The sequence below is a fragment of the Bacillus luti genome, assembly GCF_009739945.1.
Classification (GTDB): Bacteria; Bacillota; Bacilli; order Bacillales; family Bacillaceae_G; genus Bacillus_A; species Bacillus_A luti.
Genome location: NZ_CP040336.1, coordinates 1,986,462 through 2,217,147 on the forward strand (window position 1 = coordinate 1,986,462; position 230,686 = coordinate 2,217,147).

Genomic DNA, 230,686 nt, shown 5'->3' on the forward strand with positions numbered 1-230,686 from the left:
TGAATATGTATCTTTTAATTATTACATTATTATCAATTGTAATTGTTATTTTAGGGGTGTCGTGGTGGAGATGGCATGCGTTTATTAGTTTAACGATTGCAAGTTTGTTTTTAGCAGTTATGTCTGGAATGCCAATGGATAAAATAGTGGGTGCTTATGAAACGGGAGTTGGCAGTGTTCTCGGGCATTTAGTAGGTATTTTAGTTTTAGGTACAATTTTAGGGAAAATGATGGCAGAGTCAGGTGCTGGAATGCAAGTGGCAGAGTTCTTTATTAAATCCTTTGGAATAAAGAACTTACCATGGGCGATGTTAATTGCAGGTTTTATTATTGGAATTCCAGTATTTTTTGAAGTAGGCATTTTAATATTATTGCCGTTAGTAATTTCTATTCATAAAACAACGAAACAAAATATTCTATTGATTGCGTTACCAGCGATTGCTGGGCTATCTGTCGTACACGGCCTTGTTCCTCCGCATCCAGGGGCGATCGTTGCAATTGGGATTTATAAAGCGAATCTTGGGAAGGTACTATTGTATTCACTCATTATTACATTTTTTGCAGCGATTATTGCAGGTCCTATATTCGCTAAATGGATTCACAAACGAGTAATTCCTGAAAATGAGCCAGAATTGATTCGTGTAAATACAAAATCAACGAAATTACCAGGAATAGGAGTTTCATTTTTAGTTATTTTGTTACCTGTTATGTTAATGGTTTTAGCAGCAGCAGCTCCTTATGTTCCGCTTTCTACTACTTTGATGAAGTTTGTCACATTAATCGGTAGTCCTATAATTGCGCTATTGATTGCATGTTTTGCAGCGTTCTATTTTCTTGGATTTCGTCAAGGTATCGATAAAAAGGCTATTAAGAAGATAACGGAAGATAGCTTATTACCAATCGGCTCTATTGTTGCGATTATTGGTGCTGGTGGCGGATTTAAGCAAATTCTTATCGATAGTGGCGTAGGTAATGCTATTGCTCAAATGTCTGAACATTTAGCTCTATCTCCAATTGTATTAGCATTTATGGTAGCTGGATTAATTCGAATTGCGACAGGATCTGCGACAGTCGCTTTAACAACAGCAGCAGGCATCGTTTCACCAATCGTTGAAAATACGACAGGTGTGAATTTAGAGTTGCTCGTCATCGCAACAGGTGCAGGAGCATTAATGTTTTCGCACGTAAACGATGCTGGGTTCTGGATGGTAAAAGAATACCTAGGATTAACAGTGAAAGAAACATTTAAAACATGGACGGTATTAGAAACATTACTTTCATTTATCGCTTTTGGAGGAGTTTTACTACTCGATATGTTTGTTTAAAATTAGGATATTTTTATATGAATCGAAATAGATAACTTTAGCACATAACGTTATGAATAGATAAAATAAATATATTTTTATGGTTCTTATATTATTAGGATACTGTAGCAATTTTTTGTTAGGAGGAAGAAATGGTGAGCTCAAAATATATGATTGGTGTAGATATTGGGACAACTAGTACAAAATCAGTTCTATTTTCTACTGATGGATCTGTTATTGCAAGTCATGGAATTGAATATCCTTTATATTCTCCTACGCCTGAAACAGCAGAACAAGACCCAGAAGAAATTTTTCATGCAGTAATAAATACGATTAAAGAAACTGTACGATCAAGTGGTGTACAGCCGAATGATATTCTTTGTGTTTCTTTTAGTTCGGCAATGCATAGTATCATTGCCGTAGATGAGAAGGGAAAACCGTTAACGAGATGTATTACTTGGGCAGATAATAGAAGTGCAAGCTGGGCAGAGAAAATAAAGAGTGATATGAATGGTCATGAAATTTATTTGCGTACGGGAACACCAATTCATCCGATGTCACCACTTTCGAAATTAGTTTGGTTACAGAATGAGCAGGCAGAATTATTCGCAAAAACTTATAAATTTATTTCTATTAAAGAGTATGTTTTCTACAAGTTATATAAGGAGTATGTCATTGATTATTCTATAGCATCAGCAACAGGAATGTTCAATTTAAAATCTTTAAAATGGGATGAAGAGGCTTTACATGTTGCGGGAATTACAGATGACAAGCTTTCTAAACTCGTTCCAACGACGCACAGTTTAACAGGATTAGATGAAGAGCTTGCAAATGAGATGAATGTACTTGTTTCTACTCCTTTTATAGTAGGAGCGAGTGATGGCGTACTATCCAATTTAGGTGTAAATGCAATTGATCCTGGCGTTGTGGCTGTTACAATTGGGACAAGCGGTGCGATACGTGCTGTAATAAATCGTCCTGTAACAGATCCAAAAGGTAGAATTTTTTGTTATGCCTTAACTGAAGACCATTGGGTAATTGGTGGACCAGTTAATAACGGTGGTATGATTTTCAGGTGGGCTCGTGATCAATTAGGTACTTCAGAGATTGAGCTTGCGAAGCGTTTAGGAAAAGATCCATATGAAGTGCTTACTGAAATAGCAGCAAAAGTGAATCCGGGATCTGACGGTTTATTATTTCATCCGTATTTAGCAGGGGAAAGAGCTCCTTTATGGAATGCAAATGCACGAGGATCTTTCTTCGGACTTGGGTTGCATCATAAGAAAGAACATCTTATCCGTGCTGTTTTAGAAGGAGTAATTTATAATTTATATACCGTTCTTCTCGCTTTAAAAGAGCTAATTGGCGAACCGAAAAAAATTCAAGCGACAGGCGGTTTTGCAAGATCGGAACTTTGGAGACAGATGATGGCGGATATTTTCCATCAAGACGTATATGTTCCGGAAAGTTTTGAAAGCTCTTGCCTAGGAGCTGCAATCCTCGGTTTATATAGTTTAGGTGAAATAGATACATTATGCGTAGTATCTGAAATGGTAGGGGCGAATTTCCACCATGAACCAAACATGGAAAGTGTGGAAAAATATAAAGATTTAACACCAATCTATATTCGTCTGTCCCGTCAATTGGAAGAAGAATATGAAAGTATAGCAGCGTACCAAAAAAAGTGGGTTTAAAGGCTATTTAGCAGAGAAATATGGTAACGTATAAAGAGGTACTCCAATTTTTTTAGGATACTCTTTCAATATAAAATATTGTAAGAAGTATGATGAACGAAAAATATAGGGAGAGAGGGTTATGGAAATGAAGGATAACAAAGAGTTTATTGGGTATGTTGGAACTTACACGAAAGAAAAAAGTGAAGGAATATATAAGTTTATTTTAGACACGGAAGCAAAGGAAATTAGTAATGTAACACTTGCGGCTAAGCTGGATAACCCTACATATGTAACGATTAACCGAAAGAATGAATATCTCTATTCCGTTGTTAAGGAAGGAGAATCTGGTGGTGTAGCAGCTCATTCAATTGATAGTAAAACTGGAGAGCTAAAGGAGAAAAATAGACAAGTGGTAGAAGGGGCTTCTCCTTGTCATGTGAGTGTTGATAGTGGAACTCACACGGTAGTTACAGCAAATTACCATAAAGGAACGATTGAGTCTTTCGCAGTAAATGAAGAAGATGGATCTGTAAATCCTGCGACCTCTATTATAACGCATAAAGGTTCAGGTCTGAATAAAGAAAATCAAGAGAAACCACATGCGCATTACGCGGGATATACACCTGATGAGAAATATGTGATAGGTGTTGATTTAGGGATAGATAAAATAATCACGTATGAAATAAAAGATAGTACATTAACAGAAGTGAATAGTTTATCTGTAAATCCAGGAAGTGGTCCGAGACATATTACTTTTCATCCGAATGGAAAGTACGCTTATGTGATGACGGAACTTAGTTCAGAAGTCATTGTATTAACGTATCATCCTGAAGGGGGATCCTTTACAGAATTGCAGTATATTTCTACTGTTCCAGAAGATGATGAGAACAGTCAAGGGAGTGCCATACATATCTCTTCTGACGGCCGGTTTGTGTATGTAGCGAATCGTGGTCATAATAGTATTGCTGTTTTCAGCGTGGATCAAAACTCAGGTCAGCTTACATTTGTTGAACATACACATACAGAAGGAAATTGGCCGAGGGACTTTGTATTAGATCCTACTGAAAAGTTTCTTGTTGCTACAAATGAAAAGTCGCATAATCTAGTACTATTTTCAAGAAATGAATCTACTGGGAAGTTAACACTTATCCAATCTGATGTTGTTGTGCCAGAGCCTGTTTGTGTTAAGTTCTTCAATATTTAGCTTCTATTCGATATAATTTCATCCACTCAAAAAAATAGAGGATAGAAAAAGCAAAGCGATGTCGCTTTGCTTTTTATTGTTTCTTTTTCGGTCTACGTACTAACTCACCACCGCAGTTTGGACAAACGTTATGTCTTTCTTCTGTACATGGTGCGCAAAATGTACATTCATATACACAAATGTATGCTTCAGAATCTTGCTCCAACGATTGATCGCAAATTTGACAGTTTGTTTTCATTTCTAATGCCATAATAAGTCTCCTTTTAGTTAGAAAATTTATAATTTAATTATAATTTATTGAATAGAAATAGTCCTTTTCAATTGAAAGGAAATCGAATGATAAAGTTATGAATTGAAACGAAAGATGCCAGTTTATTTTAAAATTGATTATTTATTACAGTTGGAATATTATGAAATAGTCAAAAGACAACAGGGGGTATAGGTTTTGACTAATCATAACGATCATTTAAAAGCAAACTGCGAAAAATGCTTCGGTCTATGTTGCGTTGCATTACCGTTCGCAGCATCAGTAGATTTTGCAGTGAATAAAGATGGTGGTAAACCATGTTCTAATTTACAGTCAGATTTTAAATGTAGTATACATAAAGGGCTAAGAGGAAAAGGGTATAAAGGTTGTACAGTATTCGAATGTTTCGGCGCTGGGCAGAAGATTTCTCAAGTTACATTTAACGGGATTGATTGGCGGAAAGATGCTGAGCATGCGAGAAAAATGTATGATGCTTTTCCAGTTATGCATCAGCTACATGAAATGCTTTGGTATTTGAATGAGGCTATTCTATTGAAGGCAACACAATCGATTCATAAAGAACTAAGTAAAGCGATTGAAGAGACGGAGCGCCTTTCGAATTTAAATGCGGACGAGTTAATGAAAGTAAATATTCCATTACACCGTGCAGAAGTGAATGTTTTACTTTTAGAAACGAGTGAGTTAGTTTGGAAGGAAATGAATACTGCACGTAAGAAACGAATCATTCACCGCGGAGCGGATCTTATGGGGGCAAATTTGAAAAAGAAAAATTTGCAAGGGGCGAATTTAAGAGGGGCTTACTTAATTGCGGCTAACTTAAACGGTGCAGATTTAAGAGGAGCAGATCTCATCGGAGCAGATTTGCGAGATGCAGATATTCGAGGGGCCGATTTTACAAATAGTATTTTTCTGACGCAAGTTCAAGTTAATGCGGCGAGAGGGGACAAACATACGAAATTGCCGAAATTATTGTCCCGTCCATCGCATTGGAGTGCGTAAAGCGTGTATACGAACAGGCAGAGATTAAAAACCTCTGCCTGTTTTTTCATTTCTTTTCAAAAGTAGTAATGAAAACACTACATACAATAAGAATACCACCAATAAAAAAGTTACTATTTAATGTCTCATTTAATAAGAGCCAACCAAGCATTGACCCGACGATAGGTTGGAAGAAGAAAAATAATGATCCGATGCTTGCGTCCATTAATTCTAATCCTTTATTCCAAAGGAAAAAGGCACCTGCCGTTGAGACGACACCTAAGTAAATTACGCCTAATATTACGTACGTATTTACTGTTTCGATAGAGGTTGATTGTAGTTCCCATATCATAAAAGGTGTAATGAAAAAGAGTGAAAAGAATATGGCGCACGTTGTGATAACTAAGGATGAAAATCGAGCTGAAGCAATCTTCACATAAATGGATAGTAAAGCCCACGTAATAGCGGCCCCAACTAATATGATCGTACCGATAAAATAGGAGCCAATTTCAATATCCCATCCGATTACGATAATGACACCGATTGTCGCTATGATAGTAGATAGCAGTCTACGGGCAGTTAGTTTTTCTTTTAAAATAAGCGCTGCAAATATAACCATAAAGGCAGGTGTAGCTGATGTTACTAGCGATCCTGTATGAGCGTCAGATAATTTTGTACCGATAAATTGACATGTGATTGAAATGAAATATCCGATAAATCCAATCCATGCGAATAGGAGCCAATCTTTTTTGCCAATGGTTGCTTTTTTCTGTTGTTTTTTCTCAGTTATTTTCAAAATTGCATATAAAACAACAAAAGCGATAATAAAACGTAGCCAAACGAGTGTAAGCGGTGGGATAAAGTCGAGTACATATTTGCTAACGACATACATACCGCCCCATATACTTGCTGCTAGTGATAAACAGATAGCTCCTAAAATTGTTTGTTTCATTTGAATTACCTCCGTCTATTTTTAGGGTCATAATACATTCCCTAAGACGAGGCATAGCGCACTTGTTATATGAATGCCCGTCTTAGATTATAGACGGCCTACAGGTTGATCGTTTTCGAATGAAGTATTGTAGTACATGTATATATCCCCCTTTCAATGTTTATAAAGATATTATAACTTAATTTTCAGTTTATTGTGGTATGTATTGTATGAATCTGTTTTTGGAAAATGGAGTAGTATGTTCTAAAAGTAAGAAGAATTGAGACGGACAGATGATTTCATGAATTTGGCACTTTGTAAATTGGATGATCCGATTATTTAGTTAAAAACATATTCTATAAGTTTAAGAGAATATGTGGAAATTTGTATAAAATGTGAATAATAAACCGTCACGTTTGACTGTACAGTTTATGTATTGTATGATGTTAGTAATATAAACAAGGGGGGAAGATCGTTGGGAAGGTGTATCGAATCGGACAGTTGGCTCTCATGGCTCACGTGTCGAAACGAACGATTGATTATTATACGAATCTAGGTATCTTAAAAGCGGAGCGATCTCAATCTAATTATCGCTATTACGACGAAACAGCATTTGAGACATTACAATTTATTGAGAAGTGCAAAGAAATGCATATGCCGCTTTGTGAGATTAAAGAGAAAATCGAGGAGAAGAAGAAGCTGCTCGGTATCAATGAACACGTTTCGAAACAAGTGAATGAAGTGACAGACCATATTCATCGATTAGAAGCAGAATTAACGGAGTTAAAACCGCTTTTAGATGAGTTGACTGATTCACAACGTGAAAAAATATCGAAATCTTTATCTGGTCAAACGACAGCTTTAATACAGACACTTGCTCTATTATTATAGAAAAAAGTGTAATCCGACCTCTTTAATTTTTGTATCGGGCTATGTTTTCTAAGAAACAAATAAGAAAACATTATAGTATACAGGAGGTGGACACCTTAGTTTTTTTAACTAAGGGGATTCATTGGAAATATTTAATTTAGTCATGGTTGCGATTTTAATCGCATTTACTGGATTTTTCGTAGCAGCAGAGTTTGCGATTGTAAAGGTACGTTCAAGTCGTATCGATCAGCTTGTTGCGGAAGGAAAACGCGGTGCTTTAGCAGCGAAAAAGGTAACAACAAATTTAGATGAATATTTATCTGCTTGTCAATTAGGTATTACAGTTACAGCTATGGGATTAGGTTGGTTAGGTGAACCGACAATCGAAAAGTTATTACACCCGTTATTTGAGAAATGGAACTTAAATCCTTCTGTTTCATCAGTATTAACATTTGGTCTTGCTTTTATGTTAATGACGTATTTACACGTTGTAGTAGGGGAATTAGCTCCGAAAACGATGGCAATTCAAAAAGCTGAAAAAGTAACATTATTATTTGCAGCTCCATTAATGATGTTCTATAAAGTGATGTATCCATTTATTTGGGTATTGAATGGTTCAGCTCGTGTGATAACTGGTTTATTCGGTTTGAAGCCAGCTTCTGAACATGAAGTAGCTCATTCAGAAGAAGAGTTACGTCTTATTCTTTCTGAGAGCTACGAAAGTGGCGAAATTAATCAGGCTGAATACAAGTATGTAAATAACATTTTTGAATTTGATAATCGTATTGCAAAAGAGATTATGGTGCCGCGCACAGAAATCATTGGTTTCTACCTGGAAGATTCAGTAGAAGAACACATGAAAGTAATCCAAAATGAGCGATACACACGTTATCCGATTTTTGGAGAAGATAAAGATGATATCATCGGTATGGTCAACGTAAAAGATTTCTTTATTCGATATATGACCGAGGATCAAAAAGATTTATCATCTATTCGCTCGTATATGCGTCCGATTATTGAAGTGATGGAAACGACTCCAATTCACGATTTATTACTTCAAATGCAGAAGAAGCGAATTCCGATGGCTGTTTTATATGATGAGTACGGAGGAACAGCTGGAATTGTAACGCTTGAAGATATCTTGGAGGAAATCGTCGGCGAAATTCGTGATGAATATGATGAAGATGAAGCACCACCAATTCAGCATGTGAACGAGCAACATATCATTGTTGATGGAAAAGTGCTTATCTCAGAAGTGAAAGATTTATTTGGATTACACATCGAAGAAGATGATGTGGATACAATCGGTGGATGGATTATGATGCAAAATCATGAAATCGAAGAAGGACAACACGTTGAGGCAGAAGGTTATGAATTTAAAGTGTTAGAAAAAGACGCTTACCAAATTAAACGTGTTGAAATTCGTAAAATGGAACAAGAGCAAGAAGAAGAGAAAGCAGCAACTGTGTAAGTTGCTGCTTTTCTTCTAAAGTATAAAAAATGCGAAATTAGGAGCGGATATTTTGATTCAAGCAGCCTTACGTGTATATCGATTACAATTGTATGTGATCTTTAGTGGTTTACTACTTATGTGGACGATTACTCCGTTTGGAAAACAAGTGACAGGGTTTGGTATTGGATTAGCTGTAAGTGCGTACTGTCTTTGGTTATTAGCTCGCAGAGTGGAGAAACTAGGGAAAAGTATCGTAATGAAAGAAAAGGCTCCTGGATTAGGAGTTCTAAACCGATTTGCAGCAGCCATTTTAGGAGCTATCATCATGTATGAAATTGAGCATGAAATGGAAATGTGGGCATTTGGTACAGGGATTTTAGGTGGCCACTTTTTAATGATTGCAAATTTAGCTTATGCAAATATACAGTTAGTGAAAGAAGAAGAGAAGCAAAGAGAACAGGCTTCGAAAAACATAGAGTTATGATGAAAGGGGCCTAATGGGGTTCCTTTTTTAGTTTAGCGATATGATACAAGTAATCAAATTAACGACAAATATAATACGCTTCTTTTTTATGTTTTTCAATAGTATGAAAAATAATAAAAAAAATTTTAAAAACCCATCGATTTCTAAAGGTTATGTATGTTATTATGACAAAAGACTTTTTGAAAGAGGTGGATACCAATGTTACAAGCGTTACTTATTTTTGTGCTTCAAATTATTTACGTTCCAATTTTAACAATTCGTACGATTTTGCTTGTAAAGAATCAAACAAGATCCGCTGCTGGTGTTGGATTGTTAGAAGGAGCTATTTACATTGTCAGTTTAGGTATTGTGTTTCAAGATTTATCAAATTGGATGAACATCGTTGCCTATGTCATTGGCTTTAGTGCGGGACTATTATTAGGCGGTTATATAGAGAATAAATTAGCAATTGGTTATATTACGTATCAAGTTAGTTTACTAGACCGTTGTAATGAATTAGTAGATGAATTACGTCACTCTGGATTTGGCGTTACAGTATTTGAAGGCGAAGGTATTAATTCTATACGTTATCGTTTAGATATCGTTGCAAAGCGTTCGAGAGAGAAAGAACTGTTAGAAATTATTAATGAAATCGCACCGAAAGCGTTTATGTCTTCTTATGAAATTCGTTCGTTTAAGGGCGGGTATTTAACGAAAGCGATGAAGAAGAGAGCGTTAATGAAGAAGAAAGATGAGCATGCATCGTAAAGAAAAGGGGCGAGTGCAGCTTTAAAAGCACGGCATAATCCCTATATAAAAAGAGAGGAATCTATTTTGAAAAAGATTCCTCTCTTTTTTTTAACGGTCTCCTCTCAAATTAATGATTAGCCATATAACTTGAATGAATATCAGTAGGATAAACGAGATTAATAAAACTATTAATGATATTGGTTTAATTTCGGATGTTTGAGTAACACCAGCACCATCAACATCTCGCAGCCAAATAATAGCTGCCCGTATTCCAAAAAGGATAACTCAAAATATGTTACCGATCCACCAAGAAATCCATCGTTTTTTCACAGTATTACCCTTTCTGTTTCTTCCTTTATAGATATATTTTCTTTTATTGCATTTAAATTAATTTTTTTTAACTGTATATCTAACTTGTTTAAAGGTTACCATTTCTCCATCTGTATGATCATCTGTAGTCTGAACAAGTTGAACTCTTGGCTTGTAGTCGGTCCTATGAGCATGCTTGATATCTTTAATGTTAAGTTTGTAAGGTTCACCATTTTTATGTTTTGTTCCAATACTTTTTTATTGGCAACATAAATAAAAGTTACTTTATTTTCATCAATACCCTCAGTCTTAATTTCTAATTCATTATCTTTTGTTGTAATCGTTGGTGTTAATAATTCCATACTGCCGTTGCCGGTGTCTAAATACTTTTTTCTATAGTTGAACATCCGGATAATATGATTCCGATGAATAGTAGAACAATTAATTTCTTTTTCATAACATCCCCTGATTTCAAGTGATTTTTGATTTTGGCATTGCTAGGCTGCTAGTGTGGAGCATAAATATTTTGCCAGTACTTATTTTAATTGCACCATAATATGTAAAAACAAGTGGACTATATATCCAATTTAAGGGAGACTAAAAAGTTTACTTATCGTTGTAAGTTCATGTGTTTTAGCTTCTATTTCAACCGAAATGTAGACAGGAGAAAGAAATTTTTTATCCTTTTCGGCAAGAAGACTCCATCTGATTTGTGTTACGGGTGAAGCCCAACAATTCAGGTGGAGATGAATTGCCGTCAATAGGTAGACGAAACAATTTTGTTTCTTTTGTCTTACGATATAATCTGCCCTAGATAAGGAGGGAATATATCGTAGGATAACGAAATTAGATAATGATAATCATAATCATTTGGCTACTTGAACCAAAAAGAATTACGATGAAGACCATGTTCACATTTTGTTTCGTTCTAAATATTGATTTGTCAAAAGTAATTAACAGTTACAAAATTATTTCTTTTCTAAGAAAAAAACACGATCTTAGGAAAGAAATAATTGTAATGAACTCTCTGAGAAAGGTGGTGAAAAAAATGGCTAGAAAGAAAGCAGTGAAAGTCTTACGGAAACAAAAGAAAAGAGAAACAGTACAACGATTCACGCAGAAACAGAATATCGGACGAGCTTGCCTCACAGCTAAAGAATTTCGTTTACTTCAGCGCATGTCGCATAGTTCAAAAGCGTTACGAAATGTTGGATTGTACACCATTAAACAAAGTTATTTGATCCATAATAAAATGGCTACTGTAAAAGAAGTGGACAATGCCATGCAGGCTGATATGAACTACTGGGGTGTTCAATCAAACTCTGTTCAAGCGATTCGTAGAGCCTTATTTACAGAAGTGAAAAGCTTTTTTAAAGCGTTGGAACAGTGGAAGAAAAATCCTGAGAAGTTCACAGGTCGTCCGAAGTTTCCAAATTATTCTCGTTCCACTGACAAACGAATCATTGAAATCTATCAAGTGCCAAAAGTGGATGAGAACGGGTATTGGATCATTCCAATGAATGTTGCATTTAGAAAAAAATTCGGTTCTATTAAAATACGTATGCCAAAAAATTTAAGAAATAAAAAAATCTCCTACATTGAGATTGTACCGAAGCAAAAAGGTCGGTTCTTTGAGGTGCATTACACATATGAAATGCACGTTTCTCAAATGAAGAAACCATCCACGACTACGAGTAACGCTTTGAGTTGCGATTTAGGTGTAGATAGATTAGTAAGTTGTGTGACAAATACAGGTGATGCATTTTTAATTGATGGGAAAAAATTAAAATCCATTAACCAATACTTCAACAAAATGATACGTAATCTGCAATTGAAAAATGTGGAAAACGGACTTTCGAAACGAATTGTAACGAATAAAATGGCTGCACTTTGGCATAGACGAGAACAACAAATAAACGGTTACATTTCACAAACGGTAGGCTTGTTGTTCAAAAAAGCGCAAGAATTCGATATAGATACGATTATTGTAGGGTATAACGCTGGCTGGAAACAAAAATTAGATATGGGGAAAAAGAATAATCAAAAGTTTGTTCAAATCCCATTTCATAAACTGATGGCAGCAATTGAGAATAAATGTATAAAAGAAGGTATCCGATTTGTAAAACAAGAAGAAAGCTATACTTCAAAAGCTAGTTTTCTGGATAAGGATCCGGTTCCAGTTTGGGCTAAGGATGATAGGACCCATTATCGTTTTAGTGGCAAACGAATCACGCGTGGTCTGTATCAAAGTAAAGCAGGCATATGTATCCATGCGGATATTAATGGTGCGCTGAATACATTGCAAAAATCAAGAGTTGTAGAATTAGATGAAAATCTCAAAGTGAAAACGCCGATTCTATTAGAAGTGCAAAAACGTAAGGCTATTGCTTCACGCATAGCTTAGTGGGTGTGTCAACCATCCATGTGTACGCGACTTGTCGGGGCTTGTAGCACACGCCAGATTCATCTGAGTGGTGGCTTCTTCCTCAAGGGAGAACGGCTCTTTTTCGAAAGGGTGGTGCAAGTGGGAAAACAATCGTTCGTTGCCAGTACCAACCAAAAATATACTTGGGGTGTTACCTTACCGTAGGGTAGCATGAATGCTAGAGCGTCAACCTGTCTAGCGATAGACGAAAAGACCTAGTGTTCTAACTCAAGCCCCCACTGAAACGTTTTATCTCAGTGGGGGTAGTTGACATAAAGCTAGAATGGTGCCAACTACTTTTATTATTAAGGCGAGAAAGTAAAGTGTGTTATAAAAGAAGCCTATCATTTCAAATACATGAAATGATAGGCTTCTTTATTTTTTTTAAAATGAGGTCAATTATGTACTTTTTATATAAAAATGCATTTCATATAAGAAGTATAAGTATTTTGGGGAAGGGGGATTGTTGTGCGTCATCATAGAAATTGTAAAAAATTTGGAGTGGCACTGCCTCTTCCGCTTGTAGGAGCACCTGGACCAACTGGTAACAGTGGCCCAATTGGCCCAACCGGAGGGCATGAAGGTCCGGTTGGGCCTACAGGAGTGGTTGGGCCTAGAGGAGCATCTGGTCCACAAGGTCCTCAAGGTATACAAGGAATACAAGGTCCGAGAGGGACAATAGGAGCTCAAGGAATACAAGGAGTCACTGGAGATACCGGAGAGCAAGGAATTACTGGTCCAATTGGTTTACAAGGTCCTCAAGGATTAATTGGAAACCAAGGTCCAACTGGTGATATTGGAGTACAAGGGTTAGAAGGGATACAAGGAGTGCAAGGTCCATCTGGTAGTCAAGGTCTACAAGGTTCTCAAGGTCTACAAGGAGAAATGGGGGAGCAAGGACAAACGGGAGCACAAGGTATGCAAGGGGATATGGGGGAAACGGGCATCTCAGGTGTAACAGGTCCCCAAGGTTCTCAAGGCGTGCAAGGAATACAAGGAGAAGAAGGGGCTACTGGTATACAGGGAGAAGAAGGTCCAAAAGGAATACAAGGGATTACTGGAGAACAAGGTCCACAAGGTTTAGAAGGAATACAAGGTATAACAGGTATAACAGGTCCTATAGGTATGCAAGGTCCACAAGGTATAAGTGGAATAAAGGGGATAACAGGTGTAACAGGTATGCAAGGTATGCAAGGTGTTCAAGGCATACAAGGAGTAGTTGGAGCAACCGGGTTTCAAGGGAGAAAAGGACTTAGGGGGCAGACAGGAGCAACAGGGAGTGTTGGTATGCAAGGCCCAGTAGGACCTCCGGGTGGACCGAGGGGAACAACCGGTCCAATTGGGCCGTCTAGTGGAGTGACTGGTCCATCAGGTCCACCAGGACCGCCCGGGGGACCAACTGGTCCGACTGGAGCGATTGGACCTCAAGGAATAACAGGAGGAGTTGGGGCAATAGGAGCGCAAGGAGTGCGGGGAATAACAGGTCCGACTGGTCCCCAAGGTGTAAGAGGTGCTCAAGGTTCTCAAGGTATAACTGGTGCAATTGGATTTCAAGGAGCACAAGGTATTCAAGGTGTTCAAGGGATAAGAGGAGCCACGGGTATTGAAGGGGTACGAGGAATACAAGGTACTGCAGGCGTGACTGGTCCAACAGGAGCAGAAGGGGCACAAGGCATACAAGGGATAAGAGGAGCAACTGGTTCAACGGGGGCACAAGGAGTGCAAGGAATACAAGGTACTACAGGTGTGACCGGCCCAACAGGAGCAGAAGGGGCACAAGGTATACAAGGGATAAGAGGAGCAACTGGTCCAACAGGAGCACAAGGAATACAAGGAATGCAAGGAATTAGAGGAGAAACAGGAGCAGCTGGAGCGCAAGGAATACAAGGAGTGCAAGGTAATCAAGGGGCGATTGGATTGACGGGTGCTCAAGGGCCTCAAGGCCTTCAAGGAGTTCAAGGGACAACAGGCCCGACAGGTGCTATTGGTTTGCAAGGGTCTCAAGGGTTACAAGGGATAGTAGGTCCAACAGGTCCTCAAGGGGCACAAGGTGTTCAAGGTATACAAGGGATAACAGGTCCGACAGGTGCGCAAGGAACGAGAGGTCCCCAAGGGAATATAGGGGAAGATGGGATAACGGGCCCACAAGGAGTACAAGGAGCACAGGGTAGTCAAGGTCCCCAAGGTTCACAAGGAAACGCTGGAATGATTGGTGAAACAGGAGCGACGGGGGCGACGGGAGAAACAGGAGCGGATGGATTACAAGGAGTGCAAGGTGTTCAAGGAATGATAGGGCTACAAGGGATAACGGGATCGACAGGAAATACAGGAGTAACAGGTTCACAAGGAATACAAGGAATGCAAGGTATTCAGGGCTTGCAAGGTCAGGCCGGTGTAATAGGAATGACAGGGGCTAGTGGTAGTACAGGACCTGGTGGAGCGCAAGGTATTCAAGGATTGATTGGAGCGACGGGACCTATAGGTGCAACAGGGGGGAGTGGATCTATAGGTTTCTCAGGAATAGTAGGAGCGACTGGAGCGACTGGCTTACCTAGTGGTGGCGGTTATTTCTTTTCTACAGCAACGAGTAACATTGCAGCTAATGCGCTCATACCAATCAATTCTGGATCTACAATTTTTGGTTCTGGTGTAAGTTTGACAAATGCAACAACTATAACGTTAAGTACACCGGGAATATATTTAGTAAGTTATTATTTTCAAGGTGATCCAACTAGTGGGAATGAAACGATTTCAGTAAGGCTGACGTTAAATGGAACACAAGTCGCAGGGAGTTTTATTTTTTATGTTACAGCAGGTTTTGTATTGGAACCAGCGATTTCTAATACGATGATCATTCAAGTTACTTCTTCAAATTCCACTTTGTCATTACAAAATGGTCCATTAGCTATTGGGCATGTAACGACATTAGCGGGAGTAATAACAGCTAGCTTAAACATATTACAAATAGTTTGATGCGTTACAAACGGGAGGAGATGCTTGTGAAAAATCAAGATAAGTGTAGTAAGTTTCAAGCACCTATTCCTTTTCCACCGGACGGTATTACGGGGCCCACTGGACCAACTGGTCCAACAGGTTCTTTAGGTGGACCGACTGGACCGCAAGGAAATCAAGGGGTACAAGGGCCGATTGGTCCAACTGGTCCGACAGGGATTCAAGGAGTGCAAGGGGTGCAGGGAGAAAATGGTCCAATGGGTCAGGCGGGTTTAACTGGACCACAAGGTGCTCAAGGGAGCCAAGGGCCAATGGGGGAACAAGGTCCACAGGGAATACAAGGTGTTCAAGGAATTCAAGGGGAAAGGGGCCCAACTGGTCCACAGGGAATACAAGGTATACAAGGAATGCCTGGTCCAATGGGGGAAACTGGTTCAACCGGAATACAAGGTATACAAGGTATGCAAGGTGAAGTCGGTTCGACGGGTCCAACTGGAATACAAGGTATACAAGGAGTGCAAGGTGAAATTGGTCCGACTGGCCCAACAGGAAATACTGGTATACAAGGTATTCAAGGGAATTTAGGAAGCAGTGGTTTACAAGGTGTAACAGGAATACAAGGAATACAGGGACCGATAGGCCCAACAGGCCCAACAGGACCTCAAGGGATTCAAGGGGAACAGGGACCAATAGGAGTGCAAGGAGAAACTGGTGTTCAAGGTTTACAAGGTCCTCAAGGTGAGATGGGGCAAGTCGGTCCAACAGGTTCTCAAGGGATACAAGGAGTGCAAGGTGAAATTGGCCCAACGGGAGCAACAGGTTTGCAAGGAGACCCGGGTGCAACCGGTCCGACAGGATCAACTGGGATAACTGGCCCAACAGGTTCTGCAACTGGTCCAACCGGAGCAACAGGCCCAACCGGTCCACCGGGAGGTCCAACCGGTCCGACAGGTCCAGCAGGATCGCCGGGAGGCCCAACTGGTCCGGCCGGAGCAACAGGTGCAACTGGAGCAACAGGTGCAACTGGAGCGACTGGACTACAAGGAGTGCAAGGCGTAATGGGCCCAACCGGTGCAACCGGTTTAACAGGTTTGCAAGGGGTACAGGGGCAAATCGGTCCAACGGGTCCAACTGGTGATCAAGGAATACAGGGTCCTCAAGGGATACAAGGAGTAACCGGTCCGACTGGTCCACAGGGAATACAAGGCATACAAGGTCCAATTGGTCCAACTGGTCAGGCGGGTCAACAAGGAGTGCAAGGGGCGCAGGGACCAATTGGTCCAACGGGTCCACAAGGAATACAAGGTATACAAGGTGAGCAAGGAGTAAGAGGAGTAACAGGCCCAACCGGTTTACAGGGGGTACAAGGAATACAAGGTCCAATCGGTCCGACGGGTCCGCAAGGAGTGCAAGGAGTACAAGGTCCGAGTGGTGTTACCGGTCCAACTGGTCCGCAAGGAATCCAAGGAATACAGGGTCCACAAGGGGGGATAGGTCCGACCGGAGCGACAGGAATCCAAGGAGTGCAAGGGATACAAGGCCCAACAGGTGCAACGGGAGCAACCGGTCCACAAGGAATTCAAGGAACACAAGGTCCTCAAGGCCCAGTAGGTCCGCAGGGAATCCAAGGAATACAGGGTATACAAGGTCCAATCGGTCCAACAGGGCCAACAGGCCCACAAGGAGTGCAAGGAATAACAGGGTCGACAGGTTCAACCGGTCCGACGGGAGTAACAGGTCTGACGGGAGCAACCGGTCCCCAAGGCCCACAAGGAACACAAGGTCCACAAGGAGTAACCGGTGCAACTGGTCAGGCGGGTCCGACTGGAACGACTGGTCCCCAAGGAATCCAAGGTATACAAGGACCACAAGGGATAACCGGTGCAACTGGAGCAACGGGTCCGACTGGAGAAACAGGTTCACAAGGACTACAAGGTATACAAGGTCCCCAAGGGGTAACCGGCCCAACCGGCCCAACTGGAACGACTGGAGTGACTGGAGCAACCGGTCCGACAGGTATACAAGGAATAAGAGGAGCAACTGGTCCAACTGGAGCAACCGGAGTAACGGGCCCAACTGGTGCAACGGGTCCAACTGGCTTAACTGGAACAACCGGCGCATCTGCAATGTCGACAGGTGGTGGTTACTTCTTTTCTACCTCAACAAGCGCCATTGCTGCAAATGCTAACATTCCAATTAATAGTGGATCTACCGTGTATGGAACTGGTGTATCGTTAACTAACGCCACAACTGTCACAGTATCTACCCCTGGAATATATTTAGTAAGTTACTATTTCCAAGGGGACGCGACTGGTGGGAATGAGACTGTATCTGTAAGGTTGTTATTAAATGGAACACAAGTAACAGGGAGTTTTATACAAAATGTAACGACATCAACTATAGTGCTAGAACCATCCATTTCAAATACGCTTCTTGTGAATGTAACGAGTGCTAATTCAACATTTGTATTACAAAATGGCCCGTTAGGTGTAGGGCATGTAACGACTATAGCAGGCACTACTACAGCAAGTTTAAATGTAGTGAGAATATTATAAGGAATAAAAAACACAAGGAATGTCTTTATAGACACACCTTGTGTTTTTGATGTTAAATGAACAATTTCTTTATCTTTTCGGTTGAAAAATATGCTGAAAAAAGTATTTGTGATGTAAGTTATCAACAACTTTATTCGCTTGATATGTGCGGTGTTGTTCGAGTCGAAGTCTTTGCTCCATCATTTTTATTGCGTGATCAGATAAACGTAACATTATACATGTCTCCTTTTCTATAAATATAGGTGTCTATTGGTATCGATTCCATATTTATAATTAAGGAGGTACACTGTGTAACATAGGCAAAAAGCACCTTCCTCTCCCATTACGCTTACGAGGTTAGCTGTCGGACTCGGGAAGTGAGAGTTTCCCTACTTAAAAAAGATTCGCCCCAAGTAGCATAGCTACAAAAATGGTTCCCCCGCTCCAAAATTTGGATTCAGCAAAAGGTTTTATAAAGTAAAAAATAACATAAAGAGACGAACAAGTCAAATTATTTTATTTTTTCTGTCTTTTTAACTGTGTAAGAATCATGCCGTCAGGAAGTATTGTATCTGATACTGTAATGAATCCGTGTTTTTTATATAATGTAATAGCAGGGGTATTCGCTTTACCTGTTTGTACAATGTATGTCATGGAAGAAGGGAACATGTTAAAAATATAAAGTAGCAGTTTCGTTGCGACTCCTTTTTGAAAAAAATCAGGCGATACAACGAGTCGGTGAATATCAATTAGATTCTCTTCGTGTATAAAAGAAATAAAGCCGACAAGTTTATGTTCAGAAAAATATCCATAGAATGTTTCATCGCAATGTTGAATATCGTTTACAGTATCATATAAACGAGGGATTGCAGTACTGTTTAAATAAATTGCTTCAACTTTATAAGCTGGAATTTGAACTTGTAAAATGGATGTTGCTACTTCATAAGAATGGGAAAGTAATTTATGAATCATAAAATATGACTCCTCCTTTAAAATAATTATATCAATATAATTGATTGTTGGGTAAGTTTGACAATGTTTTTCTGTTTTGCATATAATATATGTATCTCCATACGTAAAATAGTAGTAGGTATATTTCTATAGTGAAATATAGTTAGTATTGATAAATACATATTTTCGTATTGAATCATACAACTATAATAGAAATGGAGGACTAAAAATGGGATGGATTATCACATTAATAGTTGGTGCTATTATAGGTGCAATTGCTAGTTCTATAACGGGTAAAAATTTTCCAGGTGGTATGTTAGGAAATATTATTGCTGGTTTATTAGGTGCTTCGCTAGGTGGTAGATTATTTGGATCTTTTGGGCCATCATTTGGTGGAATTCATGTTGTGCCAGCATTATTAGGAGCAATCGTATTAATTCTTATTGTATCATTTGTAGTGAAAGCTGCAAGGAAATAGAGATATAGATTATGCTGAAAGGCCCTAGATAAGGGCTTTTCATGATTCAAAGAGGTGGTTTCGTTGGATAAAGAAAATGTAAGAAAAAGAGATAAGTTGAAAAAGTTTTTTAGAGAACAAAATTATTTAGCGGTTTTACTTGGATTTGCATTATTATTTATTAATATATTATTACTAACAAAAATCTCCTTTGTATTTACTCCGTTTATTGTCTTTTTAAAAACAATTTTCTTCCCGGTATTATTAGCGGGCGTACTATTTTATATTTTACATCCATTTGTTTCGCTTTTAGAAAAGAAAGGTGTATCGAGAATTGTATCGATAGCTTCAATATATTTAATCGTACTAGGATTATTTGTATTTTTAGTTGTAACGGTAATCCCAATTATTCGAGATCAAATTGATGCGTTAATAAAAAACGTACCGTATTTCGGTCATGAAATCGAACGAGCAGCACGTAGATTCGGGGAAAGTAATGTACTCGGTAAAATTCAGGAGAATTTAAATATTGATGTAGCGAGTATAGTAAAAGACTATACAGTTAATTTTACGAAATCGATATCATCAGTAACTGGGAATGTAACCGGATTTTTAAGTACTGTTACAGAGGTCGTTTTAACGTTTGTAATGGTTCCATTTATATTGTTCTATCTTTTAAAAGATGGTGAACAATTACCAAATCATTTTTTAAAGTTTATTTCAGAGCAAAGGCAACCGGCTGCGAAGAATATATTAGATGATATGCATTATGCGATTAGCTCATATATTAGAGGGCAAATTATCGTTAGCTTGTTTATCGGTATAATGTTATTAATTGGTTATCTTATTATAGGAATAAAATATGCTGTATTACTTGCAATTTTAGCGATGATTGTAAATATCGTTCCGTACGTAGGACCAGTTATTGCGATTACACCAGCCTTAATTATCGCATTTATTGACTCGCCAGCAATGGTTTTAAAAGTAATTATCGTTATGATGGTTGTACAATTAGCAGAGGGTAAGTTTATTTCTCCGCAAGTCATGGGGAAAAAATTAGACATTCATCCGATTACAATCATATTTATCATTTTAACTGCTGGAAACTTATTTGGGATTATGGGAATTATTTTAGCAATTCCAGGGTATGCGATATTGAAAGTGTTAGTTACGCATGGTTATAGGTTTGTTAAGTTGAATACGTAGAGGGAAAAGAGCTAAAACAGATCGGTTCTGGTGCAAATATAACAACAGTTTGAAAAAACGAATAGATTCCTTCGGGATCCTATCCCATGCTGTAAGCCCAAACAATAGATGTATAAACTCTGTCTGATTTTGGACAGATCTCTCCCGTAAGAAAAATTTTCTTTTTTCGAAGCATATGCATTGCTTCTATACCACTTAATATTTTTTTGGCAGTTTGGAACGATTTTAATCCTAATATAGAACGAACTCGCTTCTTTATAAAGCGATGGTCTTGCTCAATGATATTATTTAGGTACTTCTGTTGCCTTATTTGTGTGCCAGAAGGCATGCTTTTTTCTTCTTCTAATTCTTGAATAGCTACAGGATAAGCTGGATTCTTATCGACTGTGATCACGCGGGGGGGAGGACACATGTGAATCAGCCAAGGCTTTTTTGAAAAAGCCTTGGCTGATTGGGTCTATCCCTTAATTTATAGCAAAGTGATCATGCATATCAAATAGGATTGGTAGTCGAACCATTCTGAAATTATCTTCTATATCAATCCTAATCTCAAAATCAATATGAGGATGTTGGATCACTTCTTCGTAAAAATCCAGTAATTCCATTGATTGGCCAGCTTTAATTTTTGCAATAATAAACTTTTTATCGGCTAACAAATCTTTTAAGGTCGTCCAATCTTCATTTTGAAGGAGATGCTGATGGAAGTGAGCTACCTGATAGTCTAGTAATTCTGTTGTTCCTTCAAGATATTGTTTTTTACTATGCTCCATAAGTTTCTGTTGGCCATTTTTTTCAACAATCCAATAAGGGTAACTCCACTTTTTATCAATCAGCCAGTCCTTGATACTTTTATGAAATGGCTCGATGGTGTCATCGTTTGAATAGAATAAGCTACCAATTCCCTCCAGAATCTCTACTTCTTGATATTCATCCCAGCCAAGTATTTCTCTTGGAATCTGAGTAGGAAGCGGACCCAGTGCAGCTATGACTAATTCAAGGAGTGGGCGGTAATCTCTGCTGTAAACAATTTTGTCTGGAAATTGCCGCTCAAAGAAATTTAAGTAAATCATCTTTAAGCCAGTCGGAAAAGTATCAAGATTGTCTAAATGAAGGTTCTCATTTCTTAGTTCCTTCATTATTTCCGTTATGTAAAGGAATACTCCTTCACTTTTCTGGATTAATTTAGCGATCTGGGTTTCATTATATAGGAGTCCATTTATCTCTAAATTTTTCTTTAAATAGGATTCAATATCTTTAATATTGTTTGTATCCATTGTATCTAATACAAAAGGCTTAAGATTGCCTAGACGACGAACAAGATCCGTTTCTGGTCGACTGGTAATAACAAGCCCTAACCAATTAGGGATTTTATCAAATTCTTGTCCAATCACATGCAACAACTCAGAGACTTCCTTAGCTTCATCAAGTGCATCAAGAATTAATACACAACGTTGCTTTTGAGGGGAAATGTTGTTTAAAGGCTCTACAAACAGATAGTTGAAAAGTGCGACTGGATTTTTTTCGGCAATACTGCTTTGCCTTAAGTCTGGAATACTCTGGAGCTCCTCCATATACTCCGGTATTTGAGTGGCTAAATAATAGGCTAACGAACATAGGGCACGTTTGGGATTCCTGCGGTCGCTGTCATTATGCTTGAAAAAGTGAACCCCGACAACGCTTTTCGATTCTAGAGCTAATTTTGCAGAAAACGCTGATTTACCTACACCCGCCTGTCCTTTTACCCAAAAGACGCGAGAGTCATTTGGGTTTTCCAACCAATCCTGGAATTGATTGTAAAGCCAATCGCGCCCTATAAATCCTTCCATATGCCTCCCGATTTCCACCTTATCGTCCATAGGAGCTAGAATGTCTCTTAAATGTGTAAGTTCACCTTCGAAGCCTAGTTTATAATTTCTATTTAACACTTTGCAGAGCTCTTCAAAGCCTTTTTGGTACTGCTCTTTCTGCTGATAATTTTGTAAATCCAGCCATTGAATTCGCGCAATTGGAAGAGGCGGTTGAATTTGCTGGACCATAATTGGCACAATATCTTTGCCTTGAAATCTTGCATAGCTGATTTCGTCTAAACAAACACCCTCTGGTCGTCGCATTGAATGAGGTGTCATTAAGACAATAATCCAGTGAGATTGATCAATCCCTTTTTCGATGGAATTATCCCAATAATTCTGAACTTTTATTCTTTTTCCATCAATCCAAACATTAAAACCGACTTTTTCTAAATCGATTCTTAACTGTTCTGCTAAACATGCATGTTCATCATGTCCATAGCTTATAAACACATTTTTCATTTAACTTCCCCCAAGAATTGGAATGATTCTCTCCCCATAGGGAGAAAAGAACCGTTCTTTCTTTATTCTTTTATTAAATCTTGTCCTTGTGAGTTGTAGAAAACTTTTAAATGTCTAATGCTGTCTCAATCATATTCTTTACCTTTATGAGCATGACTTATAAATATTGTATTAATAATATCAGAGACAGCTATCTTCCTTTCAGATGAATATTCATATAAATAATAATATAAGTTTAATTCATAAAAATCTACTAAATTAGTGCCATTTTTCGAAATTAACTTTTCTTAAAATTAAATCAGATTACTTATTGTTTAACCTGTTTATTACGAAAACACTATCCCCCTTACTACTTTCTTGATAACTTTTGCTATAGAATTTCGTAAACTCCATACTTAGTTAAAAAATACATTTGATGATTTTGAATTGATGAGTTATGGATAACAGTTAAAGGATTGGGAATAATGCTGTTTTTATTTAAATACTAAAAGGTAGAAGTGATAAATTATTCTACCTTTTAGTATTTAAATTAACATAAGCTGCATTCTCTTATAAAGAATAGTTGATAATCATTTTGAATCCGAAAAATTTAATTTTTAGATAAAAAGTTTTTGTAGATTTTTGCATGATATAAAAATCCTCCTTTCCATGATTAACTATTAAAGCAATTGCAGCTAAAATTTAGCTATTTCACATCATCCTCATTTTGAGTTCATATTTTAATAGCAATTTAATAGTATTTAAAAAAACTCTTTAAAATACTAAAGAATTCTTTTTTGATAGCTGATTCATATAGGAGTAGAGTCAGAAAAACAAAAAGAACTTGTAGGAATCCCTACAAGTTCTTTTTTAGATAATGTAAAAAAAGTTAAAACAAACTATCTCATAATTTGAATCGGAGCAAAAACTCTTTGCTTTCCCATACTGATAACACCCTTTTTAGAGTCATAGTACCAGTATGTCCAAGTTTACTAGATTTCTTGCACCAGAACCAACAGATCAATCTGCTTTAGCTCTTTTTATTAAGAATGGCTTGCTAATCACAATAGTTTTTGAATTGTAAATCAAATATCGTCGAATAAGATAGAAAATTCAGTTTTAAACAAAGGGAAATTGTGATAAACTGTAAAAAATAAAGAAAAGCAATGAAAGAGAAGAGTACATATTCGAAACTTTTCAGAGAGCTGATGTGAGGTGGAAATCAGTAAGGGATGAATATGGAATGGGCTCTGGAGCTTCTAACTGAAATGAGTAGGTAAAGACGGTTACTTCACGTTAAGAAGTTAAAGTGAGCTAATGATAGCTAATTAAGGTGGTACCGCGGGAGTCTCTCGTCCTTTTTAAGGATGAGGGCTCTTTTTATTTTGAGAAAGGAGGAGTTAGTATGAGTGAAAAAATTATGTTAACAGGAATTAAGCCGACAGGTTATCCGCATTTAGGAAATTACATTGGAGCGATTAAACCTGCGCTATACATGTCAAAGAATAATGAAGGGCAAGCATTGTATTTTATAGCTGATTATCATGCGTTAAATGCTGTACATGATCCGAGTCAGTTCAGTAGTTATACGAAAGAGGTAGCAGCTACTTGGTTATCGCTTGGACTTGGAGAAGATGTTGTTTTTTACCGCCAAACAGAAGTGCCGGAGATTCTAGAATTAGCTTGGATATTAGCTTGTCTAACTCCGAAAGGCCTTATGAACCGTGCTCATGCATACAAAGCGAAGGTAGAGCAAAATAAAGAAGCGGGTTTAGAGATTGATGCCGGAGTGAATATGGGATTATATACGTATCCGATTTTAATGGCAGCTGACATTTTATTATTTCAAGCTACTCATGTACCTGTCGGGAAAGATCAAATTCAGCATATTGAAATTGCTCGTGATATTGCGACGTATTTTAATCATACGTTCGGCGTGACATTTACACTTCCAGAGTACGTGATTCAAGAAGAAGGGGCTATTTTACCTGGCCTTGATGGAAGGAAGATGAGTAAAAGTTATGGGAATGTGATCCCTTTATTTGCAGAGCAAGAAAAACTACGAAAATTGATATTTAAAATCAAAACAGATTCTTCACTTCCAAATGAACCGAAAGAGCTTGAAACGTTATTTACAATATATAAAGAATTTGCGACAGAGGATGAAATGCAGTCGATGCGTGAAAAGTATGAGACTGGAATTGGATGGGGCGATGTGAAAAAAGAGTTATTCCGCGTTGTAAATCGTGAATTAGCAGGTCCTCGGGAGAAATACGCTATGTATATGAATGAGCCAAATTTATTATATGAAGCGTTAGAAAGAGGTGCTGAGAGAGCACGGGCTATTGCGAAGGTAAATTTAGCAGAAATTAAAAAACGGATTGGATTTGAGAGGGGACGCTGAGCGTTCTCTCGTTTTTTCTATATAAATTATTCGTCATATCGATACGTAAAATAAGGAGTTTACATGTCCTTTTGAAACTTATGAGTTGCATATATGAAAAAGTATGCTAATATAGGGGTACTTATTAAATGAGTTTAATAAGTATAATTAAAGTCACTTATTAAAGAGGTTTAATAAGTGGGGCTCATTCGATAATAAAGGAGATGATTGTATGAAAACCGAGAAAGAAAAGATGGTGGCAGGAGAAATGTATATGCCAGATGATGAAGTATTAGTAGCCGATAGGACTGAAGCAAAACGGTTAACACGTCTTTATAACGAGGCTATGGAGACAGGAGATGAGGGGCGTTTTACTTTATTGAATCAGCTTTTAGGTTCTTCAGCTGATGGGATATCACACATTAAACCTACTTTTCGTTGTGATTATGGTTACAATATCCACATCGGAAAGAACTTTTTCTCGAATTTCAATTGTGTTATTTTAGACGTTTGTGAAGTGCGAATCGGTGATAATTGCATGTTTGCACCTGGTGTTCATATTTATACTGCTACTCATCCGTTACAGGCGGCGGAACGGAACTCTGGCAAAGAATATGGAAAACCTGTAAAGATAGGTAACAACGTTTGGGTTGGCGGGGGAGCTATTATTAACCCTGGTATTTCAATTGGAGATAATGCTGTAATTGCTTCTGGAGCAGTTGTGACAAAAGATGTACCTAATAACGTAGTAGTTGGAGGTAACCCAGCCAAAGTTATTAAAACGATAGAAGAATAAAAGGTGTTTTCATTAGAGTGTAAATTATCGTATAGACAATTTGAAAGGTGTTTCATATGAAGAAATATTGTACCGACAATCATACAAAGACATTACTGGCCTCTCGAAACGCTCTATTCCTCTTATTTGCTTTGCCAGGTGTCGCGTTTGCTACATGGATCTCTAGAACCGCAGCGGTGCGCGATATTTTGGCTGTATCAAATGCAGAAATGGGTTGGATTTTATTCGGACTATCTGTCGGTTCAATAATTGGTCTACTAAGTGCAAGTCGTTTCATTGATTGCAGGGGAGCTAGGGACGTAATGATAGGCAGTATGTTTTTTATGATTATTGGATTGCTTTGTTTAGGTATTACTATTTATTTTGTTTCTAGCGTGGGGGCTTTTAGTAGTTTACTAGTATTTGGAGTAGGATATGGATTGGCAGAAGTTGCATTGAATGTAGAAGGTTCGTCAATTGAGCAGAAATTAGGAACGACACTTCTACCGAAATTTCACGGCTTTTTTAGCGTAGGAACTTTAGTAGGAGCGCTTAGCGGTTCTGTTGCTGCCTCGCTTCACATCCCTATTATGTATCAGTTTTTTGCAGTTTCTACCGTGTCTTTATTACTTGTATGTATGTTGTATCGTTTTCTTCCGCATGGAACAGGGAAAAAGGAGAAATCGCGGAACAAAAAGGGCACGAAGCGTACGTCCTTACGTATGGAAAAAAAGGTGCTTTTAATTGGTCTTTTCGTGCTAGGAATGGCATTTGCAGAAGGAAGTGCAAATGATTGGCTACCTATTATAATGGTAGACGGGCATGAACAAAGTGTAGTGACAGGTTCTATTATGTACACTATTTTTGTATCGGCAATGACGTTAGCTCGTATGTGTAGTAGTTATTTCCTTGATCGGTTCGGTCGTGTCGCTGTCGTACGTGCTACGATTATGATGGCGATTATAGGAATTTCAATCGTAATATTTGGGAGTAACTCGTATGTTCTTTCAGTTGGTGTCGTGCTATGGGGAATTGGTGCCGCGTTAGGTTTCCCAATTGGTCTTTCAGCCGCTGGAGATGATAGTGAAAACGCCACTTCTAATGTTGCTACAGTTTCTATCATCGGTTTTACAGCCTTTTTAGCCGGACCACCATTTTTAGGTATACTGGGAGAAGCATTCGGAATACGCAATGCCTTGCTAGCTGTTTTATTATTTGTTCTCTTGTCTGGAATTATATCGTCTGTTACGAGAGAGAATACATCGAGTTAAATACGGAGTGCGTGCTAGCGAAAATATATCATCTCTATTGCTTTAGAAAATGATGTATGATATATTGTCAACGCAACTTATTAAAAGTGTTTAATAAGTATGTTGATTAAGGTGGTGAGCGATTTGAGTGAACAATTTGTTACTCAAAAATCGATTAAAGAAACGATCCTTCGCGGCATTCGTACAGCTCTTCTAGAGCGAGGTAGTGCAACGAAAGTTGAACTTAGTAATACATTAGAAATTAGTTTTCCAACAATAAGTAAATTTATAGAAAAAATGAAACAAGATGGTGAAGTCACTTTAGCTGGTTTAGATGATTCAAGTGGTGGAAGAAGAGCGAAACGATATGAATATAATCCGGAATATATGTTAGGCTTAGCGATATTTTTAGAGAGAAATGAGACGAACTATACAATTTTTAACTGTTTAGGCGAAGTAAAAGAACAAGGTAGTACTTCAAGTGTATTAATTGATACGGGCCTAAGTCTATTAACAGGACAAATAGAAAGTCTAATAGCTACGTTTCCGAAAATAAGTTCCATATCAATTGGAGTGCCTGGTGCGGTAGACAATGGGCGTATTTTCTACATTCCTGGATATGAGAAGTTCCAAAATTTTAATTTGAAAAGTCATTTGGAGGATCTATTCTCTATACCGGTAGTAATAGAAAACGATATGAATGCTGCAGTGCTCGGCTATCATAAAAATACGGGGAATTATGACAATTCATCTCTTGTATATTTGTATGCGGGTCAAAACGGTCCAGGTGCCGGGATTATGGTAAATGGAGATGTCATACGCGGAAGTACATTTTTTTCAGGAGAGATATCTTTCGTTCCGCAGTATGATAATAAAAATTTCTTGCAAGCTTTGAGAAGTGGAGATGAAGCTGAAAATTCCGATAATCCAGAGGAATATAATATAGATGCTATGACCCGTTTAATTTCTACATTTATAGCTATTATTAACCCTCATGCCTTTATTTTCTGTGATGATGAAGTGAACCAATTTGTAATAGATCAAATTGTAAAAACTTGTCCGCAGTACATTCCGGCAGAACATATTCCGAAAATAACAGTGAGCAACTGGAAAGAAGATTATTTATATGGATTAAAAAGTCTTGGACTTGATCTTATGATTACGAAAACAAAGAAAGAAAATTAAATGTACTGGCAATGAAGCATCCAATTGTCAGTTGAATAACATAAAAGAAAAGGTGTCGATTATGAAAATTGAACATGTAGCGATTTGGGTGAATGATTTAGAAAGAATGCATGATTTTTATAAACAGTACTTTGGTGGCGAAGAAAATAGCTTATATCACAATCCGAAAAAGCAGTTTGAATCTTATTTTATAACTTTTGAAGGTGGGGCGCGTCTAGAACTTATGAGGCAAGTAGGGATAGACGAGACAGTACAAACACAAACGATAGGATATGCGCATATTGCTTTTTCTGTAGGTAGTAAAGAAAAAGTGAATCAATTAACGGATATGTTAAGAGGAGCAGGCTATCCTGTGTTAAATGGCCCGCGTACTACAGGAGACGGTTATTATGAAAGTGTAGTAAGTGATCCTGAAGGAAATCAGATTGAGATAACAATCTAATTATGTAGTAATAATTGAAAAAAGTATAAAACTTGTTGTTCCCCAAAATGTTTGCGAGAAATCTATTATTTCTTCAGAAAGGGGACATAACATTGAGTGAGTCAATTATTATTTTTTGTATATATCCATTGTTTATTTGTATTATATCAATAGCTGGGACATATAAAATGGGTACATTTTACGTGATGCCAATTGTAACATTTCTTATTTTTCTTATTTTAAATGTTGCATTGTATGATCCATCATTTTTCTTTTGGGTTGGCATGTATACTATTTTTGCATTTATTATTTCTTATATAACTATACTTTTTGTAAAGGAATATAAAGTTGTAGAAAGAGAACGTTAATATCATTTTGGGGAAATAGGGATTTACGGTGAACGAAAACAACCTCATTTCACGTTGTAATGACGGGAAATGAGGTTGTTGTATTTCTATTTTTAATTGGAGTGATGAAAATCGCGAAGAATCCCCTCAATGACTGGATGAAGAGTACTAGGCAATTCATCCAGCGGAAAGAAACGTAATTCTTTTGATTCTGTTTGATCACATACAAGCTCCCCTTGGAATTCACGGCAAATATAAACAACGAGTACACCGTGTACTTGATCGCCATTTGGATAAATTTGAAAGTAATCTGGTCCTGAGTATGTACGGAATAGTTTTGGATTTTTAATGATAAGCCCAGTTTCTTCAAATACTTCTCGCTTTAAAGCGTCTTCGAGTGTTTCGTTATATTCTAAGGCCCCGCCAATGATACCCCAGCGGTTAAAATCTGCCCGAAGCTGCAGTAATACTTCATCTTTTTCATTTAATATAATGGCGTGTGAACCAATTAAAATAAGTGGATGATTTCCTATTAGATTTCTCATGTCTTCAATATAACCCATAATGTTTCTCCTTACATTTAATAATAATTAGGAAGTTCTTTTAACATTCTTTCTGTTTTACGTGCTGTAAAGGCTAAGTTATGATCATCTTTTGTTCTAAAAAATAATGTGCGTAAAAAGGTTTTAATGTTCGCACATAAAATACAATACTCATTAAGTGAAAGGCGTTTTCTAATTTGAGGAAGCCTTTTTATTTTTTTATGAATAATTGAAATTAACGTATCTTGTGAGAGGTCATGATACAGCATTGCTAGTAATGGCGTCACGATACGTTCATCTTCGTTATTATGAAAAAGATCAGACGGAATGAAAATTTTATTTAATAAACAATGAATTAACTCTTCATACCACTGGAAGGTCGTATAGGAATTGTGAACAATTTCAGTAAAGGCATCAGATACGTGGGCTATACAATGAGCCCATCCTTTATTTTCGATATAGCCTCGAAAATCAGTTTCTAAGTTTGTATATGTAATGAGTTTGTTTTTTATTTCCTCGATATCCTCCTCTGTAAAAAAGTAGTGCGAGTTAGCGAATTGGAGTATTAATGCAATTAACGAAACAGTGTAAGAACGTGTGAAAACCCCATCTGTTTGTGGGGAGTGAATGTCACAATATAAATACTCATCACTTAAGCAAGTATGTAACAGTAATTTCAGTTGATCGTCCATAAGGAATTCATGATGAATAAAATGAGCAAAACATTTATATATAAGTTGGTAACGAACGTAACTGTCAGTCGTTCCGATATATTGAAGCATGTTTAAAGTTAACTCATTTATATCTATATGTTGCAGTTGCGTATAATCATTTTGTTGTATAAGCTCTAACTGTTGTTGCAGCGCTGTAATATCCAATGGAGAACCTCCTCCGCACTTTAAAGATGCGATCTTTTCTAGTATTCTATATATTCAAGGACAATCCTGCTCATGCAAGGAGAACGAGTAGAAATTCGAGTATGACATAGATGAGGGAAGAATATGACGACTATAGAACTGTTAGAAAAACATTTTAAAATAAGAAGAAGTGCTTCTTCTATCATGATAAAAGAAAATAATGCAGAGGTTTTTACAGAAGAGCAATTAGAAGAAATCATGCAGTATTGCGTTGCTGAAGCTGAAAAAGAGGGAATAGAAATACATATTGAGATTTCTTCAAAAAGCCCAAATTATGATGTGTATAAGAAATATTTCGAAACGTATTCATTTGAATATATTACTGAAAACATCATTGTGTTTAAGGATATATATGAAGTAGAAGATGTAGAAAGTGAAATGGATTTTAAGCTTATTGAAGAAGTAGGAGAAGATGCTTTTTATTCTCTTTGGAAGGAAGTGACGGGAGAACAAGTCGCTTCGGAGCAATTTGTAAATATGATGGAACAAGAAATTGGTGAGCAATGGAAAGAACATTGCTTAACAGCGAGTGTCGATGAAGAGCCGATAGGAATTGTAATCCCGCATATTGAAAGAGGTACGTTAGAAGAAGGGAAACTTATGTACTTCGCAGTTACTCCAAATATGCGTAACAAGGGATATGAAGCTGCACTATTTGCAGGTGCGATGTTTGTCTTAAAGGAAATAGGTGCATCTTATTATATTGGTGAGACAAATGTGCAAAATGAGTGGATGAAGGATATTTTTGAAGAGAATGGGTGTCAGCAGCTGAGTTGTACGGAGTTGTATGTGAGAAAGTTGTAGGAGGATGAATGATGTATACTCTCGAACTCGTATAGCGGGAGGGGACTATATATGTTAAAGCAATCCATGCATTCATTCGTTTTATTGTATCCAAATGTATTGTTAGAAGGCTGGAAAGTTGAAAAAGTTTCAGAACGTTATGAAGGTGAAAAGTGGGAAACTTTTTGGTTTCAGATTGTTACGCCAAATAGTATGTTTCGGGTAAAGGAATTTTTTCTTGATATAATGGAGCCAGTATTTCCAGATACCTGCATTTCTCAAGCAAAAGGAGATTGTTTTCAATATAAATGGCTTGTGTATTGGAAAGGTGTAAATTATAAAGGAAAAGAAAGTTACGTTACATCTCGATGGAAAACACAAATTGAAGTTTCTGTTGATAGCGGATATATAAACCAAGATGAAATGGAACGATTTCTAATTGAATTACAACCGGTAAATATGGAGCTTGCGAAAAGGATATTACATACACCATTTCACTTATTAAGCTTTCAAGCGAAGAGAGGTAAAATGGGTGAGATAGGAAGATGTCGTGAGTGGAATGCTCCCGAAGACGTATCCTATGTTAAATTATCAATTCATGAAAAGTTAAGTTGGAAACTTGAATCAGTTGGTTTCGGAAATGATGAAATACAGTATGTATACTGGGACGAAGATAGTAAACTATACGCACTTTGGGTTTGTCGGCATAAAAACAAAGCGTACTATCCTGTTTCTTCTTGGACAATGAATTATGGCCCAAAACAAATTATAAATGGATTAGAGTTTTATTCGAACCCTGATCGCGGGACAGTTGTATATGAAGATTTGGGTGATGAACAAATTACATACGTATTTCGAGGGAATCCGTGTACAACTTATGAACAAGTAAAAGAACTTCTTGCCTATTTGTAAGATAAAAAGAAAAATGAGAACGACAAAATAGATATTTCTATAATACAATAAAGAAAGATTCGATTATATAAGAAAGCGTTGGTGAAAGAATGGAGCAGCAAAGAAATTGGTTACAAGCGACTGTAAAAAGAAATGAAGATAATACGTTATATATAAAGTGGGAAAATAATATAGAAGAAGTTCGTATTTACTGGAGTACTTCACCAGATCATATCGAAGAAAATGGAGAATTACTTGCAACGGTAAATGGAGAGTCATCATGTACAATTGAAAACCCTAGTGAAAATGAGCGTCCATATTTTAGACTAGTAGGAAGTAATGGACAAGCAGTGACAGTAGCTGAGCGTAGATTGCCATTACAAGGCGCGTTTAACTTCCGTGATATGGGAGGATATGAAACGACTGAAGGCCGTAAAGTAAAATGGGGTAAGTTGTACCGTTCTGAAGAATTAGCAGGACTAACAGAGTCGGATATCGACTATTTACAAAAGTCTGGCTTAAAGCTAATTTGTGACTACCGTACAGACTTTGAAGTGAAGCATAAGCCGAATCCAGAAGTTACAGGCGCTCGTCAAGTGTGCTTACCAGTTATGCAAGACTTAGCGAAAGACTTAAATATAAACGAGTTTTTCCAAGTTGGTGACCTTTCTATGTTAGGGAAACCAGGCGAATATCTTGTGAAAATGAATCAAGATTTCGTAAGTGGTAATGAAGCATTCGTGAGCTTCTTAAAACTAGCGCAAAATCCGGAAAACTTACCGTTAGTAAACCACTGTACAGCTGGAAAAGACCGTACTGGATTTGGTTCAGCATTATTATTACTTTTACTAGGTGTACCAGAAAAAACAGTAATGGAAGACTACTTACTAAGTAACGGCTTCCGTGAAAAGTTAAATGAAAAAATGATGGCCTTCTTAGGTGCAAAATTACAAAATGATGAAAGTAAAGCAATATTAGGTGCAATGTTTGAAGCGCGCGCTGAATATTTACAAGCTGCGATTGATGAAGTTAAAAAGCAATACGGATCAGTTGAAGCGTATGCTGAAAAAGCTCTTGGCTTTACAAAAGAGTCGTTAGAGGAAATGAAAGAGTTATTGCTAGAGGATAAATAATAGGAAAGGAGGCTGATTGGATTAGCCTCCTTTTATTATTGTTGCTATAATTTTATTAATGAGGATGTTGTGCACCGAGGAGAAAATGGATGAAAAGAACTTACGAATCGGGGGATAAAATGATTCATACACGTGTAAAAGCAGAGGGGTTAAGAGAAAAGCTAGCAACAATACTAAGTCAAGATTATAAGGAACTAGCTATTCAGGATTTGAAGGTGATTGGAACGGGAGTGCAAAATATTGTTTTTCGTGGAGATTCAGAAAAGGGGTCTTTGGCATTTCGAGTGCCGTGGGAAAGAGAAGTGGAAAATATAAATGAAGAGTTATTTAACAGTCGGATTTCGTTGCAAAAGGAAGCAGAGCTGTCTAAGTATTGTCATTCAAAAGGTATTCCAGTGCCAAAGATACACGGATTGCATCTTTCAACCGAACTTGATTTTTTAATTTCCGATTGTGTGTATACTAATCATATGCCAATTTCTGCATACAAAATAGGGGAGTTAGTTAGCAAGCTTCATAGTATGGCAATTGATGGTTTGCATTACGAACAAAACATTAGAGAGCCCATTAGTAAGTATATAGCAGAACGAATTGTGAAACGGATAGAAGGTTTTAATACAATCACGAACTGTGGAATTAAACTTCCAGATACAAAAACGCTTGAACATATTCTTAGTACAGCAGATCATGTAAACTGTTTATTACATATGGACATTCGACCAGCCAATTTAATTGGGTATAATGGAGAAGTTAAAGCAATAGTTGATTGGGATAACGCTTTAATTGGTCATCCATTACTGGAGCTTATGAGAATAGCTGAAACAAATGAGGTTAATTGGGATGAATTTAAAGATGGATATAAGAATGATAGTATCTTTCATGTTACTCCTCATATTGTTAGTTTATTTTATAGACTAGACACAGCAGTCATGCTAGCAAATTTATTTATAGCACATTTGAAAATAAAAGATAAAGGTGTATTCTATAAAGAGCGAGTCAAAGCGCTTTATAATGAAATATATATAAGCTTATAATTATAAGATGTGAAAATAAATCTTTGAAAATAGAAACTAAGGAGAACATCATGAAATACAAAATTATATTATTCGACGTAGATGACACATTATTAGATTTCCCTGAAACAGAAAGACACGCATTACATAATGCGTTTGTACAGTTTGGTATGCCTACAGGGTATAATGATTATCTTGCAAGTTATAAAGAGATTAGTAATGGCTTGTGGAGAGACTTAGAAAATAAAATGATTACGCTAAGTGAATTAGCGGTAGATCGATTCAGACAATTATTTATCCTTCATAATATAGAAGTAGATGCACAGCAGTTTAGTGATGTATACCTTGAAAACTTAGGGAAGGAAGTACATCTTATAGAAGGTGCAGTGCAATTATGTGAGAATCTTCAAGATTGCAAGTTAGGTATTATTACGAATGGATATACAAAAGTGCAACAATCGAGAATTGGAAATTCGCCTTTATGTGATTTCTTTGATCATATTATTATTTCTGAAGAAGTCGGCCATCAAAAGCCGGCACGTGAGATTTTTGATTATGCATTTGAGAAGTTTGGGATTACTGATAAATCAAGCGTACTAATGGTTGGAGATTCGCTAACTTCTGATATGAGAGGTGGAGAAGACTACGGCATTGATACGTGTTGGTATAATCCGAGTTTGAAAGAGAACACGACTGGTGTTAAGCCGACGTATGAAGTGGAGAGTTTACTGCAAATTTTAGAAATTGCGGAAGTGGCGGAAGAAAAGGTAGCCTCATTTTAATAGTGGTGATATTTGACGAATCGTTGATATAATTTCATATAATAAGATATGGAACAAAAAAGATGGCACCAAGTCAAAACAATTTTACTGAAAGAAAACAGAAATAACACTAAATAATAAGCTGTTTGTAATTTGTCATTACAAACAGCTTAAAAATAAAAAAGATTGCCTCTTAGGATATGAGCAATCTTTTTTTATTTTTTAGGAGATGAAATGTATATTTTTGTACCCTATCTCCATCAAGTAAAAAAATGTTTGTTCCCCAATAATGAAAAAAATGAATTTAATTCTCATAAATAACTGTAAAGTGGTAAAAATTTCGTTTTGGAGGTAATTCAAAATCTTAAGTTAATGGGCGTGGGTTGGAACCTTTTCCTTGTTTAGACTGGATATCCGCCTGTTGGCGGTGGCCAAGCACTAAATAATCTGCGAATCAGCACAATTTCTCCTAAATGGTAGGAGTTGTGAGATGCAATATTGCGTAGAACACCGCCAGTGGTTTCACCAGGCCATTCCTCCAATGTTTTGTCCAATTGAACAGCTTGGGCAATCGTGCATGCTTGTTCAATCCCTTGAAGAAAATACTGAATAATCTGTTGCCACTCTTCCTCACTGGCAGGACATTCTTCTTCAGGCCAGCTCTCTTTTACATGAGCAGGCAATGCAGGCTTCTTCCCCTGGGCGGATAATAAGAGAAAATCTTGCCAGTAGGTCATGTGTTTTACTAATTGATAAATAGAATAAGGCAGTTCCTCTCTGCGTTTTCCCGCAAGCGCCATGTCTATATCCGACAAAGCATTTTTGATGGGAAGATGTCCTCGTTCTCCTCTTAACGATTTTACTAATGCTTGGCTAAATGCTTTATTTGATTGATCCATAATAATTGACTCCCATCCGGTTTTATTTTCTAATTTGCTGATTTTAAGGTTCCGTCTCTTTTATATGTACTAAATAAATTATAGAAGATTTACGACTATTAAGAGAAAGTAAAATAGGGAAAAAATAACAAGAATCACTGATTTCTTAACGCACAGGAAATCGTTGGTTTTTATTTGAATAGTACCTTAATGTACAAGTGTAGTAACAGATAAACCAAAGGTTCGAATGACAATATCCAGGTCTGCGATAATGTCAGCCACTTTTGATTTTAGCTTTTCCAATCCCTCCTGAATTTTATCCAATTGATTTTATTGTGAATGAACCATGAGTTGATTATAATGATTAGAGTGAACTCTAAGTCAAGAAAAAAATAATAAAAGGATAGTTATTCTATTATGAGGGAGTTCGCAAAGCGAAAATAGTGTTTCTATACCAAGGTCATTTACGTGTTATAATACATGAATTAAATGTGTATATATACATAGTTTCTCAGAGTGCTGCAATGTTAGGTATGAACTGTGTAACAACTAGAGGTGAGTAAAGGATGTTAACGTTTTTATTTGAGTTAGACAAAAGTATTCCAGATAAGGATGACCCACGATATGCTGCTTATGCAAAGGGATTTATCGAAGGGGAATTAACGATTCATGTAGATGACAGGGTACTTTTTCAGAAGTCACGCATGAAGGTTGCAGAGCTTGGCATTTATTTAGGACAGTGGATGGAACAAGTGCAACATGGGCAGAACGAACAGATGAATTATGAAACGCCTGAACGTGATGAAGTCATTCTCAGATTCTTCTATGAAGAGGACGGTCAGTGGAAGATTTATTCCAGTTGGCAACAATTTGAAATTCAGGAGAGTATCTCTACTACGACATTAGTAGAGAGTGTTCAACGCTATTTATATGAGCTAAATAAAGAACTGCGCGCGATACAATATCCTGTGACGTTTGATCAGTACTTAAGAGGAGAGCGAATGATGCAGCTTTCTTACAAACGACCGTGTGATAGTAAAGCGGATATGACATCGATAGAGGTTTATAAGGAAAGCAAACAAGTAGGCGTAGTACGGGGTTACTATAAAAATACGTTGATGAGAGTGTTAGATTTCATTCCGAAAATTGGTAGTAATATCATTTATGAAGTAAAGGATAGTAAGGACAATATTCGCGTCATTGCAAAGGATGTAAGTAGGCAGCGCCAAAGAAAGATCTTAGTAACGTATAAAGATAATCATAATGCAGAGCATGAAATACTTGTATGTGATGGAAAGTTATTAGATGCAAATTTCTTATTTACTTTTACATATAAGAGAGAAGAACATGTTGTTCATAAAACTTCAATTGGGCTTGGCAAGTTATTACGAAGGGGCTATGTAATCGCAGATTGGAATATTCGTCTTGAGGAAGATATGTATTATATTGAGATGAATGTGTATGATGAGGATTATATAGAGGATCAATACTTACTGTTAGGCGTATTTCATGCGGTCTTGTATGGGTGATAGTTGTATAAATGAAAAATACCAGTATTCTTTGTGAAAAGAATGCCGGTATTTTTTATTTATCTTCAAAAATAAAAATTTCATCAATCGTACTATGAAGTGCCCTCGCAATATCGTGAGCAAGCTGCAAGGAAGGGTTATATTTACCTTTTTCAAGGTGGCTAATTGTTTCACGGCGTACACCAACACTTTTTGCTAAATCTTCTTGTGTCATATTCAATTTGGCGCGGTATTCTTTTATTTTCGTTACGAACGCCATGGTGCATCTTCCATTTCATCAACTGGTTTATCGTAAAAGAACATAGAGAATCCGAACGTAAGAATAAGTGTGCCGAAAATAAGAGCGATATCAATTTCTTGTAGCACCGGGTTTGGAAATAACATTTCAATAAACAAAATGATAGCGGTAGTTAGTAATGTAACGATAAATGCATTGCGGCATGATTTATTGACGATTTGTTCAAACAGTTCATCGTGTTGAACCGTTCTATACGTTGTGAAAAAGGAGAAGAAACAGCACATAGTAAACAACCCTTTTTCATAAAAAAATCCAAGGAAGCCAAAGAAACCGAGAAATCCTAAATATTTTATCCAAGTGGTTTTCATGATAGGTCCTCCCATTCAATGTTAGAAATAAGTCGCATTATGTTATAAATATATCATATATGGATAAGAATGGTAATAATAGTTTTCCAGTTTGCTTCATAATAATAGTAAAAAGAGGAAATATACTGCGAAATAAAGAGGATAATATTGTAAAATGGTTGTAAGGAGGGGGAGGAAGGAATGTTAACTTGGATCATGATCGTTGTATTACTTGTAGTGATTACTGTAGTGGCGACGGTGTTAATTGGACGAAATGGTGATGCAAATTATAGTAAAGCGACAAAAGGGAATATTAAGCGGCTAACGATGATTTATATTATACTAGCTGTCGTTTTAATCGTTGGATTAGGTGTTTACATTTATTTTAAAGGTTGAATAAACTGAAAAATACAAAAATCTGAAAATAAAAGTATGCTATAATATAAATATAGTTATTTGGTAATTAAGGAAAGGATTGGATGTAATGATTGAAATTACGAATGTGTCAAAAAGTTATAATGGATCTAACTATGCAGTAAAAGATTTAAGTTTGTCTGTGCCTAGCGGAGAAATCTTTGGGTTTTTAGGACCGAATGGTGCGGGTAAATCAACGACAATTAAGATGATTACTGGTATTCACGGCGTAGACAAAGGGACGATTACGATTAACGGTAAAGATATTATGAAAGAGCCGATGGAAGCGAAAAAGACGTTCGGTTATGTTCCAGATAGCCCAGATATGTTTTTACGATTAAAAGGCATTGAATATTTGAATTTTATGGCAGATATGTATGAAGTACCGAAAGAAGTACGACAAGAACGAATCGAGTCTTTAGCGAAGAAATTTGATCTTTATAATGCGTTATCGGATCAAATTCAAAGTTACTCGCACGGTATGAGACAAAAAATCGTTATTATTGGTGTGCTCGTGCATGAGCCGGACGTATGGATTTTAGACGAACCATTAACAGGGCTTGATCCGAAATCTGCATATATTTTAAAGGAAATGATGAGAGAACATGCGGATAAAGGAAAGATTGTATTTTTCTCTACACACGTATTAGAAGTAGCAGAAAAAATATGTGACCGCGTTGCGATTATTAATAAGGGGAATTTGCAGTTTAAAGGAAATTTAAATGAAATGAGAGATCATTTTAAATCCAATGAATCACTTGAAAAAATGTTCTTGGAGATGACGGGAAATGAGTAAAATATGGACGTTAACGAAAGTATTATTGAAATTAAATTATGCAGATTTTATAACAGATAAGAAGAAACGATGGGCGTATTTATTTTCATTTGCAGCCATTTTATTTGTCGGCTTTTTAATATTTGGTTCTATCACGCACGGAATGTATGAAGGTATGAAACATTTAGGGCAAGACCCAGGAATGATTATCGCAATGGGACTTGCGATTGCGAGTATATGGGTATTTTTAATGAGTATTACGAACATTTTAACTGTATTTTATTACAGCAATGACATTGAAGTGTTATTGCCATTACCATTAAAACCAGCGCAAATTATTTCGGCAAAATTTTTAACAGTATTAATTACACAATACGTAATGAGTTCATTCATTTTACTACCAATCTTTATTACGTACGGGTTAAAAAGTGGCGCATTTATTACATATTACATATACATGATTTTTATTTACATACTCTTCCCAATCGTGCCGTTAGTATTAGCTTCGTTACTGATGACAGTTATTATGAGGTATACAAATATAGCGAAAAATAAAGATCGAGGAAATATATTTATTGGAATCGTAAGTATACTATTTATTGTAGGAATTAATGTATTTTTACAGTGGAAAAATAAAAGTTCGTTTTCAGAAGATGCAATCACGAATTATCTTGCAAACAATCAATCTTCTCTTCTAGTACAAATGACAAATTATTTTCCAACTACATATTTTGGAGCAGTGGCATTAGTAGAAAATGCAAATTGGAAGGGTCCTTTAAATGTAATAATCTTTGCAGTTATTTCATTTGTATTTTTTGTGTTGTTTTATTACATTGCAGAGCGTACATATTTAAAAGGGGTTATTGGACTTTCAACGAGTACTGCAAAAAAAGAGGTCATTTCAGCAGAAGGTTTACAAAAATCAACGGTACAAAGTTCACATTTGAAAGCGTATGTGAAAAAAGAGTTTAAAACGTTATTCCGTACACCACAATTTTTCTTAAATTGTATCGTACAAACTTTCGTTATGCCGATTATGTTGTTCTTCGTTCTATTTGTACAAGATGGAAATTTAAAATGGATTACGGGTTATATTAATAATCCAAAATCAGCGGGTCTTGCAATTGGTGTTGGTCTTTGTGCGTCACTATTTTTAATGGGAAGTAACGTTATTGCAACAACGTCATTTTCACGAGATGGAAGCTCATGGTTTGTGAATCGTTATTTACCAGTAAAAGCGTCGGATATCTTTTTTGCGAAAGCGATAACGGCTTGGTTAATTAATGTAATCATTTTAGCGATATTTGGTATTACGATGGCAGTTGTAGCGGGAATTTCTCCGGTCTTCATGATACTTTGGTTCTTGCTAAGTGCGAATGGTTTATTGTTAATTAATTTAATTGGTACACGCTGGGATGCACAAACTGCCGATATACATTGGGATACAGAGCAGAAATTATTTAAAAGCCGCTATACAACTTTGTGGAATTTTTTAGCTAATATTTTAATAGCCTTAGTTATTGTAGCGGGAGTAAGTCTATTATACTTCTTCCTTCAAGTAGGACTGTGGGTTATGTTTATTGTTTTATTTGTAATGTTTACGATAGTAAATTATATCTTTATTAAAATTTTAAAATTAGGTGCAGAACGCATATTGTCAAATATTCAATAAGAAGATAGATCCTCTGTATTCGTGCAGGGGATTTATCCATAGATGGAGGAGAAAAAGGTGAAGAAAATAGCAATTGTAACAGGGGCAACTCGTCTGAATGGAATTGGTGCAGCTGTATGCAAGGTGCTTGCTCAAAAGGGGATAGACATTTTTTTCACGTACTGGTCTCAGTATGATAAAGCGATGCCATGGGGAATGAATGATCAAGAACCATTTTTGTTGAAAAAGGAAATTGAAAGTTTCGATGTTCGATGTGAAATGGCAGAAATTAATTTATCGCAGTCATATTCGCCAAACCGTTTGTTTTATATGGTGTCAGAGCGTTTAGGCGATCCATCTATATTAATTAATAATGCAGCGTATGCAACTCATACAAAAGTTGAGGAGTTAGATGTAAAGCAGCTAGATAAACATTATACCGTGAATGTCAGGGCTACTATGCTATTAAGTTCATTGTTTATAAAACATTATGCACTTAAAACGAGTGGAAGTATTATTAACCTTACTTCAGGGCAGTCATTAGGAGCAATGCCAGATGAATTAGCATACGCAGCAACGAAAGGGGCAATTGAAGCATTTACAAAGTCTGTTGCACCAGTTGCGATGGAGAAAGGGATTACAGTAAATGCCGTTGATCCAGGACCAACGAATACAGGTTGGATTACAGAGGAGCTAAAGCATCATTTAGTGTGGAAGTTCCCGCAAGGTAAAGTAGGAGAACCGGTGGATGCAGCGCGCTTAATCTCTTTTTTAGTAAGTGAAGAAGCAAAATGGATTACTGGGCAAGTGATCCATTCAAACGGTGGTTACTCATAAATATATTATGTTAACAAATATTGAGAAACAAAAAAATGAAAGAAAATTTTATTTTTTTGTATAAATAAAATGTCAAGAAAGATAAAAATTTGATAGGAGAGTATATCGTCATATGAAGATTGTAATTCTTCATGTGACAATATACTCTTTTTCTTTTACAACAGAAAAGAAAAATGAAGTAGAAGAAACTCGAATATTAAAATGAGTTTATCAGTTTTTGTACGTATTATTATGAAGATTACTGTCGGAAAGATGGTAATTCGTGTGAAAAGGGATTTTTTAAGGGGAAATCGAATCGTAAAGGGGAGGATAAAAACGTAAACATAGGGGGATTTATATGAAAATGAAAAAGGTCGCTATCGCATCGATAACAATTGGTACAATGCTTACTATGGCAGCTTGTAGTCCTTCAGCAGATAAAGAGACAGAAAAGAAGGAGCAAGTAACAGCACAAAATGAAGGGGAATCAAAAACGACAAGTACAGATGAAGCGTCAAAAACAACGAAAGATACTGAAAAAGAAACAAATACTTCTTCAAGCGAAAAAACAGATAAAGATGCAAAAAATACGAAAGAATCATCGGGAACAGAAAGTAACGGTAAAACATCAACTCAAAACGAGAATGTGAAAACAAAAGAAAAAGAAACGACAACTAAAACGAATGAGCAAACGACTAGCGGAAAAACAACAGATCAAAGTACAAGTACAAATTCAAACGGAAAAACAACGAAAGATCCGAAGAAAAGCGTAGCTGTGAAGACGAGTGTTAAAGAAGTTGCTGCATTAGTTGAAAGCTTAGACAAGCAATTAGCTGCGAATCCTAAACTAGAAACTGTGAATAAGCTTGGAAAACAAATTAATGAAAAGTGGGATGTAATAGAGAAAGACTTAGAAGCATCGCACCCAACTGACTATAAAACAATCGGACAAAGTATGTATCCGTTAATTGTAGGAGCAGAGAAAGAAAAGATTGATATTGCTAAAATGAAGTCATTAACGACGAAAACGAAAAAAGATTTAAATCAGTTATTGACGAAATTATCGTAGTGTGAAAAGCGCCTACTCGTGTGAGTAGGCTTCTTTTTTTGTTGAGAGTTTATTTCAAAGGTAATGGGAAACCTATTTAAAAAGGATGGTGATAAAAATGACAATCGATCGAATTTGTACAATTGGTCCAGCAAGCAATAATAAAGAAACGTTAGCACAGTTAATAAGTAATGGTATGAAAATAGTGAGGTTGAATTTATCACATGGCACGCATGAAAGTCATAAAGATATCATTCGCTTAGTAAAAACGTTAGATGACTCTATTAAAATTTTAGGGGATGTACAAGGTCCTAAAATAAGGTTAGGTGAAATAAAAGGAGAACAAATTACACTTCAGGCGGGAGATTCTTTTATTTTGCATACGCAACCAGTTACAGGGAGTAGCACTGAAGCAAGTGTTGATTATGAAGGAATCGCGAATGATGTGAAAGTTGGAAGTAGAATTTTAATTAATGATGGAGAAATTGAGTTAATCGTTGAGAATGTAAGTACGGACAAAATAGATACAAAGGTCAAAACAGGTGGTAATATCTCATCTCATAAAGGAGTGAACTTACCGGGGGCAATCGTTAGTTTACCAGCTATTACTGAGAAAGATAAAAAAGACATTCAGTTTCTTTTAGAAGAGGATGTTGATTTTATCGCATGTTCTTTCGTACGAAAACCTAGTCATATAAAAGAAATACGGGATTTTATAAAAGAGCATAAAGGAACTGCTCCTAATTTAATTGCAAAAATAGAAACGATGGAAGCAATCGAGAATTTTCAAGATATATGTAAAGAAGCGGATGGAATTATGATTGCGAGGGGCGATTTAGGAGTAGAGTTGCCGTTCCAATTTATTCCGCTCTTGCAGAAAATGATGATTCAGGAATGTAATCGAACGAATACATATGTCATTACAGCGACACAAATGCTTCAATCTATGGTAGAGCATTCTATACCTACAAGAGCTGAGGTGACTGATGTATTTCAAGCTGTGCTCGACGGAACGAATGCTGTTATGCTTTCTGCTGAAAGTGCATCAGGTGAACATCCAATCGAAAGTGTAAGGACATTACGTCTCGTTTCTGAATTTGCCGACCATGTAAAAAAAGATGGACCTTTTGCGATGAAAGATGTACTGGAATTACTACATAGATCTTTCGGTGATTGATGAATAAAAAAGAGGGCGGATATGCATCCCCCTCATGTTTTTAACTCATATTAATCTTGCTCTTGCTCATCCAAAATCTTATCAAAAGCAGCAGATACTTTGTCAAACTCTTCGTCATTTTCAATGTATGAAAACTCATTATCTTCTTCTACTTTTAAAAAGAAGATATCAATGTCTTCCTCAGTTTCTGTTTGAATGTCTTCTACGAAGGCAACTGCAATATATTCTGCGCCTTCGACATCCATAGCTCCAAGTACTTCTACTTCCTGATCCTCATTATTCTCATCACTAAGTGTAAACACTTCGCCAACTTCAATATCAGACATATTCATTCTCCTCCTGTTCGACTCTAAAAATAGAGCACTCAAACTGTATACATACTAACATATCTTTCCATGAAAAAACAAATTCATACGTAAGAAAACAACTGATTCTTCTTTAGTATGAGTATACAGCTATAAGGAGCATTATTTTTTGCGTGCTATATTACTAAATCCATTCAACAATTGTATCTGTAGTCTGTCTTGTTTTATCACGCTTTGGCTCTTCTTTACGGTAACCAAAGGCAACCATAACAGATACTTCAAGATTATCGCCCTGTATAATGCCTTCTTGACGAAGTAAAGAATCTACTTTCTCTTTATCAAATCCTTCTATTGGACAAGAGTCAATGCCAATTTGAGCTGCACTCGTCATCATATTACCTAAAGCAATATAAGTTTGCTTAGATGCCCAATCAAATACAGCACGATCGGATTGTAATAAGTTAAAATCTGATTCCTGGAACTTTTTGAAGAATTCATATCTAATTTTTTGAGTGTCTTCAGGTAATCCAATAATATCGTTCATCATATATTTAATATACTCTGCATCATAATGCATATCTTTAATGTTTCTTGAAAGAACAATGACAAAGTGACTAGCTGTTGCAAGCTGCCCACCAGCGCCCCATGAATACGGTTGTAGTTTTTCTCTTAATTCTTTATTTTGTACGACAAGAAATTTCCAAGGTTCATATCCAAAAGAAGAAGGAGACAATCTGCCTGTTTCTAAAATAAATTTAAAATCCTCTTCTGAAATTTTGTGCATAGGATCGAACTCTTTACATGCATGTCTGAAATGAAAAGCCTCCATAATTTTTTCTTTTGTAATTTGGTTTGTATTTGTCATAAAAGTTCCTCTTTTCATTTGTTTATTTTGTAAGTAAATTATATTTTTAAAGTAACATGGAAACAAGTACGCACATTTATGTGGTATAGTATCAAAAAAGGTACTATTGGTAAGGGAAGGGATTTATTATGGATTGTTCAAACGAAAATAATATAAATTACCCATTTTTAAATAAATATTCTTGTCCAGTGGAAGCGATGGTTGAGGTGATTGGAGGGAAATGGAAAGGGGTTATTTTGTATCATTTATTAGATGGGACAAAGAGGTTTAATGAATTAAAAAGATTAAAACCGAATATCACACAAAGAATGTTAACACTGCAGCTTAGAGAACTTGAAGCAGATGGCATCATACATCGTGAAGTATACCGTGAAGTGCCTCCAAAAGTAGAATATTCGTTAACTGAGCTTGGTGAATCACTTCGTCCAATGATTCTATTAATGATGGAATGGGCAACTCATAATATGGAGAAAGTTTTGGAGAGTAGGAATGCACAAAATAATAGTAAATAGTTGAATTTGATATAGTAGAGAGAACGGATGAGAAGTGATGTTAAGAAATAACATTATTGCACTGCTGATTCATCTTTTTATTGGCGTTTTCAGGTGGTTATTATCAAATTTCACAAATATATTAAATACGCGTAGTTTTGAGTAGAATGTAATTATTTTATGTAAACTAATTATTGAGTTGCTCTCATCTATATAAAAACTTGTATACGAGATTCTATAATGGTAGGAAGGCACTTTTAGTTTAATGCATAATACATCCATTGCTTTTAGGGAACAGTAATTCAAAACTTAAAACAATGGAGGTTACACTAATGCAAAAAGTGCTTTTTTCTTTCTTTTGCATATTTTGTTTCGTAATTGGAAGTTCTTTCACTGTTCATGCTTTTTCTCCAAAGCAGTTACCGATTTCTAAAGCGTCAGATCGATGGAAAATCGAAATTAAGCAACCTGATAAAAAACCTGGATTAGTGACAGCTAAAAAGGATGTTTTTGATACGTATGGTTTCGAGGTTAAGGATATAGGGAAGGACGCTTATCATGTAACTGTTGAAGTATTTCGAAATGAACCAGATTCCCAGACGAAGTATGAGCTTTTCACTTCTAAAAAAGATCATGTGTTAAGTAAAGAAGTTGCTTTTAATCATGCGAATTTTCCTATGTCGGTTCAGTCTGATGAACTTGAAGTTATTATAACTTGGCAAGAAAAGCCTTCTAGAGTGCTAAAAGATGGACAAAAAGATTGTGAGGCGGAAAGAAAATATAAACAGATATTTATATTTAAACAATAATAAATAACAGTAAAAACTCCATTATTATTAAATGGAGTTTTTTAGCTTACATAGATTATGTTTTAGGAAGGATTCAAAGTTATAACTTAATGGGTATACTACAATAATTATTAAATGTATTATCTCTCAAAGAAGAAAGGGGAACCTTTATCTCACTACCTTCCTTCATATTCCGAAGCACAACAGTGTCTGTACTAAGTTCTTCTTCCCCAATAATAAGCACATACGGGATGTTCTCTTTATTTGCGTAATTAAGGGCGCGTTTCAATTTACGTCCTGCTAGTTCGAGTTCGACTTTTAAGGAAGTAGTAGAACGTAATTGCTGGGCGATTTGTAAGCATTGTAATTCTGTTCCGAGCGGGATGATAAATAAATCGGCTGTAGATGATATCGTTTCTTTCTGTGATAGTGCTGTATAAATAACGTCTAATCCAAATGAAATACCGACTGTTGGATAGTTCATATTATCACCACGGAATGCTCCGATAATGTTATCGTAACGACCGCCACTACCGATGCTGGATGTAATTGATCCATCTTTTAGGAAGATTTCATACACGGTACCTGTATACATTGTGAGTCCTCGTGCTAAAAATGGATTGAATATAGCATTCTCATTTATTCCAAGAGCGATTAAATATTGCTGTAATTGTTGCAATTCGTTTATTCCATCAGTAACGAGTGGATTATTGAAAGCTTCTTTAAATTCAGCAATTGAAAGCTTTAGACAAGATAAAACGGTATTACATATCGTATCAGCCATTTCTTCAGAAATTCCGCGCTCTAATACATCTTTTCGTACACCATCTATCCCAATCTTTTCGATTTTGTCTAATGATAAAATGACGTCACTCGTTAGTTCAGTAGGGATATTAATAGCCTGGAGAATACCGTTTAACAACTTTCGGTTATTATATTGGATCGTTACTTCTAAGTTTAACGTTCGGAATAGTTCAAACGCCATGCTCATAAGTTCAGCTTCTGCCATGACAGACTCAACACCGACTATATCAACGTCACATTGTATGAATTCACGAAATCTTCCTTGTTTTATTGGCCCATCTCGAAATACTTTCCCAATTTCATAACGTTTAAAAGGGAGGCGAATATTCGGATTCATTGCCACAACTTTTGCGAATGGAATTGTTAAGTCGTAACGTAAGGCAAGTTCGCGTTTTCCTTGATCCTGAAGTGTATATATTTCTTTTAAAATTTCATCGCCACCGCCATACTTGTAAGACATAAGCTCATACATATTTAACGTTGGTGTCTCTAACGGTTTACAGCCATAACGTTCAAACGTATCTTCACATGCTCTTTTAATTTTATTTCGCAGCACTTGTTCCTCTGGTAAATAGTCTTTCGTTCCTTTTACATTTTTCATTTCCATCATAATCACTCCTTTTTAAATTAAAAAAAGCTATGCAGGTATAAAAATACCCACATAGCTTTATGAACGCTTCGTGGGTCAACAGGAAAAGCCCTGTACCCACGAAGAAAAAATTTTCTTCGGATACACGGCGTTACGTATGATGATGAAGTTGGAAAGAAGTATTAATAGTACGCATTGCAAATCTCTCCTTAACAATAAGTTTTTCCAAATTATATCAGATGATTTTTGAATTATCAATATTTTTAGTTTTGAAATATACGTGAAGTTATGTAGGAGAAATGGAAAAGGGTGTATAATAAAACTTAATAATATGAAATAACCTGTTAAGGAGACCGCTATGAAAAAAGATAAGACTAATGCGATGCGAATATTAGATAAAGAAAAAATTGAATATTCGATGATGTCATATGATCCAAACGATGGGAAAATTGATGGCGTATCAGTAGCCGAGAAAATTGGACGAGAAGTGAGAGAAGTATATAAAACGTTAATTGCTCAAGGGAATAGTAAAAATTATCATGTGTTTATTATTCCGGTAGATGAGGAATTGAATTTAAAAGCTGCCGCAAAAGCAGTAAGTGAAAAGAAAATTGAAATGATTGCTGTAAAAGATATTACGAAAGTGTCAGGATATATTCGCGGCGGTTGTTCACCGGTCGGAATGAAGAAGCTATTTTCTACATGTATTGATGAAAGTGCTCAATCACTTGAAACGATGATTGTAAGTGGCGGGAAAGTAGGTATACAAATTGAGCTGAAAGTGGATGACTTGGCGAAAGTAACGAGAGCGCAGTTTGGTGAGGTAACGAAATAATGATACATAGGGAAAGAAGTTTTAGTTTTATTAAGTTTAGATAAGAAGTTATAGGATAGTTAGTCCATTATGGGGCTGATTATCCTTTTTCATTGCTACTGATAATGAGACGTTATGTTAACCGATTATGTATACGATATGCAAGAAAAATTTCTTTACTGCCATATTATTTGAATGGTAAAATTTAGGTAAAGGGGGTGAGAGTTATTTCAAAAATAATTAATAAGGTTGTATTTAAAAGAGCTATTAACTTTTTCATATTAGGGGTAGCATTAACTGTTATTGCAACCATAATAACCTTTGTAAGCAATCCCGATCTAAAAGAAATAATGGAAGGGATAGGAAATAGACTGCCGGACCAAGTAAAGGAATCAACAGGTATAGAAAAGGTATGGTCATATATTGTTAATAATGGTTTTATCGTACCTTTACAAATGTTTATATTAGCTTTGATTCCAATACAATTTTTATATGTTATACATATAATTTTAACTGTTTCACTTCCTGGGATTCTTTTTGGAATTGGATTACAAGCTGATTTTCAAAAAGGTTTTGGGATAATAATTTCTGCTATCCCTCATTACCTTTTTGAAATTTTCGCTTTTTGTTTATTTGCAGCCATTCTTTTTGAATTAAATAAATGTATTAGAATCAAATTAAAAAATTTATTCAAAAAGGATAAAGAAAGAATATCTCTTAGTAAAAAGATTTTAGAAGTAATAAAAATTTATGCTGTTTTAACTTTACCTATAATTATCATTGCTGCATTCTTAGAAACTTACATAGCTAATATCATACTTGATTTATTTTAGGAACTTTATATGCTTGATAAAAATTGAGATTTACCTAAACATAATACAAACTGTGGTTATAACTTCCAATAACGAAAGTTATGGTGCGACAAGAAGTCGCATTCCCACAGGGTAGCTTCTGCTACTAGATTAGATGCAAAGTCTATCTCCATCCGAAACTGCGGACTTGGTAACGGGCTCGTGGGTTGCATGAGGAAATGTGGAAACAGAGAGTCTGTACATGACTCGGAATACCGCTAGGAGAAGACAGGTACGGTGAACGAGAGTGAAGGCTCGTAAGCTTCGTAATCGTTAGCTTGGGATAATGTACAGCTCTACCCAGGTCTTGATAAGAGGAAAGGCATTCTCATAATACTGCCGCGTTGCATCCCGCAACTTATCCGGAGTAAAGAGTCCACCTAACCCTGTCGTATCTGTGGAATGTGAAACTTGGTAAGCCCTATGTCATCTGCGCAAGCAGTAGGATGACTGTAAAGTCAAACGATGTGGCAGAGGGTAAAGGATATAAGAGAAAGCAAAAGCCGCTAGCCGAAAGGAAACAGGAAAGCATAGAAATATGTATAACTGAGCGGATATTGTCGTCCTTACGGACAAACCCATGACAAGCCTGAAAGGGAGCCCACTTCTTATAGGTCTTCAACATGGAAATACATTTGTAAGTTATCTTCTGACGAATAGGAGCGTGCAGTTATGAACACCTCAGAACGAGCGTCGGCGCACGTCTCGTATACAAACTGGAAAGCAGTTCAGATGTATGTGACGAAGTTACGACAAAGAATTTACCGTGCCGAACAGTTACAGCAACAAAGAAAGGTAAGAAAACTTCAACGCTTACTCATGAGAAGCGAAGCAAACTTACTGTTATCAATTAGACGAGTAACACAGCAGAATAAAGGAAAGCGAACAGCAGGTGTTGATGAACATACAGCCTTGAGTCGCAGAGAAAGAAATCTTCTCTATGAGCAACTCAAAAAGTTAAATACGCTACAACACCGACTAAAACCAGCAAAACGTATATACATTGTGAAGAAAAACGGAAAATTGCGACCGTTGGGCATCCCAACTATAAAGGATAGGGTATATCAAAATATAGTGCGAAATGCCCTTGAACCACAGTGGGAAGCCAGATTTGAAGCTATTTCTTACGGGTTTCGTCCTAAGCGAAGTACCCATGATGCCATACGAAGCATTTTCAATAGAATCAACGGGGGCACAAAGAAGAAATGGATATTTGAAGGAGATTTTCAGGGCTGTTTTGATCATCTCAACCATGAGTGGATACTCAAACAAACTTCTTACTTCCCAGGAAGAAAACTATTGAAGCGATGGCTCAAGATGGGATACATGGAGCAAAGCTTTTTCGCGGAAACGCAAGAAGGTACTCCGCAAGGAGGAATTATCTCGCCACTTCTCGCTAACATTGCCCTTCATGGAATGGAAGAAACCTTGGGAATTACTTACAAGAAAAACTATAAAGCTAATGATAGTTATATTATGAATCCTGCTTGCAAATTTACCCTTATCCGTTACGCAGATGATTTTGTGGTCTTAACGGAGACAAAAGAACAAGCACTCTCTGTATATATGAGACTTCGTCCCTACTTAAAGGACAGGGGATTGGAATTAAGCCCTGAAAAGACGAAGGTTACACATATTGAGGAAGGATTTGAGTTCCTAGGATTCTTGATTCGGCAGTACCAAACTGAACAGGGGAATAAACTGTTCATCAAACCAAGTAAGGGCAGTAGACAGAAAGCGAAGAAGAAAATTGGAGATACTTTACGTGTCATGAGGGGTCAACCCATCGGAGAAATCATCCGAGTGCTTAATCCTATTATCAGAGGATACGGGCAATACTGGAAACATGTCGTTTCTAAGAAAATCTTTGGTACAATGGATAGCTATATCTATTGGAGAATCGGCAAACATCTTCGACAGCTCCATCCAAAGAAGTCGTGGAAATGGATATATGCAAGATATTACAGGCATCCACATCATGGTGGAAATGCTTGGACACCAACCTGCCCGAAAACAAATATCCAACTCTTACATATGTCATGGATTAAGATTGAGAGACACAACATGGTGAAATTCAAAAAATAGTCCTGATGACCCAACATTGAAAGAATACTGGGAAAAAAGAGACCGTAAGGTATTTGATACGGAAAACACGATGGATAGAATGAAGCTGGCTAGAAAACAAGGTTACCGCTGCGCTATCTGCAAAACTCCACTACAAAACGGGGAAAAGGTAGTCGTAAAAGACATGCCTGTTCCGCAACACCTCATATTGTCTAATTTAAACTTAAAATTAGTTCACTTACCTTGCCTATACTAAAGGGACTGAAATCGGATAAAAAGAAGGCTTGAGCCGTATGATGGGAAACTGTCACGTACGGTTCTGAGGGGAGTTGGGGGCAGCGATGCCCCCCGCTTACCCGACTAAATAAGCTGTTCAATGGATTCCCATAGAAAACTATGGTGAGATGAAATGTTTGATTTTGAAGCACTTCAAAATCTTAGCTAGATGGCTATGTAGCGGTACCCACATTAAAAAGGCAGGAACATATCAAATATGTTCCTGCCTTTGATTTTAGACAGATGTTTCCTAACAGTTGATTTTGTTAACGAAAGTCGACTTCAAATCCATATTTTGTTTGAAATAAAAGCATATAATAAAAGTATGAGGTGATGATGTGAAGGAGATAAACATTCATAAAGTAATTGCGGATAAGAGAAAAGAAAAGGGAATTACGCAGGAAGAGTTAGCGGCGTATATCGGTATTACAAAAGCATCTGTTTCCAAATGGGAGACGGGGCAGAGTTATCCGGATATTACATTTTTACCATTGTTAGCAGCGTACTTTAACGTAAGTATAGATGAATTAATTTGTTATACACCACAAATGAAACAGGAAGATATTAAGGGTTTATATCATAGACTAGCGGAAGCTTTTAGTGAAGAGCCGTTTGATGAAGTAATGATGGAATGCAAGGAAATCATAAAAAAATATTATTCTTGTTTTCCATTATTAATTCAAATGGGAGTGCTTTTTATTAATCACCATATGTTAACAGAGGATACGAATAAAAGAATTGAAATGCTAGAAGAGGCAATTCATCTCTTTAATAGGGTACAGGAAGAAAGTGAAGATGTTTCGCTTGCGAAAGAGGCGGTATCGTTTCAAGCAACTTGCTATCTTCTACTCAATAAACCGAATGAAGTGCTGCAATTGCTTGGTGGAATGATACGTCCTAACGTTCCAGAGGAAGATCTAATTGCACAAGCGTATCAAATGCTTGGAAATGCTGAAAAGGCGAATGAAATTATGCAAATTAGTATGTATCAACATTTAATGCAATTCGTTTCGACAATATCGAGTTTTGTATTAGTAAATGCCTCAAACAAAGAAAAGGTAGAGATGGCTTTAAATAGAGCTTTTAAATTAATAGATATTTATGAAATAGAAAAATTGCATCCTAATATGACCTTAAAAGTTTATTATGCTGCTGCGCAAGTATGCTGTATGCATGAAAACTATGAAAGAGCATTAGAAATGTTACGGAAATATGCGGCGGTTTGTGCGGCGAGCTTTACAGTAAATAGTCTACATTTACACGGTGATTCCTATTTTGATGCGATTGATGAATGGTTTGCAGAATTTCCGCTCGGCGCTAAAACGGTCAGAAATGAAGAAATTATAAAGCGGAGCATGTTACAAAGTATTGCAGAGAATCCAATTTTCGAATCAATGAAAGACTTAATAGAGTATAAAAATATTGTAGCGAGTTTGAAATTTAAATTGGATATAAAATAATAGTGGGAGGACAAATATAATGACCTTTGACGAATATGAAGTAGCGATAAATAGTGAATTTACTTTGCATGGAACGATTACAAAGCCGAAAGTTGACGGGAAGTATGCTGCTGTTGTAATGATCGCTGGATCTGGAGAAGTTGATCGTGATGGAACGATAGTACCACTAAAGCTTGAGTCGAACATATATAAAGATTTAACACATGTATTTGCGAAGCTTGGAGTGGTGACGCTCCGTTTTGATAAGCGCGGAGTAGGAAAGAGTGAAGGGGCATTTCTGAAGACTGGAATGTGGGATTTGGTTAGTGATATAGAGGCTATGATTACGTATTTAAAAGAACAGCCATTTGTTGATCCGGAAAATATTATTTTAGCAGGTCATAGTGAAGGATGTATGTTAGCAACTGTAGTGAACGCAAGAACATCAGTTAATGGGCTCATCCTTCTTACGGGAGCTGCGGAATCATTAGAAGAAGCTTCGAAAAGACAAAGGGAAATTGCTTATAAAGAATTAAAAGAACAAAAAGGAATAAAAGGAAAGTTAATGCGTCTTCTTAATGTAGAGAAACGTGGAGAAAAGCAGATGGAAAAATTAAAAGAGAAAATGATGAACACAGAAAAAGATACGATTAAAGTTGGTTTTAAACCGATGAATGCAAAATGGTTTAGAGAGCATTTTCAGCATGATATTTATAAGGACTTACAACAAGTAACATGTCCAGTGCTAGCTATCGCTGGTGATAAAGATATTCAGGCTGATTCTGAAAGAGCGAGTCGAATTGGTGAGTATGTGAAGGGTGATTCTGAAGTACATGTAATAAAAAATATGGATCATAGTTTGAAAGTTTTTGAAGGTGAGTTTAAAGCATTAGAGTTTAAAAAGAATTATGAAGCAGGCGCGGGAAAGCCACTTCATCCAGAGCTGGAAGAAATTATTGTGAATTGGATGGATGCGCATTTTATCTCGCAGTATGAGGAAGTTGGAAGAGAGAGTAACTACCTGTAAAAGTCCGATTGGTGTGGGTACCTATGAATCCTACACCAATCGGGCTTTTTTGTAATTGTCGTTTCAATCCCACGAAGGAAACAGCATTCTTTAACTAACTCTATTACAGAAGCCGATACACCCTCATAACAATGATTCTTAAAAGAACCTATCATAAGAAATTTTTCTTTTTAATTTATAATAAAGATTAAAAAAAATGTGAATTTCATAGAAAAAGCACGACATATGAAGTAAAATGTCATGTATAGTTTCTATCATTCTCTTTAATAATTGTTTGAAATGTTCTTACATATTGATTTATCTGGGAAAATGTATAGATTTCGATTGATTATATGTAATGAAAAATGAAGGTGTTATGTAACTATTAGGATGTACATTAGAAGAAGTGTGAGGAGGAAGGTATATCTATTAAAATAGCGAGATATACTAAATTAAATATGAGTATTAGATTGAATAAAAAAGTAGTAGCATTAACAGCAGGACTAACGGTATTATCCTCATCGATGGTATCGTTTGCAGAAGAACAGCCATCTGTAAATAACCATCAATCTATAAGTATTCAGGAACAAAGCGGGACAGATCAACTTCAAGTATCAGAAGAACAAGTTTTAAAAAGTATTGAAGAAAGTTTTGAAGGGGTAGATGGACGCGGCGGAGGTACTGTCAATAATAAGAAAGTGGACAGTCTTCAAAGTTCAGAAGGTATTTATGAAGAAACGGGTACATTAACGGTTCCTCACAATTCAAGTAGAACAAAGCGTAGTCTTGCTTTCTCAGCACCTACAGTTTCTAGTACGATAAACGGGGTTCCATTCACGGAATGGATTGTTCCAGCAGGTAACGATAATATTCGCCCTCAAAATCATATGATTCCAAAGTATATTACAATTCATGAGACTGATAATAAAAGCGTAGGAGCAGGAGCTAAAAGCCACGCTCAATACTTATATAACCAAGCAGTAGGGGAAACAGACCGAGCTGCATCATGGCACTTTACAGTAGATGATAAAGAAATTTATCAACACTTACCATTAAACGAGAACGGATGGCACGCAGGAGATGGTGATGGGCCAGGTAATAGAGAATCTATTGCAATTGAAATTGCAGTTAATAGTGATGGTGACTACAATAAGGCAGTCGATAACGCTAAGAAACTTGCAGCTTATTTAATGAAAGAAACGGGTGTACCATTAAACAACATCGTAAAACATCAAAAATGGAGTGGTAAAAACTGTCCCGATATGTTGATTAATAGTGGACAATGGGTACCATTCGTAAATGGCGTTGAAGGATATTATAATAAATTTTATCAACCGACAGACGATATAACGGGAGGTTGGTATGAATCGGCTATTCGTGATTTGAACAGAAGAGGTATTATGGTAGGAGAAGGAAACGGCATTTTTGCGCCTAATAGATCTGTAACAAGAGCTGAGTTTGCGCAATTAATCTCGAATTCTTTAAGTCTTCCAGCTGGAGATGCGACGTTTAAAGATTTAAATGATGTAAATTCAACTTTACGAGATGGTATTAAACGTACTGCAAGTGCAGGCATCATTTCTGGTAGAGGAGACGGTAATTTTGATCCTAACACACCTATTACAAGAGAAGAAGCAGCGGTCATTGTAAATAAAGCTTTACAGTATAAAGGAATAAATGGACCATTGGTAAACTTACCATTTGCAGATAAAAATCAAATTATCTATAAAGAAGCTGTACAAAGATTATACGGCTTAGGTATTGTAACAGGTATGGGAGATAACTTGTATGTCCCTAAAGGAACAACAACTCGTGGTGAAACTGCAGCATTCATTTTAAACATGCTTCAAGTCATTGAAACTGGTAACGTTCAAAAAGGAATTGGTACGGTTGAAATAAATGGTATTGGGGTAAATGTTCGCAGCGGAGCAGGATCTAGCTACTCTGTTGTTAGAAAAGCAAGCAAAGGTGAAAAAGCTACAGTATACGAAGAAAAGAATGGTTGGCTAAGAATTGGTACAGATGAATGGGTTTATAATGAGCCTAGCTACATCGTCTATACGAAAGATAAAAAGTAAATAGTTAAGAAGTAAGTCATACATCACATATTTTATTTATCCCGCTTTAATGGGCAGTAAGACCCCCACCTCAAAATTCAGTGAAAGCAAAGAAGTTAGGTGGGGGTCGGGCTGCCCATAAAAGTCCGATTGGTGAAGGCTAATAATCAGTGGGGGATGAAGAAAACCCCCACTGATTAAAGTTTCACTTTATTCCCAGGCAATGGACAGCATTTTCTCCATTGCCTGTTTTTGTGTTTCAGTTTTTTAATAGTCATATAGAAATTTGAACTGGAGTTAGAAGGAAGAGTAATTGTCTGTAAAATATTGACCATTTTAGGTTAGTTTAGTACATAGGTTTTTTTGGTTTTTACGCAATTTTATATTTTTCAATGAGTATTTTTATTATTTGTCGGCTTTAAAAACGAATATTTTTAAAATTTAACTAAAAAATGTTCATATTTTTATTGCGTGCACACTAATAGTTTGTTATATTATCCATATAATAATTTTGAATAACATCACTCGTATACTCGGTAATATGGTCCGAGCGTTTCTACCTAGTTCCCAATGAAAGAACTGGACTACGGGTTAAAGTATTCGGTCGCTCTATGTAATGTGCGCTACCGATCTATAATTTTGCATATGCTTAATTAACTTTGACTACCGTAGTTCTAGAAAGTAGAGGTTCTTCTACAATTTCTAGAACTTTTTTGTTTGGACCAAAAGTATCGAGTATAGAAAACAACAAGAGAAAGAGGAGATTATTTATGAAGAAGAATACGTTGAAAAAATGTGCTGCCCTAGTAACTACTGTTGCATTGTCATTCTCGATACTTGCGGGATGTAATGCGAGTCCGAAACAAGTTGAGGCAAAAAGCAATCAAAAACCAATCTTAATTCAAGGGCCAATGCCGATAGAAGCTGAAAAGTTTGCAAAAAGGTTAAAAAATGTGAAAGAAGAAAAGTCTGGAACTTTCGTATTTTATAGAGGAACTGTCGACAATTATCCTGTAATCGTAGCGAAAACAGGTAAAGGAATGGAAAATACAGCTGCCGCTACAGCAGTAGCTATTGAAAAATATAAGCCTCAGGCAATTATTAACCAAGGAACATCAGGTGGACATGATCCAAATTTAAATGTATTTGATATCGTTTTAGGAAAACAAGTAGCAAACATCGGGTCATTAAAAACAACAAATATGGATGAGAATCAAGGGATTGAGCCGACAAAATGGATTGCTATGGACTTAATGGCTTCTGAAGGAAGTGCAGGAGAAGATCCAAATGCTGAGAAGGTCCGATACTATGAGGGCGATAAGGATTTACTTGCAGCAGCGAATGCGGTAAAAGACACATATACAAAAGGTAAAGTAGTTGAAGGTACGATTGGTTCAGCAGATGTTTGGAATAATGAAGTGGATAGAATTAAATGGTTCCATACAAAATACGGTACATCTGTTGAAGAAATGGAAGGCGCTGCAGCAGCGCAAATCGCAAAAGCGTATGACGTACCATTTTTAGGAATTCGAGTGTTATCTAACAATAAAACGAACGGCGGAAAATACAATCCAAACACAGCAGCGGCAAATCAAGAATATGTATATGAAGTAGTTAAAAAGTATATCGATACGTTGCCAAGTAAATAAAATTATTTCTAGTAAAGAAAGGCTAAGTAACCCCGACATGAACGACAAAAGTTGTTTGTTTCGGGGTATTTGCTGTTTTCTTATTCACTACTGAAGTAGTGAATAACGTTTCAATAGTATAGAAGGTTTTGCGGAAGAAAATTGCAATCTGGTTTTCAAAGATCGTTCGTCTACATACAAATTATTGCAACATTAGACAGGGAAACGAAAATAATCCAAGAATATGTTATATAGAAGGAAAAAGAAAAGAGGGAAAATGATGTGGAAAACTACAGATTTATGTGATGAGTTTGAAAAAGAATTACAAATATGTCGCCAGTCTTTTCGATCTTTTGGGAAGAAAGAACAATTCCACGGGAAAATTGCAACGGTAAGAGTGAAAGATGATAATGTACTAGTGAAAGAAGGATTGCAAACATTACCGGAAGGAACGGTATTAGTTGTTGATGGAGGAGCTTCTACGAATTGTGCGTTACTCGGTGATAATTTAGCAGCTATTGCAGAGGAAAGAAAGTTGGCAGGGATTATTGTGAATGGATATGTTCGTGATTCTAGTGAACTAAAGAATATTAATATTGGTATTTTAGCGTTAGGTACGATGCCAAATAGAAGTGTAAAAGAAGGAAAAGGTGACAGGAATATTTCATTGCAATTTGGAGAAGTAGAATGGAAGCCAAATGATTATGTGTATGTGGACGAAGATGGCGTCATTATTAGTGAAAAGAGTTTGCATAGTTAAGAGATTAAAAAGTTATTATTCTTAGAAAATAAATCCGATAAAACATGGACAAAATCCTTTGTCAATAGTAAAATAATACAGAAATTTAAAATTTACAGAATGTATAGGTTTATCGTTTTACGATAACTTAAATGGAAGTTAGTTTTGCCTAGAAAAGTGAATGTTATCACAATGATACGTTCATGAACGAAATTATTTTTCCTATACAAATATAGCCGCAAATGATGCGGGTAGGAGGTGTTGTGCATTTTTGTTCGGCACTTTTACAAAAAGAGAGTGTCAATCGCACGCCCTTGAAGGGCCTTTTTTTGTGTAAATGGTAGTAAGGGAGGAAATTTTGGGATGGCAATGTTAAAAAAATGGCTGCTTACGTCGTTAATGGCAGTTACACTTGTATTTGTTTCTTTTGCGAATACAGTACATATTACGTTTGCTGAAGGAAATACAGCGAAACTTGCAATTGTTGGTGAATCACAAAAGGGCATTATGTTATGTCCGAAAGAAGAGCAAATTAAAGATGGGGAAACAGCTTTAAGTTTGCTGCAAAAAGTCATGGGGGACAAAGTAGTATCTGAAACGATGTCGTTTGGAACGTATGTAAAAGGCATCGACGGCTTAATGGCTGGGGACACAAGCGGTTGGTTGTATGATGTAAATGATAAAGCTGCACAAGTAGGAGCAGATAGTTATAAATTAGAGTCTGGAGATGTTGTTGTATTCCGCTTTGTTTCAGACTGGAGCAATATGAGTCAAGAAACATTACAGCAAACATTAGATAAATTTGGAACTTGTAAAACTGTTGAAGAACCAAAGACAGATGATCCAAAACAAGAAAAGCCAGAAGAACCAAAAACGGATGATCCAAAGCAAGAAAAACCAGAAGAACCAAAAACGGATGATCCAAAACAAGAAAAACCAGAAGAACCAAAGACAGATGATCCAAAACAAGAAAAACCAGAAGAACCAAAGACAGATGATCCAAAACAAGAAAAGCCAGAACAACCAAAGCAAGAGAACATTCAAGTTCCAGCAGCACAAGTAAACGAAGCAATTTCTAAAACGTCTGAAAAGATGTTACAAGATGGAATTGAAAGTGATTGGGTAGCTTTAGGACTTGCTCGTTCTGGAAAGAATGTACCGATTGAGGCGCAATTAAATTACGTTAAAGCAGTAACAGAAAAAGTAGAAAAGCGTGTGAATCGTTTTACAGCAACGGATTTAGCTAGAACGATTATTATGATGAATGCAATGAATGCTGATCCGAAAAAGGTAGGCGAACATAACTTAGTTCAAAAATTGTATGAATCAGATAAAGTAAATTCTGTTACAGGTTATGCATTTGCTTTACTTGCATTTGATACGAAGAAGTATGAGATCCCAGTTGAATCAAAATGGAATCGAGTTGCGTTAGTAGAGTCACTTTTAAACACGCAACACACAGATGGTGGTTGGACTTATGATAGTGCAAGCAGTAAAGAAAGTGCTAGTAGCGTTGATGTTACGGCTATGGTTTTATCAGCATTAGCCCCTTATCAAGAGCGACTAGATGTGAAACCAGCTGTGCAAAAAGCTGTTGCGTATTTATATAAAGAGCAGCTAGAAAATGGCGGTTTTTCTGCAGATGGACAAGAAAATTCAAATAGTACTGCGCAAGCAATTATTGGGTTATCACTTGTGAAAGATGTAGATCAAAATCGTCTTCATAAGGCAGTGCAAAACCTATTGTCATATCAGCTTCCAAATGGTGAATTCAAATGGTTACCAAGTGATCAAAACGGTAGCGGAATGGCTACAGAGCAAGCATTATTAGCTTTAATTCAGTTTAAAGAACTTGGAAAGTCAATTTATGATTGGTCAAATGTATCTGTTACTGAAATCGATACAAAGCCTAATGTGGATTCAGAAAAAGTTGTAGTAGAAAAAGAAGTTATTGAACAACCACAAGAAGAAAAACAAGTGCAACAAGAAATAAAAGATGACAATTTAAAAGTTGTTGTTGATAACGAACCGGTTAAAAATAAAAAATCCGGAAACGGTAGCACACTACCGAAAACAGGAGCATCTTCTCATAGTGCAGCTACAGAAGTAGGTGTGGGTGTATTGTGTATTGCTTCTGCATATGTATTATGGAGACGTAAAGCAGCTTAACAAAAATTAGGAGCAATTATTTGCTCCTAATTTTCGTATGAAAGGTGAGAGATAACATGAGTAAGGTGAAATGGTTCATTTCTTTAATGCTTTCGCTCGGACTACTTGCTGGATGTGAAGAGGCGGCTGTACAGCCAGAGAAGAAGGTAGAACCAAAGCAAGAAGAGGTTGCGAAACAAGAAGAGAAAAAAGATGAAGCAAAACCGGAAGGAAAACCGGAGGAAAAACAAGCTGAACAAGAGAAAAATAAGCAAGAAGAGCAAAAAGAGAAACAAGAACAAAAAGTAGAAGAGAAGCCGAAAGAGGAAAAACAGCAGGCACAACCAGAAGTTAAGAAAGAAGAAAAACCTCAGGAACAACCGGCTGCTACGAAACAACCAGAACAGCAAAAAGCACAAGAAGAGAAACAACAAGAGCAGCAACCGAAAGCACCAGAAGTAAAAGAAGAAGCGAAGGTTGTCAATCAGCCAAAAGAAACACCGAAGCAGGAGCAAAAAGTTGATCCGAATAAAGAGAAACAAGTAACTGTTCCGGTTCCGCCAGAACCAAAGCCAGAACCGAAACCTGAACCAAAACCAGTGCCGCAAGCAAAACAAGTTACGATCTCAGTAAAAGGTAATGAAGGATACTTATTAGGTGCGAAAAAGATTGATGTACAAGAAGGCGATACTGTTTATAAAGTATTGCAGCGTACGGGATTAGATGTTGATGCAATGGGTTCTAAAGGTGATATTTATGTAAAGGGTATTAATGATTTATATGAAAAAGATGTTACGGCTACTAGTGGATGGAAATATCGTGTGAACGGTGCGTTTCCAAACTATAGTGCAGGTGTAGCTACAGTAAAACCAGGAGATACAATCGAGTGGGTGTTTGTATTAAAATAAGAAAGGTATTTGGTAAAGGACTATGAAAATAAGTTTTTCTTCTTTACATCCTTTTGTGAATTTTTTCTATTATATCGGGGTGATGATACTATGTATGATGTGTCTTCATCCTCTTTTTTTAATTGGAGCAATACTATTAATCGTTATGTTAAATGTGATGCAAGGGAATAGCGAAAAGATAAGAAAGATGTTACCGAGCACAATCGTCTTCTTTTTTATGGTGATTTTATTTAATTCGTTATTAACGCATAGAGGCCGAACTACGTTATTTTGGTTAGGTGATAGCCGTATTAAGCTTGAGGCAATTATGTTCGGACTAGTAATGGGGTTATTGTTAGTTGCAGTTATGTTCACGTTCGCGTCGTATAATGATATTATTTCAAGTCATAAATTTTTATATTTGTTTTCTAGAATTTCACCGAAAGTTGCATTGTTAACGATGATTACAGTAAGGTTTGTGCCGTTGTTTATTAGGCGGTTGCAGAAAATTACACTCATCCAAAAAACGAAAGGTGTACAAGTTGATGCAGGTTCCATTATTGAGCGCGTGAAAAATGGTATGCAATTGCTGCAAGTATTATTAATTTGTTCGTTAGAGGATGCACTGCAAACGGCAGATTCTATGCAAGCTCGTGGATTTGGTGTAACGAAGCGTACGACGTATATTCGATATAGAATGGAAAGACGCGATTGGTATACGCTCAGTTATTTAACGATTCTATTCATAGCCGCGGTCATCTTTAGTAATTATGGCGGAGGAAAATTAATTATTTATCCGAAAGTCGAATCGATTTTATTTCAGCAATATGATGGAATAATGTTTGTCGTATTTACGATGTTTATTAGTTTACCAATTATAATGGAAGGAAGGGAATGGCTATGGTGGCGCATGCAGAAATAAACAATTTATCATTTGTATATGCTGATGAAAACGAATACGCGTTACAGCATATTTCTCTTTCTGTTCAAAAAGGAGAGTTCATTGCACTTGCTGGAGGATCAGGATCTGGAAAGACGACTTTATTAAAACATTTTAAAAAGGAATTACTTCCAATCGGTAAGTGTACTGGAGACACATATTATGATGGTACTTTATTAGAAAATGTACCGGATTTGTTATCTGCCCAAGAAATTGGCATGGTATTTCAAAATCCAGAAAATCAGCTCGTAATGGATACAGTAATTCAAGAATTAGCATTTTCTTTAGAAAATATCGGGTTACCATCTCATATTATTCAAAAGAGAATAGCCGAGCTTATTAGTTTCTTAGGATTTCAAGATCTATTGCATCAATCTGTTCATACGTTATCTGGCGGGCAGAAGCAACTTGTCAATTTAGCTGCAGTATTAGTTATGCAGCCGAAATTATTATTATTAGATGAACCGACAGCACAATTAGATCCAATTGCTGCGAAAGAGTTTTTAGGATTGTTAAAGCGTATTAACGAAGAACTTGGAATTACGATCGTTTTAAGTGAACATCGTTTAGATGAGGTAATGCCGCTCGCAACGCGCGTTATTTGTATGAATAACGGCCGAATCGTGTATGATGGCAGTCCGAAAACGGTTGTAGCGAATATGTGGGAAGTAGAAAAGTTCCGTCCATTTATTCCGCAAATTCCAAGATTGTTTTTAGAGTGGAATGCGAACGATATTCCGTTTACAGTGCGAGAAGCACAAATGAAAATGAATGATTTTTCAGCGATACCATATGTAAATGAGCCAATAGTACAAAGTGAAAAGCAAGAAGTCATTTTAAGTGCAGAGCATATTTCGTTCCAATATGAAAAAAATAGCCCGCTTATTTTACGAGACTTAACCGTATCGATTGAAAAAGGAAAATGGGTAGCGCTCGTTGGGAAAAATGGTACTGGGAAATCTACACTGTTAACGATTTTAGCGGGGTTACAAAAAGCGAGAAGAGGAAAAGTGAAGTGGAAAGGTAAAGTGATACATAAAATTGATTCAAAAGAACGATTTAAAAGTATCGGGTATGTATCGCAGCATCCGTATTATCATTTCACATTTGATACAGTGTGGGATGAAGTGTATGAACGTGCACGTGAGTTATACGGAGAACAAGGAAGAGAAATAGCAGAGCATCAGCTTAAAAAGTTTTGGCTCTATGCACTTAAAGAACGCCATCCGCATGATTGTAGCGGGGGAGAACAACAATTACTTGCGTTATGTACAACGTTATTGTCAAGGCCAACGTTATTATTACTCGATGAACCGACAAAGGGACTCGATCCATGGAAGAAAGAAAGAGTAGGAGAGTTATTTAAGAAGTTACAAAAAGAAGGTACAACAATTGTAATGGCAACGCATGATATTGAATTTGCGGCGAAATATGTGGATCAATGTATGATGTTATTTGACGGAGCAGTTATTATGAATGATGCACCGAAAGAATTTTTTAGTGGTAACTTCTTTTATACAACATCGATCAATCGATTCATTCGAAAAGAATTGCCATATGCATTAACGTGGGAGGATGTGTACGAAGCGTGTCCAAGCGATATGTTGCATTCATAATATGTATTTTTGCAGTTATAATAGCCACATTGTTCTTTACTACACTTATCATGGACGGGTATTACTTGTTAAGTAGCTTGTTTTTATTAGCTGTTATTATGTTACCATTCTATATCCGCTTTGAAAGAAAGGCGTTTGTTTCACGTGAAATTGTTCTCGTTGCCGTATTAGCAGCAATCGCAGCAGTTAGCCGCGTACCATTTTCGATTTTACCGAGTGTACAACCGACTTCATTCGTTATTATCGTTTCTGCAATCGTGTTTGGGAGTGAGACTGGTTTTATGATCGGTGCAACAGCGGCGATTGTATCTAACATCTTTTTAGGGCAAGGTCCGTGGACGCCGTGGCAAATGTTTTCATGGGGGATGATTGGTTTCATAGCTGGATTATTACGCAATACATTTTTAATGAAAAAGTTATGGGGAAGACTACTATACGGATTCTTCGTTGGCTTTTTATTTGGCTGGATCATGAATTTCTGGGGACTACTCGGTTTTATACAGGAAGCAACGTGGGAAACAGTTATTTCATACTATATCGCAAGTTTTTACTTCGATTTGAGTCATGCGATTTCAAATGTTGTGTTCTTACTACTATTTAGTACTTCTTGGATTACGATTCTTACAAGATTTAAAAGGAAATATGGCATATTAGATAAGCATAACATGGCATAGAAAAGCATATTTATATAAGGTAGGGTCGCGACTTACATATTCGTTTGCCTCTTTCATGCTTCTTACATATTGTAAGGAGCATTTTTTATTGTCAAAAAATAGTCCAATATATATCCGTTACTATATGAAATTATTTGTATAATAGTAGGTGAGAATTATTTTCAAAAGGGAGGTGTATAGTTAATGAAGTTAGTTATTCCGAAGCAACATGGGGCATGGGCGATGCTCGTTATACCATTTCTATTAAGCGCTATACTTGGGAAACCTACTATGTATCATATTCCATTGTTTTTAGCTTGGTTTTTCATCTATTTAGCTACGTATCCATTCCTTACGTACATAAAACAAAAACGAAAAAAAGAATATTTACATGCCGCAATTTTATATTTTATTATTGCGTTCGTATTTGGGATGATTTCTTTATTATATGAATGGCGAATTCTTTTATTCGTAGTAGTCATGATTCCATTATTTATTGTAAATATGTATTACGCTCGTCAAAAGAATGAAAGAGCGTTACTAAATGACATTTTCGCGATTATTGTTTTCTGTATCGGTGGTTTAGTCAGTTATTATTTTTCAATGAAACTTATAGATAAAACAGCATTATTCATTGCGCTTATTTCATTTTTATATTTTTTAGGAAGTACGTTTTATGTGAAAACGATGATACGTGAGAAAAATAATCCGAAGTATCGTTTTATATCTTGGGGTTATCATATTGTATTAACGATTATCATTTTTACTATTAATCCATTGTGTTCTCTTATTTTTATACCAAGTGTTATTCGAGCAATAGTGTTGTATGGCAAAAAGATTTCTATCATAAAAGTAGGGATTTTAGAAATTGTGAATTCTGTATATTTTTTAATTATAACGGCAATAATAATGAAGTATGCCATTTGAAAAAGCTTCCCACCAAATTGATGGGAAGTTTTTTCAATCTTGTTCTAAAATGTGAACGGTGTAATCGCAGCGTTGAATAGCTTGTTCGATCGCATAAAGGGATTGTTCAATACGAGCGCGATTAAAATCTTTTTCAACAGTCTGTAGCGCTTCTTCTAAACAATGTTTTGCTTCTTGTAATGATTGAAAAGAATTTTGGACATATCCGCGAGCATTTTCGTGCATTTCATAATCCTCCTTGCATATTCATATATGTATAGTATGAACAGTAAGGAACAAAATATAATTTGTTATATTTATTTGACAATTAAAATGAAATTACGTATAGTAGGAATTAAGTGAATATTTTCTTATCCAGAGAGGTGGAGGGACTGGCCCGATGAAACCCAGCAACCGCGATGCAGGTGCTAATTCCAGCAGAACATATTTGTTCTGGGAGATAAGACGAAGATATACGTAACTTCTTCTTATCGGAGAGGTTTTTTTATTGCAAAAAAACCGATTACGAAAATTTATATTAAGAAGAAAGGGGGTGCGAAGTACTGTGACACTCGAAAAATACGTAAAACTGCGTAGTACAGTTTATGAATATATGATAGAGCAAGATAAGCCAATATCATTGTTAGATATTCAAGAACATATCGTTTCGCATCATGAAGGAAAATTCACGAAAAAGATGTTACATCAATTTTATTTATCAAGACTATTAGATGAACTGAAACTGGATGGAAAAATTACATTAGCTGATGAATATCTCTATGCTGAAAAAGGGGTATTTTATAAGGCGGGAAAAGGGAGCTAAGCTCTCTTTTTTTTTGAAGTATGTAGAGTAAAAGACTGCTTAAGCAGCCTGATACAGGGAATGGTGTTGAGTGTGTAGTGTCAAAGATTGAATGTGCCTGAAAGAGGCACTTCATATCGGCTGCAAATGAAAAGAGACACCTCCGCCGAATAGGTGTCAGTCGTTTTGTCATATAGACTTGCTATTTGACAGTTATTAGAATAACATGCAGGGTTTTGGAAGTCAAAAGGGAATTAAAGGAAGAGGTGTTGTTATGTACGCTTACTTATTAAACGATATAACGAAGTGGATTCCTAAGTACATTATGGATAAAGGATATGAATATTATGAAGAAGGACATGTAGAAGATGTCGAAATACAAGATACGAAAATATTTGCCTTCGTTACTGGAAATGCAGGGAACTACGAAGTAATTATTGATTTAGAGGATTTTACAGAAAGTAGCTGTGAGTGTCCATATGAAAATTATTGTAAACATATGGCGGCGGTCGTTTATGATATTCAACATGTAGGTGAGAGTACAGTTAAAGAGAAACTGAAAGATTTAGAAAAGGAAGAGTTACTCACAGTATTAAATCGTTTGTTGCAAAGTTCGAAAAACGTGCAAGTTGTAGAGAAGATGTTAGAGAAGTGGAAGCTTTAACTATAGAGGGAGTGGTTTTGCAATGAACGTACTAATTATATACGCCCATCCTAATCCTTCAAGTTTTAACGGGGCCATTTTAGAGCATGTGCAAAAAGGATTACAGGAAACAAATCATTCGGTTACGGTACTTGATTTATATAAGGAACAATTTGATCCAGTGCTTGTATTTAATGAAGAGAAGAAAAGGCGTGATTTAGTAAGTGAGGAAGAGACAGCGCGATATAGAAAATTAGTGGAAGAGGCAGATACTCTTCTCTTCATTTATCCGATATGGTGGTGGGGGATGCCTGCTATTTTAAAAGGATTTATTGACCGTATTTTCGTAGCGGGATTTGCTTATAAATATGAAGGTGCTCTGCCGAAAGGATTATTGACCGGAAAGAAAGCGTGGGTTATTAATACGTTGGATTCGCCTTTATGGTACGTCGCTTTATTATACCGATCAGCAGATTGGATTGTAATGAAGAGAGGCGTTTTACGTTTTTGCGGCATTCGCGATATAAAACGTTCAGTATTTCAATCTGTGAAAACGAGTAAACTAGAGAAGCGGGAAAAGTGGTTATTACAAATAGAAGAAAAGGCTCGTACATTATGAATGAAGTCGATCGTATTATAAACTGTTGTGGGTATGATAATGAACTTTTGCGAACGTATATTACATGTTTACTTCAATTGAAAAAATGTAGCGAAATATTTCAGCAAATTCAAATAGAGTTAAGAAATGACTACTTGTTAAGAGGGATTTGTGAAAGAGAAGTGGATGAGATAGTAAGGGGAAGTAAAGAATATGAAATACATTTTCTTCCTAAAGCGTTACAGTGGAATTTTTTGAGGGAACATCCACACCTGATCGAAAAAATTTGCGAAGATTTTTTTGCATTTGAGTCATTACATCTTACGGAGATAGAGTGGGAAACGATTATAAATTGCGTGGGAAATAAGTGATTTATTGTGTAAAAAAGCTAGTATAAAACTAGTTTTTCATTTAAATAAATAAGAAACATAGACTAATGATACAACCTGCATATAATAAGTTCACAACGCAAAATCCCATAATATCACGAGCGCCTAAACCAGCTATCGCTAATGCTGGTAATTTTCAAAACTATTAACCTCTATTAAAAGTACAGGCAGTCCGTACGATATGTTCATAGTATATTGTATAGGAATTTATTGTTTTAAATTTTTTATTGAAAGGAATAATAGGATGTCAAAACAATATATTTTTGATTACATCGTGATTGGTGCCGGTACTGCCGGAGGGATAATTGCTAAAGAATTAACGGATGATAAATGTACTTCCGTTCTCGTTCTTGAAGCAGGAACAAACATGACAGAGGAATTAAGCAGTCCTAATCTTATAGTTTCTATTTTAAATGCTACTGATAATAGGCATTCATTTAATGTCACTACTATAGTTGAGCAAACGATTGGTCGTCAGTTAATAACGTCAAGTGGTCGTGCCATTGGTGGAAGTTCTGAACATAATCAGATGTTAGCTGTACGTGGCAGTCGTGATATTTATGATGTATGGGCAAAATTAGTTGATAATAACGCATGGAATTATGATAGTATTCGCTCATTATTTATTAAAAATGAAACGTATACAGGAATGACACAAAGCCCTCAAGAACGTGGAAGTAACGGACCTATTTTTATTAGACAACAAAACATTCCTAATCAAGGATTAATCCAAACCTTAGCACAAGCCGCTTCAGAAGTTTTTAATATCCCAATTGAAGAGGATTACAATACAGGGATAAGAGATGTTACGACCCTAAAAGGTCAATATATTCAAAAGATGGAAAACGGAAAATTGGTTCGTTCCTCGACAGCAACCGGTTATTTAAACAATCAAATTGTTACGCAAGGAAATGAATTCCAAGCTGATGAATTTGGAGTTGATCAGAGAAAATTGGTCATCTTTTCAAAGACAACAGTGGATAAAATTCTATTTAAAGAAAAAAAAGGAATTAACATTGCTGTTGGCGTTCAATATGTTAAGAATGGGGTGTCACAACGAAGTTATGCTCGAAAAGGAATCATTGTCTCAGCAGGCCAATTCTCCTCTGTCATACTTCAACGCTCAGGTATTGGTAGTCCTGAAGATTTAGCTAAAGCTGGCATATCAACTTTAGTAGAAAGCCCTCAAGTCGGATATAACTTCCAAACACATTATTCTGTCGGTATGGGGATTAGAGTGGAAACAGGAAGACTTCTTCAGATATTGGCTGCTGATCCTAATCAGCCAGGAGCATTTGGAGCATTTAAAAAAGTCAATAACCCTATTGGTGGCCGGCGCCTTCAATTATTAGGCCTCCCACTTCCGTTTTTTGTACCTAGTCAGGAAATTGCGATAAATGGTTGGGATTTTAATGAGACAGAACCTAGTAATATTATGAGTATTGGAATTGTAGATGTAAATCCAAGAAGCCGAGGTACTGTCATGGTTTCCCATAGCGACCCAGAGGCATATCCAACTATTGATTTAAACCCGTTGGCAAATCCAGATGATCTAAACTTCATGGTGGATCAATATATTGAGACGTATAACATGATTGTTAGAGCGCGTGAACTCGATCCGGGGGACATCTATCAGGTAGTCTTTCCTGATGAAAGTATATTCCAAATTCCGGATGAGAATGAAAAGCGGACTAGATTGGCTGGCTTTGTCAGAGCTTCGTATTCCCTTTTTACTCACTTCGGAGGGCAATGTAAGATGGGTAAAAATATTAAAGAAGGAGTTCTTGATGGATCCCTGAATGTCTTTGGAACCAAAAATCTGAAAGTCGCTGATCTTTCCATTTCTCCAATTTTGCCAGACGGCAATACATCAATCCCTGCCCAAATGATAGGATTGAATGCAGTACGTTTTATTCGAGAAGATCCTTGCCCATATGTGGTGGATGATACGGAAATTAAAGATTATGAATGCAAATCGATAAGGAATAAAAAATGAATACTATATATCAATAGTTAACTTAGCATAACGAATATTTAGGAGAATACAAAAGCCCTCTAGTTAAGTAATCTGGAGGGCTTTTGTATTCACATAATCAAGGTTATTGGTAGTTGAATCGTTGTAACGTACCTTACTAGCTGAATAACGTAAAAACAGCTAGTCCATTAGGAACATTTAAATCTTCTGCACCAAACTCTCCCGCGCGTATAGGAGCTGTAGGATCAGAAATATTATAAATTTCTACCGTGCTATCGAAAGGACTAGATACATAAAGAAATTTAGCTATTACAACAACAGGAGGGAAAGCAGGAAAAAGTCTACGACAGCATTTCTTTTGTTTGGAAAAATATGAGTTCATAACAGTTAATCTTCTATTTAAAAATTAAATATAATAATTCAGATTGTGTGCGTATCCAATAAAATTTCTAGTGTATATTCTATACACGTCAGGTTAACGTGACACATCATTATTAGTAGTCAACGAACCATAAAATGGAAAATTAGCTATTCCTGGATATTTAAAATAAAGATTCCTGTAGTTGAAGAGTTAAAAAATGAAGTAAATTTAGGAAACTATGTCATTATTGGATTAGGTACAAATGGAGCTTTTACTACTGAGTAACATGTTTCATTAATAAAATTAGTTGGAAATGAACGTAAAATGATATGTATTAATAAGAGGGCACCACGTCCGTGGGAATCAATCGTAAATGAGAGATTGAAAGTAACGGTATTTAGATATTTGAATGTAGATCTAGTTGATTCGTGTGCAGCAAGTGTAAAAGGATTTTATTTTCTTTTGTGGAATGTTATTTATATTTACCTTATTAAAATTTAGAAAGGAGAATATTTATGAAACATTCCTTATTGGAGACAAATCCAGAACCAGGAAAGAAAGAATCATTGCTTACACGATGTGCAAATGTATTTTCAAGATGGTCTCAGAAATATGTCCCAGATGCCTTTGTTATTGCGGTGCTGCTCACTTTATTTACTTTCATTATAGCTTTGTTGATGAATCCCTCAAATCCGTACAAAATCGTAAAATCTTGGGGGGATGGATTTTGGACTTATTTAACGTTTACAATGCAAATGGTATTGCTAATGGTTACAGGGATGACGCTAGCTTCTGTCCCGTTTATTAATAGAGGCTTACAGTCTATTGCAAAGTTAGCCGATACACCTCAAAAGGCTTATACGATGACATTTTTGATCAGTGCAATTGCATACTATATCAATTGGGGACTAGCTGTAGTTGTGGGAGCGATCATTGCGAAGGAAGTAGCGAAAAAGAATCCGAATGCACATTTTCCATTACTTGTAGCAGCTGCTTATGCTCCGACAGCCTTATATAGCGCAGGTCTTTCAAGTTCTATTGGCCTGACAATTGCCACAAAGGATCATTTTCTTGTAGATATGATTGGAATTATTCCTACCTCACAAACAATCTTTAGTTATTCTACTCTAATTATTTTTTTCGCTCTACTCATCACGATGCCAATTATTATTGTACTTATGGCTCCAAAAAGTGGGATTATCAGCTATAAAGCACCCGAAACTGATACAAATTCTTTTGTAAAACCTCCTCAAAAGAATTTAACTGTTGCGGAAAAACTAGAATGGACACCGGTTCTAGGAATAGTATTAGGTGCAATTGGCACGTTGTATTGTGTTTATGAATTCGTGAACGGTCGTAGTTTAGATTTAAATATCATTAATTTGTTTTTCTTGTCACTTGGTTTGCTCCTGCATGGTTCTCTTGGTAACTTTGCACAAGGATTCAAAGAATCTGCGCAATCCATTTCTCCGATTATTCTACAGTTTCCATTTTATGCGGGGATTATCGCTGTTTTAGGTAGTTCAGGGTTGGGAAGCTCAATCATTGAATGGATGGCATCCATTGCGTCAAAGGATACATTTGATATATTTACATATTGGTCAGCGGGATTGGTGAACTTATTGGCACCGTCTGGCGGGGGACAATGGGCTTTGCAAGGGCCACTGCAGGTTCCGGCAGGATTGAAGTTAGGTGTAGATCCGGCTACTATCGCTATGGCGGTAGGCTGGGGGGACGCATGGACAAATTTGATTCAGCCGTTCTGGGCACTACCTCTTTTAGGTGTGCTGGGATTGAAAATTAAAGACATTATGGGGTATTGTTTCATTCTCTGCATTTGGGTTGGGATAGTTACAAGTTTATTGATGTTATTTGTATATTAGCTTTCATAGTAATACAATTAAAATAAAAAAACGCTATTCTTTCTGTAAATACATAGGAAAGGATAGCGTTTTTTATGTCTATTTCTGTATCTGATGAATTACAATTATTTGCTCAAGAATTTTAAAGATTCTTATCTCCAAATATCTTACGAGATATTGCTAGAGATGTTGGTTTTGTGCAACAAACAGGTAGGTACCAAGCAAGTATTTAGTTACTTTATGTGCTTGGGTGAGTCAAAATGCCACTAAAACTTCTTTCACATGTATGGAATGTACAGGTTTTTTTTATCTGCAAGCTGTTCTTTATCAAACTCAGCATAATGACCACCATCAACACTATGGTTAAAAGTATCCAATATGGTATGGCAGAACCGGGAGTGTTGGAAGTACTACGAGAACTGTTGGACATTATGAATAAGAGACAATAAAAAAATCTTCATGGATGCAAGAGGAATTTTTTATTGGGAATAGTAAGGATGAGGGGAGGTGCATTACATATGGGAAAAGGTAGAAGTAATAATGCTGGAAAAAAGCAACCAAATTTCGATGATTCATCTAATTTCGCTAAACAAAGTCAACCGACAGAAAAGAAGAAGAAATAAGAAAAGGATCTCTCTTTATTAGGAGAGATCCTTTTTTAAATAGTATTTCTTGTTTCAGTATCTTCTAATAACTTATAGGATTGGTGTAAATAAAACACACCAATAAAAAAGCTCCCACTACTGCGGAAACTTCTCTAAATGATGTGCAATATCAATATACATATTGGAGTAAACCGAATGTATTTCATTACTTGGCGTAGCGTTAGAAGAGAAGTGGACAATTACCATATTTGCTTTCGGATCGATGTAAAGTGTTTGTCCGTAACTACCTAACACTTCAAAAGCATCTTGTTCATTGTGCGGAATCCACCATTGATTATGATAAGAAATGGAAGCTCCAGGGCCAACCGCAAGTTCACCTTCTTGGACATTTTTTATATTTTCAGTAATAGAAGAAGGGAGGATTTGTTTTCCGTTGTATTCCCCGTTATTTAATAGTAATTGCCCAAATCTCGCCATATCTCTAGCAGTTGCATTTAAACCAGCGCTTGCTTGTTCTATTTTCGTTTCATCAGTAACGTAATAGGCGTTTTCTTCCATACCAATTTGAGACCATATTCGTTCGCTAACATTTTCCGCTAATGATTTATGAGTGATCGTTCGAATAACCCAAGCGAGCGTTTCTGCTGAGCCGTTATCGTAAGAAAAATCGGAACCAGGTGGTGCCGTTTCTTCTGCTTCTCGTAACATATCATAAATTTTCATCGGACCGTCGTAGTTTTTACCTCGAGGTAAAATATTGCTCGCTAAATATAATTGTGCATCTTGATTTTCTAACGCTGGATGTTCGTATCCGTGAGTAGGGTACTCTGCAGACACTTGCATGTCCATTAATTGTTGCAGCGAGGCATTTCCGAACGGTGTATTTTTTAATTCTTTTATATATGAGTCAGCTGTTTTTTCTAAGTCAATACGGTTTTCTTCAGCGAGAGATTGTATAATTGCCCCGGTAAATACTTTTGCTAATGATGCCATACCATGAGGTTCACTCTCTTTATATCCATTGAAATATCGTTCATAAACAAGTTGTCCATTATGTACAACGACGAAAGCATCTGTTTTGTTTTCATCTAAAAGTTTTTTTAGAGGCGTTGTATTTCCGAATCTACGTTCCACAGCAAAATCGTCTAAGTTTTGCAATGCAGTAGGGAAGTGGGAAATTTGATTAGGGTTATTATTTACCTCGTTAATTAAGGTGAATTCTTTCATATGTGTATACGACCAGCGTAAGTACGGATCATCTAACCAATTTTTTTTCGTCACGTTATTTTTCGATGGGATTGTTTTATTATGTTTGAAGTAAGTGAAACCGAGCCCTGTAATTACAAATATGAATGTAATTATGAGTAAGAGTAGGGGAGATTTTTTTAGTTTCATATAGGTCCCTCCTTTTTATTTCTATTATAAGTATACGCTTCTATTGAATGAAATACAAAATAAGGAAAGTAAACGGGGAAGTTTACTTTCCTTATTTATGTTAAGCGGATACTTGTCCGTCTGTACGTTGTTTCTTGAATTTTTGTTTTCGTCCGTGTAATCCATAATATAAAAGTAAAGTGAACGCAACGATAATAGCTGCGATAAAATACATATTATGATAACTTGATTTTGCAGCTACGATACCTAAAATGAAAGAACCAAAGCCAATACCACTATCAAAGAACGAGTAGTAAGTAGCTGTCGCAGAACCGCGTCGATGGTTTGGAGCGGCAGTAATTGCAATCGTTTGGAAGCTAGGAATTAATGTTCCGTAGCCTAAACCGATTAATACACCTGCGCTTAGGAACCAAAACGGGGTTTGCGCTTGACTTAAAGCGAACATTCCAATTGTGAAGATAATGATAGCTGGATAAATAAGTACATTTTCACCGAAACGATCAAAGATTTTTCCTGTAAATGGACGAGAAATTACAACAACAAGTGCGTAAACAATAAAGAAGTAACTAGCAACCTCTCCTAAACCGAGCTCTTTTGCATAAATAGGAATAAAGGATAAAATGCCACTATAAGAAAAGGCTAAAACAAATCCTGTTAGAGCGATTGGAATAGAAGAAGGTTCAATTAAGTCTTTCCAGTTCATCTTTTCTCGTTTTTGTTTGCTTACTGGTTCCTCATGAGGAATATTCACTACTAATCCTAATAAAAATGCGAGTAATGAAAATACCGAACAAACAATAAATAGTACAGTAAATGAAAAATGGGAAATAATTGTTAAACCTAAAAAAGGACCAATTACCATTGGCAGACTCATAAATACGCCGTAATAAGCAAGTGCTTCACCACGTTTATGAGCTGGTGTCACATCAGTTACAATCGTACCAGTTGCAGTAGTTGCCATCCCGAACCCAATGCCATGTAAGAAGCGAAGGGCAAGTAATAAAAATAAACTTTGCGCACCGAAATACATAACAGTAGCGGCTAAAAATAATGAAAGTGAAATAAATAATATTTTCTTTCTTCCTAAATCATCGAGCCATTTTCCTGTGAATGGTCTACATAAAACAGATGAAATAAGAAAAACAGTTGCAACTAAACCAATTTCCTCAGGTTTTCCTTTTAGGCCGTCTATTACATAGACGGGTAGAGTAGTCATAAGCATGTAAAATGTTAAAAAGAGAAATAGACTACTAAAACAAGTTCCGAGGAAATCCTTTGTCCAAAGTTTTTCACTTTGCATCGTCATCCCTCCAATTTAATCTAAGTTTTTAATAATTTGTTGTAACACTTGAAATGCTTGGTGTAAATCAGCTTCGTTAATACCTTCTAGCGTCTTTTCTTCGAAAGCATCAACTTCTTCTTGCCACACCGGAATCATATTTATCGCTGTTTCTGATAAAGAAATGAGTTTCTCACGGCGATCTTTTCCTTCTGTACGAATAATCCAACCCATCGTTTCCATACGTGTTAACGTACGAGTCATCGTTGGCGATTCAACATTTAAATACTGGCACAATTCTGTTTGGGTACAAGATCCAGTTTGATTAATGCGAAAAATTACAGCCCATTGTGCACTAAACAACCCAGTTGGAGATACGCGTTCATTAAACTTCTTCGTAAACTTTCGAGAAGTCTGGCTGACAATGTGAAAAAAATGTTGTTTTTCGTCCATATAGTTTGATCCTTTCAAATTAGTTACCTAGCTAACTATATACCTTTTTATTCTTATTGTCTAGTAATAGACATGTTGATTTATGTAAAAATTTCGTAGAGGTTTTATGTTGAGAACATACATTCTACATGGTATTCTTTAATTAAATAAAGAATTTTCTTTCTATTGAAAAGAATGGGGGAACTTGTGATGATTAAGCCTGCAACAATGGAGTTTGTTTCACTATCGAACGGAGAAACGATTGCGTATCAGGAAGTTGGAAGGCGAAATACAGAAACTCTTGTACTCATTCATGGGAACATGACGTCGTCACAACACTGGGATTTAGTCATTGAAAAACTGCAAGGTCAATATCATATTTACGCTCTTGATTTAAGAGGATTTGGAAAATCAACATATAATAAGTCGATAGATTCATTACAAGACTTTGCTGAAGATGTAAAACTATTTATCGACGGGTTAAAACTAGAGAAATTTTCATTAATGGGCTGGTCAATGGGCGGTGGTGTTGCGATGCAATTTACAGCAAATCACCCGAATTTTGTAGAAAAGTTAATTTTAGTAGAATCAGTAGGGATGAAAGGGTACCCAATCTTTAAAAAAGATATTAACGGGCAACCGATCGTCACTAGTTTATTAAAAACGAAAGAGGAAATCGCGCAAGATCCGATCCAAATTGCTCCAGTACTAGACGCGATAAAAAATATGAATAAATTATATTACCGTACAGTATGGAATCTATTAATATACACACATAATCAACCTGAACCAGATCGTTATGAAAAGTATTTAGATGATATGTTAACGCAGCGTAATTTCGTAGATGTGAATTATGCGCTTATTACATTTAATATTTCGAATGAACATAATGGAGTTGTAGAGGGAAATAAACAAATTCATCGCATTAAAGCTCCTACACTCGTCATACAAGGTGACAGAGATTACGTCGTACCGCAAGTAGTCGGTGAAGAGTTAGCGCAACATTTGCCGAATGCGGAGTTAAAGGTATTAGAAAACTGTGGTCATTCACCGTTTATTGATTGTTTAGATGTGTTTATCAAGCATGTAGAGGATTGGTTAGAACAGAAATAATCCCCGAGATGAAACGTATTGCATATACTATAACATTGTAGGTAAAAGGGGAGAATATCAATGCACCATCCAATCTTAATTGCACAGTCACCATATAATCATCATTTATATACAAAAATAATGATTGATCCGATGTATATGCAAGTTTCACAAACTATAGTTCCTATGCAAATGCCGCAGCTACTAACAGCTCATGCACATCATTACTTATATGGACCATCATTTTATGAAAATCCATATTTTAAGCATTTTCATTACAATGTGAAAGCACAAGTTTGGGAAGGATAAGAAGCTAAAAGGTTCATTCTTTTAGCTTCTTTTTTTATTGTGAATATTCGTACACGTATTTGCAGAAACAGTTTATAATGAAAAGTGGAAAGCGTGAGAAGGAGAGGGAAATGGATGTCGATGCGTTTTACTTTTTGGATTATGGTTGGGATTGTAGCAATCTCGGGTTTGTCACAAGGTATGCTCTTACCGGCCATTGCAATGATTTTTGAACAAGAAGGGGTTAGTTCTAGTATTAACGGTATTCATGCGACGGCATTATACATTGGGATATTAGTTATTTCGCCGTTTCTTGAAAAACCGATGCAGAAGTTTGGAATGAAGCCGATAATTGTTATTGGTGGGTTTCTCGTTATTATTTCATTATTCTTTTTTACTCAAACATTTTCATTTTGGGTATGGTTTATCCTTAGATTTCTAGTTGGAGTCGGAGATCATATGCTTCATGTCGGAACGCAAACGTGGATCACGACAACGTCCGATCCGAGTAAAATAGGGAGACAAGTATCGATATACGGTGTATTCTTCGGAATTGGTTTTGCCGTTGGTCCGTATTTAGCGAGCACTGTTCAGTACGGTCTTGCAACGCCGTTTATGATATCTACTATACTTTGTTTAATCGGTTGGCTTTTACTATTACCAACGAAAAATGCATTCCCAGCGCAAGATGAAAGAGAAGTGAAGAATGAATCATCATTTTCTCGTTATAAACAAGTTGTTGGATTAGGATGGATTGCGTTACTAGGACCACTTGCATATGGCGTACTGGAAGCAATGTTAAACAGTAACTTACCAGTATACGCGCTTCGAAAAGGATGGTCTGTTTCAGAAGTATCCTTCTTATTACCAGCGTTTGCAGTTGGGGGCATCATTACACAAATTCCGCTCGGTATATTAAGTGACAAATATGGAAGAGACCGTATATTAACGTGGACGTTCAGTATAAGTACGGGTATTTTCTTGCTCGCAGCCGTATTTGATCAATATTACTGGATCGTCTTTGCCTGTATGCTGTTAGCTGGTATGGTCATTGGATCGTGTTTCTCTTTAGGACTTGGATTTATGACTGATTTATTACCGAGACACTTACTACCAGCAGGTAATATATTATCTGGAATCGCCTTTAGTTTAGGAAGTATTATGGGGCCTGTATTAGGAGGCTTATTTATAGAAAAAATACAGTATACAAGCTTTTTCATTGCGGTTATGATTATAATAGGAACTCTCGCAATGTTATATATGATCTACATGAAGAATCAATTCGCATCAAGAAAAATAGAAAGTAGGTTAGGGCATGACAAAACAACCTAATAAAAAGAAATTTGAAGTACTCGAAAACGAAACAATTACAGACTGCTTAGCACGCATGGAACAAGAAGGCTACGCACCGTCTCGTCGCATGGAAGAGCCAATCTTTCATGAAGTGAAGAAAGACGGCAAAACAGAAGTAGAACCGTGCGGTAGAAAGATTGTTTTTGAGGGGAAATTGAAGTAATCCGAATAGCAAATTCTTTTTGTCGTATAGAGCCATCCAATTCATTTGAATTGGGTGGTTTTTTTACAATTCACAAAAAATAAGCTCATGCGGAAGGGGTTGCTATACAAAAATGTAAAAGTAAATTGAAAAGTCCGTAATGGACAGAATTTCGGCGCGGGGACATGAACTATAAAGACACATATTTATACCTTTGTAGGAACGAATAATTATACAAAAGTAGGATGATTTAAAACATATGTATTTGTATTATAAAAATATGAAAGGGGGTATGGATATAATGATACAAAGCATATATAAAACTCATTTACATGTAAGAAATTTAGAAAAGGCGATAAATTTCTATCAAAATAAATTAGGTTTATCATTAGCAAAAAAACTATTGAAAAGGCGAGTTGCTTTCATTTGGGTGGGAGAAAATAAAAAACAAATGCTTGGATTATGGGAAGTACATGCTAATGAAGATTTTGTGATGAAACACTTCGCTTTTCGTGTAGATTTAGAGTTTTTAAAGACTTCTAAATTGTGGTTAGAGGAGCGTGGAATAGAGGTGATAGGAAGTCAGGGGAAAGGAAATGAAGAGCCGATTGTTCAAAGGTGGATGCCAGCTGCAAGCGTATATTTTTTAGATTGTGATGGAAATAAATTAGAGTTTATTTCTATACTAGATTATGATCCAGATGAACTAGAATATGCAACGTATTTAAGTGAATGGGATGCGGAGCATCAAGAAAAATAAAGTTTAATCAGTAGGAGTTTTATAGCTTTGTATTATGTTAAATAGGTAGGAACAAAATAAAATCCCTCAAGAAAAGGCACGTTCTTGAAGGATTTTTTTATGCTATATATTTTATATTGCTTGTAACGTATTAATGATGTTCACTTTTAGATATTTCAGCGCGTTGAATATAACCATCAGAGAAGCTGAAATAAAGAGAATAGCTTCCTCGATTATATATGAAGCCTTCACTAGTCATATCCTCTCCAATTCCATCTGGTTCACCAAACCACTCTTTTAATTCATTGATAGATATATCCATTTTTGCCCATATATATCTAGCGTCCGAAGGGTACATGTCAATATTATAATCGCCGTATATTGCTATATTAGGTGCATCACATTCTGTACATGGTGCTTTTTTCAAAACATCAGGCACTCCATATTCTTTTTTTACGTCAGATAGATCTTTACCCAATGCATTTAATTTAAATGGACCAAACGTCCCATTCTCTAAAGCTGTTGTTAACATTTGTTTCATTTCTTCTTTTGAATTGATGTTGAAATTATAATCTCTATTTTTTGCTATTGAATTATATAAAAATTGTGCATACTCCTCACGTTTCACAAGCGTGTTGCCATTGTAATTACCTGCCTCATCACCGTAGGATATTCGGTTACTACGTAGCGTATTTACAAATTTATAGGCCCAATGATCTTGAGGTACATCTTTAAAGTTACTTTGGCCTTTTGATTGTAATTGAAATGCTTTTTGTAATACTACTGCCATTTCATACCGAGTTAATGCATCATCTGGACGAAAAGCACCTGTTCCATCACCTGTCATAATTCCAGCCTGTACAATAGCTTTAATATCCTTTTCAAACATATGATTTTTAATATCGTTAAACATATTGCTCTGTTCATTGTTTGCTGTTAAACCTAAATGACGAGCGATTAAAGAAGTTACCTGGCCTCTAGTAATATTATCCCCAAAACCAAATTTGCCATTTCCATATCCGTTAAAAAGTCCTGCTGCTGCTAAGTAATCAATAGCATCTTTTGACCAGTGGTCCTTTGGTACATCTGTAAATACAGTGTTCGCATTGCCAGCTACTTTATAGTTATTCGTAGTTGTTTGTGCGTTTGCTGTGCCTACCATCATTGTAGTTGCTAGTGCTGTGGTGATCACGAATCCGAAAATTTTTTTAGCTTTGCTTGTTTTCTTGCCCATTAGCGAAAGCCTCCCCAGTTTAATTTAACTTTATTAAACATACGTATTACACATATACATCTAATACAATTAAATGTATACATCGAAATTATAACATGTTAATGATGATCATTTGTCATTCATTTCCTTAATGTGGATAAAATTTCAATAATCTATATAAAACTATAATTTTTAGATGATAAATATTCATTGCTATTTAATTGAAGAAAAATACGAAAGCTTTTTATAAAATATGGAAATGTTAAAATTGCTTTGATAAAATAGCGATATGTAAAAATAATTATTTGTTAATTCTTAATGTAATGAATATTCATGTTTAAATATATGAATTTAACTACATAGTTATTGTGCTAAAGGGGGAGAAAGATGTTAGATGAATTGTACAATGCTTTTTTAAATGCGTCGGGTTTTACAGAAAGCGCGAGGAAACGAGATCGGTATGATGATTTACATGATTATTTAAAAGATAAAGAAAGAGAGTTACAACAATTAATTCAAGATGCTGAATCAGCAAAGAGAGAGTATGAGAGTAAAAGTAATGGTTTAGAAGCTAATAAAATTCCGGCAGTTGAATTTGAACAAAAACGTCATGAAAAGGATGAAGAATTAAATACATTAGTATCCTATTTTAAAAGTGCATTAAGCGATGTTGGATCTGCAAAAGGTACAGCTTATGCAAAGTATTTGGAATATAAAGCGAAAGCAGAATCTGAGAAAGCGTCAGCATACGCTGCTGCGACCAAGGCTTTTGAAGAAAAGAAAAAGGAACTTGAAAATCTTATCCATTAAGCATACAAAGAATGTGGGGGAACTAACATGAGTGGTAAAGAGGTTGAAATTATAGGAAGTAACACTGCAAGTGCCATTTCTTACGCACAAAACATTGAAAATGGTATGAAGGATTCTTTAAACCAAGCGAAAGACTTAAAAGCATATGTCACAGGTGCGAAATGGAATGGAAAAACGAGAGATGCTTTTTTAAGTTATCTTGATTTGATCATTCAATATAATTCAGAAATGGTAGAGGCATTTGAAGGGCATACGAAAGCTTTGAAAGAGTTAGATAAAAGTATTCAAACGTACGGAGATAGATCGGAAGTAAGGGAAATAAAACAACTGTGATGGAGAAATGAGGGATAAAAGAATGGGGAAAGAAATGAGTTTTGCACCTGCTGAATTATATGTTCTCGCAGGTGCAGCTGGAGTTACAGATATATTTGGATTGCCGAATCGTGACGTAATTATTTTACTTGATGAAGAATGTGTCACGAAAGCAACTACGAGTTTAAAAGAAAAAGGCTTACTTACAAGTGAAAACGGAATTACCCCTGCAGCTTTTCAAATGATTGAACTATTAAAGGAATATGAGAATTGTCACGAATATACGAGAATTAATAACTTGTTAATTGGCTTTTTGAAAGAGGATAAAGACCGAGTGGCTGTATTAACAGAAATAGAGCCAAATAAAAAATACGAAATCGACTACATACCAAAACCGGACGTATATTTTTCCTTATTAACACGCATTCCTTTCTTATTGAGAGAACCGAGGGAAATAGAAGATACATTTTTCTCAAAGAGAATGACAGAGGCAGAACAACAAACATTTGAGGGAAAAGATTTATCAAATAAAGACGTTATAGCGATAGAAACGTATACGAGGCCTCGAAGTAATAGAGAAGGAAAATGGGAATGTTTCTTATATTTCACTGAAGAAGAAGATTTCGTTCAAATAGATGTAGATCGTAATCGATATGACTGGGTGAGCCTCTATGCGGTTAATAAGAAATTGTATGACGTGTTAAAAATGCCATATAAAAAATTAATTGACCCGAGACAATTCTCGTTAGGAGGTATTCAATAATGCAAGTATCAATGGGAGATAGTGGTTCTGGTGGTGGAGAAGAAGTATTAGTTAATTTTCAAGAACTACTTGATATAGTAATGAAGTTAGAAAATATATATAAAATCCATGTAGACGTCATTGGAACGAATATTGAGAGTTTATTAAGCTGTGATTTTTATCAAAAAGGTGAAGCGATGAGAGTAATTGAAAAATATCCTGATATATTACACAAAACACTAGAATTGGCTGAACACTATTCTAGGTCAGCGACAGTTGTAGGAAATGTATGTGTAGAAATGCTTGAAAAGGACGAACAATTACGTGAAATATTAAGTAAGTTGTAGAAATCACCATACGGCTGGGGGATGAAAACGAGATGGATGTGAAATATAGACCTGAACCATGGCAAAACATGGGAGATGGTATGAATCGAATTACAAAAGATGCACTCATGAAAGTAAGGGAAGCGAATGTATTATTAAAAAGTATTGATGGAAGAATACGAGATTTAGACTCGGATGGTAGCATACATTTTAATCCTAAAGATCAATCGCAAAAAATCAGGGAATTACTTGATAGTTATACGACATTACAAAAATATTGCGGAGAAGCAGGGCGAGTAGTCTCTGAACATATAGATAAACCTTTTTTAGTAGAAATGGATAAATTTGCTCAAAAAATGAGAGATACATCTATTCTCAGTTTTGAAACAAATAACCGAATTGGCTCTACAACAACGACAGTATTACCAGGTGCGCATGCGGGCTACGGAAGTGTACCACAAACAATACAGAAGAAGAAAGATAAAATAACAGTAGAAGATATTTTTAAAGATTCACCCGCATTTGATAACGTACTGAGAGCGGAGTACAAAGAACTAAAAAAACAAAACCCAGATGCAAAACTAAATTATGAAGAATACAAGAAAGTAGTCCCATCCACACGAGGATTCGAATACAAATCGATAGAAGATGAACAGAAAAAACTAGAAATGGTGCGAGACATAGGAATAGGCGTAGGAATCATCATCACAACAATCCTTTGCCCACCACTCGGGGCCGCTGCCGCAGTAGTATACGGCGCTGTACAAATAAAAAGTGGTATCGACGGAGAAGACTGGGGAACACATAGGAAATTGAGCCAAGAAGAGCGGGTAGGAAACATTATTTTTGGCGGATTAGACGCAATCCCAGTTGTTGGAGCAGTAGGAAAAGGAGTAAAAGCATTCAAAGGCACGAATGAATTAGCTGATTTAGCGAAATTATTAAAATTCAAAGAAGGAATCCCTGGTTTCAATCCAAATTTGGGTGGAAATGTGGTACAATCGCTTAAGGAAAATAAGACTTTAAAGAATGCGCTAGATGCTATGAAAAATACTCCTATTCCAGTAGCAGTTAGGATGGTGGATACTGGAATAGGAATGAAGCTTCCTTATATAGAATCTTCAACTGTTGGAGAAGTAGCCGGAAAGTTTTCAAAGGCAAGTACGGCAGCTAAGGATGACGCTTATCAACTTGCTAAGGGTACGGGTAATCCTCCTAAGATAACGGAAATACAAGAGGGGGACCTTGGGAAGCACATTATTAAAGGGAAAAATGGAAGAAAAGAACTGGCACCAAACGTGCGTTATGTTACCGAGGATGGTTATAAATATACAACAGATGAGCTTGGTAGAATAGTAGATGTTGAGGCAGGAGAATTAATACTTCAAAAAGGAAAACGAAACAAAGGAATGCAAGTGGCAGCAGGCCGTGAAGATAGGTTACCTGATGATGATGGTGGCCACTTGATAGGAACTCAATTCCATGGTTCTGGAGATATAGATAATTTGATTGCTCAAAATAGACAAATTAATCGCTCTGGTGGAGAGTGGTATAATATGGAGCAAGAGTGGGCTAATGCGTTAGGTGGAAAGCCTCCTAAAAAAGTAACAGTAAAGATTGAACCAGTTTATCAAGGAACGTCACTAAGACCAAATTATTTTGAAATAGTTTATGAAATAGAAGGAAAAGGGATATTTGAGAAAACGATTAGAAATCGCGCAGGAGGTTGATTAAAGTGGAAAAAGAAATGAACAAGTTGTATAGAGAAATAGCTGAAACGGTTAATGAAATGATTCCAGAAGAATGGGAGAAATTTTATTTTTATGCTCAGATATCGGAAACTGGAGGGGGGACGTACTTTTTTTATAATACACCTGAAAATAGACAATGCTTTAATTATAGTGTGAAAATCCCATTTAACTATGCTATTGATAAAGAAGAATTTAAAAAAAATAAAAGAAAGCTGTTTGAGTTGAGCGACGAACTAAGAAATGTTTTTAAAGATAATCAGCAAGAACTTTGGTATTCCTTTACAATGACTCTTGAGAGTAGTGGGAAATTTAAGATGCATTATGATTATACAAATTGGTTCGATACAGAATATGGTTTTAGTGACCAAATGATTATTTGGAAAAATAAATACTTAGGAGAAGTACCAAATGATAGAGAATATAAAGCGTTAATCGATAAATATCATAGTGAATTTCCGAATAATCCTATTTAACTAAATGAAAGACAGAAAAAATAATAGGGCGTTTGAAAATAAATACTCCATGATGGTTGTACCATCATAGAGTGTTATGTGCAATGATAGAATAGAAAATAAAGTACGAGCTTAGGCGAGATGACATTTTACCGAGCGATAAATATAACACATGGAATGTATATTAAACTAACAAGCTCGTACAAACTCGTAAGTTTTAATATAGTATTTGTCATGATGTACAAAAGGCGTCATACTGTTACTACAAAACTTACAAATTTACGCTACTTAAAAACATATGAACTTAAAGCACTTGATTGTCAATTAAAAGCAACAAGTGCTTTTTTGCGTTTTAGCGTAGAAATTTAAAAGAGCACTATAATTTTATAAGTGCATTAAGTGTTAAATTTTTATTGTTGTTTTATAGACTGTAGTGGCTGTGAACAGTGTACGACGATAGTAGAGGAAAAAATAAAGGGTTGTGTTACTTTTTGAAGTCATCGTAAAGTACGTTTTAACGGATGGACGTTATGCACACATGTTATCCGCAAAAAACGGGTAAACGTTACAGGGACTTTAATTGCTGTAACGGGAAGGGACTTAATATGGAAGAAAAAGTAGTTGGTTATGTACGAGTTTCAACAGAAGGACAAGTACGTGAAGGGTATAGCCTAACGTATCAAGTAGAAGAAATTGAACGGTACTGCATTGAAAATAAGCTACAGCTGCTTCACATATACGAAGATAAAGGAATTAGCGGAGCAACAGTAGATGAAGATGGATTAACAGTTGAACGTGAAGGCTTACAAGAATTACTGTCAGATATGACGTGTCATCAAGTAAGCAAAGTTATTGTACTAAATACATCTCGGTTATGGCGCTCTGATATGGCAAAAGTGTTAATACAAAGAGAACTAAAGAAATATGAGGTAGATGTGAAGGCAATTGAACAACCAAATTACAGTATATATGCACATGAGCCAAATGACTTTTTAGTAAATGGCATGTTAGAGCTATTAGACCAATACCAACGTCTTGAAATTGCATTAAAGCTAAGTAGAGGCAGAAAGAAAAAAGCAGAACAAGGTGGATATGCGGGGGGCGGTGTGATGTTTGGTTATAGAGTAAAGAAAGGACAAAAAGTGTTAGAGGTAGATGCGGAGAAAGCGATAGTTGTACGTAGACTATTTGAATTAAGACAATTTTTTAAACATTGGTCGCTAACTCAATTGGCAGAACGACTAAATAGGGAAGGGTATTGTACTGAGAAAGGAAAGTTGTTTACGAAAGTGCAAGTGAAACGTATGTTAGACCGAGAGAACTTTTATCGAGGGGTATATACATACGGGCAAATACAAACAAATGGGAAACATCCAGCAATTATTTTATAAACTCACTTAAAAAATTAGCTCATTTTACTATACATACTACTAGAGTTATGAAAAATGGATAGGCTTGCGTACCTATGCGCATCGGAAGATGAACGCTCGAACTAAGGTTGCCGACATTTTTATATATGACTAAATCATTGAATAGAGGGATGAGTTATGCATAATAGACAGAACTATTTGTATGTAGGAGTAGATTTACATAAGGAGCAGCATACGGCTGTTATTATTAATTGTTGGCAAGAAAAATTAGGAGAAATACAATTTGATAATAAACCATCTGCATTTTCGAAGTTTTTATTAGAAGTAGAGACATATGTTAGTGATGATTTATCAGTTGTATTTGGTTTAGAGGATGTTGGTGGTTACGGAAGAGCGTTAGCGAAATATTTAGTAGATCATGAACAAGTAGTGAAAGAAGTAAATCCAGCTTTATCATTTTTAGAGCGAAAAAGCCATGTGACGACACAAAAAAGTGATAGTTGGGATGCGGAATGTGTAGCACGCATATTGGTAAACAAATTTAATCAATTGCCAGATGCAAAGCCAAACGATTTATTTTGGTCGATACAACAATTGGTTTCAAGAAGGAATGCATTAGTAAAAGCACAAAGTGCATTAAAGAACCAATTACATATTCAATTAAACCATCATTATCCAAGCTATAAAAAGTTTTTCTCAGAGTTAGATGGGAAAACAGCATTAGCGTTTTGGCAGCAATATCCGTCACCCTCTTGTTTAGAGGGGACGAATATAAAGCAATTAACAGCTTTTTTATTAGATGTTAGCAACAATACATGTTCGGTAAAGAAAGCAAGCGAAATATTAAGGCTTGTAAAAGAAGATGGACAAACAATGAAAGAGTATCAAGAAATGCGAAACTTTTTAGTAAGAAGTATTGTACGGGAGATTGAGTTTAAAAAGAAGGAAATGAAATACATCGAAAGAGAATTAAAACAGCTAGTAAATCTACTAGATTATCAATTAGAGACGATGCCAGGAATAGAACTTGTGACGGCATCAGCATTAATAGCTGAGATAGGAGATATAAGACGATTTCCAAATGCCAATAAATTAGCACGATTTGCGGGGATTGCGCCTGTTTACTTTGGTTCTGGTGGGAAAGGTAAGACACATAAAAGCAAACAAGGAAACAGGGCGTTACACGCTTTATTTTATAATTTAGCAGTACAGCAAGTGCAAGTAGCAAAAGGCAGTAAGATGCCACGAAATCCAGTGTTTCATGTGTACTATCAGAAGAAACTAAAAGAAGGAAAAACAAAGGGACAAGCATTGGTATGTATTATGAGAAGGCTTGTAAACATTGTATATGGCATGATGAAATATAAAACAGCTTATGAGTTGCCAGTAGTGGAAGAAAAAGAAGTAGTTTAATAAGGGTTTACATGGTTTGCTTTTTTATTGTGAGGGTTTAAGATTACAACATAGGGTACGGGTGAAGTTGGCACACCACCTCGATATGGTGATAGGCAAATATCAGACGAAGAATATGATATGTTAAGAAGTCAGACACCAACACAGAAATTGAGAGATAAAGTAAATGAGGGCCATGATAAAAAATCAGTAATCCAAGATGAGGCCATTCCTGGGAAAACATTTAAGGGTGCATTGGAAGCTGATCATATTATATTGTTTCGATGGATAGAATTGCTAGGATGGATGGCTTTGGGAATTTAACAGAAGCCCAAAAACTTGAAGTTTTAAATAACCCAGAAAACTTTACAGGATTAAGTAAATCTGCAAACACTTCAAAGCAATCTAAATCATTTGAAGAATGGACGCACTATAAGAAGGGGAAACCGGGAGAAATCGAGGTTAATCCTAAGTTTAGGGAAAAAATGATGGTTATAGAAAAAGAACTTGAAAGAAAGATACAGAAACAGATTGACGACTTTAATAAACAAAGAAAAATGGGAGATGAATAGTAGATGGATCAAAAACTTAATTATTTAAAAAGGTACAATAAAAATGTACGAATATTAACAATCGATGAAATTAGTAGACTGGATGATAATGAGATACCAATTGAATGGAGAGAACTGTTTTATAATGACGATATTAAAGGGAGAATTGATTTACTTCTGAACATATGGGGGGGGAAATGTAGGGACTGAATTACGGAATACGATCTCTTATCTAAATAAACATCTAACAAATGTTGAAATTATGGATGTAGAAGGGGCTTATTCGATTTTATACACAATAAGAAATTCCAAAGGAGACATATTATATTACGAAGGGTGTAATCCTCAAAAGGGACAAAAAAACATAGAATTGGAGGATGCATGGGATAAAATACCTGCTTCAATTCGAAGTTTTTATGAAAATGTTCATGATGGATTTTATTACTATGCGAGTGAATCAATGGGCTTAGTTCCACTTGAATCAGTAACATATCTTGGGGACGAGGATATTGAATGGAGTATTATTGATGATTTAGAAGAGCCTATAAAAATCAACCTAGATTCATCGTTTGGCTTTTTCACAAATGGTATGGGGAGCTACGTAGCTATAGATTATAATAATTGTATTGATAACACTGCTACCTTTTGGTCTGCAAAAGTAAAGCCCAAATATAATATCAGTTTTTGGAGTTATGTAGATGAGTGGATTGTAATTGGCTTTGAAGCGTAACTAGGTAAAGGTGGTTTTATCATAGTATTTGTCCACGGTAATGACAAAGATCTTGGTGATAAAGATTGGACTATTGAAAAAAGAATAGTGACGGATTAATGTTACTTATAAAACATATGAAGTTAAAGCACTTGATTGTCTACGAAGGGCAACAAGTGCTTTTTTAATAGGTAAGCATGCTATAAATTAGGGCTAACACAAATTACTAGTATTATATAATTGAAAATACATTAGCCAAAGGTGTGGACTCCGTAATCCCATTCGTTAAAGGTGTAGAAATACTGCCAGATGGAAGTGTCGTTAGATCTGGAACGAACTATAGCGGGAAATTCCAAGAAGCCCATGATGCCTCAAAGGCGAGTATTCAGAGTAGGATCTCGAATTTGGAGAGTGGTGGGGTTAAGGGTACGGGTAAGGTTACTAAGGATGTAGACAAAATTGATTATGGAGCTTATTTAAAAAAGAATATAGGAGATCCTCCAAAAGATATGTATGATCCGCATACGCATCATATTGTATTTAAAAAGGGAAATGGAAAAGCCCAAAAAGAATTAGTTAAAGAGGGGCAAGAGATATTAAAGGAATATGATATTGATCCGATTTTAGGACTTGAAAATCTTGTTTGGGCTCCCAATAGGGTTAAAGGTCAGCATGGTATTGAAGCGCTTAGAAATGTTGTTGATAACCTAAAAAAAGTAAGAGATGCTGGTGGAGATAGAGATGATATATTAGAAATGCTTAATAAACTTGGAGATATTGCAAAAAGGAGGAAGTAATTAAGATGGATAGTAAGCAGGTTGCAAAAGAAATCAGGTCATCTATAAAAAATGGCAATGTTGAAGAGGTGGCTGAATTAATTGGTTCTAATAAAGAACTTTTAAATATGATGACACCTTTTGGGACATGGCTTCACGTTGCTGCTTCTAGAGGGAAGTTGGATATAGTAAAAAAACTAGTAGAACTTGGGTCAAATATAAATACGTTAGGTGGTGTATATGGTGGTGGAGCATTAAACGAAGCTGCTTCTGAAGGGCATATTGATATAGTAAGATATTTATTGTCATGTGGAGCTGATATGGACACAAGTGAGCCCGAAAGGAATTCATTGTTTGGTGCAATTAGTAATGGGCATGTTGATATTGCAAAACTGTTAATTGAGAGTGGGATAGATACAAAAGTTAAATATAGTGGTGAATCCATGAAAGATATAGATGCATTAACTTTTGCAAGGGAACAGGGTCAATTAGAAATTGTAAAGTTATTAGAGAACCAAAAAGAATTGAATACTACTATAACCGAAGTAAATGATAATAATCAAGATTATCATGATGAAATCTTAGAGCATGTAACTAAATACTTTGGAACTATCCAAAATACTATAATTGAGATTGTTCCTGGTAGTAAAGTTTCAGTCAATATCCATATAATTTCTCCGTCAATGAATAAAGATTTTGTAACTCTGGTAACTACAGGTATGAGTGATGTACCTATGGGTTATTCAAATGAAGAAAGCGAGTTTAAATATGCAGAATTGTTATTGAAATTGCCTTCGAGTTGGATAGTTGGGAAAGAGAATATGGAGGACAAAAACTATTATTGGCCTCTTGAATGGTTAAGGAAAGTAGCTCATATTCCACATATTTATGATGGATGGCTTGCTGAAGGAGTTATTCTTCCCAATGGAGAACCCCCACAACCATTTGCATCGAATACAAAATTATCATGTATAATGGTATGTCGTCCCAAAGAATTCGGACTAGATAAAGTTCAAGTTGAACAAGGAGATATAAATATTTATACACTTGTTCCTATTTATGAAGAAGAAAGAAATCTGGCGTTAGAAAAGGGTTATGAGTACCTACTTAAAAAAATGAATGAGAAAGGTATCTCAGATGTTTTAGATATAAACAGGGTAAATGTTGGTTTATAGTAAGAATTATAGATATTATTTAACGTAATAATGCTACGTTAGACAGGCCGATTATAGTCAGATAACACTATAATTGGTCTGTTTTTTTGTTTATTTAACTTAGTGCTTGCTTGTTTTACAAGAGAAGAAGAGTACTTTTTTGATTTTAGAACGAAAAGTGAAAAGAGAATTATAATTTTATAAGTGCACTAAGGGTACGGGTGATATTGGAACACCGCCTCGATACGGAGAAAGAAGAATCTCAAAGGAATTATATGATGAATTAAGAGATGGAACGCCTACTGCAAAGCTACGGGAAAAAGTTAATGAGGGCATTGAGGATAAAATAGGAACGCCTGACCCTGCTTTACCTGGTAAGTATATTACAGATAGACTTCAAGCTGATCATATCGTATCAATGAAAAATATAGAAAAGATGGAGAATTTTGATAAACTAACAAAAGAACAACAATTTAAGGTTTTAAATAATGAAGAGAATTTTTTAGGATTAAGTGAAGCAGCCAATAAATCTAAGGGGTCTAAATCTTATTCTGATTGGACAATTTATAAGAAAGAAAAAATTGAAGTTGATCCTAAGTTTAGAGAAGAGATGATAAAGAAGGAAAAAGAATTAGAAATGAAATCACAAAAACAAATTGATGATTTTGTTGAAGAAAATAAAAAAGGATATAGATAAATAAAGGAGATAACATAGCATAATGGAACAAAAACTTGGGTTTTTAAGAAAATATAAAAGAAATGCACAACTTATATCATGCCATGAGATTAATAAACTTGATTGTGGGAAAATACCAAATTCATGGTATGAATTGTTTCAAGAAGAAAACGTAGACAAGAGAGTTGAGAGTATTTTATCGATATGGAAAGAGCAAGTAGGAGTGGAATTAAGAAACACTATTTCTTATTTGTCTAGGCACCTTGAAGAAGTAGAGTTTATGGACATAAATGGTAGATATTCAATTTTATACACTATTAAAACAGATAATGGTGAAATTCTATATTATGAGGGGGAAATCCCAAAGATGAGTTTAATAATGAAGAACTAGAAAAATCTTGGGATAAGATTCCTTCAACAATACGAAATTTTTATCGAACTGTTCATAATGGTTTCTATTTTTATGCGAGCCAATCTATGGGTTTAGTTCCTTTAGAAAATGTAACTTTTTTTGATGATGATGAATGGGGTATTATTGAGGAGTTAGAAGAACCTTTACAAATTGATTTACAAACTACTTTTGGTTTCTTTAAAAGTGATATGGGTGGTTATGTTGCAGTAGATTATAAGAATTCTAATAATGATAATGCGACTTTATGGTGGACGAATAAAGAGCCTAGATATAATATGAATTTTTGGGACATAGTTGATGAATGGATAGTAATTGGATTTGAAGTTTAGTTTCAAGGTTCTGTTGCAAAGTTTTTATATAAACAAAAAAATCCTAATTTAGTAGGTAGAGTTTATACAACTTTGAATAGTTTCTCTAATTCATTGTACGTCGAAAAAACAAAGTACGAGCTTAGGTGAGATGACATTTTACTGGGTGATGAATATAATCACATGGAAAGTATATTAAACTAAGAACCCGTACAAACTCTTCAATTTTAACTTAGTAGTTGTCATGGCATGTAAAAGGTGTCGTACTGTTAATACAAAACTTACAGATCTTATAAATCTTACAAATTTATGCTACTTAAAACATATGAACTTAAAGCACTTGATTGTCTACGAAAGGCAACAAGTGCTTTTTTATAGATAGGCATACTATAAAATTTAAAAAAATATTTTTGTAAATTAAAGTTAACACAAATTACTAGTATTATATAATTAGTAAAAGTTGTGGGCACGGAAACCGTAACCCCATTCGTTAAAGGTGTAGAAATACTGCCAGATGGAAGTGTCGTTAGATCTGGAACGAACTATAGCGGGAAATTCCAAGAAGCCCATGATGCCTCAAAGGCGAGTATTCAGAGTAGGATCTCGAATTTGGAGAGTGGTGGGGTTAAGGGTACGGGTGAAGGTACTCAAACTAAAAAAATTAAACCGACTAATGAAAGAACTGCAGAATATGAAGAAGCTATGACAAAAGCAGCTAGAGATTTACCTCCTTATAGTAGAAAACCTAATAAACCAAGAGATTTTGAAGAAAAAGTAGTAGATGATTCTACAGGAATTACTACTTATACATTTACATCTAAGAAAAATGGGGAAACTTATAAAGTTAAATATGATAAAGATGGTTACCCAATTTTTAATTCAAAATATGAAACATCTTTATCAGAGTCATATCATATAGAGCCTGACTCAGTGCAGTTTAAATATCTCTCACAAAAATTATATGACGATATAATGAAAGATCCAAACTTAGCAAAACAATTCAGCCCAACAGATATTGAGCTATTCAAATTAGGTAAGAAGCCAAAATCAGTCACATGGCATCATCATCAAGAGACTGGTAAAATGCAACTTGTTGATTACTATGAATATCAGGTTGCGGGTCATACAGGTGGTAGAGCAATTTGGGGTGGTGGAGATGACGGTAGAACAGGTAAACTGAAGAAAATTATTTTGGAGATGATAAAATGAGACGAGTAACTTGGCTATTTACGGATGGAGCGATAGATGAGCAAGTAATTATTGCTGTGGAGAATTCATTTGGTGTCAGATTTCCAGATGATTACCGTGAATGCATTAAAAAAAATAACGGTGGTTATCCTGAGCCTAATATTTATGATATTAATGATGATGAGGGTGGAGCAGTCTTTGATTGTCTATTAAGTTTTACAAGCAAAGATGCAAATATAGAAGTTGTTTATGAATTAACTTCACTTCCGGAAGGTATTATTCCATTTGCAAGAGACCCATTTGGGGGACTGATTTGTTTTAATTACTGTGATACTAAAGATTCTCCGTCAGTAGTTTTCTATGATCAGGAATCAGTGAATGAGGATAAAATTAAATTAATATGCGACTCTTTTTCTGAATTGATTGAGAGATTATACTCTGATTGAGAAAAACAAAATGAACAGGAAAGAAGGTTAATTGTATGAAGAATTTAGATTTTGAATATACTTTTACTCCTATTGGCATTGAAGATATCGAAGATTTCGAAAATAAGTATGGTATATTGTTCCCTGATGATTATAAACAATTTTTGCTGTCTAAAAATGGAGGGAAAACTGAGCAACGAAGATTTAAAACTAATGATACAACTAAGAAAGGCGTAATAACATCGTCTGTTTCAATGTTTTTTCCTCTATCAATAGAAAATGAAATAAATCTAGAAGAGAAATTAAGAAGTTATAATTTGGTGCAAGTGGTACCAAGTAATTTGCTTCCAATTGGAATTGACCCAGCGGGAAGTTTGATTTGTTTATCAATTGATGGGAAAGATAGAGGTAGTGTATATCATTGTGATATGGATTACTTTGAAGAAGATAACGAGTTAAGAGAGGAATACATCCGACTAATTTCTAAAAGTTTCTCTGAATTTGTGGATAATTTATATATTCCTGAAAACTAATGATAGGATTTTATTGATTCGAATTAGTTAATAGTTGGTTAATCTCTTTAATTTTAACGGGGCTTTCTTTATGGTCTAACGACCCAGAGAAAGCCTCTTCTTTTTCCCCGAATTATTTAAAAGTACAACATAGGGGACGGGTGAAGTTCCTAAAGTTAATCCGAAAATTAAAGTGAATTTTAAGACTGGTTATGATAAGCATTTAATTGAAGTAGAAGGTTTTAAAACAAAACCGACTATAGGTATAAAAGGTGGACACAACCTTGAAAACCTTGAATAGTACATTTTAGACAGCTTCGGTGATCCGATAAAGAAATATTAATCAAGGTGTAACAAAACCGCCACATCCGGATATTCTAGGTATTTATGAAGTTAAATACAAGCTCCCTGTTTATGACGGAATGAGCACGGCTAACGGTGGAAAAAGGAATATCAGAATGTTCCAATTCCTGTTAAGGTTAGGCTTAGTCAAACGGCTGATTTATTCGGATTGAGGTCCCTCCAAGTTGATACGGAAAAGCTTGGAAATCTAATCAGCAAGTTCGAAAGGAAAGTCGATGAAGTTCCTAAGGGTACGGGTAAAACTGGGGGACCTGTTGAAGTCAAAGCACCACCAGGAGCGACAGATGAACAGATAGCACAAGTTAAGGCTTATGTTGAGGGATCTAATAAAGCTTTAGAAGCGGGTGCTTTATCACCAACAGGAAGAGTATCAACTAAAGGTAAATTAAGACAAGAAGCTTCACGTGCGGCAAGACTAGAAGGCAAGCGTGCTGCCGATAATGGAGAAGCATACAAGGGACATGTTGGTCATGTTCCCGATACAACTTGGATGGGGAAACCGGATCCTCATAGTTGGTTAGACCTTGACCCAAAAGTTAATATGAGCATAGGTGGACAGGCTAATAAATATCCAATTGGTTATAAACCTACAAAATTTAAGTTTGTAGAGGAGGAGTAGACGGTGAATAATTGGAAAGATAAGATAGCTACCATGATTTTAGTGAAGCAGGAGCTAATGAAACAAGATGTAGAAAAAATATGGCCACACCATTTTCCAGAGGTGGGAGCAAATGAAAAATCTATTTGCACTATTGAACAAGAATTGGGATATAAACTTGATTCAATGTATCGAGAATTTCTTCAATATGCCAATGGTTGGGCAGGTTTTTATCAAACGGTGGATTTATTTGGTACGGAGCAATTAAAGGAATCTTCTATAATGGATTATGCTCAGATGCTATTAAAAGCTATAGATGATGTTGTTTTAGAGGGTAGTGGTGTTTTAAGACATGAGCTACTACCAATTGCAGTTTCGAAATTTGATAGGGATTTATTTGTTTTATGTCTACCTTCTTCTTCTAGACCAGGAGAGATTATTTGGTTTGCGGGCGAAGAAATAGATAGATTTGAGAACTTTGACGAGTACTTTTTAGCAATGATTGACTATAATAGAGAAGAAATATTAGCTTTAAAGGGGTAGTTTATACAATTATGCTTGTTTTAAGTGTATTTTACTGTACAGCTATAAAAACATAAATACTGATAAATCTATAGCAAAATATATTTGAAGTGGACAGAAAACAAAATAGATATATTGTTACTACAAAACTTACAAATTTACGCTACTTAAAAACAGATGAACTTAAAGCACTTGATTGTCAACCAAAGGCAACAAGTGCTTTTTTGCGTTTTAGCGTAGAAATAATGTGGTACAATCGCTTAAGGAAAATAAGACTTTAAAGAATGCACTAGATGCTATGAAAAATAATCCTATTCCAGTAGCAGTTAGGATGGTGGATACTGGAATAGGAGTGAAGATTCCTTATGTAGAATCTTCAACTGTTGGAGAAGTAGCTGGAAAGTTTTCAAAGGCAAGTACGGCAGCTAAGGATGACGCTTATCAACTTGCTAAGGGTACGGGTGAAGTTTCTAATAGTAGTGAAAAATTAAGTAGAATAGAATACTTGCGTAATAAATATGGTCGATTTACTCCACAAGAATTAAATCATAGAATTAATTTGCGTGGTGCTGTAGAAAAAGAGGTTGAAAGATTAAATACATTAGGGCTAATAAAAAACGAAATGGGTCCAGCGGTTGCAGGAACATTTGATAAAAATACTGGAAAATATTATTTTGGAATTAACAATACTGACGGTGATATTCCAGTTACATTGCACCCAATTATTAGGGATCGGATAGAGAACATGCCTAGTAGTGTTAGAGATGGTTATAAATTTACGTATGGAGCAGGTTCCCACGCAGAGGTATACTCCTTGAATCAGGCATTACTTGCGAATCCCAACGCACAGCCAACAGATTTTATTACCCACGTCGTAAGATCTGGTAAGAAATTGAAACCGGCTGGTATGATGATGCCAACCTGTCCACATTGTAATTTTATTACTGAAGGATTTGAATTTAGTTCAGAGGTGAGAAAAATTGGAAAATAAGATGGATGTATTAAGTAAAGAATATGTATTAGAACAGGGTATAGATTTTGATGAGGAACTATGGTTTACCTCTTACAGCGATGAAGTGCTGGATAACCCAGAAGATGAAGGTGGAAAACCTTTTACTGGATTAGCTTATGAGTTATATGAAAATGGGAATCTAGCGTATTACTGTTATTATAAGAATGGTTTTAAAGAAGGTAATTATGTTAAATTTCACCATAATGGGAAAGTTAAATCTATAGATTACATGATAAAAGGACAAACAAGAGGTATAAGAAAAATTTGGTATGAAAGCGAAGAACTCAAATATGAAGGAACGTTTAAGTTTGGCGTTTGTTTAAAATATACTGAATGGGATAAACAAGGGAATATAATTAGGCAAAAAGTTGCTCCAACAAAAGAGGAATTAAGACTAATTACCCGATTATCTGATTGTGATGATAATGAATAATTTTGATGAAAAGAAATTAATACAAGAGTTTTCAAAAATCCAAAGTGAATTATCACCTAGAATTAAATTAGAAAATAATTTTCAAATAGAAGAGATACAATTTATCGCAGGGGTAGATTTGGCTTATTGGGATGTGAATAAAACTAAGTATGGTACATGTTGTATTGTAATCATTGATTATGGTACAAAGGAAGTTGTCGAAAAAGTATACAGTTATGGAGAAATACCAATCCCTTATATTCCAGGTTTCCTTGCATTTAGAGAGTTACCTTTAATAATAGAGGCAGTTAAAAAGCTAACAAAGCAACCAGATATATATATTTTTGATGGTAATGGATATTTACATTATCGTCACATGGGTATTGCTACTCATGCTTCCTTTCTTCTAAATAAACCAACTATTGGTGTAGCAAAAAGTTATCTTAAAATTCGAGATGTAGATTTTATTATGCCAGAGAATCTAAAAGGATCTTACACTGATATTGTAATAAATAATGAAGTCTATGGTCGAACTTTAAGAACGACCAAAAATGTTAAACCTATTTTTGTTTCTTGTGGGAACTGGATTGATTTAGATACAAGTACTGAAATTGTTATGAACTGTATTAATAATGAAAGTCGTTTACCTATTCCTGTTAGATTAGCAGATTTAGAAACACATAAAATGAGGAAGAAGTTAATGGAAGGATAAAATAGTGTATTCTATATTTATTAAGCAATAAATACAAGTAGAATGCATTTATATAAACTTGTAAGTTTTACCTAGTATTTGTCACAACATGTAAAGGCTGTCGAACTGTTACTAAAAAACTTACAAATTAAATACTACTTAAAAACATATAAATTTAAAGCACTTGATTGTCTACGAAAGGCAACAAGTGCTTTTTTAATAGATAGACATGCTATAAATTTTTAGAAATTATTTTTTATGAATTCAGGCTAATGAAAATTACTATTATTATATAATTGAAAATACATTAGCAAAAGGTGCGGACTCCGTATCCCCATTCTTTAAAGGTGTAGAAATACTGCCAGATGGAAGTGTCGTTAGAACTGGAACGAACTATAGCGGGAAATTCCAAGAAGCCCATGATGCCTCAAAGGCGAGTATTCAGAGTAGGATCTCGAATTTGGAGAGTGGTGGGGTTAAGGGTACGGGTAATAGTCGAATAGATTATTTACGTAATAAATATGGAAAATTTACTTCAAAAGAATTGAATTATAGGATTAACTTACGCGGTGAAACACTTAAGGAATTGCAAAAGTTAAAGGATACGGGGATAAGTAAGAAAAAAATTGGTCCAGCCTTTGCTGGAGTGTATGATAAAACAACTGGTAAAATTCACTATTCGATAAATGACTACGATGGAATATTGCCCGATTTCCATCCTTTAATAAAGTCAAGATATGATTCTATGCCACAAGAAGTTATTGATTCATATACATTTACAAAAGGTGCAGGTTCACACGCTGAAGTAATTGCCTTGAATAAAGCATTAAAGGCTAATCCAAGTGCTGGTTTGGATAATTTTGTTATCAATGTAATTCATACGGGGCAAAATAGAACAAAACCAGCTGGAATGATGTTTCTAAGGTGTCCTCATTGTGCTTATCTTACAGATGAATTTGAAATAATCACGGAGGTTTCAAAAAATGTTAAATGATATATTAACGAAGGAGTATATAATACAGAACGGCCTAGAGTTTGAGGAGTACTTAGAATACGGGGGGCCTTATGATTTAGGAATAGTAGAGTATACTGATGATGGAAAAGAAAAATTATTTACTGGATTAGCTTACGATATTTATGAAAATGGGAATATAGAAAGTTATTTCTACGTAGAAAATGGTGTTAAACAAGGAAAATATGTGGAGTTTTATCCGAGTGGTAATATAAAAAGGATAGGAAATATGAATAAAAACTCGGCAGAAGGCTACCAGGTTGAATTCTTTGAAAACAGGGCGAAAAAGTATGAGTCTGAATGTATTGCCGGACGTGAGATGACTTTTAAAAAGTATGATGAACAAGGGAATATTATAGAACAAAAAACAGAACCAAGTGAATCAGATTTATTATATGCTAAAAAATTCAGTAGGGAGCCAAAAGTATAATAAAGTAAATACTATACAAAATCAGTTGAAATGTTGAGTTGTAATTCATCAAATGAAGTATGGTTAGAAGACATACAGGAGGTATGCACTAAATTTGGTATGAAAGTGGAGAGGGAAATATGAAGAGGAGTTTAAATACGGCGATATGTTTATGTTGCGCTGAGCGGGATCAACAAGAATATATAAAAAAACAAAAGCTTGAATCAACCAAAGAGAATTTACTATTTATTGAAAAAATTTTACGCTGTGATTGCAATGGATAATTCTAAATTAAAACCTTTAATAGAGGAATTTAAAAATGAGCAGCGTGCATTCTTACCAAAAGTACAACTTAGAAATACCTTTCAATTAGAAGAAATACGATTTGTTGCAGGAGTAGATTTAGCGTATTGGGAAATAAATGGTAAAACGTATGGTACATGCTGTATTGTAGTCATTGATTTTAGTACACATGAAGTTGTTGAAAAAGTGTACAGTTATGGAGAAATAACAATCCCGTATATTTCAGGTTTTCTTGCTTTTCGTGAGTTGCCTTTAATTAAAGCTGCAGCAAAAAAACTAACTAAACAACCAGATATCTATATGTTTGATGGGAATGGTTATTTGCATTATCGACACATGGGTATTGCAACACATGCTTCTTTCTATTTAAATAAACCAACAATTGGTGTAGCGAAAAGTTATTTAAAGATTAAAGATGTAGATTTTACTATGCCTGAAAATCAAGAGGGATCGTATACGGATATTATCATTAATAATGAAATATATGGTCGAGCTTTAAGAACAACCAAAAGTGTAAAACCCATTTTTATCTCATGTGGTAACTGGATTGATATAGAGACAAGTACTGAAATTGTCATGAGACTTATTAATAAAGAAAGTCGGTTACCCATACCTGTTAGATTAGCAGATTTAGAGACACATATAATGAGAAAAAAACTATGGGAAAATTATAAGTTATAGAGCTTAAACCTTGATAAGTTGAATACTTATCAAGGTTTTTATGTAACTGCTTTAAATAGAGTATTACGTGCAAGGATAGAATAGAAAAAGAAGTACGAGCTTAGGCGAGATGACATTTTACTGTGGGATGAATATAAACGCATGGAATGTATATTAAATTAACGAACTCGTACAAACTCGTAAGTTTTAACATAGTAGTTGTCATGACATATAAAAGGTGTCATACTGTTACTACAAAACTTACAAATTTATGCTACTTAAAAACGTATGAACTTAAAGCACTTGATTGTCAATTATGGCAACAAGTGCTTTTTTGCATTTTAGCGTAGAAATAATGTGGTACAATCGCTTAAGGAAAATAAGACTTTAAAGAATGCACTAGATGCGATGAAAAATACTCCTATTCCAGTAGCAGTTAGGATGGTGGATACTGGAATAGGAATGAAGCTTCCTTATATAGAATCTTCAACTGTTGGAGAAGTAGCTGGAAAGTTTTCAAAGGCAAGTACGGCAGCTAAGGATGACGCTTATCAACTTGCTAAGGGTAGTGGTGGCTCAGGAGTTAGTAAGGAAGGTAGTGTGGCTAAGGGTACGGGTGAAGGTAGTAATACAAACCCAAACAAAATTAAACTAACTTCAGAACGAGAAAAATACTATCGAATGAAAATAGATGAAGCCAAAGCGCGAGGAGATTATAAGGCAGCAGATGATATTAGATATGATCGTCATTGTGAAGAAACGAAACAACCTTTAGAGCGTAAAGATTGGGATGCTAGGACTGAAAATTTAAGAAAGAGCCAAGAGCGTGGAAGAGAAGAAGAAATAAAAGGGAGAAAAGCCTTGGGAGAACATCTTGATCGCCAATTAGAAGACAATAACGCTGGTGAGGTTGTTACATATACATCTAGTGAAGGGCATCTTACGCGTTCAGATAGTATTGGGCGTAATGATAAGGGTGAAATTGATTTAGTTCATGATCACAAACACAAAATGGGTGAAAAAGAGCAAACTATTCATAACGACAGGCAAATGCGAGCTGAAAGAGAAATGCTCGAAGATAAAAATGGGAGTCATGTTGTGTCAATATCAAGTGACAAACCTGATTTGAATGGGATTCCTCCTAAACCAAGACCAAGTGGACCTTTGGGTAAGGATAGTGATGTTTACTACACTGATCCAAATAGCGGTAAAGTGACTCATAAATGGGAGAACAATACACGTTTACCTGGTGGAGGTAGGTGGAAAAAGCTGTGAATAAAAATTATTATGTGACTATATTTTTTAATATTAAGGGGGATATACATGAAACCAGATTTTTTCACAATTACAATGTATCCTACAGTATCTTTTAACGAAGAAGAATTATTAGGTCGTCTTTTGGATGTGTTTGAGTCAAATGAAAAATTTGCTCCTACTCATTGGGGCAACTGTGAAACGGTACAGGTAGAATATAAACGTCAGGAAATGCTGGAAAAAGTAGTTTCAGAGCGTATAGTATCAGAAGTTTACCTGTATCGTGATAAATCTGTGAACTACACAGGACGTTTTCAAGTTAACTGGAGCCATCGTTCATTTTTAGAGTTTGAGTTTCATAAATCAATACCTAAAAAATTATGGGCTGCTTTTTTTGAGTTATCTGACCAAATCGCAGAAATTGCGAAACCAAGTTATGGAGTAACTCAAATTTTTTGGCCTTTATCATATCCGTGGAATACCGAACATGAACGCTTACAAATGTGGATGGAAATATCTTCCCAACCAATACCAGTTAGGTTTCTTCCTAACGGTCCCTTAGGGATAGGGGCTAGAACATACTTTAGTGGTCATATTTTAGAAATGTTTGATAAGGAATTATTACAAAATAGTCCAGCTGTGGTATCTGAGCTAGATTGGGGTGGCCTTTGTATTGATATTTTAAATAATCCATTAGAGAGTGACAGTGATACATTACTTGATAATTGGCTACAAGTAATGAAGTATTTGGAACCAGCACAAGTAATGGCTATACCAAGTTTTGATGAAGATCAGATGGGTATAACTTATTCTCCAAATGTTGCTTGGAAGGAGTATCTGGAAAGTTAAATGAAAGGAATTTGTAATCATGGATGAGAAAAATAATGATAGAATAAAAGTCATGGAAATATTAAATCGATCTCAATACAATGATGAAATTATAGATGGGCTAGATATGAGCAATTTAGACCTTACTTTTTCTGATTTGTCAGAGGTGATGGCAGAGGGTATCATGGCAAAACAAGTCCATTTAAGAGCTTCTTCACTAATGAGAGCATCTTTTTTTGATTGTGATTTTGAGTTTGCTGATTTCAGGAGCTGTAATTTAGAGGAAATACATATTGCAGATTGTAGATTTGGTGAAGCTAATTTCTCTAAAGCAAATATGAAATATGCAAAGATAAATATAAGTAGTTGTTTTGAAACATGTTTTGATGAAGTTGATTTTTCATATGGAGAATTAGTTGGAACGATATTAAATCATGCTACTTTTCGACGAGCAAATTTATATAAAATAGATGCAAAACAGGCCGACTGTACGGGAACGAATTTCAGCAGTGCGAATCTTACAGAAGGCAATTTTGAAAAATCATATTTAGGAAATGCAAATTTATCAGAAGTAAATGCTAGAAGTGCAAATTTTACAAATGCAGATTTTACAGGAGCGACCCTTTTAAATGGGAATTTTACGGATGCGAATTTTACCGGTGCTAAACTTGACAATGTAGTTTGGAAGGGAGCGAAGGTAGAAGGAGCCAAATTTGATGAAAATGTGAAGGAACAAATCTTAAAAATGATTTAAATATGATGGGGATTATATACATTTGAGCACTCGAAAACCTATGATTGGTAGCGAGTGCTCTTTTTTAGAGATTGATAAATAAGTAGAAGTCAATATAGATTATTTGTAAGAATTGTTTGATGGATGGACTAAGTCGTGAATATTATATAATTGAAATTAAACTAGCAAAAGATGTGAACCATCTCTCTTCATTAAAGAGCAAGAAGTATTACTTAATGAAAGTGAAAGTATAAAAGAAGCCCATGATGCCTCAAAGGCGAGTATTCAGAGTAGGATCTCGAATTTGGAGAGTGGTGGGGTTAAGGGTACGGGGAATAGAAGTAAGACAGCAAGTGAAGTTAATTTAAATAATATAGCTGATTTTATTAACGGAACTAAGAATTTTGATGACGTATTAGATGATTATGCTCGACATTATAAGGAAAATGATAAAACAACGAGCTGAAGAACTAGGTCTTATCCCGAAAGTTGAAGTGAAAAAAGTAGAAGGTATGCGCTATGGATTTGCTGATTTTGAAGGACTTGGTCTAGTAGTACATAAAGATGAACTTCCAAAAGATTTATGGTTAAAAAGAGATGTGGAGCAATTTGACTGGTTGAATAACAGGCTTCCAGAGGATATAAGGGCTATGGTGGAAAATGGTTCTTATACGTGGCATCATACTGAAGTACCAGGGAAAATGCAACTAGTTCCTTACGGAATCCATGGTATTACTGTTCATAATGGTGGAAGGACTAAAGGAATGTGGGCAGATGCGCCAAGATAATAAAAAAGGAGTGTTTTGAATGGAAATTAAAAAAGAATCTATAATTTATCCGTTACCGTCTGATAGTTTAATATTAAAGAAAGAAGAATTTTGGAGAGTTCAACTACCGGTAGATTATAAGAATTTCATAAAAGTTAATAATGGTGGTTCCCCAGAAAAGAAATCTTTTGTGTGTAATAACCATAGCTATGCAGTTATTAGGTTTTTATGTATTCTTGAAGCCCCAGAAAATATTGAAATAGGTATGTTTGATATTGATGTAACATGGACTCAGCTAGATGAGAGACTTACAGATGATGGAGATTTACTGGGAGTAGCTTTATTACCAATCGCTGTATTATTTGCCGGTGATTTTTTATGTTTAGATTTTAGAGAATCAAGAAGTAACCCGAAAGTTTGTGTGTGGGATCATGAGAATTCTGCTGAACTTGAACCAGTAAGTCATCATGTTGCAGATACATTCGATGAATTTATGGGTATGCTTCACTAATACATCTATCTAGACAAATCACATGATTAAAATTAGATAAAGGAACTCCAAAAAGATTTTTGAGTGATACAGGAAAACAATGAGAAGCTTGAAAATAATGACTCATGATGGTTGTACCATCATAGAGTATTATGTGCAATGATAGAATAGAAAACAGGGTACAAGCTTAGGCGAGATGACATTTTACTGGATGATGAATATTAAGGCATGGAATGGACATAAAACTAACGAACTCGTACAAACTCGTAAGTTTTAACGTAGTAGTTGTCGCGACATATAAAAGGTGTCATACCGTTACTACAAAACTTACAAATTTATGCTACTTAAAAACATATGAACTTAAAGCACTTGATTGTCAATTAAAGACAACAAGTGCTTTTTTAATGTAAGCGTCAAATATTCCCCACGCTATTTGTGAGCAGTAAACCTCCCACCTTAAAATTCAGCTAGAGCAAAGAAGTGAGGTGAAATTCAGGCTGCCCGTAAAAGTCTGATTGGTAAAGGCTGATAATTAGTGAAGGATGAACAAAAAACCACTAATTAAAGTTTCACTTTATTTTAAAACAAGTTATTGATAAATCCCTATAATCAAAGTTTAAAAAATCAAAACAAAATGTTAAAGTATGTAATTTTTGTTTTATAATGGAATTGCAGTTTGGTAAGAATATTTTAAATGTTTGTAATGTAAATCAAACAGGAGGTTGTAAATATGGGGAGGAAATATGTAATTAGGATTCTAGCTTTACTCTCTGTCATATCTCTTTTCTTTAACTTAATGTTACCAAAGGCTAGCGCAGAAATTGAAAAGATTCCATCAGTGAAAACAACAGCTACAAACAAAGCTGATGGCGGAAAAGAGATGCATGCAAAGGAGTCTATCACGATCCAAGACAAAGTTGAGTACACCAACTTAGTTGTTGGTAAAGAGTACACTGTAAAAGGTAAACTAATGAACAAAGTTACGAATAAGCCGTTATTAATTGATGGAAAAGAAGTAAAGGCTGAGACAAAGTTTACAGCAAAAGAAAAGAATGGTTTTGTAACATTAGACTTTCCTTTCGTTGGTGCAGAACAGCAAGGTAGAGAAGTAGTAGTGTTTGAAGAGCTGTATCAAGATGGTGTCTTAGTGGCAATTCAATCTGATATTAACGATGCAGGGCAAACAGTTCGATTCGTAGAACCAACAATCAAAACAACAGCAACAAACAAAGCGGATGGTGGAAAAGAGATGTATGCAAACGAATCTGTCACGATCCAAGATAAAGTGGAATACAAAGATTTAATCGTAGGTAAAGAATATGTTGCAAAAGGTAAACTAATGGATAAAGCAACAAAGCAACCTTTACTAGTTGATGGTAAAGAAGTAGCAGTAGAATCTAAGTTTACTGCAAAAGAGAAAAGTGCTTCTATCACACTTGATTTCACATTTAATGCTTCTAAGCTACAAGGTAAAGAAGTAGTAGTATTTGAAGAGCTATATCAAGATGATATTTTAGTAGCAATCAATGTTGACATTGAAGATGCGGGCCATACAGTGAAGTTTAAAGAGAAAAAATTAGGAAAACCACAGCCAGAAAAGCTACAGTCAGAAAAACCACAATCAGAGCAACCTAAAACAGGAAAAACATCAAAAGCAGGAACATTACCAGCTACAGGTGGAAATATGTACTTTACGTGGTTCTCAGTCGGAGCCGGTCTTTTGTTATTAACTATTGGAGCAATATTATTTATTAAACGTAGAAATGCATAATAAATAGTTTTTTAGGCAGAAGATATGGATATGAAATAAAGTCACGATGTTATATTTTCAATTACAGAACCTTACATGTGTTTGGATTAAACTTTTTATAAAAATTGAACATATAGTCACAAAGAAAGGCTCTCTTTTGATTCGATTTTTCAAAAGAGAGTCTTTTATGAATTCTTTTCTGTTTTTTCACACGGTCTATATAACTAACAAATAGGGAAATGTTCACTAGTACTTTCATTTCTGTTATAACAAATGCTACAATAGAAGACAGAACGTATATTTGGTATAATCAAAACATACTATATGAAATGATGTACATGAGTTTGAAATTCATGTAATAAGGTAAGTACTACATAACAATAAATAATATTTAAAGTTCCAGTACATATAGGATTCAGTTCATGTTATATAAACCAATTGTTAGAAAGGAAAAGGTGTAATGGATCAAATTTCATTCGAAGATTTATTTGAAGAAGAAAAAGAAAAGGAAAAGGTGGAGGTAGCTGAGATCCCAGTACCTTTATCGCCCTTACAAAAGGATATTTTAGACTTACTTCATTCTGAAGAAATAAGTGCACTTGAGCTGTGCGAACAATTAATACGAGCTGGTAAAATATCAGATGAAAGGTTCACAACGAATAAGCCTAAAGCATATGGGAAAGTATGCTTACTATTAGAAGGTTTTGTTAAAGAAGGAAAGCTTATTTTTATCAAAAATGATGAAACAAGAGATAGGGTATATAAATTGAAAGAAGAAGATTCTAACGAATAAAATGTGTAAAGTATAGTAATGAAATAAGGAAGTCCTCATATTTGTGTTGAAAGATTGTTTTCACATAAGCGTGGGGATTTTTTTGAGGAAGGATGTATGAAAGATTGGGAGTATAACGAATTATTTCATGCAATTCGGGAGGCGTATGAAGAGAGAGGGGATCGATATGCTATAGCAAAACTAGCGGATGAATTTGATAATAATTAGGGGAACTGTGAAACAGTGAAGGTAGAATATAACCGTCAGGAAATTATAGAAAAAGTAATTTCGGAGCGTAGAGTATTTGAAGTTCACCTGTATCGTGATAAAACAGTGCACTAGTAACTCTAAAATCAACCATTATGTATATTTTGGAGTTACTTGACGTTAACTCTACATCAGTAGAGTTAATAAATTATTTAAATAAAAAACTGTTAATATACAACTAGAATTAATGACGGGTTATATTCACTTAAGAATATAACCCTATTTATTAGAACCAGTAGTATATAAGGAGATTATCCCATGGGTTATTTGCAAATATTAGACGAGGAATATTTGGCGCTGTAAAAGAAAAAACATTGACTCTTATATCATTATTGATGTTGTCCTCAATTTTCCTCATGTAGCACTTGAAAATCAGTAACAAGTGAAACGATTTTTCCTGTTTCATCAATTCCCCAATAGGAAGGATAAAATCCATCTCCATAACCTGAACGGAATATAATGATATTACTTCCTGTTTCCTCACACACCACGCAATTTCCCCAATCTTCATCATGTTCTGTTAGTATGTCATCTATAAGATCATCATACAAACTAGTAAATTCTTCTCCTAGTTCTTGTTGTAACCTATCTTCTATTTCTTCTAACTTACCAATTGCTTCAACATCTGCAAAGCACCCTAAGCCTGTATCAACTGGGTAACCAAAAATATATCCGTCTTCCAGTTCACTTACATGTTGTCCTGGTTTTGTTGCCATCTTCCATCCTACCGCTTTTGACTCCGACAATTTCAATTCAGCACCAGCAATGACTCCATCTTCCTTATGCCACCAAGCAACAATTGGATATGTACCTGGCTGAATTGTTTGTTCGAAGTGATTTTCATTAAAAATAAGAGGATCACAAGCAACAATTTTACCTGAAGTAACTTTCAACTGTTCTAGTGCTTCGGAACGCAGGGCCTCACTATCCGGTTTAGATAATTCACGTAATAACTTTGACATAATGTTTCTCTCCCTTTCCTTTTAAAATATTTGTTGGTGCTGTCTCCCATATATTTTTACATGAGTTACATTTGTGCTCTGTGGTATTTCTAGCGCCTTTGTATGTTCCTATAACTTCGATATTATCGCCATGAACTTCTAAAACCTCTGCGGCATATCGTACCCGCGTTTTTCTAATAGTTCCACAACATATTCTTCATGCGTTTTACGTTTTTGGATACATTGCTCCCCCGTACAAGTGTAGATGGAACAAACCTTTATTCATTGAAAAATATAACAAATGAATTTGACTTTAAAATTAGACCCAGTTTTGAGGATGTAAATAATAATCCACCCGTTGATTATATTATTTTAAGGGTGAAAATGCATTAATTAAAAATTCAATAAAAGAAGATCGAACTAGATAGTCTTTCTAGATTGATCTTCTTATTTTATATTCCCTTTCACTGCAACTCATTGCAATATGTCTACTTCTGTGACACATTACACAATTGTACAGAGAGAATGAAGTAATATGAAAAATAATATAAAGATTTTAATTTAATTCTATATATTTTTTATAAATTCTAAAAGTAAATCCCTTATTTTTGGTATGATTGACAGAGATTATTTAATTTCTTATGAATATTCTTGAAAAGGGAGTGATGCTGTATGAAATCAATAAATATAAATGGGAATATATATTATATTGAATCTGTTCCTTTTGAAGATAAGAGTGAGCAGGATGAAGAGGGATACTACGAATATTTTTACAAAGGAGTCAATTTATCGTTTCACTCGGACAAAGAAATAATTAAAGCCCGAATTTATGAAGACGAAGAAATAATATATTTCTTAAAAAATCCATCTCTTGCTTTTGGTAAAGATTTTGAAGCTATAAAAGTATATATAATTAAAGAATATGATGTAAATAAATTTAAGATTCCAGGTGAAAAAAAAGCCTATATAGAATTATAGCTATAATTCTATATAGGCTTTACCATGACCAATTATAATAAAACAGGAAAACTCACAAGTACTTATGCCTGTGGGTGATGAAAGGAATGTATTCAAAATTGAGTAAATCAAGTGAAATAAGTAGATTTGAAAATAGATTCTCAGAAAATGTAATTGAAATAGCAGCTGTCACAGGGGCATTAGGAATCGGTGCATCAAAAGGCGGTGACAACATTTTGTGGACTGCGTCAATTGATTTGATTGCGTGGAAAGACTTACATAACAATGAAACGATTACAAAAGAAGACATACGACTCGCATGGTTGGTTGATGATGCAGAATGGAGAAAATCAAAAGAAATTTTGACAGCAAATACAGTTGTAACATTACAGGTGCGCAAGTCAGAAAATTCATTGATGCTTGTTAAGGTTTTGGAAACATCATATAAAGATGATGAGTTGGAAATCATCTTACAAGATGCAATGAAACCACTTTTTTATCATGATGAGATGTTGGGTGAGTTTGAACTTGATAAAAGAGTGAAAACTTTTGAAAAGAGAATATCTTGGGCTGGTGAAGAATGTCATTTATATTTTGATTGGAGTGAAGACAAACATATGATGAAGTCTGCACTGGAAACAGCACATGCACTTTTCAAAGAGCAAGATGAATGGAAAATGAAAATGAAAATGTACGCTGCAAAAGAACTGGTAGAGTTAGCAAATGAATGGCTACAAGATGATGATGAAGCAGAAATCGACGAAATTACAGAAGAAATGTTCATTAATTCCATCACATTAAGCAGCTTAAGCGTTTATTCAGAAGGTGATTTTGAAATATTCTTTTCGGATGGAGATATATTTTGGGGACATTCTATCATTGTAAGCGGAAATATTCATGAGGGGCTCTCTTCGGCTGAGATTGCAGGATAAAGTGAAACTCCCATCAGTAGGGATTTTTCTTCATCCTTACTGATGGATTATTTGAACTACTCGGGCACTTACTGTCCGAAAGTAGCGCGATAAATTGTTATAATTTTTGATTATTAGGCGTTTTCTTCTCGTCTATCTCTTCTCTTATTAAGTGAGAACTCCAAACCTCTTTAATAATTAATGAAATTTAGGGTTTACATATACGGTGGAACTTGCATAGATGTTTTAAATAATCTCTTAGAATCTGATATGGATACGTTACTTGATAGTTGGCTATCTACAATGAAATATTTAGAACCAGCACAAGCAATGGTTATACCAAGTTTTGATGAGGATCGGAGGGGTGTATCCTTTTCTCCAAATGTTTCTTGGAAGGATTATCTGAAAAGTTAAAAGAAACGAGGTCGTAATTAGACTGGAATTTACATAAAAGCTCAGATGATACAATTAGTTATTTCGGATAAACGTGATGTGATTTGTTAGGAGGTGAAGTTAAATGAGAAATGACTTAACATGGCCAGTACCGGATGAGCCAGTTTCACCAGAATATATAAACAATGTGGGAAAAGAGATAGGGTATATATTTCCAAGTGACTATGTAGAATGTGCTACAAATAATAATGGTTCAGCTGTATTACCTTATAAATTTGAAATAGATACGATAACAAAGGTATTTGGAACTTTACTTTCTTATGATGTAGATAGTAGTGAATATATCGTTAAAGTATATAACCAGTATATTTCTACTCTGCCAAATGAATTGGTGCCATTCGCATTTGATCCAGCAGGAAATTTAATTTGCTTTGATTATAAAAATCATGAAGAAGATCCAATTGTCGTCTTTTGGGAACATGAGGGAGCATGGGAAAAGCAAATATTGATGGAAAGTGAAGGGATTACGGCTGAGGAAGCAGAGGAAGTAGCAAGAGAAAATGTATTTTTTGTAGCTAATAATTTTACGGAGTTTTTAAATAAGTTACATGATTAATAATATTATCCATATAAAATGGTTCGTATAAATGTAAGCAGCAATAAAAGGAGAGAGAATGATGGACTTAGAGCATTTAAAAAAAGATAGTTGGTATGGAGAAGTTTCTAATCATACAATTGAAACTCTTAAGTCTAACCTAAGGGATAGTGCAACAGAGAAAGAATCCTTTATTTTAATTAACGAATTGTTAAAGCTTGGTGATTTCCCTGTAAAGGGGTTACTAATCGAACTTATGAATAGTACTCGAGATGAGCTTGTTTTGAATTTATGTACTAGACTATTTTGCTCAGTAGCTACTCACGATGATTTATTAGAAACGAATAATTTGAAATTCCTTTCAAGTGCTTCAGAGGATGGAGTTCATAATTTTGTAGTAAGTGCTGGTGAAACTCTTTCATATCATGTAGTACCATATCTTTTAGCATTACTAGAAGAGTGGGAAGATACCTTTGTTGAAAAAGCTATTAGAAATGAACTTTCATGGATGCTTGGAATTGAGGACGAGTATTATGAAGTATCGTTAGAAGAATTTAATGAAGCTTATTCTGGTTTTATCGAAAATAATGATACGCAAGAATATTATTATCATAATAGACTATCTTTTCCTGGAGACTTGGCAAAGAAGTTAGTGTCGGAAGTTATGAGTTCTTTAAGAGATAGAACTACCTATAATGTTGTTACTATACCTTCCGTTTTATCAATTTGGAGTGGAATCAAATGTCCAATTCAATACGATACGATTATAACAAATGAAAAAAATAGAGAGTTGATGTCATATATTGATGTTTTAACAAAGAAAGAATGGAAGATTGGTAAAAAGTATTTTTATGGACATGTAGTCGTATAAGAAAGCAATATACGAGTAAAATCGAATACAGAGTGTATGATATGCAGGAGAATAAAAATGATCGATAAGGCAGTAGAAATAAATGGTGAGGATGCCTTTATTAATAATAATATACCAGAGTGTACAATAAGTTGGTTGAAGGAAGAGTTGAAAAAATTGATGATAAGTGTATGGAAAAGGATTCTTTTTGGTTGATTGAAATTGAGAATTTATATGAATAATTGAAAGTGAAAAAGAAAATGTATGGTGCATGGAAGAGGAGTATGGTGATAGTGAAGAATGCTATGAGTACATATTTTAAATTGAGAAAAGAATATTTTGATAGAGGTTTGAATTTCTTATTTAAAACACCATATAACGAAAAAGTTGATTTTGTTATATATCAAGGTGAAATAGAGGAAGATGAAATTTCATGGAAACCGGTTGAGAAATATTTTAAAACTGATTTAACAATACTTGAGGAGCGGTTCGGAATTAAGTTTCATGATTCAGTTCATCACTATTTTAACACATATTGGTTTGCTGATTTGGATGGGTTTATCGGTGACCATTATATTAGTTTAGAGGTTGTATTACCCAATATAGAATTGGACTCTTTCAAAGAGAAGTTAGAAGGGTATGAAAAAAATCATCGTAAGCTAGATAAGATTCCTATAGGAGTAGAAGGAAATGGTTCACTAATTGTTTTAAATAATGTAAGCGGAAAGATCGAATTGGAGGATTTCGAACGTGGGTTGTTTATAGAGGTTTCGAATAGTTTAAATGAGTTGATTTCTAGTTTGAGATTACAAAAATAGTAAAGTGAAGAATGTTTATATGAATTATAGAGGGGCGTAGAAAAGTGGAATACAGTGGAATGGTTTCAGTTTGGTTTGGAATTTCTAAATCACTCCAAAATCTTGAAGAGTATGTCGATATAGATTACACAATAAATGGTGATTCAGTTCATTCAAAGTTTGGGACGAGCTTTGAATTCGGTTATTATGATGATGATAATATTGAAGTTTGTTTTTATGAGAATAGTAAAAGGGACGTTGGACATATTTTAAGTGATTTTTCTTATAGTGAAAGAATTATTCCTAAAATAAAAAAGCTAATAAATGGAGATAGTTTAGCGAAAGATATTAACTTTGCTATTGTTCTTTATGATTTTAAATATAATGAAGCGAAAAGAGAAGATATGTTTGATGGTTTAGAGGTTACATTTATTGGTTCTATGCCATACAGGTAGGTTGTACGGAGTTGCTAATTTATTTCACAAACACATGGATAAACCTTATAAAGGAGGGATACAAATGCATGCTTTGCCGAATTGTTTAGAAGAAGTTTTGGAAGAAGACATATATAAACGGGCAGATAAAGAGCAGGTGAATGAAGTAATAAATAGATTAGGTGTAGAAGTATCTGATACATTTAGAGAGTTTTATTACCGATTTGCAGGACCTTTTTGGGAAGAGCACGTTCCTTATGAATTACTTGATATTATAGATGAAGAGAATAATATTGAATACTACACAATTATTGCTCGAAAGGAACATGGATTTCCTAATAAGTATTTAGTTTTAACGGAAATGACAGCAAATGCTGCATTGGTACTTGATAGTGTAACCGATCAAGTTTACTCAGTAAATTTTGAAGATGGAGATGCATTACTTTTAAGTGGAAAATTAAAGGAGAGTTGGTCAACATTTTATCTGTTTTTGAAAGACTATTTTAAATGTTAGGTGTTAACAGAAATGAATAATAAACAGGGACATCTTTACGAGGAACATTAAAGAACCATTATTGAAAATAAAAAATGAAGATACTGATATGTTTAGTGAATCTATTAATGAGGTTATTGAGTTTATCTAATAGTTAAATAACGAAAAAGGTGTCAATCTTTCTCGAATTGACACCCCGATACGAATCTGATTAACACCTTACATATTTACGCTTAAAACCAAGTCTTCCTCTATCAAGTTCTTTCTGGATACTTTCGGAAGCATTAAGAAGGCTGCTTTTTTTCTTATCACGTTTCACTTCAACTATACCAACTTCTTTTGCAGTCTCGACTGCTTTTTCATGTAGTGGTACATATGAAATTGCTACAGTATTTAGGAAGTTATTCATAGCGGATTTTGTTCGTTCTGGTGAATCATGAATTGTATTTTTCACCATTTCAAGCATATCGGAAATTTTGCTTTCGGAAAATTCATTGTCTTTACGATTTCCTAAAAGCCAACAGTAGCAACTCCAGCCCGCAGACATTCTAAGCTCGTCCCCACTTGCAATCCATTTATCAGCAACATCTTGTGCAATATTTGACTCCGATAAAGTTACTGCCACCACATAATCGGATAGCATATAAAAATACGCTCCGTCTATCCAGCGATCAAAATCAGACTCACTCATAGCTTTTGGATCCGCAATAATACCTGCAAAGTACATAGCATCGTAGTTGCCTGTCGCATAAAGTTCTTCAGCTAACTCTTGGTTTAATTTTATTTTCTTAGCAATTGGTTTCATAGCACCTGTAGCTACGCCAAAAACTGGTTCGTGTGCACCGTTAGATATGTATATTTTTTTCGTACGTTCCTTACCGAGGGTTTCAAGCTCTTGCATAACTGTTTTAAAGTCCATAGCTGTGCACTTCCTTCCTTAATATAAGAACCTTTTTAAGTCTTGTATACTTCTCAATGTTAATACTAATTGTATTCTGGAGGTATGTCTACTTTCTAAAGTTCATCGAAACCTAGACTGATTTATGAAACAGCATAAAGGTTCTTCTTGTTGAAAAATCAATAAAAGGTGTCGTCATTTATTTTTTGAGAATTAGTAGAGTAAAAGAGAAAGATTTACTTTTTTATAATAGTTTTTGGATCGAATATACAGTAAAAGTAATAATGAGGAAAGATGTGACATTTTAAATTATTAGGTGAATATTTAGTGGCTGAAAGTGTTTTTGACGGCATTTGTAATTGATTGTAGAATAATGTTTGTTAAAGAGTTTTATAGAAATTTAGCTTGAAAAAACTATGATTTTTCTGCTGGGGATAGAATGGAATTATTTGTGAAAAAGGTGAAATAGACATGCCTTTTTACATAGTAGATTCGTAGTACTTGAATACTAAAGAGAAAATAAAGGGAGGTTGAAATATTTACACGAAATGTGTAAGTATTTAATACAGCAATGACAAATAGAATGAAAAGACGAGTAATCGCATTATCAACAAGTTTAGTAATCTTAGGGGGATTACCTTTATCAGCATCAGCAGAAGAGGTGCATTCATCTCAAACTGATCAACTTAGCGTCGCTCATGGGGAAAATGGAATGAACGGATTAAGTTATTCGAATTTTAATCTGCAAGTTCCTAATCATATACAAATTAATGAAGCGGAAGTCTCTGAAAATGAAACAATGCTTTTAGAAGAATATAAGCATCAACATGATGAAACAGAAGAATTAAATAAAATGAAAGAAGCAAAAAAAGGTGAAGTAGCGGAAGAGGAAGCTATTTCAAATATTGAAAGTGCATTTGAAACGGTAGATGGTCGAAATGATGGGTCTACTCGTCAAATGAAACCGATTATAAAGCCGAGAGCGGTTCAGTTTAGTGCGCCGAGTACGAAGAAATATGGGACGATTGCGGGTGTTCCATTTGTGGAGTGGATTGTTCCAAAAGGAAATACTGATATTCGACCTGCAAATCCGATGAAAGCACGTTATATTACAATCCATGAGACTGCAAATACAGCTCGTGGTGCGAATGCTGAAAATCATGCGAAATATTTGTATAAACAAGCAACGGAAGGTACTTTCCGAACAGCTTCTTGGCATTTTACTGTAGATGATAAACAAATTTATCAGCACTTACCAACAAACGAAAACGGTTGGCATGCAGGTGATGGCGATGGTTCAGGAAACAGAGAGTCGATTGGTATCGAGATTGCGGTTAACCAAGATGGAGATTACAATAAAGCGCTAGAGAATGCAAAACGACTTGCAGGTTATTTAATGAACAAAGAAGGCATTAGTGTGAATAATATTTACAAGCATCAACAATGGAGCGGGAAGAAGTGTCCTGATATTTTAATTTCTCGTGGGAATTGGACTGGTTTCGTACAAGGTGCGCAGTGGTATGCGAATGTTAACACACAAATTGATAAGCCGTTACAAGATAAAAACGAGTCATTTAATCCGAATGATAATAATCCAGCTGAACCTAGCATGGAGCTAGTAGTAAATGGTGACGGTATAAATGTACGTAGTGGTGCAGGGCTTGAACATGGTGTCGTTCGTAAGGCTTCAAAAGGAGACCGTTACAAAGTGTTAGCGGTTAAAGACGGTTGGTACAAAGTTGGTAACGGAGAATGGATTTTCTATAACCCAAGCTGGATTAAGATTGATTACAATGTACCAAAGAAAGAAGAACAAAAGCCAAAAGATGATATTACAGGTGGTTGGTTTGAAGGGCATATTCGTAAACTACATAGCCTAGGTATTATGCAAGGTGAAGGTAATGGAATATTTGCTCCTTATCGTAATGTAACGAGAGCGGAGTTTGCTGCATTAATTTCAAATGCTCTTCAACTGCCAGAGGGGGATAAGTCATTTGTAGATATTAATAAAGCACATCCGTCACTTCATAATGGTATTAAACGTAGTGCAAGCGCAGGAATTATTAGCGGTCGCGGCGAAGGTATTTTTGATCCTAATGCCCAAATTACGCGTGAAGAAGCAGCTGTTATGATTGACAAAGCATTACAGTATAAAGGTGTTACAGGTGATTTAGTAGCATTACCATTTAAAGATCAACATGAAGTAATATACAAACAATCCGTTCAACGATTGTATAGTTTAAAAGTAGTTACTGGTGTTGAAGATAATAGGTTTAATCCTAAAGGTACAACAACTCGTGGTGAGGCAGCAGCCTTTTTAGTGAAGATGCTAGATTCGATGCCAAAATAAATTGTATGTAGAAGTTTGTATTGGTATGAGTGAAAATTTCAAGGGAGCTATCCAAAATAATGATTTGGATAGCTCCTATTTAGTTGTGTGGACAAATTGCGAATATCATTCCACCTATAAGCCCCTTCCAAGCCCCTTCCAAGCCCCTTATAAGCACCTACCAAGTAATAAATCATTAAGAAAAAACAAAACAAAAACAAAAACAAAAACAACTACAAGAACAAAAAAGCGCGAAAAAACGTCGTAGTAGTAGTTGTAAAAAAAATTTGAATTTAAATGCCAAAACCACCCCGAAAATTCCTATATGTATATTGAAGGATTAAATTTTATTTTTACGACTGAAGGAAGGAGGGAAACGTATGGCGGTGTACCGTAATGTGAGGGTGAACTTTTGGCAAGATGAATTTATTTTAGATTTAACACCAGAGGAGCGTTATTTTTACATATATTTGCTAACGGGTACGAAAACGAAGCAATGTGGAATTTACGTATTACCGAACCGTTTGGCAGAGCTTGAAACAGGCTACAGTATGGAAACTGTTGAGAAGTTGTTGAACCGCTTTGTTGAATATGGAAAGATTTTATATGATGCAGAAACGAAAGAGTTATACATAATAAATTGGCTATATTATAACCCTATTTTAAATACGAATGTAGAGAAGTGCGTGTTACGTGAGTTAAAGGCTGTGAAAAGTAAAGAGTTCATACATATGTTTTTACGTAAGTGTCTTGAAGAAGAATGGAAGATTCCATTATTACTACAGCATTTTGGTATGCCAAAACCGAAAGAGGAGGATAATAGTAGTTTACAAGCAGTTGTGGGAGAGGAGGAAGATGTGGAAGTTATAGAAACGGTAGAAGAGGCTACTTCGCATAGTGAAGTGTATAAATATTACGAGCGAAATATAAGTAGTTTATCTCCATATATTGTGAAGGAATTGAAGGGATGGATACAAAGACTTTCAGGAAGTGCAGTACTAGAGGCACTTAAAGTTGCGTTTGAACATAATAAGCGAACGCTCGCTTATGTGAAGGGGATTTTGAGGAATTGGTGTAGCGAATATGGTGAAGAACAGCGTGTAATGGGAAGTTTAGAGAGAAGGAGAAGTGTTTTGAGTAGTGTATTTTAATTTACATGAATTTAACATAGAATGTACGTTCGTTTTTGCGAATTTTATGCTATACTACCATTAAATAAGGGTATTTTTATAGTAGATAAAAGATGCGGGGGAAGAGAGTTTGACTACTAGTACATCTCAGTTGTTTCAATATATTCATATGACAAAAGAGCAGGAGCAATTATCACTGCTATATTTACAGACAAAAGAAGAAGAGATTTTGAAAGATATTCAATTAACGACAATTCGAGATCAAAGAAGAGGCGATTTTGCTGAGCGATTTATAAATGATTTTAGAAAAGTGCATAAGCAAGATCCAGCTTTCTTACGATTATTTTATTATTTGTTAGGGGAGCAGTTGTTAAATGTTCTTATAATAAGGTTTAAATATGTGGATTTTTCTAATATGAAGATGTATTTAGAAAAAAGTGCACTTCCTTTAGATAAACTTGTAGGGAGCGCATGTAAATATTTAACTAATATTTCAAGTTATGTGGATGAAGCGTATGTTTTTCTTCGAGAATTAATAAGCGAGAATCCGAACTATATAGAAGAGCAGCTATCAGCATTATCATCAAAGCAGCAATTATCGTTACTTCTCGTAATGTTTGAAGTAGATTATGAGAGATTCTGTACATATAGCTCTTTGTTGGAAGAGAGATTAGAAGAACATGCTGAATTTATATTGAATTTGAATGGAGAAAAGGAAAAGATTGAAGCAGCTAAAGGGTATATAAAAGGTGAAAGTGATAGGGAAGTATTTTTAGGTGGAAATTTACCAGAATATATTTGGCGACTGTTATTTCGTATTCATAAATATTCAAATACTGCGAGGCGATATGTTGAAATTGTAGCGAAGGAAAATGTTTGGGGTTTTATGAACTATGCAACGCGTTACGTGTGTCAAGCTCTCGGTCAGCCTCAAAACTACAAAAGAACAGGTAGTGTAAATAAGAAAACGTATGAAGAAATTCAAAGTTTTTGTAAACAGTTTTGGATTTCTGAGGAAAGGTTTTTTGCGCACCGCCTGAGGCAACATGATTTGAATAGTGCAGACTTTTGTAAGACGTATGAATATGAATTGCTATGCTTTATGTTGGAAGAAAATCATGAATTTGTTCAGCGTACTTTGCAATATGTAAGTAAGATTAATTACCTCATCATCGCACGAACGTTAGCTGAACAAGGACATGAATTAAATAGAGGGAAAATGCGAGAAGAATTTTTTGTTGCTGCTTTGCAACTTAAGTTGTCTACGGTGCGGGATACGTATCGTGATTATTTACTCGGGAAATTGTCATTTGATGAAATGAAGCAAATACTTAAAAACCCGAAATATAGAAATATGTATTGGGATATGCCAGTTTTAGAAGTTGTACTTCTTTGGGATATAGATGATGTAGCAAAAAGAGAAGCGGCACTCACCCTGCAATTTGGAGATGTATATGGTGTTTATTTATATGAACTTTTGTATGAGTGTTCAATTAGAGGTATAGAACCAGAACAAATAATAGAAGATCTACTTTCTTACGGGCTAAGTAAGGAAAAGCTGATTGATTATTCAGTTGAGCAAGTCTCACATTATGTAGAAGAGCGAAATAAAGCGAAGGAAGCGCTCGTTACGATCATTGTAAAAGAGCAGGCATACATAATGGAACGATTTGATACGTATTCTGCTGAGGCAAAAGCGTATATTTTGAATGAATTAGCAAGAGATAACAAGGTTGAAATGCGTCCGGTTTTAATTAAAAACTTAGGTGATTCATCTAAAAAATTACGTAAGTCTATAGTTGAACTGCTTTCAAAAGACATAGAAGCGGCAGAATATGTAGCGGTTGAACTGAATCATAAAAAGAAAATTGTTCGTGAAAATGTGATGAAACTACTTATAGAGTATAAGATTGAAAAATATACGAAACTTGTACAGGAAGCGTTGAAAGAAAAGAAGAATGCCTCTTTGGCCGAGAAGTTTGCTCCGTTACTTGAAGTGGGGAGAAACTCAGAAAATATAGAAGAACTTTATAGTCGTATAGTAACAGAACAAACAAGAAACTCACTTCTGCAATTGATGGGGGATGAACCACAAATTCGTCTTCGTGACTCTAATGAAATTGCCGATGCCACAATTCCATTAGCTTATTTACAACAGTATATTTCAGATTCTATCATCGAGAAGAAAGAGGCAGCTGAAAGGATTGGCAGTACGTTACATGCACAAGACTTGAAAGAATATGTGCATGTAATATATCAAATATGGATTTCTGAAGATGCAGATGTGAAGAAACGTGGAATCCTTTCGTTATATGGAATGTATAGTGATGATGAAATGGTCGGCATACTGAAAAAGCAAATTGATGAATGGGTATTTGATATGAGAGGAAAGATTGCCGCAGACGCTGTTCGCGCTTTAGGTTTGTCATCCTCTAAGCTTGCACTTATGTCTATTCATGCAATGGCATTTAAATATAAACATAAGCAAGTGCGTAATGCGGCAAAAGAGGCGTTAAGTCTTGCTGCAAAAACATGTGGTATAACAGAGGAAGAGTTGGAAGATCAACTGGTGCCGGACCTTGGCTTTACTGTACGTGGTGAAAAGACGATTGATTTTGGAAATCGGAGTTTTACAGCGATATTAACTGCAGAGTCGAAAATTGAATTAGAGACAGAAGAAGGAAAACGCATGAAGTCACTTCCGAAGCCGAATGCAAAAGATGATATAGAAAAAGCTGAAGAAGCTAAGAAAGAGTTATCTACTTTAAAGAAAGAGCTTCGAAGTGCTCTTTCCATACAGAAACAACGTTTGGAAGCTGCTCTATCAAGAAAGCGTTATTGGTCATACGATTCGTGGAAGTCGGTATTTCTGGAGAATCCAATTATGAAGCAATTTGCAACTTCACTTATTTGGGGTGAATATACGGAAGGAAAGTTACTGGAAATGTTCCGTTATGCGGAGGGTGACACGTTGTACTCAATAATAGGAGAAAATCATGCACTTTCGTCTGGAACGGTTATCGGTTTCATTCATCCGTTAGAATTGTCAGAAGAGAAAAAGGCGTTATGGAAAGAGCAACTGGAACATTCGAAAATTGTCCAACCGTTCCTACAAATAGAACGGCCAGTATTTGTAGTAGAAGAAAACGATAAAATTACTGTTGAGAGATTTGGCGGTATTTTATTAAATGGGCGCTCGTTATTCGGTAAGATGACGAAACTTGGATGGATCCGCGGTTCTGTTCAAGATGGCGGCGTGTATTATACGTTTTATAAAGAAGATACTCGTACTGGATTAGGGGCAGAGCTTTCATTTAGCGGAGCACCGATTGGGTATGAAGATGAAGAAGATGTATGTGTGTATGACATTCAATTTTATAAAGCAGGTACAGTAAAACGAGGTTCATATGAATACGATGAAATTGATGATGAAAGACGTATTGTACCAAAAGAAGTAGATAAGTATTTCTTTAGTGAAATATTATATGATATACAATTAGCGACCGATTCAAATCTTGGTCATAATGAAAGCTGGCGTAACAAAAGATAAAAAAACCTCTTCATTTGTAGGAAAATGAAGGGGTTTTTCAACTTTTCTAAAAGGTTCTTCCTTAAATAGAAGCGAATAGTTTCAGAAAGGAGGGGTTCTATGGAAGTCGTCATAAAGAAGAAAAGAACTAGAGGGAAGAAAATTTTTATTTGGTCTAGTAGTATCGTCCTTTTATTCGTTATTTGTACAGTGATTTTTTTGAACATATATACGCTTAGATCTATGCCAAAGATAGATGGAACGATAAAGCTAGCGGATTTACAACATGCTGTTACGGTAAAGAGAGATGATAAAGGTGTACCGCATATTAAAGCGGAAAATGCACATGATTTATATTTTTCACAAGGATATGTACAAGCGCAAGATCGTTTATTTCAAATGGATTTAAGTAGAAGGCAAGCTTCCGGGATGTTAAGTGAAGTTGTTGGGGAAGCAGCTGTTGATCGTGACAAGTTGTTTCGAACGCTCGGTTTACGGCGAGCAGCCGAAGCGTCTATTAGTCAATATGATGGGGAAGCGAAATTTGCCCTGCAGTCATTTGCTGATGGAGTGAACGCTTTTATACGTGAGGCGAAAGCAGAAAAGAGATTGCCAGTTGAGTTTACTCTATTAGGCTATGAACCTACTGAATGGTCCATTGTTGATACGTTAACGATTGGGAAGTATATGGCGTTTGATTTAGGTGGCCATTGGCACGGACAAGCGTTTCGATATTGGGCACTGAGAAATCTTCCGAAAGAGCAAGCAAATGAGCTATTTCCTACATATCCGAAAGATGCTCCGAGATTGCTAGCGGAACTGCAAAATACAAATGTGAATGTAGCACAAAGTTTTTCAAAAACAATCATTCCGCCCGAATTTAACGGGAGTAATAACTGGGTGATAAGCGGTGAGAAGAGTGCGTCTGGTAAGCCGATTTTAGCGGATGATCCTCATTTATCTCTTGCGACGCCATCTATATGGTATCAAACGAGACTTGAAATGAAAGACTTACATGTAAGTGGCGTTATTTTCGCTGGCGTGCCAGGTGTTATATTAGGACACAATGACAAAATAGCATGGGGTGTTACGAATACTGGTCCTGATGTGCAAGATTTATATATTGAGAAGCGAAATCCTAAAAATGAAAATGAATTTCTATATAACGATAAATGGGAAAAGGCTACTGTTATTGATGAATCTATTAAAGTAAAAGACGGGAAAACAATTCCTTATAATGTTACGGTTACGAGACACGGTCCAGTCATTTCAGAGTTTGCGGATAAAGGGAAAGAGAAAACGAAAACAGTATTTGCTTTAAAATGGACTGCATTGGAACCGTCAGCTGAGTTAAAGGCTGTATTAAATATGAATAAAGCGAAAGACTGGAATGAGTTTGAAACGGCTCTTCAAGATTTTCACACACCAACGCAAAACTTTGTGTTTGCATCAAACGATGGCACGATAGCTTATAAAGCGAATGGAAATATACCAGTGCGTAAAAAAGGCGATGGTAGTTTACCTGTTCCAGGATGGACAGATGAATATGAATGGGAAGGGTATATCCCGTTTGATCAACTGCCAAAAGTAATTAATCCGAAAGAAGGGTTTATTTCAACGGCGAATAATAAAATTGTTGATGATAATTATCCGTATCATATTAGTAATACGTGGGCGCAGCCATATAGACAAATGCGTATTCAAGAATTTTTGCAAGAGAAGGAAAAGTATACCGTGAAAGATTTAGAAGAGTTACAGATGGATCAAAAGAATTTATATGGGAAAGAGTTTACTCCTATATTTTTAAAGGAATTAAATAAAGCAGATTTAAATGAAGTAGAGAAAGAAGGCATAAAACAATTAACAAAGTGGAATTTTTACGATAGTAAAGATGAAGCGGCACCATTAATATTCCATTTGCTAATGAAAGAGATTTCAAATACGTTGTTTTCAAAAGAAATACCGAAAGATGTGATGGAGTTATTTGAAGGGAAGTCACAGGTTGTTGATGAATTGATTCGAAAAGAAGTAACAGGAGAAAAGAGCGCTTGGTTTACGAAGTACGGAGGCTTCACAAAAGTTGTGCATACATCGTACGAGAATGTAATGAAGAAATTACAGAAGGAGTATGGATCAGATGTTGGAGAATGGAAGTGGGGCGATTATCATCAACTTGCGTTTACACATCCAATCTCGAAATCATCTAGTATGCTAGCGCTACTAGCATTTAATCGTGAGAAACCAGTTCCAATTGGCGGAAGCCAAGTTACCGTTCAAGCAGCGAGTTACGGTGATAACGGTATTGTAAATCACGGGGCGTCTTGGAGATTCGTCATTGATACGAAAGATATGTCAAACGGTTATCATATCGTAGGACCAGGACAATCAGGACATTTTAGAAGTGATTGGTATCATGATCAAATAGATGACTGGGTAAATGGCACATATCATACGACTACATTGAATACGGAGGGGATAGAGGGGAAAGTGTTAACTTTACAGCCGAAGTGATAATATTTCCACTGATGAAAACTTATAAATTAGAACATAAACCATTCCTAAAATAATTTTAAAAGCCTACTATCAGTTAAGTGGATAGTAGGCTTTTGTGTTTTAGAGTATAAGATTCAATGATTTTATTATTGCAAAACAGTAAGTGTTTTAACATTTACTTATATGATAACGGGCCTTTTACTCTGTTACAAAGGAAACCACACAAAGCGTTCTGTTTCTTTGTTACTTCTTTTTATCCCGCGTTAACGGACAGTAAAACTCCAACCTCAAAATTCAGTTGGAGCAAAGAAGTTAGGTGGGAGATCAACTGTCCGTAAACGTCCGATTGGTTCAACTAATAATCAGTGGGGGATGAACAAAACCCCCACTGATTAAAGTTTCACTTTATACCCCGCAAAATATTTTGTTATTCAATAATTCCAATTTCTAGAGCCTTTTGAACAGCTTCTTCCTTGTTACGGACTCCTAGCTTTGCATAAGCTGTGGATGCATAATTTCTGACCGTACCATTCGATAAATATAATCTTGATGCTATGGTAGTGTATCGAAGTCCTTTTGCTACTAGTTGCAATATTTCAATCTCCCTAGCTGTTAACTCATAAGCGGTTGCTTTTGATTGTGGTGTCTCTTTTTGCTCATCAAACTTCTCGAATATTTTGTGAGACATTCCCTGATCAATCAGTGTCCCACCTTTGTGAATAAGTCGAATCGTATTAGCTAGTTCCAACGTTTCAATAGATTTGAGTAAAAAACCATCCGCACCGTTGCGAAATGATTCCAACGCCTGTTCGGTATCCTGAAAAGTTGTGAAAATCAATACGCGGATATGTGGCCATTGTTGCTTAATCTTTTTAGTTGCTTCGACTCCATCCATGTGCTGCATATCTAAATCCATAAGTATAACATGGGGTTGAAGGCGCCCACACAAATCGATGGCTTGATTGCCATCCTCGGCCAAACCGACTACATTTAAATCTTCATATCTATCAAGTAGTGTCTTCAAACTTTCCCGAACAAATGGCTGGTCGTCTACAATTAACAAACGAATAAGTCCATCTTTTATTTCAGTTTGTCGCGGTATGGTACATGTAACAAGCATTCCTTCATCTGGCTTTGTATATACAGACAATTGACCTTGCAAATTCATTGCCCGCTCTTTCATCGCATTCATACCGAAGCCTTCCTGCCATTCTACATTTCCTTTTCCATTATCTTGAACTTCTAATCTCGTATATTGTTGTTCAAACTGCAATGAAACTATAATTTCAGTCCCCTGACCATGACGTACTGCATTCGTAAGGGACTCTTGTAAGCAGCGAATGAATGCGATCTTCGCTTGCCGAGACAATTCATATTCCTCTCCGTATGCCCGAAAACTTACGTTTACCTGAGCGTGCTCCTGAAATTCGGTTCCGAGATTTTGTAGAGATTGAATCAAGGAAGGCGATTGATACGGAGAATCCATTTGATGTAGGTAACCTCTCACGTCCTCGATGCTTTTACGTCCCATTTCAAGCAGAGAATCTAGCCTCTGTATACCCATTTCAGTAGCAAGTTCGGTACGCAACGTTTCCATTCCCATAATAATAGAAGTATAAGCGTGACCAACTGTATCATGAAGCTCGCTCGACAGCCTGTTCCGTTCTTCTGCCAGTGTAATGCGTTCAATCTGAGACATATATTGCTCAAGTAATGCGTTTTGTTTACGAATTGCTTCATTTTGCTTATGGTTGGCGATTAATAAATGAAAAGCGAAGCCCATTACATATGCGAATCCATAATAGGTGACCATAACCCAATAGCTATTACTTGGCGCAACTACATAAAAAATTCCAGTTGTTGTAAAAACTGTTGTTGGAGCTGTCCAATAATAGGACAAATGCTTACTATTTGCTGCAATAAGGAACACTGATATAAGAAAAATATTGTAAGCCTCTGGAAATAAAGAGGTTAAATATATACATAGTCCACCATAAAGCAATATTTCTGTGAATAAATAATATTTATAATTGAAAAGTAAGGCTACCCATGGAACAGAGAAGGCAATAATTTCCCAAAGAATAATAATCCAAAGTGGTAATGTTAAACCATCCTGAAAATTTAATGTAGCTAGGATGATAGACACACTAGTAAGTAGACGTATCCCTAACATAATCCAATCGTACCAAAACCAATACTTAACCATATCTAACAAGTCATTTACCCCCTAAGTAGCCTACCTTTTTACTTCCTATATTATAATTTAATCTTTCATGCCTATTATACTTTTAAATTTAAAACTGCGATACTACTCACAGATTGCAAACTTCTATTGATTTAGTTGCCGAATCATACTACGTGTATAGCCCCCAATTTTCTTTGTCAAACCATCGACTATTCTAATACTTATGGCGGTAAATACTATACCCATAAACATTACAAAGAGTGACTTAGCAAAAGTATCTATTTGTATGAATATAATATTCATATCGATGTATCGATATAGTAGTGGTGCCAACAGGAACATAAGTGGCATTACATAAAAAATGATTGCACTAATGAGACTGAAAATGCCAATCACAAATTTCTGCATTAACCAATAGATAGCAAACCAAGTGCGACGATCTGTAAGCACTAATTTCACCTGAGCCCAGTTCGATGTATCCATTGTTATACTTCTATCGTAAGAGTCGGTCGAAATATCTGTATAAATTTTCGTCTGTATGCGCTCGAATTGGATAAAGGGTGTGGTAGTCTGTAGTACGCGTATAACTAGTGGAATCCCAACTACTGTAAATGAAAGGGTGAAACTGAATAGCAGAGCTATTAGATAAAAACAAAAATAAAACAATCCTGTAACGAAAGTTAGCAATAAAAAATAACCATTCTGGATGAATCTTGATTTCATAAAGTTCATCGCTCCTATCTATGTAATAACCGAATCATACTGCTTTTTTTGTCATTCTCACTAGTGTAAAAGTGTCATATGACAGTTCTAAATGATGTTAAAAAGGGGAGAGCAGCCTACTTTCTGGTTAAAAAAGATGCTTTTATCCTCCACAAAACAATCCCGTTTTTGCATCTGCAAGAACGGGATTGTTTTGTACTTTTATTTAATATGAGATGGACTTGTTTTTCGAATATGAAAAATAATATCAAATTGCTCAAGCAATGATTTATCAAAGTATGCCGATTCGTTCGGGAAGATTTGTCCCCCTATACTTAGTAATGGTCTTTTTGCTTTAACCCATTTCTCCGCTTGTCCTTTAAGGTGACGGTTATCCAATAAAAACATGTTATATGGTACTTTCCCGAGAGTATAATTAAAGCTATTTACATTTTGTGGAATTTCACGAGTTGTAATCTTACCTCCAGTGGAAGGATCATATTCGCTGTATAAGGTGAAATTTCCCTCCGTAGTTGTACTACCAATTGTGACGTAATTATTGTCTAAACGTTCCTTCAAAAATTGCCCCGCAACATAAGGGTATAATTTCTCATCGATAATTCCTTTAGCTATATGAATATTGTGTCCCCATACCATAGTTTTACCACCCAATGTCTCTTGTGCCCACATTGCATGATCGGCCAAGTATTGTTCATGTAGCTTTATCATACTTGGATAGTCGTTAGGGAGCAGCATTGTGGTAAATTTCTCTATTGCACTCGCCGTTGCTTTAACCCAGATGTACTCGGATGGAATTATTTCTGTGTTGGGTTGCTCATTCTTATCTTTTAGTAATCGGGCTACTCTCTCAGCGTTTGCTTTAAACTTCTCTTTCCTTTCAGGAGCAAGTTTCATATATTCCTGTATACTTCCAGTAAAAGACGACAATTCTTTATAATTTTCTTCTACTTCTGCCAGCAAATCTGGTCGATGCAGCCTTACATAATCAATTACTTTATTAAAGCTACCTTGGTCCAACGCCTTTAAGTCGAGCCCAATAAATTGGATCTTTTTTTTATTGGATGGATCAGCATTATAATCTTTCATCCACTCAATCATGGCTATAATTTCATCAGTAGGATATAACAATTTTAAAAATTCCCTAGGGTTTCCTTTTCCTGTTTGGATATATTCATTTAGCTTTAAGCCGTTTCCCCAATCTTCTTCCATTGTGAAATTTGTAAAACCCATCTCAGTAACCAAATATTTCACAAGTCGAAACTTCATAGTGAAAATTTCAGAGCTTCCATGAGTATTCTCTCCTAATCCTACATATTGTGCACTCCCAATCATTTTCTTAAGTGGTCTTAGATCATCAAATGGTTTTGACGGTTCTATCGTTTTTAATGGGATAGCCTGTGATTGTATTGATTTAACTATATTTTTTTGGACTGATTGATTTGAATTTTCGACTGCTACCGTTTGAGCGTTTCCTACTTCCACACATCCTGTGACTAATAAAGCTGTACTAACCATTGCAATTATTCTTTTCTTATTCATCTTTGCCACCTCAATTGAATTATTTTTATAAACAAGATTGATTCATGTACTTGCACGAATCAATTGCCTTAATTCAATTGTTATGTATTCCATATCATATGTTCTAGTTACATATTGTCATAAGGTTAAATTGACACAAGTCATAGGTTAATCATTACACTTTTGTACTATCGGCTATGACAACTTATAAATAATAATTACATTGATGAGTCGCAAGTAAGACTAGATTATGAATTTGGGAGGGGTTTTAAAGATGAATGATCTGTCTGCCAAAATATTTTTATTCTAAGTTGTATCTGTGGAAATGACAAGAAGTGAATTCGATAAACAAGTGAAGTAAAGGGGAAGGGCGGATTACAATGATATTACATGTAAAATCGTTCCACAATAAAGATAAAATCCAACGTGCTAAAATAGGGCTTCAACTCTTTCTGAGTATCTTAATCATTACTTCTATCATCCTAAATGTATTAGTAATAATTACTAAAAGTATGCCGCTTATTGTGGTATATATGTTTATCCCAGCATTTTCTTCTATTTTAACTCGCATAATACTGAAAGAAGGATTTAAAGATGTATCTTTTAGTCTCGGTAACTTAAAGATCTGGAAGGGGATTGGTCTTGCTCTGTTAATACCTATGATAATATGTGGGATTACTTATTCTATCGCCTGGTTGAGCGGAATTGCGAGGTTTCAGCATCCCGAAGGTGGGATGTTAGAACCAATCTACAATATACTTGGACTTCAGTATTTACCGGCATCATTCAGTTTCATTTATCTAGTAGTATTGAGCGGTGTTTTAGGAAGCTTGCTTAACTTAATCCCAGTTATGGGAGAAGAAATGGGTTGGCGAGGTTATATGCTCACAAGGCTAGTCGATGCAAAGTTTTCACGGCCTATCCTTATTAGTGGATTGATTTGGGCAACGTGGCATGTTCCAATTGTTATTGCTGGTCTATATGTAGAGGGGGCATCTGTCCTACTTTCAGTACTTGGCATCTATTTTTGTATTGTACCATTCAGTTATATTACAGCTTATTTACGACTTACCACAGGTAGCGTTTGGCCTTCGGTTATCATCCATACCACTTGGAATGCCATTATTCAAGGACCTTTCGCACGTGCAAGTACAGGATATCAAACTGAGATTTGGATTGGAGAATCTGGCTTGATAACCGCTATTATTATCTTAATTACTGCAATAATTACGTCTCGAATAGTAAATCTTACTAAATAGCATACGGATGTGTTGTAAATTCAATTAGTGAAATATGACGAGGCGAAATAAGATGCCCCTAAAAATATTAGAAAAATATAGTTAAATCATGCATAAATATCATAATTAGTCACATGTTATACGAAAAAACGGATTTGATGAGATTACTAGAAGAAGTTCAATAACTTCAATCGTAAAAAGATAAAAAAGGAGCGAAAATACGCTCTTTTTTTATTTACCGTACTATTTTTAGGAGGTTAGTATGAATAAGGGGTGAATAAATAATGAATATCATTTTCAATTATAAAAATTCATTAAATATTTTTATGGAATATATGTGAAACGTTGTATAGAATAAACAAGTATGCCAAAAAATACAGGAGGAAAGTTGTGAAGAAAAATAAGAGTGTAGTAAGTTTTTTAGGAGTGTGTATTATGCTGTTTTCTTTTTGTTTTCAAGGGAATGTACAGGCAGATGTAAATACTGTTCAGTCTGGAAAAATAAAAGCAGGAAACGTAACGGTATGGGAAGTTGGAAATGTAGCGAAAGTGTTAGCGGATGTAGAACGCTTAAACTTAAATACAGTAAATGTACCAATTCAAGTTGATATTCCGAATGTAACTTCTACTAATATGGTAATTAATCAGGCGCAAAAGAAACAGGCTATTATTTTAATTCAAGAATTATTAAAGCGTAATATTCAAGTTATAGTGGAACCATTTCCATTCATTCAACAAGGAAATGTAGGAGAGACGGAATGGAATCCAAGTAATATTAATGATTTCTTCTGGAATTGGAAAACGGTTGTACTGCAGGATATTTTTAATTCCATTACTAGTAAATACAATGTGTATGGACTCAAGATTGCTTCTAATTTCGTGAATATGGAATATGCAGAAGGATACTGGAGCGATACGATTGATTTTGTTCGTAAGCAGTATAAAGGAAATGTTTTGTATCAAATGAATTGGTGGTTAACGGCAAGCTTTGATCCTTCATACGAAGCGAAGTTTGTTGAGAAAATAAACCGCCCGTATTTAAAGAAGGTAGACATTGTTAGTATCGATAGTTGGTTTGAAGTTTCAGGAAGTAGAAATCCGTCGTACGAAGAAGTGAAGCAAAGTTTATTTGCGACGACAGTATATAATCGTGGACAAAATGTTGTGCAGCAATTGGAACAATTACATAAAGCAACTGGGAAGCCTGTTTACTTTGGTGGATTTAACGTTCCAGCGCGTGAACTTGGCTTACAAAATCCGTGGAATCCAGACGTTTCAAATGTGTTTTCAAAAGATGTGCAATTAAATGGATGGCGTGCTTACCGAGATGTATTAGAACCGAAACCATACTTTAAAGGTTTTTCTATTTGGCTTATTGGCTCTAATAATAGTACGCATGCGTATCAAATCCATAGTAAAGAAGCAGAGGCAGTTATTAACGGTTGGTACCGAAAATAATTTTTATTAAATAGGTAAGTTTTGAATTTTGCCACATATATTTCTAGTGAAAGGCCTTTCACCATCTTATCACCTAGGGGGCAATCATAATGAAATTTTTGTCTTACCTTACAGTAATTTTGGTGATTCTTGGCGGTTTGAATTGGTTATTTGTAGCGTTAGATTACAATGTAGTTGAGAAATGGTTTGGTTCAATGCCGGCGCTTGTGGACACTATTTATTGGCTCTTTGGTCTTTCTGCTATTTATCAAATTTTTGATCGGTTCTTTACGAACAATTAGCTATTATTCTATTATTACTAGAGTGTTAAGTACGATTATGTACTTAACACTTTTTTGTGTATTTATAAAGTAAGCATCAAATATTTCCCACCTACAATTTGTAAATAACCTATGGTGTAATCTCCGTACATACTACATATGGAGTTTTTTGGGGATTTATAGTTATAACATCTTATATTTTGTTTATAATTGTAAATAGTTATTCGAATATTATTTCTTTTTTTATAAATAAAAAGGAAAAATAATGCAACTTTTTAACGCGCTTATTCGTGTTATATATGAAAGGAGGAGGGGGATGGAAATTGAAGAAATATATAAGGTTTATATAAACGATGTGTACCGGTATTTATTTTCCCTTTCTCGTAGCCATCATGTAGCGGAGGACTTGATGCAGGAGACTTTTTATCGGGCGTATCTTTATCTAGAAGACTATGAAAACCAAAAGGTAAAATCATGGCTTTTTAAAGTGGCGTATCATACGTTTATTGATTTTGTTAGGAAAGAGAGAAAAGTGTCTTTTGTAGGAACGGAGGAATTAGAGACAATACAAGCAGTTGAATCTACAGAAGAGTATGTAGTCGCAAAAAATAGTTATGAAAAATTAATTCAGATTATTCATACTTTACCTGTGGTAGAGGCACAAGCTGTTTTATTATGTGATGTACATCAATTAACGTATGAAGAGGGTGCTTCTGTATTAGATTTAAAGTTAAACACGTATAAAAGCCACATATTTCGTGGGAGAAAGAGATTACAACAATTGTTAAAGGAGGAAAAGAGTCAAAATGACAAATGATAAACCTCATTCTGAACAAGAAGATTATCAAGACTTGTTGCAAGAAGCTCTTCATCAAAGGCCTGCATCTCTTCCTGATGGAAAACAGGAGCAAGTGTTGAAAATAGGGAAAAAAAGAGCTCGTATTACGAACGTTTTAATTGTATTTACTTTTTTATTACTGATTCAACCTATTTTATATATATCTACGCTCTTATACTATGTATTTGCACCTACAAACGCAATGGAGATACGGAATGTAGTACAACAAACGATAAGTGTAACGGAACCAAATGTATTTATGAAAGAAAGAGACATGGAGCAAACATTGTTACCGCTTAGTTTACAATTGAATTTTGATTTGTATAAAAGGGTAGGAAAGAAAGATATTCGAATAGGCGAAGAGAAAACATATTATTTATTAAGTAAAGTGGCGAAAGTAAGCCGCGAATATACAACAGATGAAAAAATTCCAGAAGTCCCATATGTAGATAACGAGGTATTGTCTCATCCTAATAATTATAATACGTCTTATAATAGTAGCGATGAAGCGCAAGTATTAAAAGGTCTTCCGCAAGAATCTGTTGTAGAAGCATTTGTATCTTTTAGAGAATTATTAAGTGTACAAGAGGTAACGAATATGTTTCCTACTATTGATATCGTCTGGTATGCCGTTAATACAGGATTAGAGGAGAAGCAAAAGAATGATGAGGGTATGTATGTTGCACCGATTGGATTTCCAGCAGATATGATTTCAAGTCTAGGTGGTCCATTTTCAAGTGATTCACCTCATGAGGAACAATTTATTGGTGTGTTAAAGTCATTACAGAAGCATGAAGATTTAGCGGTGAAGCTATCTAGAGCGAAAACATTAGAGTTGTCAAAGCGTATTTCTTTTCTTGAAAAAAATGGGGTAAAAACATACGGGGCAGTTGTAACTGGCCCTAAAGGTGAAGTTGAAAAATTGATGAGTCATGAAAAAGTTAGAAATTTGAAAGTAGGTGAAGCGAGATTATGGAATTGGCATTCTTAAAAAAAAGAAAGAATCATAGTTATAAACAGGAAACATGGATGGGGACTATTTCATTAATTATTGCCTTTCTAGCGTTATTGTATTTGAACATTACATTGCTTAGTCAAGAAACATTTATAGGCGAAGGTTTTCGGGAAATAGTTGGAGTTGGATTGTTATGTTCAGTCGTAGGCATGATCACAAAAAGAAAAAGTCGAAAATATGCATTGTGGGCATGTAGTTTATTTGTTTTTATGATACTGTTTGCAGTATTTGGATTTATGTTAGGTTGGATGATAAGTTTTGGGCCGTAAATATGTGGGAAAGAGCGAATGTAGATTCGCTCTTTTTTTATGTGTGAAAAGTAAAATAAATAAGAGAAGAACTTATCAAATTTGAAAGGAGAGCAGTATACGTTTTGAATGTTGTTGTGTAGATATGTTTTTTTGTTCCCTTTATAAAAAATATATTGGTACTTGCAAGCGATTCCATTGCGTCTTACGCCGTAATAATAGAAAAGAAATTGACCGTGTCTTGTATTGTGGGGTATAATTCAGAAAGTTTAAAAAATAAAAGATGAGAAATAGGGAGGTCATCCGGGTGATGGAGAGAGTGTATAATTTTTCAGCAGGACCATCAATACTCCCTTTGCCAGTTTTAGAGAAAGTGCAAACGGAGCTTGTAAATTATAACGGGACAGGCATGTCAATTATGGAAATGAGCCATCGATCTTCTTATTTCCAAAGTATTATTGATGAAGCGGGTAGCTTACTTCGTGAATTAATGAACATTCCTGATGAGTATGAAGTATTGTTTTTACAAGGCGGTGCTTCATTACAATTTTCTATGATACCGCTGAATTTAATGAATACGCATAAAAAAGCAGGGTACGTATTGACTGGCTCATGGTCTAAAAAGGCGATGCAAGAAGCAGAAAAAGTAGGGGAAGTACAAGTAATTGCTTCTTCTGAAAAAGAGAAGTTTACTACGATTCCGAAACTGGATAGTTTACTAGGCGATGAAAAACTAGATTATGTACATATTACAACAAACAACACAATTGAAGGAACAAAATATGTGGACATTCCATATGTAGAAGAAGTGCCGCTCGTTGCGGATATGTCTTCAAATATATTATCAGAACGATATGATGTTTCGAAGTTTGGTCTCATATATGCGGGAGCGCAAAAGAATTTAGGACCAGCGGGCTTAACAATTGTGATTATAAAAAAAGATTTAATTGGCGGGGCAGACCGAGTTTGTCCGACAATGTTAAACTATGAAACTTACAGTAAAAATAACTCCTTATATAATACACCGCCATCCTTTAGTATTTACGTTACGAAACTTGTACTAGAGTGGCTAAAAGAGCAAGGCGGAGTATCTGCGATTGAAGAACAAAATAGAATGAAATCGTCACTTCTTTACAATTTCTTAGATGAATCTAAATTGTTTACTTCACCAGTTGATCCTACGTATCGATCACTTATGAACATTCCGTTTACAACATCGTCAGAAGAACTTAACAATCAGTTTTTACAAAAAGCGAAAGAACGCGGCCTTGTTACACTAAAAGGACATCGCTCAGTCGGTGGTATGCGCGCTAGTATTTACAATGCGATGCCAGTAGAAGGCGTACAGCAATTAGTAAATTATATGAAAGAATTTGAGCTTGAGAATAGATAGGGAGATGGGGATATGTTTCGTGTTCAAACGTTAAATCAAATTGCAGAAAAAGGTTTGCAAGTTCTTGGCGGAGAGCGTTATGAAGTAGGGGACCATATTGACCATCCAGATGGTATTTTACTTCGCAGCTATTCTTTACATCAAGAAGAGTTTTCAAAAGATTTAAAGGCGATTGCAAGAGCTGGTGCAGGGGTGAATAATATTCCTGTCGAGCGATGTACAGAAAAAGGGATTGTAGTATTTAACACGCCAGGGGCAAATGCCAATGCAGTAAAGGAACTCATTATCGCGAGTCTTATTATGTCTTCACGTAACATTATTAATGGCGTAAGCTGGACGAAAAATTTAGAAGGTGAAGAAGTACCTCAGCTTGTTGAATCAGGAAAAAAACAATTTGTTGGATCAGAAATTGCTGGGAAGCGTCTAGGGGTTATCGGCCTTGGCGCAATCGGTGCTTTAGTGGCAAATGATGCGTTAGCGTTAGGAATGGACGTTGTCGGATATGATCCTTACATTTCAGTTGAAACAGCGTGGCGCCTTTCTACACATGTGCAAAGAGCATTTAGCCTTGATGAAATTTTTGCAACATGTGATTATATTACCCTTCATATTCCTCTTACAAATCAAACGAAGGGGATTATTGGCGAACACGCTGTAGAGAAGATGAAAAAAGGTATGCGTCTATTTAATTTCTCTAGAGGAGAACTTGTAGATGAAAAGGTTCTTCAAAAAGCGTTAGAAGAAGATGTTATTACACATTACGTAACGGACTTCCCAAATGAAAATGTGATAAAGATGAAAAACGTAACAGCGACGCCTCACCTTGGTGCATCTACGTCTGAATCGGAAGAAAATTGTGCGATCATGGCAGCGCGTCAATTACGTGAATATTTAGAGACAGGAAATATTCGTAATTCAGTAAACTACCCAAACGTAGAATTGCCGTATATCGGAAAGAAACGAATTACAATTATGCATCAAAACGTTCCGAACATGGTAGGTCAAATTACAGGATGTTTAGCAGAACATCATATTAATATTGCAGATATGATAAATCGTAGTAAACATTCTTGGGCGTACACAATGATTGATATTGATAACGGAATTGATGATATAATAAAAGAGAATATTGTGGAAAATATAAGCAAAATTACAGGTGTTGTAGCCGTTCGAATGATTGTGTAAAGGAGAGAGGGAATTGGCAAAAATCCGACCGTTTCGGGCCATTCGTCCAGTAGAAGGTAAGGCATTGCAAGTTGCAGCTTTACCGTATGACGTATTAAATAGTGAAGAGGCAAGAGAAGCTGTGAAAGGAAATCCGTATTCTTTCTTACACGTTGATAAAGCAGAAATTGATTTAGATTCGGCACTTTCACCATACGATGATCGTGTATATGAAAAAGCAGGTGAAAATTTAAATCGTTTTATACGAGAAGAAGTGTTCATTCAAGATGAAGAGCCAGCACTATACATTTATGAATTGACGATGCAAGGAAGAACGCAGTCAGGTCTTGTCGTTTGTACATCGATTGATGAGTATGAAGATGACACAATAAAAAAACATGAAAGAACGCGTCACGAAAAAGAACTAGATCGCATTCGTCACGTAGATGTGTGCGATGCAAATACAGGTCCTATCTTTTTAACGTACCGTACAAAAGATGAAGTGAAGCATTTAATTAGTAGCTGGAAAGAGGAGCATGCGCCAATCTATACATTTACAGCAGAAGACGGTGTTAGGCATGTTGCATGGAAGATTGCAGATGAAGAAGTAATTACGACTTTAGTAAACGCATTTGAAGATATTCCGAATTTGTACATTGCAGATGGACATCACCGCTCCGCATCGGCTGCAAAAGTAGGACTTATGCGAAGAGAACAATATCCGAATTACACAGGAGAAGAAGAATTTAATTTCTTCCTATCAGTGTTATTCCCTCAAGATGAATTATCCATTTGGGATTATAACCGAGTTGTGAAAGACTTAAACGGATTATCAGAAGAACAGTTTTTAAAGCAAATCACGCAATATTTTTATGTAGAAGAAGCAAATGTTTCTCCGTATAAACCGAATGAGCCGAAAACATTTGGTATGTATATAAACGAGAAATGGTATAAGCTCACTGTGAAAGAGGAAACGTTTGATGCGAACGATCTTGTGAAAGGTTTAGATGTGTCTATTCTGCAAGACCATCTATTAAGCCAAGTACTTGAAATACATGATCCGCGATCTGATTCACGCGTCGATTTTGTAGGCGGAATACGCGGGTTAGAAGAACTAGAGCGCCTTGTGAACAGCGGTGCATATAAAGCAGCGTTCTCATTATATCCAACATCAATGGAAGATTTATTAGCAATCGCAGACGCCGGGGAAGTTATGCCACCAAAATCAACGTGGTTTGAACCGAAGCTGCGCAGTGGGTTGTTTGTACATTCATTAAAATAAATAGACTTCTTTAGATTGAAAAACCGAAATGATTTTTAGTTTCGGTTTTTCTTATTTTAAAAGTGCTTTTGAGGAGGGGTATTAATGAAATTACAAGTAGGGGAGAAAATCACTTTTGAGCGAACGTTTACGAAAGAGGATGTTGCGTTATTTACCGAAGTATCTAGAGATGAAGGTGTTCATCATGTTACACCAGATGAGCAGGGGAGATTTGTTGTACAAGGGCTTTTAACATCAACGCTACCTACAAAAATTGGTGGTGATTATAACGTACTAGCTCGCAAAATGGATTTTGAATTTTTACGTCCTGTTTTTAGCGGTGATACGATTCGTTGTGACGTAACCATTGAACAATTTGAACTTGATGAAAAAAATCGCACGAAAATTATTGCGATGTTTACATGTAGGAATCAACTTGAAAAGGAAGTAATGAAGGGGAGTTTTTCGGGGATTATTCTTTAATTGCTAGGAAAAGTAATGAATAAGCTCGTCAACAAAAAGGACATTCCTAGTATTACAAGAAATGTCCTTTCCACTAAATTATAGGATATTTAGCTAAAATTCAAACTCTAAAATTAGTTTACTGGTTTGACCTGTAAACTGATAATTATAGGACCCTCTCAGACTTTCTAAGTTACCGGTAGCTTTGATAATTGTTCCTGGGGAATCTAAATTTCCTTTATCAAATATTCCTTGCTCTATAGCTGTAAATGTCCCTTGTTGCCCCTTATAAATTCCTTCAAAGTGTAAAAATCCAGAAATTTTAGCAGTAGCCAAGTGACCATCATCTATATTTGAGTCTAAATAATATAATAAGTATTCAACAAAAGCTTTTCCTTTTAATTCACCATCAATATCATATTCAACATGGGCAATATTAATAGGGAAATCTTTTCTAGTATCATCGAGTAGTTTTTCATCCCATTTACTTACTGTAAATGTTACTTCCATACACGTAAATCCCCCTTAATTATTAGATAAGTAATCTCCGTCCAATTATATACTTTTAAAAAGTATAAATTCACAGTCATATCTCAGAGGAGTGTTTTTATTTATTTGAGTCCCGCCATATCGCTATCAAGCTAATAAAAGATGCTATTCTTTCTGTAGGATCAGGAAACATAATTATAAAACTTATGGCTCTATTCATTTAAAGTTTCACTCCACGCCACTTTCCAAAATAGAGAAAGATCCATGTTCACAATCAATTTCCGCCATCGCGCCGTAAGGTAAAATAAACTTCGGTTCAGTATGACCAAAATTTAAATTATAAAGAATCGGCAAATCTTCTAAATGATATTCCTTCATAACCAGCAGTATTTCATGTTTATATTCTTCATAATATTGTTCATCTTTCGGTTTACCGAAGATGATACCTTTTGCTTTTTGCAGAATACCTTGCGCTGCATAATTTCGTAACCAATATTTTATATAACTTGGCTCTGGAGGATCTTCAGAGGTTTCAAAGAAAAGGATACTATTCTCCCAATGTTTTTTCTCAGGCCAAAGTTCCGTTCCTTTTGCAAATTCCAATACTTCTATACATCCACCAATTAAACGCCCTTGTACAGTCGTAGAGCCTTGAAGTACCTCATATCCATTGTTTTGCTGCATCGTACGCTTTGTATTTTTATTTATTTCTATCCATTCTAAACGCTCACTCGTCCATTCATGAGCTGGTTGAATTTCGCCAATCGTTTCATTGGAAAAGAGCGTTCGATTTACCATTTCAATTGTATATGGATCCATCTCTACATTTTCGGCAAAGTCGGTCAAAATTGCTGGACCGTATAAAGAGGAAAGACCTGCTTTATGACAGAATAAATGTGAAATAGTAACGTCAGAGTACCCCATGAAAATTTTCGGGTTGTCACGTATCACATTAAAATCAATATGAGGAAGTAAACGGATGCTATCTTCACCGCCAATATTCGCGATAATTGCTTTCACGCGTGTGTCTTTAAATGCAGTCATTAAATCTTCCGCACGAGCCCCTGGATTGTTATAAAGGTATTCGCTACCTTTTAAACTATTTGGCATTGGGATAACCGTAAGACCGAAAACTTCTTCTAATCTCTTTACTCCTTGCTCATACCGCCATCGTAGCTTAGCATCACCAGCGCCTCCCCACGAAGCACTTACTGTCGCCACAATATCTCCTGGCTGTAATCTTTTTGGTTTTCTTAACATATGAATTCCGCCTCTACAAAATTTAATGAACTACGATTATACAAACCGTAGCATTGAAAAAATATGATGCATGACATTAGCTTCTTCATCATCAATCCGTTTACCTGCTGTTATGCAAGAATTCAATCTTAGTGTTGAATATAGGAATAACCGATTTATATTTGAAAATTACAGTATGCAACATTGCATAAGAAAGAGGGTTGCTATTCCTTCCAACCTGTAACTATAATAGTTACAGGTTGGTCGTATCCAATCAAAAAATAAAATCATCATGAATGGAGATGTTTCATAATGGGTATGAAAAAATTAATTTTAGCAGGTGCTTTAGGTATCGCAGCATTATCGGGAACGAATTTACCAGGATTAGAACTGTCAAAGGCGAGTGCAGCTTCTATTGAATCGAATTTCTCGACGTTAGAAGGACGAGTAGTAGAAGTAGATAACGGTGTGATTGTAGTAAAATCTAAGCAATATGAAGAACCTGTTAGTGTGTATATAGATTCTCTTTCAAACGTGAAAGTAGGAGACGAAGTAAAAGCTACTGGATCTATGATGCGTAATTTTACAGAATATATGGTTGCAACTGCAGTTGAAAATACAACAAACAAGTTAGGTATGCACATGAAAGAAGATGGCTCACCTGATTATGTAATTGGAGAAGTATCAAAAATAGGAACGATGGAAGATGAGGGAGACGGTGCTACTAAATATGTCGTAGTTGAGTATCCAGCGCTAAACGGGAAGAAAGTTATTATTGATGTTTTCTTAACGAAAGGACAAGTATTTAATTCGGGTGAGAAAGTAAAAATTGATATGAAGTATGTGGGCTGGGGTGGAAGTTCAATTAACTGGAACACAACGGATCATATCGAAAAGGTTTATGAGGTAAAGAGCAACGTTGAAAGTAATGATGATGTTTGGATTTGGTCTTAATTAGACGCTTGTAAATAACAAATGTATCATGCAGTACCCATTGAATCATCATATGTATGATTCGATGGGTACTTTTTTGTTTTATGCTTTTTTGAGAATAACGGATTTCCGATTAGAATATGATGTTAACACTGGAGCGAAGGTGAAAAAATACAATATTGAAAGAGGTGTTTAAGGGTGGAGCGAGATGATGTTTATTTACGAGCTAAAAAAAGAATGGAGAATTTAAAAGCGTTTTACATTCATTTCACGGTGTATATACTAGTGAACTTAATGCTTTTTCTTATAAATATAAGTTCTGATTCAAGTACATTATGGTTTTTATATCCACTTGCAGGTTGGGGGATCGGTATCGTTATACACGGTTTGACAACTTTTCCATTTGGGATATTCGGAAAAGAGTGGGAAGAACGAAAGATTAAAGAATATATGGAGAAAGATAAGTGAAAAAACCAGAGATTTATGAATATAAATCTCTGTGAGCACACGCTTGATGCGAAGCCTATTCTATAGCTTCGCCTATTTGTTTTGTATTCGAAGTTAATGCGAGTACGTGTTCCTATTCATTTTTTAGCGTGAATTGGATGCGAAATCAAAATTTTATTTGTAGCACATAATAAATACAGTTGTTATCCTTTTTTAATCACATGTGGATATAGGATAAAGTTGATTTATCAACCTATATTAAAATAAAGTGAAACTTTAATCAGTGGGGGTTTTCTTCATCCCCCACTGATTATTAGTTGAACCAATCGGACTTTTATGGGCAGTTGATCCCCCAGCTAACTTCTTTGCTTCCGCTGAATTTTGAGGTGGGGGTCTTACTGCCCATTAAAGCGGGATAAAAATAAACCACTGTTCGATTTGAATATTCCACGATATAATGGTGAGAGTTTATGACAGAATAAATATTTACATAAGAAGTGAGGTACTGTATGAAAAAAAGAACGACAGACATTATTTTTATTATTATCGGTGCATTTCTTTTTGCGTTAGGTGTCAATTTGTTTGTTATTCCGAATGAGTTTGGTGAGGGCGGGGTAACAGGTATCACAATTATTACGTATTATTTATTTGAGTGGTCACCAGGTTTAGTCAACTTAATTTTAAATGCGATTTTATTAATAGTTGGTTATAAATTTTTAAATAAGATCACAACAATTTATACGATTATTGCTGTAGTTACGAATTCATTGTTCCTTCATTTGACAGAAGGTTGGACGATTACTTCGGATGAAATGCTTGTAAATGCCATTTTTGGAGGAATATTTGTAGGGTGCGGTATTGGTCTAATTATTCGCGTTGGCGGAACAACTGCAGGTACTACGATCTTAGCGAGAATGACGCATAAGTATTTAGGCTGGAGCATTAGCTATGGTCTATTGTTCTTCGATTTAATCGTTGCGTTCTCATCTTATTTCATCATTGGTGCAGAAAAACTGATGCTGACAATTATTATGCTTTATGTCGGAACGAAAGTGATGGAATTTGTAATTGAAGGTCTGAATCCGAAAAAGGCTATTACAATTATTTCTGATAATCCGGATGAAATTGCAGGGAAGGTGACAACCTTAATGGGCAGAGGGGTTACCGTGTATTCAGGTCATGGCTATTACACGAAAACGCCGAAGGACATTCTTTATGTTGTTATTAATAAGCAAGAAGTAGTGAAGTTAAAGCGAATTGTTCAAACTACGGATCCGGCTGCTTTCATCGCTATACACGATGTTCGTGATGTATTTGGAGAAGGATTTGTTGATATTTCTAAGGCATAGAAATTGTTTTTGATTAAAATAATCTTAATACTGAAACGTGAGAATCTATTTTGAATAATCTTTTTTCAAAATAGATTCTTTTTTTATTAAACTCCATTCACTTTCAGTTCAATCTTTGACATTCTAAAGAAAAATCCCGATAGAACGCTCCAGTCTGTTCTTTAATTTTGAAATGTGAGAGTTGAGTAACAATGGATTATATGTGCTTTTTCAATCTACTCCCCATGAGTTCCGCCATTTGTTTCGCATCTGGATTTCCCTCATCGTATAATTTATTAATAATGTTAATATAATCCGTCTCATTTCGATTTTGACTTAATTTATATGCAGCCTGGATGTCTGCCACTTTAATTTTAAATCCAACTATACCTTTTAGTTCATTTTCTAAGAGAGCAGGGGGAAGTTTATCCCATAATACTGGATTTTCACGATGCACTTCATATTTTTTCAGCATGGCTGTTAATTCATCTATTAATTCCTCTTTATCTAAAATACTCGCTTTACCATATATATGGACCGCTTGATAATTCCATGTTGGCACTTCTTCATGTTCATACCAAGAAGAAGAGATGTAAGAGTGCGGTCCTTGAAACATTACAAGAACATCTTCACAGGTTTCAAATGTTCGCCATTGAGGATTCCCATAAGCCATATGTCCAGTAATAAAATAGTCATCACCTTCTTTTGCTAATCCAAAGGGCAAATGAGTTGCGATTGGTTTTTCTTTTTTTGTTGTGACAATTGTTCCAAAAGAGTTTTTTTGAACAAAATCCCAAATTTCATTAACATTTGTGACTTTAAAATACTTTGGAATATACATAATAGCCCACCTTTCCAAAAAGTTATATGAGTGTTTTGATCATTATAAGGTCAACTTGTTCGTCATCGCCCATATAAAAGGAGTGAGAGCCAGCTTGTATAAAACCAAATTTTTTATAAAAAGCAATAGCATTTTCATTTTTCTCCCATACACCTAGCCAAATATTCTTTTTATTATTTGCTATTGCAATTTCAATAGCATTATTTAATAGATATTTGCCAAGACCATGTTTTTGAAAGGAGCCCTTTATATAAATTCTCTCCACTTCAAGTGATTCTTCACCCATTTCTTCAGACTGAGCATCATCAGTATTGATCTTTAGATACCCAGCAATTTCATGGTTAAAGTAGACAAAAAAGAATTGAGAAGAGATATTGGATAATTCTTTTTCTAATTGTTTTAAGTTAAATGCCTTTTCCAAATAATGATTCATATTTTCGGGTGAATTTTGATGTTTAAAAGTCTCATTAAATGTTTCATAACTAATTTCTTGAAGTTTTTGTATATCTTCAAGGGTGCACTTTTCTACATGCGTAGTCATATTAATAGTTCGCTCCTTTATATAATCAATAATTTCTCTTATTTCCCTTTTTTACAAATTCCCAATCTTTTTCTATATTTTTTCTTACTCTTTGAAGAAGATTAGAAATAGTTTCCGCTTCTGTTTCGGAAAATCCCTCTAATGCAACAGTATTGGAATAATCATTTTCTCTTTTAATAAAAGGATAGACTTTATTTCCTTTTTCTGTCGGGAAAAGTTTTTTGATTTTTTTGTTAGATTCATCTTCTTTCTTTTTGATAAATCCATTGATTTCAAGCTTTTTGATAGCACGGGCTGCGGTTGTACGATCTACTTTTATCATCTCGGATAGCTTTTCTTGAATGATTCCTGGGTTTTCACATATTCGCACAAGGTACAAATACTGACCTTTTGTAAGCTCATATTCTTTAAATTCTATATTACTAATAGAATCTAATGCCCTTGCAATCATTCCAATTTCACGAAGAATTTCCTTCATAATGAACTCCTTCTCCTTTATTTTTATTGCAAATGCAACAATTTGAAGTTACATTTAATATAAAATATTTTTATTGTAAATGCAACAAAAATAACGATAAAGAGGTTGATTAAAATGAAGTATGTTTTTTATGTATTAGGAATTTTAATATTAACCCTTGGTATTTCTTTCACGATACAATCAAATCTTGGAACGTCACCTTTTGATGCGCTTTTAGTAGGACTTTCTTTAAATGTGGGACTTACTGTGGGAAGCTGGGAAATAATAATAGCTTTATTATTAATATGTTGTAACTCGATTTTAAAAAGACAGAGAACAGAGGTATTAGGGTTGTTAACAGCATTCATAACAGGTATTGGTATTGATATGTGGCTATTTTTATTACGCAATTTAATTACACCTGAAATATGGTACAGTAAAATGATTTATTTTGGAATTGGCTTAGTTATTACAGGATTAGGAACTGCGGTATATTTACAAACAAATTTTGCTCCCATTCCAATTGACCGATTAACTTTAATCATACAAGAATTAACGAGAACGAATATCTTTATATCAAGAACATTTATTTACCTTATATTCTTGATAATGGCAATGATTTTACATGGACCAATTGGTATTGGAACTATATTAACTGTTTGTTTAGGTGGACTATTACTAAATTCCTTTATGCCACTTACTAAAAAAGTATTAGATCACTTATTAGTACACCAGAGTACATCATCAAGTTATAAGAAAAATAAAGTAGCTGATCACAATGATAAGAAAAGTATCTTCTAAGGAATTCTTTTCTTTTTCTTGCAAAAAGGCCAATTGTTTCTTAATGTAAGGATGTAGAAGGATGAACGAGAGAGGGTTTAATGAAGATGATACATATTTTATTAGCTGATGATGATAAGCATATTAGAGAGTTATTGCATTACCATCTACAAAAAGAGGGGTTTAAAGTTTTTGAAGCGGAAGATGGAAAGGTAGCGCAAGAAGTATTAGAGAAGGAAAATATTCATCTTGCGATAGTAGACATTATGATGCCGTTTGTGGATGGCTATACGTTATGTGAAGAAATCCGGAAGTATCATGATATACCGGTTATTTTATTAACTGCAAAAGATCAGCTAGTCGATAAAGAAAAAGGGTTCGTTTCTGGTACGGATGATTATATTGTAAAACCGTTTGAACCAGCTGAAGTCATTTTCCGTATGAAAGCTTTATTGCGCCGTTATCAAATGCTGAGCGCTGACATTATTACGCTTCACGGAACGACAATTGATCGTAAAGGTGTTGAAGTAAAGTGTAACGGTCAAACGATTTTACTACCGCTGAAGGAATTTGAATTATTATCACAACTTGCTAGTTATCCTGGAAGAACATTCTCAAGAGAAGAGCTAATTGAATTAGTATGGGGAATGGATTTTGAAGGGGATGAACGAACAGTTGACGTTCATGTGAAGAGACTACGAGATCGATTTTCAAAACGAACAGATGATTTTCAAATTACAACGGTGCGCGGACTCGGTTATAAGTTGGAGTTGAAATAAAATGAAATCACTATATTCGAGATTTGTATTTATGACAGTTGGTATTATGCTGCTTAGTAGTATTATCGGCTTTTTATTAACGAACGTATATTATCAAGTGAAGTTAAAACCGTATAATAGTGAAAAGATTTTAACGTATGCTGAGGAAGTTAAATCGTTATATGAAAAGCAAAGTGAAGAGAATAAAGAAGCATACTTACAGTCTATTGCGAAATTGGGATATGAAATTTATATTGTCGATGATCAAAAGAATGGAAAGCGTATCGGCAATGCGTTTCGTAAGACGTCTATTAGTGATGATACCGTTCATAAAGTATTGAATGGCGAAACGTTTAATGGCGTTTCTACATATCCGACTCGCCTATTTATTACTGGTTTTTTCGATAATGAACTAATAAATAGTGTCGGTGTACCAGTGCAACACGGTGATAAACAGTACGCTTTATTTATTCGTCCTGACATTCAGAACCAATTTGGCGAGATGCGAATTTTCTTAGCTGTATTACTTGGATTTATCGTGTTATTAAGTATTATCTTTATAGCGATTGCAGCAGGTTATATCGTTCGTCCAATTCGTAAATTTACGAAGGCTACGCAAAAAATTGCGAGTGGTGAATATGAAATTGAATTAGACGTAAAGCGAAAAGATGAAATTGGTACGTTATCTACAAACTTTCAAAAGATGACGAAAAGTATAAAGGAACTAGATGAAATGAGACAAGAATTCGTTTCGAACGTTTCACATGAATTCCAGTCACCGCTTTCTTCCATACAAGGGTTTTCGAAAACATTGCAAACAGAAAAAATGAGTGAAGAAGAAAGAAACCATTACTTACGAATTATTGAGGGCGAAAGTAAGCGAATGTCTAGTTTATGTAAACAGTTACTTACGCTAGCTTCTTTAGATAAAGAAGAGAAAGTATTACAAATAAAAGAATTCAATTTACAAAAACAAATTAAAGACGTCATTTTTATGCTCGAATGGAAATGGCGAGAGAAAGATATCGCTGTTGAGTTTGATGTGCCGGACATTACTATTCAAGGTGATGAAAACTTACTTCATCAAGTATGGAGTAATATTTTTACGAATAGTATTAAGTTTTCAAACGATGCTGGGACGATTGAGTTTTTCGTGGAAGAGTTAGAGTCTAGTGTCATTATCTCTATATCCGATAATGGAATCGGAATGGAAAAAGAAGAAATGGAACGTATTTTTGATCGTTTTTACAAAGTAGATACGGCAAGGGCGAGAAACGTAGAAGGTAGCGGTTTAGGATTATCGATCGTACAAAAAATTGTTGAACTGCATCATGGAAACGTTTCGGTGTATAGTACGAAGGGGGAAGGGACTACTGTTCAGGTTGAGCTTCCGAAATAAATGCAAGGGAAGAGGCTGTTTGGAACGGTCTCTTTTTTGTCGGTAAGTCGATATAATCGAAAAATCGCTGATATATTATCACTTACGTGTAAAGTGATAAAAAGTTGTTTGAAAAATGCGAGTCAGTCTATTCCACAATTGGGCCATATCCTTGAATAACAATTTGTGATTAATTTGGATATCCATGTGAATAAATAGGGGTTGTGAAGGAATGTACTTATGGTAACAAGTCAGATTAGTTTAGGAAGGAATATTATAAATAAAATGGAATAATAAATAAATTGAACAACAGAATTTATAGAAAAATTATTTATCTTTTAGGCATCAATTGTTTCAATACGAAAAAACTATTAGAAATGAGGGACTTTAAGATGACACACCCCGCATTAATAATGTACAAATACCACGTATGGGCAAATGGAATGATAATTGATCGTTTAAAAGAACTACCACAGGACATTTATCATAAGGAAATTCAGAGTGGTTTTTCTTCGGTATCAAAGGTGTTGTCGCACATTTATCTTACAGATTACGCATGGTTTGACATTATCTTAGGTAAAAGTATGAATGAAGCAATGGTGTCTACAAACCAATTGAGAGAACAGGTAGAAACGAAAAATATTGAGGAAATGAAAAAATTATTTCAAGACTTATCCGAACGAAACAAAGCCCTTTTAAACAGTCAAGAAGATATTGATAAGGTGATAGTGGTGAACAACCCATATGCTGGGTTGCTTGAAACTTCTATTTCTGAATCAGTACTTCACGTTGTCACCCATGGTTCTTATCATCGTGGCAATATAGCTACCATGTTGCGGCAAATGGGGCAAACCTCCGTTATGCAAGATTTTGGACTTTACCTATATTCAAAATAAAACAGAGTTACTCAAGCGCAAATCTCCTTTAAATGGTTCCGTTTTTAAACCGGTGCGTTAGTCAAAAGGAAACAGGAAGCAATCAAAATCATCATCTTGATTTTCCACAAATGGGCGCTATTGTTGAATAAAACTTAGATGTTCAAACGACTTTATTGTTATATTTTTTAGTGTAGTAAAGTATCTTACATACAAAATGAAACAACTATATTTTTAACCCCGTTCTAAATTTAGAACGGGGTTATGCTTGTTTGAGCTTTTTAAATTAAATAATTTTATCATAACTACACACTACGTATTAGATAATATTTTCTTTCTGCTATAAAGCCGTGCCTTTCCCGCGCTCTACTTTAAACCGAACTCCAAAAGTATCTGCTGTAATTTCATCAACTTTCGGTAATGACCGTAATTTCGGGTGAAGTATTCATTCGAGAAAACTGAATAAAACCTCGATGTTTCGTAAGTGAAAAAATTATTTGAAAAATGTGAGTCCTACTATGCCATAATGGGACCGATTTGTGGCATAAGATCAGCAGGAAGTTTATTTGAACATGTAGAATCTCTACAGAGTTATCAGGATTGTATTTAAACTTGAACCGTGTAGGGAGGAAATTACTTTGAAACGAATTGACTTGTTATTAAACGTACTAGATTCAACATTCGATAAAGAGAGTTGGTATGCACCGTTTAAACATGCTATAGAAGGACTTACAGCCGAACAGGCTATGTGGAAACCATCTGGTGAGGAAACGAATACGATTTGGGAGAACGTTAATCATCTCATTTATTACAAAGAGAGGCTTACTGCAAACTTGGAAGGTCGTGAATGGACTCATAATCTTGACGGTAATGACACCTTTTATTTTACTAAGCAATCTAATGATGATATGGAATGGAAGAAAGTCGTTGACCGTTCTGAAAATGCTCAGCGTAATTTAAGGCAGGTATTAAGTGCAATTTCCGAAAAAGAGCTTAATTCTCTTGAGGGCAAATTACTGGACATTATGCTTCATGACGCTTACCATACAGGCCAAATTATTCAATTAAGGAAAATGCAGGGGGCATGGCCATCAAAGCGTTAACTGAACGTTTTAGCTAGTGCTATTGTTGAATAAATTTTAGATGTTCAAACGACTTTATTGTTATATTTTTAACCCCGTCCCTAATTTAAAACGGGGTTATGTTTGTTCTGTTATAAAGCCGCACCTTTCCCACGTTCTTCCTTAAACCGTAGCTCAAAAGTATCCGCTGTAATTTCATCAGCTTTCGGCAATGCCCGTAATTTCGGATGAATTAGCCATACGAGAGAAATGAAGAAAATCCCTATGCTAGCGAGTGCGAAAATGAGTTGGCTACTAAATACATTTGCGGTGTATCCGCCAATTAAAGAACCAAAAGGCATCGCAATTGTGCCCATACTTCGCATGACAGAGTTGATGCGTCCAATATATTGATTTGGAATTACAAGTTGACTAATTGTCGCAAATAATATATTGGTTGCACCAATCGGTACCCAAGCTAGGCCGAATAAGAAAATAGATAACCATTGAAACGGTACAACCGTAGAGAGAAACCAAAAGATAGCACCAGTCGCAAAGCCAATAATAGAGACATGGCCAACGTTATGTTTGCCAACCCATGAACTGAATAGCGCTCCAATTAAACTACCTGCTGATATAGCGGCTAAGAAGAAGCCGTATGATTTCACGCCGCCTAAAGAATCAGCGAAAGAAGGGAGTATTGCCATCGTCATACCGATTGAAAAATTGGCAACAACGGAACCGATTAAGAATACGCCCATTAAAGAACGAAAGACGATTGAAAAACCTTCTTTTAAATCAGAGAAATATTGTTTAGTTGAAAGTGATGTGCTCGTTTCTGTTTGGTTTGGCATTTTTAATGAAAAGAACAAAAGGGCAGTAATCGCGAATGTAAAAGAGTCGATTACATATAAAGTAATGGCGCCAAATAGTGCTACTAATATGCCAGAAAGAGTCGTGCAAATTAAATCAATGCCTTGATATGCAAATGAGAAGAGTGAATTTCCTTTTAATAATTGTGTTTTATGCAGTAGAAGTGGTAAAGCTTTCGATTGTGCGGGATAGGCGAATTGTTCGATAAAGGCTACGATTGGCATGATGATAAGTAGTAGTTGGACTGTTAATAGGTCGAAGTAGTGTGTAATAGGAATGATTAATATAAGAATGCATTGCAAAACTTGTGTGATAACGAGGGTGTTTTTAATGGACCATCTATCAACGAATGGACCGGTAAGAAATTGTAATGCAGAAGGTAATAACGTAAGAAAACCTGCTAATCCAGAATAAAAAGGATTACCACTCAGCTTATATACGAGCCACATCGCGGCTACATAATACAAACTATCTCCTATGTTTGTGAAAATTCTCCCTAAAAATAATAAGAGGAAATTCCGGTTTTTCAATATGTCCATTTAATCTACTCCTTTATAAAAATTTTATTCGGTAAAATAAAATTGACCGTTTATGTAAAAAAAATCGTGTTACGATTTTTCTTCTTTTTTATTAAATTGTTGCATTGTTCTCTCAGCGATTTGAAGTGCAGTAGTAGAAATATAATAAGGTTTACTATTTGGGTTTTTATCTGCACCTTTTGTGATCTCGTTTAATTCAGCCATCAATTGATGAAACTTTTTCACCCACACTTGAAATTGTTCTGGCGTAGCATCAAACTCCCAGCAAGATGAAACGTAATTCCAATCAGCAGGAGCTTCGCTTTCTTTTCTTAATATAAAAGCTTCTTCTGGTGCAGCGAGAATTTGGCTTTGCGTTCTTTCTATCATTTTTAAAAAAATTTGGCGACCTGATTCGCTTAATATTTCTAAATGAGGTAATAGATCTGCGGCAGGGGTGAAGCCTTTCGCAACAGATTGATAAAACTTTTGAACAATCCCATTTTTTTCTTCTGTATAAACAATCTCTATAAGACCATTCTTTTCTAATTCTTTTAAATGATAATGAATTTTCGCCCTTGAAATGCCGAATTTCTCAGATAGTAGTTGCCCTGTATAAGGACGTTCGCATAGTCGCATCATCATTTCGGCGCGTAGCGGGTCGCTTAATGCTTTTAGTTGGCTATAAGTAGTGAGTGTTAACATGGGCTTCAAAATGATCAACTCCTTAAATAAAATTACTCGGTCAATATTATTTGACTGAATTGTATCAAGGATTCGAATTATTTTCAATACTTTCTGAAAATTTAATTTTTACTATGTAATCTTCTGTTCATACTCCGTTCATATTTCTTTTTTATTATAAGTGCATAGAAAGTAAGAGAAAGGAGCGAGCGAAATGTTTTTAGCTCTGCGTGAATTAAAACAATCAAAATTAAGATACGGATTAATCGGACTTATTATGGTGTTATTATCATTTTTAGTTCTTGTGATTTCAGGATTAGCAAATGGACTATCATATGATAATGCTTCATCGATTCAAAATATGGAGGCAAATAAGTTCGTTTTAGCAGATGATGCGGAAAATAAATTACTTCGTTCACAAATTAAGCAAGATGATGTAGATAACGTAGTAAATCAAGTAGGCGAGAAAGAAGCAGTTCCGTTTCGTGTGAAAGTTTCAACGTATGAAAAGAAAGATAGTTCGAAAAAAGTGGATGTTGCGATTTTCTCAAGTGAACGTGATTCATTTTTAGAACCGAAAATTGTAAAAGGTGAGAAATTAGGTACAGCAAACAACGAAATGGTTGCTGACGAATCAATTAAAGAAAAAGGAATCGATATTGGGGATACAATTATTGATCCTGTTTCAAAGAAAGAATTTACAATTGTTGGATTTACGAAAGATCAAATGTTTAGCCATACACCAGTCGTTTATGTCAATGAAGACGTATGGGGCGCTATTTCACAACCAAACCAAAAAGATTATAGTGCAATTGCACTTAATACAGATAAAGAAGTAAAAAATGCACACGTAATTGACAAAAAAGAAGTGCTGCAAAGTATTCCAGGATTTAAAGAAGAGCAAGGAACATTAACGATGATCATTGCATTCTTACTTGTTATCGCTGCATTACTAATCGGTGTATTCTTCTACGTAATTACATTGCAAAAAACACAGCAATTAGGTGTATTAAAAGCAATTGGTACAAAGAACACGTATTTAGCAAATAGCTTAGTCGTACAGGCGTTATTCTTATCAGTCGTGGCGATGATAATCAGCATCGTTCTTGTACAAGGATTAGAACAAATTTTACCAGCAGGTATGCCGTTCTTATTAACAACACCGATGATCGCACAATATGCAGCAATCTTTATCGTAATTAGTATTTTAGGAACACTTATTTCGTTATACCAAGTATTAAAAGTTGATGCATTAGAAGCAATTGGAGGCGGGATGTAATGACTTCATTATTAAAATTAGACAATGTAAGTAAAGTGTACGGAGAAGGGAATACTGAAGTAACAGCCCTTCATCCGATATCGCTTGATGTGAAAGCTGGAGAGTTTATCGGAATCGTCGGTCCTTCTGGATCAGGGAAAAGTACGTTATTATCAATCGCGGGTGCATTACTATCACCGTCAAAAGGGGATATTTACATTCGTGAACAAAATATTACGAAGTTATCCGAAAAGGAAATGACAGACATTCGGTTGAAAAAAATCGGTTTCATTTTCCAATTCGCAAATCTCGTTCCATATTTAAATGTAAAAGAGCAATTACTGTACATCGCAAAGCTTAAAAAAGAAAACAAACAAGAATCTGAAAAGCGTGCGGATCACCTATTAGCGGCATTTGGATTAGGAGAAAGAAAAAGTCATTATCCAAATCAACTATCTGGTGGAGAAAAGCAAAGGGTCGCAATTGCTCGTGCGTTCATGAACAATCCAGATTTAATATTAGCAGATGAGCCAACAGCAAGCTTAGACTCAAAACGTGCACGTGAAGTCGTAGAAATGATGAAACGTGAAGTGAAAGAAAGCCAAAAAGCAGCAATTATGATTACACATGATGAAAGAATGCTTGATGTATGTGATCGTATATTGACGCTTAGAGATGGACAGCTAATACAAAATTAAACAATGAAAAAGGACAACAATGCTTATAAGCATTGTTGTCCTTTTTACAAATATATTTATAATGGCGTTATTTCGAGAAGAACGTTTTAATTTTATTTCGTGTTACTAATAAAAGTCCACCTAAAATAGATAACATACCTAAAGCCATATTATTTGATTGCTCACTACCAGCGTTAGGAAGTTCTCTAGCAGTGTTTTTTGCTGGAACATTTGTATTGTTAGCATTCACTGTCGTTTGCTTCGGTTGTGATACTTCATTAATTTTGTTATCTACATTTTGCTTCGTAGTATGTACCTCAGCTAATTTGTCATCAATTTTTTTCTCAGTATGTTTAAAGTCGTTGATTTTAATATCTAAGTCTTGTTTTTTCTTTGTTAAATCATCTGAAACAGTTTGTTTCGATTGTTTAATTTCGTTAATTTTATTGAGTAAATCTTGTCTAGCTTCCTGTAATTCAGCTAGTTTGTTTTTTATATCTTGTTTCGCTAGTTCTAAGTTAGCGGAAAGACTATCTAAATTGCCTTTGATTTTCTTAAGTTCCTCTAACGTGTTACCAGTGTTTGGCTTCTTTTCTTTTAGCTCAGCAAGTTTGTCCTCAGCAGTTTGTTTCGCCTTTTTTAGCTCGGCTAATTTTTCATCTACTTGTTTTTTTACTTCCTTAAGTTCATTAACCTTCTGATCGATGTTCTCTTTATGTTGCTTAATTTCATTCACTTTTTCATCGACAGTTTGTTTATGTTCTTTAATCTCATTAACCTTGTTATCGATATTTTGTTTATGTTCTTTTACTTCAGCAACTTTATCTTCTACTTGTTTTTTATGCTCTTTAATTTCAGCGATTTTGTCCTCAGCGATTTGTTTGTCTTGCTGAAGTTTTGCATCTAGCTCTTGTTTATGTTGTTTAATTTCGTTAATTTTTTCATCAGCAACTTGTTTACGTTCATGTAGTTCATTAACCTTTGTATCAACATTTTCCTTAACTTGGTTAAGTTCATTCAACGTTTGATCCACGTTTTCTTTATGCTGCTGCAATTTCGCATCTAACTCTTGTCTATGTTGCTTAATTTCAGCTAAACGATCTCCAGGACTTTGCTGAGTAGTAGCATCATTTACTTCAGCATGAGCAGAGTTCGCGCCAGCAATCATTGCTAAAGCTAGGGTTGACACAGCGATTGTTTGTTTTGTCTTCATATTTCTGTACCTCTTTCCTATGAATGAATTCCATTCTGTAAAATTGAGCATATAAAAGCAGATTATTATATCATTATATACTATGTTCGGCGCCTAGAGGAATTATTTGCATAATAATCTATGATTATGTAATGTTTAAAATCTATTATTTAGGGGGAGGGGATGTACTTTTAGCGAGATGAATATAGAGAATAGACAAAATGGCCGGAGAGATAACGAGCTGAAAACTTGACAAAAAAACTTATTTATGCTATAATTTACCAATATAAAAATAACGTGTATAATAGGGTTCTCCTGGCCAGGGGAACCCTATTTTTGTTGTAAAAATGAAGGAGTGTATGTGCGTGAAAAAAGGTGAAGCAAGTGTAACGTCGTTAGTATCAGCTTTCGGCAGGGCATATCATAGTGAGTTTGATAGTTCGAAAATATTTGATGATTATGTAGCTAAAGAGTTCATTTCACAAAAAGAACGTCATGATATTGAAACGAACATGATTCAAGGGATACATTTTTTCAATAAAGAAATTGCACAGCAGTTTCAAGACAATCCGAAAGAAATATTAAAATGGATTACACAAGTTCAATTATCGCCAACACCTTTAGCGCGTGCGGCATATTGTGAAAGAGTATTACTACATGAAATTACATTAGGTGCAAAACAATACGTCATACTCGGTGCAGGCTTAGACACGTTCAGTTTTAGACACCGAGAATTAGAAAATAAAATAGAAATATTTGAAGTGGATCATCCTTCTACGCAGCAGTTTAAGAAGGAGAAAATAGAAGAAGCAGAGTTTGAAATTCCAAACAACCTTCATTTTGTTTCGATGGATTTCACGAAAGGATTTTCCTATGAGCAGTTACAGAATGAAGGATTTGAACATAAAAAAACGTTTTTTAGTCTGTTAGGTGTTTCGTACTATTTAACGAAAGAGGAACTTGCTAGTTTAATAGAATGTTTATTTGCGATGGTTCCAGAAGGAAGTTCTATCGTTTTCGATTATCCAGATGAAAACTTGTTTACGGAAAAAGGATTGTCTAATCGAGTGGAAAATATGGTGAAAATGGCTGCGGTAGGCGGAGAACCGATGAAGTCATGTTATTCTTATCGCGAAATGGAAGCACTGTTAGAAAAGGCAGGTTTACTCATTTATGAGCATTTATCACCAGAAGAAATAAATACATTATATTTTGAAGGACGGAACGATTATCTAGAAGCTTTTGAGACGGTGCAGTATATTCATGCGGTGAAGAAGTAGATAATTAGTATTGTGAATTTTCAAGGGAAACAATTGGGATTTCTTAAGAAAGAAGAGATTTTGTCTTTTTATTATATAAACGAATCAGTTTACTTTAATAGGTAGATTAAAATAAACTATGATATGATTAGCATTGGATTTCTTAATAAGGGGGTTTTTAAATGACGCCAGAACAAATTGTTAGAACATTTTTTGATGAAGTACGTTCGGGGAATAATCCTGATCATTCAAATCAATTCATGGCAGAAGAAGTATTGGCACATCAAATTGTATCTGAAGAAGAACAAACAGTTTGCAGAACACCTGAAGATTATGCTGAACATGTAAGAGAGATGATTGAAGTATACGGTAATTTTTCTTTAGAAATTCAAGAATTTTTAGTACAAGGAAGTAAAGTGTATGTACGTTGGAAACAAGTAGGTATGCATGTAGGAGAAATTGATGGATATGAACCTACAGGACTTCCAATCATTCAAATAGCAAGTGCGGTCTATAGAGTAGAAGATGGGAAAATTGCAGAGTATTGGATTCAAATTGATAGGTCAGGAATTCAAAACCAATTAGAGCGCAATAAAAATATGCAGTAGTTAACTTTTAAAGCTATAAGTAGGCATGGGGAGAAATCTCTGTGTCTTTTTTTAGGGGAAATAAGGAAAAGAGATGCAGTGCTAGGAAGTATCATGTTATCAAACGACTACATGATGATAACGTTACATTGCCATAAATTTAAGGTTTTACACTAAAAAATACGCTATTCTTTCTATGATTCTACAGAAAGAATAGTGTATTCTTGCGAAGAGATGGACATATAGCGGGATCCCATATATACTGGTCAATTTACATTGGACAAAATTAATATTTAAGGGTGCGTAACCATATGGCTCTTTTTTTGTTCGCTATGAAAATTAGTTCTTTATTTCCATAAACTCTAACAAATCGTCCAAGACTTCTTGTTGATTCTGCCAGAGTTCAGGCAAGTTATCTAGGGGGAAAAATTTTAGCTGTAAGCTTTCTTCATTATCAGTATGTAATGTTCCATGAAAATCTCTGCAAATATAAGTCAATTTCACTAAGGCAACTTGATCACCGTTTGATAGCGTTCTTTCGTATTTTTTTCCAGAATACACATTAAAGAATTCAAGTTTTCCTAATTTTAAACCAGTTTCTTCAAATACTTCTCTCCTTGCTGTATCTTCAACTGTTTCGCCGAATTCCATAAAGCCGCCAGGGTGTCCCCACTTCCCGTTATCAGATCGTAATTGCAGAAGTACTTCATTTTTTTCGTTCAATACAAAACAACCCGCAACTACCATAATTACTTTTTCATGTCCAACCATATTTCTTAAATAACTTATATAATCCATGTGTTTCAGCTCCAATATGAATTTACATTCATTATAAATGATTTCATAGAAATTTGTTTTGTTTATTACATGTTATCCCTCGATTGCCTTAATTGTACCACCAGCAAGGACAAGGAGTAACCATACTCTTATAAAGGAATCTCTATTTTTGTTTTATGTATTTTTATGAATGATAAAGTACTTTATTGAAATTGTGTAAAGGAAATTAAAACACAACATATTAAACGAAGTGATTTATCGTATAAATTTACATTCAGTTAATATTAGTGGGTTAATAGAAAAATTAATGTTACTTGTTAAATGGGGCGTGTAAAAAAGACAAAATCTCTTAAAAAACACTTAAATTTTTACTCCATCAATCTTTACAATCTCCCCCTATAATGTGAATTGGACAAGCACCTAAGAGAAGGCAGAACATGTCAGTTTATACATTCAATTATTAGGGGGAGAATTTGTATGAAAAAGACGGTTGCTTCATTAGCTGTTATGGCGGCGTTATTACCGACATTTTCAGTATATGCGGAAGGGAAAGAGCAAGTCCGAAAGTCAGCTACAACTTTTAACGTTATTAGTGATATTCAAGGGGATTTAGGGGATTTTGATCATGTGCTAAAAGATATGAACAAAGTGACGCCACTTTCTAGAGCGCTTATTATGAATGGGGATATAACATCAACTGGACAGCAGTCACAATATGATGATGTGAAGCGTGTGTTAAATAAAAATAAGGTTCCGGGAAATGTATGGTCAACAGTTGGGAATCATGAGTTTTACGCTGGTAAATGGACGGCGGATGGGAAACTTTCTCAAAATACATGGCCAAATGGTGTAACGGAGGAAACTTTATTTAACCGCTATCTGAAATTTAGTGGGCAAGAAAAGGTATATCATAAAAAAGAATTAGACGGTTATCCGCTTCTATTTTTAGGAACTGAAAAATATATGAAATACCACGATTCAAAAATGTGGGACGAAGTATATATGAGTGATGAGCAACTAGGTTGGTTAAAACAAAATTTAGAAGAGTACAGCCAAAAAGATAAAAATAAACCAATTTTCATTTTCTCTCATCACGTTTTACCGGATACTGTGTCTGGATCAAGACAATCACCGTATTTACAAGACTATTTAAACGTTGATAAATTGTACGATATATTAAAAGACTATCCGCAGGTCGTTTTCTTTACGAGTCATACGCATTGGGATTTAAACTTACCGGACTGGGCTGGTAAAAGAAAATTGCAGGTGGAGATGAAAAAGGATTTACAGTTGTAAATACGGGTGGAATTGAAACGGGCTGGATGTCAGCTGGACCAAATGGCGGAGAGAAAACTGCTCCTGATGGATATTCATTTAAACAAGGACTACAAATAAAAGCATACGGTAACGACGTAATTGTAACAGCTTACGATTATAAACGTGATAAAGATATTAAAAAATTATTAATTAGTGATTCGAAAGTTGCACAAATGGCACCAAATGTTACAGCAGATGACAGTAAAAACGTAATCGTCGGTGCAACAGAATACATGGAGTATTCTATAGAAGGAACGAATGAGTGGCATACGTATAATCCAGGGAATCCTCCGAAATTTGATGGGGACAAAATTGTATACGTACGCCATAAAGGGGAAATGAATTTACAGCCAGGATTAACGCAGCTACTTCGTTTTTCGGTAAATAAGTAATTGGAAAGGGCCTACTTTTTAATGAGTGGGCCTGTTCTATTTTGTCGGTAAGTCGATATAAATTTCATGTACCGTAATGAAGTTATAAAACGGTAAATGCAATGTCACGTACCGGATTTCAATACATTTTAAATTCAGAAAGATGACTTCATCATTTTTACATGTAATAATAGTATCGTTACATATATTGTGAAAGAAGTACAAAAGGAGCGTTACAATGAATTTATCTAAATTCCCAAGAAAAAAATATACAGAATCATATACACCAATTGAAAAGTTAAACAATTTTTCTGAAGCACTTGGTGGCCCAACTATTTATTTTAAACGAGATGATTTACTTGGTTTAACAGCTGGTGGTAATAAGACGAGAAAGTTAGAGTTTCTAGTTGCGGATGCGCAGGAAAAAGGTGCTGATACGTTAATTACGGCTGGTGGTATTCAGTCTAACCATTGCCGTTTAACTCTTGCGGCTGCGGTAAAAGAAAAGATGAAATGTATCCTTGTATTAGAGGAAGGGCTTGAGCCAGAAGAGAAGCGAGACTTTAACGGTAACTATTTCTTATATCACTTACTAGGTGCTGAAAACGTAATTGTTGTACCGAACGGAGCAGATCTTATGGAAGAGATGCAAAAAGTAGCGAAAGAAGTTAGTGAAAAAGGTAATACACCATATGTAATACCAGTTGGCGGATCAAACCCTACTGGCGCAATGGGATACGTTGCTTGTGCGCAAGAAATTATGGCGCAATCATTCGAGCAAGGAATTGATTTCAGTTCAGTTGTTTGCGTAAGCGGTAGCGCTGGTATGCACGCTGGTTTAATTACTGGTTTTTCTGGAACACAAAGCCAGATTCCTGTAATCGGAATTAACGTAAGTAGAGGGAAAGCGGAGCAAGAAGAGAAAGTAGCGAAACTTGTAGATGAAACTTCAGCTCACGTTGGTATTCCAAACTTTATTTCACGCGACGCTGTTACGTGCTTCGATGAATACGTAGGACCAGGTTACGCGTTACCAACGCCGGAAATGGTAGAAGCAGTACAGCTGTTAGCAAAAACAGAAGGTATTTTACTTGACCCAGTATATACAGGTAAAGCAGTTGCGGGACTAATCGACTTAATTAAAAAAGGTAAATTCAATAAAGAAGACAACATTTTATTCGTACATTCAGGTGGTTCACCAGCTTTATATGCGAATACGTCTTTATTTGCGTAAGTGTGAAAAGCATTGGGTATCCAATGCTTTTTTGTTATATAATGGAATTATTAGGAAGTGAGAGGGGCGATTATATGAGTTCAAATTTAAAGTGGATCATATATACGGTACTTAGCATTTCTATTCTATTAATTGTATTTGTGGCTTATGGTGTGTATTCGTATTTTACATCGTGAAGAGAAGTGGGATTCAATTTATCCCGCATTAACGGGCAGTAAGACCCCCACCTCAAAATTCAGCGGAAGCAAAGAAGTTAGGTGGGGGATCAACTGCCCGTAAAAGCCCGATTGGTGAGGGCTAATAATCAGTGGGGGATGAACAAAACCCCCACTGATTAAAGTTTCACTTTATTGTTCAGTTTCAAAACTCGATGTAGTTAGGTGCCCAATTACCAGAGAAAAACGGAGCTACTTTGTTTGAGGTTATTACCGAAGAGAAAGTATAAAAAATATATGGTACGTAACTTTTGGCTTTCCTCCCAGAAAATAAATGTATACGACAAATTATGACAAAGGAATACATATACGTTTGTTATACTATGAAAGTTATTGATTTGTAATGTATATATAGGAGGATTTTTTAATGTTAAAGAAATTATTATTACTTGTACTGATGAGCTTGTGCGTAGTTGCTTTAAGTGCTTGTAAAGGTGATGAAGAAAAATTAAAAGCGACAACAGATGAGCAAAAAATAGAGGAAGATAAAAAAGTAGCAAAAGAAGAAAAAGCTAAACAAGAAGAGCAACAAAAAGCAGAGGAAGAAAAACGCAAGCAAGAAGAGCAACAACGAGCAGAGGAAGAAAAACGCAAGCAAGAAGAGCAACAACGAGCAGAGGAAGAAAAGCGTAAGCAAGAAGAGCAACAAAGAGTAGAGGAAGAGAAGCGTAAGCAAGTAGAGCAGCAAAGAATTGAGGAAGAAAAGCGTAAGCAGGCAGAACAGCAAAGAGTAGAGGAAGAGAAGCGTAAGCAAGCAGAACAGCAAAGAGTAGAGGAAGAAAAGCGTAAACAAGCAGAGCAGAAAACTCAGCAACAGCAGTCAATGCAACAAGCGAGCACACAAAAACAAGAAAAAACAACACAAGCAACGAGCGGGAAACCAACAAGATCACAAATTTCAGTTGGTTCACATGTAGTTATTCAATTGGATAATGACTATAGTAAGACTGTAAGCGGTGTAGTGAAAGATATTTTAACAAATAGTGAAACACATCCGTACGGAATTAAAGTTCGATTACAAGATGGGCAAATTGGCCGTGTTCAAAGTGTTAATTAATGAAAAAAGATTAGCAAAATGCTAATCTTTTTTATACATTTAAATGTGGATTTACTGTTACTTAAAAATTTAGTCAAAAATAATGAAATTTCAGGAAAAATAAGGTACACTAGTCAATGGTTTTGGTTTAAAATCGATTGACGTTAATGTATACGGGGGAAAGATTGATGAACAACAATCCAGTAAATGAATCAGTTGAAGAAGTGGATAAAACACGGGTAAGATCAAGGAAACGTTTTACAAATTGGAAGCTAATCGCAGCGGGTATTGGTGTAATTGCACTTCTCAGTGGGGGAATGAGTTATTATCAGGCAACGCACTTCAATTCAAATGTTACGATTAACGACACAAAAGTCGGTGGTCTGAGTGCTGATCAGGCAATGCAGAAATTAAAAACTTCTGGACTAGCAAATAAAGTTTATGTCGATCAACAGCAAATTTTAGATGAAAAAGAGACAAAAACGGAACTTACGGAAAAAGATTTGCCGCAAGTTGAGAAACTATTAAAAAGTCAGTGGACATTTTTCCCTTCTGGAAAGGAAAAAAATTATTCATTGCTACCAGAAGAGGTAGATCAGTATCGTAGTAAAACGATGAAAAAGCTTGTAGAAGAAAAGCTCATCTCTATGAATGAAAAATTAAAGGCGCCTCAAGATGCTATGGCGAAGCTTGAACAAGGAAAAATTGTTATCTCGAAAAGTGTTGATGGAAAACAGTATGACGTTACGAGTCTACTGAAAGATTACGACAAGCAGAAGCACAAAAGTGAGATTCATTTGAAGTCTACATACATACAGCCTATTAAAGAAGACGATCCGATTATCAAAAAAGAGGAGAAAGCACTACAGAATCTTCTTGGGCAGTCCGTTGAATATAAAGTGCAAAATGAAGTGTATCCTTTAAAAGCGAAAGATTTAATTCAAAATGCCTCTATGTCAAAGGATATGAAAGTGACAATCGATGCGAGCGACATTAAGAAAAAGATTACAGAAATTAATAATGCTAAATCTACATTAAATAAAGACTTCGCTTTTAAAACACATTCTGGTTCGGTCATATCAGTAAAAGGGCAAGGATACGGCTGGGCATTAGATGTTGAAAAAGAGACAAAACAAGTTCAACAAACCTTTGAGAAAGGTGAAAAATCGCTTTCTGCTTCTAATATTCACGGAAATGGTTGGAAGAAGGAAGGTATCGGCTATGAAACAACATCGAATAATGGCATCGGAGACACATATGCAGAAGTTTCCATTGCAGATCAACAAATTTGGATTTATAAAGATGGGAAATTAGTAGTCACAACAAATGTAGTAACTGGTAAACATAGCACGGGTGAAGATACATCACCAGGTGTGTGGTACGTTCTATACAAACGAACACCATACACGCTAAGAGGTAGCGCAGTAGGGAAAGCTGATTATGCAGTTAAAGTAGATTACTGGGTTCCATTCACAAATAGCGGTCAAGGGTTCCATGATGCCGGCTGGCGAAAAGACTGGGCAAATAATGCCTATTTAACAGGCGGATCAGGTGGGTGTGTGAACCTTCTACCTAATGTTGCAAAAACTGTGTATGATAGTATGAACACGTATGATCCAGTTATCGTGTACTAGAAAATAGAATATTAATAGTTTTAAATTTAGAAAAAAGCAGAAAATCAATCTTGATTTTCTGCTTTTTTTCTTGCTATCGATAACGAAAATTTTATTACTAATTTCGTATACTATCATCTTTTTTGTAACGAAATAGATTCATTACCGTTTCAGACCTATGTATTCATTCATAACCTAACAGTAAAAGGGGAGATGATGAAAGGTATGGCATGTAATGATGAATTAATTTGTCAACAGTTTGCAAGAATTATCGGCGGGCAAGAAGGATTCGCCGGCGGGAAATGTGTGGCAACAATAAATCGAGATGAAATACAAGCAACAATCTTAGGAAAACGTTTTAGGGTAACAACATCCTTCTCATTCGAATCACGAGATTATAAAACTGGACGAGCGTTATGCCTAGGACGGGTAGCGCTCTTACAAAAGGAAGTTACGGAATTTGTTGCTACAATTATTAAACAAGGAATAATCGTTTCGTCTATACACAACGAGTGGTTATGTGATAATCCAAATTTGATTTACGTTAATATCGAAGACGTTGATGATCCACTAGATTTCGCAAGAAAAGTTAGAAGAGCGTTATGTAATTAACTAATTTCTTTCGTTACATGAGTGATTTTGTTAAGTAGAATATTTCAGATTGTTGAAAGGTTTTATAAAGTGAAAGAAGGCGTTCCATGTTTGGAATGCCTTTTCTTGATGTTTTATAATTTTAAAGACGAGGAAACGAACGTGGAGGGAGTAGTAGAAGCATGTTTGAGAGGATTAAATCAATGAAAAGGAAGTGTTTTTAATTCGGGGCTATGGACCTATCCTCTCGTTCTAATTCACTAAAAGAAGAACTTCCCCATACCCATTAGACTACTAAGCATTCCAATTCCATTCATAGTGCCTTTTCCTACTGTAAGTAAGTTTCCAAGCATTCCTGGCTGACCGTAACCTCCGTTATTCCCCCATCCCATGGGACTTATCTGTCCTCCCCATCCTGGAAAGTTTCCGAAAGCCCCCCAGTTATTGGTATTAAATTTAAAAGCTTTAGCTGGCGGTGATAGTAAAGCGGCAAGATGCCCTTGTGCGAACATCCCTGTATGATTGAATGGTTGGGCCCAGGGGAAGGGAGGTTTTTGAAAATTAAAACCTGCATGGCTTGGTAATGGAGTCCAACTAACAGGATGTCCTTGGGGCATCATCCCTGCATAATGGATTGGCTGCCCCCAAGAGAAGGGAGGGGATTGGGGATTGAAGCCCGTATAACTGGTTGGTGAATTCCAACCAAATGGATAGACTCGATAACTCCAATTCTCAGGAATCTTCAGACCATTCATTCCCTCAGCTTTAGTTATTTGGGGCTGTGAATATAATGATGATATTGAAATATGGTTATTATATTGTTCCCCGTTTCCCTTTGAATTCAAATAACAATATTGGTGCATAAGCTTATTCCCCTCACTTTAAAAATGTAATGTTAGACTTAGCCTATGTAATATTCCTTTTTATGGATGGTTACATAACCAGAGCTACAAGCCTGTATTTAAAGGAATGGGTGTGTGGTCTTGTTGATTTATTTTAGAAGGGTATTTTCATTTGCTCCTCTTGTTTATTTCAGTCTAATTTAATTTTGGTTAACTAATGTGTTTACATATTCATTCAAAATTTTAAGTTGGGTAAGTAGAATTGCTAAAAAGAGAATATCCATTCGAAGAGTTTGGCAAAATACTGCAAGGGTAATATATTCTCGTGCAAATATGCAAACGAGTTAAATTAATCAATGGAATTGATAATGAAGGGGCAAATAAATATATGAGTGAAACATTACATAAAAGAAAACCACCATATTTAATGCTTGTAATCCTTTTTATTGGGGCATTTGTTTCATTTCTAAATAACTCACTTTTAAATGTAGCCTTGCCATCAATAATGAAGGATTTAGACATTAAAGATTATTCAACGATCCAGTGGCTTTCTACAGGGTATATGCTTGTAAGTGGTATATTAATTCCGGCATCGGCATTTTTAATAACCCGCTTTTCCAATAGGAGCTTATTTATTACATCGATGGTGATTTTTATTCTTGGTACGGCCTTAGCGGCTGTAGCACCGAACTTCGGTTTATTACTTACTGGTCGGATGGTTCAAGCAGCAGGTTCTTCAGTTATGGGGCCCTTGTTAATGAATATTATGCTAGTAAGCTTTCCAAGAGAAAAAAGGGGAACAGCAATGGGGATTTTTGGATTAGTTATGATTACAGCCCCAGCCATTGGACCGACACTATCAGGTTATATTGTAGAGTACTATGACTGGCGTTTGCTTTTTGAAATGATTTTACCATTAGCAATCATTAGCTTACTGTTAGGGATTTGGAAATCGGAGAATGTCATGAGACAAAACAAAAATGCAAAACTTGATTACCTCTCATTACTATTATCTTCTGTCGGTTTTGGCGGTTTGTTATATGGGTTTAGTTCTGCAAGCTCCGATGGTTGGACGAATAAAGTCGTCTTAACAACCTTAATCATAGGCGCTATTGCCCTAATTGCTTTCATTATCCGTCAATTAAAAATGAATGAACCGTTATTGGATTTACGTGTTTACAAGTACCCAATGTTTGCACTTGCGTCTGTAATTGCAATTGTCAATGCAGTGGCCATGTTTTCGGGTATGATTTTAACACCAGCTTACGTACAAAATGTCCGCGGTATTTCGCCGCTGAGCTCTGGGCTGATGATGCTTCCAGGTGCGGTAATAATGGGAGTTATGTCACCAATTACAGGTAAACTATTTGATAAATATGGACCGCGGATTCTTGGTATAGTAGGACTTTCCATTACAGCTGTTTCAACTTATATGCTGGCAAACCTGCAAATCGACTCTAGTCACACACATATTATTCTTATTTATACGCTGCGGATGTTTGGGATGGCGATGGTGATGATGCCACTTATGACAAATGGCCTTAATCAGTTGCCAACTCGCTTAAATCCACACGGTACAGCTGTTAATAATACAGCTCAACAAGTATCCGGTTCGATTGGTACTGCTATTCTTGTTACGATTATGAATTCAGTAACAAAAACAAAAGCTGAAAGTCTAATGTCTGAATTAGATCCAACAACCTTCACAGAAGCTACGAAGGCAATGTTAACTCAGAAGGCTTTATTATCCGGAATCCAATATTCATTCTATGTAGCGCTTGGCATGAATGTTGTTGCACTACTATTAGTTTTTTTCGTTAAACGTGTAGATACAAGCCCGGAAGCAGTCGAGAGATTAAATCGGTAGAGTGAAATAAAACTCTACATAATGATTCCTACAAGTTGTTTTGCTACTAAGAAGCTGACAGTTAAAACGGGGAAAGAACTGAAAGAAACAGTGAAATAATTACACATAGCGAAAAAGGATCTGGTATTCATACCAGATCCTTTTCATAAGCAACACAGTATACTTGCTTATCGTATTTGTTTGAATTGACATTAGAAACTACTGGTTTTCCCAATACTACAATTTTTAGCTCTCAATTTTTGATAAACATTATAATAATTCGCTCTTTTTTAATTTAGTATTTTTTCTACAAGTTATAAATCTAATATCAACAAACAACTTAGATTACCAACCTTATAAGCAATATCATAATCGTGAATAGTTAGGGAAAAGATAAAATAAGGTAATCAATTACATATCTTTATCCCAGACGATTCATTGCTATCTTCTTTTTATTGAATGGGATATTTTATCCCACATTAACGGGCAGTAAGACCCCACCTCAAAATTCAGCGGAAGCAAAGAAGTTAGGTGGGGAATTAACTGCCCGTAAAAGTCCGATTGGTGAGGGCTAATAATCCGTGGGGGATGAACAAAACCCCCACGGATTAAAGTTTCACTTTATTTCATGCTTTTTTGAAAGGGTGTTTTTAATGGATAAAAAAGTATCTGCCATTCCTCAGCCGAAAACATATGGACCGCTGGGGAATCTCCCATTAATCAATAAAGATAAACCGACTCTATCGTTTATTAAGCTGGCGGAAGAGTATGGTCCCATTTTTCAAATTCAAACTTTAAGTGATACTATCATTGTCGTTTCGGGACATGAACTGGTAGCAGAAGTCTGTGATGAAACACGGTTCGATAAAAGTATAGATGGTGCTTTAGCAAAGGTTCGTGCCTTTGCTGGAGACGGATTATTTACAAGCGAGACTCACGAGCCTAACTGGAAAAAAGCTCATAATATTTTGATGCCTACATTCAGCCAACGGGCAATGAAAGATTACCATGCTATGATGGTCGATATTGCTGTACAACTCGTTCAAAAATGGGCAAGACTGAATCCGAATGAAAACGTAGATGTTCCAGAGGATATGACTCGCCTTACATTAGATACAATTGGTCTATGTGGTTTTAATTACCGATTTAATAGCTTTTATCGTGAGACCCCTCATCCTTTTATTACTAGCATGACCCGTGCTCTAGATGAGGCGATGCACCAATTGCAGCGGCTGGATATAGAAGACAAACTCATGTGGAGAACGAAACGTCAATTCCAACATGATATTCAATCCATGTTTTCTTTAGTAGATAATATTATTGCTGAACGTAAAAGTAATGGGAATCAGGAAGAAAATGATTTGCTTTCCCGTATGTTAAATGTGCAGGATCCGGAAACTGGTGAAAAATTAGATGATGAAAATATTCGTTTCCAAATTATTACCTTTTTAATAGCTGGGCATGAAACAACAAGTGGATTGTTATCTTTTGCAATCTATTTTTTATTAAAGAATCCAGATAAATTGAAAAAAGCCTATGAAGAAGTAGATCAGGTTTTAACAGATCCCATTCCAACATACCAACAAGTTATGAAGCTTAAGTATATACGGATGATTTTAAATGAATCACTACGTCTATGGCCTACTGCTCCAGCATTCAGTCTCTATGCAAAAGAAGATACAGTAATTGGGGGGAAATACCCAATTAAGAAAGGAGAAGATCGTATTTCCGTTCTTATTCCGCAGCTACATAGGGATAAAGACGCGTGGGGAGACAATGTGGAAGAATTCCAGCCTGAACGATTTGAAGAGCTGGATAAGGTTCCTCATCATGCTTATAAGCCATTTGGAAATGGTCAACGAGCATGTATCGGTATGCAGTTTGCACTTCATGAAGCCACTCTCGTAATGGGAATGCTTCTTCAACATTTTGAATTCATCGATTATCAAGACTATCAGCTGGACGTAAAACAAACATTAACGCTAAAGCCCGGTGATTTTAAGATTAGGATTCTACCCCGAAAACAAACTATCAGCCATCCTACTGTCCCTGCACCTATAGGGGAGAAGCTGAAAACTGATGAAATCGAACGGCAAGTTCAGAAGACGCCTTCTATTATTGGAGCCGATAAGCTGTCACTTCTTGTTCTGTATGGCTCGGATACAGGGGTAGCAGAAGGTATTGCAAGAGAACTAGCGGATACAGCTAGTTTAGAAGGTGTTAAAACGGAAGTGGTAGCTCTTAACGATCGAATTGGAAGTCTGCCAAAAGAAGGGGCGGTTCTTATTGTAACTTCTTCTTATAATGGAAAGCCGCCAAGTAATGCAGGACAGTTTGTGCAGTGGTTGGAGGAATTAAAACCGGATGAGCTAAAAGGTGTTCAATACGCAGTTTTTGGTTGTGGAGATCATAATTGGGCTAGTACCTATCAGCGGATTCCAAGATATATTGATGAGCAAATGGCTCAAAAAGGAGCAACAAGATTTTCTACACGTGGAGAAGCGGATGCAAGTGGTGATTTCGAGGAACAGCTCGAGCAATGGAAACAAAGTATGTGGTCTGATGCGATGAAGGCTTTTGGATTGGAACTTAACAAAAACATTGAGAAAGAACGCAGTACATTAAGTTTACAATTTGTTAGTCGTCTTGGAGGATCTCCTCTTGCGCGAACATATGAAGCAGTTTATGCATCTATACTAGAAAATCATGAACTTCAATCATCTAGCAGTGAAAGAAGCACTCGACATATTGAGATATCCTTGCCAGAAGGCGCTACGTATCAAGAAGGTGACCACCTTGGGGTGCTGCCAATTAATAGTGAGAAAAATGTTAACCGAATTTTAAACCGCTTTGGATTAAACGGGAAGGATCAAGTCATACTGAGTGCAAGTGGACGAAGTGTCAATCACATACCTTTAGACAGTCCTGTTAGTTTATATGACCTTCTTAGTTACAGTGTTGAAGTTCAAGAAGCAGCCACTCGAGCACAAATACGAGAAATGGTGACATTCACAGCATGCCCTCCTCATAAAAAGGAATTGGAATCATTATTGGAAGACGGAGTTTATCATGACCAGATATTAAAGAAACGGATTTCAATGTTGGACCTTCTTGAAAAGTATGAGGCTTGTGAAATCCGATTTGAACGCTTTTTAGAACTTCTTCCTGCGCTCAAACCGCGTTACTATTCTATTTCAAGCTCTCCACTCGTTGCACAGGATCGTCTGAGCATTACGGTCGGTGTTGTTAATGCGCCTGCATGGAGTGGGGAAGGGACATATGAAGGAGTCGCTTCTAATTACTTAGCTCAGCGTCATAATAAAGATGAGATTATCTGTTTCATTCGAACGCCACAATCAAACTTTGAATTACCTAAAGATCCAGAAACACCAATTATTATGGTTGGGCCAGGTACTGGAATTGCACCATTCCGTGGATTCTTACAAGCACGACGTGTTCAAAAGCAAAAAGGTATGAACTTAGGACAAGCACATCTATATTTCGGTTGTCGTCATCCTGAAAAGGATTATCTCTATCGTACAGAACTAGAAAATGATGAAAGAGATGGATTAATCTCTTTACACACAGCTTTTTCTCGCCTAGAAGGACATCCTAAAACATATGTACAGCATTTAATAAAACAGGATAGAATCAATTTAATTTCGTTATTAGATAATGGGGCTCATCTTTATATATGTGGTGATGGAAGTAAAATGGCTCCTGACGTAGAAGACACCCTTTGTCAAGCATATCAAGAAATTCATAAAGTCAGTGAACAAGAAGCAAGGAATTGGTTGGAACGCGTGCAAGATGAAGGACGATATGGAAAAGATGTTTGGGCTGGTATATGAATGTTTCTTAATTAGATAAGTAATATGTAACGAATGAACTTCTTTCGAATAAGTGAATAACTCATTTATAAAAATCCCGTATTTTTATTGAATACGGGATTTTCTTATTTTTAAATAAGCTGGACTGTTACTGTAGAGAAATAGGTAATTCATTTGACAATTAAAATGACCTAATTTAATATATATGTCATAGCATATAATTAATGAAACAAATAAATTCACTGTGAATAATTGACTGGTATGCTATATCCTTTTATGTCTTAATTTATAGAGGTGATACATGAATTTACATGATTTAATAGGCTATCTTGTTCATCGTACTGATGTGAAAATGACTAATTATTTTACTAAGAAATTAAAGCCTTTCGGAGTTACGCCAGAGCAGTGGGGAATTATTAGTGTTCTTTGTAGCCAAAGGGCTACTACTCAAAAAGAGTTAGCAGAAGCCATTGATAAAGATCAAACTACTGTCGTAAGAATGATACAGTCAATGGAGAGAAAAGGAATTGTAAAGAAGGCTTTGAATGACCAAGATAGGCGTTCACATAACCTTTTTTTAACTGAAAAAGGTGACGAGTTAAAGAAAACAATCTTGCCTGTAGTGAAAGACGCTCACCATTTCGTTACGAGTAATTTGAGCGAGGAAGAAATTAAAGTATTACAATCGTTATTAAACAAATTGTATGATACACGCTATTAACATTTGTTCCTTATTGATGCTACGCTATTCATAAGGAACAAACTTTGTTTTATGTATTATACATGCTATAGCATGTGATTTGTTTGTTTTGAGGAATGATGGAGATAGCTTTATTTTGTATGATATTTGATTCAGGATCACTTTTTTACCTAGTATCAGTCAAATTTTTGTATTGTATATGCTATAGCATGTAATTTTTTATCTCTTTAAAATTGAAGCGACTTCCCTATGGTCAATCTCAGGGAATAGGGTTCGGGTAGTGATTACTACCTGAACAATACTGAGTTTTTATCAAATAATAAGAAAGGTGTGATTACTATTTTAGTTTTCATCAATATTGTAAAAGTAGTATTGTTTGTTTTCTTTTTAATGACAGGTACGAAAATTATATCTGGGAAAATGGCAGATGAGTTCAAGCGATTTGGTTTACCCTCGTTTTTTAATTTCTTAACCGGAGCTTTTGAGATTGTAGGAGCGATTGGAATGTTGATAGGAATTTGGATTCCAACAGTAGCTTTATTAGCAGGATTGTTGTTAGGTGGTACGATGCTTGCAGCTGCATTAACTCTTATTGTATTAGCGAGAGATCCTTTTAAGAAAGCGATACCTGCGCTTGTTTTGTTTGTCCTTAGTTTAGGGATAAGTTTGTATCATATTTTTTAAACATAACTGAAAACTGTTAAACTTCATGCGTTCAAGTTGATATCGTTTTGTAATTATATTATAGATAAGGGGTGTGAAAACGTATGAATGAGTTATTATTTTTCAAAATCTTAGCGTTTCTTGCTATATTGACAACAAGTATTGTTGCTGGAACCGTTTTTGCATACTCTAATTCTGTCATGCCTGGACTGCGTAATTCGGATGATCGTACCTTCGTTCTTTCGGTTAGACACTTTACCTCATCAGTGGCTAATCCGATTTTTCTCTTTATTTCAAATGGAGCTCTTATAGCGCAGATCGGTTTTGTTGTATTAGCTGTTTATCTACAGCAATTTGATAAAGTTATTTTAGGATTAATCGCACTGATTAGTTATATTGCCACTCTACTGATCACTTTCACAGGAAATCTTCCGATGAATAGAGCGATTATCTCAGCTGAACTACCTGTAAGGGATTCTGGATGGGATGCACTCAGAGTCGGATTTGAAACCCGTTGGACGTTGCTGAATCATACGCGTACCTTAACGTGCATCTTGAGTGTGTCGGCACTACTAGTAGCGTTACTTATTAATTAGAAATATAAATATATTTAGATAAATAATAGTTAACCGGACAATTCTTAAGGAATCTGTCATTGGAAAATAACTTATCGTTTCTGATTTTATCAGATGAAAACCGGATTGATTTAAAAGCTTACAATGTATTATCATGGTACTCATGAAAAAACTGCTTACTTTCATGTGGAGAAAAACTGTTCAATATATAGGCAAGAATCTCAAGTCTAAATAAATCTCTTTTTATCCTTTTCGGCAAGCAGACTCCATCTGATTTGTGTTACGGGTGAAGCCCAACAATTCAGGTGGAGATGAATTACTGTCAGCGGGTAGAAGAAACAATTTTGTTTCTTTTGTCTTACGATATAATCTGCCCTAGATAAGGAGGGAATATATCGTAGGACAACGAAATTAGATAATGATAATCATAATCATTTGGCTGCTTGGACCAAAAAGAATTACGATGAAGACCATGTTCACATTTTGTTTCGTTCTAAATATTGATTTGTCAAAAGTAATTAACAGCTAGTTTTCTTGATAAAGATCCGGTTCCAGTTTGGTCTAAGGATGATAGAACTCATTATCGCTTTAGTGGCAAACGAATCACGCGTGGTCTGTATCAAAGTAAAGCAGGAACATGTATCCACGCGGATATTAATGGTACGCTGAATACATTGGAAAAATCAAAAGTTGTAGAATTAGATGACAATCTCAAGGTAAAAACGCCGATTCTATTAGAAGTGCAAAAACGTAAGGCTGTTGCTTCGCGCATAGCTTAGTGGGTGCGTCAACCATCCATGTGTACTCGACTTGTCGGGGCTTGTAGCACACGCCGGGTTCATCTGAGTGGTGGCTTCTTCCATAAGGAAGAATTGTTCTTTTTCGAAAGGGTGGTGCAAGTGGGAAAACAATCGTTCGTTGCCAGTACCAACCAAAAACATACTTGGGGTGTTACCATAAGGTGGCATGAATGCTAGAGCGTCAAACAGTCTAGTGATAGACGAAAAGACCTAGCATTCAAACTCAAGCCCCCACTGAAACTTTGTATCTCAGTGGGGGTAGTTGACTACAAGTTGATTTTCCGTTTGAAGATCCTTTTGGTGAAAAAATGGAAAAAGCATTTTGGGATTTAGCAAACAGTATTAACGAAGAAGAAGGATTCCACTGGAAAATATGGACTGAGAATGAAGAAACAAAAGAAGCTGGAGGCATTTATGTATTTGAAGAAAAACAAGATGCTGAAAAATACGCTGAAATGCACAAGAACAGACTTGAAGCAGCTGGTGTTAAAGATATTAGAGTAAGAATTTTTAACATCAATGAAAAGTTAACGGAACTGAATCGTGGTTATATTAAATAATTCCGATATTCGGAGCAAGCTTAAAAAGGAGGGGGATAATCCCCTTCTTTTTTTAATTCTTAAATTGATGGTGGGGGGCTCGCGCAAAAAATCCCTATATAGATAGGGATTCGTGTATCAGCATATAGTTCCTTGAAAAAAGGATGTAACATATGAGAGTTCTTCAATTTGTGAAATTGATGTAAAAGTACTTTGAAAATTGTATTGAAATAATGATTTGTAAAAGGGTACGCCCCTTACTGGGAGGTAAGGGGCACAGGAAATGCAAATTTATTTTAATTTGCTAAAGTAATTATAACATATATACCCGTCTATACATGTTACAAAATTATGAACATAACTATTGTTTAGTAACTAGGAATAACGAAGATGGTATGATTAAAGTTATTTTTAAAGGAATATAACGAAAAAAAATGCAAGAAAAGACCTGATAACAGGCCTGTTTTTGTTATTGTTTCTCAGACTTCCCTTGTTCTAGAATGTAGGCTTCTTCTTGTTCAGGTGTCGCTAATTCGTATGCTTGACCAGTGCTGTTATTGTCCCATTCCCATAATAAATTATGCTCCTCAACGGATTGAGAGAAATCGCCTTCATACCAACGAACCAAAATCTTGAGGTACTGTTCTTTATGTTGTAAGGTTCCACTATTACTTTCATCAATTACTCGACGTACTGTTTCGATGTTTTCGGGAGTCATTTTAATAAATCCTTGCTTTTCGTGAGATAATACTTTTTGATGAGTCATTTTGTGCATTGCATTGATTATATGACGATCAGAATTGAGGTCAAGTATTACCTCTTCACCTTTAATTCTATCAGTCTGCTTTTCCTTAACGTCTGAACCTGCATATGTACCGACTTTGTAACCAGTAAAAATACCAACTGCTATAGCAATAACTAAACTTGATGTGATTTTAATCCACTTTTTCAAACCTCATACCCCCTTTTATTGAAGTGTACCATAAAAGAAGAGCTGTATATCTCTATCCATCTGTTTAATCTACATAAAGCGTCATTATCAGTAATCAGTTATGCTTTATGTTCTGAGGGTAATTAAAAATCGTCGATAAAATTTTACGAATATCTTGATTTGGAGTTCAACCATAGTGTAGAGGATTTTGCTTTATTACTAACTCCTGATTATATTCTTAATGAAAAGCTTCAATAACATATGATCATTCTTAATAATGTCATTGAAATGTACCAATAGAGGTTAGTGCAGCAAAATAAATTGTGTTATGATGTGAGCAAATATAAAGCTATCTAACGGAGGGATTAACATGCCGCATGTTGTGTTTCGTGGAATTACTACTGAACAATTAAAAAGCATAAGCAAGCCATTAGTAGAAGAGCTCGCAGATATCTGTGAGTGTGGTACGGATAATTTTACCTTGGAACTACCAAGTTCTACGTTTGTATTCAATGGAGAAGAAATAGAAGCGTTTCCTCTTATTGAAGTGAAATGGTTTGAGCGTGGACAGGAAATTCGTGATCGATTTGCCAAGGCCATTACTACATATGTAATGGATTTTGGACTTCCAGAAGTAGAGGTTGTATTTACGGTTTTCACAGAATCAGCGTATTATATTAACGGGAAGCATTGTGCAAGTTAGAGCTATTTGAAAGATTTTTATAACATTAAGAAAAGAAATAGGAGAGAATATCCTATTTCTTTTTATTTCTATAATGAAATATGACTGCTAAATCCAAAGTAATGATAATAATTAGAAGTAATACTTCTATCCCGTAAAATAAAGTCTTACTTTATCTCTCCGTCTCAAAAAACTCAATCCACTCTCCATCAGGACCAGCGAAGAATATGTAACGTGTTCCATCTGGTAATGTTTCGATTTCTTCTCCTAGTAAAAAGGTTACGCCGTGTTTCTGTAGTCTTTCAATTTCATCTTCTAACGAATCTACTTTAAAGCAAATGTGATGCACTTTTCCTTCTGCTGGAAGGGTAGAGTTGTAGCCTTCAATTAATTCGAGTATCGTTTCTTTTGATTCTTCCACACCTAAAAAAGCGAGTTTTAAGTTTGGATCTGGATGTCCCATACGTTTAATAAGCTGTAAGCCAACTACTTTTTCATAAAATGAAATAGATGTTTCTAAATCTGCGACCATAAGTCCTACGTGTTCAATTCTTCTAACTGGCATGTGCGAACCTTCTTTCTGAAAATTATATATAAAATAATATTGAAAATTAAGAAAATAAGCAAGATATAATTGTTACAATTTTTAGGGTGTTATATGGTATAGTGAGAAAGTATGTTTGGGGAGAAGGAAGGAGATTATACGATGAATACACCTACTCAAACTCCTTCATTATCGGAAACGATGAAAGAGTGGCATTATGCATTAGCGTATGAAATTAAACATTGGAAAACGATTGGCGGTAGTAAAATTTCTATCATGAACGGTCGTTTTTTATATACAGATTATGAGAATACAGTATACGTATTTCAGCTTATTTCGGAAGTAAGCTTACCTGAAGGTTCACCAATTCGAATTGAGTTCGATGGTGAGGAAGCGACAGGGGAAGTATTATCTGTACATGGATTAGAAATAGAACTGAAATTAAATGATTATATACAAGGTGAAATACGAGAAGCGGTTTTATATAGTGAACCGTGGCAATTGCTAGAACAGCTGCAAGAGCGATTAAAAGAAGCGCGTCAAGATAAGCTAAAACGTAATCGTATAAAACGTCTTGTAGACGGAACGAGCAGTCCGAAGCATCTTGAAAAAATGAAAAATCCGAAAAATGAATTGGCGTATCGTTCGTTTTACAATCCGACAACGTACGTATGGGGACCACCTGGAACAGGGAAGTCGTACAATTTATCGCGTATTATTTCGGCTCATTATCAAAAAGGAAAATCGGTACTTGTGTTAGCTCATAGTAACGCGGCTGTTGATGTATTAATGAGCGAAGTAACGAAGCAAATTGAAAAGAAAAAGAAATGGACGCCTGGTGAAATTGTTCGTTACGGTTATAGTCAACATGAACATATACGAAATCATGAAACGTTACTTGCGTCGAAGTTAGTAGAAACGACGAACGGGTCTTGGGGTGAGGAGAGACTCTATTTAGAAGAGACACGCCAAGAGCTTCGTGAAAAGATTTTATCATATAAAGCGACATCTGCTGATAAGAAGCGTATACAAGAGATTGAAAGTGATCTTCGAAAGCAAAAAGCAAAAATTAAAGAAGTAGAAAAAGAATACATTGAAAATGCGAAAGTAATCGGCGCGACTTTATCGAAATGTGCCATTGATTCACTTATTTATGAACGTACATTTGATTTAGTTGTCGTAGATGAAGTGAGTATGGCGTTCGTTCCGCAAATCGCATTAGCTGCTTCACTTGGAAAACGTATCGTCGTTTGTGGCGACTTCTTACAGTTACCTCCAATTGCGATGGCAAACCATGAACTCGTTCGCAAATGGCTTGGCGAAGATATGTTTTACCATGCCGGGATTGTTGAGTCTGTTAATAAATCAGAAGCACATCCGAACCTTTTTATGTTGCAGGAACAAAGACGTATGCATGCGGATATATCGAAGTTTACGAATTCATTTATTTATAAAAATAGAGTATACGATCATCCGTCCGTTTCAGAACGTAAAGAACTTGCGCAATTGCAGCCGTTCGCAAATGAGGCGAGTGTTTTATTTGATACGAGTTTAATGGGAGCATTTTCATTAAAAGACGCTGCTTCTGGTTCTCGTTTTAATATTATGTCTGGTTTAGTAGCGATGCAAATGATGTTAATCGGACTGTTAGACGGTGTTCAATCGATCGGTGTCGTTACACCTTACAGAGCACAGTCTCGTTTTTTATCAACGTGTATTAGAGAAATGTTGCAGAAAACGAAGTATCGACACATACCAGTTTTAGCAGCGACCGTTCATAAGTTTCAAGGTTCTGAAAGAGATATGATGATCTTTGATACGGTGGATAGTTATCCGCAAGAACGACCTGGCGTGTTATTCTTTGACCATAAAAACCATCGCCTCGTCAATGTAGCGGTAACGAGAGCGAGAGGAAAGTTCATTCAATTATCAGATTGCCATTATATGCGTAAAAACTTATCGAGAAAACAAGCGTTATCACAATTAACAGCTCATATAGAACGTCACGGAGATGTGTATGATCGCACGACATCAAGACAATTGTGGGAGCGAAAAATTTCGAAACGATTACGCTGGTATATGGAAATGAATCTTGAAGAGCCGAAAGGGGTATTAAAAGATATTTTAGCCGCAAAACGAAAAATTATCATTTCACTTCCAAGTACAAAACAAGTGGATAAACGAGTATGGCAAGCGTTAATGCGTACAAATGCGCAAATAACAGTGTATAGTGATGGACCAGTTCCGTTGAAGAATGTAAAGTTACAAAGGCAAAATAAAGCATTCCCGTTTATCGTAATTGATGATGAAATCTTCTGGGCAGGCGCACCACTCACATCTCAAATGATATTTGAAGGTAGTACGGAGTTTCCATACGTATGTGCAAGACTGCAAGCACCAGAAACAATTGGTGTACTAAAAGGATTTTTAGATATTCGGTAAATTCGGATAGGAATTCCTTGACTTTTAATCGGAATGAACTTAGAATGAAAATAATTTAATATAATTTTATGAAAATTCTTATCACGAGAGGTGGAGGGACTGGCCCTATGATACCTCGGCAGCGGATTCTTTATGAATACTGTGCCAATTCCAGCAAGGTAACTTGAAAGATAAGAAAGAAGCTCATTTTGACTGTATATGCAGAAGCCTCTTTCTATCTTTTAGAAAGAGGCTTTTTTACGTGAAAATAAAAGGAGGAAGAACAATGGGAGCGACTGGAGTAACGTCACAAAGAAAAACAATTGAAGAGAGTATAGAAAGAAATAAGGAAAAGTACATAGAAACAAGTCATAATATTCATGCGAATCCGGAGATTGGTAATCAAGAGTTTTATGCATCAAGAACGTTAAGTTTACTGCTAGGGAGTGCAGGGTTCCAATTGCAGCACAATATAGCTGGACATGAAACAGGATTTATCGCGCGGAAAAGTTCAGGAAAACAAGGGCCAGTTATCGCGTTTTTAGCTGAGTATGACGCTTTACCAGGACTCGGTCATGCGTGTGGTCACAATTTAATTGGGACAATTAGCGTTGCGGCAGCAATCGCATTATCAGAAACGCTTGAAGAAATCGGCGGAGAAGTTGTCGTGTTTGGGACACCAGCAGAGGAAGGTGGGCCAAATGGTAGTGCGAAATCAAGTTATGTAAAAGCAGGTTTATTTAAAAACATTGATGCGGCACTTATGATTCATCCGAGTGGAAAAACAGCGACAACGAGTCCATCATTAGCGGTCGATCCACTTGATTTTCATTTTTACGGAAAAACAGCTCATGCCGCAGCTTCACCTGAAGAAGGGATTAACGCATTAGATGCGGTTATCCAGCTGTACAACAGTATTAACGCACTTCGCCAACAACTTCCGTCAGATGTAAGAATTCATGGTGTTATTACAGAGGGCGGAAAAGCACCTAACATTATTCCTGACTACGCCGCAGCTAGGTTCTTCATTCGTGCAGCAACGCGAAAAAGATGTGCAGAAGTAACAGAGAAAGTAAGAAATATCGCTGAGGGAGCAGCATTAGCAACAGGTACAAAAGTAAAAATCCATCAATTCCAAAATGAAATCGATGAACTACTCGTAACAAAAACATATAACGACGTCGTAGCAGAAGAATTAGAATTACAAGGTGAAGACGTAAATCGTAAAGAAAGAGTGGGCATTGGTTCAACAGACGCAGGAAACGTAAGCCAAGTCGTACCGACCATTCACCCGTACATTAAAATCGGCCCAGATGACTTAATTGCGCATACGAATGAATTTAGAGAAGCAGCACGTTCAGAACTAGGCGATAAAGCATTAATTACATCGGCAAAAGCATTAGCGAATACCGCTTATCGATTAATTACAGAAGAAGGGTTGTTAGAGAAGGTGAAGGAGGAGTTTAGAGAGGCGCAGAGGAATCAGGGGTAAGGGTAACTTATTCAACGGGGAATCTAATTAATAAGCAGAAATGTAAAAAAGAACATTGGAAAATCAATGTTCTTTTTTGTTTACTAATTATTGATTTTGCTGCTTTTCCTCAAAAAGGAGAAACTTTTACTGTTAGCGAGAATAATACGTATCCCTTTATCAGAACGACAATTTCTCCTCAAACTCACTCTTTAAAACAATTAAAGGAGACGATAATCCGAATTGCATTAAAGAGTCTAAAAATACAGCTAGGGAATCCATCGACTCGCTCATGACCTTCATCATATAATTAAATTCCCCGCTAATTCGATATAAATCTGTTACTTCGGGAGCGGCATTACAATATTGGATAAAATCAGAGCATTGGCTCGTTTTAAACATAATGAATGCTTGAATGTTTTTATTAATTTTGGAAGGCTCAAATTTTGTTCGGTAAGCTGCTATAACTCCTTGATCTTCAAGTTTGTTAATTCGCTCTTTTACAGCAGGTTGCGTCATGGATATAATTCGTCCTATTTCTGAAACAGAAATTCTCGCATTTTCATACAACAAGTTCATTATTTTGTGATCGATTTCATCCAGTTTTACTGTGTTTTGCATTGGGTTATCTCCCTTGATTTATTTTCTAAAGTAAATTGTAATTTATAACTATAATATCATAAGTAAAGGAACTAAATTACCTATAAATCTATATTTAAAATGATTGGTGTTTACATGAAAATATAAGTATAGGTTTTATTAAACGGAAATTTAGGAAGGATGGAAAAAATGAAGAATCTTGATGGGAAAGTAGCGTTAGTAACAGGGGCGAGTCGTGGTATTGGTCGTGCGATTGCGAGGAGATTGGCAAACGACGGTGCATTAGTTGCGATTCACTACGGCCGAAATAAGGCAGCTGCACATGAAACGGTTAGTGAGATTGAATCTAATGGAGGAAAAGCGTTCTTAATTGAAGCTGATCTCAATTCAGTTGATGGTGTCAAAAAGTTAGTAGAACAATTGAAGAATGAATTACAAATAAGAGTTGGTGCATCAGAGATTGATATTTTAGTAAACAATGCAGGGATAGGTACACAAGGAACGATTGAAAATACGACAGAAGAAGTTTTTGATGAAATTATGTCTGTAAATATTAAAGCACCATTCTTCTTAATTCAGCAAACATTACCGTTACTACGAGCAGAGGGGCGCGTTATTAACATTTCATCAGCTGAAGTAAGACTTGGTTTTACAGGGTCTATTGCATATGGTTTAAGTAAAGGTGCATTAAATACGATGACACTTCCTCTAGCGAAACATCTTGGAGAAAGAGGTATAACAGTGAATACAATTATGCCTGGATATACGAAGACAGATATTAATGCGAAATTGCTAGATAATCCAGAAATACGAAATTTTGCTACGAATTCATCTGTTTTCGGGCGAATAGGGCAAGTTGAAGATATTGCAGATGCAGTAGCGTTCCTTGCTTCTCCTGATAGTCGTTGGGTAACAGGGCAGATTTTAGATGTTTCTGGTGGGTTTTGTTTATAGGGGCACTATTCCGTACCCATCAAGCTAATCAAGTGAATTACTAGATATGAAACGATCCTTGTTTCATATCTAGTAATTTATAGAAAGGTATGCATGATAAAGAAGTCTATTAAAACGTGATTTTTTCGCTAGGCAACTTGAATAAGGGGGCTATTTTTAATTATTCATAATCTAAAATTCAAATTTTATTTTACAGTAACAATAAAACAAATTATTGACCGCGTGGTACAAAAAAGAGTATTCTATTCATGTTATCTTTAAAATGAGAGGAGGAAAAGATTGAATAAACGCGGCAGACCTCGAGAGTTTGATTATTCCTCAATTGTAGATGTTGCAATGAAAACATTTTGGTTAAGAGGATATGAAGGGTGTTCTACACAAGATTTATGCAGTGATACAGGACTTGGAAAAGGAAGTTTATACAATACTTTCGGTAGTAAACATGAACTGTATAAACAAGTATTAGAACGCTACCATGAAATTGGGATTAAGGAACAAAGGAAATTGTTACATACTCCAATTCCAGTTAAAGAACGATTAAGTAATTTTTTTGAATGGGCATTGAAAGAAGACTTTCAGAATGTTGATCAAAAAGGATGTTTATTGATTAATGCCAGTATAGAACGTGCTAAAAACGATTTAATGGTACAAGAAATTTTCTCGAAGCATGTTGAACTTCTTAAACAAGCTATTGTAACAGTGATGGAGGAAGGATTGCAAACAGGTGAAATTTCAAAGAAGCAATCAGCTGAGGAATTAGCTAGTCTGCTTTTAAGCAGTTATTACGGATTCCGTGTTCTTAATGTATCGATGCAAAATCGGATGTTGTCTGAACAAGTTATCAAAGGAGCAGTGGAGTCTATTTGTGGCGCTTAGTGCGCTCTTTTTTTGCACTATTTTTGTACCAATCATTACAATAATGAATAAGGAGTGTTTTTATGCCATCGATTATTTATTTATTTATTTATTAGCTTTAGCAATCTTTTGTATGACTACATCAGAATTTATGGTTGCAGGTATGATGAATGAACTTGCTCTTGCATTCCAGGTTTCTGTATCATCTATTGGGTATTTAATTTCAGCTTATGCAGGAGCAATGGTAATAGGAGGCCCCATTTTAACTGCAATCCTCTTACGAATGCGCAGCAAACAAGCATTATTGTTTTTAATGTTCGTATTTTTAATTGGTCAATCGCTCGGAGCTATTGCTTGGAACTATGATATTATGATGATTTCACGTATTATAACTGGTATTGCTTCAGCTTCAGCTTTTGGAGTTGCGATTTCCTTTTCTGCGACATTGGTTCACTCTGATTCAAGGGGAAAAGCTGCATCAATTGTACTTGCAGGTTTAATGTTCGCAACTGTATTAGGTTTACCTATAACAACCGTTATTTCGCAATATTTTGGCTGGCGTATTAGTTTTGGGGCTGTTTCTGTTCTTGTGCTAGTATCAGGGATTATGATTCAACGGTTGTTACCATCATCTTCAAATAAAGAGCAATTAAATTGGAAAGACGAACTTCTGCGATTTAAGAATATTCATCTTTGGGCAGCTTACGTAACAAGTATGTTCATTATTGGTGGTACGTTTGCGGCATTTAGTTATTTCACTCCGATCTTTACAAATGTCACAGGCTTTTCAAGTGCAAGTATTCCATATTTACTTGCTCTCTATGGTAGTGCGACAGTAATTGGGAATATAATAATTGGCAAGTTCGCTGATAAATATACAATGAAAATACTTATGGGTGGATTAATTATATTAATCATAGCGTTGTCTGTATTTGCTTTAAGTGCAGAGAATAAATACATTGCAGTGATTTCTACGATTTTTATTGGTTTAACTGGTGTAGCATTGAATCCAGCTATGGTTGCGAGGGTGATGAAAACAGCTAGTAATGGAATAATGATAAATACCGTTCATAGTTCTTTTATTACGCTAGGTATTGTTATTGGTTCGTCACTAGGTGGTCTTGGGATTAGTAAAGGATATGGTTTTGTATCTCCGCTATGGATTGGAGCTTGTTTAGCTATCCTTGGGGTAATTTCATTATTCCCATATTTACATAAGGGAAAGGCAGATTAAGATGTTTAAAATTTCTTTATATGGGGTATCGCCACATCACCATCAAGCTAATACTTTCATATCTCCCTAAATTAAAATTTTCTTTCTCTACAGATAGCTATTATTAGAAGTCTCTCATTTTTTCGTTTTAGGTGCGTTTCTTTTTCTTAAGTTGAGGGGCATGGGGTCAGTTCAACTTTATCCCGCTTTAATGGGCAGTAAGACCCCCACCTCAAAATGCAGCGAAAGCAAAGAAGTTAGGTGGGGGTCGGGCTGCCCATAAAAGTCCGATTGGTTCAACTAATAATCATTGGGGGATGAAGAAAACCCCCAATGATTAAAGTTTCACTTTATTCAAAATAAGATTTTTTTGCAGTAAAATCAATGTTAGTGGAACTTTTTTAATTAAATTTTTTCAAAATTAACATAAATGCTTGCAACATTTAAATTAGTACTATATAGTTCTAGTTATGACAAAGGTAAAATTAATGAATCAAAAACGTGTGATTGAAGTAGCTGCAACATTATTTTTAGAAAAAGGGTTTGCTTATACAAGTATGGATGAATTAGTACGTGTAAGTAAAGTTTCAAAGTCTAATGTGTATTATCACTTTTCTAATAAGGAAGTATTATTAGAAGGGGTCGTTGATTATTGGATTGAAATGTATCAATCTGCAATTGATGACGTACTTTCTCAGACCCAATTTTTAGTTGAAGATCGTATCCAACTGTTTTTAAAACAATTATCACAAGGAGTTCAGTCGAGAGAGTATAAGGGGAGCTGTCCATTTATTACTCTTTATATTCAAAGTCCTAAACAGGCCACGCAAATAAAAGAAAAAATAGGTCTTTTTTTTACAGGATTACAAAAGAAAGTTTCTCTATTACTTAAACAAGGGGTAGAGAATGGAGAATTCAGAAATACGATTAATATTGATGAGGTTGCATCACTTTTTATTACAAATCTTGAAGGAGCGTTATTTATTTCAGAAACATTGAAGGATGCAACTGTAATCACGAAAACAGCAGATCATTTTTTAAAATTGCTTCGATAAAAGAAGCATTTTTTTTACATTAAATTAGTACTGATTAGTACTAAAAGGGGGATTTTATATGAGAACAGTATTTTTAACTGGTGGAACAGGCTTTATTGGAAAGCAATTAGTGAAAGAATTAGCCAAAGAAGATGTTAAAATTCTTCTTTTAGTAAGGTCGAAAAGTAAAGCAATACGCATTTTTCAAGAAAGAGGCATCTTAAAAAAGGCAGTTATGCACTTTATTGAAGGTGATTTGACGAAAATAGATTTAGGTCTAAGTGCTGAAGATAAGGAGAGGGTATTGAAAACGGATGTGATTATTCACGCAGGAGGCCCCATGGATATTCAAACGACAAGTAAAGAGGCAGCGTCCGTATTTTTAAATGGCGCCAAACACATTAGTGAATTAGCTAAAAGTATTCATCAATTGAAGGGCTTGCAACAATTTATTCATGTTGTAGGTTATATGAGTCCCTTTGATGATAAAAATAGCAAGATTGCAATTGATGTGTTTCAAGAAGGAAATAATTATTTAAAAATAAAAAATCCATATGAGAGAACAAAATTTTTAGCAGATCTTTATATCCGTCAGCACGCATCAGCAGTAGGTTATCCGCTTTCGGTAATTAATCCGCCAACTGTAGTCGGTAGTAGTAAAACAGGGAGTACAGAGCAGATAGCAGGATTAGGTTTGCTTGTGATGAGTATGCGAAGAGGGCTCATGCCAGTGATTCCTGGAGGTAAGGGATATAGGTTACCACTTATTTCAAACGATGAGCTTGCGAAGTTTATTGTGCAGGTTTTCAGATTGGAACAACCGACTATTCAAACATATACACTTGTTGAAGACAAACAGCACGATCAGAACATTGCTGAATTATTAAGTATTATGTCGGAAAGTATGAATATGAGGGCACCAAAAATCTCTGTCCCAATGCCACTTATGAAAGCAATTATGAATAGTGGGGTAAGTAAAATAACAAAAATTCCTTCTGATGGACTGAATTTTATTACAAAACGAAAATTTTCAAATGTTTCAGCGAAAAAAATTATGGGAGGAGATTGGTTTAAGAAGACGAGTGTAATGAAATTTTTCCCTGCCGTAGTAGCTGATCTGGATTATCGAATGATGTATCAAAATGGCCAGCATAATCATTTATTTAAACGAACATTATGCGATAACAATACCCTTTACCAATTACAAGGAGAGGGTAAACCGTTTATTTTATTACATGGTTTATTGAGTGATGGAGAGGATTTATTTCCTTTAGCACAAGAGCTTCATGAAAAAACTGGTCAACCTGTATGGATCTTGGATCTTCCAGGTTTGGGACGCTCTCCTTTTAAACGAGAGAAAAATCTTCTAGATGTCTATTTGAATGTAGTGAAAAAGTTATTGGAGAAAGCTACTAATGGTGCACATCTAATTGGCCATTCATTCGGTGCGTTTATTCTTCTGGAGGCATTGGTACAAGAGTACATAGATAAGAAGTATTCAATCACTTTACTTCAGCCACCTGTTGTTAAAAAAAATGCTAAATCGCTAAATGTTCCTCAATTTATGAACAAATGGACATTAAAATTGGCAACTACTAATTTGATAGAGCGATATTTATTAAGTAATGGTTTGTTTGAAAGTATGGAAAGCATCCCTGAACATTATATTAAAAAAATAAGTAACAGTTTTACTTCTCCTAGAATTTTAAATACTACGGTTCAGCTTAACAGTTTACTACTGAAAAACGATCAAGGTGATTTCAATGAAGTAACAAAGTATAATCTTCACATTATTTGGGGGGATTATGACAGAGGCTACTCTGCTCCATCGCATCTTGGTAAGGTTGATTTTGTTCCATATGGCCATCATTTTCCTCTTAGCCATCCGAGTGAAACGGCAACATTAGTAATAAAAAATAGTAATACTAGCAGATGAGAGTGTGGGATAAATAAAAGTGTGTAGTAAGATCGTTGTGTCTTTGAAATAAAGTCGTACTGTTTGGGGGCCCAACACATCACCCTCAAGTTAAAATTTTATAATGCTCCAAAACGAAAAATTTGAGTCCTTTATAGCAATGAAGTTCATTTTATCGTTTTGGGGCAACCTGATCTGTTAGGTTGATGGACATGGAGTACCGCCAACAAGACGCGAATTTTGCAGGCTAAGAAAAAAACAATAAGCTGTCCACATGGACAGCTTATTTAGTCGGGTAAGCGGGGGGCATCGCTGCCCCCAACTCCCCTCAGAACCGTACGTGACAGTTTCCCATCATACGGCTCAAGCCTTCTTTTTATCCGATTTCAGTCCCTTTAGTATAGGCAAGGTAAGTGAACTAATTTTAAGTTTAAATTAGACAATATGAGGTGTTGCGGAACAGGCATGTCTTTTACGACTACCTTTTCCCCGTTTTGTAGTGGAGTTTTGCAGATAGCGCAGCGGTAACCTTGTTTTCTAGCCAGCTTCATTCTATCCATCGTGTTTTCCGTATCAAATACCTTACGGTCTCTTTTTTCCCAGTATTCTTTCAATGTTGGGTCATCAGGACTATTTTTGAATTTCACCATGTTGTGTCTCTCAATCTTAATCCATGACATATGTAAGAGTTGGATATTTGTTTTCGGGCAGGTTGGTGTCCAAGCATTTCCACCATGATGTGGATGCCTGTAATATCTTGCATATATCCATTTCCACGACTTCTTTGGATGGAGCTGTCGAAGATGTTTGCCGATTCTCCAATAGATATAGCTATCCATTGTACCAAAGATTTTCTTAGAAACGACATGTTTCCAGTATTGCCCGTATCCTCTGATAATAGGATTAAGCACTCGGATGATTTCTCCGATGGGTTGACCCCTCATGACACGTAAAGTATCTCCAATTTTCTTCTTCGCTTTCTGTCTACTGCCCTTACTTGGTTTGATGAACAGTTTATTCCCCTGTTCAGTTTGGTACTGCCGAATCAAGAATCCTAGGAACTCAAATCCTTCCTCAATATGTGTAACCTTCGTCTTTTCAGGGCTTAATTCCAATCCCCTGTCCTTTAAGTAGGGACGAAGTCTCATATATACAGAGAGTGCTTGTTCTTTTGTCTCCGTTAAGACCACAAAATCATCTGCGTAACGGATAAGGGTAAATTTGCAAGCAGGATTCATAATATAACTATCATTAGCTTTATAGTTTTTCTTGTAAGTAATTCCCAAGGTTTCTTCCATTCCATGAAGGGCAATGTTAGCGAGAAGTGGCGAGATAATTCCTCCTTGCGGAGTACCTTCTTGCGTTTCCGCGAAAAAGCTTTGCTCCATGTATCCCATCTTGAGCCATCGCTTCAATAGTTTTCTTCCTGGGAAGTAAGAAGTTTGTTTGAGTATCCACTCATGGTTGAGATGATCAAAACAGCCCTGAAAATCTCCTTCAAATATCCATTTCTTCTTTGTGCCCCCGTTGATTCTATTGAAAATGCTTCGTATGGCATCATGGGTACTTCGCTTAGGACGAAACCCGTAAGAAATAGCTTCAAATCTGGCTTCCCACTGTGGTTCAAGGGCATTTCGCACTATATTTTGATATACCCTATCCTTTATAGTTGGGATGCCCAACGGTCGCAATTTTCCGTTTTTCTTCACAATGTATATACGTTTTGCTGGTTTTGGTCGGTGTTGTAGCGTATTTAACTTTTTGAGTTGCTCATAGAGAAGATTTCTTTCTCTGCGACTCAAGGCTGTATGTTCATCAACACCTGCTGTTCGCTTTCCTTTATTCTGCTGTGTTACTCGTCTAATTGATAACAGTAAGTTTGCTTCGCTTCTCATGAGTAAGCGTTGAAGTTTTCTTACCTTTCTTTGTTGCTGTAACTGTTCGGCACGGTAAATTCTTTGTCGTAACTTCGTCACATACATCTGAACTGCTTTCCAGTTTGTATACGAGACGTGCGCCGACGCTCGTTCTGAGGTGTTCATAACTGCACGCTCCTATTCGTCAGAAGATAACTTACAAATGTATTTCCATGTTGAAGACCTATAAGAAGTGGGCTCCCTTTCAGGCTTGTCATGGGTTTGTCCGTAAGGACGACAATATCCGCTCAGTTATACATATTTCTATGCTTTCCTGTTTCCTTTCGGCTAGCGGCTTTTGCTTTCTCTTATATCCTTTACCCTCTGCCACATCGTTTGACTTTACAGTCATCCTACTGCTTGCGCAGATGACATAGGGCTTACCAAGTTTCACATTCCACAGATACGACAGGGTTAGGTGGACTCTTTACTCCGGATAAGTTGCGGGATGCAACGCGGCAGTATTATGAGAATGCCTTTCCTCTTATCAAGACCTGGGTAGAGCTGTACGTTATCCCAAGCTAACGATTACGAAGCTTACGAGCCTTCACTCTCGTTCACCGTACCTGTCTTCTCCTAGCGGTATTCCGAGTCATGTACAGACTCTCTGTTTCCACATTTCCTCATGCAACCCACGAGCCCGTTACCAAGTCCGCAGTTTCGGATGGAGATAGACTTTGCATCTAATCTAGTAGCAGAAGCTACCCTGTGGGAATGCGACTTCTTGTCGCACCATAATTCTCGTTACCGGAAGTTGTTTTTACATTCCAGAAGTGTAGAGTGATAATAAAGTTGTTTAATTCGCTATAATAAAGCAAGAGCCTTACTACATATCAAATGTAATAAGGCTTTAAAAAAGTTGTTTAAAACTCAATTGATCTAAAAGAATATTGTTACTTAAAACGATAATAAAGTTGTTTAATTTTTTTCAACTAAAGCACCTGTTACTTTAAGTACAACATTTCACAATCTTACACATTGATGTTAATCACATTTCTTTCAGAAAGGGGAATTATAGGTTAATTTGCGCCCCTGTTAGATAATGGGGGCTGTTCATGTAGTCGTGGCTTCGCCACTCCTGCAAAGACGTTTCGTTTATATAAACGGCTATTCAACAAACTGGAATTTGGCGAACACGGATTATGCTTATACTATTCGCCTGTTCTTTTTGTCGTATATCACAACGGTTACAATTGAAACAAGAACAATCACAGCATTTGCGGCAATGGTTCCTGCCCAAGTCATAGTCATGGTGCCGAAGATGGGGGATGCTGCATTGAACATGGTGTGGAATAATACGCACATAAACACACGGCCTTTTCCTGATATTTTGTAGATTGCCCCGTTGAAAAACCGAAACGCAATGAGTTGAACTGCAAACATCCAAAAGTTAATGAGTCCCTCTCCGTGATTCGTCCCCGGAATGAAGAAGAGAGGGATATGCCATAAAATCCAAATGATTCCAACAAAAACAGAAGACAAGACAAAACCGTATTTTTTGTCAAGTTCAGGCTGCAATATGTACATCCAGCCAGCTTCCTCCAAGCCACCGATAATAAGATTACCAAGCAGGGAAAGGAAGAACGTATAAAATGGAAGCACCATTTCCGTGTGGCCTGAAACTGCAATATGTATCAAAAAATACAGTGCAAGTCCTGCAACAACGAACAAATAGAGAGATATGCTATTTTTGGCATAAAAAACAGTTCTCAACCATTCCTTGAAACCGGCTATTTTGTTATTTTTCTTCAGAACGATATATGAAGCAATAGCGGGCGACAAAATATAGATTGCAAAGGGGATATTCATCCCGAATTGCTGTAACGAGTGAACCCAATTGTGAACCGAATATCCGAATTGCCCAAGAGCAATCAAAGCACCTGACACAAGATAGGCTATGCAAAATGTCAGCATCGTAAATTGTACTGTGATTTTTTTGTCTGTCATGATTTCTTCACCTCACATTTTAAATGTATACATTAAATTTTAACGGATGGACGCTTTGACTTTTATCACCTAATGTTTGCTTTCTGCCAATTCAAAGTTGCGCTCCGCACAAAATATAAATAATCTCCATTACAAATTCTAATTTATCGACTTGTTTCTAAGCCCCAATTATGGCACTATTTCGTGGTACAGTTATTTTTCCGGTACTTCATTAGCTCATGCTTTATCAAGTAGTTAAGCATTACTTCCCAACTTATTAAACTAGACTGCTCCGTTAGCTCTATAGGGAATTAAACAACTTTATTATTTCTTAAAGGACTTTATTGTAAATTAAACTACTTTATTATCACTCTACAAGAAGACCCTGCTATGACAACAAATGTTATCCAAATCAGCGTTATAGTGACTATGAGTAAATTAATAGACCTCAAAACATTACTCATTGTACCCCGCTGTATATTTTTGGTCTGTAAGAATACAAGAATAATTGATGTAATGGTACAGGCATATGTTAAGCCTACTCCAATCCAAAACCATGCGATACTGAATGTACCTACTACTCTTGTTTCATTTCGCTCCCAATACGCCATATCTTGAAATTTTAGGCTGAATATAAATCCAATAATTGCCATAATAAATGGAGCAATATTCCAAGCATTTATTCTCACCATAATCGAATCCCCTTCCATTACACAGCAAATCCCTCTCGTTTGGAGAAAGGGGTTATCGGTTCTTACAATTTGTTTTTTTTAAGTAAGTAAAGCCCCGTTAAATTGGCTCCGAATCCAATGATAATTGCAACAATAAAGATTTTCGAGGAAACAACATGATTCGGAATCAACTTAGCAGTATTTGCCACGATTATTGCGAGGATTCCTAATGATAATAAACCAATGAGATAGGTCCAACCTGTTTTCTTTACCATGCTACATGTACCTCTATTTTCCTAATTATACCATTCGGAAGAGGTAATTTGTTGGGGGATTTGTTTGTATATCCTATACATGCTCGGTTAACATAACGTCTCATTATCGGTAGCAAGTTTTTCATAGAATCCTTGTTTTTACTAAATTTTTTGTCTCTATGTCTATCTATCACTTATACAAGATCTTATTCATCATTGATATAGCGGGGATTCTAGGGAGCTTCGCTATTCTTTTTTGCATAAAATCTTGTATAAAAAAATAGTTAGATTAGTGTGTTTTACTCCGGTTCATTTCAAAATATAATTGAAAATTCATCTTTAAATTAAAAAAAGAAGTTGTTACCTTTATATATTAATACCTTCGAAATATTGTATAACAGATAATTTTTATCCCGCTTTAATGGGCAGTAAGACCCCCACCTCAAAATGCAGCGAAAGCAAAGAAGTTAGGTGGGGGATCAACTGCCCATAAAAGTCCGATTGGTGAGGGCTGATTAAGTTTCACTTTATGCAACTATTGATTAGCATTGCTTATTGTGCTAACGAATTAGGATAGTGTGGCGACCGACAAACTAAATGGTTGCTTATCCTCAATTATTAGAAGGAACGTTCTATCATTTCGCGAATTTATTAGACATAGACGAGTGCTATAATTTTCTATATCTCCATAAAGAGGTGACTACGCATGAATCAAAAACCGTCAGAAGAAGAATATGCCGGAAGCTCCGGCGAATATATCCGTTTGGTGCCGGACGGTAACATCATCGACATTCTGCTCGCCCAGGAAAAGCAAATGACCGAGCTCCTGGCATCGTTGACCGAAAGCCAGGCCGCGTATCGGTATGCGGAAGGAAAATGGACGCTGAAAGAAGTTGTGGGCCACATCGCAGATGCGGAACGCGTCATGACCTACCGCCTGCTCCGGTTCGCAAGAGGGGACCAGACGCCTCTGACCGGTTTCGATCAGGAATTGTTCATGCCTCCTTTCGGAAGCTGGACAACCGCGCAATTGGCCGAAGACTACCGGGCCGTACGGCAATCAACGATCACATTGCTGCGCGGGCTACCGGCGGAGGCGTGGACCCGCAAGGGCACAGCCAACAACCTAAGCATTACGGCGCGCGCCCTCGCGTACGGCATCGCAGGACACGAACTTCATCACATGGGGGTCATCCGAAACCGGTACTTGAGTTAATCGTCGGCTGAGGCCTTTGGAATGGAACAAACACCGCTCATACAACCTTAGATACCGTTCTTATTGGGTTCCCGCCCCACAACGATCAACTTAAGGATTTAGACTATTTTTGAAATTAAAAGCACGTTACTATTCTCTTATGTTAATGAGAAAGGGTGACGTGCTTTTTATGAATATGCATCAAAAACAAGAGTTATATCGATTTCTCTCATTTTGGGGTATTTGTTTTTCTTAGATTGAGGGTGATGGGGCATTACTCTATAATTATCGAATTAAAATTTAAAACAGTTATAGAGACTCCATTCCTCAGAAGTATTTTGACTATTAAGTTGTAAAAAGATATGATGCTAGGAAGTTTTTATTAATCAAAAAAATTTGATTAATAAGTTGCATAAAGAACTAAACAGCGTATATACTATAAATATCAAAAAAAGTTGATGAAAGGAGAGGGAACTACAATGGCACAAGATTTTCAGTTATATGAGAAAAAATTTAAAGCGTTGGCTGATCAGAAGCGTTTAGAGATTATGTATGAACTTTGTCAGCGAGGACAGACGTGTGTATGTGATTTAACAGAGATTTTTGAAATGACACAATCTAAGTTGTCCTATCATTTGAAGATTTTATTAGACGCAGGTTTAATTGTAAAAGAAACAAAAGGTACGTGGAGTTATTATGATTTAAATGATGCGGAAGTGAATAATTTATTGTCAGAAGAATTGTGCTGTATCTTTAGAAAAACAGGAAAAGGTAGCTGCTGTTAAAATTTTGTGCTATTAATCAAAAAAACTTGATTAATGATATATAAAGAGGAGGAATACGGTATGAGATATGTTCACGTCGGTATAAACGTTACGAATTTAGAGAAGTCTATTGAATTTTATGAAAAGGTATTCGGTGTATCACCAGTTAAGGTGAAAACGGATTATGCAAAATTTTTATTAGAAAACCCAGGTCTTAATTTCACGCTGAACGTGCGAGATGAAGTGAATGGAAATCAGGTAAATCATTTTGGTTTCCAAGTGGATACAGCTGAAGAAATTACATTACATAAAGAACGATTAGAAAAAGAAGGTTTCTTCGCGCGTGATGAGATGGATACGACTTGTTGCTATGCGGTGCAAGATAAGTTTTGGATAACAGATCCTGATGGTAACGAGTGGGAGTTCTTTTATACGAAAGCAGATAGTGATGTTCACAAAATAGAAGAGTCATCTTGTTGCACGACTTCTAATGAGGTAGCTAAAAATTCTTGTTGTTAATAGGAGATGGAAAATAAAATGAAGCGTTTATCTTTTCTAGACCGATATTTAACACTATGGATTTTTCTAGCGATGGCTGTTGGGATTGGTTTAGGGTTTGTATTCCCTAGTGTAGTAGATGGACTAAATGCATTACAAGTTGGTACGACGTCTATTCCGCTCGCTGTTGGTTTAATTGTAATGATGTATCCACCATTAGCGAAAGTTCGCTATGAGGAAATGGGCCGAGTATTTAAAGATGTAAAAGTGTTAGTGCTATCTTTAGTACAAAACTGGATTATTGGGCCGGTACTTATGTTTGTTTTAGCAATTATTTTTCTTCCTGATAAACCAGAATATATGGTCGGGCTCATTATGATTGGATTAGCACGTTGTATTGCAATGGTAATTGTTTGGAACGATCTAGCTGATGGTGATAAAGAATATGCAGCAGGTTTAGTTGCTTTTAACTCGGTATTCCAAATGTTATTTTTCTCAGTTTATGCATACGTGTTCGTAACAGTAATTCCGGAATGGTTAGGAATTGAAGGTGCTATCGTTAGTATTACAATGGCAGAAGTGGCAAAATCAGTGTTTATCTATTTAGGAATTCCTTTTATTGCAGGTATGTTGACACGATTTGTATTCGTGAAGTTAAAAGGAAGACTATGGTATGAAAAGGTATTTATACCTAAGATTAGTCCGCTTACACTCATTGCATTGCTATTTACGATCATCGTTATGTTCTCTTTAAAAGGGGAAATGATTGTGAGTGTACCACTAGATGTAGTAAGGATAGCGATTCCGTTATTCATTTATTTTATCGTGATGTTTTTCGTTTCTTTCTTTATGGGAAGAAAAATTGGTGCAAGTTATCCGGTAACAACAACGTTAGCGTTTACAGCAGGTAGTAATAACTTTGAGTTAGCGATTGCGGTAGCGGTTGGTGTGTTTGGTATTCATTCGGGCGCAGCATTCGCAGCTGTCATTGGACCGTTAGTCGAAGTACCTGTCATGATTGCACTTGTAAATGTCGCTTTTTGGTTTAAACGTAAATATTTTAATGATCAATCAACTTAAAAACAAAGGTGGAAAACAACATGGAAAACAAAAAGACAATCTACTTTTTATGCACAGGAAATTCATGCCGAAGCCAAATGGCAGAAGCTTTGGGAAAGAAATATTTAGGAGATAAGTGGAATGTATATTCTGCAGGCATTGAAGCACATGGAGTGAATCCAAATGCGATTAAAGCAATGAATGAAGTAAATATCGACATAACAAATCAAACATCAGATATAATTGATGCAAACATTTTAAATAGTGCTGACTTAGTTGTTACGCTTTGTAGTCACGCAGATTCTGTCTGTCCTTCAACACCTCCGCACGTGAATCGTGTTCACTGGGGATTTGATGATCCAGCAGGAAAAGAGTGGTCTGAGTTTCAACGTGTTCGTGATGAAATTGGTGAACGTATAAAGCGATTTTCTGAAACAGGGGAGTAAATATAAAAAAGAGTCAACTCACACGAGTAGGCTCTTTTTTTATGTACTACGAAACTTCACAATAGAACGATATTACGGCGATAGAATGTGTAATAAACGCCTATCTAATCAAGAAAATAACGGTTCCATTCACGTTTTTCAGGTTATCTGATGAATAGGTGTATTTTTGTAGAAAAAATGTTTATAAAAAGCCTTGAAATATTCTGAAAATTAAATTATTATTATCCATGTAAACTACTAAGTAATCGTTTACATGGATAGATTAAGGGTTTAAGCGAAACTGAAGTAAACGATTTCTTGAAAACTTAGAAAGAGTGATGAAATGGCAAAGTCTACAATTAAAGATGTTGCAATGGAAGCGAATGTGTCTACAGCTACAGTATCTCGTGTGTTAAACGCAAGTGGATTTGTAAGTGACGATATTAAAGATCGTGTTCATTTAGCTGTGAAAAAACTTAATTATCAACCAAATGCGATTGCTAGAAGTTTAAAGCAAGATAAAACATACACGATTGGTGTTGTGATTCCGGATATCACAAACCATTATTACATGACAATTTCAAAGGCGATTGAAGATATTGTGCAACAAAAGGGCTATAACCTTATTTTCTGTAGTAGTCACGAAAATCCTAAGAAAGAGGATAAATTATTGCAGCTACTAGTGGAACAACGGGTAGATGCTATTGTGTTGGCGACTGCTGGAGGTTGTGAAGAAAGAGTGAGAAGTATTCATCAAGCGGGTGTACCAATTGTTTTAGTTGATCGGACCGTTGAGATTGGCGGACCAAAATTAGATTCGGTTGTAGAAAGTAATTTTGAAAGTGCTTATAAATTAACGAGCTATCTTTTAAAACAAGGACATCGATCTATTGGTCTTGTGAATGGATTGTTAAACGTTAGTACAGGTAAAGAGCGATATGAAGGATATAAGAAGGCTTTGGAAGAATTCGGGGTTCAGGAAGATGAAAATTATACGTATAATAGCACTTTTACAAGAGAGGGTGGAATGAAAGCAGTTGATTATTTTCTTAATTTCACCGAGAAACCGTCAGCTATTCTATCCTTAAACAATGAAATGGCATTGGGTGTTCTTCTTGAATTAACGAGGAGAGGCTACTCAATACCAAAGGACATAGTGATAGCTTCTTTTGGTGATGTTGAAGCAGCGCAATTATTACAATCACCTGGCATTATATCAGTAGCTCACAAACCATATGAAATGGGGGAAAGGGTGGGTGATATTTTATTGAAGCGTTTAAATAATGAAGAAGGTCCCTTTCATGAAATATTTACACCTCAGTTACTAATAGATGCACAAAGTATACGTAGTTAAAATGATTCGAAATAATGATTTTCGTTAAGATAAAAATTGGAAGGGAGATAGAAATGCTAAAAGGAATACCGAAAATAATTAGTCCGGATTTAATGAAAGTTCTTTTAGAAATGGGGCATGGGGATGAGATTGTTTTAGCCGATGGAAATTTCCCTGCTGCCTCTTGCGGGGCGAGGCTAATTCGATGTGAAGGACATGGGGTTCTTGAAGTATTGCAGGCAATTTTGCAATTCTTTCCACTCGATACGTATAGTAATCATTCTGTTTCGTTAATGGAGGTTGTAGATGGGGATCCTACCATGCCCTCCATTTGGGAAACGTATGACACAGCGATTAAAAAATACGATCATCATTTTGATGGTTTTGAAATGATTGACCGCTTTGCATTTTATGAAAGAGCAAAGAAAGCTTATGCAGTTGTTGCAACGAGTGAGAGTGCTCTCTATGCCAATATGATTTTAAAAAAGGGAGTGGTTACTGATTAACGCATTATGAAATTAATATATTGTTTGAATAAAAAATTGATAAGGTAGTAGGTGATAGGATGAGTGAATTGCTACTGAAAATGGAGGGAATTAGTAAAGCATTCCCTGGCGTGCAAGCGCTTTCTAGTGTTCGGTTTGAATTAAAAGAAGGCGAAGTTCACGCACTTTTGGGGGAGAATGGAGCTGGAAAATCCACATTAATGAAAATTTTAACCGGTATCTATCAAAAAGATGCCGGAACCATTGTGTATCAGGGGAAAGAAATAGAGGTTCCAGATACAAAAGCAGCACAAAGGCTTGGAATCAGCATTATTCACCAAGAACTTAACTTAGCGCCGGATTTAACGGTTGCACAAAACATTTTTATTGGAAGAGAGCCTAAAGGTTTATTTAATCTATTTTTGAATGAAAAAGAATTGAATAAAAGGGCAACAAAACTATTTGAAAGATTAAATATTAATCTAGATCCTAAAGAATTGGTAGGTGATTTGACAGTTGCGAAACAACAAATGGTTGAGATTTCCAAAGCTCTTTCCTTTGATTCGAAAATATTAATTATGGATGAGCCAACCGCAGCTTTAACGGATACGGAAATCGATGCATTGTTTGTTATGATTCGAAAATTACGACAAGATGGTGTGGGAATTGTATATATCTCTCACCGCATGGAGGAGCTTAAGAAAATTACTGACCGTGTATCGATTATGCGAGACGGTACATATGTAGGAACGATGAATACGAAGGACGCAACGATTGAACAAATTATTTCCATGATGGTTGGAAGAGAAATTGATAACAATCAAAAACCAGAAATAAAAGAAAAAACGCGAGAAAAAGTGCTGGAAGTAAAAAGTTTAAATAGAGGGAAAACGATAAAGGATGTAAGTTTTGAACTTTATAAAGGAGAGATCATCGGTTTCGCTGGATTGATGGGAGCTGGAAGAACGGAAGTAGCCCGTGCCATATTCGGGGCAGATTCACTTGATTCAGGTGAAATTTTTATTAAAGGAAAAAGACAGAATATTAAGAATCCTTCTGATGCAGTGCAACATGGAATTGGATATTTATCTGAGGACCGAAAACAGTTTGGTCTTTTAGTTGGGATGGATGTAAAAACAAATATTGCAATGGCATCTATGAAAGATTATGTAAATCCTTTTGGCTGGATGCGTGTATCTAAGGTGGACCAACAATCTGAAGAACTCATTCAAAGATTGCGAATAAAAACACCATCAGGTAATCAATTAGTCAAAAATCTTTCAGGAGGGAATCAGCAAAAAGTTGTTATAGGCAAGTGGTTGACTAGAGATTCAGACATTTTAATCTTTGATGAGCCTACTCGCGGGATTGATATTGGGGCAAAAGATGAAATTTATAGGTTACTCAATGATTTAGCCCGGCAAGGAAAATCTATCATTATGATTTCCTCAGAACTTCCTGAAATATTAAGAATCAGCCACCGCGTGATTGTTATGTGTGAAGGAAGGATAACTGGAGAATTGAAGAATGATGAAAAAGCATCGCAAGAAGCGATCATGACTCTTGCGACAAAACGAATTATGTAAGGGATATTAACGGATAATAAAGGAGTGAACAAGAATGGAAATACAAAAGGCAGTCGAATTTCCAGTTGAAGGGAAGATAGGGAAAAGGATTAACTCAAATGCTCTTCAGCAGCTTCTAGCATTTGCAAGTTTAATTGTGCTTATTGTCATTTTTTCAATTGCTTCATCTAATTTTCTACAATTTGATAACATTATAGGAATCTTTCTATCGACAGCTGTTACGGGCATCCTTGCTCTAGGTGCAACGATGATTATCGTTACAAGTGGAATTGATTTGTCGTGCGGAACGGTACTGACCTTGACTTCGGTAATGACGGGTGTTTTTGCTGTCAACTTAGGTTTACCGGTTGGGGTAGCTGTTATCTTTGGGATTTTAATAGGTGCAGCAGCAGGGTGGATTTCTGGCTCTGTCATTGCGAAGCTGAAGATTCCGCCATTTATTGCAACGTTAGCGATGATGATGATTGCGAAAGGATTGGCACTTGTTATTTCTAAAGCTACTCCGATCTATTTCACTTCTATACCAAGCTTTAACAAAATTGCTATGGGTTCTATTATTCCAGGGTTTGCTATTCCGAATGCTGTTTTAATCTTTTTTGGAATGGCCATTTTCGCAAGCTTAATTTTAAATAAAACGATAATCGGAAGATATACATTTGCACTAGGAAGCAATGAAGAAGCAACTCGTCTTTCTGGAGTGAATGTTGATAAATGGAAAATAATCATCTATATGATTGCAGGTGTTTTTACTGGTGTTGCAGGGATTATCATGGCATCTCGTCTAAATTCTGCACAGCCAGCTTTAGGTGCAGGATATGAATTAGAAGCAATCGCAGCAGTCGTTATCGGAGGAACGTCCTTAAGTGGTGGTAAAGGAACGATTCTTGGTACTGTTATCGGTGCATTGATTATGAGTGTGTTAACAAATGGTCTTCAAATTCTTTCGGTACCTCAAGAATGGCAAACCGTAGTTGTTGGAGCGGTTATCCTATTAGCAGTTTACGCGGATGTGCTGCGAAATAAAAAAGCAAAGAATTAAATGCGATACTGTGTTTTAAATAAAACAATATATAGGGGGAATTTTGGATGAAGAAAGCAAAAAAGGGCATAGTTTTATCGTCAATTCTCGCAATCTCAATGTTTATGGGAGCGTGTTCTTCAAACAATGCAAGCACGGGAAGTAAGGATAGTGATGCACCTGCAAAAGATGACGGCAAACGTTATGTGGCTATCATTTCAAAAGGTTTCCAGCATCAGTTCTGGCAAGCAGTTAAAAAAGGGGCTGAGCAAGCAGCAGATGAGTACAAAGTAAATATTACATTTGTAGGTCCGGAAACGGAAGCGCAGGTTGATAAACAAGTTGAAATGCTTCGTAATACACTTGATAAAAAACCAGATGCGATCGGATTTGCGGCATTAGACTCTAAGGCAGCACTTCCTTTATTAGAACAAGCAAAAAACAAAAAAATTCCGATTGTTGCATTTGACTCAGGTGTTGAGGGCGATATACCTGTAGCAACAGCTGCAACGGATAATAAAGCAGCAGCAGCTCTTGCAGCGGAGAAAATGGCTGGATTAGTTGGTGAAAAAGGGGAAGTAGCAGTTGTTGCTCACGACCAGACAAGTAAAACAGGTGTTGAGCGCCGAGATGGCTTTGTAAATACAATCAAATCAAAGTATCCGAACATCAAGATTGTCGATATTCAATATGGTAGCGGTGATCAATTAAAATCGACTGACGCTGCTAAGGCAATTATGCAAGCGCACCCAAATGTAAAAGGCATTTTCGGTACAAATGAAGGTTCTGCAATTGGGGTAGTAAATGCTGTTAAAGAATTGAACAAGAAGAGTGTAGTAGTTGTTGGCTTCGATTCTGGTAAACTACAAATCGATGCGATTAAGAGTGGAGTAATGGCAGGCGCGATTACGCAAAATCCAATTGGAATTGGTTATGAAACGGTTAAGGCCGCTGTTGAAAATTTAGATGGTAAAAAAGTATCAAAAACAATCGACACTGGTTTCTTCTGGTATGACAAAACAAACATTGATGATCCGAAAATTAAAGAAGTTCTGTATCAATAAGCTATAAAGCAATACTAATACGATAGAAATTGAGGTGTATAACATTGTCTAACGTAATAAATGATTTGAAATTATATGCAAATAAGATTGTCCAAACTGGTCTTGTAGTAGGAGCAGGTGGAAATTTAAGTATGAGAGACGGGAATATAATGTATCTCTCCTAGCGGTTTTGATTTGCAAGAGATAGAAGATCACCAGTGGGTACGTGTCAATATTGAAACAGGCGAGATATTGGATGATTTAAAACCATCTTCTGAAATATTAATGCATCTAGAATGTTTTCGTAAACGTCCTGATATAACATCTGTTTTACATGCTCATCCAAGTTATTCGGTAGGTGTATCGTGTACTGGTCATACCATTCCGAGCCTATTCCCAGATTTTCCGGCAATGATCAAAAGCGTGGCTTATCTTGAATATATGATTCCGACTACAGAAGTATTGGCTAATGCGGTATCAGATGTGATTGAAGAAAATGACGTAATAGTAATGAGAAATCACGGGGTATTGACGGTAGGTAAAACAATGAAAGAAGCATATTTTCTAATGCAAATTCTAGAAGAAGCGGCAAAAGTATATACGATTGCATCAACAGTAGGCGTGCCAAGAATTCTTGCAGAGGAAGAATGCCAGGAGTTAAGAGATCTATCTTCAGAGAAATATAGATTACAACTACTAAAGGACGCAGAATAATTAAGAATGCTTCCAAAGGGCGTGAATGAATGGAAAAAGTTTGGGCTTTTGATTTAGGGGCATCTAATGGGCGTTTAATGGTAAGTGGGTTTGATGGGAAACGTCTGTATCTTGAAGAGGTGCATAGGTTCTCTAATCGCCCTGTTTACGCAACAGGTCATTATTATTGGGATATTTTAAGGGTATTCCAAGAAATGAAGAATGGAATTGGGAAAAGTATTAGAAACGGTCATAAGTCGATTGAAAGTTTGTCGATTGATACGTGGGGCGTTGATTTCGGACTTCTATCTGAAACAGGTGAACTGCTTAGCAATCCGTATTCTTATAGAGATCCGCATACAAATAGTAGTTTAAAAGAAATAATGGAAGTCATTCCGAGGGATGTTTTGTTCTCTCGAACGGGCGTCACGCCAGCAGCAATCAATACGATTTGTCAGCTTCATGCTATAAAAAAGCATAATCCAGATTTAATGGAAAAGGCAAAAACGCTTTTATTAACGCCAAACTTGCTTAGCTATTTATTTTCAGGTGTAAAGGCGAATGAATATACGATTAGTACAACGACATCGTTATTTAACATTCACGAGCGTAATTGGGATACTGCCCTCATGACAAAGTTGAGATTGCCTACAGAAATGATGGCACATATTGTGATGCCGGGAACCACTCTTGGTCCAACACTTTCTTCGATTCACAACGAGTTTGGCATGCAACCTGTTAAGGTTATTGCTGGTACAGGGCATGATACCGCCTGTGCTCTTGCTGCATTGCCTGTAAAGTCAGAAAATTCAGTGTTTATGAGTTGCGGTACGTGGATTTTAATGGGTGTCCAAGTAAAGGATCCAGTAATAAATGAACAGGCTTTGGAATGGGGCTTTACAAATGAAGGAACGGCAGATGGCGAGTTTCGGCTACTTAAAAATATTATGGGATTATGGCTCATGCAAGAATGTAAAGCGGTTTGGGAGAAAGAAGGTAAGGTTTTTACTTACGAAGAAGAAGCAGCGTTTATTCGAAATACAAAACCATTTGCACACTTCATAGACCCAGATGATCCTGCTTTCTTCAACCCGGAAAATATGCCAAAACAAATCCGGGATTTCTGTATAAAGAGCGGTCAACAGCTTCCTGAAACGGAAGGAAGCTTCCTCCGTTGCATTTTGGAGAGCCTTTCACTCAAGTATAGGTGGGTGTTAGAGAAACTTGAAATTTTAACTGGAAAATCGATAGAAGTTATCCATATGGGCGGCGGGGGTATTCAAAATGATTTATTTTGTCAATTCACCGCAAATGCGACTAACCGCCTTGTTGTAGCGGGACCAGTTGAAGCGAGTGCGATTGGAAATGCATTATCGCAATGGATCACACTAGGAAAAATAAAAGATTTAAAGGAAGGTAGAGAGATTGTTGAAAATTCGTTTACTGTTAAGCACTATCAACCTCAAAATCAATTAGAATGGCAGGAAGCATACGGACGTTTTTCTGAAATAATCGACCAAAATGTAATGGGAAAGGGGTTTTAAAATGAAAACTGTTCATAATAGATTTTACAATAAATTACCGAAAATAGGGATTAGACCAACTGTTGATGGTAGAAGAAATGGTGTACGTGAATCGCTTGAAGATATGACAATGAATCTCGCAAAATCGGTAGCAAACTTATTAACCGAAAATTTGCGTCACTATAATGGCGAGGCAGTAGAATGTGTCATCGCTGATACGTGTATTGGCGGTGTGGCCGAATCGGCTCAAGCGGCTGAAAAATTTGCGGTAGAGGGAGTCGGTGTTTCCATTACTGTTACACCGTGCTGGTGTTATGGTTCGGAAACGATGGATATGAATCCAGATATTCCAAAAGCAGTATGGGGATTTAATGGAACAGAACGTCCAGGGGCAGTTTATCTTGCGGCGGTGCTAGCAGCCCATAATCAAAAGGGCATTCCAGCTTTCGGCATATACGGGAAAGATGTACAGGATTTAAGTGATACGTCTATTCCTGAGGATGTACAAGGGAAACTACTTCAATTTGCAAAGTCTGGCCTTGTTGTTGCCTCTCTAAAAGGAAAATCGTATCTTTCGATGGGATCTGTATCTATGGGGATTGCCGGTAGTACCGTTAACCCTGAATTTTTCCAAGATTATTTAGGAATGAGAAATGAATACATTGATATGTCCGAATTTGTAAGAAGGATAGATGAAGAGATTTATGATAAGGAAGAATATGAAATGGCTTTAAATTGGGTGAAAGAGTATTGCCCAGAAGGTGAAGACAATAATCCGGAAGAAATGCAAAGATCACGGGAGCAAAAGAATAAAGACTGGGAAACGAGCGTCAAAATGACATTAATTGCAAGGGATCTTATGGCAGGAAATCCAAAACTGGCGGAACTTGGCTATGGTGAGGAAGCGTTAGGATATAATGCCATTTCCGCAGGTTTCCAAGGTCAGCGTCAATGGACGGACCATTTCCCGAATGGTGATTTTATGGAGACAATTTTAAATTCCTCCTTTGATTGGAACGGAATTCGCCCGCCATACATTATGGCTACGGAAAATGATAGCTTAAATGGAGTGACGATGCTATTTGGTCATCTATTAACAAATACGGCTCAAGTTTTTGCTGATGTAAGAACGTATTGGAGTCCAGAGGCAGTAGAACGTGTGACAGGGCATAAGCCTAAAGGATTAGCTGAAAAGGGATTTATTCATATGATTAACTCCGGTTCAGCTGCACTTGATGGGACAGGACAACAAACGAAAGATGGAAAGCCTGCTATAAAACCGTTTTGGGAAATTACAGAGGAAGAAGTTCAAAATTGTTTAGCAGCTACTTCTTGGAGACCGGCTTCAACAGGGTATTTCCGCGGGGGCGGATTCTCAAGTGATTTCTTAACAAAGGGAAATATGCCTGTAACAGCAGCCCGCCTCAATCTTGTTAAAGGCTTAGGCCCTGTTTTACAAATCGCAGAAGGCTATTCAGTTGAAATCCCAGAAGAGATGCACGACATATTGGATAAGAGAACAGATCCAACTTGGCCAACAACTTGGTTCGTTCCAAATATTACGGGAGAAGGTGCTTTTAAAGATGTTTACACCGTGATGAATAATTGGGGTGCTAATCACTGTGTAATAAGCTACGGTCATATTGGTAGTGATTTCATTACGCTTGCTTCGATACTCCGAATTCCTGTAAATATGCATAACGTCAAAGAAGAACAAATCTTTAGACCGAGTGCATGGGGCATGTTCGGAACAAACGATCCAGAAGCAGCAGATTACCGTGCCTGCCAAGACTTTGGTCCATTATACCATTAAGGAAAAAAGTTCCCCCTGATAATATGTCGGGGGGTTACTATAGAGCATATTTTTCCGCATTGGAATGAAAGTGTTTTACATGTAACAGAAGTGCAAGTAATAGCAAACTCTTGAACATACGGATACTACTATTTTAAAGAGTTTAGTATCCGAAATAATAGAACAATAAAAAATAGCGGGGGTAAAAAATATGGTGAAAAGTTTATGGGAAGATGCAAAGGCATCTCAATTATCGCAAGGATTGGAACAATTAGTGTATCGTTCAAATTTAATTGGAACAGACCGTGCTGTATGTAATTGGGGCGGCGGAAACACATCGGTAAAGACGGTTGAAAAGGATTTTCGCGGTCATGATGTAGAGGTCATGTGGGTGAAAGGAAGCGGATCTGATTTAGCGACTATGAAGGCGCAAAACTTTACTGGTTTAAAAATGGAAGACATTCGTTTATTGATGGAGCGCGAAGAAATGCCAGACGAAGAAATGGTAGAGTACTTATCTCATTGTATGATTGACAGCAAGCATCCGCGTGCATCTATTGAAACGTTATTACATGCTTTCTTACCTTTCAAACATGTGGATCATACACATCCCGATGCTATTATTAGTCTTTGCTGCGCACATAATGGAAAACAAATTGCGGAAGAAATTTACGGTAACCGTTTCGTTTGGGTTCCGTATGTACGTCCTGGATTTACATTATCTAAAATGATTGCAGAAGGCGTGAAAAATAATCCGAATGCTGAACTAGTGTTAATGGAAAAACACGGCTTAGTCGTTTGGGGAGAAACGGCGAAAGAAAGCTATGAAAAAACAATTACGGTTATTAATGAGGCAGAACAATATATTAATGAGCGAGTGAATGAAAGCACTGTATTCGGAGGTCAAAAATATGAAGCACTTTCGGCAGAAGAGCGTAGAAGCATTCTTGCAAAAGTAATGCCGAGTATTCGCGGGGCAGTTAGTGATGAAAAGAAAATGCTATTATCCTATGACGATACAGATGAAGTACTTCAATTTGTAAACAGCTACAATGCACGCGAGCTTTCTCAAGTTGGAGCGGCTTGCCCTGACCATTTAGTTCACACAAAGCGCAGTCCTCTGTATATCGACTGGGATCCGCAAACGAAAGATATTGAAGAATTAATAGAGAGCATAAAAGCTGGTGTTGAAGGCTTTAAAGAAGAGTATAAAGCTTACTTTGAACGTAACAAATACGAAGGAGACAAAATGTTTGAATCTGCACCACGCGTTATTTTAATTCCTGGTATCGGCATGGTGAATACCGGTAAAAATTTAGCGATGTCAAAAGTAAGTGGGGCGCTGTATCATAGGGCGATTGCGGTAATGAAAAGTTCCACAACACTTGGACGCTTCGTTTCTTTAAATGAATATGAATCTTATAATGTTGAGTACTGGCCATTAGAGCTATATAAATTATCGTTAGCACCAGCTGAAGCAGAATTTTCCCGCAAAGTTGCCTTTATTACAGGTGGAGCAGGCGGAATCGGAAGTGAAACGGGACGCTGCCTCGTTTCAGAAGGTGCGCATGTCGTGCTTGCTGACTTGAATTTTGAAGGAGCAGAAAAAGTTGCGGCTGAAATTAACGAGAAGTATGGCGAAGGTCGTGCCACTCCGGTGAAAATGGATGTAACAAAAGAAGGAGAAGTGAAGGCGGCATTTGAGAAGGCGACCCTTACTTACGGAGGAATTGATTGCATCGTGAACAATGCAGGACTTGCGACGTCTAGTCCATTCGATGAAACAACGCTTCAGGAATGGAATTTAAATATGAACGTGCTCGGAACAGGATACTTTTTAGTAGCACGTGAAGCATTCAAGCAAATGAAACAGCAAGGTATTGGCGGGAATATGGTATTTGTCGGCTCAAAAAATTCTGTGTATGCCGGGAAAAACGCTACAGCATACAGCTCTGTAAAAGCACTCGAAACGCATTTAGCAAGATGTATTGCAGCTGAAGGTGGTGAATATGGTATTCGTGTAAATTCAGTTCTTCCCGATGCGGTTCTGCAAGGATCAGCTATTTGGGGTTCAAAATGGCGTGAAGAACGTGCCGCGGCATATGGTATTGAGCCTGATCAGTTAGAGGAGCATTACCGTAAACGCACAACATTGTTGGTCAATATTTATTCGAAAGATATCGCTGAATCGATTGCTTTCTTTGCCTCTTCAAAGGCGGAGAAAACAACGGGATGTATGATTACAGTTGATGGTGGGGTAACAGCGGCATTTACTAGATAATTATTTCGTTTTTAAAAAGGAAAAAGAGGTGTAATAGGCAAGTTTATATTTGCCTATTATGCTTCTATATAAAAGAACAGCGAATTTCAAGGGGAGAATAAAATAAGTCAATGCGTAGAAGGGGACACTTTACATTCGCTTTTCAAAAGGGGATGGAAACTTGAAACTTAAAAACCTATTAACAGGAGGATTGCTTTTTAGTACTGTATTATTCTCTTTAGGAAGTACGGGAGAGTTTAATAAGGTAAAGGCAACATCACCTATTACGATTGAAACTCCAAAACCAGAGGGAAAGAAACTATCGCTCTGGTACAATGAGCCGGCAAAAGATTGGGAAAAACAAGCATTGCCAATCGGTAATGGTTATATGGGCGGAATGGTATTTGGAGGAGTACAGCAAGAGCGTATTCAGTTTAATGAAAAAACGCTTTGGACTGGCGGACCAAGCAGTACGAATGAGTATACGTACGGGAATCGCGAGGGAGCAGCGAGCCACTTAGGTAGCATTAGGGAAAAGTTAGAAAAAGGTGATAAATCAGGGGCAGAAAGGGAATCCACGCAATTTCTTACAGGTATTCAAAAAGGGTTTGGTTCCTATCAAAATTTTGGAGACATATATTTAGATTTTAATATGCCAGATGCATCTTCATTTTCCAATTATCGCAGGGAATTAAATATAAATGAAGGAATCGCTACTGTGTCTTATAACTATAAAGGTGTTCAATATAATAGGGAATATTTCACAAGTTATCCTGATCGCGTTATGGTTATGCGTTTAACGGCTAGTGAGTCTAAACAGCTTTCATTAGATGTTAGACCAACGAGCGCGCAGGGAGGGCAAGTAACGTCCAAAGATAATAAAATCACTATTAAAGGACAAATAGCGAATAATGGAATGAAATATGAATCAGAATTTAAAGTATTGAATGAGGGCGGTACATTAACAGCAGAGAATGGAAAAATTAAAGTAGCGAATGCAGATAGCTTAACAATTATTATGACTGCAGCTACTGATTATGAAAATAAATACCCTACTTATAAAGGGGAAGATCCACATCAAAAAGTTGAAAAAATCATGTCTGCTGTTTCTAACAAGAAATATGAGGTTTTAAAATATGCGCATATTAAAGACTATCACTCTTTATTTAATCGTGTTTCTTTAAATTTAGGAGGAGAAAACCCATCTGTTCCAACAAATGAATTACTAGCATCTTACAGTAAACAAAACAGTAAGTATTTAGAAGAACTATTCTTCCAATATGGAAGATACTTGCTCATTTCTTCTTCAAGACCAGGAACGCTTCCTGCAAATCTACAAGGTGTATGGAATAATTCAAACACACCACCGTGGGAAAGTGACTATCATTTCAACATTAACCTGCAAATGAATTATTGGCCTGCAGAAGTGGCGAATCTGTCTGAAACAGCTGAGCCATTAATGGATTATGTTGATTCATTAAGAGCACCAGGAAGGGTTTCGGCGGAAAAACATTTCGGTGTTACAGGCGGTGGCTGGACCGTTAATACGATGAATAATCCATTTGGATTTACTGCGCCTGGATGGGGATTAGGCTGGGGCTGGGCACCTAGTGCGAATGCTTTTATCGGTCAAAACCTATGGGAACATTATAAATTTACGGATGATAAACAATACTTACAAGAAAAGATCTATCCGATACTTAAAGAAGCAGCAGAGTTTCATAGTAAGTTTTTAGTAGAAGATCAAAATAAGAAGTTAGTTGTTTCTCCGTGCTGGTCTCCAGAGCTTGGTGGTATCTCGAATGGATGCGCCTTTGACCAACAGTTAGTGTATGAGTTGTTCTCAAATGTAATCGAAGCTAGTGATGTTTTGCAGATTGATAAGGTGTTTCGAGATGAATTGAAAGCTAAAAGGGATAAATTATTCCCACCAATTCAAATTGGTAGATATGGTCAAGTGCAAGAGTGGAAGGATGATATAGATGACCCTGGCGAAACGCATAGGCACATATCTCAGCTAGTTGCACTATATCCAGGAAGTATGATTAATCACAATACACCGGAATGGCTTGAGGCTGCTAAAGTTACTTTAAACCATCGTGGTGATGAGGGGACAGGCTGGAGTAAAGCGAACAAAATTAATTTATGGGCACGTTTATTAGATGGTGACCATGCTTATAAAATTTTGCAAGGGCAACTTACAGGAAGTACGCTTAGTAACCTGTTTGATACGCATCCACCGTTTCAAATTGATGGAAACTTTGGCGCAACATCGGGAATTGCTGAAATGTTAATTCAAAGTCATGCCGACTCCATTCAATTATTGCCTGCACTTCCGAAAGCTTGGAAGGACGGTTCTTATAAAGGACTAAGAGCACGCGGTGCATTTACGATTGATGCGAACTGGAAAAATGGTATGCCTACAGTCATTCAGGTGACTTCTGATCACGGAAACGATGTAAAGTTAAAAAGTCCAATGTTCAATACACCAGTTACTGTGACAAGAGTCGGAACGAATACACCGGTGAAATTTACGAAGGATGGCGATACGATTTCATTTAAAACGGAACAAGGTAAAAAGTATAAAATTGAGTCTATGCTCAATTTCGATTTAGAATCTCCGAATCGTGTAACTGCAGGAAATGCAGTTAAGGTAAAGGCACATGTATCAAACTTTGGTACATCGAAATCTTCTTCAGGAGAAGTGGTTGTAAAGGCTCCAGAGAGCTGGAATATTACACCGATTAAAGTAGCTTTTGAAGGCGTTGAACCAGGGCAATCGAAAACAATTGAGGCAGATTTACCTGTCCCTATTGATGTAGTTGCTAATAATTATTCTATTGAAGCTGAAGTAAATACAGATAGCGGAACAGTTCGTAAAACGAATCAAATAGAAGTAACTCCGGCAGTAAAGCTAATTTCAGCAAATATTGAACCAAATCCAATTATTGTTGAAGGTGGTTCGACTACATTAAAAGTAAAGGTTCAAAATGAAATAAAGGAAAAAGTGACACCTGGTAAAATTGAATTGCAACTACCAGATGGCTGGAATGCGCAGCCAACAACAACAGACTTCCAATTACCGGCAGGAGGAGAGGACACATATTCGTTTGTTATTACTCCGTCAGCCCAGTTTAAAGGAGTGAAAGAAGTTGGAGTTTCTGTAAAATTGGGGAATACGGTAGTAACTTCAACGAAAGCACAAGTTGCTTCCGGCGGCATCTACCTGAGTGATATTTCATGGGTAAAAGCAACTGCTGGCTGGGCAACGGTTCAAAAGGATAAAAGTACCGACAAAAATCCAATTTCATTACTCGGAACGACAGGACCGATTACGTACAAAAAAGGAATCGGAACGCATTCGAAGTCAGAAATTACCTATGATATATCAAATTCAACTTACAAACGATTTAATTCATACGTAGGAATCGACCAGGAGCCTGGTGGTAAAGGCGGTTCAGTCATATTTAAAGTGCTACTTGATGGAGCTGAAGTATTTAATAGCGGCACAATGTATTATAATACCCCGGCAAAGTTTGTTGATGTAGACCTTACTGGTAAAAAAGAATTAAAACTAGTCGTTGATGATGCAGGTAACGGTAACGGAAATGATCATGCGGACTGGGCGGATGCTTGGTTGAGTTTTAAATAGTGTTGATTTAGTCGTTACTCTTTGTAGTCATACAGATTATATGTCTCCAACTATACCCTCACAAGTTCATTGGGGATTTGATGATCCGATAGGAAAAAGGGTAGTCTGAATTGCAATGTGTGAAACAATTTTTATAAATAAAGGAAAGAGTCAATCTACTATTGCATAGGGGATTGGCTCTTTTTTACTATACATAAGCAAGACTGCATTGATTTACAAAAACTACTTAAATGAATAGAGAATATTCCGATAAAATGATAAAGTTAGAATAGAGTGGTTTCAGAAAGGTGGTTTAACTTATGATTTCTGAATTAAGCAAGAATGATTTTTATAAATGTAGTGGTTTAATAAATGAACACGGTCAATTAGAAGTTAAAGCTGTAATTGCAGGAGTGAATCCTGGTCGTATATTTGTAGATAACGTGTTTTCTCCTAATTCGGGACTGGTTTGGTTAGGTAATAATGATGGTTTCTTTTTTATAGGAGATGCCGAAAACGCAGAATTTAATAACACAATAAATGATTTTATCGATGAAGTGATAGTACCTGAAACAAAGAAGGTTGGACTTAATTGTTTTGAAGCAATTGGTAATCATTCGAACTGGAATAAAACTATAGATAAGATATTTCAGCACCGTAACTTAAAGAGTTGGAATCAAAGAGTGTATACGCTAAGAAAAGAGGGTTATGAAAATCATCATGAACCTGAAATTGAACAGAAATATACTGTGCTGAAAATGAGTCAAGCTCTCTATGAAAATAGTAATAATACATTTAAGAATATTGATTTTTTACAATCAAAAATTTTAGAGTTTTGGTCTTCACCGGATCGTTTTTTCAATGAGGGAATCGGTTATTGCATTGTTTATGATGATCTAATTGTGAGTGTTTGTTTTTCAGGGTTTGTATTTGAAAATATACACTGCATAGATATTGAAACAATAGAGGGTTACCAGGGGAGGAAATTAGCTCAAAAGATAGCGCATAGTTTTGTAAAAGATTGTTTGGAGAATGATATTATTCCATATTGGGACTGTATGGAATTGAACAAGCCTTCTGTTGCAGTTGTGGAAAACGTAGGGTTTACAAATGTTTTTAATTATGTAGGATATTATTTTTATTTGAATAATTTGTTGAATATAGAAGTGGTTTTCTGAATTTATACATGTAAGAAAAGGACATTCAGATTCGATTTTAAGAAAAATCTAACGACTTAAAATTCATACGAGGTGAAAATAATGGTAATAAAACAAGACGAAATGAAAGTAGTAGTAGCAGCTGGGGCATTTAATAACAATCAGGGCTGGATTCAAACGCAAGAAGATGATCTTAACTTATTAGTTGAAACAATGTGGGAAGAAAGGTTTGAACATAACTCCATTTCAGCTATTTTAGCAGAACATGTATGGGAGCATCTTACTTTTGAAGAAGGGGTAAAAGCAGCTAGCATTTGTTATAAATTCTTAAAACCGTCAGGCCATATTCGGTGCGGTGTCCCTGATGCATTTTTCCAAGATGAAACATATCAAAATATAGTGCAAGTAGGCGGACCTGGGCCGAAAGACCATCCGGCTGCAAGTCATAAAATCGTTTATAATTATAAAACATTAACGGAAATGTTTGAAGCAGCTGGATTTGAAGTAGTTTTACTGGAATACTGTGATGAAAATGGGCAATTTTATTACAATGAATCGGACGCAAACGATGGTGTTATTTTTCGATCAAAAAGATATGATCCTAGAAATCAAGGAGATAAACTTGGTTGCCCGTCGTTAATTGTGGATGCGATTAAACGGTAGGTCATGCGTTAGTTCAATAAGTTTATGAGCCGCAAATGCGGCTTTTTTGTTTGTATTGTAATTATTACTGGGATGCCTTTTCGAAAAACTGAATGATTTTTTTAGAACTATCTTCACTTAAATCATAACCTTCACCGTGTGTTTCATCGCTCGCTTTCGCTATTACGATGTCACCATCAGATTCTATCCAAACAAAAAATTTTTGTATAGAATTATCTTGATAAGTAACCTTCATTTTTGAATGCATATAGTTTTTGGCCTCTTGATCTAGAAGTAGTGTTTTTTTTTCTGCGCTTTCCATACTTGTGAAAATTGTTTTCATATTTTCTTTATTTACTACTTGATTACTACTTTTTGAATTCACAGGACTAATCTCAAGTTTTTTCACTTCTTTTTGTTCAAACATAACGTTTTCGGATGCAATTTCTTTTTCTTTCACTGTTGTGGATGCTTCTTTATTGGAAGCTTTCGTTTCATTTGAATTACTTGTACATCCAATTAATAAGGTGATACTTAATGCTCCAATTATACCGAATGTTAATTTCTTCAATAATAGGCCTCCCATCTACTATTTTCTATAATTCTATTTCCTATTTGAAATATCCTAGCTATGCTTAATGAAGTGAAATACATTTTGTTATGGGGAGCGCAATGAATTACATGCACCCTAATTTTTTGTATGGAAGGAGAGAACGGGGTGAAACACATAATAAGAAATGTAGTAATGAATTATTTTAAAGAGATTCATTCATTAGTAGTGGAAGAAGAATTGCATAAGAACAGTTGGCATACAGATTTACACTATAAAATCATGGTGAATGGAAAGCGATATTCCGCACGGTTTATGAATAGCAATCGAATAATCAATCCAGCTTTTGGAGTGTTATCAAACGAACAATTGAAAGAGCAAGTACGCTTTACATATTATTTACGTGAGCATGGGATTCCTTTTATGCAAATTAACAAGAATAGGGCGGGGGAGTCATTTACATCGGTCACTTGGAATGAGGAACAGTACCGATTTGTATTGTCTAATTGGATTGAAGGAGAGCATCTTACACGTTGTACAGAATATATCGCAGAATCGTTTGGAAAGAAGGCAAGAAAGATACATGATATTTCTCGTACATTTCAAAGCTCAATTTTTCAAAGGAAATCTCATTTGGATGGGTATGCCCAGTTTATTGATATGTTAGAAGATAAGAGTTGGAAATGTAAAGAGTTGCAGGAGTATATTGATCTCGCTAAAACTCATATAAAGTGCGCACGTACAAGTGAATTAGAGTTTATCGTACAAACAGATTTAAATCCTTTGAATGTTTTATGGGATTCAAGTCAATGTGTAAAAGGAATTGTAGATTTTGAATCAATTGGATATGTAGATCGTATTGAAGGACTAGCCTTTTTAATCAAATGGTACTCGCGAACAGAAGGAATACAGTCTCATGAAGTGTGTTCAAGTGTTGCTAAGGCGTTTTTAGAAGGGTATGGGGCTAATAATATTTTAACTTCAAATGATTATAAACGGCTTTCTTCATTACTATGGTTATCCGGTAGTTTGAATTGGAATTTTGTGAAGAAAACGCTAAGTGTATTAGAAGATGCGAGGCAGTTAAAGGAACATTTGAAAGTTTATAGAGTCAGGGGAGAGAGGTTGTCTTCATTGTTAATTTGTAGATAACCTTTCTTTTCCTTTGGGATTTATAAAATATATGAGGTGCTCTAAAAATGAAAATACAAATTGTATTGTTTGATGGTTTCGGAGAACTTGTCGCTTTCGCACCGTTTGAGGTACTCAAAAGAGCGATAGAAGAAGGGGCTCCATTTACAGTTGAACTAGTTTCGAGTGAACAAAAACAAGAAGTTACTACTTCGTTTGGAGTTACGGTTAAACTACATGATTTTTTACGAATGGATAATCGTCCAGATTTGTTAATTGTACCTGGTGGTGGCTGGAATCATAAAGCTGAACATGGGGCACGAAAGCAGGCAGAGATTGGAAATTTGACTGAAATGATTAGAGATATGCACAAAGCAGGAACGATTGTTGCTGGTGTTTGTACAGGAGGAATGCTACTAGCTACTTCTGGTATATTGAATGGTAAAAAGGCGACGATGCATCATTTGGCGCAGGGTGAAATGAATGAATATGGGGCAGAGCTTCTTCGTTATCGAATTGTGGATCAAGGCAATATTATCACTGCAAGAGGAGTCACTTCAGGGCTGGATTTAGGACTGTGGATTACGGAAAGGTTCGCAAGTTCTAAAATTGCAGCTGCTGTTGAATATAGAATGGAATATGAGCGGCGGGGTGTTGTTTGGGAGTAATTTTGCTTCTTTTTAAATAGCGGTAAGACTCCCGCCTCAAAATTCAGCGAATGGAAGGGCTGCCCGTAAAAGTCCAATGGATACGTATTAATAATCAATCGGGATGACAAAACTCCTACTGATTAAAGTTTCATTTTATAATTTTTATTTTATTAAAAGTTGATTTGTTAGAAAGGATAATCATTTATTGCTATAATGAATGGATGCGTGGCAGGAAATAGATAGAAAGATACTGCTAGTAATTTATACTTAAAATGTAGGGAGATTGAACAGAGTTATGGGGACAGAAAAAGAAATTAGTTCCGCTAAATTAATATGGAAGATGACGCGCCCGCATACGTTAACGGCGACGTTTTCTCCTGTAATTTTAGGGACAGTGGCATCACTTTATGTTGCCGAAATTGATTGGCTTTTATTTATTGCGATGATGCTTGCATGTTTAGCATTGCAAATAGCAACGAATTTATTTAATGAGTACTATGATTTCAAACGTGGATTAGACACTGCTGATTCTGTTGGGATTGGTGGTGGAATTGTCCGTCATGGATTGAAACCAAAAAATGTGTTAACAGTTGCGCTTTTATTGTATGTCGTAGCAGCATTTATTGGCATTTATATTTGTATGAATAGTAGCTGGTGGTTAGTCGTCATGGGTTTAATTGGGATGGCGGTTGGCTATTTATATACAGGTGGTCCATTACCAATTGCGTACACTCCGTTTGGAGAATTAGTTTCTGGATTGCTAATGGGGACATGTTTTGTACTCATTGCTTTCTTTATTCAGACGAATACTGTAACGATTGAAAGTGTATTGATTTCTATTCCAATTGGAATTTTAGTCGGTGCAATTAACATGGCGAATAACATCCGAGATATCGATGAAGATATTAAAGGTGGAAGAAAGACATTGGTAATCCTCCTTGGGAGAGAGAAAGCAGTTGCAACACTAGCTGTAGCCTTTTTCATTGCTTATTTATGGATCGCCGTAATTGTATTGATGGGTTATATAAGCCCTTGGGCATTAGTTATGTTCCTAGGTTTGAAAAAGCCAATCTCTGCAATTCAAAGTTTCCAAAAAGGGGCAAAGGATCCCGGGTATATGCGCATCGCCATGAAATCAACAGCGATGACAAATACGATTTTTGGTTTCTTGTTATCAGCCGGACTATTAATTAGTTATCTGTTTTAAATAAAAATGAGTGTTAAGTAATCAAACCCAAATTTCTCAATGTTAATATAGAGAAATTTGGGTTTTTATTTTTGGCATGAAGTTGCAGCTCCGATAGGGAAGAAGCCGTGGCGGAAGTTTTAGTAAGAATAAGACTTTATTGGACAAATGTACAAGCTAAGTTACTTAATTTGAATATAAATAATTATATTGATTTTCAAAAAAAGGTGGTGAATTATTTTGAACTCATATTTTTCAAAATCTAAGGGATGCTGTGGTAAGTTTCTTCCCGCTCATCCACCTGCTGTTCACTCGCTAGAATTTTCACCAGCGTATCGTAACTTCTGGCAAAATACATTTGTTACGATACCTAATGGACAGAACATTCCATTTAACAACCAAAGTATTGCTAACGCAGGAGGGGTTGTTTTGCTTTCACCTACTACGGTATTCATTCCATTAGCTGGAGATTATGAAATTAACTATGTAATTACAAGTGCTGTTTCTACAGAAGTAAATCGAGAACAACAAGTAACAGCTATCCTAAACGGAGCGCCAGTACCTAATTTCCAAACATCTTTTGGAACGATAACCAATACTGGAGAATCATGTGATCAATTTTCAGGAACAGCTATTTTAAGAGTACCAGCTCAATCCACTTTTTCATTAAGAAATACAAGTCTGTTTGGAAGTTCTATCTCTCTTTGTAATCTAGTTGAAAGTGGTGCAGCACTAAACATTAAAAAATTAAGTTAAAATCTTTTAATAAGGCCAGAAATAACAGCTTTTTTATCAGTTATAGTAATGTGGCATAAACGAAAATCCCCTTCAAATCCTCTGAAGGGGATTTTCTAGTTTTTTTAGATTGATTGCTGATAATGATAATTATGTAAATGGGCTGGTGGTGGAAGTTCTGGTGAAGCAGGGTGTATAATCAATTTCCTAATTGAAGCGGATCATTTTCAACTAAACTTCCAGAAAGATCAACGTCTATAGTATAAACCGATTTATCTTAAAAAGAAGGTCTCTATTACTGAATTAACAATTAAACTAAAGTCGATTTTCTATAAGATAAAGAAATCGGCTTTTCTTTATAAAATTTTATTTTAAAACGGCATTTGAGGGATCGTAGTATTTTTTCTGAACTTATTAGTTAAGATTATTCGACAATCATATTAATAATAATTAAAGTATAGAATATATACATCTTAGGGAGGGCATATATGTGAAGAAATGGATGAAAATTGTTCTGTACTCTTTACTAGGTATTTTACTTATGGGAAGTATTACGTTTTTTGTTTGGTCTCAGTTTACTTATAAACCAACGAAAGAGGCTTTGTCGTTAGTGGATAATAAAAAGATGAAGATACTATAGTATTTGGACAGAAAGATGCTAAAATAGGGGTTATTTTTTACCAAGGAGCTAAAGTAGAAGCCGAGGCTTATAGTTACTTAGGAGAAGCTCTTGCTAAAGATGGACATTTTGTAGTGATGCCTAAGTTACCATTAAACTTAGCGATACTTGGAATCAATGAGGTAGACAGTGTAATGGAAAAGTATCCTGAAGTTCAAAAGTGGTATGTTGCTGGGCATTCAATGGGCGGAGCTATGATTTCTAAGTATGCGTTTCAACATGAAGAAAAGGTAGACGGGATTATGTTCTTAGGTTCTTATCCTGCAGATGATTTCTCTACTAAACAGACTCCGATGTTATCAATTTATGGAGAAGTAGATGCTTTAGCCACTGTAGAAAAAATAGAGAACAGTAAAAAGTTCATGTCAAAGAATACAACTATGCACATGATAAAAGGTGGAAACCATGCTAATTTTGGCATGTATGGTGAGCAAAAGGGAGATAACGCGAGCATAATTACGCCAAAAGCACAACGAGATGAAACAGTGAAAGTAATTGAGCAATGGTTACTAAAACAAGAATAATATATTTACCGAAAGAATTCTCCTTCCCCTGGTCTATAAAGGAGTAGGTGGGAGAGGTAATAAAGAGCCAACTCATACGAGTAGGCTCTTTTAGTTATCTACTATTTTCAATTGACCTCTTACTTTCTCCGGTATGTCCTTTTCAGAGATAACATCGTAAGAATAGACATATTTACCTTTCACATGAATTTTTAAGTAAGTTTTTCTTATAAAATCATTAGGGGTGTTCGTTCCTACTGTATATTCTTTCTCATTTCTTAATTCATCAACACCTTTTAGTGAGTACATAGCTCTTCCTTTATGATGGTAATCCGGAACGCCATATCCTTTAGCAACGGCGTATACATTTTTTTCTTCAGCAATCGGATTAAATCTGTCTAAATCACCGCGTAATATGAAAGGTAGTAAGTATACAGGAAGACCGATGCCTATTATGCAAATTACAAATTTTTTCATGGTTATTTCTCCTTTTATTCATTTACATGTTTCAGTATAGAAAAAAATTCTTATGAATAAAGGGAGATTTTCTTAAGATTTTCTTAAAAAGAGTTTAAAGGTTATTTTAACCAAACATTATTTTACTAGAACATACAGAAGAGAAAAGAAGAACTATCATCAACATGTTAAACATGTACTTTTATAGGAGAGCGAGTATAGGGGAATTTACGCAATTTAGATTCTGAAATTGCACGATTAGTAGTCGTTGGGAAAGAGAGTGTGTTTAGAGTTTTAAGTGAGAAATGTATCTAATGTCTTAAAAGTGTAATTGTAGGAACTATTAGGATATTTTTCCTTAATGTATGCATACTAAACATACTATAAAAGGTACATAGAAAGTGAGGGAATCATGGCTAAATTTTTGACACGTTTAAAATATAGAGAAAATCCTAAGTCATGTTCAATACGCGATAATACTCATTTTCAGGAAAAAAATATTGAAGACTCTCTCTTAGACGCTGATTTATCCAAAAACATAGCTCATATTCAGAATATATTTCGTCTAGCACCTGATTTAGTAATTCGGCGGTTTCAAATAACAGTAGATGGATTAGAAGCAGCTTTAGTATATTTGTCTGGATTAACAGATAAAGAATTGATTCAGAATCATGTTCTAAGTCCTTTGATGAATAGTGACTTTGATACCAATACAGAACTTCCAATTCCATTAGGGCAAATTAAGATTATTAATACATTGAGTCAGATTGAAAATGCTATTTTTGGAGGAGATAGTGTTTTATTAATTCACAGTCAAACAACAGCACATCAATTGGATACAAAAGGATGGCCACAAAGAAGCATTGAAGATGCTCATAATGAAATAGCTTTAAAAGGTGCGCATCAAGCATTCGTAGAAACTGGAAGTCAAAATATCGCAATGATTCGAAGATATATTCCTCATCGCGAATTAACGATAAAAGAAATAGTAATTGGTGAACGAAGCAAAACCAGAATTTTTATTTTATATTTGAAAGATGTAGCTTCTGAAGATGTGTTGAAGGAATTAGAAACACGAATTCAAAATATTACAATCGACGCTGTGAGTAGTAATGGTGAACTTATAGAATTCATTGAAGATCATCCTTACTCACCGTTTCCTCAATTTATATTAACTGAAAGACCTGATTTGGCAGTATCTCACATTTTACAAGGCAGATTTGTAACTGTAATGGATCATTCTCCTAATGTGTTAATTACTCCAACAAATTTTATCTCCTTTTTTCAAGGAGTCGATGATTATGGTACAAGGTGGTTAGTTGCTTCGTCTATTCGGGTGCTTCGTTTTATCGCCTTTATGGTTGCTTTATTTTTGCCTGCGAGTTATGTTGCGTTTATTTCCTTTAATTTTGAAGTTATTCCTGTAGAGCTATATTTATCTATTGCTGAATCAAGAACGCGCGTACCCTTTTCTCCAGTTATGGAAGCATTACTTATGGAAATAACATTGGAAACGATGAGAGAAGGGGCTTTACGGATACCTACTCCGATTGGTCAGACAGTTGGAATTGTAGGTGGTATTGTCATTGGCCAGGCGGCTGTTCAGGCGGGAATTGTAAGCAATATTATGATTATTGTTGTTGCTGTTACCGCCATCTCTTCCTTTGTTATCCCTAACTACGATATGGGAGCGGCAGTAAGACTTTTACGCTTTCCAATGATGCTAGCAGCTGCCTTATTTGGAATTGTAGGACTTGTTATCGGGTGGATGACTTTAATTGGGCATCTAAGTAGTCTTAAATCGCTAGGTACTTCTTACGGAACACCATTAGCACCATTTCGTTTTGCAGATATGAAAGATGTTTTTGTACGCCTGCCTTTATGGACAATAAGAAGGCGTCCTAATGGTAATGGAACCACTCAATCTATTCGACAAGGAAAGAATCATAATAAAAGGTGAAATTATGAAAAAGTATGCCTATAATGAAATCACTCTTATGCAGTATATTATTTTAATCAATGGAATGCAGGTGGCCACTGGCGTTTTATCGCTTCCACGCGTGCTTGCAGAAAAAGCTGGAACAGACGGATGGATAGCTATATTGATTGGTTGGATATTCTCCACAATATCAGGTGTATTTATAGTGAAAACTGCTGCAAGATATCCTGAGGACACGATTTATGACATTCTTATACGATTGTTTGGAAAAATAGTAGGGAGAGCATTCGTTGTTATTTACATGGTGTACTTCGCTTTATATTCTTGTATCGTTCTTATAAACGCTATGCTTTACCTTAAGGGATGGCTTCTCCCGAAAACACCTGACTATATCGTTATCTTGTTATTTTCGATTCCTACCTATTTTGTTGCACGTAACGGTCCTAGCATTCTGGGACGATACGCCGAACTTTTTTTTTATATGGCGCTTTGGATTCCGATATTTTTTTTGATCCCTCTTAAAGGGGATGGAAGTTGGATGCCCTTCTTTCCACTCTTAAAAGAAGGATGGAAACCTATATTAACGGCTGTACCAAGCACTATTTTTGCTTATTTAGGGTTTGATATTGCTTTCTTTTTATATCCGTTTTTACAAAAAAAACAGTATGCAGTCCATGGAATGGTTATAGCAAACACCTTAACGATGTTATTTTATTTATTTGCTACTATTGTTTGCTTTGCCTATTTTAGCCCTGATAGCATTACGCAATATAATCAACCGGTAATAAATTTACTGAAAGTAATTGAATTTCGTTTTTTAGAACGTTTTGACATGATTTTATTGGCTGTTTACTTAACGGTTGTTTCCACATCATGGATTCCTGCCCTATACTGTTCTGTATTTTGTTCAAGCCAATTACTTGGAAAACAAGATCACAGCTCTCATGTAGTTGTTCTCTTATTGCTTATTATCGGATTCACATTTTGGACTCATCCTAGTTGGAATGAATCCGAAATTTGGCAACAGATATTATCGAATGCTGGATTAGGATTAACATATATATCACCTATTATTTTATGGCTGTATTGCTGTCTATACGAGAAGTTTCGCCAGGGGAGGATACATTGAAAAGAAAAGTACTATGTTGTATTTTATTATTGGTGTTTATAATGACTGGATGCTTCGATCAAAGAAATGTTGAAGATGTTTCTCTTACTCTTATTCTTGGTCTCGATTTAGATCGTAATGATAATTTATTAGTGTATATCAAGCCCTGTTTTCAATAAAGAAGCAAAAATAAAAGAAGAAACAACTGGTGTGAAATCTGCTACGGTCCGAAAAGCTAGAGACCAATTCGATGCTACGGTTATGGCGCTTACTGCAGGGAGTAAAACACAGGTTATTTTAGTTGGAAAAAGGCTATTGAAACAAAAAAACTGGGAAAACTACCTCGATCCATTTTACCGTGATCCCAAAAATACAGTTACCGCAAGGGTTGTCGCTGTAGATGGACCTGTTTCGGATGTTATCTTCTATAGCCCAAAAGATAAGCCACGACTTCCTATATATTTAACAAAACTAGTTGATACCGCTTTTTTAAGAAATATCACAGTAAAAACAACTATTCAAGAACTATATGAGCAAAGAGCAGACAAAGGGCTAACAGCAAATATTACTGAATTGAAAAAAAAGAATAAGATATGGGTGACAGGTACAGCTTTATTGGATGAAAAAGGAAAATACAAATTAACGCTAAAACCTGATGAAAACAAACTCTTACGCATTTTGCAACAAGGAACTACAGGGGAGTTTTCATTTACAGTTCCAATTAAGATAAATTCGGATAGTCAAGATAAAGATTTGATAAGTTTTACTGCCTACGGAATTGAAGTAAAGACAAAGACAAGATATGATGAGCATTTTATATTTAATGTAGATGTAAAGATGAGAATCGGTATTACAGAACGACTTTTTTCCTTTAATACAAGAAAGGACGCAGCAAAACTACAAAAGGCGATTGAAACTAAGCTGGAAGCTGATTTCAAGCAATTAATACAAAAAATACAAACCGCCAAAATTGATCCTATTGGGCTTGGAGGATATGCAAGAACTTACACATATCCAGAATGGAAAAAAGTCCAAAATAATTGGAATAACGAATTAGCAAAAGGTGATGTAAACGTCAAGGTTAAGATTAAAATTGGCGGAATGGGAACGATTAAGTAATATGAATTCAACTATGATTCGTACTAAGATTGCAAGTACTGTCTACTTTAGAAGGAGAAATGCCTTTAATAGGAGTACCGTCACATCGCTATGAACCTTAAATTTTATAGTACCCCCAGAACGAAATTTTGTGTTAACTTGTAACAAAAACGCTCATTTTTTCGTCTTGGGGTAATTCTGAATTCTTAAGCTGATGGCGATGGGATGGGTAGTGCCATATCCTCATCAAGTTAAAATTTTGATGTCCCCGCAATGATAAAAATGGTGAATATTTATCCCGCTTTAATGGGCAGTAAGACCCCCACCTCAAAATTCAGCGAAAGCAAAGAATTTAGGTGGGGGATCAACTGCCCATAAAAGTCCGATTGGTGAAGGCTAATAATCAGTGGGGGATGAAGAAAACCCCCACTGATTAAAGTTTCACTTTATATGAAAGATTAGAGCTCTCCTTCTTGTAGGAGAGCTCTAATCTTTGTTTAAAAACTATATCATATACATGGGGGCAGACTCATCATCTGAAATTTGTCCGGATCCAATTTAGAATATGGCAAAAGAGAACTTGTGTTAGAAAACAAGCTCTCTTTAAAAGAAATAACGTAATTGAGATACTTATATATTAACAATTGTTTTCTTCTAATTCCATATGTCTTATGTTGAGAAATAAATTATAAGTGGCTTGATAAAGCTAAAATGGATTATTGACATAATATTTTGACGATAATATAATGAATCTCGAATTCAAGATAACTTGTAAAGGATTGGTAATTATGAGCGTGATTAACGATGAGAGCTTATCTTTAAAGTTATTTGTTATATTATCAAGGGCAGTACAGTCAATTACTAAGCGTATTGAAGAGGATATAAAAAGTTATGGACTTAATCCAACTGAATTTGCAGTGCTTGAGCTACTGTATAGCAAAGGCGATCAGCCTATACAAAAATTTGGAGACAAAATATTACTTGCAAGTAGTAGTATCACGTATGTAGTGGATAGGTTGGAAAAGAAGAGGTGAAAACCATGTCCTAAAGACCGCCGTGTCACGTATGCATCAATTACTTCAGAAGGCATTGAATTGGTGACACTAATTTTTCCTCAGCATAAAGAGGGAATTCGGCAAATATTTGGTAGTTTGGACTATATTGAGAAAAAATGATAATTAAACAGTTGAAAAAGTTAGGATATTACGCACAGAAATTGTAAGTTTTAAGAGGTTATTTCTGTTTAGTAATATCCTAATTAAATATAAATTAAATAAATAGGAGGGAAAATTAATAAATAGTAGTAAATGTATTGTAGTACAAAATAAAGAAATTATGTAATTGCAATTGATATAGTAGGAAAGATAGTTGTTCTGTTAACGTATACATATTGTCCTTTTCATTATAAATCTTTCATAAAGCGGAGAGTGGGTATCAAGAATGGAATTACGTCATTTAGAGTATTTTATTCAAGTTTGTAATAATAATAGTTTTACTAAAGCTGCGGAAGTTCTAGGTATTTCACAGCCGACTTTAAGTCAACAAATCCGTGTGTTAGAAGGTGAACTTGATACACCTTTGTTTCATCGAGTTGGAAGAGGTATCAAAATGACAGAAGCGGGTAAGCTGCTATTTGATAAAGGAAAATTTATCATGCAGCAATTTGATGACGTTTATAATGAAATTTTTGAATTAAAGGGTGTAAAAAGAGGTGTGATTACTATAGGAGGTTTATTAGAGGATCTCACTTATTTAACACCTTATATTATGAAGTTTCAACAACAGTATCCCAACATCGTTGTAAAAATTATAGAGTCCGAAGTTGCTGTAAATCAAATCGTTGACAAAAATATTGATATAGGGATTACACATAGTGCTCAAATTCCAGACACATTAACAAACACCCTTTTGTATAGTGAAGAGCTCGTCCTTGTCATTCCAAAAAATCATTCTTTGAATGAAAAATCATTTGTTTCTTTTCGAGAACTAGCTGGGCTGAGTAGAATAATGGTTTCATGTAGTTGTCGTGAATCTATTAAGATATATTGTGAGAGTTTAGGGTTATCTTTATCTGAAGCAAATATAGAAACAAAATCTTCTATTTCTCTATTGAGCCTTGTATACAATGGTCATGGGGTTGCCATAATACCTCTTTCACTGGTTGATTTTGTTAATAGTGATACTTTGAGCATAGTTCGTATTACTGATCCAACACCAAGGCAAGATATTAATCTTATGCACTTTGATGATAAATTTTTAAGTGTTGCAGCACGTATCTTTATGCAGAAGTTAAATGATTCTCAAAAGGTATTAGTATAATAATGATTTTAGTGTAACAATTGAAAAAATCTATAAGTCTTGAGATGAGACCTATATTAAAGTCAAAGGGTAGTGGATTTATATGTATGGTGTAGTCGATCAAAAGGGGGATACCATTGACTTTTAATTAAGGGAAAAAGGACAGACTTTGCAAGGAGAGAGGGCTGTCAAAAACAAGTCAAGTTAATCAATCAACTCTTCGCTCTTATCGCATAGTAACAGATTCCATATAGGGATATACACTGCTATTTTGAATCTACATATCCTTATTGTAGAAAGAAAACCACCGGCATTATACCGGTGGTTTTGATTTAGAAAGCAAAGCAAGTACAACCAATACCCCATTTAGTTCCATCTTTTCCTATTACGGTATGAGTGTGTTGATGGAGAGGGTTACTACAACTATGTAACTTGTTATCATGGGAATCGTGAGAGAGTATAGTGTTGGCTAGGTTAGCACCACCATAACCATAAACGCCCGTCGGTGACCAATCAGGTGATGCTGGCGGCAATTCAGGTGATAAATTTTTAAATTCATCATTTCCATAAACAACCTGCCCACCCATAATGGTGAGTAATGATTCAAGGTCTTTGATTTCTTCTTCTGGCACAGTAAAGTAGTCAGAAGACAATACAGCAATATCAGCAAACTGACCTACTGCCAGGGTTCCTTTTTTGCCTTCATCACCAGAGAACCACGCACTTCCTTTTGAATATAATTCCAGGGCTACTTTTCTATCAAGTTTATTTTTTTCATCGTATATGGAAAGCCCACCAATGGTTTTTCCGGCAACCATCCAGTAAAGAGCAACCCAAGGGTTATAGCTGGAAACCCTGGTTGCATCACTACCGGCGCCAACAGGTATACCAAGGTCTAACATACGATAAATCGGAGGAGTACGCTTTGCAGCTTCCTTTCCGTATAAATCAACAAAGTATTCACCTTGAAAAGCCATGCGGTCTTGGATGGCAATACCGCCATTTAAAGCCTTAACACGTTCCATACTACGATCTGAGATTGTTTCTGCATGATCAAACCACCATCGTAGCCCATTAAAAGGAATTTCTCTATTAACTTCCTCAAATACATTTAAGAAACGTGTTATTGACTCGTCATAAGTTGCATGTAAACGGAATGGCCAACGATTTTCCACCAATAGAGAAATTACTTTCTTTAAGTCGGCTTCCATCACTGTAGCTAGCTCAGGCCGTGGCATCTGGAATTTTTCAAAATCGGCAGCTGAGAATACTAACATTTCTCCGGCACCATTCATTTTATACTTATCACTTCCTTGACCTGGAGAAACAATTTTTGCCCATGAAGCAAAGTCTTCATATTCATGATTAGGATTTTGCGTAAATAGATTATACGCAATACGCAAAGTTAATTGTTCCTTCTCGGCTAAATGTTCAACAACTTTGTAGTCATCAGGGTAATTTTGGAAACCGCCACCTGCGTCGATGGCACTTGTAATACCTAATCTATTTAATTCACGCATAAAATGGCGAGTTGAGTTAATCTGGTCGTCAAGATTAAGTACTGGTGCTCTCCCCAAACTTGAATAAAGAATAGAAGCGTTAGGGTTAGCAATTAAAAGGCCCGTTGGATTACCTCTTTTATCCCGCTCAATTAAACACCCTGGAGGGTCCGGGGTATCTTTTGTGTATCCCAGTGCACGCAGCCCTGCACGATTTACAAGTGCTCTATCGTAAAGATGTAGCACAAAGACAGGTGTGTCTTCAGAAACAGCGTTAATCTCTTCCAAAGTTGGCATCCGTCTTTCTTTAAATTGAAATTCAGACCAACCTCCAACTACTCTTACCCACTGAGGAGCAGGTGTACGCCTTGCCTGTTCTTTGAGCATTTCTAGAGCAATAAAAAGTGATGGCACGCCTTCCCATCGTAATTCCATATTATAATGAAGACCGCCACGAATAACGTGTATATGAGAGTCATTCAGGCCTGGAATAGCTCTTTTTCTTTTAAGGTCTATTTTTTTTGTTTTTTCTGTGGCACTATTAAGAAGCTCATCTCCACCTACTGCAGTTATTAAACCGTCAGTTATGGCGATAGCAGATACCTCAGGTTGAGAGGGATCAAGGGTAGTAATTTTTCCGTTATATAAGATCATATCCGGTAAATTCATATTCACACCTCGTCTACTTCCTATTATTTTGTAACCATGGATGAAATAATTTACCGAAAATCGGCATAACTACCCATGATAGCAAGGACACTATACATACAGAAACAAAAAAAGCCGACATAATAGGATTCATATGTTTTATAATAGGTCCTATCAATTTAGGAACTAACATGCTAAGAGGCCATACACCCAAAAGGGTAACGATAGACATTTTCCATTTTGGCGGTGGAACTGGTGTTTTCGGAGTAACAAACCAATAAGCCAAACTGCTTTCAGTTTTGTAAGTTGGATTAGTAACTTGAAATTGTTCTGCTGTTTTTAACAAATCTCGGCGAACATCTGATTCTTGCCAAGCACGTAGATGCTCATACGTATCAAAGCGAAAAATAACAGTATACTCTCTGGATTCGTTACTTGGGACTATTAGATTTACACCTAAATGTCCTGGGAATTTAGTAGCGGCAGCCTCGATTTCATGTCTCCATGTTTCAAACTGTTTTTCTTTCCCTTGTTGAATTTCCCATGTAACAATCGTTGTTACTGGATCAGCAGCATCCATCGTGTTCCCTGTATAAGTCTCTTCGACAGCTACTCCTTCTTGTTTCATATTTTCCTGCTTGGAAGCGCGCCATGCACCATAGTATATGCGTATTCTACACCTTGACCATAAGCACCAGTGTGTTCCTTTACAATCTCCATTACAGCATCATAAGTGTCTTTGTGTGCCCAGTCACGTTGGTATTCAAGTAAAACTTGAATTGCTGTCACTGGAATTGCACCAGCTTGTTCTACACGACGCATAGCAGCGTTATGTGCTGTCAAGCTAGTACCACCTGAAGCATCATCAACTGCATACACCTCATAGCCAGCTTTAATTGCTTCAAGAACAGGGAATGCAAGGCAAACTTCAGTCCAAAGTGCTGCAAATATTAATTTCTTTCTACCTGTTGCTTTAACTGCCTCAACAAATTTTGGATCTTCCCAAGAGTTCATTGAACTGCGTTCTATAATTTCATGGTTTGGGAATATGTCAAGAATTTGTGGCCAAAAATAACCAGAAAAGCTGCGTGTCTCAACTGTAGTAAGAATAGTAGGTACGTTAAAAGTTTTCGCTGATTTAGCAAGCAGCATAACGTTATTAATCAATGTTTGTCTATCAATACTTGCAACTCCAAAAGTCATTTGAGGCTGAAAATCAATTAAAATTAAGGCACTGTTCTCCGGATTTAACAATTCTAAATTACTCATAATAAAACACTCCTTTTGTAATTGTTCGAATATTTTTCGGAAGTAATGTTTTTTCTGTTAATTAAAGTTGTAATCATAAAAATAAAAGCTCTGCTATACTTTTTAATTTAAAATTTAGTGCTGATTTAATCAGCACTAAATTTATACTATCTACTTTAAAAAAAGTGATTTAAAGCTATTTCATTGGAATACATTTATACATTTTGTTTACTAAGATCTCGTTGAGCTCCTAAATAGCTTCCAATTATATTTTGATAGCCTGGAAGATTGCTAGCAAGCAAATTGCCAAAACCTTCGACATCGTTGCGCCAATCACGTTGTAATTCGCAAGCTACGCTAAACCAGTTCATAAGTTGCACACCACTATGTGCCATACGAGTATTGGCAGCATCTGCAACTTGTTTACTGAAAGTTCCTGAAGCATCAGTAACAGCAAATACTTCATATCCAGCTTTTATAGCGGAAAGTGCCGGGAAAGCAACACAAACGTCCGTAACTACGCCCGCGATGATAAGTTGCTTTTTTCCAGTTTCTTCGATTACTTTTACAAAATCATCATTATCCCATGCGTTAATTTGTCCAGGTCGAGCTATTTTTAGTGCGTGAGGAAAGAGATCAACCAATTCTTGCATTAAAGGTCCGTTAGGCCCGTTTTCAAAACTTGTTGTTAAAATAACTGGTAAATCAAAAAACTTAGCAGTATGAGCAAGAGCTAAAACATTGTTCTTGAATTCATCAACACCATAGTCACGTACTAGTCCAGACATAAGACCAGTTTGATGATCTACTAAAAGAACGACAGCATCATCTTTGTTAATACGAGAATAGAGATCAGTCATTATGTATTCCTCCTAAAAATTAAGTAATCGAAGAAAGTTTAAATAGTCGAATACTATCATAAGTTTCTTCGTTTATAACTAAGCTGACCAATAATATTGGTTATAGCAGCATTCACAGAACATGAAGTGCTATACAAATTTATAGTATTTGAAAACTGATTCGTTAATCAATTCTAAATTATCTATAATTTGTATAGGTCGTAACTATGGTTATTTTCACTATAAAATAGATTGGTTTTACCTATACATTCTATAGATAGAACAATATTGATAGTCACCTATTTTTGTTATTAGAATTGAATAGGAGGAATTTTCAGCAAATACTTCGTGATGAAAAAGGTAGGAGATGGGGAATTGTCCATAAACAGAAAATGAATTCATCAGAACAGTAGAGTTTCATGCATAGAGTTCACAACATAAACGTGCATAAATAGGTTATGAGATTCATCCAGATTATTGAAGAAAAGGATATATATTAAAGGAGGTAGGAGAATGGCAAAAATTACTGTAGGAACCGAAAATCAAGCACCAATTGAGATATATTATGAGGATCATGGCATAGGAAAACCAGTTGTACTAATTCATGGTTGGCCGTTAAGTGGTCGATCATGGGAATACCAAGTTCCCGCTCTTGTTGAGGCTGGATACAGAGTTATAACATATGATCGTCGAGGATTTGGAAAATCATCTCAGCCGTGGGAAGGGTATGAATATGATACCTTTACTTCTGATTTACATCAACTATTAGAACAGTTAGAGCTTCAAAATGTCACACTTGTTGGTTTTTCTATGGGTGGAGGCGAGGTAGCCCGGTATATTGGGAAATATGGAACCAATAGAGTAGAGAAGGCTGTATTTGCAGGAGCTGTACCACCATTCCTTTATAAGTCAGCAGATCATCCTGAGGGTGTATTAGATGATGTAGCAATTCAAGAATTTGAAAATGGAGTAAAAAGTGATCGCCTAGCATTCCTTGATGAGTTTACGAAAGGATTTTTTGCTGCTGGAGATCGAACTGACTTAGTTAGTGAACCATTTCGACTTTACAATAGGGATATCGCTGCGGGTGCATCACCTAAAGGGACGCTAGATTGTATCGCTGCTTTCAGCAAAACAGACTTCAGAGGCGATTTAGCCAAGGTTAATATACCTACCCTTGTTATTCATGGTGATTCAGATGCAACTGTACCATTTGAATATAGTGGGAAATTAACACATGAAGCAATTCCTGATTCTAAAGTATCATTAATAAAGGGTGGTCCACATGGGCTAAATGCAACGCATGCTAAAGAATTTAATGAAGCACTCCTATTATTTTTAAAGGACTGATTACAACTATATAATTGTTAATTGATACATTATAAATAAGTTGTAATTCTATCATATTTTTTCCGATAAATGGAAATATCTAAAGGTGAATAATTTTGAGGAGGTTTTCAATTATGGCAGAAAACCAAGACATGAATTCTCTAGATGAACAAGACGTGAAACGTGAGACATTGACAACACGACAGGGGCACCCTGTGAAGGATAATCAAAACATCCGAACAATTGGGAATCGTGGTCCAGCAACACTTGAAAATTATCATTTCATCGAAAAAATTTCTCATTTTGATCGAGAAGAGGTTCCGGAACGTGTAGTACATGCGCGAGGAGCTGGAGCATTTGGGTATTTTGAAACCTATGGAAAAGTTGGAGATGAGCCGGCAGAAAAATATACTCGTGCGAAAGTATTTTCAGGGGCTGGTAAAAAAACACCGTTAATGGTTCGTTTTTCTACAGTAGCTGGAGCCAAGGACTCACCAGAAACAGCAAGGGATCCACGAGGTTTTGCAGTGAAAATGTATACGGAAGATGGTAACTGGGATTTAGTAGGGAATAATTTGAAGATTTTCTTTATTCGTGATGCGATGAAGTTCCCAGATATGATTCAC

Annotated in this window: 208 protein-coding genes, 24 pseudogenes, 4 riboswitches and 1 other annotated feature (2 of these 237 only partly in view); of the genes and pseudogenes, 182 read left to right on the forward strand and 50 right to left on the reverse strand. The window is 35.9% G+C overall.

The window, feature by feature from the left end:
• The 3 genes from gntP to EUC40_RS10205 all read left to right on the forward strand — a co-directional run.
• A protein-coding gene (gene gntP, locus EUC40_RS10195; protein WP_156574837.1) for a gluconate permease GntP crosses the window boundary here: on the forward strand, nt 1-1,325 show its 3' portion. Its footprint begins 1 nt before the window's first position; the window shows 1,325 of its 1,326 coding nt (coding positions 2-1,326); the start codon is cut by the window's left edge — 2 of its three bases fall inside, at nt 1-2; the stop codon is at nt 1,323-1,325.
• Between the two features lie 131 nt (nt 1,326-1,456).
• Entirely contained in the window at nt 1,457-2,998 is a 1,542-nt protein-coding gene (gene gntK, locus EUC40_RS10200; RefSeq protein WP_156574839.1) for a gluconokinase, read from the forward strand.
• Nucleotides 2,999-3,125: 127 nt separating this feature from the next.
• A complete protein-coding gene (locus EUC40_RS10205; protein WP_156576928.1) occupies nt 3,126-4,184 on the forward strand; it encodes a lactonase family protein in 1,059 nt (352 codons plus the stop codon).
• A gap of 73 nt (nt 4,185-4,257) precedes the next feature.
• Here EUC40_RS10205 and EUC40_RS10210 read toward each other — a convergent pair whose 3' ends face one another.
• Nucleotides 4,258-4,434: a DUF1272 domain-containing protein gene (locus tag EUC40_RS10210; protein WP_001162789.1), complete on the reverse strand. Its 177-nt coding sequence runs from the start codon at nt 4,432-4,434 to the stop codon at nt 4,258-4,260.
• Nucleotides 4,435-4,629: 195 nt separating this feature from the next.
• Here EUC40_RS10210 and EUC40_RS10215 point away from each other — a divergent pair, with 195 nt between their 5' ends.
• Nucleotides 4,630-5,451 (forward strand): pentapeptide repeat-containing protein, encoded by an 822-nt coding sequence (locus EUC40_RS10215; RefSeq protein WP_156574841.1) that lies wholly within the window; start codon nt 4,630-4,632, stop codon nt 5,449-5,451.
• Nucleotides 5,452-5,497: 46 nt separating this feature from the next.
• On the opposite strand, the gene EUC40_RS10220 is transcribed toward EUC40_RS10215, so the two are convergent.
• A complete protein-coding gene (locus EUC40_RS10220; protein WP_156574844.1) occupies nt 5,498-6,382 on the reverse strand; it encodes a DMT family transporter in 885 nt (294 codons plus the stop codon).
• 462 nt (nt 6,383-6,844) lie between these two features.
• Here EUC40_RS10220 and EUC40_RS10225 point away from each other — a divergent pair, with 462 nt between their 5' ends.
• The 4 genes from EUC40_RS10225 to EUC40_RS10240 all read left to right on the forward strand — a co-directional run bounded on the left by EUC40_RS10225 (nt 6,845) and on the right by EUC40_RS10240 (nt 9,915).
• Nucleotides 6,845-7,252, forward strand: a complete 408-nt coding sequence (locus EUC40_RS10225; RefSeq protein ID WP_025149265.1) for a MerR family transcriptional regulator — start codon at nt 6,845-6,847, stop codon at nt 7,250-7,252.
• A gap of 121 nt (nt 7,253-7,373) precedes the next feature.
• A complete protein-coding gene (locus EUC40_RS10230) occupies nt 7,374-8,702 on the forward strand; it encodes a hemolysin family protein (protein ID WP_071711615.1) in 1,329 nt (442 codons plus the stop codon).
• A 52-nt stretch (nt 8,703-8,754) separates the two neighbouring features.
• Complete coding sequence (locus EUC40_RS10235) at nt 8,755-9,168, forward strand: ATP synthase subunit I (RefSeq protein WP_071711614.1); 414 nt, start codon at nt 8,755-8,757, stop codon at nt 9,166-9,168.
• Between the two features lie 198 nt (nt 9,169-9,366).
• A complete protein-coding gene (locus EUC40_RS10240; RefSeq protein WP_000938438.1) occupies nt 9,367-9,915 on the forward strand; it encodes a DUF2179 domain-containing protein in 549 nt (182 codons plus the stop codon).
• Between the two features lie 90 nt (nt 9,916-10,005).
• Here EUC40_RS10240 and EUC40_RS10245 read toward each other — a convergent pair whose 3' ends face one another.
• Together EUC40_RS10245 and EUC40_RS10250 are read right to left on the reverse strand one after the other, a co-directional pair.
• The gene (locus EUC40_RS10245; protein ID WP_244322200.1) at nt 10,006-10,179 is read right to left on the reverse strand and encodes a DUF3923 family protein; all 174 of its coding nucleotides are present in this window, start codon (nt 10,177-10,179) and stop codon (nt 10,006-10,008) included.
• A 105-nt stretch (nt 10,180-10,284) separates the two neighbouring features.
• Nucleotides 10,285-10,663: pseudogene (locus EUC40_RS10250) on the reverse strand (hypothetical protein).
• 591 nt (nt 10,664-11,254) lie between these two features.
• Here EUC40_RS10250 and EUC40_RS10255 point away from each other — a divergent pair.
• The 3 genes from EUC40_RS10255 to EUC40_RS10265 all read left to right on the forward strand — a co-directional run bounded on the left by EUC40_RS10255 (nt 11,255) and on the right by EUC40_RS10265 (nt 18,138).
• On the forward strand, nt 11,255-12,610 hold the full coding sequence (locus tag EUC40_RS10255) for an RNA-guided endonuclease TnpB family protein (RefSeq protein ID WP_156574846.1): 1,356 nt from the start codon (nt 11,255-11,257) through the stop codon (nt 12,608-12,610).
• 489 nt (nt 12,611-13,099) lie between these two features.
• Complete coding sequence (locus EUC40_RS10260; protein WP_156574848.1) at nt 13,100-15,604, forward strand: collagen-like protein; 2,505 nt, start codon at nt 13,100-13,102, stop codon at nt 15,602-15,604.
• A gap of 20 nt (nt 15,605-15,624) precedes the next feature.
• Nucleotides 15,625-18,138 carry a BC_3345 family exosporium-associated protein gene (locus EUC40_RS10265; protein ID WP_156574850.1) on the forward strand — a complete coding sequence of 838 codons (2,514 nt, stop codon included), beginning with the start codon at nt 15,625-15,627 and terminating at the stop codon, nt 18,136-18,138.
• A 69-nt stretch (nt 18,139-18,207) separates the two neighbouring features.
• On the opposite strand, the gene EUC40_RS26910 is transcribed toward EUC40_RS10265, so the two are convergent.
• Nucleotides 18,208-18,351, reverse strand: a complete 144-nt coding sequence (locus EUC40_RS26910; RefSeq protein ID WP_000945246.1) for a hypothetical protein — start codon at nt 18,349-18,351, stop codon at nt 18,208-18,210.
• A 96-nt stretch (nt 18,352-18,447) separates the two neighbouring features.
• A riboswitch (cyclic di-AMP (ydaO/yuaA leader) is annotated at nt 18,448-18,590 on the reverse strand.
• A gap of 43 nt (nt 18,591-18,633) precedes the next feature.
• On the reverse strand, nt 18,634-19,089 hold the full coding sequence (locus EUC40_RS10270; protein ID WP_071711609.1) for a GNAT family N-acetyltransferase: 456 nt from the start codon (nt 19,087-19,089) through the stop codon (nt 18,634-18,636).
• A gap of 208 nt (nt 19,090-19,297) precedes the next feature.
• Here EUC40_RS10270 and EUC40_RS10275 point away from each other — a divergent pair, with 208 nt between their 5' ends.
• On the forward strand, nt 19,298-19,546 hold the full coding sequence (locus tag EUC40_RS10275) for a GlsB/YeaQ/YmgE family stress response membrane protein (RefSeq protein WP_071711608.1): 249 nt from the start codon (nt 19,298-19,300) through the stop codon (nt 19,544-19,546).
• A gap of 63 nt (nt 19,547-19,609) precedes the next feature.
• On the forward strand, nt 19,610-20,731 hold the full coding sequence (locus tag EUC40_RS10280) for an AI-2E family transporter (RefSeq protein WP_071711607.1): 1,122 nt from the start codon (nt 19,610-19,612) through the stop codon (nt 20,729-20,731).
• Nucleotides 20,732-20,818: 87 nt separating this feature from the next.
• Here EUC40_RS10280 and EUC40_RS10285 read toward each other — a convergent pair.
• Together EUC40_RS10285 and EUC40_RS10290 are read right to left on the reverse strand one after the other, a co-directional pair.
• Nucleotides 20,819-21,171 (reverse strand): annotated as a pseudogene (locus EUC40_RS10285) (DDE-type integrase/transposase/recombinase); the annotation flags it as partial.
• A gap of 24 nt (nt 21,172-21,195) precedes the next feature.
• Complete coding sequence (locus EUC40_RS10290) at nt 21,196-23,040, reverse strand: P-loop domain-containing protein (RefSeq protein ID WP_156574852.1); 1,845 nt, start codon at nt 23,038-23,040, stop codon at nt 21,196-21,198.
• A gap of 1,136 nt (nt 23,041-24,176) precedes the next feature.
• Nucleotides 24,177-24,382 (forward strand) — a binding site (T-box leader).
• 42 nt (nt 24,383-24,424) lie between these two features.
• Between EUC40_RS10290 and EUC40_RS10295 the strand changes: the two genes are divergently transcribed.
• The 6 genes from EUC40_RS10295 to EUC40_RS10320 all read left to right on the forward strand — a co-directional run bounded on the left by EUC40_RS10295 (nt 24,425) and on the right by EUC40_RS10320 (nt 29,401).
• Complete coding sequence (locus EUC40_RS10295; RefSeq protein ID WP_071711606.1) at nt 24,425-25,423, forward strand: tryptophan--tRNA ligase; 999 nt, start codon at nt 24,425-24,427, stop codon at nt 25,421-25,423.
• A gap of 211 nt (nt 25,424-25,634) precedes the next feature.
• Nucleotides 25,635-26,198 (forward strand): maltose acetyltransferase domain-containing protein, encoded by a 564-nt coding sequence (locus EUC40_RS10300; RefSeq protein ID WP_156574854.1) that lies wholly within the window; start codon nt 25,635-25,637, stop codon nt 26,196-26,198.
• A gap of 56 nt (nt 26,199-26,254) precedes the next feature.
• Complete coding sequence (locus EUC40_RS10305; protein WP_156574855.1) at nt 26,255-27,448, forward strand: MFS transporter; 1,194 nt, start codon at nt 26,255-26,257, stop codon at nt 27,446-27,448.
• A 123-nt stretch (nt 27,449-27,571) separates the two neighbouring features.
• Nucleotides 27,572-28,612 carry an ROK family transcriptional regulator gene (locus EUC40_RS10310; protein WP_156574857.1) on the forward strand — a complete coding sequence of 347 codons (1,041 nt, stop codon included), beginning with the start codon at nt 27,572-27,574 and terminating at the stop codon, nt 28,610-28,612.
• Nucleotides 28,613-28,673: 61 nt separating this feature from the next.
• The gene (locus EUC40_RS10315) at nt 28,674-29,054 is read left to right on the forward strand and encodes a VOC family protein (RefSeq protein ID WP_156574859.1); all 381 of its coding nucleotides are present in this window, start codon (nt 28,674-28,676) and stop codon (nt 29,052-29,054) included.
• Nucleotides 29,055-29,146: 92 nt separating this feature from the next.
• On the forward strand, nt 29,147-29,401 hold the full coding sequence (locus EUC40_RS10320) for a YbeF family protein (protein ID WP_156574861.1): 255 nt from the start codon (nt 29,147-29,149) through the stop codon (nt 29,399-29,401).
• Between the two features lie 92 nt (nt 29,402-29,493).
• Here EUC40_RS10320 and EUC40_RS10325 read toward each other — a convergent pair whose 3' ends face one another.
• Both EUC40_RS10325 and EUC40_RS10330 read right to left on the reverse strand, forming a co-directional pair.
• Entirely contained in the window at nt 29,494-29,943 is a 450-nt protein-coding gene (locus EUC40_RS10325) for an NUDIX hydrolase (RefSeq protein ID WP_156574863.1), read from the reverse strand.
• A gap of 17 nt (nt 29,944-29,960) precedes the next feature.
• Nucleotides 29,961-30,800 (reverse strand): DUF2785 domain-containing protein, encoded by an 840-nt coding sequence (locus EUC40_RS10330; RefSeq protein WP_156574865.1) that lies wholly within the window; start codon nt 30,798-30,800, stop codon nt 29,961-29,963.
• Nucleotides 30,801-30,923: 123 nt separating this feature from the next.
• Between EUC40_RS10330 and EUC40_RS10335 the strand changes: the two genes are divergently transcribed.
• From EUC40_RS10335 to EUC40_RS10355, 5 genes are all read left to right on the forward strand, one after another.
• A complete protein-coding gene (locus EUC40_RS10335) occupies nt 30,924-31,643 on the forward strand; it encodes a GNAT family N-acetyltransferase (RefSeq protein WP_156574868.1) in 720 nt (239 codons plus the stop codon).
• A gap of 51 nt (nt 31,644-31,694) precedes the next feature.
• Entirely contained in the window at nt 31,695-32,534 is an 840-nt protein-coding gene (locus EUC40_RS10340; RefSeq protein WP_156574869.1) for a hypothetical protein, read from the forward strand.
• An 89-nt stretch (nt 32,535-32,623) separates the two neighbouring features.
• Nucleotides 32,624-33,646: a tyrosine-protein phosphatase gene (locus EUC40_RS10345; RefSeq protein ID WP_156574872.1), complete on the forward strand. Its 1,023-nt coding sequence runs from the start codon at nt 32,624-32,626 to the stop codon at nt 33,644-33,646.
• A gap of 89 nt (nt 33,647-33,735) precedes the next feature.
• Complete coding sequence (locus EUC40_RS10350) at nt 33,736-34,680, forward strand: phosphotransferase family protein (protein WP_156574874.1); 945 nt, start codon at nt 33,736-33,738, stop codon at nt 34,678-34,680.
• A 50-nt stretch (nt 34,681-34,730) separates the two neighbouring features.
• Entirely contained in the window at nt 34,731-35,441 is a 711-nt protein-coding gene (locus EUC40_RS10355; protein WP_156574876.1) for a YjjG family noncanonical pyrimidine nucleotidase, read from the forward strand.
• Between the two features lie 380 nt (nt 35,442-35,821).
• Here the strand turns inward: EUC40_RS10355 and EUC40_RS10360 are convergent, their stop codons facing one another.
• On the reverse strand, nt 35,822-36,319 hold the full coding sequence (locus tag EUC40_RS10360) for a DinB family protein (protein WP_156574878.1): 498 nt from the start codon (nt 36,317-36,319) through the stop codon (nt 35,822-35,824).
• A gap of 545 nt (nt 36,320-36,864) precedes the next feature.
• Here EUC40_RS10360 and EUC40_RS10365 point away from each other — a divergent pair.
• Nucleotides 36,865-37,827, forward strand: a complete 963-nt coding sequence (locus tag EUC40_RS10365) for a tubby C-terminal domain-like protein (RefSeq protein ID WP_156574880.1) — start codon at nt 36,865-36,867, stop codon at nt 37,825-37,827.
• A 55-nt stretch (nt 37,828-37,882) separates the two neighbouring features.
• Here the strand turns inward: EUC40_RS10365 and EUC40_RS10370 are convergent, their stop codons facing one another.
• Both EUC40_RS10370 and EUC40_RS10375 read right to left on the reverse strand, forming a co-directional pair.
• Nucleotides 37,883-38,086, reverse strand: coding sequence for a helix-turn-helix transcriptional regulator (locus EUC40_RS10370; RefSeq protein ID WP_156574882.1), 204 nt, complete (start codon nt 38,084-38,086; stop codon nt 37,883-37,885).
• Complete coding sequence (locus EUC40_RS10375; RefSeq protein ID WP_156574884.1) at nt 38,074-38,433, reverse strand: DUF3796 domain-containing protein; 360 nt, start codon at nt 38,431-38,433, stop codon at nt 38,074-38,076. The genes EUC40_RS10370 and EUC40_RS10375 overlap by 13 nt, the downstream gene beginning before the upstream one ends.
• A 180-nt stretch (nt 38,434-38,613) precedes the next feature.
• Here EUC40_RS10375 and EUC40_RS10380 point away from each other — a divergent pair, with 180 nt between their 5' ends.
• From EUC40_RS10380 to EUC40_RS10405, 6 genes are all read left to right on the forward strand, one after another.
• On the forward strand, nt 38,614-38,808 hold the full coding sequence (locus EUC40_RS10380; RefSeq protein ID WP_000958865.1) for a hypothetical protein: 195 nt from the start codon (nt 38,614-38,616) through the stop codon (nt 38,806-38,808).
• Nucleotides 38,809-38,896: 88 nt separating this feature from the next.
• On the forward strand, nt 38,897-39,622 hold the full coding sequence (locus EUC40_RS10385) for an ABC transporter ATP-binding protein (protein WP_156574886.1): 726 nt from the start codon (nt 38,897-38,899) through the stop codon (nt 39,620-39,622).
• A complete protein-coding gene (locus EUC40_RS10390; protein WP_156574888.1) occupies nt 39,615-41,273 on the forward strand; it encodes a putative ABC transporter permease subunit in 1,659 nt (552 codons plus the stop codon). The genes EUC40_RS10385 and EUC40_RS10390 overlap by 8 nt, the downstream gene beginning before the upstream one ends.
• 57 nt (nt 41,274-41,330) lie before the next feature.
• Nucleotides 41,331-42,089, forward strand: coding sequence for an SDR family oxidoreductase (locus EUC40_RS10395; RefSeq protein ID WP_071711642.1), 759 nt, complete (start codon nt 41,331-41,333; stop codon nt 42,087-42,089).
• A 337-nt stretch (nt 42,090-42,426) separates the two neighbouring features.
• Nucleotides 42,427-43,137 (forward strand): hypothetical protein, encoded by a 711-nt coding sequence (locus EUC40_RS10400; RefSeq protein ID WP_071711589.1) that lies wholly within the window; start codon nt 42,427-42,429, stop codon nt 43,135-43,137.
• A gap of 85 nt (nt 43,138-43,222) precedes the next feature.
• Nucleotides 43,223-44,293 carry a pyruvate kinase gene (locus EUC40_RS10405; protein WP_156574890.1) on the forward strand — a complete coding sequence of 357 codons (1,071 nt, stop codon included), beginning with the start codon at nt 43,223-43,225 and terminating at the stop codon, nt 44,291-44,293.
• Between the two features lie 50 nt (nt 44,294-44,343).
• Here the strand turns inward: EUC40_RS10405 and EUC40_RS10410 are convergent, their stop codons facing one another.
• On the reverse strand, nt 44,344-44,625 hold the full coding sequence (locus EUC40_RS10410) for a DUF1292 domain-containing protein (protein ID WP_098267525.1): 282 nt from the start codon (nt 44,623-44,625) through the stop codon (nt 44,344-44,346).
• Between the two features lie 157 nt (nt 44,626-44,782).
• Nucleotides 44,783-45,463, reverse strand: a complete 681-nt coding sequence (locus tag EUC40_RS10415) for an NAD(P)H-dependent oxidoreductase (protein WP_071711587.1) — start codon at nt 45,461-45,463, stop codon at nt 44,783-44,785.
• A 128-nt stretch (nt 45,464-45,591) separates the two neighbouring features.
• Between EUC40_RS10415 and EUC40_RS10420 the strand changes: the two genes are divergently transcribed.
• Nucleotides 45,592-45,975, forward strand: coding sequence for a winged helix-turn-helix transcriptional regulator (locus EUC40_RS10420; protein WP_000340652.1), 384 nt, complete (start codon nt 45,592-45,594; stop codon nt 45,973-45,975).
• A 311-nt stretch (nt 45,976-46,286) separates the two neighbouring features.
• Entirely contained in the window at nt 46,287-46,763 is a 477-nt protein-coding gene (locus EUC40_RS10425) for a hypothetical protein (RefSeq protein ID WP_156574892.1), read from the forward strand.
• A gap of 79 nt (nt 46,764-46,842) precedes the next feature.
• Here the strand turns inward: EUC40_RS10425 and EUC40_RS10430 are convergent, their stop codons facing one another.
• Complete coding sequence (locus EUC40_RS10430; protein WP_336577218.1) at nt 46,843-48,156, reverse strand: histidine--tRNA ligase; 1,314 nt, start codon at nt 48,154-48,156, stop codon at nt 46,843-46,845.
• Nucleotides 48,157-48,493: 337 nt separating this feature from the next.
• Between EUC40_RS10430 and ybaK the strand changes: the two genes are divergently transcribed.
• The 14 genes and pseudogenes from ybaK to EUC40_RS10500 all read left to right on the forward strand — a co-directional run bounded on the left by ybaK (nt 48,494) and on the right by EUC40_RS10500 (nt 66,180).
• Nucleotides 48,494-48,970 (forward strand): Cys-tRNA(Pro) deacylase, encoded by a 477-nt coding sequence (gene ybaK, locus EUC40_RS10435; RefSeq protein WP_156574896.1) that lies wholly within the window; start codon nt 48,494-48,496, stop codon nt 48,968-48,970.
• A gap of 197 nt (nt 48,971-49,167) precedes the next feature.
• Nucleotides 49,168-49,782 (forward strand): stage II sporulation protein M, encoded by a 615-nt coding sequence (locus EUC40_RS10440; protein WP_156574899.1) that lies wholly within the window; start codon nt 49,168-49,170, stop codon nt 49,780-49,782.
• A 690-nt stretch (nt 49,783-50,472) separates the two neighbouring features.
• Nucleotides 50,473-52,120: pseudogene (ltrA, locus tag EUC40_RS10445) on the forward strand (group II intron reverse transcriptase/maturase).
• Nucleotides 52,121-52,478: 358 nt separating this feature from the next.
• Nucleotides 52,479-53,600: a helix-turn-helix domain-containing protein gene (locus EUC40_RS10450; RefSeq protein WP_156574901.1), complete on the forward strand. Its 1,122-nt coding sequence runs from the start codon at nt 52,479-52,481 to the stop codon at nt 53,598-53,600.
• A 19-nt stretch (nt 53,601-53,619) separates the two neighbouring features.
• On the forward strand, nt 53,620-54,606 hold the full coding sequence (locus EUC40_RS10455; protein WP_156574903.1) for an alpha/beta hydrolase family protein: 987 nt from the start codon (nt 53,620-53,622) through the stop codon (nt 54,604-54,606).
• 437 nt (nt 54,607-55,043) lie between these two features.
• Nucleotides 55,044-56,663 carry an S-layer homology domain-containing protein gene (locus EUC40_RS10460; RefSeq protein WP_156574905.1) on the forward strand — a complete coding sequence of 540 codons (1,620 nt, stop codon included), beginning with the start codon at nt 55,044-55,046 and terminating at the stop codon, nt 56,661-56,663.
• A 484-nt stretch (nt 56,664-57,147) separates the two neighbouring features.
• Nucleotides 57,148-57,249, forward strand: a riboswitch (purine riboswitch).
• Between the two features lie 163 nt (nt 57,250-57,412).
• On the forward strand, nt 57,413-58,291 hold the full coding sequence (locus EUC40_RS10465; RefSeq protein ID WP_156574907.1) for a 5'-methylthioadenosine/S-adenosylhomocysteine nucleosidase: 879 nt from the start codon (nt 57,413-57,415) through the stop codon (nt 58,289-58,291).
• Nucleotides 58,292-58,550: 259 nt separating this feature from the next.
• Nucleotides 58,551-59,030: a ribonuclease E activity regulator RraA gene (rraA, locus tag EUC40_RS10470; RefSeq protein WP_156574909.1), complete on the forward strand. Its 480-nt coding sequence runs from the start codon at nt 58,551-58,553 to the stop codon at nt 59,028-59,030.
• Nucleotides 59,031-59,372: 342 nt separating this feature from the next.
• Complete coding sequence (locus tag EUC40_RS10475) at nt 59,373-61,178, forward strand: DUF4430 domain-containing protein (protein ID WP_156574911.1); 1,806 nt, start codon at nt 59,373-59,375, stop codon at nt 61,176-61,178.
• A 56-nt stretch (nt 61,179-61,234) separates the two neighbouring features.
• Complete coding sequence (locus tag EUC40_RS10480; RefSeq protein ID WP_156574913.1) at nt 61,235-62,065, forward strand: DUF4430 domain-containing protein; 831 nt, start codon at nt 61,235-61,237, stop codon at nt 62,063-62,065.
• A gap of 22 nt (nt 62,066-62,087) precedes the next feature.
• Nucleotides 62,088-62,966: an energy-coupling factor transporter transmembrane component T gene (locus tag EUC40_RS10485; RefSeq protein ID WP_156574915.1), complete on the forward strand. Its 879-nt coding sequence runs from the start codon at nt 62,088-62,090 to the stop codon at nt 62,964-62,966.
• Nucleotides 62,939-64,600, forward strand: a complete 1,662-nt coding sequence (locus EUC40_RS10490) for an ABC transporter ATP-binding protein (protein ID WP_156574917.1) — start codon at nt 62,939-62,941, stop codon at nt 64,598-64,600. Before EUC40_RS10485 ends, EUC40_RS10490 begins: the two co-directional genes overlap by 28 nt.
• Nucleotides 64,573-65,274, forward strand: coding sequence for an ECF transporter S component (locus tag EUC40_RS10495; RefSeq protein WP_151627057.1), 702 nt, complete (start codon nt 64,573-64,575; stop codon nt 65,272-65,274). Before EUC40_RS10490 ends, EUC40_RS10495 begins: the two co-directional genes overlap by 28 nt.
• Before the next feature lie 183 nt (nt 65,275-65,457).
• The gene (locus EUC40_RS10500; RefSeq protein ID WP_156574920.1) at nt 65,458-66,180 is read left to right on the forward strand and encodes a YwiC-like family protein; all 723 of its coding nucleotides are present in this window, start codon (nt 65,458-65,460) and stop codon (nt 66,178-66,180) included.
• 33 nt (nt 66,181-66,213) lie between these two features.
• Here the strand turns inward: EUC40_RS10500 and EUC40_RS10505 are convergent, their stop codons facing one another.
• Nucleotides 66,214-66,405: a hypothetical protein gene (locus EUC40_RS10505; RefSeq protein ID WP_000545003.1), complete on the reverse strand. Its 192-nt coding sequence runs from the start codon at nt 66,403-66,405 to the stop codon at nt 66,214-66,216.
• A 122-nt stretch (nt 66,406-66,527) separates the two neighbouring features.
• Nucleotides 66,528-66,626: riboswitch (SAM riboswitch) on the forward strand.
• Between the two features lie 98 nt (nt 66,627-66,724).
• Between EUC40_RS10505 and EUC40_RS10510 the strand changes: the two genes are divergently transcribed.
• From EUC40_RS10510 to EUC40_RS10525, 4 genes are all read left to right on the forward strand, one after another.
• The gene (locus tag EUC40_RS10510; protein ID WP_084064850.1) at nt 66,725-66,982 is read left to right on the forward strand and encodes a hypothetical protein; all 258 of its coding nucleotides are present in this window, start codon (nt 66,725-66,727) and stop codon (nt 66,980-66,982) included.
• A 205-nt stretch (nt 66,983-67,187) separates the two neighbouring features.
• Nucleotides 67,188-67,625 (forward strand): SWIM zinc finger family protein, encoded by a 438-nt coding sequence (locus EUC40_RS10515; RefSeq protein ID WP_156574922.1) that lies wholly within the window; start codon nt 67,188-67,190, stop codon nt 67,623-67,625.
• Between the two features lie 22 nt (nt 67,626-67,647).
• Nucleotides 67,648-68,223, forward strand: coding sequence for an NAD(P)H-dependent oxidoreductase (locus EUC40_RS10520; RefSeq protein ID WP_156574924.1), 576 nt, complete (start codon nt 67,648-67,650; stop codon nt 68,221-68,223).
• Entirely contained in the window at nt 68,220-68,573 is a 354-nt protein-coding gene (locus EUC40_RS10525; protein ID WP_156574926.1) for a group-specific protein, read from the forward strand. Before EUC40_RS10520 ends, EUC40_RS10525 begins: the two co-directional genes overlap by 4 nt.
• A 40-nt stretch (nt 68,574-68,613) precedes the next feature.
• Here the strand turns inward: EUC40_RS10525 and EUC40_RS10530 are convergent.
• Nucleotides 68,614-68,724 (reverse strand): annotated as a pseudogene (locus EUC40_RS10530) (TIGR00366 family protein); the annotation flags it as partial.
• Between the two features lie 111 nt (nt 68,725-68,835).
• On the opposite strand from EUC40_RS10530, the gene EUC40_RS10535 reads away from it, so the two are divergent.
• Nucleotides 68,836-70,587, forward strand: a complete 1,752-nt coding sequence (locus tag EUC40_RS10535) for a GMC family oxidoreductase (protein WP_156574928.1) — start codon at nt 68,836-68,838, stop codon at nt 70,585-70,587.
• Between the two features lie 154 nt (nt 70,588-70,741).
• On the opposite strand, the pseudogene EUC40_RS27590 reads toward EUC40_RS10535, so the two are convergent.
• A pseudogene (locus tag EUC40_RS27590) lies at nt 70,742-70,948 on the reverse strand (LVIVD repeat-containing protein); the annotation flags it as partial.
• Between the two features lie 171 nt (nt 70,949-71,119).
• Here EUC40_RS27590 and EUC40_RS27190 point away from each other — a divergent pair.
• The 3 genes and pseudogenes from EUC40_RS27190 to EUC40_RS27100 form a co-directional block, all read left to right on the forward strand.
• Nucleotides 71,120-71,386: pseudogene (locus tag EUC40_RS27190) on the forward strand (SGNH/GDSL hydrolase family protein); the annotation flags it as partial.
• Nucleotides 71,387-71,442: 56 nt separating this feature from the next.
• Entirely contained in the window at nt 71,443-72,810 is a 1,368-nt protein-coding gene (locus EUC40_RS10540; protein WP_156574931.1) for a short-chain fatty acid transporter, read from the forward strand.
• A gap of 74 nt (nt 72,811-72,884) precedes the next feature.
• Nucleotides 72,885-73,087, forward strand: a pseudogene (locus tag EUC40_RS27100) (IS4 family transposase); the annotation flags it as partial.
• A gap of 442 nt (nt 73,088-73,529) precedes the next feature.
• Here the strand turns inward: EUC40_RS27100 and EUC40_RS10550 are convergent.
• The 3 genes from EUC40_RS10550 to EUC40_RS10560 form a co-directional block, all read right to left on the reverse strand.
• On the reverse strand, nt 73,530-74,789 hold the full coding sequence (locus EUC40_RS10550; protein ID WP_156574933.1) for a serine hydrolase domain-containing protein: 1,260 nt from the start codon (nt 74,787-74,789) through the stop codon (nt 73,530-73,532).
• A gap of 100 nt (nt 74,790-74,889) precedes the next feature.
• Entirely contained in the window at nt 74,890-76,089 is a 1,200-nt protein-coding gene (locus EUC40_RS10555; RefSeq protein ID WP_071712268.1) for an MFS transporter, read from the reverse strand.
• 15 nt (nt 76,090-76,104) lie between these two features.
• Nucleotides 76,105-76,521, reverse strand: coding sequence for a MarR family winged helix-turn-helix transcriptional regulator (locus EUC40_RS10560; protein WP_151627069.1), 417 nt, complete (start codon nt 76,519-76,521; stop codon nt 76,105-76,107).
• Nucleotides 76,522-76,710: 189 nt separating this feature from the next.
• On the opposite strand from EUC40_RS10560, the gene phaZ reads away from it, so the two are divergent.
• The 5 genes from phaZ to EUC40_RS10585 all read left to right on the forward strand — a co-directional run bounded on the left by phaZ (nt 76,711) and on the right by EUC40_RS10585 (nt 80,135).
• Nucleotides 76,711-77,613 (forward strand): intracellular short-chain-length polyhydroxyalkanoate depolymerase, encoded by a 903-nt coding sequence (gene phaZ, locus EUC40_RS10565; RefSeq protein WP_156574935.1) that lies wholly within the window; start codon nt 76,711-76,713, stop codon nt 77,611-77,613.
• A gap of 60 nt (nt 77,614-77,673) precedes the next feature.
• Entirely contained in the window at nt 77,674-77,901 is a 228-nt protein-coding gene (locus EUC40_RS10570; RefSeq protein ID WP_156574937.1) for a hypothetical protein, read from the forward strand.
• 114 nt (nt 77,902-78,015) lie between these two features.
• Complete coding sequence (locus EUC40_RS10575) at nt 78,016-79,212, forward strand: MFS transporter (RefSeq protein ID WP_156574939.1); 1,197 nt, start codon at nt 78,016-78,018, stop codon at nt 79,210-79,212.
• A complete protein-coding gene (locus EUC40_RS10580) occupies nt 79,196-79,396 on the forward strand; it encodes an NETI motif-containing protein (protein ID WP_000166302.1) in 201 nt (66 codons plus the stop codon). The genes EUC40_RS10575 and EUC40_RS10580 overlap by 17 nt, the downstream gene beginning before the upstream one ends.
• Before the next feature lie 280 nt (nt 79,397-79,676).
• Complete coding sequence (locus EUC40_RS10585) at nt 79,677-80,135, forward strand: VOC family protein (RefSeq protein ID WP_156574941.1); 459 nt, start codon at nt 79,677-79,679, stop codon at nt 80,133-80,135.
• A 130-nt stretch (nt 80,136-80,265) separates the two neighbouring features.
• Here EUC40_RS10585 and EUC40_RS10590 read toward each other — a convergent pair whose 3' ends face one another.
• The gene (locus EUC40_RS10590) at nt 80,266-81,348 is read right to left on the reverse strand and encodes an S-layer homology domain-containing protein (protein ID WP_156574943.1); all 1,083 of its coding nucleotides are present in this window, start codon (nt 81,346-81,348) and stop codon (nt 80,266-80,268) included.
• 366 nt (nt 81,349-81,714) lie between these two features.
• Between EUC40_RS10590 and EUC40_RS10595 the strand changes: the two genes are divergently transcribed.
• The 36 genes and pseudogenes from EUC40_RS10595 to EUC40_RS10760 form a co-directional block, all read left to right on the forward strand.
• Entirely contained in the window at nt 81,715-82,137 is a 423-nt protein-coding gene (locus EUC40_RS10595) for a hypothetical protein (RefSeq protein WP_151627074.1), read from the forward strand.
• Between the two features lie 27 nt (nt 82,138-82,164).
• Nucleotides 82,165-82,470, forward strand: coding sequence for a WXG100 family type VII secretion target (locus EUC40_RS10600; protein ID WP_156574945.1), 306 nt, complete (start codon nt 82,165-82,167; stop codon nt 82,468-82,470).
• 22 nt (nt 82,471-82,492) lie between these two features.
• Nucleotides 82,493-83,212, forward strand: a complete 720-nt coding sequence (locus EUC40_RS10605; protein ID WP_071712276.1) for a DUF5081 family protein — start codon at nt 82,493-82,495, stop codon at nt 83,210-83,212.
• Nucleotides 83,212-83,538 carry a hypothetical protein gene (locus EUC40_RS10610; RefSeq protein WP_001198201.1) on the forward strand — a complete coding sequence of 109 codons (327 nt, stop codon included), beginning with the start codon at nt 83,212-83,214 and terminating at the stop codon, nt 83,536-83,538. The genes EUC40_RS10605 and EUC40_RS10610 overlap by 1 nt, the downstream gene beginning before the upstream one ends.
• Before the next feature lie 32 nt (nt 83,539-83,570).
• Nucleotides 83,571-85,247 carry a DNA/RNA non-specific endonuclease gene (locus EUC40_RS10615; protein WP_156574947.1) on the forward strand — a complete coding sequence of 559 codons (1,677 nt, stop codon included), beginning with the start codon at nt 83,571-83,573 and terminating at the stop codon, nt 85,245-85,247.
• A 5-nt stretch (nt 85,248-85,252) separates the two neighbouring features.
• Nucleotides 85,253-85,741, forward strand: coding sequence for an antitoxin YezG family protein (locus tag EUC40_RS10620; protein ID WP_061663665.1), 489 nt, complete (start codon nt 85,253-85,255; stop codon nt 85,739-85,741).
• 584 nt (nt 85,742-86,325) lie between these two features.
• On the forward strand, nt 86,326-87,111 hold the full coding sequence (locus EUC40_RS10625) for a recombinase family protein (protein ID WP_156574949.1): 786 nt from the start codon (nt 86,326-86,328) through the stop codon (nt 87,109-87,111).
• A 156-nt stretch (nt 87,112-87,267) separates the two neighbouring features.
• Nucleotides 87,268-88,503 (forward strand): IS110 family RNA-guided transposase, encoded by a 1,236-nt coding sequence (locus EUC40_RS10630; RefSeq protein WP_156574951.1) that lies wholly within the window; start codon nt 87,268-87,270, stop codon nt 88,501-88,503.
• Between the two features lie 263 nt (nt 88,504-88,766).
• A complete protein-coding gene (locus EUC40_RS10635) occupies nt 88,767-89,054 on the forward strand; it encodes a hypothetical protein (RefSeq protein WP_156574953.1) in 288 nt (95 codons plus the stop codon).
• Nucleotides 89,055-89,057: 3 nt separating this feature from the next.
• Nucleotides 89,058-89,763 (forward strand): annotated as a pseudogene (locus tag EUC40_RS10640) (SMI1/KNR4 family protein).
• Nucleotides 89,764-89,978: 215 nt separating this feature from the next.
• The gene (locus tag EUC40_RS27195; RefSeq protein WP_156574955.1) at nt 89,979-90,539 is read left to right on the forward strand and encodes an AHH domain-containing protein; all 561 of its coding nucleotides are present in this window, start codon (nt 89,979-89,981) and stop codon (nt 90,537-90,539) included.
• A gap of 5 nt (nt 90,540-90,544) precedes the next feature.
• Nucleotides 90,545-91,693 (forward strand): suppressor of fused domain protein, encoded by a 1,149-nt coding sequence (locus EUC40_RS10650; protein ID WP_156574957.1) that lies wholly within the window; start codon nt 90,545-90,547, stop codon nt 91,691-91,693.
• Nucleotides 91,694-92,090: 397 nt separating this feature from the next.
• A complete protein-coding gene (locus EUC40_RS27200; RefSeq protein WP_244322189.1) occupies nt 92,091-92,369 on the forward strand; it encodes a hypothetical protein in 279 nt (92 codons plus the stop codon).
• Nucleotides 92,370-92,391: 22 nt separating this feature from the next.
• Nucleotides 92,392-93,089: pseudogene (locus EUC40_RS10660) on the forward strand (SMI1/KNR4 family protein).
• 441 nt (nt 93,090-93,530) lie between these two features.
• Nucleotides 93,531-93,650 (forward strand): annotated as a pseudogene (locus EUC40_RS27205) (DNA/RNA non-specific endonuclease); the annotation flags it as partial.
• A 120-nt stretch (nt 93,651-93,770) separates the two neighbouring features.
• Complete coding sequence (locus EUC40_RS10665; protein WP_244322201.1) at nt 93,771-94,277, forward strand: HNH endonuclease; 507 nt, start codon at nt 93,771-93,773, stop codon at nt 94,275-94,277.
• A complete protein-coding gene (locus EUC40_RS10670; protein WP_156574966.1) occupies nt 94,274-94,702 on the forward strand; it encodes an SMI1/KNR4 family protein in 429 nt (142 codons plus the stop codon). The genes EUC40_RS10665 and EUC40_RS10670 overlap by 4 nt, the downstream gene beginning before the upstream one ends.
• A gap of 35 nt (nt 94,703-94,737) precedes the next feature.
• Entirely contained in the window at nt 94,738-95,214 is a 477-nt protein-coding gene (locus EUC40_RS10675; RefSeq protein WP_016101033.1) for an SMI1/KNR4 family protein, read from the forward strand.
• Nucleotides 95,215-95,704: 490 nt separating this feature from the next.
• Nucleotides 95,705-96,175: a hypothetical protein gene (locus tag EUC40_RS10680; protein WP_156574968.1), complete on the forward strand. Its 471-nt coding sequence runs from the start codon at nt 95,705-95,707 to the stop codon at nt 96,173-96,175.
• A gap of 3 nt (nt 96,176-96,178) precedes the next feature.
• Nucleotides 96,179-96,697, forward strand: coding sequence for an SMI1/KNR4 family protein (locus EUC40_RS10685; RefSeq protein ID WP_001067164.1), 519 nt, complete (start codon nt 96,179-96,181; stop codon nt 96,695-96,697).
• 223 nt (nt 96,698-96,920) lie between these two features.
• Nucleotides 96,921-97,667, forward strand: a pseudogene (locus EUC40_RS10690) (YwqJ-related putative deaminase); the annotation flags it as partial.
• 1 nt (nt 97,668) lies between these two features.
• Entirely contained in the window at nt 97,669-98,121 is a 453-nt protein-coding gene (locus tag EUC40_RS10695) for a toxin-antitoxin system YwqK family antitoxin (RefSeq protein WP_063220681.1), read from the forward strand.
• Nucleotides 98,114-98,812: an endonuclease V gene (locus tag EUC40_RS10700; RefSeq protein WP_033690210.1), complete on the forward strand. Its 699-nt coding sequence runs from the start codon at nt 98,114-98,116 to the stop codon at nt 98,810-98,812. Before EUC40_RS10695 ends, EUC40_RS10700 begins: the two co-directional genes overlap by 8 nt.
• A 241-nt stretch (nt 98,813-99,053) precedes the next feature.
• Nucleotides 99,054-99,284, forward strand: a pseudogene (locus EUC40_RS27500) (DNA/RNA non-specific endonuclease); the annotation flags it as partial.
• A gap of 51 nt (nt 99,285-99,335) precedes the next feature.
• Complete coding sequence (locus tag EUC40_RS10705) at nt 99,336-99,785, forward strand: YwqJ-related putative deaminase (RefSeq protein ID WP_341874033.1); 450 nt, start codon at nt 99,336-99,338, stop codon at nt 99,783-99,785.
• The gene (locus EUC40_RS10710) at nt 99,775-100,233 is read left to right on the forward strand and encodes a toxin-antitoxin system YwqK family antitoxin (protein WP_000930862.1); all 459 of its coding nucleotides are present in this window, start codon (nt 99,775-99,777) and stop codon (nt 100,231-100,233) included. The genes EUC40_RS10705 and EUC40_RS10710 overlap by 11 nt, the downstream gene beginning before the upstream one ends.
• Nucleotides 100,234-100,488: 255 nt before the next feature.
• Entirely contained in the window at nt 100,489-101,196 is a 708-nt protein-coding gene (locus tag EUC40_RS10715) for an endonuclease V (RefSeq protein WP_140392499.1), read from the forward strand.
• A 336-nt stretch (nt 101,197-101,532) separates the two neighbouring features.
• Nucleotides 101,533-102,450 (forward strand): ADP-ribosyltransferase, encoded by a 918-nt coding sequence (locus EUC40_RS10720; protein WP_244322190.1) that lies wholly within the window; start codon nt 101,533-101,535, stop codon nt 102,448-102,450.
• A 48-nt stretch (nt 102,451-102,498) separates the two neighbouring features.
• Nucleotides 102,499-103,278, forward strand: a complete 780-nt coding sequence (locus tag EUC40_RS10725) for a hypothetical protein (protein WP_156574972.1) — start codon at nt 102,499-102,501, stop codon at nt 103,276-103,278.
• A 19-nt stretch (nt 103,279-103,297) separates the two neighbouring features.
• Nucleotides 103,298-104,011, forward strand: a complete 714-nt coding sequence (locus tag EUC40_RS10730; protein ID WP_156574974.1) for a pentapeptide repeat-containing protein — start codon at nt 103,298-103,300, stop codon at nt 104,009-104,011.
• 262 nt (nt 104,012-104,273) lie between these two features.
• Nucleotides 104,274-104,456, forward strand: a complete 183-nt coding sequence (locus EUC40_RS27595; RefSeq protein WP_244322203.1) for a hypothetical protein — start codon at nt 104,274-104,276, stop codon at nt 104,454-104,456.
• Nucleotides 104,437-104,778, forward strand: coding sequence for an HNH endonuclease signature motif containing protein (locus tag EUC40_RS10735; protein ID WP_167520146.1), 342 nt, complete (start codon nt 104,437-104,439; stop codon nt 104,776-104,778). The genes EUC40_RS27595 and EUC40_RS10735 overlap by 20 nt, the downstream gene beginning before the upstream one ends.
• Nucleotides 104,779-104,797: 19 nt before the next feature.
• Nucleotides 104,798-105,268: an SMI1/KNR4 family protein gene (locus EUC40_RS10740; protein WP_156574977.1), complete on the forward strand. Its 471-nt coding sequence runs from the start codon at nt 104,798-104,800 to the stop codon at nt 105,266-105,268.
• 811 nt (nt 105,269-106,079) lie between these two features.
• A pseudogene (locus EUC40_RS10750) lies at nt 106,080-107,018 on the forward strand (VaFE repeat-containing surface-anchored protein); the annotation flags it as partial.
• Between the two features lie 439 nt (nt 107,019-107,457).
• Entirely contained in the window at nt 107,458-107,790 is a 333-nt protein-coding gene (locus EUC40_RS10755) for a DUF3895 domain-containing protein (protein ID WP_071712303.1), read from the forward strand.
• A gap of 96 nt (nt 107,791-107,886) precedes the next feature.
• Nucleotides 107,887-107,991 (forward strand): annotated as a pseudogene (locus tag EUC40_RS10760) (Imm3 family immunity protein); the annotation flags it as partial.
• Nucleotides 107,992-108,380: 389 nt separating this feature from the next.
• On the opposite strand, the gene EUC40_RS10765 reads toward EUC40_RS10760, so the two are convergent.
• Entirely contained in the window at nt 108,381-108,998 is a 618-nt protein-coding gene (locus tag EUC40_RS10765; protein ID WP_156574981.1) for a DUF4241 domain-containing protein, read from the reverse strand.
• Between the two features lie 651 nt (nt 108,999-109,649).
• Between EUC40_RS10765 and EUC40_RS10770 the strand changes: the two genes are divergently transcribed.
• From EUC40_RS10770 to EUC40_RS27600, 10 genes and pseudogenes are all read left to right on the forward strand, one after another.
• The gene (locus tag EUC40_RS10770; protein ID WP_156574984.1) at nt 109,650-109,955 is read left to right on the forward strand and encodes a hypothetical protein; all 306 of its coding nucleotides are present in this window, start codon (nt 109,650-109,652) and stop codon (nt 109,953-109,955) included.
• Between the two features lie 77 nt (nt 109,956-110,032).
• Nucleotides 110,033-110,866 carry a DUF2262 domain-containing protein gene (locus tag EUC40_RS10775; RefSeq protein WP_156574986.1) on the forward strand — a complete coding sequence of 278 codons (834 nt, stop codon included), beginning with the start codon at nt 110,033-110,035 and terminating at the stop codon, nt 110,864-110,866.
• A 201-nt stretch (nt 110,867-111,067) separates the two neighbouring features.
• Nucleotides 111,068-111,259, forward strand: a pseudogene (locus tag EUC40_RS27215) (hypothetical protein); the annotation flags it as partial.
• A 103-nt stretch (nt 111,260-111,362) separates the two neighbouring features.
• Complete coding sequence (locus tag EUC40_RS10780) at nt 111,363-111,854, forward strand: SMI1/KNR4 family protein (RefSeq protein ID WP_156574988.1); 492 nt, start codon at nt 111,363-111,365, stop codon at nt 111,852-111,854.
• Between the two features lie 61 nt (nt 111,855-111,915).
• Nucleotides 111,916-112,704 (forward strand): Imm47 family immunity protein, encoded by a 789-nt coding sequence (gene imm47, locus EUC40_RS10785; protein ID WP_156574990.1) that lies wholly within the window; start codon nt 111,916-111,918, stop codon nt 112,702-112,704.
• Between the two features lie 51 nt (nt 112,705-112,755).
• A pseudogene (locus EUC40_RS10790) lies at nt 112,756-112,925 on the forward strand (SUKH-4 family immunity protein); the annotation flags it as partial.
• Between the two features lie 63 nt (nt 112,926-112,988).
• The gene (locus EUC40_RS10795; RefSeq protein WP_208814654.1) at nt 112,989-113,501 is read left to right on the forward strand and encodes a SecY-interacting protein Syd; all 513 of its coding nucleotides are present in this window, start codon (nt 112,989-112,991) and stop codon (nt 113,499-113,501) included.
• A gap of 59 nt (nt 113,502-113,560) precedes the next feature.
• Nucleotides 113,561-113,935 (forward strand): immunity 22 family protein, encoded by a 375-nt coding sequence (locus EUC40_RS10800; protein WP_156576931.1) that lies wholly within the window; start codon nt 113,561-113,563, stop codon nt 113,933-113,935.
• Nucleotides 113,936-113,999: 64 nt separating this feature from the next.
• Nucleotides 114,000-114,428 carry an SMI1/KNR4 family protein gene (locus tag EUC40_RS10805; RefSeq protein WP_156574994.1) on the forward strand — a complete coding sequence of 143 codons (429 nt, stop codon included), beginning with the start codon at nt 114,000-114,002 and terminating at the stop codon, nt 114,426-114,428.
• Nucleotides 114,429-114,474: 46 nt separating this feature from the next.
• Nucleotides 114,475-114,558: pseudogene (locus EUC40_RS27600) on the forward strand (Imm30 family immunity protein); the annotation flags it as partial.
• Between the two features lie 60 nt (nt 114,559-114,618).
• Here EUC40_RS27600 and EUC40_RS10810 read toward each other — a convergent pair.
• Nucleotides 114,619-115,326 (reverse strand): DNA alkylation repair protein, encoded by a 708-nt coding sequence (locus tag EUC40_RS10810; RefSeq protein ID WP_156574996.1) that lies wholly within the window; start codon nt 115,324-115,326, stop codon nt 114,619-114,621.
• Nucleotides 115,327-115,876: 550 nt separating this feature from the next.
• On the opposite strand from EUC40_RS10810, the gene EUC40_RS10815 reads away from it, so the two are divergent.
• The 4 genes from EUC40_RS10815 (at nt 115,877) to EUC40_RS10830 (ending at nt 124,804) form a co-directional block, all read left to right on the forward strand.
• Entirely contained in the window at nt 115,877-117,655 is a 1,779-nt protein-coding gene (locus EUC40_RS10815) for an S-layer homology domain-containing protein (RefSeq protein ID WP_156574998.1), read from the forward strand.
• Between the two features lie 359 nt (nt 117,656-118,014).
• A complete protein-coding gene (locus tag EUC40_RS10820) occupies nt 118,015-118,785 on the forward strand; it encodes a DnaD domain-containing protein (protein WP_156575000.1) in 771 nt (256 codons plus the stop codon).
• Nucleotides 118,786-118,894: 109 nt separating this feature from the next.
• The gene (locus tag EUC40_RS10825) at nt 118,895-122,314 is read left to right on the forward strand and encodes a DUF4132 domain-containing protein (protein ID WP_156575002.1); all 3,420 of its coding nucleotides are present in this window, start codon (nt 118,895-118,897) and stop codon (nt 122,312-122,314) included.
• A gap of 99 nt (nt 122,315-122,413) precedes the next feature.
• The gene (locus tag EUC40_RS10830; RefSeq protein WP_156575004.1) at nt 122,414-124,804 is read left to right on the forward strand and encodes a penicillin acylase family protein; all 2,391 of its coding nucleotides are present in this window, start codon (nt 122,414-122,416) and stop codon (nt 124,802-124,804) included.
• A gap of 409 nt (nt 124,805-125,213) precedes the next feature.
• Here EUC40_RS10830 and EUC40_RS10835 read toward each other — a convergent pair whose 3' ends face one another.
• The 3 genes from EUC40_RS10835 to EUC40_RS10845 all read right to left on the reverse strand — a co-directional run bounded on the left by EUC40_RS10835 (nt 125,214) and on the right by EUC40_RS10845 (nt 129,233).
• Nucleotides 125,214-127,001, reverse strand: a complete 1,788-nt coding sequence (locus EUC40_RS10835; RefSeq protein WP_156575006.1) for a helix-turn-helix transcriptional regulator — start codon at nt 126,999-127,001, stop codon at nt 125,214-125,216.
• Nucleotides 127,002-127,115: 114 nt separating this feature from the next.
• A complete protein-coding gene (locus tag EUC40_RS10840) occupies nt 127,116-127,694 on the reverse strand; it encodes a sensor domain-containing protein (RefSeq protein ID WP_071710598.1) in 579 nt (192 codons plus the stop codon).
• 201 nt (nt 127,695-127,895) lie between these two features.
• Nucleotides 127,896-129,233 carry an erythromycin esterase family protein gene (locus EUC40_RS10845; protein WP_156575008.1) on the reverse strand — a complete coding sequence of 446 codons (1,338 nt, stop codon included), beginning with the start codon at nt 129,231-129,233 and terminating at the stop codon, nt 127,896-127,898.
• 359 nt (nt 129,234-129,592) lie between these two features.
• Here EUC40_RS10845 and EUC40_RS10850 point away from each other — a divergent pair, with 359 nt between their 5' ends.
• The 10 genes from EUC40_RS10850 (at nt 129,593) to EUC40_RS10895 (ending at nt 138,570) form a co-directional block, all read left to right on the forward strand.
• On the forward strand, nt 129,593-130,471 hold the full coding sequence (locus tag EUC40_RS10850; protein ID WP_156575011.1) for a CPBP family intramembrane glutamic endopeptidase: 879 nt from the start codon (nt 129,593-129,595) through the stop codon (nt 130,469-130,471).
• A 369-nt stretch (nt 130,472-130,840) separates the two neighbouring features.
• Nucleotides 130,841-131,908: a glycoside hydrolase family 113 gene (locus EUC40_RS10855; protein ID WP_156575013.1), complete on the forward strand. Its 1,068-nt coding sequence runs from the start codon at nt 130,841-130,843 to the stop codon at nt 131,906-131,908.
• Between the two features lie 89 nt (nt 131,909-131,997).
• Nucleotides 131,998-132,189: a DUF378 domain-containing protein gene (locus tag EUC40_RS10860; RefSeq protein ID WP_000670802.1), complete on the forward strand. Its 192-nt coding sequence runs from the start codon at nt 131,998-132,000 to the stop codon at nt 132,187-132,189.
• 295 nt (nt 132,190-132,484) lie between these two features.
• The gene (locus tag EUC40_RS10865; protein WP_071710601.1) at nt 132,485-132,985 is read left to right on the forward strand and encodes a sigma-70 family RNA polymerase sigma factor; all 501 of its coding nucleotides are present in this window, start codon (nt 132,485-132,487) and stop codon (nt 132,983-132,985) included.
• Nucleotides 132,975-133,997 (forward strand): anti-sigma factor, encoded by a 1,023-nt coding sequence (locus EUC40_RS10870; RefSeq protein WP_156575015.1) that lies wholly within the window; start codon nt 132,975-132,977, stop codon nt 133,995-133,997. The genes EUC40_RS10865 and EUC40_RS10870 overlap by 11 nt, the downstream gene beginning before the upstream one ends.
• Nucleotides 133,979-134,290, forward strand: coding sequence for a hypothetical protein (locus EUC40_RS10875; RefSeq protein ID WP_071710603.1), 312 nt, complete (start codon nt 133,979-133,981; stop codon nt 134,288-134,290). Before EUC40_RS10870 ends, EUC40_RS10875 begins: the two co-directional genes overlap by 19 nt.
• Nucleotides 134,291-134,579: 289 nt before the next feature.
• Complete coding sequence (serC, locus tag EUC40_RS10880) at nt 134,580-135,662, forward strand: 3-phosphoserine/phosphohydroxythreonine transaminase (protein ID WP_156575017.1); 1,083 nt, start codon at nt 134,580-134,582, stop codon at nt 135,660-135,662.
• Between the two features lie 12 nt (nt 135,663-135,674).
• Nucleotides 135,675-136,847 (forward strand): 3-phosphoglycerate dehydrogenase family protein, encoded by a 1,173-nt coding sequence (locus tag EUC40_RS10885; RefSeq protein WP_071710605.1) that lies wholly within the window; start codon nt 135,675-135,677, stop codon nt 136,845-136,847.
• A gap of 13 nt (nt 136,848-136,860) precedes the next feature.
• Nucleotides 136,861-138,108, forward strand: a complete 1,248-nt coding sequence (locus tag EUC40_RS10890; protein WP_156575019.1) for a DUF1015 domain-containing protein — start codon at nt 136,861-136,863, stop codon at nt 138,106-138,108.
• Nucleotides 138,109-138,192: 84 nt separating this feature from the next.
• Entirely contained in the window at nt 138,193-138,570 is a 378-nt protein-coding gene (locus EUC40_RS10895; RefSeq protein ID WP_156575021.1) for a hotdog family protein, read from the forward strand.
• A 93-nt stretch (nt 138,571-138,663) separates the two neighbouring features.
• Here the strand turns inward: EUC40_RS10895 and EUC40_RS10900 are convergent, their stop codons facing one another.
• Nucleotides 138,664-139,059: a DUF3224 domain-containing protein gene (locus EUC40_RS10900; RefSeq protein ID WP_156575023.1), complete on the reverse strand. Its 396-nt coding sequence runs from the start codon at nt 139,057-139,059 to the stop codon at nt 138,664-138,666.
• A 207-nt stretch (nt 139,060-139,266) separates the two neighbouring features.
• Nucleotides 139,267-140,298, reverse strand: a complete 1,032-nt coding sequence (locus tag EUC40_RS10905) for a S66 family peptidase (protein WP_156575025.1) — start codon at nt 140,296-140,298, stop codon at nt 139,267-139,269.
• A 291-nt stretch (nt 140,299-140,589) separates the two neighbouring features.
• Between EUC40_RS10905 and EUC40_RS10910 the strand changes: the two genes are divergently transcribed.
• The 3 genes from EUC40_RS10910 to EUC40_RS10920 all read left to right on the forward strand — a co-directional run bounded on the left by EUC40_RS10910 (nt 140,590) and on the right by EUC40_RS10920 (nt 143,006).
• The gene (locus tag EUC40_RS10910) at nt 140,590-141,231 is read left to right on the forward strand and encodes a hypothetical protein (RefSeq protein ID WP_156575027.1); all 642 of its coding nucleotides are present in this window, start codon (nt 140,590-140,592) and stop codon (nt 141,229-141,231) included.
• A 177-nt stretch (nt 141,232-141,408) separates the two neighbouring features.
• Entirely contained in the window at nt 141,409-141,678 is a 270-nt protein-coding gene (locus EUC40_RS10915; RefSeq protein ID WP_156575030.1) for a 2TM domain-containing protein, read from the forward strand.
• A 488-nt stretch (nt 141,679-142,166) separates the two neighbouring features.
• On the forward strand, nt 142,167-143,006 hold the full coding sequence (locus EUC40_RS10920) for a YitT family protein (protein ID WP_071710615.1): 840 nt from the start codon (nt 142,167-142,169) through the stop codon (nt 143,004-143,006).
• Between the two features lie 196 nt (nt 143,007-143,202).
• Here EUC40_RS10920 and EUC40_RS10925 read toward each other — a convergent pair whose 3' ends face one another.
• The 3 genes from EUC40_RS10925 to EUC40_RS10935 are packed head-to-tail and all read right to left on the reverse strand — an operon-like array spanning nt 143,203 to nt 144,845.
• Nucleotides 143,203-143,826, reverse strand: coding sequence for an FMN-binding negative transcriptional regulator (locus EUC40_RS10925; RefSeq protein ID WP_156575033.1), 624 nt, complete (start codon nt 143,824-143,826; stop codon nt 143,203-143,205).
• Nucleotides 143,827-143,848: 22 nt separating this feature from the next.
• Nucleotides 143,849-144,367 (reverse strand): spermidine/spermine N(1)-acetyltransferase, encoded by a 519-nt coding sequence (paiA, locus tag EUC40_RS10930; RefSeq protein WP_156575035.1) that lies wholly within the window; start codon nt 144,365-144,367, stop codon nt 143,849-143,851.
• A gap of 25 nt (nt 144,368-144,392) precedes the next feature.
• Nucleotides 144,393-144,845 (reverse strand): MarR family winged helix-turn-helix transcriptional regulator, encoded by a 453-nt coding sequence (locus EUC40_RS10935; protein WP_156575037.1) that lies wholly within the window; start codon nt 144,843-144,845, stop codon nt 144,393-144,395.
• A gap of 114 nt (nt 144,846-144,959) precedes the next feature.
• Here EUC40_RS10935 and EUC40_RS10940 point away from each other — a divergent pair, with 114 nt between their 5' ends.
• The 5 genes from EUC40_RS10940 (at nt 144,960) to EUC40_RS10960 (ending at nt 149,718) form a co-directional block, all read left to right on the forward strand.
• Nucleotides 144,960-145,625: a YczE/YyaS/YitT family protein gene (locus EUC40_RS10940; protein ID WP_156575039.1), complete on the forward strand. Its 666-nt coding sequence runs from the start codon at nt 144,960-144,962 to the stop codon at nt 145,623-145,625.
• A gap of 80 nt (nt 145,626-145,705) precedes the next feature.
• Nucleotides 145,706-146,383 (forward strand): response regulator transcription factor, encoded by a 678-nt coding sequence (locus tag EUC40_RS10945; RefSeq protein ID WP_084064465.1) that lies wholly within the window; start codon nt 145,706-145,708, stop codon nt 146,381-146,383.
• Between the two features lies 1 nt (nt 146,384).
• Complete coding sequence (locus EUC40_RS10950; protein WP_071710617.1) at nt 146,385-147,761, forward strand: sensor histidine kinase; 1,377 nt, start codon at nt 146,385-146,387, stop codon at nt 147,759-147,761.
• A gap of 371 nt (nt 147,762-148,132) precedes the next feature.
• Entirely contained in the window at nt 148,133-148,636 is a 504-nt protein-coding gene (locus EUC40_RS10955) for a DinB family protein (RefSeq protein WP_156575042.1), read from the forward strand.
• Nucleotides 148,637-149,253: 617 nt separating this feature from the next.
• Nucleotides 149,254-149,718 carry a DinB family protein gene (locus EUC40_RS10960; protein WP_156575044.1) on the forward strand — a complete coding sequence of 155 codons (465 nt, stop codon included), beginning with the start codon at nt 149,254-149,256 and terminating at the stop codon, nt 149,716-149,718.
• 110 nt (nt 149,719-149,828) lie between these two features.
• On the opposite strand, the gene EUC40_RS10965 is transcribed toward EUC40_RS10960, so the two are convergent.
• Together EUC40_RS10965 and EUC40_RS10970 are read right to left on the reverse strand one after the other, a co-directional pair.
• Nucleotides 149,829-151,088, reverse strand: coding sequence for an MFS transporter (locus EUC40_RS10965; RefSeq protein ID WP_156575046.1), 1,260 nt, complete (start codon nt 151,086-151,088; stop codon nt 149,829-149,831).
• 69 nt (nt 151,089-151,157) lie between these two features.
• Nucleotides 151,158-151,781, reverse strand: a complete 624-nt coding sequence (locus EUC40_RS10970; RefSeq protein WP_156575048.1) for an ArsR/SmtB family transcription factor — start codon at nt 151,779-151,781, stop codon at nt 151,158-151,160.
• Nucleotides 151,782-151,965: 184 nt separating this feature from the next.
• Between EUC40_RS10970 and EUC40_RS10975 the strand changes: the two genes are divergently transcribed.
• Nucleotides 151,966-153,030, forward strand: a complete 1,065-nt coding sequence (locus EUC40_RS10975; RefSeq protein ID WP_151625284.1) for an ABC transporter permease — start codon at nt 151,966-151,968, stop codon at nt 153,028-153,030.
• Nucleotides 153,030-153,707, forward strand: a complete 678-nt coding sequence (locus EUC40_RS10980) for an ABC transporter ATP-binding protein (RefSeq protein ID WP_156575050.1) — start codon at nt 153,030-153,032, stop codon at nt 153,705-153,707. The genes EUC40_RS10975 and EUC40_RS10980 overlap by 1 nt, the downstream gene beginning before the upstream one ends.
• 67 nt (nt 153,708-153,774) lie before the next feature.
• Here the strand turns inward: EUC40_RS10980 and EUC40_RS10985 are convergent, their stop codons facing one another.
• Nucleotides 153,775-154,899 carry an LPXTG cell wall anchor domain-containing protein gene (locus tag EUC40_RS10985; protein WP_156575053.1) on the reverse strand — a complete coding sequence of 375 codons (1,125 nt, stop codon included), beginning with the start codon at nt 154,897-154,899 and terminating at the stop codon, nt 153,775-153,777.
• Nucleotides 154,900-155,237: 338 nt separating this feature from the next.
• On the opposite strand from EUC40_RS10985, the gene EUC40_RS10990 reads away from it, so the two are divergent.
• Nucleotides 155,238-156,158: a class I SAM-dependent methyltransferase gene (locus tag EUC40_RS10990; RefSeq protein WP_156575055.1), complete on the forward strand. Its 921-nt coding sequence runs from the start codon at nt 155,238-155,240 to the stop codon at nt 156,156-156,158.
• Between the two features lie 161 nt (nt 156,159-156,319).
• On the forward strand, nt 156,320-156,745 hold the full coding sequence (locus tag EUC40_RS10995; protein ID WP_071710625.1) for an ester cyclase: 426 nt from the start codon (nt 156,320-156,322) through the stop codon (nt 156,743-156,745).
• Nucleotides 156,746-157,063: 318 nt separating this feature from the next.
• Here EUC40_RS10995 and EUC40_RS11000 read toward each other — a convergent pair whose 3' ends face one another.
• A complete protein-coding gene (locus EUC40_RS11000; RefSeq protein ID WP_071710626.1) occupies nt 157,064-157,522 on the reverse strand; it encodes an NUDIX hydrolase in 459 nt (152 codons plus the stop codon).
• Between the two features lie 456 nt (nt 157,523-157,978).
• On the opposite strand from EUC40_RS11000, the pseudogene EUC40_RS11005 reads away from it, so the two are divergent.
• The 5 genes and pseudogenes from EUC40_RS11005 to EUC40_RS11025 all read left to right on the forward strand — a co-directional run bounded on the left by EUC40_RS11005 (nt 157,979) and on the right by EUC40_RS11025 (nt 163,899).
• Nucleotides 157,979-159,210, forward strand: a pseudogene (locus EUC40_RS11005) (DUF4073 domain-containing protein).
• Nucleotides 159,211-159,427: 217 nt separating this feature from the next.
• A complete protein-coding gene (gene cuyA, locus EUC40_RS11010; protein WP_071710630.1) occupies nt 159,428-160,423 on the forward strand; it encodes a D-cysteate sulfo-lyase in 996 nt (331 codons plus the stop codon).
• A gap of 582 nt (nt 160,424-161,005) precedes the next feature.
• Nucleotides 161,006-161,695 (forward strand): YwbE family protein, encoded by a 690-nt coding sequence (locus EUC40_RS11015; RefSeq protein ID WP_156575057.1) that lies wholly within the window; start codon nt 161,006-161,008, stop codon nt 161,693-161,695.
• Between the two features lie 167 nt (nt 161,696-161,862).
• The gene (locus tag EUC40_RS11020) at nt 161,863-163,308 is read left to right on the forward strand and encodes a L,D-transpeptidase (protein ID WP_156575059.1); all 1,446 of its coding nucleotides are present in this window, start codon (nt 161,863-161,865) and stop codon (nt 163,306-163,308) included.
• Nucleotides 163,309-163,500: 192 nt separating this feature from the next.
• A complete protein-coding gene (locus EUC40_RS11025; RefSeq protein WP_156575061.1) occupies nt 163,501-163,899 on the forward strand; it encodes a DUF1259 domain-containing protein in 399 nt (132 codons plus the stop codon).
• 239 nt (nt 163,900-164,138) lie between these two features.
• Here the strand turns inward: EUC40_RS11025 and EUC40_RS11030 are convergent, their stop codons facing one another.
• Nucleotides 164,139-164,741, reverse strand: a complete 603-nt coding sequence (locus EUC40_RS11030; protein ID WP_156575063.1) for a hypothetical protein — start codon at nt 164,739-164,741, stop codon at nt 164,139-164,141.
• A gap of 367 nt (nt 164,742-165,108) precedes the next feature.
• Between EUC40_RS11030 and EUC40_RS11035 the strand changes: the two genes are divergently transcribed.
• The 7 genes and pseudogenes from EUC40_RS11035 to EUC40_RS11065 all read left to right on the forward strand — a co-directional run bounded on the left by EUC40_RS11035 (nt 165,109) and on the right by EUC40_RS11065 (nt 173,694).
• Entirely contained in the window at nt 165,109-166,587 is a 1,479-nt protein-coding gene (locus EUC40_RS11035) for a DHA2 family efflux MFS transporter permease subunit (RefSeq protein WP_156575065.1), read from the forward strand.
• A gap of 632 nt (nt 166,588-167,219) precedes the next feature.
• Nucleotides 167,220-170,417, forward strand: coding sequence for a bifunctional P-450/NADPH--P450 reductase (gene cypD, locus EUC40_RS11040; protein ID WP_156575068.1), 3,198 nt, complete (start codon nt 167,220-167,222; stop codon nt 170,415-170,417).
• Nucleotides 170,418-170,697: 280 nt separating this feature from the next.
• The gene (locus EUC40_RS11045; RefSeq protein WP_071746565.1) at nt 170,698-171,117 is read left to right on the forward strand and encodes a MarR family winged helix-turn-helix transcriptional regulator; all 420 of its coding nucleotides are present in this window, start codon (nt 170,698-170,700) and stop codon (nt 171,115-171,117) included.
• A gap of 312 nt (nt 171,118-171,429) precedes the next feature.
• Entirely contained in the window at nt 171,430-171,780 is a 351-nt protein-coding gene (locus tag EUC40_RS11050; protein WP_156576932.1) for a DoxX family protein, read from the forward strand.
• An 83-nt stretch (nt 171,781-171,863) separates the two neighbouring features.
• A complete protein-coding gene (locus tag EUC40_RS11055) occupies nt 171,864-172,355 on the forward strand; it encodes an anthrone oxygenase family protein (RefSeq protein ID WP_156575070.1) in 492 nt (163 codons plus the stop codon).
• A gap of 503 nt (nt 172,356-172,858) precedes the next feature.
• A pseudogene (locus tag EUC40_RS11060) lies at nt 172,859-173,113 on the forward strand (RNA-guided endonuclease TnpB family protein); the annotation flags it as partial.
• A gap of 329 nt (nt 173,114-173,442) precedes the next feature.
• A complete protein-coding gene (locus tag EUC40_RS11065; protein WP_156575072.1) occupies nt 173,443-173,694 on the forward strand; it encodes a monooxygenase in 252 nt (83 codons plus the stop codon).
• 448 nt (nt 173,695-174,142) lie between these two features.
• On the opposite strand, the gene EUC40_RS11070 is transcribed toward EUC40_RS11065, so the two are convergent.
• Nucleotides 174,143-174,625, reverse strand: a complete 483-nt coding sequence (locus tag EUC40_RS11070) for a PRK06770 family protein (RefSeq protein WP_156575074.1) — start codon at nt 174,623-174,625, stop codon at nt 174,143-174,145.
• A 349-nt stretch (nt 174,626-174,974) separates the two neighbouring features.
• Here EUC40_RS11070 and EUC40_RS11075 point away from each other — a divergent pair, with 349 nt between their 5' ends.
• Nucleotides 174,975-175,307, forward strand: coding sequence for a DUF1904 family protein (locus EUC40_RS11075; RefSeq protein ID WP_001120970.1), 333 nt, complete (start codon nt 174,975-174,977; stop codon nt 175,305-175,307).
• Nucleotides 175,308-175,458: 151 nt separating this feature from the next.
• Here EUC40_RS11075 and EUC40_RS11080 read toward each other — a convergent pair whose 3' ends face one another.
• On the reverse strand, nt 175,459-175,851 hold the full coding sequence (locus EUC40_RS11080) for a VOC family protein (RefSeq protein WP_156575076.1): 393 nt from the start codon (nt 175,849-175,851) through the stop codon (nt 175,459-175,461).
• A gap of 111 nt (nt 175,852-175,962) precedes the next feature.
• Here EUC40_RS11080 and EUC40_RS11085 point away from each other — a divergent pair, with 111 nt between their 5' ends.
• Nucleotides 175,963-178,272 carry an AAA domain-containing protein gene (locus tag EUC40_RS11085; RefSeq protein WP_156575078.1) on the forward strand — a complete coding sequence of 770 codons (2,310 nt, stop codon included), beginning with the start codon at nt 175,963-175,965 and terminating at the stop codon, nt 178,270-178,272.
• A gap of 75 nt (nt 178,273-178,347) precedes the next feature.
• Nucleotides 178,348-178,449: riboswitch (SAM riboswitch) on the forward strand.
• Nucleotides 178,450-178,537: 88 nt separating this feature from the next.
• Nucleotides 178,538-179,743 carry a M20 family metallopeptidase gene (locus EUC40_RS11090; RefSeq protein ID WP_156575080.1) on the forward strand — a complete coding sequence of 402 codons (1,206 nt, stop codon included), beginning with the start codon at nt 178,538-178,540 and terminating at the stop codon, nt 179,741-179,743.
• Between the two features lie 159 nt (nt 179,744-179,902).
• On the opposite strand, the gene EUC40_RS11095 is transcribed toward EUC40_RS11090, so the two are convergent.
• A complete protein-coding gene (locus EUC40_RS11095; protein ID WP_156575082.1) occupies nt 179,903-180,343 on the reverse strand; it encodes an Lrp/AsnC family transcriptional regulator in 441 nt (146 codons plus the stop codon).
• A gap of 168 nt (nt 180,344-180,511) precedes the next feature.
• On the opposite strand from EUC40_RS11095, the gene EUC40_RS11100 reads away from it, so the two are divergent.
• The 5 genes from EUC40_RS11100 (at nt 180,512) to EUC40_RS11120 (ending at nt 186,314) form a co-directional block, all read left to right on the forward strand.
• Nucleotides 180,512-181,276 (forward strand): SDR family oxidoreductase, encoded by a 765-nt coding sequence (locus EUC40_RS11100; protein WP_156575084.1) that lies wholly within the window; start codon nt 180,512-180,514, stop codon nt 181,274-181,276.
• Between the two features lie 279 nt (nt 181,277-181,555).
• Nucleotides 181,556-182,152: a TetR/AcrR family transcriptional regulator gene (locus EUC40_RS11105; RefSeq protein ID WP_156575086.1), complete on the forward strand. Its 597-nt coding sequence runs from the start codon at nt 181,556-181,558 to the stop codon at nt 182,150-182,152.
• 43 nt (nt 182,153-182,195) lie between these two features.
• Nucleotides 182,196-183,365 (forward strand): MFS transporter, encoded by a 1,170-nt coding sequence (locus EUC40_RS11110; RefSeq protein ID WP_156576933.1) that lies wholly within the window; start codon nt 182,196-182,198, stop codon nt 183,363-183,365.
• A gap of 467 nt (nt 183,366-183,832) precedes the next feature.
• Nucleotides 183,833-184,399 carry a TetR/AcrR family transcriptional regulator gene (locus EUC40_RS11115; RefSeq protein WP_063259541.1) on the forward strand — a complete coding sequence of 189 codons (567 nt, stop codon included), beginning with the start codon at nt 183,833-183,835 and terminating at the stop codon, nt 184,397-184,399.
• 58 nt (nt 184,400-184,457) lie between these two features.
• A complete protein-coding gene (locus EUC40_RS11120) occupies nt 184,458-186,314 on the forward strand; it encodes an alpha/beta fold hydrolase (protein ID WP_156575088.1) in 1,857 nt (618 codons plus the stop codon).
• Nucleotides 186,315-186,688: 374 nt separating this feature from the next.
• On the opposite strand, the gene ltrA (EUC40_RS11125) is transcribed toward EUC40_RS11120, so the two are convergent.
• The 3 genes from ltrA (EUC40_RS11125) to EUC40_RS11135 all read right to left on the reverse strand — a co-directional run bounded on the left by ltrA (EUC40_RS11125) (nt 186,689) and on the right by EUC40_RS11135 (nt 190,827).
• Entirely contained in the window at nt 186,689-188,335 is a 1,647-nt protein-coding gene (ltrA, locus tag EUC40_RS11125) for a group II intron reverse transcriptase/maturase (protein WP_001097732.1), read from the reverse strand.
• 1,020 nt (nt 188,336-189,355) lie between these two features.
• A complete protein-coding gene (locus tag EUC40_RS11130; RefSeq protein ID WP_000130117.1) occupies nt 189,356-190,156 on the reverse strand; it encodes a CPBP family intramembrane glutamic endopeptidase in 801 nt (266 codons plus the stop codon).
• Nucleotides 190,157-190,491: 335 nt separating this feature from the next.
• Nucleotides 190,492-190,827 carry a hypothetical protein gene (locus EUC40_RS11135; protein WP_156575090.1) on the reverse strand — a complete coding sequence of 112 codons (336 nt, stop codon included), beginning with the start codon at nt 190,825-190,827 and terminating at the stop codon, nt 190,492-190,494.
• Between the two features lie 939 nt (nt 190,828-191,766).
• On the opposite strand from EUC40_RS11135, the gene EUC40_RS11140 reads away from it, so the two are divergent.
• The 18 genes and pseudogenes from EUC40_RS11140 to EUC40_RS11220 all read left to right on the forward strand — a co-directional run bounded on the left by EUC40_RS11140 (nt 191,767) and on the right by EUC40_RS11220 (nt 212,185).
• The gene (locus EUC40_RS11140) at nt 191,767-192,276 is read left to right on the forward strand and encodes a DinB family protein (RefSeq protein ID WP_156575092.1); all 510 of its coding nucleotides are present in this window, start codon (nt 191,767-191,769) and stop codon (nt 192,274-192,276) included.
• Nucleotides 192,277-192,734: 458 nt separating this feature from the next.
• Nucleotides 192,735-193,040 carry an arsenical resistance operon transcriptional regulator ArsR gene (gene arsR / locus EUC40_RS11145; protein WP_000046014.1) on the forward strand — a complete coding sequence of 102 codons (306 nt, stop codon included), beginning with the start codon at nt 192,735-192,737 and terminating at the stop codon, nt 193,038-193,040.
• A 60-nt stretch (nt 193,041-193,100) separates the two neighbouring features.
• A complete protein-coding gene (locus EUC40_RS11150) occupies nt 193,101-193,538 on the forward strand; it encodes an ArsI/CadI family heavy metal resistance metalloenzyme (RefSeq protein WP_156575094.1) in 438 nt (145 codons plus the stop codon).
• 18 nt (nt 193,539-193,556) lie between these two features.
• Nucleotides 193,557-194,597: an ACR3 family arsenite efflux transporter gene (gene arsB, locus EUC40_RS11155; protein ID WP_071711687.1), complete on the forward strand. Its 1,041-nt coding sequence runs from the start codon at nt 193,557-193,559 to the stop codon at nt 194,595-194,597.
• 20 nt (nt 194,598-194,617) lie between these two features.
• Nucleotides 194,618-195,022, forward strand: coding sequence for an arsenate reductase (thioredoxin) (arsC, locus tag EUC40_RS11160; RefSeq protein ID WP_071711688.1), 405 nt, complete (start codon nt 194,618-194,620; stop codon nt 195,020-195,022).
• Nucleotides 195,023-195,344: 322 nt separating this feature from the next.
• Complete coding sequence (locus EUC40_RS11165) at nt 195,345-196,355, forward strand: LacI family DNA-binding transcriptional regulator (protein ID WP_071711689.1); 1,011 nt, start codon at nt 195,345-195,347, stop codon at nt 196,353-196,355.
• Nucleotides 196,356-196,408: 53 nt separating this feature from the next.
• A complete protein-coding gene (locus EUC40_RS11170) occupies nt 196,409-196,840 on the forward strand; it encodes an RbsD/FucU family protein (protein WP_071711690.1) in 432 nt (143 codons plus the stop codon).
• Nucleotides 196,841-196,899: 59 nt separating this feature from the next.
• Complete coding sequence (locus tag EUC40_RS11175) at nt 196,900-198,405, forward strand: sugar ABC transporter ATP-binding protein (protein ID WP_156575095.1); 1,506 nt, start codon at nt 196,900-196,902, stop codon at nt 198,403-198,405.
• Between the two features lie 34 nt (nt 198,406-198,439).
• Nucleotides 198,440-199,444, forward strand: a complete 1,005-nt coding sequence (locus EUC40_RS11180) for an ABC transporter permease (protein WP_071711692.1) — start codon at nt 198,440-198,442, stop codon at nt 199,442-199,444.
• Nucleotides 199,445-199,491: 47 nt separating this feature from the next.
• On the forward strand, nt 199,492-200,487 hold the full coding sequence (locus EUC40_RS11185) for an ABC transporter substrate-binding protein (protein WP_071711693.1): 996 nt from the start codon (nt 199,492-199,494) through the stop codon (nt 200,485-200,487).
• A 44-nt stretch (nt 200,488-200,531) separates the two neighbouring features.
• Nucleotides 200,532-201,180, forward strand: a pseudogene (locus EUC40_RS11190) (class II aldolase/adducin family protein).
• Between the two features lie 29 nt (nt 201,181-201,209).
• Nucleotides 201,210-202,703 (forward strand): rhamnulokinase, encoded by a 1,494-nt coding sequence (locus EUC40_RS11195; protein ID WP_156575097.1) that lies wholly within the window; start codon nt 201,210-201,212, stop codon nt 202,701-202,703.
• Between the two features lies 1 nt (nt 202,704).
• Nucleotides 202,705-204,495 carry an L-fucose isomerase gene (locus EUC40_RS11200; protein WP_156575099.1) on the forward strand — a complete coding sequence of 597 codons (1,791 nt, stop codon included), beginning with the start codon at nt 202,705-202,707 and terminating at the stop codon, nt 204,493-204,495.
• A gap of 190 nt (nt 204,496-204,685) precedes the next feature.
• Nucleotides 204,686-206,755 carry a bifunctional aldolase/short-chain dehydrogenase gene (locus EUC40_RS11205; RefSeq protein ID WP_156575101.1) on the forward strand — a complete coding sequence of 690 codons (2,070 nt, stop codon included), beginning with the start codon at nt 204,686-204,688 and terminating at the stop codon, nt 206,753-206,755.
• Between the two features lie 160 nt (nt 206,756-206,915).
• Entirely contained in the window at nt 206,916-210,386 is a 3,471-nt protein-coding gene (locus EUC40_RS11210) for a glycosyl hydrolase family 95 catalytic domain-containing protein (protein ID WP_156575103.1), read from the forward strand.
• Nucleotides 210,376-210,483: pseudogene (locus EUC40_RS27235) on the forward strand (arsenate reductase); the annotation flags it as partial. The gene EUC40_RS11210 and the pseudogene EUC40_RS27235, both read left to right, overlap by 11 nt.
• A gap of 202 nt (nt 210,484-210,685) precedes the next feature.
• Nucleotides 210,686-211,543, forward strand: a complete 858-nt coding sequence (locus tag EUC40_RS11215; RefSeq protein WP_156575105.1) for a GNAT family N-acetyltransferase — start codon at nt 210,686-210,688, stop codon at nt 211,541-211,543.
• 81 nt (nt 211,544-211,624) lie between these two features.
• A complete protein-coding gene (locus EUC40_RS11220; RefSeq protein WP_156575107.1) occupies nt 211,625-212,185 on the forward strand; it encodes a class I SAM-dependent methyltransferase in 561 nt (186 codons plus the stop codon).
• A gap of 64 nt (nt 212,186-212,249) precedes the next feature.
• Here EUC40_RS11220 and EUC40_RS11225 read toward each other — a convergent pair whose 3' ends face one another.
• Entirely contained in the window at nt 212,250-212,735 is a 486-nt protein-coding gene (locus tag EUC40_RS11225) for a YhfM domain-containing protein (protein ID WP_156575109.1), read from the reverse strand.
• Between the two features lie 129 nt (nt 212,736-212,864).
• Between EUC40_RS11225 and EUC40_RS11230 the strand changes: the two genes are divergently transcribed.
• The 5 genes and pseudogenes from EUC40_RS11230 to EUC40_RS11250 all read left to right on the forward strand — a co-directional run bounded on the left by EUC40_RS11230 (nt 212,865) and on the right by EUC40_RS11250 (nt 217,619).
• A complete protein-coding gene (locus tag EUC40_RS11230; RefSeq protein ID WP_156575111.1) occupies nt 212,865-213,866 on the forward strand; it encodes a phosphotransferase enzyme family protein in 1,002 nt (333 codons plus the stop codon).
• Nucleotides 213,867-213,913: 47 nt separating this feature from the next.
• On the forward strand, nt 213,914-214,513 hold the full coding sequence (locus EUC40_RS11235) for a DJ-1/PfpI family protein (protein ID WP_156575113.1): 600 nt from the start codon (nt 213,914-213,916) through the stop codon (nt 214,511-214,513).
• 277 nt (nt 214,514-214,790) lie between these two features.
• Nucleotides 214,791-215,702: a 1,4-dihydroxy-2-naphthoate polyprenyltransferase gene (gene menA / locus EUC40_RS11240; protein ID WP_156575116.1), complete on the forward strand. Its 912-nt coding sequence runs from the start codon at nt 214,791-214,793 to the stop codon at nt 215,700-215,702.
• Nucleotides 215,703-215,921: 219 nt separating this feature from the next.
• Nucleotides 215,922-216,437, forward strand: a complete 516-nt coding sequence (locus EUC40_RS11245; protein WP_156575118.1) for a BclA C-terminal domain-containing protein — start codon at nt 215,922-215,924, stop codon at nt 216,435-216,437.
• Between the two features lie 469 nt (nt 216,438-216,906).
• A pseudogene (locus EUC40_RS11250) lies at nt 216,907-217,619 on the forward strand (alpha/beta hydrolase).
• A gap of 90 nt (nt 217,620-217,709) precedes the next feature.
• On the opposite strand, the gene EUC40_RS11255 reads toward EUC40_RS11250, so the two are convergent.
• Entirely contained in the window at nt 217,710-218,075 is a 366-nt protein-coding gene (locus tag EUC40_RS11255; RefSeq protein WP_156575120.1) for a YxeA family protein, read from the reverse strand.
• A 391-nt stretch (nt 218,076-218,466) separates the two neighbouring features.
• On the opposite strand from EUC40_RS11255, the gene EUC40_RS11260 reads away from it, so the two are divergent.
• The 5 genes and pseudogenes from EUC40_RS11260 to EUC40_RS11280 all read left to right on the forward strand — a co-directional run bounded on the left by EUC40_RS11260 (nt 218,467) and on the right by EUC40_RS11280 (nt 224,518).
• On the forward strand, nt 218,467-220,014 hold the full coding sequence (locus EUC40_RS11260) for a spore germination protein (protein WP_156575122.1): 1,548 nt from the start codon (nt 218,467-218,469) through the stop codon (nt 220,012-220,014).
• Between the two features lie 4 nt (nt 220,015-220,018).
• Nucleotides 220,019-221,122 carry a GerAB/ArcD/ProY family transporter gene (locus tag EUC40_RS11265; RefSeq protein ID WP_156576934.1) on the forward strand — a complete coding sequence of 368 codons (1,104 nt, stop codon included), beginning with the start codon at nt 220,019-220,021 and terminating at the stop codon, nt 221,120-221,122.
• Nucleotides 221,119-222,220, forward strand: a pseudogene (locus EUC40_RS11270) (Ger(x)C family spore germination protein). Before EUC40_RS11265 ends, EUC40_RS11270 begins: the two are co-directional and overlap by 4 nt.
• A gap of 767 nt (nt 222,221-222,987) precedes the next feature.
• Nucleotides 222,988-223,421 (forward strand): annotated as a pseudogene (locus EUC40_RS27240) (MarR family winged helix-turn-helix transcriptional regulator).
• 218 nt (nt 223,422-223,639) lie between these two features.
• Nucleotides 223,640-224,518, forward strand: a complete 879-nt coding sequence (locus tag EUC40_RS11280; protein ID WP_156575126.1) for a LysR family transcriptional regulator — start codon at nt 223,640-223,642, stop codon at nt 224,516-224,518.
• A gap of 311 nt (nt 224,519-224,829) precedes the next feature.
• Here the strand turns inward: EUC40_RS11280 and EUC40_RS11285 are convergent, their stop codons facing one another.
• From EUC40_RS11285 to ycaC, 4 genes are all read right to left on the reverse strand, one after another.
• Nucleotides 224,830-226,665: an amidohydrolase gene (locus tag EUC40_RS11285; RefSeq protein ID WP_156575128.1), complete on the reverse strand. Its 1,836-nt coding sequence runs from the start codon at nt 226,663-226,665 to the stop codon at nt 224,830-224,832.
• 13 nt (nt 226,666-226,678) lie between these two features.
• Nucleotides 226,679-227,272, reverse strand: coding sequence for an antibiotic biosynthesis monooxygenase (locus EUC40_RS11290; RefSeq protein WP_156575130.1), 594 nt, complete (start codon nt 227,270-227,272; stop codon nt 226,679-226,681).
• Entirely contained in the window at nt 227,269-227,913 is a 645-nt protein-coding gene (locus EUC40_RS11295; protein ID WP_000067162.1) for a hydrolase, read from the reverse strand. The genes EUC40_RS11290 and EUC40_RS11295 overlap by 4 nt, the downstream gene beginning before the upstream one ends.
• Before the next feature lie 194 nt (nt 227,914-228,107).
• Nucleotides 228,108-228,752 carry an isochorismate family cysteine hydrolase YcaC gene (gene ycaC, locus EUC40_RS11300; RefSeq protein ID WP_156575132.1) on the reverse strand — a complete coding sequence of 215 codons (645 nt, stop codon included), beginning with the start codon at nt 228,750-228,752 and terminating at the stop codon, nt 228,108-228,110.
• A 492-nt stretch (nt 228,753-229,244) separates the two neighbouring features.
• Between ycaC and EUC40_RS11305 the strand changes: the two genes are divergently transcribed.
• Both EUC40_RS11305 and EUC40_RS11310 read left to right on the forward strand, forming a co-directional pair.
• Entirely contained in the window at nt 229,245-230,081 is an 837-nt protein-coding gene (locus EUC40_RS11305; RefSeq protein WP_156575134.1) for an alpha/beta fold hydrolase, read from the forward strand.
• Nucleotides 230,082-230,194: 113 nt separating this feature from the next.
• Nucleotides 230,195-230,686, forward strand: the 5' portion of a protein-coding gene (locus EUC40_RS11310; RefSeq protein WP_156575136.1) for a catalase. The gene runs 1,149 nt beyond the window's last position; 492 of the gene's 1,641 nt are visible here — the first part of the coding sequence; its start codon is at nt 230,195-230,197; the stop codon falls past the right edge of the window.

What these genes read in the sequence shown, in the direction of transcription:
- EUC40_RS11110 (WP_156576933.1), top strand. Translation starts at nt 182,196, where the DNA reads ATGAATAAGGAGTGTTTTTATGCCATCGATTATTTATTTATTTATTTA.
- EUC40_RS10290 (WP_156574852.1), bottom strand. Translation starts at nt 23,040, where the DNA reads ATGAAAAATGTGTTTATAAGCTATGGACATGATGAACATGCATGTTTA.
- EUC40_RS10600 (WP_156574945.1), top strand. Translation starts at nt 82,165, where the DNA reads ATGAGTGGTAAAGAGGTTGAAATTATAGGAAGTAACACTGCAAGTGCC.
- ycaC (WP_156575132.1), bottom strand. Translation starts at nt 228,752, where the DNA reads ATGACTGATCTCTATTCTCGTATTAACAAAGATGATGCTGTCGTTCTT.
- EUC40_RS10765 (WP_156574981.1), bottom strand. Translation starts at nt 108,998, where the DNA reads ATGTCAAAGTTATTACGTGAATTATCTAAACCGGATAGTGAGGCCCTG.
- EUC40_RS10580 (WP_000166302.1), top strand. Translation starts at nt 79,196, where the DNA reads ATGACAAAACAACCTAATAAAAAGAAATTTGAAGTACTCGAAAACGAA.
- serC (WP_156575017.1), top strand. Translation starts at nt 134,580, where the DNA reads ATGGAGAGAGTGTATAATTTTTCAGCAGGACCATCAATACTCCCTTTG.
- EUC40_RS10515 (WP_156574922.1), top strand. Translation starts at nt 67,188, where the DNA reads ATGCAGGGTTTTGGAAGTCAAAAGGGAATTAAAGGAAGAGGTGTTGTT.
- EUC40_RS10920 (WP_071710615.1), top strand. Translation starts at nt 142,167, where the DNA reads ATGAAAAAAAGAACGACAGACATTATTTTTATTATTATCGGTGCATTT.
- EUC40_RS10730 (WP_156574974.1), top strand. Translation starts at nt 103,298, where the DNA reads ATGGATGAGAAAAATAATGATAGAATAAAAGTCATGGAAATATTAAAT.
- EUC40_RS10980 (WP_156575050.1), top strand. Translation starts at nt 153,030, where the DNA reads ATGACTTCATTATTAAAATTAGACAATGTAAGTAAAGTGTACGGAGAA.
- EUC40_RS10780 (WP_156574988.1), top strand. Translation starts at nt 111,363, where the DNA reads ATGAGAAATGACTTAACATGGCCAGTACCGGATGAGCCAGTTTCACCA.
- EUC40_RS10950 (WP_071710617.1), top strand. Translation starts at nt 146,385, where the DNA reads ATGAAATCACTATATTCGAGATTTGTATTTATGACAGTTGGTATTATG.
- EUC40_RS10755 (WP_071712303.1), top strand. Translation starts at nt 107,458, where the DNA reads ATGGATCAAATTTCATTCGAAGATTTATTTGAAGAAGAAAAAGAAAAG.
- EUC40_RS10815 (WP_156574998.1), top strand. Translation starts at nt 115,877, where the DNA reads ATGACAAATAGAATGAAAAGACGAGTAATCGCATTATCAACAAGTTTA.
- EUC40_RS10505 (WP_000545003.1), bottom strand. Translation starts at nt 66,405, where the DNA reads ATGCACGAAAATGCTCGCGGATATGTCCAAAATTCTTTTCAATCATTA.
- EUC40_RS10670 (WP_156574966.1), top strand. Translation starts at nt 94,274, where the DNA reads ATGAGACGAGTAACTTGGCTATTTACGGATGGAGCGATAGATGAGCAA.
- EUC40_RS11205 (WP_156575101.1), top strand. Translation starts at nt 204,686, where the DNA reads ATGGTGAAAAGTTTATGGGAAGATGCAAAGGCATCTCAATTATCGCAA.
- EUC40_RS10300 (WP_156574854.1), top strand. Translation starts at nt 25,635, where the DNA reads ATGAAAACCGAGAAAGAAAAGATGGTGGCAGGAGAAATGTATATGCCA.
- EUC40_RS11285 (WP_156575128.1), bottom strand. Translation starts at nt 226,665, where the DNA reads ATGAATTTACCGGATATGATCTTATATAACGGAAAAATTACTACCCTT.
- EUC40_RS10360 (WP_156574878.1), bottom strand. Translation starts at nt 36,319, where the DNA reads ATGGATCAATCAAATAAAGCATTTAGCCAAGCATTAGTAAAATCGTTA.
- EUC40_RS10410 (WP_098267525.1), bottom strand. Translation starts at nt 44,625, where the DNA reads ATGAATATGTCTGATATTGAAGTTGGCGAAGTGTTTACACTTAGTGAT.
- EUC40_RS10590 (WP_156574943.1), bottom strand. Translation starts at nt 81,348, where the DNA reads ATGGGCAAGAAAACAAGCAAAGCTAAAAAAATTTTCGGATTCGTGATC.
- EUC40_RS10255 (WP_156574846.1), top strand. Translation starts at nt 11,255, where the DNA reads ATGGCTAGAAAGAAAGCAGTGAAAGTCTTACGGAAACAAAAGAAAAGA.
- EUC40_RS10275 (WP_071711608.1), top strand. Translation starts at nt 19,298, where the DNA reads ATGGGATGGATTATCACATTAATAGTTGGTGCTATTATAGGTGCAATT.
- EUC40_RS10605 (WP_071712276.1), top strand. Translation starts at nt 82,493, where the DNA reads ATGGGGAAAGAAATGAGTTTTGCACCTGCTGAATTATATGTTCTCGCA.
- EUC40_RS11265 (WP_156576934.1), top strand. Translation starts at nt 220,019, where the DNA reads ATGAAAAAGTATGCCTATAATGAAATCACTCTTATGCAGTATATTATT.
- EUC40_RS10335 (WP_156574868.1), top strand. Translation starts at nt 30,924, where the DNA reads ATGACGACTATAGAACTGTTAGAAAAACATTTTAAAATAAGAAGAAGT.
- EUC40_RS11235 (WP_156575113.1), top strand. Translation starts at nt 213,914, where the DNA reads ATGAAAATACAAATTGTATTGTTTGATGGTTTCGGAGAACTTGTCGCT.
- EUC40_RS11305 (WP_156575134.1), top strand. Translation starts at nt 229,245, where the DNA reads ATGGCAAAAATTACTGTAGGAACCGAAAATCAAGCACCAATTGAGATA.
- EUC40_RS11230 (WP_156575111.1), top strand. Translation starts at nt 212,865, where the DNA reads ATGGAAGGAGAGAACGGGGTGAAACACATAATAAGAAATGTAGTAATG.
- EUC40_RS11035 (WP_156575065.1), top strand. Translation starts at nt 165,109, where the DNA reads ATGAGTGAAACATTACATAAAAGAAAACCACCATATTTAATGCTTGTA.
- EUC40_RS11020 (WP_156575059.1), top strand. Translation starts at nt 161,863, where the DNA reads ATGAACAACAATCCAGTAAATGAATCAGTTGAAGAAGTGGATAAAACA.
- EUC40_RS10295 (WP_071711606.1), top strand. Translation starts at nt 24,425, where the DNA reads ATGAGTGAAAAAATTATGTTAACAGGAATTAAGCCGACAGGTTATCCG.
- EUC40_RS10700 (WP_033690210.1), top strand. Translation starts at nt 98,114, where the DNA reads ATGAATAATTTTGATGAAAAGAAATTAATACAAGAGTTTTCAAAAATC.
- EUC40_RS11045 (WP_071746565.1), top strand. Translation starts at nt 170,698, where the DNA reads ATGAATTTACATGATTTAATAGGCTATCTTGTTCATCGTACTGATGTG.
- EUC40_RS10945 (WP_084064465.1), top strand. Translation starts at nt 145,706, where the DNA reads ATGAAGATGATACATATTTTATTAGCTGATGATGATAAGCATATTAGA.
- EUC40_RS11185 (WP_071711693.1), top strand. Translation starts at nt 199,492, where the DNA reads ATGAAGAAAGCAAAAAAGGGCATAGTTTTATCGTCAATTCTCGCAATC.
- EUC40_RS10770 (WP_156574984.1), top strand. Translation starts at nt 109,650, where the DNA reads ATGAAATCAATAAATATAAATGGGAATATATATTATATTGAATCTGTT.
- EUC40_RS11055 (WP_156575070.1), top strand. Translation starts at nt 171,864, where the DNA reads ATGAATGAGTTATTATTTTTCAAAATCTTAGCGTTTCTTGCTATATTG.
- EUC40_RS26910 (WP_000945246.1), bottom strand. Translation starts at nt 18,351, where the DNA reads ATGTTACGTTTATCTGATCACGCAATAAAAATGATGGAGCAAAGACTT.
- EUC40_RS10995 (WP_071710625.1), top strand. Translation starts at nt 156,320, where the DNA reads ATGACGCCAGAACAAATTGTTAGAACATTTTTTGATGAAGTACGTTCG.
- EUC40_RS11135 (WP_156575090.1), bottom strand. Translation starts at nt 190,827, where the DNA reads ATGGTGAGAATAAATGCTTGGAATATTGCTCCATTTATTATGGCAATT.
- EUC40_RS10895 (WP_156575021.1), top strand. Translation starts at nt 138,193, where the DNA reads ATGAAATTACAAGTAGGGGAGAAAATCACTTTTGAGCGAACGTTTACG.
- EUC40_RS10560 (WP_151627069.1), bottom strand. Translation starts at nt 76,521, where the DNA reads ATGGACGAAAAACAACATTTTTTTCACATTGTCAGCCAGACTTCTCGA.
- EUC40_RS10210 (WP_001162789.1), bottom strand. Translation starts at nt 4,434, where the DNA reads ATGGCATTAGAAATGAAAACAAACTGTCAAATTTGCGATCAATCGTTG.
- arsR (WP_000046014.1), top strand. Translation starts at nt 192,735, where the DNA reads ATGGCACAAGATTTTCAGTTATATGAGAAAAAATTTAAAGCGTTGGCT.
- EUC40_RS10535 (WP_156574928.1), top strand. Translation starts at nt 68,836, where the DNA reads ATGTCAAAACAATATATTTTTGATTACATCGTGATTGGTGCCGGTACT.
- EUC40_RS11130 (WP_000130117.1), bottom strand. Translation starts at nt 190,156, where the DNA reads ATGACAGACAAAAAAATCACAGTACAATTTACGATGCTGACATTTTGC.
- EUC40_RS10490 (WP_156574917.1), top strand. Translation starts at nt 62,939, where the DNA reads ATGGCTATGGTGGCGCATGCAGAAATAAACAATTTATCATTTGTATAT.
- imm47 (WP_156574990.1), top strand. Translation starts at nt 111,916, where the DNA reads ATGGACTTAGAGCATTTAAAAAAAGATAGTTGGTATGGAGAAGTTTCT.
- EUC40_RS10465 (WP_156574907.1), top strand. Translation starts at nt 57,413, where the DNA reads ATGAAGAAGAATACGTTGAAAAAATGTGCTGCCCTAGTAACTACTGTT.
- EUC40_RS11100 (WP_156575084.1), top strand. Translation starts at nt 180,512, where the DNA reads ATGAAGAATCTTGATGGGAAAGTAGCGTTAGTAACAGGGGCGAGTCGT.
- EUC40_RS11025 (WP_156575061.1), top strand. Translation starts at nt 163,501, where the DNA reads ATGATGAAAGGTATGGCATGTAATGATGAATTAATTTGTCAACAGTTT.
- EUC40_RS11120 (WP_156575088.1), top strand. Translation starts at nt 184,458, where the DNA reads ATGAGAACAGTATTTTTAACTGGTGGAACAGGCTTTATTGGAAAGCAA.
- EUC40_RS11115 (WP_063259541.1), top strand. Translation starts at nt 183,833, where the DNA reads ATGAATCAAAAACGTGTGATTGAAGTAGCTGCAACATTATTTTTAGAA.
- EUC40_RS10540 (WP_156574931.1), top strand. Translation starts at nt 71,443, where the DNA reads ATGAAACATTCCTTATTGGAGACAAATCCAGAACCAGGAAAGAAAGAA.
- EUC40_RS10935 (WP_156575037.1), bottom strand. Translation starts at nt 144,845, where the DNA reads ATGAAGGAAATTCTTCGTGAAATTGGAATGATTGCAAGGGCATTAGAT.
- EUC40_RS10985 (WP_156575053.1), bottom strand. Translation starts at nt 154,899, where the DNA reads ATGAAGACAAAACAAACAATCGCTGTGTCAACCCTAGCTTTAGCAATG.
- EUC40_RS10385 (WP_156574886.1), top strand. Translation starts at nt 38,897, where the DNA reads ATGATTGAAATTACGAATGTGTCAAAAAGTTATAATGGATCTAACTAT.
- EUC40_RS10500 (WP_156574920.1), top strand. Translation starts at nt 65,458, where the DNA reads ATGAAGTTAGTTATTCCGAAGCAACATGGGGCATGGGCGATGCTCGTT.
- EUC40_RS11220 (WP_156575107.1), top strand. Translation starts at nt 211,625, where the DNA reads ATGGTAATAAAACAAGACGAAATGAAAGTAGTAGTAGCAGCTGGGGCA.
- EUC40_RS10955 (WP_156575042.1), top strand. Translation starts at nt 148,133, where the DNA reads ATGACACACCCCGCATTAATAATGTACAAATACCACGTATGGGCAAAT.
- EUC40_RS11075 (WP_001120970.1), top strand. Translation starts at nt 174,975, where the DNA reads ATGCCGCATGTTGTGTTTCGTGGAATTACTACTGAACAATTAAAAAGC.
- EUC40_RS11085 (WP_156575078.1), top strand. Translation starts at nt 175,963, where the DNA reads ATGTTTGGGGAGAAGGAAGGAGATTATACGATGAATACACCTACTCAA.
- EUC40_RS11280 (WP_156575126.1), top strand. Translation starts at nt 223,640, where the DNA reads ATGGAATTACGTCATTTAGAGTATTTTATTCAAGTTTGTAATAATAAT.
- EUC40_RS10525 (WP_156574926.1), top strand. Translation starts at nt 68,220, where the DNA reads ATGAATGAAGTCGATCGTATTATAAACTGTTGTGGGTATGATAATGAA.
- cypD (WP_156575068.1), top strand. Translation starts at nt 167,220, where the DNA reads ATGGATAAAAAAGTATCTGCCATTCCTCAGCCGAAAACATATGGACCG.
- EUC40_RS10220 (WP_156574844.1), bottom strand. Translation starts at nt 6,382, where the DNA reads ATGAAACAAACAATTTTAGGAGCTATCTGTTTATCACTAGCAGCAAGT.
- EUC40_RS10460 (WP_156574905.1), top strand. Translation starts at nt 55,044, where the DNA reads ATGAGTATTAGATTGAATAAAAAAGTAGTAGCATTAACAGCAGGACTA.
- ybaK (WP_156574896.1), top strand. Translation starts at nt 48,494, where the DNA reads ATGAAAAAAGATAAGACTAATGCGATGCGAATATTAGATAAAGAAAAA.
- EUC40_RS10650 (WP_156574957.1), top strand. Translation starts at nt 90,545, where the DNA reads ATGGATAGTAAGCAGGTTGCAAAAGAAATCAGGTCATCTATAAAAAAT.
- phaZ (WP_156574935.1), top strand. Translation starts at nt 76,711, where the DNA reads ATGATTAAGCCTGCAACAATGGAGTTTGTTTCACTATCGAACGGAGAA.
- EUC40_RS10480 (WP_156574913.1), top strand. Translation starts at nt 61,235, where the DNA reads ATGAGTAAGGTGAAATGGTTCATTTCTTTAATGCTTTCGCTCGGACTA.
- EUC40_RS10725 (WP_156574972.1), top strand. Translation starts at nt 102,499, where the DNA reads ATGAAACCAGATTTTTTCACAATTACAATGTATCCTACAGTATCTTTT.
- EUC40_RS10615 (WP_156574947.1), top strand. Translation starts at nt 83,571, where the DNA reads ATGGATGTGAAATATAGACCTGAACCATGGCAAAACATGGGAGATGGT.
- EUC40_RS10715 (WP_140392499.1), top strand. Translation starts at nt 100,489, where the DNA reads ATGGATAATTCTAAATTAAAACCTTTAATAGAGGAATTTAAAAATGAG.
- EUC40_RS10800 (WP_156576931.1), top strand. Translation starts at nt 113,561, where the DNA reads ATGGTTTCAGTTTGGTTTGGAATTTCTAAATCACTCCAAAATCTTGAA.
- EUC40_RS10325 (WP_156574863.1), bottom strand. Translation starts at nt 29,943, where the DNA reads ATGGGTTATATTGAAGACATGAGAAATCTAATAGGAAATCATCCACTT.
- EUC40_RS10885 (WP_071710605.1), top strand. Translation starts at nt 135,675, where the DNA reads ATGTTTCGTGTTCAAACGTTAAATCAAATTGCAGAAAAAGGTTTGCAA.
- EUC40_RS10575 (WP_156574939.1), top strand. Translation starts at nt 78,016, where the DNA reads ATGTCGATGCGTTTTACTTTTTGGATTATGGTTGGGATTGTAGCAATC.
- EUC40_RS10635 (WP_156574953.1), top strand. Translation starts at nt 88,767, where the DNA reads ATGGATAGAATTGCTAGGATGGATGGCTTTGGGAATTTAACAGAAGCC.
- EUC40_RS10475 (WP_156574911.1), top strand. Translation starts at nt 59,373, where the DNA reads ATGGCAATGTTAAAAAAATGGCTGCTTACGTCGTTAATGGCAGTTACA.
- EUC40_RS10400 (WP_071711589.1), top strand. Translation starts at nt 42,427, where the DNA reads ATGAAAATGAAAAAGGTCGCTATCGCATCGATAACAATTGGTACAATG.
- EUC40_RS10485 (WP_156574915.1), top strand. Translation starts at nt 62,088, where the DNA reads ATGAAAATAAGTTTTTCTTCTTTACATCCTTTTGTGAATTTTTTCTAT.
- EUC40_RS27200 (WP_244322189.1), top strand. Translation starts at nt 92,091, where the DNA reads ATGAAAAATATAGAAAAGATGGAGAATTTTGATAAACTAACAAAAGAA.
- EUC40_RS10665 (WP_244322201.1), top strand. Translation starts at nt 93,771, where the DNA reads ATGACAAAAGCAGCTAGAGATTTACCTCCTTATAGTAGAAAACCTAAT.
- EUC40_RS10740 (WP_156574977.1), top strand. Translation starts at nt 104,798, where the DNA reads ATGGAAATTAAAAAAGAATCTATAATTTATCCGTTACCGTCTGATAGT.
- cuyA (WP_071710630.1), top strand. Translation starts at nt 159,428, where the DNA reads ATGAATTTATCTAAATTCCCAAGAAAAAAATATACAGAATCATATACA.
- EUC40_RS10905 (WP_156575025.1), bottom strand. Translation starts at nt 140,298, where the DNA reads ATGTTAAGAAAACCAAAAAGATTACAGCCAGGAGATATTGTGGCGACA.
- EUC40_RS10675 (WP_016101033.1), top strand. Translation starts at nt 94,738, where the DNA reads ATGAAGAATTTAGATTTTGAATATACTTTTACTCCTATTGGCATTGAA.
- EUC40_RS10355 (WP_156574876.1), top strand. Translation starts at nt 34,731, where the DNA reads ATGAAATACAAAATTATATTATTCGACGTAGATGACACATTATTAGAT.
- EUC40_RS11175 (WP_156575095.1), top strand. Translation starts at nt 196,900, where the DNA reads ATGAGTGAATTGCTACTGAAAATGGAGGGAATTAGTAAAGCATTCCCT.
- EUC40_RS11090 (WP_156575080.1), top strand. Translation starts at nt 178,538, where the DNA reads ATGGGAGCGACTGGAGTAACGTCACAAAGAAAAACAATTGAAGAGAGT.
- EUC40_RS10425 (WP_156574892.1), top strand. Translation starts at nt 46,287, where the DNA reads ATGCAAAAAGTGCTTTTTTCTTTCTTTTGCATATTTTGTTTCGTAATT.
- EUC40_RS10810 (WP_156574996.1), bottom strand. Translation starts at nt 115,326, where the DNA reads ATGGACTTTAAAACAGTTATGCAAGAGCTTGAAACCCTCGGTAAGGAA.
- EUC40_RS11165 (WP_071711689.1), top strand. Translation starts at nt 195,345, where the DNA reads ATGGCAAAGTCTACAATTAAAGATGTTGCAATGGAAGCGAATGTGTCT.
- EUC40_RS11170 (WP_071711690.1), top strand. Translation starts at nt 196,409, where the DNA reads ATGCTAAAAGGAATACCGAAAATAATTAGTCCGGATTTAATGAAAGTT.
- EUC40_RS10550 (WP_156574933.1), bottom strand. Translation starts at nt 74,789, where the DNA reads ATGAAACTAAAAAAATCTCCCCTACTCTTACTCATAATTACATTCATA.
- EUC40_RS10265 (WP_156574850.1), top strand. Translation starts at nt 15,625, where the DNA reads ATGCTTGTGAAAAATCAAGATAAGTGTAGTAAGTTTCAAGCACCTATT.
- EUC40_RS10455 (WP_156574903.1), top strand. Translation starts at nt 53,620, where the DNA reads ATGACCTTTGACGAATATGAAGTAGCGATAAATAGTGAATTTACTTTG.
- EUC40_RS10735 (WP_167520146.1), top strand. Translation starts at nt 104,437, where the DNA reads ATGATAAAACAACGAGCTGAAGAACTAGGTCTTATCCCGAAAGTTGAA.
- EUC40_RS10370 (WP_156574882.1), bottom strand. Translation starts at nt 38,086, where the DNA reads ATGGCGTTCGTAACGAAAATAAAAGAATACCGCGCCAAATTGAATATG.
- EUC40_RS10875 (WP_071710603.1), top strand. Translation starts at nt 133,979, where the DNA reads ATGGAATTGGCATTCTTAAAAAAAAGAAAGAATCATAGTTATAAACAG.
- EUC40_RS10900 (WP_156575023.1), bottom strand. Translation starts at nt 139,059, where the DNA reads ATGGAAGTAACATTTACAGTAAGTAAATGGGATGAAAAACTACTCGAT.
- EUC40_RS10555 (WP_071712268.1), bottom strand. Translation starts at nt 76,089, where the DNA reads ATGCAAAGTGAAAAACTTTGGACAAAGGATTTCCTCGGAACTTGTTTT.
- EUC40_RS11080 (WP_156575076.1), bottom strand. Translation starts at nt 175,851, where the DNA reads ATGCCAGTTAGAAGAATTGAACACGTAGGACTTATGGTCGCAGATTTA.
- EUC40_RS10305 (WP_156574855.1), top strand. Translation starts at nt 26,255, where the DNA reads ATGAAGAAATATTGTACCGACAATCATACAAAGACATTACTGGCCTCT.
- EUC40_RS10795 (WP_208814654.1), top strand. Translation starts at nt 112,989, where the DNA reads ATGAGTACATATTTTAAATTGAGAAAAGAATATTTTGATAGAGGTTTG.
- EUC40_RS10865 (WP_071710601.1), top strand. Translation starts at nt 132,485, where the DNA reads ATGGAAATTGAAGAAATATATAAGGTTTATATAAACGATGTGTACCGG.
- EUC40_RS10775 (WP_156574986.1), top strand. Translation starts at nt 110,033, where the DNA reads ATGAAAGGAATGTATTCAAAATTGAGTAAATCAAGTGAAATAAGTAGA.
- EUC40_RS10405 (WP_156574890.1), top strand. Translation starts at nt 43,223, where the DNA reads ATGGTGATAAAAATGACAATCGATCGAATTTGTACAATTGGTCCAGCA.
- EUC40_RS10910 (WP_156575027.1), top strand. Translation starts at nt 140,590, where the DNA reads ATGGGTATGAAAAAATTAATTTTAGCAGGTGCTTTAGGTATCGCAGCA.
- EUC40_RS10710 (WP_000930862.1), top strand. Translation starts at nt 99,775, where the DNA reads ATGTTAAATGATATATTAACGAAGGAGTATATAATACAGAACGGCCTA.
- EUC40_RS10350 (WP_156574874.1), top strand. Translation starts at nt 33,736, where the DNA reads ATGAAAAGAACTTACGAATCGGGGGATAAAATGATTCATACACGTGTA.
- EUC40_RS10805 (WP_156574994.1), top strand. Translation starts at nt 114,000, where the DNA reads ATGCATGCTTTGCCGAATTGTTTAGAAGAAGTTTTGGAAGAAGACATA.
- EUC40_RS10850 (WP_156575011.1), top strand. Translation starts at nt 129,593, where the DNA reads ATGATATTACATGTAAAATCGTTCCACAATAAAGATAAAATCCAACGT.
- gntK (WP_156574839.1), top strand. Translation starts at nt 1,457, where the DNA reads ATGGTGAGCTCAAAATATATGATTGGTGTAGATATTGGGACAACTAGT.
- EUC40_RS10315 (WP_156574859.1), top strand. Translation starts at nt 28,674, where the DNA reads ATGAAAATTGAACATGTAGCGATTTGGGTGAATGATTTAGAAAGAATG.
- EUC40_RS11195 (WP_156575097.1), top strand. Translation starts at nt 201,210, where the DNA reads ATGGAAAAAGTTTGGGCTTTTGATTTAGGGGCATCTAATGGGCGTTTA.
- EUC40_RS10830 (WP_156575004.1), top strand. Translation starts at nt 122,414, where the DNA reads ATGGAAGTCGTCATAAAGAAGAAAAGAACTAGAGGGAAGAAAATTTTT.
- EUC40_RS10390 (WP_156574888.1), top strand. Translation starts at nt 39,615, where the DNA reads ATGAGTAAAATATGGACGTTAACGAAAGTATTATTGAAATTAAATTAT.
- EUC40_RS10430 (WP_336577218.1), bottom strand. Translation starts at nt 48,156, where the DNA reads ATGATGGAAATGAAAAATGTAAAAGGAACGAAAGACTATTTACCAGAG.
- EUC40_RS10630 (WP_156574951.1), top strand. Translation starts at nt 87,268, where the DNA reads ATGCATAATAGACAGAACTATTTGTATGTAGGAGTAGATTTACATAAG.
- EUC40_RS11000 (WP_071710626.1), bottom strand. Translation starts at nt 157,522, where the DNA reads ATGGATTATATAAGTTATTTAAGAAATATGGTTGGACATGAAAAAGTA.
- menA (WP_156575116.1), top strand. Translation starts at nt 214,791, where the DNA reads ATGGGGACAGAAAAAGAAATTAGTTCCGCTAAATTAATATGGAAGATG.
- EUC40_RS10975 (WP_151625284.1), top strand. Translation starts at nt 151,966, where the DNA reads ATGTTTTTAGCTCTGCGTGAATTAAAACAATCAAAATTAAGATACGGA.
- EUC40_RS10380 (WP_000958865.1), top strand. Translation starts at nt 38,614, where the DNA reads ATGTTAACTTGGATCATGATCGTTGTATTACTTGTAGTGATTACTGTA.
- EUC40_RS10415 (WP_071711587.1), bottom strand. Translation starts at nt 45,463, where the DNA reads ATGACAAATACAAACCAAATTACAAAAGAAAAAATTATGGAGGCTTTT.
- EUC40_RS10625 (WP_156574949.1), top strand. Translation starts at nt 86,326, where the DNA reads ATGGAAGAAAAAGTAGTTGGTTATGTACGAGTTTCAACAGAAGGACAA.
- EUC40_RS11295 (WP_000067162.1), bottom strand. Translation starts at nt 227,913, where the DNA reads ATGAGTAATTTAGAATTGTTAAATCCGGAGAACAGTGCCTTAATTTTA.
- EUC40_RS10365 (WP_156574880.1), top strand. Translation starts at nt 36,865, where the DNA reads ATGTTAACGTTTTTATTTGAGTTAGACAAAAGTATTCCAGATAAGGAT.
- EUC40_RS11095 (WP_156575082.1), bottom strand. Translation starts at nt 180,343, where the DNA reads ATGCAAAACACAGTAAAACTGGATGAAATCGATCACAAAATAATGAAC.
- EUC40_RS10375 (WP_156574884.1), bottom strand. Translation starts at nt 38,433, where the DNA reads ATGAAAACCACTTGGATAAAATATTTAGGATTTCTCGGTTTCTTTGGC.
- EUC40_RS10965 (WP_156575046.1), bottom strand. Translation starts at nt 151,088, where the DNA reads ATGGACATATTGAAAAACCGGAATTTCCTCTTATTATTTTTAGGGAGA.
- ltrA (WP_001097732.1), bottom strand. Translation starts at nt 188,335, where the DNA reads ATGAACACCTCAGAACGAGCGTCGGCGCACGTCTCGTATACAAACTGG.
- paiA (WP_156575035.1), bottom strand. Translation starts at nt 144,367, where the DNA reads ATGACTACGCATGTAGAAAAGTGCACCCTTGAAGATATACAAAAACTT.
- EUC40_RS10520 (WP_156574924.1), top strand. Translation starts at nt 67,648, where the DNA reads ATGAACGTACTAATTATATACGCCCATCCTAATCCTTCAAGTTTTAAC.
- EUC40_RS10990 (WP_156575055.1), top strand. Translation starts at nt 155,238, where the DNA reads ATGTGCGTGAAAAAAGGTGAAGCAAGTGTAACGTCGTTAGTATCAGCT.
- arsC (WP_071711688.1), top strand. Translation starts at nt 194,618, where the DNA reads ATGGAAAACAAAAAGACAATCTACTTTTTATGCACAGGAAATTCATGC.
- EUC40_RS10420 (WP_000340652.1), top strand. Translation starts at nt 45,592, where the DNA reads ATGGATTGTTCAAACGAAAATAATATAAATTACCCATTTTTAAATAAA.
- EUC40_RS11140 (WP_156575092.1), top strand. Translation starts at nt 191,767, where the DNA reads ATGAATCAAAAACCGTCAGAAGAAGAATATGCCGGAAGCTCCGGCGAA.
- EUC40_RS10270 (WP_071711609.1), bottom strand. Translation starts at nt 19,089, where the DNA reads ATGATTCATAAATTACTTTCCCATTCTTATGAAGTAGCAACATCCATT.
- EUC40_RS11030 (WP_156575063.1), bottom strand. Translation starts at nt 164,741, where the DNA reads ATGCACCAATATTGTTATTTGAATTCAAAGGGAAACGGGGAACAATAT.
- EUC40_RS11150 (WP_156575094.1), top strand. Translation starts at nt 193,101, where the DNA reads ATGAGATATGTTCACGTCGGTATAAACGTTACGAATTTAGAGAAGTCT.
- EUC40_RS10845 (WP_156575008.1), bottom strand. Translation starts at nt 129,233, where the DNA reads ATGAATAAGAAAAGAATAATTGCAATGGTTAGTACAGCTTTATTAGTC.
- EUC40_RS10205 (WP_156576928.1), top strand. Translation starts at nt 3,126, where the DNA reads ATGAAGGATAACAAAGAGTTTATTGGGTATGTTGGAACTTACACGAAA.
- EUC40_RS11015 (WP_156575057.1), top strand. Translation starts at nt 161,006, where the DNA reads ATGTTAAAGAAATTATTATTACTTGTACTGATGAGCTTGTGCGTAGTT.
- EUC40_RS10925 (WP_156575033.1), bottom strand. Translation starts at nt 143,826, where the DNA reads ATGTATATTCCAAAGTATTTTAAAGTCACAAATGTTAATGAAATTTGG.
- EUC40_RS10595 (WP_151627074.1), top strand. Translation starts at nt 81,715, where the DNA reads ATGTTAGATGAATTGTACAATGCTTTTTTAAATGCGTCGGGTTTTACA.
- EUC40_RS10240 (WP_000938438.1), top strand. Translation starts at nt 9,367, where the DNA reads ATGTTACAAGCGTTACTTATTTTTGTGCTTCAAATTATTTACGTTCCA.
- EUC40_RS10610 (WP_001198201.1), top strand. Translation starts at nt 83,212, where the DNA reads ATGCAAGTATCAATGGGAGATAGTGGTTCTGGTGGTGGAGAAGAAGTA.
- EUC40_RS10860 (WP_000670802.1), top strand. Translation starts at nt 131,998, where the DNA reads ATGAAATTTTTGTCTTACCTTACAGTAATTTTGGTGATTCTTGGCGGT.
- EUC40_RS11260 (WP_156575122.1), top strand. Translation starts at nt 218,467, where the DNA reads ATGGCTAAATTTTTGACACGTTTAAAATATAGAGAAAATCCTAAGTCA.
- EUC40_RS10340 (WP_156574869.1), top strand. Translation starts at nt 31,695, where the DNA reads ATGTTAAAGCAATCCATGCATTCATTCGTTTTATTGTATCCAAATGTA.
- arsB (WP_071711687.1), top strand. Translation starts at nt 193,557, where the DNA reads ATGAAGCGTTTATCTTTTCTAGACCGATATTTAACACTATGGATTTTT.
- EUC40_RS10570 (WP_156574937.1), top strand. Translation starts at nt 77,674, where the DNA reads ATGCACCATCCAATCTTAATTGCACAGTCACCATATAATCATCATTTA.
- EUC40_RS10585 (WP_156574941.1), top strand. Translation starts at nt 79,677, where the DNA reads ATGATACAAAGCATATATAAAACTCATTTACATGTAAGAAATTTAGAA.
- rraA (WP_156574909.1), top strand. Translation starts at nt 58,551, where the DNA reads ATGTGGAAAACTACAGATTTATGTGATGAGTTTGAAAAAGAATTACAA.
- EUC40_RS11200 (WP_156575099.1), top strand. Translation starts at nt 202,705, where the DNA reads ATGAAAACTGTTCATAATAGATTTTACAATAAATTACCGAAAATAGGG.
- EUC40_RS10695 (WP_063220681.1), top strand. Translation starts at nt 97,669, where the DNA reads ATGGATGTATTAAGTAAAGAATATGTATTAGAACAGGGTATAGATTTT.
- EUC40_RS11180 (WP_071711692.1), top strand. Translation starts at nt 198,440, where the DNA reads ATGGAAATACAAAAGGCAGTCGAATTTCCAGTTGAAGGGAAGATAGGG.
- EUC40_RS11215 (WP_156575105.1), top strand. Translation starts at nt 210,686, where the DNA reads ATGATTTCTGAATTAAGCAAGAATGATTTTTATAAATGTAGTGGTTTA.
- EUC40_RS10840 (WP_071710598.1), bottom strand. Translation starts at nt 127,694, where the DNA reads ATGAAATCAAGATTCATCCAGAATGGTTATTTTTTATTGCTAACTTTC.
- EUC40_RS11290 (WP_156575130.1), bottom strand. Translation starts at nt 227,272, where the DNA reads ATGAAACAAGAAGGAGTAGCTGTCGAAGAGACTTATACAGGGAACACG.
- EUC40_RS10820 (WP_156575000.1), top strand. Translation starts at nt 118,015, where the DNA reads ATGGCGGTGTACCGTAATGTGAGGGTGAACTTTTGGCAAGATGAATTT.
- EUC40_RS11065 (WP_156575072.1), top strand. Translation starts at nt 173,443, where the DNA reads ATGGAAAAAGCATTTTGGGATTTAGCAAACAGTATTAACGAAGAAGAA.
- EUC40_RS10940 (WP_156575039.1), top strand. Translation starts at nt 144,960, where the DNA reads ATGAAGTATGTTTTTTATGTATTAGGAATTTTAATATTAACCCTTGGT.
- EUC40_RS10870 (WP_156575015.1), top strand. Translation starts at nt 132,975, where the DNA reads ATGACAAATGATAAACCTCATTCTGAACAAGAAGATTATCAAGACTTG.
- EUC40_RS11255 (WP_156575120.1), bottom strand. Translation starts at nt 218,075, where the DNA reads ATGAAAAAATTTGTAATTTGCATAATAGGCATCGGTCTTCCTGTATAC.
- EUC40_RS10345 (WP_156574872.1), top strand. Translation starts at nt 32,624, where the DNA reads ATGGAGCAGCAAAGAAATTGGTTACAAGCGACTGTAAAAAGAAATGAA.